This window comes from Simplicispira sedimenti (assembly GCF_022760965.1).
Lineage (GTDB): Bacteria > Pseudomonadota > Gammaproteobacteria > Burkholderiales > Burkholderiaceae_C > Simplicispira > Simplicispira sedimenti.
On record NZ_JAKVIJ010000005.1, the window covers coordinates 55,961 to 242,360 of the forward strand.

The 186,400-nt window shown below is 65.7% G+C and carries 157 protein-coding genes, 1 tRNA gene and 1 pseudogene (1 of these 159 only partly in view); 82 read left to right on the forward strand and 77 right to left on the reverse strand.

What is annotated here, in order from left to right; all coding sequences use genetic code 11:
• Together MJ602_RS07155 and MJ602_RS07160 are read left to right on the forward strand one after the other, a co-directional pair.
• Positions 1–24, forward strand: the end of a protein-coding gene (locus MJ602_RS07155) for a GlsB/YeaQ/YmgE family stress response membrane protein (protein ID WP_162016338.1). Its footprint begins 228 nt before the window's first position; 24 of the gene's 252 nt are visible here — the last part of the coding sequence; its start codon lies beyond the left edge, outside the window; it ends in the stop codon at positions 22–24.
• Positions 25–157: 133 nt separating this feature from the next.
• Positions 158–592: a hypothetical protein gene (locus MJ602_RS07160; RefSeq protein WP_243020279.1), complete on the forward strand. Its 435-nt coding sequence runs from the start codon at positions 158–160 to the stop codon at positions 590–592.
• Positions 593–797: 205 nt separating this feature from the next.
• Here the strand turns inward: MJ602_RS07160 and MJ602_RS07165 are convergent, their stop codons facing one another.
• The 3 genes from MJ602_RS07165 to MJ602_RS07175 form a co-directional block, all read right to left on the reverse strand.
• Positions 798–2,168 carry a tryptophanase gene (locus MJ602_RS07165; protein WP_243020151.1) on the reverse strand — a complete coding sequence of 457 codons (1,371 nt, stop codon included), beginning with the start codon at positions 2,166–2,168 and terminating at the stop codon, positions 798–800.
• A gap of 219 nt (positions 2,169–2,387) precedes the next feature.
• Positions 2,388–4,010, reverse strand: a complete 1,623-nt coding sequence (locus MJ602_RS07170) for a GMC family oxidoreductase (protein WP_243020152.1) — start codon at positions 4,008–4,010, stop codon at positions 2,388–2,390.
• A gap of 12 nt (positions 4,011–4,022) precedes the next feature.
• Positions 4,023–4,529 carry a hypothetical protein gene (locus tag MJ602_RS07175; RefSeq protein ID WP_162016341.1) on the reverse strand — a complete coding sequence of 169 codons (507 nt, stop codon included), beginning with the start codon at positions 4,527–4,529 and terminating at the stop codon, positions 4,023–4,025.
• A gap of 232 nt (positions 4,530–4,761) precedes the next feature.
• Here MJ602_RS07175 and MJ602_RS07180 point away from each other — a divergent pair, with 232 nt between their 5' ends.
• Both MJ602_RS07180 and MJ602_RS07185 read left to right on the forward strand, forming a co-directional pair.
• On the forward strand, positions 4,762–5,211 hold the full coding sequence (locus tag MJ602_RS07180) for an EVE domain-containing protein (protein ID WP_423246692.1): 450 nt from the start codon (positions 4,762–4,764) through the stop codon (positions 5,209–5,211).
• Entirely contained in the window at positions 5,204–5,710 is a 507-nt protein-coding gene (locus tag MJ602_RS07185; RefSeq protein WP_243020154.1) for a flavodoxin family protein, read from the forward strand. The genes MJ602_RS07180 and MJ602_RS07185 overlap by 8 nt, the downstream gene beginning before the upstream one ends.
• A gap of 29 nt (positions 5,711–5,739) precedes the next feature.
• Here MJ602_RS07185 and MJ602_RS07190 read toward each other — a convergent pair whose 3' ends face one another.
• The gene (locus MJ602_RS07190) at positions 5,740–5,880 is read right to left on the reverse strand and encodes an AraC family transcriptional regulator (RefSeq protein ID WP_243020155.1); all 141 of its coding nucleotides are present in this window, start codon (positions 5,878–5,880) and stop codon (positions 5,740–5,742) included.
• Between the two features lie 19 nt (positions 5,881–5,899).
• Between MJ602_RS07190 and MJ602_RS07195 the strand changes: the two genes are divergently transcribed.
• The gene (locus MJ602_RS07195; RefSeq protein WP_243020156.1) at positions 5,900–7,855 is read left to right on the forward strand and encodes a penicillin acylase family protein; all 1,956 of its coding nucleotides are present in this window, start codon (positions 5,900–5,902) and stop codon (positions 7,853–7,855) included.
• Between the two features lie 24 nt (positions 7,856–7,879).
• Here MJ602_RS07195 and MJ602_RS07200 read toward each other — a convergent pair whose 3' ends face one another.
• Positions 7,880–8,815: a LysR family transcriptional regulator gene (locus MJ602_RS07200; protein ID WP_243020157.1), complete on the reverse strand. Its 936-nt coding sequence runs from the start codon at positions 8,813–8,815 to the stop codon at positions 7,880–7,882.
• Positions 8,816–8,932: 117 nt separating this feature from the next.
• On the opposite strand from MJ602_RS07200, the gene MJ602_RS07205 reads away from it, so the two are divergent.
• From MJ602_RS07205 to MJ602_RS07215, 3 genes are all read left to right on the forward strand, one after another.
• A complete protein-coding gene (locus tag MJ602_RS07205) occupies positions 8,933–9,841 on the forward strand; it encodes a DMT family transporter (RefSeq protein ID WP_243020158.1) in 909 nt (302 codons plus the stop codon).
• Between the two features lie 293 nt (positions 9,842–10,134).
• The gene (locus MJ602_RS07210; RefSeq protein ID WP_243020159.1) at positions 10,135–10,392 is read left to right on the forward strand and encodes a type II toxin-antitoxin system Phd/YefM family antitoxin; all 258 of its coding nucleotides are present in this window, start codon (positions 10,135–10,137) and stop codon (positions 10,390–10,392) included.
• A complete protein-coding gene (locus tag MJ602_RS07215; protein ID WP_243020160.1) occupies positions 10,392–10,805 on the forward strand; it encodes a type II toxin-antitoxin system VapC family toxin in 414 nt (137 codons plus the stop codon). The genes MJ602_RS07210 and MJ602_RS07215 overlap by 1 nt, the downstream gene beginning before the upstream one ends.
• Positions 10,806–10,893: 88 nt before the next feature.
• Here MJ602_RS07215 and MJ602_RS07220 read toward each other — a convergent pair whose 3' ends face one another.
• Entirely contained in the window at positions 10,894–11,784 is an 891-nt protein-coding gene (locus MJ602_RS07220; protein WP_243020161.1) for a LysR family transcriptional regulator, read from the reverse strand.
• Positions 11,785–11,924: 140 nt separating this feature from the next.
• On the opposite strand from MJ602_RS07220, the gene MJ602_RS07225 reads away from it, so the two are divergent.
• From MJ602_RS07225 to mmsB, 4 genes are all read left to right on the forward strand, one after another.
• Positions 11,925–13,436, forward strand: a complete 1,512-nt coding sequence (locus tag MJ602_RS07225) for a CoA-acylating methylmalonate-semialdehyde dehydrogenase (RefSeq protein ID WP_243020162.1) — start codon at positions 11,925–11,927, stop codon at positions 13,434–13,436.
• 219 nt (positions 13,437–13,655) lie between these two features.
• Positions 13,656–14,822, forward strand: a complete 1,167-nt coding sequence (locus tag MJ602_RS07230) for an acyl-CoA dehydrogenase family protein (protein ID WP_243020163.1) — start codon at positions 13,656–13,658, stop codon at positions 14,820–14,822.
• A 71-nt stretch (positions 14,823–14,893) separates the two neighbouring features.
• The gene (locus tag MJ602_RS07235; RefSeq protein ID WP_243020164.1) at positions 14,894–15,286 is read left to right on the forward strand and encodes a TfoX/Sxy family protein; all 393 of its coding nucleotides are present in this window, start codon (positions 14,894–14,896) and stop codon (positions 15,284–15,286) included.
• 114 nt (positions 15,287–15,400) lie between these two features.
• A complete protein-coding gene (gene mmsB / locus MJ602_RS07240) occupies positions 15,401–16,288 on the forward strand; it encodes a 3-hydroxyisobutyrate dehydrogenase (RefSeq protein ID WP_243020165.1) in 888 nt (295 codons plus the stop codon).
• Between the two features lie 176 nt (positions 16,289–16,464).
• On the opposite strand, the gene MJ602_RS07245 is transcribed toward mmsB, so the two are convergent.
• From MJ602_RS07245 to MJ602_RS07255, 3 genes are all read right to left on the reverse strand, one after another.
• Positions 16,465–16,541: transfer RNA gene (locus MJ602_RS07245), tRNA-Pro, on the reverse strand.
• A gap of 73 nt (positions 16,542–16,614) precedes the next feature.
• Positions 16,615–16,863: a translation initiation factor IF-1 gene (infA, locus tag MJ602_RS07250; protein ID WP_162016351.1), complete on the reverse strand. Its 249-nt coding sequence runs from the start codon at positions 16,861–16,863 to the stop codon at positions 16,615–16,617.
• A gap of 227 nt (positions 16,864–17,090) precedes the next feature.
• The gene (locus MJ602_RS07255) at positions 17,091–18,263 is read right to left on the reverse strand and encodes an HPP family protein (RefSeq protein WP_243020166.1); all 1,173 of its coding nucleotides are present in this window, start codon (positions 18,261–18,263) and stop codon (positions 17,091–17,093) included.
• 184 nt (positions 18,264–18,447) lie between these two features.
• Here MJ602_RS07255 and asd point away from each other — a divergent pair, with 184 nt between their 5' ends.
• A complete protein-coding gene (gene asd, locus MJ602_RS07260; protein WP_243020167.1) occupies positions 18,448–19,299 on the forward strand; it encodes an archaetidylserine decarboxylase in 852 nt (283 codons plus the stop codon).
• Positions 19,300–19,305: 6 nt separating this feature from the next.
• Here the strand turns inward: asd and MJ602_RS07265 are convergent, their stop codons facing one another.
• Positions 19,306–19,485 (reverse strand): hypothetical protein, encoded by a 180-nt coding sequence (locus tag MJ602_RS07265; protein WP_232828908.1) that lies wholly within the window; start codon positions 19,483–19,485, stop codon positions 19,306–19,308.
• A gap of 170 nt (positions 19,486–19,655) precedes the next feature.
• Between MJ602_RS07265 and MJ602_RS07270 the strand changes: the two genes are divergently transcribed.
• From MJ602_RS07270 to MJ602_RS07285, 4 genes are all read left to right on the forward strand, one after another.
• Positions 19,656–21,647 (forward strand): peptidase U32 family protein, encoded by a 1,992-nt coding sequence (locus MJ602_RS07270; protein WP_243020168.1) that lies wholly within the window; start codon positions 19,656–19,658, stop codon positions 21,645–21,647.
• Between the two features lie 170 nt (positions 21,648–21,817).
• Positions 21,818–24,502, forward strand: a complete 2,685-nt coding sequence (locus MJ602_RS07275; RefSeq protein ID WP_243020169.1) for a cation-translocating P-type ATPase — start codon at positions 21,818–21,820, stop codon at positions 24,500–24,502.
• A gap of 79 nt (positions 24,503–24,581) precedes the next feature.
• Positions 24,582–25,865, forward strand: a complete 1,284-nt coding sequence (locus MJ602_RS07280) for an O-acetylhomoserine aminocarboxypropyltransferase/cysteine synthase family protein (protein ID WP_243020170.1) — start codon at positions 24,582–24,584, stop codon at positions 25,863–25,865.
• A gap of 220 nt (positions 25,866–26,085) precedes the next feature.
• Entirely contained in the window at positions 26,086–27,132 is a 1,047-nt protein-coding gene (locus MJ602_RS07285) for a metal-dependent hydrolase (protein ID WP_243020171.1), read from the forward strand.
• A 137-nt stretch (positions 27,133–27,269) separates the two neighbouring features.
• Here MJ602_RS07285 and MJ602_RS07290 read toward each other — a convergent pair whose 3' ends face one another.
• A complete protein-coding gene (locus MJ602_RS07290; protein ID WP_162016358.1) occupies positions 27,270–27,860 on the reverse strand; it encodes an OmpW/AlkL family protein in 591 nt (196 codons plus the stop codon).
• Between the two features lie 263 nt (positions 27,861–28,123).
• Here MJ602_RS07290 and MJ602_RS07295 point away from each other — a divergent pair, with 263 nt between their 5' ends.
• Together MJ602_RS07295 and MJ602_RS07300 are read left to right on the forward strand one after the other, a co-directional pair.
• On the forward strand, positions 28,124–28,759 hold the full coding sequence (locus MJ602_RS07295) for a TetR/AcrR family transcriptional regulator (RefSeq protein WP_243020172.1): 636 nt from the start codon (positions 28,124–28,126) through the stop codon (positions 28,757–28,759).
• A 6-nt stretch (positions 28,760–28,765) separates the two neighbouring features.
• A complete protein-coding gene (locus tag MJ602_RS07300; protein WP_243020173.1) occupies positions 28,766–29,875 on the forward strand; it encodes an alkene reductase in 1,110 nt (369 codons plus the stop codon).
• 27 nt (positions 29,876–29,902) lie between these two features.
• Here MJ602_RS07300 and MJ602_RS07305 read toward each other — a convergent pair whose 3' ends face one another.
• A complete protein-coding gene (locus tag MJ602_RS07305; protein ID WP_243020174.1) occupies positions 29,903–30,880 on the reverse strand; it encodes a DUF808 domain-containing protein in 978 nt (325 codons plus the stop codon).
• A 115-nt stretch (positions 30,881–30,995) separates the two neighbouring features.
• Positions 30,996–35,024, reverse strand: a complete 4,029-nt coding sequence (gene purL, locus MJ602_RS07310) for a phosphoribosylformylglycinamidine synthase (protein ID WP_243020280.1) — start codon at positions 35,022–35,024, stop codon at positions 30,996–30,998.
• A gap of 154 nt (positions 35,025–35,178) precedes the next feature.
• On the opposite strand from purL, the gene map reads away from it, so the two are divergent.
• Positions 35,179–35,994 (forward strand): type I methionyl aminopeptidase, encoded by an 816-nt coding sequence (gene map / locus MJ602_RS07315; RefSeq protein ID WP_162016362.1) that lies wholly within the window; start codon positions 35,179–35,181, stop codon positions 35,992–35,994.
• Positions 35,995–36,174: 180 nt separating this feature from the next.
• Positions 36,175–38,760 (forward strand): [protein-PII] uridylyltransferase, encoded by a 2,586-nt coding sequence (locus MJ602_RS07320; RefSeq protein ID WP_243020175.1) that lies wholly within the window; start codon positions 36,175–36,177, stop codon positions 38,758–38,760.
• 147 nt (positions 38,761–38,907) lie between these two features.
• Here the strand turns inward: MJ602_RS07320 and MJ602_RS07325 are convergent, their stop codons facing one another.
• From MJ602_RS07325 to MJ602_RS07360, 8 genes are all read right to left on the reverse strand, one after another.
• Positions 38,908–40,017 (reverse strand): hypothetical protein, encoded by a 1,110-nt coding sequence (locus MJ602_RS07325; RefSeq protein WP_243020176.1) that lies wholly within the window; start codon positions 40,015–40,017, stop codon positions 38,908–38,910.
• A gap of 132 nt (positions 40,018–40,149) precedes the next feature.
• Positions 40,150–41,637: a ribonuclease G gene (gene rng / locus MJ602_RS07330; RefSeq protein ID WP_243020177.1), complete on the reverse strand. Its 1,488-nt coding sequence runs from the start codon at positions 41,635–41,637 to the stop codon at positions 40,150–40,152.
• Positions 41,638–41,647: 10 nt separating this feature from the next.
• Positions 41,648–42,262, reverse strand: a complete 615-nt coding sequence (locus MJ602_RS07335; protein ID WP_243020178.1) for a Maf family protein — start codon at positions 42,260–42,262, stop codon at positions 41,648–41,650.
• 92 nt (positions 42,263–42,354) lie between these two features.
• Complete coding sequence (rlmH, locus tag MJ602_RS07340; protein WP_162016366.1) at positions 42,355–42,822, reverse strand: 23S rRNA (pseudouridine(1915)-N(3))-methyltransferase RlmH; 468 nt, start codon at positions 42,820–42,822, stop codon at positions 42,355–42,357.
• A 12-nt stretch (positions 42,823–42,834) separates the two neighbouring features.
• Positions 42,835–43,656, reverse strand: a complete 822-nt coding sequence (gene rsfS / locus MJ602_RS07345; RefSeq protein WP_243020179.1) for a ribosome silencing factor — start codon at positions 43,654–43,656, stop codon at positions 42,835–42,837.
• Between the two features lie 353 nt (positions 43,657–44,009).
• The gene (hemF, locus tag MJ602_RS07350) at positions 44,010–44,951 is read right to left on the reverse strand and encodes an oxygen-dependent coproporphyrinogen oxidase (protein ID WP_243020180.1); all 942 of its coding nucleotides are present in this window, start codon (positions 44,949–44,951) and stop codon (positions 44,010–44,012) included.
• Positions 44,948–46,231 carry a phosphoribosylamine--glycine ligase gene (gene purD, locus MJ602_RS07355; RefSeq protein ID WP_243020181.1) on the reverse strand — a complete coding sequence of 428 codons (1,284 nt, stop codon included), beginning with the start codon at positions 46,229–46,231 and terminating at the stop codon, positions 44,948–44,950. The genes hemF and purD overlap by 4 nt, the downstream gene beginning before the upstream one ends.
• Positions 46,232–46,243: 12 nt before the next feature.
• Positions 46,244–46,963, reverse strand: a complete 720-nt coding sequence (locus MJ602_RS07360) for a YebC/PmpR family DNA-binding transcriptional regulator (RefSeq protein ID WP_243020182.1) — start codon at positions 46,961–46,963, stop codon at positions 46,244–46,246.
• Positions 46,964–47,042: 79 nt separating this feature from the next.
• On the opposite strand from MJ602_RS07360, the gene MJ602_RS07365 reads away from it, so the two are divergent.
• The 5 genes from MJ602_RS07365 (at position 47,043) to MJ602_RS07385 (ending at position 52,950) form a co-directional block, all read left to right on the forward strand.
• Positions 47,043–48,560, forward strand: coding sequence for a helicase HerA-like C-terminal domain-containing protein (locus tag MJ602_RS07365; RefSeq protein WP_243020183.1), 1,518 nt, complete (start codon positions 47,043–47,045; stop codon positions 48,558–48,560).
• Positions 48,561–48,568: 8 nt separating this feature from the next.
• Positions 48,569–49,408, forward strand: coding sequence for a hypothetical protein (locus tag MJ602_RS07370; RefSeq protein ID WP_243020184.1), 840 nt, complete (start codon positions 48,569–48,571; stop codon positions 49,406–49,408).
• Between the two features lie 175 nt (positions 49,409–49,583).
• Entirely contained in the window at positions 49,584–50,564 is a 981-nt protein-coding gene (locus MJ602_RS07375) for a threo-3-hydroxy-L-aspartate ammonia-lyase (protein WP_243020185.1), read from the forward strand.
• 42 nt (positions 50,565–50,606) lie between these two features.
• Positions 50,607–51,236, forward strand: a complete 630-nt coding sequence (gene upp / locus MJ602_RS07380) for a uracil phosphoribosyltransferase (RefSeq protein WP_243020186.1) — start codon at positions 50,607–50,609, stop codon at positions 51,234–51,236.
• 73 nt (positions 51,237–51,309) lie between these two features.
• Positions 51,310–52,950 carry a nitrite reductase gene (locus MJ602_RS07385; protein ID WP_243020187.1) on the forward strand — a complete coding sequence of 547 codons (1,641 nt, stop codon included), beginning with the start codon at positions 51,310–51,312 and terminating at the stop codon, positions 52,948–52,950.
• A gap of 93 nt (positions 52,951–53,043) precedes the next feature.
• Here the strand turns inward: MJ602_RS07385 and MJ602_RS07390 are convergent, their stop codons facing one another.
• From MJ602_RS07390 to MJ602_RS07410, 5 genes are all read right to left on the reverse strand, one after another.
• Positions 53,044–54,762, reverse strand: coding sequence for a nitrite reductase (locus MJ602_RS07390; protein ID WP_162016376.1), 1,719 nt, complete (start codon positions 54,760–54,762; stop codon positions 53,044–53,046).
• A gap of 207 nt (positions 54,763–54,969) precedes the next feature.
• Positions 54,970–55,320, reverse strand: a complete 351-nt coding sequence (locus MJ602_RS07395; protein ID WP_243020188.1) for a cupredoxin domain-containing protein — start codon at positions 55,318–55,320, stop codon at positions 54,970–54,972.
• A gap of 25 nt (positions 55,321–55,345) precedes the next feature.
• On the reverse strand, positions 55,346–56,152 hold the full coding sequence (locus MJ602_RS07400) for an ethylbenzene dehydrogenase-related protein (RefSeq protein WP_243020189.1): 807 nt from the start codon (positions 56,150–56,152) through the stop codon (positions 55,346–55,348).
• Positions 56,153–56,238: 86 nt separating this feature from the next.
• Positions 56,239–56,832, reverse strand: coding sequence for a NapC/NirT family cytochrome c (locus tag MJ602_RS07405; protein ID WP_162016378.1), 594 nt, complete (start codon positions 56,830–56,832; stop codon positions 56,239–56,241).
• A gap of 92 nt (positions 56,833–56,924) precedes the next feature.
• Positions 56,925–58,610, reverse strand: a complete 1,686-nt coding sequence (locus MJ602_RS07410) for a cytochrome D1 domain-containing protein (protein ID WP_243020190.1) — start codon at positions 58,608–58,610, stop codon at positions 56,925–56,927.
• Positions 58,611–58,877: 267 nt separating this feature from the next.
• Between MJ602_RS07410 and ccmA the strand changes: the two genes are divergently transcribed.
• From ccmA to MJ602_RS07465, 11 genes and pseudogenes are all read left to right on the forward strand, one after another.
• Positions 58,878–59,510, forward strand: a complete 633-nt coding sequence (gene ccmA, locus MJ602_RS07415) for a cytochrome c biogenesis heme-transporting ATPase CcmA (protein ID WP_243020191.1) — start codon at positions 58,878–58,880, stop codon at positions 59,508–59,510.
• The gene (ccmB, locus tag MJ602_RS07420) at positions 59,507–60,205 is read left to right on the forward strand and encodes a heme exporter protein CcmB (protein ID WP_162016380.1); all 699 of its coding nucleotides are present in this window, start codon (positions 59,507–59,509) and stop codon (positions 60,203–60,205) included. The genes ccmA and ccmB overlap by 4 nt, the downstream gene beginning before the upstream one ends.
• Entirely contained in the window at positions 60,202–60,942 is a 741-nt protein-coding gene (ccmC, locus tag MJ602_RS07425) for a heme ABC transporter permease CcmC (RefSeq protein ID WP_243020192.1), read from the forward strand. The genes ccmB and ccmC overlap by 4 nt, the downstream gene beginning before the upstream one ends.
• A 19-nt stretch (positions 60,943–60,961) precedes the next feature.
• Positions 60,962–61,105 (forward strand): heme exporter protein CcmD, encoded by a 144-nt coding sequence (ccmD, locus tag MJ602_RS07430; RefSeq protein WP_242455348.1) that lies wholly within the window; start codon positions 60,962–60,964, stop codon positions 61,103–61,105.
• Complete coding sequence (gene ccmE / locus MJ602_RS07435; protein ID WP_111868578.1) at positions 61,102–61,539, forward strand: cytochrome c maturation protein CcmE; 438 nt, start codon at positions 61,102–61,104, stop codon at positions 61,537–61,539. The genes ccmD and ccmE overlap by 4 nt, the downstream gene beginning before the upstream one ends.
• A 1-nt stretch (position 61,540) precedes the next feature.
• Positions 61,541–63,508, forward strand: a complete 1,968-nt coding sequence (locus tag MJ602_RS07440) for a heme lyase CcmF/NrfE family subunit (RefSeq protein WP_243020193.1) — start codon at positions 61,541–61,543, stop codon at positions 63,506–63,508.
• Entirely contained in the window at positions 63,505–64,029 is a 525-nt protein-coding gene (locus tag MJ602_RS07445) for a DsbE family thiol:disulfide interchange protein (protein WP_111868575.1), read from the forward strand. Before MJ602_RS07440 ends, MJ602_RS07445 begins: the two co-directional genes overlap by 4 nt.
• Entirely contained in the window at positions 64,026–64,493 is a 468-nt protein-coding gene (locus MJ602_RS07450; RefSeq protein ID WP_162016384.1) for a cytochrome c-type biogenesis protein, read from the forward strand. Before MJ602_RS07445 ends, MJ602_RS07450 begins: the two co-directional genes overlap by 4 nt.
• Positions 64,490–65,338, forward strand: coding sequence for a c-type cytochrome biogenesis protein CcmI (gene ccmI / locus MJ602_RS07455; RefSeq protein WP_243020194.1), 849 nt, complete (start codon positions 64,490–64,492; stop codon positions 65,336–65,338). Before MJ602_RS07450 ends, ccmI begins: the two co-directional genes overlap by 4 nt.
• 180 nt (positions 65,339–65,518) lie before the next feature.
• The gene (locus MJ602_RS07460; RefSeq protein ID WP_243020195.1) at positions 65,519–67,732 is read left to right on the forward strand and encodes a TonB-dependent hemoglobin/transferrin/lactoferrin family receptor; all 2,214 of its coding nucleotides are present in this window, start codon (positions 65,519–65,521) and stop codon (positions 67,730–67,732) included.
• A gap of 168 nt (positions 67,733–67,900) precedes the next feature.
• Positions 67,901–68,188: pseudogene (locus MJ602_RS07465) on the forward strand (amidohydrolase family protein); the annotation flags it as partial.
• On the opposite strand, the gene MJ602_RS07470 reads toward MJ602_RS07465, so the two are convergent.
• The 5 genes from MJ602_RS07470 to ompA form a co-directional block, all read right to left on the reverse strand.
• On the reverse strand, positions 68,134–69,288 hold the full coding sequence (locus MJ602_RS07470) for a GGDEF domain-containing protein (protein ID WP_243020196.1): 1,155 nt from the start codon (positions 69,286–69,288) through the stop codon (positions 68,134–68,136). The pseudogene MJ602_RS07465 and the gene MJ602_RS07470 overlap by 55 nt on opposite strands.
• A 158-nt stretch (positions 69,289–69,446) precedes the next feature.
• Positions 69,447–70,160 (reverse strand): YebC/PmpR family DNA-binding transcriptional regulator, encoded by a 714-nt coding sequence (locus tag MJ602_RS07475; protein ID WP_162016388.1) that lies wholly within the window; start codon positions 70,158–70,160, stop codon positions 69,447–69,449.
• Between the two features lie 275 nt (positions 70,161–70,435).
• Entirely contained in the window at positions 70,436–71,761 is a 1,326-nt protein-coding gene (locus MJ602_RS07480; RefSeq protein WP_243020197.1) for a protein kinase domain-containing protein, read from the reverse strand.
• A 9-nt stretch (positions 71,762–71,770) separates the two neighbouring features.
• Positions 71,771–73,213 (reverse strand): exodeoxyribonuclease I, encoded by a 1,443-nt coding sequence (gene sbcB, locus MJ602_RS07485; RefSeq protein WP_243020198.1) that lies wholly within the window; start codon positions 73,211–73,213, stop codon positions 71,771–71,773.
• A 121-nt stretch (positions 73,214–73,334) separates the two neighbouring features.
• A complete protein-coding gene (ompA, locus tag MJ602_RS07490) occupies positions 73,335–73,970 on the reverse strand; it encodes an outer membrane protein OmpA (protein WP_279235922.1) in 636 nt (211 codons plus the stop codon).
• Positions 73,971–74,201: 231 nt separating this feature from the next.
• Here ompA and gyrA point away from each other — a divergent pair, with 231 nt between their 5' ends.
• The 10 genes from gyrA (at position 74,202) to MJ602_RS07540 (ending at position 86,444) form a co-directional block, all read left to right on the forward strand.
• Entirely contained in the window at positions 74,202–76,838 is a 2,637-nt protein-coding gene (gene gyrA, locus MJ602_RS07495) for a DNA gyrase subunit A (RefSeq protein WP_243020199.1), read from the forward strand.
• Positions 76,839–76,925: 87 nt separating this feature from the next.
• A complete protein-coding gene (gene serC / locus MJ602_RS07500; protein WP_243020200.1) occupies positions 76,926–78,035 on the forward strand; it encodes a 3-phosphoserine/phosphohydroxythreonine transaminase in 1,110 nt (369 codons plus the stop codon).
• Positions 78,036–78,049: 14 nt separating this feature from the next.
• Positions 78,050–79,147 (forward strand): prephenate dehydratase, encoded by a 1,098-nt coding sequence (gene pheA / locus MJ602_RS07505; protein WP_243020201.1) that lies wholly within the window; start codon positions 78,050–78,052, stop codon positions 79,145–79,147.
• Between the two features lie 44 nt (positions 79,148–79,191).
• A complete protein-coding gene (locus MJ602_RS07510) occupies positions 79,192–80,070 on the forward strand; it encodes a prephenate dehydrogenase (protein ID WP_243020202.1) in 879 nt (292 codons plus the stop codon).
• Positions 80,071–80,192: 122 nt separating this feature from the next.
• The gene (locus tag MJ602_RS07515; RefSeq protein WP_243020203.1) at positions 80,193–82,223 is read left to right on the forward strand and encodes a bifunctional 3-phosphoshikimate 1-carboxyvinyltransferase/cytidylate kinase; all 2,031 of its coding nucleotides are present in this window, start codon (positions 80,193–80,195) and stop codon (positions 82,221–82,223) included.
• A 174-nt stretch (positions 82,224–82,397) separates the two neighbouring features.
• A complete protein-coding gene (gene rpsA / locus MJ602_RS07520; RefSeq protein WP_243020204.1) occupies positions 82,398–84,083 on the forward strand; it encodes a 30S ribosomal protein S1 in 1,686 nt (561 codons plus the stop codon).
• A 110-nt stretch (positions 84,084–84,193) separates the two neighbouring features.
• Positions 84,194–84,523: an integration host factor subunit beta gene (locus tag MJ602_RS07525; RefSeq protein ID WP_243020205.1), complete on the forward strand. Its 330-nt coding sequence runs from the start codon at positions 84,194–84,196 to the stop codon at positions 84,521–84,523.
• 70 nt (positions 84,524–84,593) lie between these two features.
• A complete protein-coding gene (locus MJ602_RS07530; protein ID WP_243020206.1) occupies positions 84,594–84,905 on the forward strand; it encodes a LapA family protein in 312 nt (103 codons plus the stop codon).
• The gene (gene lapB / locus MJ602_RS07535) at positions 84,895–86,055 is read left to right on the forward strand and encodes a lipopolysaccharide assembly protein LapB (protein WP_243020207.1); all 1,161 of its coding nucleotides are present in this window, start codon (positions 84,895–84,897) and stop codon (positions 86,053–86,055) included. Before MJ602_RS07530 ends, lapB begins: the two co-directional genes overlap by 11 nt.
• Before the next feature lie 20 nt (positions 86,056–86,075).
• On the forward strand, positions 86,076–86,444 hold the full coding sequence (locus MJ602_RS07540; protein ID WP_243020208.1) for a ComEA family DNA-binding protein: 369 nt from the start codon (positions 86,076–86,078) through the stop codon (positions 86,442–86,444).
• A 98-nt stretch (positions 86,445–86,542) separates the two neighbouring features.
• Here MJ602_RS07540 and MJ602_RS07545 read toward each other — a convergent pair whose 3' ends face one another.
• On the reverse strand, positions 86,543–90,244 hold the full coding sequence (locus MJ602_RS07545; protein WP_423246693.1) for a hydantoinase B/oxoprolinase family protein: 3,702 nt from the start codon (positions 90,242–90,244) through the stop codon (positions 86,543–86,545).
• A 111-nt stretch (positions 90,245–90,355) separates the two neighbouring features.
• On the opposite strand from MJ602_RS07545, the gene crcB reads away from it, so the two are divergent.
• The gene (crcB, locus tag MJ602_RS07550) at positions 90,356–90,745 is read left to right on the forward strand and encodes a fluoride efflux transporter CrcB (protein ID WP_243020210.1); all 390 of its coding nucleotides are present in this window, start codon (positions 90,356–90,358) and stop codon (positions 90,743–90,745) included.
• 22 nt (positions 90,746–90,767) lie between these two features.
• Here the strand turns inward: crcB and MJ602_RS07555 are convergent, their stop codons facing one another.
• Positions 90,768–91,925 (reverse strand): cytochrome P450, encoded by a 1,158-nt coding sequence (locus tag MJ602_RS07555; protein ID WP_243020211.1) that lies wholly within the window; start codon positions 91,923–91,925, stop codon positions 90,768–90,770.
• 273 nt (positions 91,926–92,198) lie between these two features.
• Between MJ602_RS07555 and MJ602_RS07560 the strand changes: the two genes are divergently transcribed.
• A complete protein-coding gene (locus tag MJ602_RS07560; RefSeq protein ID WP_162016405.1) occupies positions 92,199–93,062 on the forward strand; it encodes an LOG family protein in 864 nt (287 codons plus the stop codon).
• Between the two features lies 1 nt (position 93,063).
• On the opposite strand, the gene MJ602_RS07565 is transcribed toward MJ602_RS07560, so the two are convergent.
• From MJ602_RS07565 to MJ602_RS07590, 6 genes are all read right to left on the reverse strand, one after another.
• Positions 93,064–94,053, reverse strand: coding sequence for a FecR family protein (locus MJ602_RS07565; protein WP_162016406.1), 990 nt, complete (start codon positions 94,051–94,053; stop codon positions 93,064–93,066).
• A 33-nt stretch (positions 94,054–94,086) separates the two neighbouring features.
• The gene (locus tag MJ602_RS07570) at positions 94,087–95,433 is read right to left on the reverse strand and encodes a surface lipoprotein assembly modifier (RefSeq protein ID WP_243020212.1); all 1,347 of its coding nucleotides are present in this window, start codon (positions 95,431–95,433) and stop codon (positions 94,087–94,089) included.
• Between the two features lie 102 nt (positions 95,434–95,535).
• Positions 95,536–97,074, reverse strand: a complete 1,539-nt coding sequence (locus tag MJ602_RS07575; protein ID WP_243020213.1) for a DNA recombination protein RmuC — start codon at positions 97,072–97,074, stop codon at positions 95,536–95,538.
• A gap of 226 nt (positions 97,075–97,300) precedes the next feature.
• Entirely contained in the window at positions 97,301–98,299 is a 999-nt protein-coding gene (locus tag MJ602_RS07580) for a 2-hydroxyacid dehydrogenase (RefSeq protein ID WP_243020214.1), read from the reverse strand.
• A gap of 14 nt (positions 98,300–98,313) precedes the next feature.
• A complete protein-coding gene (locus MJ602_RS07585; protein ID WP_243020215.1) occupies positions 98,314–99,723 on the reverse strand; it encodes a sodium:proton antiporter in 1,410 nt (469 codons plus the stop codon).
• Positions 99,724–99,887: 164 nt separating this feature from the next.
• Positions 99,888–100,331, reverse strand: coding sequence for an acyl-CoA thioesterase (locus MJ602_RS07590; RefSeq protein WP_243020216.1), 444 nt, complete (start codon positions 100,329–100,331; stop codon positions 99,888–99,890).
• A gap of 251 nt (positions 100,332–100,582) precedes the next feature.
• On the opposite strand from MJ602_RS07590, the gene MJ602_RS07595 reads away from it, so the two are divergent.
• The 3 genes from MJ602_RS07595 to MJ602_RS07605 all read left to right on the forward strand — a co-directional run bounded on the left by MJ602_RS07595 (position 100,583) and on the right by MJ602_RS07605 (position 103,330).
• The gene (locus MJ602_RS07595) at positions 100,583–101,131 is read left to right on the forward strand and encodes a phasin family protein (protein ID WP_243020217.1); all 549 of its coding nucleotides are present in this window, start codon (positions 100,583–100,585) and stop codon (positions 101,129–101,131) included.
• Between the two features lie 282 nt (positions 101,132–101,413).
• Entirely contained in the window at positions 101,414–102,469 is a 1,056-nt protein-coding gene (locus MJ602_RS07600) for an extracellular solute-binding protein (protein ID WP_423246694.1), read from the forward strand.
• Positions 102,470–102,571: 102 nt separating this feature from the next.
• The gene (locus MJ602_RS07605) at positions 102,572–103,330 is read left to right on the forward strand and encodes a 3-hydroxyacyl-CoA dehydrogenase (RefSeq protein WP_243020218.1); all 759 of its coding nucleotides are present in this window, start codon (positions 102,572–102,574) and stop codon (positions 103,328–103,330) included.
• 142 nt (positions 103,331–103,472) lie between these two features.
• Here the strand turns inward: MJ602_RS07605 and MJ602_RS07610 are convergent, their stop codons facing one another.
• The gene (locus MJ602_RS07610; protein WP_243020219.1) at positions 103,473–104,390 is read right to left on the reverse strand and encodes an MBL fold metallo-hydrolase; all 918 of its coding nucleotides are present in this window, start codon (positions 104,388–104,390) and stop codon (positions 103,473–103,475) included.
• A 94-nt stretch (positions 104,391–104,484) separates the two neighbouring features.
• Here MJ602_RS07610 and MJ602_RS07615 point away from each other — a divergent pair, with 94 nt between their 5' ends.
• Positions 104,485–104,940: a heavy metal-responsive transcriptional regulator gene (locus MJ602_RS07615; protein ID WP_243020220.1), complete on the forward strand. Its 456-nt coding sequence runs from the start codon at positions 104,485–104,487 to the stop codon at positions 104,938–104,940.
• 123 nt (positions 104,941–105,063) lie between these two features.
• Here MJ602_RS07615 and MJ602_RS07620 read toward each other — a convergent pair whose 3' ends face one another.
• The 4 genes from MJ602_RS07620 to aceE are packed head-to-tail and all read right to left on the reverse strand — an operon-like array spanning position 105,064 to position 111,273.
• Positions 105,064–105,312, reverse strand: a complete 249-nt coding sequence (locus MJ602_RS07620; protein ID WP_162016417.1) for a DUF3079 domain-containing protein — start codon at positions 105,310–105,312, stop codon at positions 105,064–105,066.
• Positions 105,313–105,348: 36 nt separating this feature from the next.
• The gene (gene lpdA, locus MJ602_RS07625; protein ID WP_243020221.1) at positions 105,349–107,175 is read right to left on the reverse strand and encodes a dihydrolipoyl dehydrogenase; all 1,827 of its coding nucleotides are present in this window, start codon (positions 107,173–107,175) and stop codon (positions 105,349–105,351) included.
• Between the two features lie 13 nt (positions 107,176–107,188).
• The gene (gene aceF, locus MJ602_RS07630) at positions 107,189–108,544 is read right to left on the reverse strand and encodes a dihydrolipoyllysine-residue acetyltransferase (RefSeq protein ID WP_243020222.1); all 1,356 of its coding nucleotides are present in this window, start codon (positions 108,542–108,544) and stop codon (positions 107,189–107,191) included.
• Positions 108,545–108,561: 17 nt separating this feature from the next.
• A complete protein-coding gene (gene aceE / locus MJ602_RS07635) occupies positions 108,562–111,273 on the reverse strand; it encodes a pyruvate dehydrogenase (acetyl-transferring), homodimeric type (RefSeq protein ID WP_243020223.1) in 2,712 nt (903 codons plus the stop codon).
• 167 nt (positions 111,274–111,440) lie between these two features.
• On the opposite strand from aceE, the gene MJ602_RS07640 reads away from it, so the two are divergent.
• The 5 genes from MJ602_RS07640 to MJ602_RS07660 all read left to right on the forward strand — a co-directional run bounded on the left by MJ602_RS07640 (position 111,441) and on the right by MJ602_RS07660 (position 118,424).
• Positions 111,441–113,993, forward strand: coding sequence for a PAS domain S-box protein (locus tag MJ602_RS07640; RefSeq protein ID WP_243020224.1), 2,553 nt, complete (start codon positions 111,441–111,443; stop codon positions 113,991–113,993).
• Positions 113,990–114,616: a response regulator transcription factor gene (locus MJ602_RS07645; RefSeq protein WP_243020225.1), complete on the forward strand. Its 627-nt coding sequence runs from the start codon at positions 113,990–113,992 to the stop codon at positions 114,614–114,616. The genes MJ602_RS07640 and MJ602_RS07645 overlap by 4 nt, the downstream gene beginning before the upstream one ends.
• A gap of 73 nt (positions 114,617–114,689) precedes the next feature.
• Positions 114,690–115,541, forward strand: a complete 852-nt coding sequence (gene folD / locus MJ602_RS07650; protein WP_243020226.1) for a bifunctional methylenetetrahydrofolate dehydrogenase/methenyltetrahydrofolate cyclohydrolase FolD — start codon at positions 114,690–114,692, stop codon at positions 115,539–115,541.
• 69 nt (positions 115,542–115,610) lie between these two features.
• Positions 115,611–117,641: a M3 family metallopeptidase gene (locus tag MJ602_RS07655; protein ID WP_243020227.1), complete on the forward strand. Its 2,031-nt coding sequence runs from the start codon at positions 115,611–115,613 to the stop codon at positions 117,639–117,641.
• Between the two features lie 117 nt (positions 117,642–117,758).
• Positions 117,759–118,424, forward strand: coding sequence for a glutaredoxin family protein (locus MJ602_RS07660; protein ID WP_243020228.1), 666 nt, complete (start codon positions 117,759–117,761; stop codon positions 118,422–118,424).
• 9 nt (positions 118,425–118,433) lie between these two features.
• Here the strand turns inward: MJ602_RS07660 and rpiA are convergent, their stop codons facing one another.
• Entirely contained in the window at positions 118,434–119,123 is a 690-nt protein-coding gene (gene rpiA, locus MJ602_RS07665; protein WP_243020229.1) for a ribose-5-phosphate isomerase RpiA, read from the reverse strand.
• 36 nt (positions 119,124–119,159) lie between these two features.
• Here rpiA and MJ602_RS07670 point away from each other — a divergent pair, with 36 nt between their 5' ends.
• Positions 119,160–120,227 carry a quinone-dependent dihydroorotate dehydrogenase gene (locus MJ602_RS07670; protein WP_243020230.1) on the forward strand — a complete coding sequence of 356 codons (1,068 nt, stop codon included), beginning with the start codon at positions 119,160–119,162 and terminating at the stop codon, positions 120,225–120,227.
• Position 120,228: 1 nt separating this feature from the next.
• On the opposite strand, the gene MJ602_RS07675 is transcribed toward MJ602_RS07670, so the two are convergent.
• The 10 genes from MJ602_RS07675 to MJ602_RS07720 all read right to left on the reverse strand — a co-directional run bounded on the left by MJ602_RS07675 (position 120,229) and on the right by MJ602_RS07720 (position 130,306).
• Complete coding sequence (locus MJ602_RS07675) at positions 120,229–120,546, reverse strand: hypothetical protein (RefSeq protein ID WP_243020231.1); 318 nt, start codon at positions 120,544–120,546, stop codon at positions 120,229–120,231.
• Positions 120,543–120,938, reverse strand: coding sequence for a phage holin family protein (locus tag MJ602_RS07680; protein ID WP_243020232.1), 396 nt, complete (start codon positions 120,936–120,938; stop codon positions 120,543–120,545). Before MJ602_RS07680 ends, MJ602_RS07675 begins: the two co-directional genes overlap by 4 nt.
• A 4-nt stretch (positions 120,939–120,942) precedes the next feature.
• Positions 120,943–121,254, reverse strand: coding sequence for a DUF883 domain-containing protein (locus MJ602_RS07685; protein WP_162016430.1), 312 nt, complete (start codon positions 121,252–121,254; stop codon positions 120,943–120,945).
• Positions 121,255–121,379: 125 nt separating this feature from the next.
• Complete coding sequence (locus tag MJ602_RS07690; RefSeq protein ID WP_243020233.1) at positions 121,380–122,480, reverse strand: NAD(P)/FAD-dependent oxidoreductase; 1,101 nt, start codon at positions 122,478–122,480, stop codon at positions 121,380–121,382.
• A gap of 6 nt (positions 122,481–122,486) precedes the next feature.
• Positions 122,487–123,521, reverse strand: a complete 1,035-nt coding sequence (locus tag MJ602_RS07695; RefSeq protein ID WP_243020234.1) for a histone deacetylase family protein — start codon at positions 123,519–123,521, stop codon at positions 122,487–122,489.
• 30 nt (positions 123,522–123,551) lie between these two features.
• Positions 123,552–124,586 carry a CaiB/BaiF CoA transferase family protein gene (locus tag MJ602_RS07700; protein WP_243020235.1) on the reverse strand — a complete coding sequence of 345 codons (1,035 nt, stop codon included), beginning with the start codon at positions 124,584–124,586 and terminating at the stop codon, positions 123,552–123,554.
• Positions 124,586–125,752, reverse strand: a complete 1,167-nt coding sequence (locus MJ602_RS07705) for an acyl-CoA dehydrogenase family protein (RefSeq protein WP_279235926.1) — start codon at positions 125,750–125,752, stop codon at positions 124,586–124,588. Before MJ602_RS07705 ends, MJ602_RS07700 begins: the two co-directional genes overlap by 1 nt.
• Complete coding sequence (locus tag MJ602_RS07710) at positions 125,745–127,892, reverse strand: 3-hydroxyacyl-CoA dehydrogenase NAD-binding domain-containing protein (RefSeq protein ID WP_243020236.1); 2,148 nt, start codon at positions 127,890–127,892, stop codon at positions 125,745–125,747. Before MJ602_RS07710 ends, MJ602_RS07705 begins: the two co-directional genes overlap by 8 nt.
• A gap of 13 nt (positions 127,893–127,905) precedes the next feature.
• Positions 127,906–129,111, reverse strand: coding sequence for an acetyl-CoA C-acetyltransferase (locus tag MJ602_RS07715; RefSeq protein ID WP_243020237.1), 1,206 nt, complete (start codon positions 129,109–129,111; stop codon positions 127,906–127,908).
• Positions 129,112–129,151: 40 nt separating this feature from the next.
• Positions 129,152–130,306, reverse strand: a complete 1,155-nt coding sequence (locus MJ602_RS07720) for an acyl-CoA dehydrogenase family protein (protein ID WP_243020238.1) — start codon at positions 130,304–130,306, stop codon at positions 129,152–129,154.
• A gap of 259 nt (positions 130,307–130,565) precedes the next feature.
• Between MJ602_RS07720 and MJ602_RS07725 the strand changes: the two genes are divergently transcribed.
• Together MJ602_RS07725 and msbA are read left to right on the forward strand one after the other, a co-directional pair.
• Positions 130,566–131,210 carry a TetR/AcrR family transcriptional regulator gene (locus tag MJ602_RS07725; RefSeq protein ID WP_243020239.1) on the forward strand — a complete coding sequence of 215 codons (645 nt, stop codon included), beginning with the start codon at positions 130,566–130,568 and terminating at the stop codon, positions 131,208–131,210.
• Positions 131,211–131,293: 83 nt separating this feature from the next.
• Positions 131,294–133,093, forward strand: coding sequence for a lipid A export permease/ATP-binding protein MsbA (msbA, locus tag MJ602_RS07730; protein WP_243020240.1), 1,800 nt, complete (start codon positions 131,294–131,296; stop codon positions 133,091–133,093).
• Positions 133,094–133,115: 22 nt separating this feature from the next.
• On the opposite strand, the gene MJ602_RS07735 is transcribed toward msbA, so the two are convergent.
• The 6 genes from MJ602_RS07735 to mltG are packed head-to-tail and all read right to left on the reverse strand — an operon-like array spanning position 133,116 to position 137,708.
• A complete protein-coding gene (locus MJ602_RS07735; protein ID WP_243020241.1) occupies positions 133,116–133,793 on the reverse strand; it encodes an ankyrin repeat domain-containing protein in 678 nt (225 codons plus the stop codon).
• Positions 133,790–134,599: a TatD family hydrolase gene (locus MJ602_RS07740; protein WP_243020242.1), complete on the reverse strand. Its 810-nt coding sequence runs from the start codon at positions 134,597–134,599 to the stop codon at positions 133,790–133,792. Before MJ602_RS07740 ends, MJ602_RS07735 begins: the two co-directional genes overlap by 4 nt.
• A 58-nt stretch (positions 134,600–134,657) precedes the next feature.
• On the reverse strand, positions 134,658–135,017 hold the full coding sequence (locus MJ602_RS07745) for a PilZ domain-containing protein (RefSeq protein ID WP_162016442.1): 360 nt from the start codon (positions 135,015–135,017) through the stop codon (positions 134,658–134,660).
• Entirely contained in the window at positions 135,014–136,054 is a 1,041-nt protein-coding gene (locus MJ602_RS07750) for a DNA polymerase III subunit delta' (protein ID WP_243020243.1), read from the reverse strand. The genes MJ602_RS07745 and MJ602_RS07750 overlap by 4 nt, the downstream gene beginning before the upstream one ends.
• Positions 136,051–136,728, reverse strand: coding sequence for a dTMP kinase (tmk, locus tag MJ602_RS07755; protein WP_243020244.1), 678 nt, complete (start codon positions 136,726–136,728; stop codon positions 136,051–136,053). The genes MJ602_RS07750 and tmk overlap by 4 nt, the downstream gene beginning before the upstream one ends.
• Positions 136,725–137,708, reverse strand: a complete 984-nt coding sequence (gene mltG, locus MJ602_RS07760; RefSeq protein ID WP_197905001.1) for an endolytic transglycosylase MltG — start codon at positions 137,706–137,708, stop codon at positions 136,725–136,727. The genes tmk and mltG overlap by 4 nt, the downstream gene beginning before the upstream one ends.
• A gap of 46 nt (positions 137,709–137,754) precedes the next feature.
• Here mltG and ygfZ point away from each other — a divergent pair, with 46 nt between their 5' ends.
• Positions 137,755–138,672 carry a CAF17-like 4Fe-4S cluster assembly/insertion protein YgfZ gene (ygfZ, locus tag MJ602_RS07765; protein WP_243020245.1) on the forward strand — a complete coding sequence of 306 codons (918 nt, stop codon included), beginning with the start codon at positions 137,755–137,757 and terminating at the stop codon, positions 138,670–138,672.
• Positions 138,672–139,673 carry a tRNA dihydrouridine(20/20a) synthase DusA gene (dusA, locus tag MJ602_RS07770; RefSeq protein WP_243020246.1) on the forward strand — a complete coding sequence of 334 codons (1,002 nt, stop codon included), beginning with the start codon at positions 138,672–138,674 and terminating at the stop codon, positions 139,671–139,673. Before ygfZ ends, dusA begins: the two co-directional genes overlap by 1 nt.
• A gap of 31 nt (positions 139,674–139,704) precedes the next feature.
• Here the strand turns inward: dusA and MJ602_RS16730 are convergent, their stop codons facing one another.
• Together MJ602_RS16730 and MJ602_RS07790 are read right to left on the reverse strand one after the other, a co-directional pair.
• Positions 139,705–142,131, reverse strand: a complete 2,427-nt coding sequence (locus MJ602_RS16730) for a bifunctional diguanylate cyclase/phosphodiesterase (protein ID WP_341474745.1) — start codon at positions 142,129–142,131, stop codon at positions 139,705–139,707.
• Positions 142,092–142,367: a hypothetical protein gene (locus MJ602_RS07790; RefSeq protein ID WP_243020247.1), complete on the reverse strand. Its 276-nt coding sequence runs from the start codon at positions 142,365–142,367 to the stop codon at positions 142,092–142,094. The genes MJ602_RS16730 and MJ602_RS07790 overlap by 40 nt, the downstream gene beginning before the upstream one ends.
• Positions 142,368–142,648: 281 nt before the next feature.
• Here MJ602_RS07790 and MJ602_RS07795 point away from each other — a divergent pair, with 281 nt between their 5' ends.
• The gene (locus MJ602_RS07795) at positions 142,649–144,250 is read left to right on the forward strand and encodes a polyhydroxyalkanoate depolymerase (protein ID WP_243020248.1); all 1,602 of its coding nucleotides are present in this window, start codon (positions 142,649–142,651) and stop codon (positions 144,248–144,250) included.
• A gap of 5 nt (positions 144,251–144,255) precedes the next feature.
• Positions 144,256–144,930: an RnfABCDGE type electron transport complex subunit B gene (locus tag MJ602_RS07800; protein ID WP_423246695.1), complete on the forward strand. Its 675-nt coding sequence runs from the start codon at positions 144,256–144,258 to the stop codon at positions 144,928–144,930.
• Positions 144,931–144,936: 6 nt separating this feature from the next.
• Here MJ602_RS07800 and MJ602_RS07805 read toward each other — a convergent pair whose 3' ends face one another.
• Entirely contained in the window at positions 144,937–146,457 is a 1,521-nt protein-coding gene (locus MJ602_RS07805) for a methyl-accepting chemotaxis protein (protein WP_243020249.1), read from the reverse strand.
• 199 nt (positions 146,458–146,656) lie between these two features.
• Between MJ602_RS07805 and dapC the strand changes: the two genes are divergently transcribed.
• Genes dapC through MJ602_RS07840 form a run of 7 tightly spaced genes read left to right on the forward strand, consistent with a single transcriptional unit; the run spans position 146,657 to position 154,305 of the window.
• Positions 146,657–147,871, forward strand: a complete 1,215-nt coding sequence (gene dapC, locus MJ602_RS07810) for a succinyldiaminopimelate transaminase (protein ID WP_243020250.1) — start codon at positions 146,657–146,659, stop codon at positions 147,869–147,871.
• On the forward strand, positions 147,868–148,692 hold the full coding sequence (gene dapD / locus MJ602_RS07815) for a 2,3,4,5-tetrahydropyridine-2,6-dicarboxylate N-succinyltransferase (protein WP_162016451.1): 825 nt from the start codon (positions 147,868–147,870) through the stop codon (positions 148,690–148,692). The genes dapC and dapD overlap by 4 nt, the downstream gene beginning before the upstream one ends.
• A gap of 47 nt (positions 148,693–148,739) precedes the next feature.
• Positions 148,740–149,909, forward strand: coding sequence for a PilT/PilU family type 4a pilus ATPase (locus MJ602_RS07820; RefSeq protein WP_243020251.1), 1,170 nt, complete (start codon positions 148,740–148,742; stop codon positions 149,907–149,909).
• An 8-nt stretch (positions 149,910–149,917) separates the two neighbouring features.
• Positions 149,918–151,105, forward strand: a complete 1,188-nt coding sequence (dapE, locus tag MJ602_RS07825; protein WP_243020252.1) for a succinyl-diaminopimelate desuccinylase — start codon at positions 149,918–149,920, stop codon at positions 151,103–151,105.
• A complete protein-coding gene (gene prmB / locus MJ602_RS07830; protein WP_243020253.1) occupies positions 151,102–152,040 on the forward strand; it encodes a 50S ribosomal protein L3 N(5)-glutamine methyltransferase in 939 nt (312 codons plus the stop codon). The genes dapE and prmB overlap by 4 nt, the downstream gene beginning before the upstream one ends.
• Complete coding sequence (locus tag MJ602_RS07835; protein ID WP_243020254.1) at positions 152,041–154,068, forward strand: ABC-F family ATP-binding cassette domain-containing protein; 2,028 nt, start codon at positions 152,041–152,043, stop codon at positions 154,066–154,068.
• Between the two features lie 9 nt (positions 154,069–154,077).
• Positions 154,078–154,305 carry a hypothetical protein gene (locus MJ602_RS07840; protein WP_243020255.1) on the forward strand — a complete coding sequence of 76 codons (228 nt, stop codon included), beginning with the start codon at positions 154,078–154,080 and terminating at the stop codon, positions 154,303–154,305.
• An 85-nt stretch (positions 154,306–154,390) separates the two neighbouring features.
• Here the strand turns inward: MJ602_RS07840 and phbB are convergent, their stop codons facing one another.
• The 4 genes from phbB to MJ602_RS07860 form a co-directional block, all read right to left on the reverse strand.
• The gene (phbB, locus tag MJ602_RS07845; protein WP_162016456.1) at positions 154,391–155,128 is read right to left on the reverse strand and encodes an acetoacetyl-CoA reductase; all 738 of its coding nucleotides are present in this window, start codon (positions 155,126–155,128) and stop codon (positions 154,391–154,393) included.
• Between the two features lie 165 nt (positions 155,129–155,293).
• Positions 155,294–156,073 (reverse strand): EAL domain-containing protein, encoded by a 780-nt coding sequence (locus tag MJ602_RS07850; RefSeq protein WP_243020256.1) that lies wholly within the window; start codon positions 156,071–156,073, stop codon positions 155,294–155,296.
• 103 nt (positions 156,074–156,176) lie between these two features.
• Complete coding sequence (locus MJ602_RS07855) at positions 156,177–157,355, reverse strand: acetyl-CoA C-acetyltransferase (RefSeq protein WP_243020257.1); 1,179 nt, start codon at positions 157,353–157,355, stop codon at positions 156,177–156,179.
• A gap of 91 nt (positions 157,356–157,446) precedes the next feature.
• Positions 157,447–159,156, reverse strand: a complete 1,710-nt coding sequence (locus tag MJ602_RS07860; RefSeq protein ID WP_243020258.1) for a PHA/PHB synthase family protein — start codon at positions 159,154–159,156, stop codon at positions 157,447–157,449.
• Between the two features lie 127 nt (positions 159,157–159,283).
• Here MJ602_RS07860 and MJ602_RS07865 point away from each other — a divergent pair, with 127 nt between their 5' ends.
• On the forward strand, positions 159,284–159,595 hold the full coding sequence (locus MJ602_RS07865) for a hypothetical protein (protein WP_243020259.1): 312 nt from the start codon (positions 159,284–159,286) through the stop codon (positions 159,593–159,595).
• Here MJ602_RS07865 and pgeF read toward each other — a convergent pair.
• Positions 159,515–160,369, reverse strand: coding sequence for a peptidoglycan editing factor PgeF (gene pgeF / locus MJ602_RS07870; RefSeq protein ID WP_243020260.1), 855 nt, complete (start codon positions 160,367–160,369; stop codon positions 159,515–159,517). The genes MJ602_RS07865 and pgeF overlap by 81 nt on opposite strands.
• Positions 160,370–160,439: 70 nt before the next feature.
• On the opposite strand from pgeF, the gene MJ602_RS07875 reads away from it, so the two are divergent.
• Together MJ602_RS07875 and MJ602_RS07880 are read left to right on the forward strand one after the other, a co-directional pair.
• Positions 160,440–161,135 (forward strand): fumarylacetoacetate hydrolase family protein, encoded by a 696-nt coding sequence (locus MJ602_RS07875; protein WP_243020261.1) that lies wholly within the window; start codon positions 160,440–160,442, stop codon positions 161,133–161,135.
• On the forward strand, positions 161,132–161,704 hold the full coding sequence (locus MJ602_RS07880; RefSeq protein WP_162016463.1) for an NUDIX hydrolase: 573 nt from the start codon (positions 161,132–161,134) through the stop codon (positions 161,702–161,704). The genes MJ602_RS07875 and MJ602_RS07880 overlap by 4 nt, the downstream gene beginning before the upstream one ends.
• Before the next feature lie 18 nt (positions 161,705–161,722).
• Here MJ602_RS07880 and MJ602_RS07885 read toward each other — a convergent pair whose 3' ends face one another.
• The 6 genes from MJ602_RS07885 to smc all read right to left on the reverse strand — a co-directional run bounded on the left by MJ602_RS07885 (position 161,723) and on the right by smc (position 173,605).
• On the reverse strand, positions 161,723–164,179 hold the full coding sequence (locus MJ602_RS07885) for a penicillin-binding protein 1A (protein WP_243020262.1): 2,457 nt from the start codon (positions 164,177–164,179) through the stop codon (positions 161,723–161,725).
• 349 nt (positions 164,180–164,528) lie between these two features.
• A complete protein-coding gene (locus tag MJ602_RS07890; protein WP_243020263.1) occupies positions 164,529–165,224 on the reverse strand; it encodes a hypothetical protein in 696 nt (231 codons plus the stop codon).
• Positions 165,225–165,721: 497 nt separating this feature from the next.
• The gene (gene rssA / locus MJ602_RS07895) at positions 165,722–166,651 is read right to left on the reverse strand and encodes a patatin-like phospholipase RssA (protein WP_243020264.1); all 930 of its coding nucleotides are present in this window, start codon (positions 166,649–166,651) and stop codon (positions 165,722–165,724) included.
• Positions 166,648–168,750, reverse strand: a complete 2,103-nt coding sequence (gene ligA / locus MJ602_RS07900) for an NAD-dependent DNA ligase LigA (RefSeq protein WP_243020265.1) — start codon at positions 168,748–168,750, stop codon at positions 166,648–166,650. Before ligA ends, rssA begins: the two co-directional genes overlap by 4 nt.
• 15 nt (positions 168,751–168,765) lie before the next feature.
• Positions 168,766–169,887, reverse strand: a complete 1,122-nt coding sequence (locus MJ602_RS07905; RefSeq protein ID WP_243020266.1) for a cell division protein ZipA C-terminal FtsZ-binding domain-containing protein — start codon at positions 169,885–169,887, stop codon at positions 168,766–168,768.
• 190 nt (positions 169,888–170,077) lie between these two features.
• Positions 170,078–173,605 (reverse strand): chromosome segregation protein SMC, encoded by a 3,528-nt coding sequence (gene smc / locus MJ602_RS07910; protein WP_243020267.1) that lies wholly within the window; start codon positions 173,603–173,605, stop codon positions 170,078–170,080.
• A gap of 248 nt (positions 173,606–173,853) precedes the next feature.
• Here smc and MJ602_RS07915 point away from each other — a divergent pair, with 248 nt between their 5' ends.
• Together MJ602_RS07915 and MJ602_RS07920 are read left to right on the forward strand one after the other, a co-directional pair.
• Positions 173,854–175,620 (forward strand): DUF1800 domain-containing protein, encoded by a 1,767-nt coding sequence (locus MJ602_RS07915; RefSeq protein WP_243020268.1) that lies wholly within the window; start codon positions 173,854–173,856, stop codon positions 175,618–175,620.
• A gap of 8 nt (positions 175,621–175,628) precedes the next feature.
• Positions 175,629–177,026 (forward strand): DUF1501 domain-containing protein, encoded by a 1,398-nt coding sequence (locus tag MJ602_RS07920; protein ID WP_243020269.1) that lies wholly within the window; start codon positions 175,629–175,631, stop codon positions 177,024–177,026.
• A 101-nt stretch (positions 177,027–177,127) separates the two neighbouring features.
• Here MJ602_RS07920 and MJ602_RS07925 read toward each other — a convergent pair whose 3' ends face one another.
• Complete coding sequence (locus MJ602_RS07925) at positions 177,128–178,591, reverse strand: short-chain fatty acyl-CoA regulator family protein (protein ID WP_243020270.1); 1,464 nt, start codon at positions 178,589–178,591, stop codon at positions 177,128–177,130.
• Positions 178,592–178,754: 163 nt separating this feature from the next.
• Here MJ602_RS07925 and prpC point away from each other — a divergent pair, with 163 nt between their 5' ends.
• From prpC to MJ602_RS07945, 4 genes are all read left to right on the forward strand, one after another.
• Positions 178,755–179,909 carry a bifunctional 2-methylcitrate synthase/citrate synthase gene (gene prpC, locus MJ602_RS07930; protein ID WP_243020271.1) on the forward strand — a complete coding sequence of 385 codons (1,155 nt, stop codon included), beginning with the start codon at positions 178,755–178,757 and terminating at the stop codon, positions 179,907–179,909.
• A gap of 21 nt (positions 179,910–179,930) precedes the next feature.
• The gene (acnD, locus tag MJ602_RS07935; RefSeq protein WP_243020272.1) at positions 179,931–182,579 is read left to right on the forward strand and encodes a Fe/S-dependent 2-methylisocitrate dehydratase AcnD; all 2,649 of its coding nucleotides are present in this window, start codon (positions 179,931–179,933) and stop codon (positions 182,577–182,579) included.
• A 10-nt stretch (positions 182,580–182,589) separates the two neighbouring features.
• Positions 182,590–183,765 (forward strand): 2-methylaconitate cis-trans isomerase PrpF, encoded by a 1,176-nt coding sequence (gene prpF, locus MJ602_RS07940; protein ID WP_243020273.1) that lies wholly within the window; start codon positions 182,590–182,592, stop codon positions 183,763–183,765.
• 74 nt (positions 183,766–183,839) lie between these two features.
• A complete protein-coding gene (locus MJ602_RS07945; protein WP_243020274.1) occupies positions 183,840–184,703 on the forward strand; it encodes an isocitrate lyase/PEP mutase family protein in 864 nt (287 codons plus the stop codon).
• Positions 184,704–184,908: 205 nt separating this feature from the next.
• On the opposite strand, the gene MJ602_RS07950 is transcribed toward MJ602_RS07945, so the two are convergent.
• Positions 184,909–185,211 (reverse strand): putative quinol monooxygenase, encoded by a 303-nt coding sequence (locus MJ602_RS07950; protein WP_007182542.1) that lies wholly within the window; start codon positions 185,209–185,211, stop codon positions 184,909–184,911.
• Positions 185,212–185,277: 66 nt separating this feature from the next.
• Between MJ602_RS07950 and MJ602_RS07955 the strand changes: the two genes are divergently transcribed.
• The gene (locus MJ602_RS07955) at positions 185,278–186,291 is read left to right on the forward strand and encodes a GlxA family transcriptional regulator (RefSeq protein WP_243020275.1); all 1,014 of its coding nucleotides are present in this window, start codon (positions 185,278–185,280) and stop codon (positions 186,289–186,291) included.
• Positions 186,292–186,400: the final 109 nt, after the last annotated feature.

Genomic DNA, 186,400 nt, shown 5'->3' on the forward strand with positions numbered 1-186,400 from the left:
GGCCTGGTCAAGGGCAAGGGCTGAACCACAGCCTCCACCACCCATGGCCCTGAAGCCCCGCACCCGCAAACCGTCGCGGCAAGACGGCCCGCCGGACGACCCGGTGGCGGCCTCTGCCGACCCCGCCCTGCTGGCCGCCGCCCAGCGCGCCCGCAAGATGCTGCACCGGCGCGCGCTGACCGCCGCCGCCGCCAGCGTGGTGCCCGTGCCGGGCCTGGACTGGGCCGTGGATGCCGCCCTGCTCTCGCGCCTGCTGCCGCGCATCAATGCCGAGTTCGGGCTCACGCCCGAGCAGATCGACCGGCTGGACCCCAGCCAGCGCGAACAGGTGCACAAGGCCGTGGCGCTGGTGGGCTCGGCACTCATCGGCAAGCTCATCACGCGCGACATGGTGCTGCGCCTGACCAGCGCGGTGGGCATGCGCCTGACCACCAAACAGGCCGCCAAGTACGTGCCGCTGGCGGGCCAGGCACTCTCGGCCACACTGGGCTACGCCACGCTGCGCTACCTGGGCGAGCAGCACATCCGCGACTGCATGCAGGTGGCACAGGCGGCGCATCTGCAACTGCCAGCGCCAGATGCTACAAAATAAATAGCACCCAGCGCTTGCTGAATAAGCGCCAGATCCTGATTTCTAATACATTGCCATGTGCCGTACGCGGCGCATAAAACCGGCGCGGCCCAGGCCAGCAGCCGCCGTGCAAGGGCCGCCCCGCCGCACGGGCGGCGTCCCCCTTCCCGGCGACAGCCGAGAGAAGGGGGAAGCGGCGCAGCCGCTCAGGAGGTTGTTCGCTTCTTCAAGCCCACTCACACTCGCAGGTGAAGTGGCGCAGGAACTTGGGCTGCTTGGTGATCTTCACGCCGCGGATGCTGGCGGCCTTTTCCTTGACCTCGGCGATCACCTCGGCGGCATAGTCGAAGTGGCTTTGCGTATACATGCGGCGCGGGAACGCCAAGCGCACCAGCTCCATGCTGTGGTAGGTCTCCACGCCACTGTCGAGCCGCTTGCCGAACATGACCGAGCCAATCTCCACGCCGCGGATGCCGCCCTCTAGGTACAGCGCGTTGCACAGCGCCCAGGCGGGGTAGTGTTCCACCGGCATGTTGGGCAGCACGGTCTTGGCGTCGATATAGACCGCGTGGCCGCCCGTGGGCTTGACGAAGCCCACGCCCGCCGCCTCCAGGCGCTCGCCCAGGTACTCGGCAGTGCGCAGGCGGTAGCGCAGGTAGTCCTCCTCCATGCCCTCCTCCAGGCCCACGGCCAGGGCTTCGAGGTCGCGCCCGGCCATGCCGCCGTAGGTGGGGAAGCCTTCCATCATGATCAGGCCGTTGCGCACGGCGTCCAGCCATTCCTCGCTGCGCAACACGATGAAGCCGCCGATGTTGACCATGCCGTCCTTCTTGGCGCTCATGGTGGCGCCGTCGGCGTAGGAGAACATTTCCTTGACGATGTCGCGGATGGGGGTGTTCTCGTAGCCCGGCTCGCGCATCTTGATGAACATGGCGTTTTCCGAGAAGCGGCATACGTCCATGATGAAGGGCTTGCCGTATTTTTTGAGCAGCGCGGCGTAGGCACGGATGTTGGCCATGGACACGGGCTGGCCGCCGCCGGTGTTGTTGGTCACGGTGATCATGCCGAAGGGAATGCGGTGGCCCTGCTCCTTGAGCACCGCCTCGACACGCGCGAGGTCGATGTTGCCCTTGAACGGGTAGTCCAGCGCGGGCTGCAGGCCCTCGGGGATCACCAGGTCCACGGCCTCCACGCCCATGTATTCGAGGTTGCCGCGCGTGGTGTCGAAGTGGCAGTTGTTGGGCACCAGGTCGCCCGCCTTGCAGGTGGCGCCGAAAAGCACTTTCTCGGCCGCGCGGCCCTGGTGCGTGGGCACGAAGTACTGCATGCCGGTGATGTCCTGGATCACTTTTTCCAGGCGGTAGAAGCTGCGCGCGCCGGCGTAGCTCTCGTCGCCTTCCATGATGGCACCCCATTGCCTGGACGACATGGCGCCGGTGCCGGAATCGGTCAGCCAGTCGATCAGCACATCCTCGGCGCGCAGCTTGAAGACGTTGAGCTTGGCCTCTTCGAGCAGGCGCTCGCGCTCGGCACGGGTGGTCATGCGGATGGGTTCCACACTTTTGATGCGGAAGGGTTCGATCAGGGTTTTGGGCATGTGTGCTCCTGGTTTGTCTTGGTCAGGGGCGCAAAGTTATCACCGCGAAAAAACCCATGGTGTCGGTTATTTCCAACGCCCACCAAAAAATTTCGGGCCCTGCCTCCACCGAGGTCAGCGCCCGAAAAATCAAGATCAAAACCTGCCGAAATGCCTGCAGATATTGCGCAAGCAGCTATCAATAATATAGCAACCAGGCCGCGCCGCGACGGCCCTGGCTCATGCCAGTGGCTGCGCCTGCGACTGGCCCGTCAAGCGCTGCACCAGCCCTTGCGCAAGCCGGTTGACGATGCCGTAGATGGACAGTTGCGGGTTGGCCCCCACGCTGGTGGGGAACAGCGAGCCGTCGTGCACCGAGAGGTTTTCCACCTGCCAGTGCACGCCATCGGGCCGCACCACGCCCCGCTTTTCGTCAGCGGCCAGGCCGCAGCCGCCCATCACATGGGCGCTGACCACCTTCGTCAGCAGCGGCTTCATGGGCAGTTGCTCTATGGCGGCCTTGGCCTGCGCCCAAGTGGAGTAGAGCGTGGCCATTTCGTGCACCGGCAGCACCTGCTGGGCGCCGGCGGCAAACTGGATTTCGGCCATGGCCAGCATGGCGCGGCGGGCGCCGTCCATCACGTAGTCGGTCAGCGGGTAGTCGAGCACGGCCGAGCGGTCGCCGCGCAGCTTGACGCGCCCGCCCTGTGCCTGCTCGTGGAAGCCGTCGCGCAGCAGCGCCAGCAGCACATGGGTGTGCGGGAACTGGCGCAGCAGATCGGCCTGGGGCTGTCCCATGCCGGGCAGGGTGGTGGCCAGGATCAGGGGGTGCAGCGGCGGCGCCTCCAGCTTGAAGCCCATGGGGCCGTCGATGGCCTGGGTTTCCAGAAAATGGTCGGTGCACAGCGACTGCGGGGCACCGGTCCAGCCCTCCACGCGCTGCTGCATCAGTGCGGCGGTCATCACCACCGGGTGCAGGAAGGTGCGCTGGCCCAGGCGGCCATGCGGGTCGGGCGCCTGGGAGCGCAGCAGCACGGCGGGCGAGTTGATGGCCCCGCCCGACAGCACGTAGTGCTTGGCCGTGATGCGCGTGCGCGCTGCATCGCCCGCCACGGTGCTGTTGAGCTGCACGCCCACGCAGTGCAGGGCCTGCACCTTGCCCGAGGCCACCTCCAGGCGCTCGGCCCGCGTTTGCACCAGCAGCGTGGCGCCCTGCTCCAGCGCCACGGGCAGCGTGGTGACCAGCATGGACTGCTTGGCGTTGGTGGGGCAACCCATGCCGCAGGAGCCCAGGTTCCAGCAGCCCTGCACGTTGCGCCGGATCGATTCGACCGGAATGCCCAGCTTGACCGCCCCGGCGCGCAGCAACTCGTTGTTCTCGTTGGGCGGCATCTGCCACGAAGACACGTTGAGCCTGCGCTCGGCCTGCTCGAAGTACGGCTCCAGCGCCTGCTCGTTGTAGTCCTTGAGCCCAAAGTGCTGCGCCCAGAAGCCCAGGGTGGAAGGCGGCGTGCGGAAGGAGCTGGTCCAGTTCACCGTGGTGGAGCCGCCCACGCAGCGCCCCTGCAGGATGGATATGGCCTTGTCCTCGGTCTTGCGGCTGGCGCTTTCCTGGTAGAGCTGCGGGTAGGCTTCGGACTCGCGCTGGCGGAAGTCGCTGCTGCTGCGCAGCGGGCCTTCTTCGACGATGACCACGGACAGCCCGGCACGCGCAAGCAGTTCCGCCGTGATGCCCGCGCCCGCGCCGGAGCCGATGATGGCCACGTCACAGCTCAGCGTTTCGGGCACCGCGCCGTGCGGACCGCCGCGCACTTTCCAGCCGCGCTGCAGCCCCTCGCGGATGGGGTCAGGTAGTTTGCTCATGGGATGAAAGGCTCAGATGTCCTGGGGACCGGGGTAGCCGACCACGGCCCAGGTGGTTTCTTCGGAGAAATACGCGCCGCCCACGATCTCGTGCAGCGCTTGGTAGGCCTGCTGGCGCAGGGTCAAGCGCGAATAGCGCATGTCGTTGAGGGCCGCCATCACCTGCTCGGGCGTGGCCTCAAGCCAGCCCGTGGAGAGCCCGGCCAGCGCCACCCGCCCGGCACTGCTGCCCAGCAGGCCCACCAGTTGCGACAGCTCGTCCACCACATGCGGCGGCAGGTTCTGCGCCAGGATATCCACCCGGTCGGCCATGCCCTCCAGGGCTTGCCGCTGCTCCGCTGGATCTGGCGGCAGCGTGCCCTGCAAAATGGCACGGCCCACACCGATGAACAGCGCGCGCCCGGCGTCCGTCAGGCGCCGCTGCACCAGGCCAGGCTGCACCAGCATGGCGGCACCACCCGCGAGCGCCAGCACCGTGCCCGAGACCAGGCCCAGCTTCAAAAGGGTTCGTCTTTGCATCGTTCGACTATCGCACGCACCAAAGCCAAGGCTCTAGACGCAGCCGCCTAGAGGGGATTGGGGTTTTCATCGATGACGCAGCCACGGCCTGGGGAAGCCCATGACCCTCTGAAAAGCCCCTCGCACCATCGCTTGCGCCGCGCCATGCACAATGGGACACCCGCAGTTCTGTTGCCCTGCGGCATGTCACCCACACCCCATGCTTGCTTCAGACCGACCACGCCATTGGCTCATGAAATCCGAGCCTGCCGAGTGCTCCATCGACGACGCGCTGGCCGCCCCGCAGGCCACCGTGCCCTGGATCGGCGTGCGCAACTACCAGGCCCGCAACTTCATGCGCGATGCCATGCGCGTGGGCGACGGCGTGCTGTTCTACCACTCCAGTTGCGCCTTGCCCGGCATTGCGGGCATGGCCCGTGTCGCGTCGCTCCCGCGGCCCGACCCCACGCAGTTCGACCCGTCATCTCCCTACTTCGACCCCCGGTCCAGCGCCGAGAAGCCACGCTGGGTGCTGGTGGACGTGCAGGCCCTGCGCAAGACACGCACCATCGGCCTGGCCGAGCTGCGCAGCATCCCACCACTGGCGGGCATGGGCGTGCTGCAAAAAGGCAGCCGCCTCTCGATCACCCCGGTCAGCCCACAGGAGTGGGAGACCATCGTGGCACTGGCAGACCATGGCTGAAGACTTGTCCAAGTCGCTGCTTGTGGTGTACCACTCGATGACCGGCGGCACCCGCCAGATGGCCCAAGCCCTGTGCGACGGCGCGGCGCAAGAGAGCGGCGTGGCCGTGCGCCTGCTGCATGCCTCGCAGGCCCATGCGGCGGATGTGCTGGCCGCCGATGGCCTGGTGTTTGCCACACCGGAAAACCTGGCCGCCATGAGCGGCCAGCTCAAGGACTTTTTCGACCGCTGCTACTACGACGTTCTCGACCAGGTGAACGGTCGCCCCTATGCCACCCTGGTGTGCGCGGGCAGCGACGGCCAGGGCGCCGTGCGCCAGATCGAGCGCATTGCCACCGGCTGGCGCCTGCGCGCGGTGGCACCCGCACTGGTGGTGTGCACGCACGCACAAACGCGCGAAGCCATTGCGGCCCCCAAGCACATCGCGCCAGACGACCTGGCGCGCTGCCAGGCTCTGGGCGAAGCGCTGGCGGGCGGGCTGGCGCTGGGCGTGTTTTGATCGGCGTGCTCTGATCGGCCAGGCGGGCTCTACCCCGGCATGCCCGTCCACTGCCTGCGGCTGGTGCGCAAGCGAAAGCGCTGGCGGTAGGCACCCGGCGTGACGCCCGCCACGCGCGCAAAAATGCGCCGAAAACGCCCCACATCACCGTAGCCACACTGCTGCGCCACAGCCTCCACCGTGAGGTAAGTGACCAGCGCCGAAACCCAGGCCCTGGCGCGCGGCTATGTGGCGGGCTACAACCGCTACCTGGCAGACCATGGCGCCCAACTGCCCGAGGCCCGCCGGGGCAAGCCCTGGGTGCAGCCCATGACGCTGGCCGAATACCGCCGCATGGCCGAGATCACGGCCGTACAGGCCGGCGCTGCCGCACTGGCCGACGGCCTGCTGGGCGCGCAGCCGCCCCAGCCCGCAGCCAAGGCCGCGCAGGCCAGCACCCAGCCGGTGGACCTGGCCGACGCCGCCCAGGCCATGCGCGAGCTGGGCCTGCTCGACTCGCCCCTGGGCTCCAATGCCTGGGCCTTTGGCAAGGAGGTGACCGCCAACGGCAACGGCATGCTGCTGGGCAACCCGCACTTTCCGTGGAGCGGGCCCAACCGCTTCTACCAACTGCACCTCACCATTCCGGGCCAGATCGATGTGATGGGCGCGGGCATTGGCCCCTACCCCATGGTGTCCATCGGCTTCAACAAGGACGTGGCCTGGTCGCACACCGTCTCCACCGGCAAGCGCTTCACGCTGTACGAGCTGCAACTGGCCGAGGGTGACCCCACCACCTACCTGGTGGACGGCAAGCCCGAGAAGATGACATCGCGCACCATCGCCGGGCGCACGCTGTGGTCCACCCGCTGGGGGCCGCTGGTGGTCATCCCACGCGCGGGCCTGACCTGGAACGCCCAAACCGCCTATGCCCTGCGCGACGCCAACGTCGGCAACACCCGCATGATGGACGCCGCCCTGGCCTTTGCGCGCGCCCGCTCGGTGGACGACATGCGCCAGGCGCACGCAGGCCTGGGCCTGCCCTGGGTCAACACCCTGGCCGCAGACCGCGACGGCCGCGTGCTGTACGCCGACGTGAGCGCGGTGCCCGACGTGGACGCCGCGCAGCTCGAACGCTGCACGCCCAGCAAGCCCGCCACCGCGCTGCGCATGGCCGCCGGGCTGGTGGTGCTCAATGGCGCGCGGGCCGACTGCGCCTGGCAACAAGACCGCCGCTCGCCCGTGCCGGGGCTGATCCCCATCGAGCGGATGCCCATCGCCCTGCGCACCGACTGGGTGCACAACAGCAACGACAGCTTTTTCTACACCCACCCGGCGCAAAAGTTCGAAGGCATCTCGCCCCTGGTGGGCGACGCCCGCCTGACGCGCCCCCGCACCCGCGCAGGCCTGGCCGAAATCCCCGAAATGCTGGGCCGGGGCAAGGTCACGCTGCAGGGCATGCAGGAGCAACTGTTCCAGAACCGCAACTTCATGGCCTCGGTCATCGTGCCCGACCTGCGCGCCGCCTGTGCCCAGGCACCCAGCAGCGAAGCGCGCGAAGGCTGCGCCGCCCTGCAGGGCTGGAACCTGCGCAACGAGGTGGATGCGCGCGGCGCCCATGTGTTCCGCGAGTTCTGGCGCAATGCGCGCAACATTCCGGGCGTGTACCGCGTGCCCTTCGACCCCCAACAGCCCGTCGCCACCCCCGCAGGGCTGAAGATGGACGATGCCGCCGTGGCAGCCAAGGTCTGGGGTGCGCTGGAGACCGCGGTCAAGGCCATCAAGGCCGCAGGCTTTGCGCTCGATGCCCCGCTGGGCAGCGTGCAGCGCCCAGCCATCACCGAGGCGCCCATTGCGCTGCACGGGGGCGACGAATTCGAAGGTGTGCTCAACAACCTGGGCCGCCAGGAACCCGCGCCCATCAACGCCCAGGGCCTGCGCATCGACTACGGCAGCAGCCATGTGCAGACCGTCACTTTTGACGCGCGCGGCCCGGTGGCACAGGCCATCCTGACCTACGGACAGTCCACCAACCCGGCATCGCCCCATGCCACGGACCAGATGGAGCTGTTCTCGCGCAAGCAGTGGCACACCCTGCCCTTCCACCGCGCAGACGTGCTCCAGGCCCGCGTGGGTGAACCGCTGCGGCTGACTGTACGGCCCTGAAGCCCGTCCCCAGCGTGCGCGGTGTCAGGCTGGCACCGCGCCGCCACTGCTGGCACGCAGGTGCTGCACCAGCGCGCTGGCAAAGCCCGACAGCTCTACCCCCTGGCGCACGCAGACCTGCAGGTCGCGCTGCGCCCAGGGCTCGTCCAGCGCCACGACCACCGGCGGCTCGCTCAGGCCCGCACGCGGCACGGCACTGCGTGGCACCAGGCCGATGCCCACGCCCGCACCCACCATGCGGCACACCGCCTCAAAGCTGCGCACCTGGATGCGCACATCCAGGTGCCGCCCCAGCGCCGCCGCCGCGTTCATGGTGAAGGTGTGTATGGCCGAGCCCGAGTGCAGCATGACAAAGGCCTGGTCCAGCACCTCGGCAAAGGCCACTCTGGCGCGCTGCGCCAGGGCGTGGCCCTGCGGCACGATGAGCACCAGCCGGTCCTGCCGGTAAGGCCACAGCACCACGCCCGCGCCCTGGGCGCCTGCGTCGGCCAACACGCCCACGTCAATCTCGCCATGCGCCACGGCCATGGCAATCTCGGTGCTGGTGCGCTCCTCCAGGCTCACGCTCACCTGGGGGTGGCACTTGAGAAAGCCCGCCAGATCGTCGGGCAGATAGCTGTGCGTGGCATGCGTATTGGCCCACAGGCTCACCTGGCCCCGAATGCCGCTGGCATAGGGCGACAGCTCGGCATGCATTTGTTCGATGCAGGCAAACACCTGGCGCGCATGGCGCAGCAGCGCCTCGCCCGCACGCGTGGGCTCCAGCCCGCGCGGCTGGCGGTCGAACAAGGGGGTTTGCAGCGCATCTTCCAGCCGCCGCAAGCGGTGGCTGGCCGACGATGGCGCCAAAAAGGCCCGCGCCGCACCGCGCGTGAGGTTGCGCTCCTCGGCCATGGCCACGAACAGGCGCAGATCGGTCAGGTCGTAGTCCACAGCACACCATTCGTTAAATACGAACACAGGCTTGTATTATCACCGATGGTGCGCCGCCACAAAACGCGCCATTATTGCGGCCATGCTTTGTTGGCCTTGGCGCGTGGCGCCAAAGCGTTCGTCCCTACCGCACACGCCCCACCCATGCCCTGGAAACACTGGTCCTCCGAACGCATCGGCTTTGCCCTGGCCCTATTGGCTGCGGCGGGCTTTTCGTTCAAGGCCATTTTTGTGAAACTGGCCTACGCCGTCCCGCAGGCCCAGCCGGTCGATTCGGTCACCCTGCTGGCGCTGCGCATGCTGCTGGCACTGCCCGCCTTTGTGTGGGTGGGCTGGCGCTCCAGCCAGGGGCTGGCACCGCTGACGCGCCGGGACTGGGCGCTGCTGGTGGCACTGGGGCTGCTGGGCTACTACGGGGCCAGCATTCTGGACTTCATGGGGCTGCAGTACATCAGCGCCAGCCTGGAGCGGCTGATTCTGTTCACCTACCCCACCATCACGCTGCTCATCGGTGTGCTGTTCATGGGCAAAACCGCCTCGCGGCGCGAGATAGGCGCGCTGCTGCTGTCCTACGCAGGCATTGGCCTGGCCTTTACGCACGACCTGCAACTCGCCAGCGACATGGGCCCGGTGCTGCTGGGCGGTGCCTTTGTGCTGGGCTCGGCCGTGTCGTATGCGTTTTACCAGGCGGGCAGCGAGCCCGTGATCCGCCGCCTGGGCGCGGCGCGCTTTACCGCGCTGGCCATGCTGGTGTCCACCGTGGCCACGCTGGCGCACTTTGCCGCCACCCAGCCGCTGCAGGCCCTGGTGCAGCCCGCAGCGGTGTACGGCCACGCACTGGGCATGGCCCTGCTGTCCACCGTGCTGCCGGTGTTCATGACATCGGCCGCCATCCGCCGCATTGGCGCGGCGCCCACGGTGCTGATTGGCACGCTGGGCCCCATGCTGACCATCGTGTTCAGCTACTGGCTGCTGGGCGAGCCGCTCTCACTGCCCCAAATGGCGGGCGCCGGGCTGGTGCTGGCGGGGGTGCTGCTGGTGGGGCGGCGCTAGGGCCTGTTCACACTATTTTCACCCCGTTCCCTTCGGGTTGCGACCAAAAAGGGCCATTCGCGGTGTTGCCAAGCCTCGCTGGGGCAGGACCCCAGCTTCGTTTGGCGCCTTGTGCCTGGCACTTTTTGGTCGCAACGCATCTGGCAAAAATAGTGTGAACAGGCCCTAACTGTGGCGGGACGGCGGGGTCGGCAGCCTTGGTTGTTCAATAGGAGCCGGGCTACCAGCGGGTGTTTGACTTGTGAAGGCAAGTGGTGCAGACTAGTCAAATGACTAGTTTTATGGAGGTTGCGATGCATACGTGGCCAGTTCAGGATGCCAAAGCGCGATTCAGTGAGTTCCTTGATGCCTGCCTGCTTGAGGGGCCGCAAATGGTGACCAGACGAGGCGCAGAAGCTGCCGTGCTCATTCCTGTGGACGAATGGCGCAGGCTCCAATCGGCGGCACGCCCCTCGCTCAAACAGCTCTTGTTGTCCGATGACGCGCGTGCAGACCTCGAGTTGCCTGTACGTGGTCACGCCACGCGCCGCAAGGTGGCGCCAATGCTGTGATGCGTAAGTACCTGCTGGACACCAACGTTGTGTCGGAACTTCGCAGGCAACGACCACACGGTGGCGTGGTCGCTTGGCTGCAATCGCTGGATGACACCCAACTGCATCTGTCTGCGGTGACGCTGGGCGAGATTCAAGCGGGCATTGAGCTGACACGGGAACAAGACCCTGCCAAGGCGCAAGAAATCGAAAACTGGCTTGAATTGGTCGCCAACACATACAACGTGCTGCCGATGGATGCTGGGACCTTCAGGGCGTGGGCACGACTGATGCACAGGAAGTCCGATACGCTTTATGAAGACGCCATGATTGCAGCCACTGCGCAGGTGCACGGATTGACCGTTGCGACCCGAAACGTCAATGATTTCAATGCGTTGGGGTTGGACGTTTTCAATCCATTTGCCCCGACGTAGGCATGCAGTGCCTGACGGTTAGGGCCTGTTCACACTATTTTTACCAGGCAAAAATAGTGTGAACAGGCCCTAACAATCCAAGAGCACCTCAAGCCGGGTTCAACACCCCCTGCCGCTGCCCCACCGCCTCGCGCAGGTAGGCCCAGGTGGCCTGCATGCGGGCCATGTGCTTGTTTTCGGCGGGCATGCTCATCCAGAAGGTGCGTGTAAAGCGCGCCTGGCCGGGCAGCACGGGTTGCAGGGCGGTGTCTTGTGCGGCCACGAAGGCGGGCAGTACGGCCAGCCCGGCACCAGCGCGCACGGCTTCAAACTGGGCCAGCACGCTGGTGCTGCGCAGCGCGAAGTGCCCTGGGCGGTGCAGTTCGTCCAGGATTTGCAGTTCCTTGCTGAACAGCAGGTCGTCCACATAGCTTACAAAGCTGTGGCCGCGCAGGTCTTCGGGCGTGGTGATGGGGGCGTGCTGGGCCAGGTAGCTGCGGGCGGCGTAGAGCTGCAGCACGTAGTCGGTGAGCTTGACGACGATGACGGCGCCGCGCGCGGGGCGCTCCAGCGAGATGACGATGTCGGCCTCGCGGCGCGACAGGTGCACCAGGCGCGGCAGGGCCAGCAGGTCCACCACCAGGCCGGGGTGCGACTGGGCAAACCGCGCCAGCGGCGCGGCCAGCACCAGGTTGCCAAAGCCTTCGGTGGTGCCGATGCGCACCACGCCATGCAGGCCGGTGCCCACGCCGGGGGCGGCGCTTTGCACGGCGAGGAAGGCGGCCTCCATGGCCTCGACCCTGGGCAGCAGGGCGCGCCCGGCTTCGGTCAGGCGGTGGCCACCGGCTTCGCGGGCAAAGAGTGCGGCGTCCACCTGCTTTTCCAGACCCTGGATGCGGCGCGCCACGGTGGTGTGGTCCACCCCCAGGCGGCGGGCGGCTCCCACCAGTGTGCCGGCGCGGGCCAGTTCCAGAAAAAAGCGCAGGTTGTCCCAGTCCATGGTGCAGTTTCTGATGAGGTGCGCATTGTGCGTTTATGCAAATCTTGTGCGCGGGTTTGTCTATTGTGCTCACAATTTCGCACAGCTACCATGGCGCAGATTGCCGGGCATGGTGCCCTGGCGCCTCAGGAGACACACCCATGGATGCTGCCGTCAAAGTTGCCACCGTCAAACTGCTGATCAACGGTCAGTTTGTTGAATCCCAAACCACCGAATGGCGCGACGTGGTCAACCCCGCCACGCAGCAGGTGCTGGCGCGCGTTCCCTTCGCCACGCAGGACGAAATCAACGCCGCCGTGGCCTCGGCCAAGGAAGCCTTCAAGACCTGGAAGAAGACCCCCATCGGCGCGCGCGCCCGCATCTTCCTGAAACTCCAGCAGCTCATCCGCGAGAACATGGCCGAGCTGGCCGCGCTGCTGACGGCCGAACAGGGCAAGACCCTGCCCGACGCCGAGGGCGACGTCTTCCGCGGCCTCGAAGTGGTGGAACACGCCAGCGCCATCGGCAACCTGCAACTGGGCGAGCTGGCCAACAACGTGGCCAGCGGCGTGGACACCTACACCCTGCTGCAACCCCTGGGCGTGTGCGCCGGCATCACGCCGTTCAACTTCCCCGCAATGATTCCGCTGTGGATGTTCCCCATGGCCATCGCCACGGGCAACACCTTTGTGCTCAAGCCGTCCGAGCAGGACCCCATGGTCACCATGCGCCTGTGCGAACTGGCGCTGGAAGCCGGCATTCCGCCCGGCGTGCTGAACGTGATCCACGGCGGCGAGATGGCCGTGAACGCCATTTGTGACCACCCGGATATCAAGGCCATCAGCTTTGTGGGCTCCACCAAGGTGGGCACGCATGTGTACAACCGCGCCAGCCTCAACGGCAAGCGTGTGCAGTGCATGATGGGCGCCAAGAACCACGCCATCGTGCTGCCCGACGCCAACAAGGAGCAGACGCTCAACGCCATCGCCGGCGCCTCGTTCGGCGCGGCCGGCCAGCGCTGCATGGCCCTGCCCGTGGTGGTGCTGGTGGGCGAAGCGCAAAAGTGGCTGCCCGACCTGGTGGCCAAGGCCAAGACGCTCAAGGTATCCGGCGGCACCGAGAAAGGCACGGACGTGGGCCCCGTCATCTCGTGCGCCGCACTGTCGCGCATCGAGGGCCTGATCGAGCGCGGCATTGCCGACGGCGCCACGCTGGAACTCGACGGCCGCAAGCCCAACGTGCCCGGCTACGAGAAGGGCAACTTCGTCGGCCCGACCATCTTTAGCGGCGTCAAGCCCGGCATGGCCATCTATGACCAGGAAATCTTCGGCCCCGTGCTGAGCGTCGTGGCCGCCAAGGACCTGGACGAAGCCATCGAGTTCATCAATGCCAACCCCAACGGCAACGGCACGGCCGTGTTCACGCAAAGTGGCGCCGCCGCGCGCAAGTTCCAGGAAGAGATCGATGTGGGCCAGGTCGGCATCAACGTGCCGGTACCCGTGCCCGTGCCGCTGTTCTCGTTCTCCGGTTCGCGCGCCTCCAAGCTGGGCGACCTGGGCCCCTACGGCAAGCAGGTCATCCTGTTCTACACCCAGACCAAGACCGTGACCGCGCGCTGGTTCGACGACAGCACCGCTGGCCAGGGTGTGAACACCACCATCAGCTTGAAGTAAGGCCAGGGGGCTGTTTCTCCCTTGCCATGCCCCCTCTCCTCTTGCGGGAGAGGGCTGGGGAGAGGGGTGAAACCGGCGCTGCGCCCCACCCACCCCTCTCCCCCCCGCCCCTCTCCCGCAAGGGGCGAGGGGAGTCAGCCCAAAATCAGGCTCCAGCGCTTGCCAATCAAGCGCCATCAGCTATAAAAACAAAAGCACACCCGACCCGGAGACCAGCCCATGGACTTTGAACTGACCGAAGACCAGCGCGCCTTTGCCGACACCGCGCGCCAATTCGCCCTGGCCGAGCTGGCCCCGCACGCCGCGCACTGGGACGCCGAGGGCATCTTCCCGCGCGAGGCCATCGCCAAGGCCGGCGAACTGGGCTTTTGCGGCCTGTATGCGCCCGAGGCCGCTGGCGGCCTGGCCCTGCCGCGCCTCGATGCCACGCTGGTGTTCGAGGAAATGGCGGCCGTGGACCCCTCCACCACCGCCTTCATCACCATCCACAACATGGCCACCTGGATGCTCGGCACCTGGGCCCAGCCCGAGGTGCGCGACCACTGGGGCCCGCTGCTGACCAGCGGACAAAGACTAGCCTCCTACTGCCTGACCGAACCCGGCGCGGGCTCGGACGCCGCCTCGCTCAAGACGCGCGCCGAGCTGGTGGGCAATGAATACATCATCAACGGCTCCAAGGCCTTCATCTCCGGCGCGGGCAGCACCGACGTGCTGGTGCTCATGGCCCGCACGGGCGATGCAAACTCCGGCGCCTCCGGCATCAGCGCCTTCGCCGTGCCGGCCGATTCCCCCGGCATCAGCTACGGCAAGAAGGAAGAAAAAATGGGCTGGAACAGCCAGCCCACGCGCCAGATCAGCTTTGACAACGTGCGCATCCCCGCCAACCACCTGCTGGGCCGCGAGGGTGAAGGCTTCAAGATCGCCATGAAGGGCCTGGACGGCGGGCGCATCAACATTGCCACCTGTTCGGTGGGCGCGGCCCAGGGCGCGCTCAAGCAGGCGCAGCAGTACATGCACGACCGCAAGCAGTTCGGCAAACCCATCGCCAGCTTCCAGGCGCTGCAGTTCAAGCTGGCCGACATGGCCACCGAACTCGTCGCCGCGCGCCAGATGGTGCGCCTGGCCGCCAGCAAGCTGGACGCCGGCGCTCGCGATGCCTCCACCTACTGCGCCATGGCCAAGCGCTTCGCCACCGATGCAGGCTTCAACGTCTGCAACGAAGCACTGCAACTGCACGGCGGCTACGGCTACATCCGCGAATACCCGCTGGAGCGCCTGATGCGCGACGCGCGCGTGCACCAGATCCTGGAAGGCACGAACGAAATCATGCGCGTCATCATCGCCCGGCGCATGCTGGACGGCGACGCACCGGACGCCATCCGCTAGGTTTTTGATAGCTGCCAGCGCTTTACCAACGGGCGCTGGCGGCCTATTTAACCTCAAACTCATTACCAGCCATGCCCGCCCGCCCCCTGGCCGACGAAACCCTGCACCTCATCGCTGCGGTGCGGGACGCGCTGGCCGAGCGCCTGGGCATGGACGCCACGGTGGACGAACGCAAACTGTTTGGCTGCCACGCCTTCATGGTGGACGGCAAGCTGTGCCTGGCCGTCAAGGGCGAAGACCTGCTGGTGCGCCTGCCGCCCCAAGAACACGCCGCCACGGCCGAAACGCCCGGCGTGCGCGAGCTGGACCCGCGCGGCGGCATGCCCGGCTACTTCTGGGTGGAGCCCACGGGCTACGCCACGCGGCCGCAGTGGCTGCACTGGGTGGAAACCGCCCTCGCCTACAACCCCCAGGCCAAGGCCTCGCCCCGGCGCACCAAGGCCCGCAAACAGACAGCGGCATGAGAGTTCAAGTTTTTTTACTCCCTGGCGCTTATGCAGCAAGCGCAAGTAGCTACTAAAACAATAGCTACCCCCTCCCCTTTTCCAACCCTTTCCAACCGACCAGGAGACAACACCATGCAAATCGCATTCATCGGCCTCGGCAACATGGGCGGCCCCATGGCCATCAACCTGCACAAGGCCGGACACAGCGTCAAGGCATTCGACCTGAGCCAGGACGCCCTCGCCAAGGTGAAAGCCGAAGGCCTGCAAGTGGCGGCCAGCGCCCAGGATGCCGTGCAAGGCGCCGAAGCCATCGTCACCATGCTGCCCGCCAGCCAGCACGTGGAAGGCCTGTTCCTGGGCAACGGCAACCTGCTGGCCAGCATCGCCAAAGGCACGCTGGTGATCGACAGCTCGACCATCGCCGCCGCCACCAGCCAGAAGGTGGCCAAGGCGGCCGAGGCGGCAGGCATCGACTTCATCGACGCGCCCGTCTCCGGCGGCACCGGCGGCGCCATCGCCGGCACGCTGACCTTCATGGTCGGCGGCAGCGAAGCCCAACTGGAACGCGCCCGCCCCCTGCTGGAAAAAATGGGCGCCAACATCTTCCACGCAGGCAGCGTGGGCGCCGGCCAGACGGCCAAGATCTGCAACAACATGCTGCTGGGCATCCTGATGGTGGGCACCAGCGAAGCCATCGCCCTGGGCGTGGCCAACGGCCTGGACCCCAAGGTGCTCAGCGAGATCATGCGCCGCAGCTCCGGCGGCAACTGGGCGCTGGAAAAGTACAACCCCTTCCCCGGCGTGCACGAGAACGCCCCCGCCTCCAAGGGCTACGCCGGCGGCTTCGGCACCGACCTCATGCTCAAGGACCTGGGCCTGGCCCAGGAAAACGCCATGGCCACCAAGGCCAGCACCCCGCTGGGCGGCCTGGCCCGCGCCATCTACGCCGCGCACAGCATCGCGGGGCATGGCGGCGAGGATTTTTCGAGCGTGATCAAGATGCTGCAGAAGAAGGGCTGATCTGCGTAGCTGAGGCCTTTACCTGCTGAAACGGGCGCTGTGGCTGGCCGCTGCAGCGCCCGTTGCTTTTCACACCCTCTGGCCACACGGTGCTGGAAGATCCACAGACAGGCACCCACACCGGTTAAAAAGACAAAAGGCCTGCAGCGGAAAACCACTGCAGGCCTTGTCATGATTGGTCGGAGCGGCGGGATTCGAACTCGCGACCCTCTGCTCCCAAAGCAGATGCGCTACCAGGCTGCGCTACGCTCCGACAAGCTGGCATTCTAACCCGACTTGCACCCTGTTTCGGGCTTGGACGGGCAAAACGCCGTTTAAATCACTAGTCAGCGAGCAGCGCCCGGGCCGGGACGGCCCGCCAGGTGACGGAAGGTGATGCGGCCCTTGCTCAGGTCGTAAGGAGACAGCTCCAGGGACACCTTGTCGCCCGCCAGAATGCGGATGTGGTGCTTGCGCATCTTGCCGCCGGTGTAGGCGATGAGTTGGTGCCCGTTGTCCAGCGTGACGCGAAAGCGCGAGTCTGGCAGCACTTCGGTCACGCTGCCCTGCATTTCAATCAGTTCTTCTTTTGCCATGTTCAATCTCTAAAAAACAATTCAATCCGTGTACGGCGCCTGCGAAATCGGGTGAGCCACAGGCGCAAACGCCTGTCCGGTGGAGCAGGCGCAGTGTGCTTTGCGTGCTGTGGGGTTCGCTGCACCCGGGGCGCAGTTCAGAAAGAATGCCGGGAGAGACGGCTCCAATGGACAGGCAAGGCGCTGTGCATGAGCCCGCTGATTGTACCGCGATGTGGCCACGTTGACTATGGTGCAGCGGCGCCCGCTTCACCCGTGGGAAGCGCCAGGGCCAGGGCACGCACCAGGTCCGACTGCGTGATGACACCCACCAGCCGCGCCTGCGCATCCACCACGGGCATGTGGTGGTGCCCGCCGCGCGAGAACAGGGGCACCAGGTCCATGACATGCTGCCGGGCATCGACCACCTGCACTTGCTGGCTCATGATGTCCTTCACCCGCGATGGCCGACCCGAGCGCCCTCGGATCAGGGTGCGCAGACGCTGCCCCAGGCCCTCGTGGGTATCGAGGCTGGCCAGCCGCACAAAATCCGCCACCGTGACGATGCCCAGCACGGCTCCCTGCGCATCCACCACGGGCAGCGCCTTGATCTGCTCGCGCCGCATCATGGCCCAGGCCTCCTTCAGCGCCACGCCGGGTTCCACGGCCATGGGTGGCCGCGACATGATGTCGGCGCAGCGCAGTTCGCCCAGCGTGCGCTGGAAGGCGGCCCGCCCGGCCATGTGCAGCAATCCGGCCAGATCGGCGCGGCTGATGTCCAGCACCTGGTTGTAGTGCGCCAGCGCTGCATCGAGGTCTGCCGTGCTGAACTGCCCGGCACCCACGGCCCGGTCATCGCGCTGCGGGCGCTGGGGATGCGGGTAGCTGCGCCCGGTGGCGTTGTTGTAGGCAATGCCCACCAGCACCAGCACGAGCACATTGAACAGCACCGGAAACAGCAGCAGGTGCGCGTCTTCGCCAGGGTTGAGCACCACGAACAGCGCCATCGCCGCGCCCGGCGGATGTAGGCAGCGCAGCGGCACCATCACCAGCACGGCGGCCGCAACGGCCAGCGCCGCAGCCACAGTGGGTTCGGGCACCAGGGCGGCACAGGCCAAGCCGACCCATACCGACAGCGTATTGCCCCCCAGCACCGGCCAGGGCTGCGCCAAGGGGCTGGAAGGCATGGCGAACACCAGCACGGCGCTGGCGCCCAGCGAGGCCACCATCCAGTGCCCGCCAGGGTGCGCGTGGCTCCACCAGCGCGCCAGCAGGGCCGCCAACAAAACGCCCAGGGCCGCACCCAGAGCAATACGCGCCCGTTCGCGACCCGTGATGCCCACGGGTGCAGGCCAGAAATTACGCAACCAGGCGCCACGCACCGCGTGCGCCGGTTCGGATTCAGGAGAGGGGAATGGCATTCGACAACATCCGGACCTGCCGGGCAAAACACATGCACCCAGGCAGCGCATGGCGCGGGGGAATGCAGGGGCCGCATTGTGCCTGCGCGCGCCATGGCCCGCGGCTGCACGCCGATTGACCCTGGCACACAAAGGGCAAGGCGCCGATAGAATGGCGCGCTTCCCCCACTCCAGCCTTCCCACCGTGTCCGACCGCCTTGCCGTCCTGCCGCAGTACCTGATGCCCAAACGCGCCCTCACCGTCGCTGCGGGCCGCATCGCCTCGGCACGCGCCGGCGCTTTGACCACGGCGCTCATCCGCCGCTTCGTGGCCCGCTATGGCGTGGACATGGCCGAGGCCGCCAACCCGGACCCGGCCAGCTACGCCAGCTTCAACGAGTTCTTCACCCGGCCGCTCAGGCCTGGTGCCCGCCCGCTGGCCGCCGCCGATCTGGTCTGCCCGGTCGATGGTGCCATCAGCCAGTTTGGCCCGGTGCAGGGCGATCAGGTCTTCCAGGCCAAGGGGCACCACTACAGCACCACGGCACTGGTCGGCGGCGACGCGCAACTGGCCGCGGAATTCGAGGGCGGCCATTTCGCCACGCTCTACCTGAGCCCGCGCGACTACCACCGCATCCACATGCCTTGCGAGGGCCGGCTGCGCCGCATGGTGCATGTGCCCGGCGACCTGTTCTCGGTGAACCCGACCACCGCGCGCGGCGTCCCCGGCCTGTTTGCGCGCAACGAGCGCGTGGTCTGCGTGTTCGACGGCGCCCACGGGCCGTTCGTGCTGGTGCTGGTGGGGGCCACCATCGTGGGCAGCATGGCCACGGTGTGGCACGGCCTCGTGAATCCGCCGCGCCCCGGCACCGTGCGCCAGTGGGACTATGCGGACCAATCCATCGTGCTGAAACAGGGCGATGAGATGGGCCGCTTCCTGCTCGGATCGACCGTCGTCATGCTGTTCCCGCACGGGCCCTTGCAGTTCAACCCCGCCTGGGGCCCCGCCCGCCCGATCCGCATGGGCGAGGCCATGGCCCACCTGGGCACCCGCTGACGCGGGCTACCGTGTCACGCGCCTCAGCGTGAACACAGCGGGCTCCACCGTCAACACATCGGCGTTGACAGGGGCTTCATAGCCCACCAGATGCACCAACAGCACGCTGCGGCGAATGATGATGTGGCTGACGGTTTCCCGGTTGGCCCCGAAACGCACCACGGTGCCGGGCTTGAAGATAGGCATGCGAAAACAAGCTGCGCTGTGCATGGTCTGCAGTCTGCGTACGATGTCTGAAGGGTGAACTCAATGCCGCCTGCCAGGGTGGCAGGCGCTATCGTAATCATAGCAACATGTTCCCTCACCTGCCGGGAGCAGCCCTACGCGTTTTGGTGCTTCCCCGGATAATCACACCCATGTCACTGTTGCCCCACCAGATTGAACTGCTGTCCCCCGCGCGCGATGCCGACATCGGCATCGAGGCCGTCAACCATGGCGCCGATGCCGTCTATATCGGCGGCCCGGCCTTCGGCGCGCGCGCCGGGGCGGGCAACGACATCCGCGAGCTGGAACGCCTGATCACGCACGCCCACCGCTTCCACAGCCGCGTTTTCATCACGCTCAACACCATCCTGCGCGACGACGAGCTGGAAGGCGCGCGCCAGATGGCCTGGCAGGTGTACAACGCCGGTGCCGACGCGCTCATCATCCAGGACATGGGCCTGCTGGAGCTCGACCTGCCCCCCATCCAGCTGCACGCCAGCACCCAGACCGACATCCGCACGCCCGAGAAAGCGCGCTTCCTGCAGGACTGCGGTCTGTCGCAGATCGTGCTGGCGCGCGAGCTGACGGTGCCGCAGATCGCCGCCGTGCGCGCCGCCACCGACCCCCAGCGCTGCGCCATCGAGTTCTTCATCCACGGCGCGCTGTGCGTGGCCTACAGCGGCCAGTGCTACATCAGCCACGCCCAGACCGGCCGCAGCGCCAACCGGGGCGACTGCAGCCAGGCCTGCCGCCTGCCCTACCAGGTGACGGACGCCCAGGGCCGCATCGTTGCGCACGACAAGCACGTGCTCTCGATGAAGGACAACAACCAGAGCGACAACCTGCGCGCCCTCATCGACGCCGGCGTGCGCAGCTTCAAGATCGAGGGCCGCTACAAGGACATGGGCTACGTGAAGAACATCACCGCCCACTACCGCAGGCTGCTCGACGAGATCCTCGACGAGCGCGAGGCCTCGGGCGACCCGCTGGCGCGCGCATCGAGCGGCCGCACCAGGTTCACCTTCACGCCCGACCCGCTGCAGAACTTCAACCGCGAGTTCACCGACTATTTCGTCAACGGCCGCAAGGAAGACATCGGCGCCTTCGACACACCCAAGAACCCCGGCCAGGCCATCGGCTGGGTGACCAAGCTCGGGCCGAACTTCGTCGAGCTGGAAGTGAGCGACACGGCCACCGTGCTCCACAACGGCGACGGCCTGTGCTACTACGACCTGCAGAAAGAGCTGGTGGGCCTGCAGATCAACCGCGCCGAACCCGTGTCGCCGCGCGGCGGCCGGCAGTGGCGCGTGTTCCCCAAGGACCCGATGGAGGGTTTCAAGGACCTGCGCAAAGGCACCGAGGTCAACCGCAACCGAGACATGGACTGGGTGCGCACGCTGGAGAAGAAATCGAGCGACCGGCGCATCGCCCTGTGGGCGCAGTTCGCCGAGACCCCAGACGGCTTTGCCCTCACGCTGACCGACGAGGACGGCTTTACCGGCACCGCCCAGGCCGCCCTGCCCCATGAGGCGGCGCAGGACGCGGCCAAGGCAGAGGCCAGCCTGCGTGAGCAGCTCGGGCGCTTTGGCGCCAGCCTCTTTGCCGTGCACGACATCGCGCTGCAAGTCTCGCGGCCCTGGTTCGTTCCCGCCTCCAGCCTCAACGCGCTGCGCCGCGACGCCCTCGCCGCGCTGGAGGCCGCGCGCGCTGCCGGATTCGAGCGCCTGCCGCGCGCCACGCCCGTCGAGCCGCCCGTGCCCTACCCCGAGGACACGCTCTCCTACCTGGCCAACGTGTTCAACCACAAGGCGCGTGACTTCTACGCGCGCCATGGCGTGAAGGTGATCGCCGCCGCCTACGAGAGCCACGAGGAGGAAGGCGAGGTCAGCCTGATGATCACCAAGCACTGCGTACGCTACTCCATGAGCCTGTGCCCCAAGCAGGCCAAGGGCGTGACGGGTGTGCAGGGCACCATCCGTGCCGAGCCGCTGCAGCTCATCAACGGCAAGGAAAAGCTCACCCTGCGCTTCGACTGCAAGCCCTGCGAGATGCACGTGGTGGGCAAGATCAAGCGCCAGGTGCTGAACCAGGCGCAGGAGCAACCGCTGACCTTCTACCGGGCACGCCCCACGGCGGCACGCTGAAGGCGCGGCGAAAATCTTTCAAAGAAAAAGGCCTAAGGCGCCCGTCAATAAAGCGCAAGTAGCTATTATTTTTATAGCATTTGATCGCTGTCGTTCTGGCCTGTAACACCAGCGCCGGGCCGTACACTGGGGCGGTACCTTCCGCAAACCCTGTTGGCAGACTGCTCCGCATGGCGACCGAAACCATCCCCACCACCACCACCCACGACGCCCACCTGCGCGACGCGCAGGAGCTGGCGCAAGCCCACGGCGTCGATCCCGATACCGGCCTGCACGCCGATGAGGCCACGCGCCGCGCCGCGCAGCATGGCGCCAACGAGCTGCAGGACCACGCCCGCCGGGGGCCGCTGGCGCTGCTGATCGAGCAGTTCAAGGACTTCATGGTGCTGGTGCTGCTCGGCGCGGCGGTGGTGTCGGGTCTGGTCGGGGAAGCGACCGACACCGTGGTCATTCTGGTGATCGTGGTGCTCAACGCGCTCATCGGCTTTGTGCAGGCCTGGCGCGCCGACCAGGCCATGGCGGCACTGCGCCAACTGGCAGCGGCGCACGCCACCGTGCTGCGCGGCGGCGAGGTGCAGGTGGTGCCCGCCAGCGCGCTGGTGCCGGGCGACATCGTGCTGCTGGAGGCCGGCAACCAGATCCCGGCCGACCTGCGCCTGATCGAGATCGCGCAGCTCCAGGTGGACGAATCGGCCCTCACGGGCGAATCCGTCACCGTGGCCAAACAGACCGGCACCCTGGCCGCACAGGACGCGAGCGCCCTGGGCGACCGGGTGAACATGGCCTTCAAGGGCACCACCGCCACCCATGGCCGCGCGCGCGGCCTGGTGGTGGCCATCGGAATGCACACCGAACTGGGCAAGGTAGCCCGGCTGCTGGGCGGTGAAGAACGCAGCACGCCATTGCAACTGCGCCTGGCGGCGTTCGGCAAGCGGCTGGCGCTGGCCGTGCTGGGCATCTGCGCCATCGTTTTCGTGGTGGGCGTGCTGCGCGGCGAGGCGCCGCTGCTCATGGCGCTCACGGCCATCAGCCTGGCCGTAGCGGCCATTCCCGAGGCGCTGCCCGCCGTGGTCACGGTGCTGCTGGCGCTGGGCGCGCGCCGCATGGTGGCCGTCAACGCGCTGGTGCGGCGCCTGCCGTCGGTGGAAACGCTGGGCTCGGTCACCACCATCTGCTCGGACAAGACCGGCACGCTCACGCAGAACCGCATGCACGCCGAGCTGTTGCTGGCCCAGGGTCAGCGCTGGACACCGGGCGACGCCCTGCCCGGCCCGGTGCACCGCGAAGCCCTGCGCGCGGCCGCGCTGTGCAACGACGCCACCGGCCACACCGAGAGCGATGGCGACGGCGCAGCCACCGTCTGGCTCGGCGACCCCACCGAAACCGCCTTGGTGCTGGCCGCGCACGCCGGCGGGCTGGACAAGGCCGCGCTCGACGCCGCCAGTCCGCGCGTGCAGGAGCAGCCCTTCGATTCAGACCGCAAGCGCATGACCACCTTCCACCGCGTGGCGGGTGGCTTTGTGGCCTATACCAAGGGCGCGCCCGAGTCTGTGCTGCCGCGCTGCGCCGCACAGTGGACGCCCGAGGGCCGCGCTGCACTCGACACCACCGCGCTGCTGGCCCAGGCCCACCAGCTCGCCGCCCAGGGCCTGCGCGTGCTGGCCCTGGCGCGGCGCGGCCATGCCCGCCTGCCCGACACCAATGCCCTCGAAGCGGTGGAGAGCGAGCTCGAACTGCTGGGCCTGATCGCCCTCATCGACCCGCCCCGGCCCGAGGCCGTGGCCGCCGTGCGCGACTGCATCAGCGCGGGCATCACGCCCGTGATGATCACCGGCGACCACCCCGCCACAGCGCGCGCCATCGCGCACCGGCTGGGCATCGTGGACTGTGCCGACGCCCCCGTGCTCACGGGCACCGACCTGGCCACACTGGACGACGCCGCGCTGCGCGAGCGCGTGGAGCAGGTGCGGGTGTATGCGCGCGTCGATCCGGCGCAGAAGATCCGCATCGTGCAGGCCCTGCAGGCACGCGGCCACTTTGTCGCCATGACTGGTGACGGCGTGAACGATGCCCCCGCGCTCAAGCGCGCCGACATCGGCGTGGCCATGGGCAAGGGCGGCACCGACGTGGCACGCGAGGCCAGCAGCCTGGTGCTGCTGGACGACAACTTCGCCACCATCGTGGCGGCTGTCAAGGAAGGCCGGCGCATCTACGACAACATCCGCAAGTTCGTGCGCTACACCATGACCAGCAACTCGGGCGAGATCTGGACCATCTTCCTCGCGCCGTTGTTGCTGCTGCCCATTCCGCTGCTGCCCATCCACATCCTGTGGGTCAACCTCGTCACCGATGGCCTGCCCGGCCTGGCGCTGGCGGCCGAACCGGCCGAGCGCGGCATCATGCAGCGCCCGCCGCGCGCGCCCACCGAAAGCATGTTTGCGGGCGGCATGTGGCAGCACATCCTGGGGATTGGCCTGCTCATCGGCGGGCTGTGCCTGGCCGTGCAAGCGTGGGCGCTGTCCACGGGCAACGCGCACTGGCAGACCATGGTGTTCACCGTGCTCACCCTGGCCCAAATGGCACATGTGGTGGGCATTCGCTCCGAGGTTGATCCCGTCTGGCGCCTGGGGCGCAACCGCCCGCTGTGGGGTGCGGTGCTGCTGACCTTTGCACTGCAAATGGCCACCATCTACGTGCCCGCCCTCAACCCCATCTTCAAGACCGAGCCGCTGGACCTGCCCGACCTGGCCGTGTGCCTGGGCGCAGCGCTGATCGTGTACGTGGCGGTGGAACTGGAGAAAGCCTGGCGCCGCAGCAAGGCCGCCGCGCTGGCGATGGACGATCCTGTGCGCTGAAGGTGCACAATGCGCCGTGCGGGCCCCGCAGTGGCGCGGGGCCTTGGCGCACTTTCCATCGACAGAGGGACATCCATCCATGCAATTCGAAACCCTGGCCGTCCACGGCGGCTACACGCCCGAGCCCACCACGCATTCCGTCGCCGTGCCGCTCTACCAGACAGTGGCCTACTCGTTCGACAGCGCCCAGCACGGCGCCGACCTGTTCGACCTGAAGGTGCCGGGCAACATCTACACCCGCATCATGAACCCCACCACCGACGTGCTGGAAAAGCGCGTCGCGGCACTGGAGGGCGGCATCGGCGCGCTGGCCATGGCCTCGGGCATGGCAGCCATCACGGCGGCCATCCAGACCATCGCCGAAACCGGTGACAACATCATCTCGGCCAGCACGCTCTACGGCGGCACCTACAACCTGTTCGCCCACACCTTCCCGCAGCAGGGCATCGAGGTGCGCTTCGCCGACCCGGCCGACCCGGCCAGCTTTGCCAAGCTGATCGACGCGCGCACCAAGGCCGTGTACTGCGAATCCATCGGCAACCCGCTGGGCAACGTGACCGACATTGCCGCGCTGGCCCAGGTGGCGCACGACCACGGCGTGCCGCTGATCGTGGACAACACCGTGCCCAGCCCCTACCTGTGCCGCCCCATCGAGCACGGCGCCGACATCGTGGTACACGCGCTCACCAAGTACATGAACGGCCACGGCAACAGCATCGGCGGCATCATCGTGGACAGCGGCAAGTTCCCCTGGGCCCAGCACAAGGAGCGCTTCAAGCGCCTGAACGAGCCCGACGTGAGCTACCACGGCGTGGTCTATACCGAGGCCCTGGGCCCGGCCGCCTACATCGCCCGCGCGCGCGTGGTGCCGCTGCGCAACATGGGTGCGGCGCTCTCGCCGTTCAACGCCTGGCTCACGCTGCAGGGCATCGAGACCCTGCCGCTGCGCATGGACCGCATCTGCGACAACTCCCTGGCCTTGGCCCAGTTCCTGCAGGCCCACCCCAAGGTGGAGTGGGTGCGCTACGCCGGCTTGCCCGACCATGCCGACCACGCCGTGGTGCAGCGCCAGATGGGTGGCCGCGCTTCGGGCATCCTGTCCTTCGGCCTCAAGAGCAGCGATGCCGACCCGCGCGCCGCCGGCGCGCGCTTCCTCGACGCATTGCAGCTGTTCACCCGTTTGGTGAACATCGGCGATGCCAAGTCCCTGGCCACGCACCCGGCGTCCACCACGCACCGCCAGCTCAACCCCGAAGAACTGGCCAAGGCCGGTGTGAGCGAAAACATGGTACGCCTGTCGGTGGGCATCGAGCACCTGCAAGACCTGCAGGCCGACCTGGCCCAGGCGCTGGACAAGGTCTGAGCCTTGCCCTGCCACCCGGGCCTGCACAGGCCCGGGTGATTTTGGGTGTTTTTGGCCCCCAGCGCCCATGCATCAAGCGCAAGCAGCTATTTTTTTGATAGCTTATTCGACGGTACGCCCCAGCGCTCGGGCGTATTCATAAGCCCCTGGCAGGTCAAGGTTGGGGCAGCGCTGCAAGAATGCGGCGCATCAACCGCGCCCTTCCTCCTGCCGATACCCCATGGACTCCATCAGCCAGGCTGCCCTGGGCAGCGCCGTCGTTCTTGCCACCCTGGGGCGGCGCACGGCCGCCTGGAAGGCCGCACTGTGGGGCGCGGCGGCGGGCACGCTGCCGGACCTGGACGCCTTCATCGACCATGGCGAACCACTGCTCAACATGGTGCGCCACCGGGCCGAGAGCCATTCCCTCTTTTTCCTGGCGCTGGCCAGCGCGCCGCTGGGCTGGTTGGTGGCCCGCCTGCAGGGCGAGCGGCAACTGTGGCACCGCTGGTGGCTGGCGCTGGCCCTGGCGCTGCTGACACACCCCCTGCTGGATGTGCTGACCGTCTATGGCACGCAGTTGCTGCAGCCGTTCACGGACCACCCCTACGGCGTGGGCAGCATGTTCATCATCGACCCGCTCTACACCCTGCCCCTGCTGGTGGGCGTGGTGGCGGCGCTGCGCCACCCGCAGGGCCTGCGCTGGAACCAGGCCGGGCTGGTACTGAGCACGGCCTACCTGGGCTGGAGCCTGCTGGCGCAGCAGCATGTGCGCGGCGTATTGGAAGAGGCTCTGCGTGCCCAGGGCCTGCCCGCCAACCAGGTGCTTGTCACGCCCGCCCCGTTTTCCACCGTGCTGTGGCGCGCCGTGGCCATGGGCCCGGAGCACTACCATGAGGCCTACTATTCGCTGCTCGACGGCGGCGCCCCAGTGCAGTGGACGCAGCATCCCCGTGGCAGCGCCCTGCGCGCCGCCCATACCGCCCACCCGCACGTGCAGCGGCTGGAACGCTTCAGCCACGGCTTCATGCGTGTGCAGGCCAGCCCTGAGGGGCGGCTGCAGATCACCGATCTGCGCATGGGGTTGGAGCCCTGCTATAGCTTCCACTTTGACGTGGGGCCGGCCATCCCCGCCGAGGGCGCGGCAGCAGTGGAAGGCGACCTGCCAACCCAGCAATGGCAGCGCCCCGACCTGCGCACCGGCCTGGCCTGGTGGTGGCAGCGCCTGTCCGATCCGTCTGCGGGCCCTCTGTCGCGCGTGCCGGGGGTGTCGTCCTGCGGGCGCTGAAGCACGGGGCCGGGCAAGGTCCAACCACCAGGGCTGCCGCTCTTGCCATGCCCCCCACTTGCGCAAAAAAAAGACCGGCGCACGCGGCGCCGGCCGTCAAATTACCTTAGAGAGTATGAGAGACGCTACGGACTGGCTCAGAAGCGCCAGCCCAGACCTACGCCCACGAGCACAGGATCGACCTTGAAGCTACCCAGCTTGGCACCGTTGGCGGTGACATCGGTCTTGATGAAAACCTTCTTGATGTCGAAGTTCAGGTACAGGTTCTTCTGCAGCGGAATGTCCACACCGACCTGCAGCGCGGCACCGAAGCTGTTGCGGTCGATATCCACGCCGGCAGGCGCCTTCACGCTGGAAAAGCGCGTGTAGTTCAGGCCCGCGCCCACATAGGGCTTGATGCCGGAGGTGTTGAAGTGGTACTGCAGCAGCAGCGTGGGCGGCAGGTGCTTGAGTGAGCCAATCGCCGCGCCGCCTGCACGCAGTGTGTGCTTTTGCGGCACGGTAAGGATCAGTTCGGCCGCCACGTTGGGCGTAAAGAAATAGGAGACATCCACTTCCGGGATGGTCTTGTTGTTGACCGTCAGGCCCAGGGGGGTGCTGTCCTTGTTGGCGCTGTCCAGATGCACGGCACGGGCACGGACCATCCAGGGGCCTTCCGACTGCTGCGCCAGCGCAGCACCAGAAGTCAGAGCACAGAGAACGGCCACAGCCAGCAGGTTCTTTTTCATGGTGATTTCAATCAGGTTTCACGGGGACGACCCCCGTGAACGCATTAGGCCTACTTTGAAAGTGGTCTTTTTTGCTCTGCATCAACCGTCCGTATTAACCCTAATTTCAGTGGTTGATTCATATCAACCACTTTTCTATTATGGTTATTGAGCGCCGTTTGCCCGCCGCCGATGGGCCCATTTCCGCCGCCCGTGTCATCTCGGTTACAGCCCCCACGACCAGGTCTCTTGAATTTTAAGACGACCGGTCATATTATTCATCCATGGCCCGCACTGCTGACAAAACCGACATCCCCCTGCGCCTCACCCAGGCAGGCCGCGACCTGTTCTCGCGCCAGGGCTACAACGCTACGGGCATACAGCAGATCACCGACCACGCGGGCGTGCCCAAGGGTTCGTTCTACAACCACTTCGAAAGCAAGGAAGTGTTTGCCGTGGCCATCATTGAGCAGTACGCCGAGCACCTGCAGCGCTCCTGGGAGGCCATGATGGCCGCCGCGCCCGCCCAGCCCATGGCCGCCATCCGCTACGTGTTCGCCGAAATGATGGCCTACCACGAACGCAAGGAGCTGCAGGCCGGCTGCCTGGTGGGCAACTTCGCCGCCGAGATGGCCCTGGCCAGCGACGCCTGCCGCCAGGGCCTGCTGCAGGCGCAACTGGCCTGGCGCGAGCGCCTGGCCGGCATGATCGAACGCGCCCAGGCGGCAGGCGAGGTCCGTGCCGACCTGCCCGCCCCCGTGCTCTCGGCCCTGGCCTGGGACACCTGGGAAGGCGCCCTGCTGCGCATGAAGCTCGAAAAATCCACCACGCCGCTGCGCGACAGCATGGCCCTGGTGCTCGACCACCTGTTCCAGCCCGCCGCACCCGCGACGGGCATTCCCCCCACCACCAAGGAGTAAGCCCCCATGGGTATCCCCGCAGAAACCTTCGCCACCGACGCTCTGTTCCAGCCCCTCAAGCTGGGCCGCATCGAAGTCGCCAACCGCATGGCCATGGCGCCACTCACGCGCAGCCGCGCCAACGACGCACTGGAACCCACCGACATGGTGGTCGAGTACTACCGCCAGCGTGCCAGCGTGGGCCTGATCATTGCCGAGGCCACGCAGATCTCTGCCACCGCCCAGGGCTACACCCACACCCCCGGCATCCACACGCCCGCGCAGATCGCCGCCTGGAAGCAGGTGACCGACGCCGTGCACGCCAAGGGCGGCAAGATCTTCGTGCAGCTCTGGCACACCGGCCGCATGTCGCACAACGCCTTCCAGCCCAACCAGCAGGCGCCCGTGGCCCCCTCGGCCATCGCCGCCAAGGCCAAGACCTACATCGTCGGCCAGGGTTATGTGGACTGCGCCGTGCCGCGCGCGCTGGAAACCGCCGAAATCGCCGGTGTGGTGAACGACTTCCGCCAGGCCGCCGCCAATGCCATCCAGGCAGGTTTTGACGGCGTGGAAATCCACGGCGCCCACGGCTACCTGATCGACGCCTTCCTGCGCGACGGCTCCAACCACCGCACCGACCAGTACGGCGGCAGCATCGAGAACCGCGCCCGCTTCCTGCTCGAAGTGATGGCCGCCGTCACGCAGGAGATCGGCGCCGACCGCGTAGGCATCCGCCTCTCGCCCGTTTCGCCCGTCAACGACTCGTCGGAAAGCAACCCGCAGCCGCTGTTCGAGCACGTGGTGCGCGAGTTGGAAAAGCTCCACCCGGTGTACATCCACGTCGTCGAAGGCCACACCGGCGGCCCGCGCGACAACGCCCCGTTCGACTACGAGGCCCTGCGCCGCCTGTATTCGGGCATCTGGATGGTCAACAACGGCTACACCAAGGAAATGGCCGTCGAGGCGCTCACCAGCGGCCGCGCCGACATGGTGTCGTTTGGCCGCGCCATGATCACTACGCCCGACCTGCCGCGGCGCTTGCGCGACAACCTGCCGCTGAACGAGCCCTTTGCCGACGCCCCCGTGTACGGCGGCACCGGCCCGCACGGCTACACCGACTACCCTGCCCTGCCCTGACCCGGTGGCCGACTGCGCGGCGCTGTCTCAGCGCTTGCGCAGTTTCTGAAGCAGGGTGACGGCGCCCAGCACCAGGGAGCCCGCCACGATGCCGGCCACGCCATTGAGCCCGTTGGTGGTCAGCGCCTGCCACAGGCCGCCCAGCGCGCCCTGCGCCACGGCGGCGCCCGCGCCCTCGATGGCGTGGTGCAGCGGCGCGATGCCGTGCACCAGGATGCCGCCGCCCACCAGGAACATGGCGGCCGTGCCCGCCACCGAGAGGAATTTCATCAGCCAGGGCGCCGCCGCCAGCAGCCCTCGGCCCAGGGCCTGCGCGGCGCTGCCGGTCTTCTGGCTGAGCCACAGGCCCAGGTCGTCGAGCTTGACGATGCCGCCCACCAGGCCATAGACGCCCACCGTCATGAGGGCGGCAATGCCCACCAGCACCGCCACCTGCTGCAGGAAGGGCGCGGACGCGACCGTGCCCAGCGCGATGACGATGATTTCCGCCGAGAGGATGAAGTCGGTACGCACCGCGCCCTGGATCTTGTCCTTCTCGAACGCCACCAGGTCCACCGCCGGGTTGGCGTTGGCCTGCACATGGCTCTCGTGCTCGGCCGCCTCCTCGGCTTCGCTGTGCAGGAACTTGTGCGCCAGTTTCTCCACACCCTCGAAGCACAGGAAGGCGCCGCCGAGCATCAGCAAGGGCGTGATGAGCACGGGCACGAACGCACTGATGGCCAGCGCCGCCGGCACCAGAATGGCCTTGTTCACCATCGACCCCTTGGCCACGGCCCAGACCACGGGCAGTTCGCGGTCGGCCCGCACGCCCGTGACTTGCTGCGCGTTGAGCGCCAGGTCGTCGCCCAGCACCCCCGCCGTCTTCTGCGTGGCCACCTTGGTCATGGCCGCCACATCGTCGGCCACGGCGGCGCTCTTCTTGGCGGCCACCTTGGTCATCACGGCCACGTCGTCGAGGATGGTGGCGATGTCGTCAAGCAAGGCTAGCAAACTGGCTCCGGCCATGGGCGGTACTCCGGGAAGGGTGAAAAGCGCAGATTATGAACAAAAATAGCTTCCAACGCTTGTGCATCAAGCGCTGGAAGCTATGGTTTTTGCAGTGGAATAAACCTAGAAAAGCTCAACCCACCCACTTGCGCGCATTGCGCCACAGCCGCATCCAGGGGCTGAAGGCGCTGGGGCCGCCTGCGGCAGCGTGGTCCATCCAGCTCATCTGGATATTGCGGAACACGCGCTCGGGGTGCGGCATCATGGCCGTGAAGCGGCCGTCCGCGGTGGTCACTGCCGTCAGGCCGCCGGGGCTGCCGTTGGGGTTGAACGGGTACTGCTCGGTGGGCGCGCCCGCGTGGTCCACGAAGCGCATGGCAGCGATGGCCTTGTCGGCGTTTCCACGGCATTTGAAGTTGGCAAAGCCCTCACCGTGCGCCACGGCGATGGGCAGGCGGCTGCCCGCCATGCCTTGCAGGAACAGGCTGGGCGATTCCAGCACTTCCACCAGCGACAGGCGGGCCTCGAAGCGCTCGCTCTGGTTGGTGGTGAAGCGCGGCCAGTCCTGCGCGCCGGGGATGATGTCGGCCAGTTCGGCGAACATCTGGCAGCCGTTGCACACGCCCAGGCCAAAGGTGTCCTGGCGCGCGAAGAAGCCCTGGAACTGCTCGGCCAGCACCTTGTTGAAGGTGATGGAACGCGCCCAGCCGATGCCCGCGCCCAGCGTGTCGCCGTAGCTGAAGCCGCCGCAGGCCACGACGCCCTTGAAATCCTCCAGACGTGCGCGCCCGCTCTGCAGATCGGTCATGTGCACGTCGTGCGCCTCGAAGCCCGCTTCGGTGAAGGCATAGGCCATCTCCACATGCGAGTTCACGCCCTGCTCGCGCAGCACGGCCACCTTGGGCCTGGAGAGGTTCAGGAATGGCGCGGCCACGTCCTGGGCCGGGTCGAACGTCAGGTGCACATGCAGGCCCGGGTCGGCGGGGGCGCCCGCAGCGGCGTGCTCGGCGTCGGCGCAGGCAGGGTTGTCGCGGCGCTGGCAGATCTGCCAGCTCACGCTGTCCCAGACCTGGTGCAGGTCTTCGAGCTTGGCACTGAAGATGGCCTTGGCATCGCGCCAGACCTGCAGCTCGCCCTTGCCCGCGGCGATGGGGCTGGCTGCGGGCCGCGTCTTGCCGACGAAATGGCTGCAGGCCGAGAGGCCGTGCGTGCGCAGCGTCTGCATGACGTCGTTGCGCTCGCTCGTGCGCACCTGCAGCACCACGCCCAGCTCTTCGTTGAACAGCGCCTTGAGCGTGAGTTCTTCGCGCCGCGCGCTGACCTGACCGGCCCAGTTCTTGGCGTCGCCCGCGTCCATGCGGCTGTCGTTGATGCCGTCGCCCTCGGTGACGAGCATGTCCACATTCAGCGCCACGCCCACGTGGCCGGCAAAGGCCATCTCGGCCACGGCGGCGAGCAGGCCGCCGTCACTGCGGTCGTGGTAGGCCAGGATCTGGCCCTTGGCGCGCAGCGCGTTCACGGCGTTCACCAGATTCACCAGATCCTTGGCATCATCGAGGTCGGGCACGGTGTCGCCCGCCTGGTTCAGCACCTGGCCCAGGATGCTGCCGCCCATGCGGCACTGGCCCTTGCCCAGGTCGATGAGCACCAGCGTGGTGTCTTCCTCGGTGGCGTCGAGCTGCGGCGTGAGCGTACCGCGAACATCCTGCAACGTGGCGAAGCTGCTCACGATCAGGCTGACGGGCGAGACCACCTTCTTCTGCGCGTCGCCATCCTTCCACTGCGTGCGCATGGAGAGCGAATCCTTGCCCACGGGGATGCTCACGCCCAGTTGCGGGCACAGCTCCAGGCCCACGGCCTTGACGGTGGCATACAGGTCGGCGTCTTCGCCCGGTTCGCCGCAGGCGGCCATCCAGTTGGCGCTGAGCTTGACGCGCGGCAGCTCGATGGGCGCCGCCAGCAGGTTGGTAATGCTTTCCGCCACCGCCATGCGGCCCGAGGCGGGGGCGTTGAGGGCGGCCAGCGGCGTGCGCTCGCCCATGGCCATGGCCTCGCCGGCAAAGCCCTTGTAATCGGCCAGCGTCACGGCGCAGTCGGCCACAGGCAGCTGCCAGGGGCCGACCATCTGGTCACGGTGCGTGAGACCGCCCACGGTGCGGTCGCCGATGGTGATGAGGAAGCGCTTGGACGCCACGGTGGGGTGGCTCAACACGTCGATCACGGCCTTCTGCAGCGGCACGCCGGTCAAGTCGATGGGCGTGAACTGGCGCTGCACGGTTTGCACATCGCGGTGCATCTTGGGCGGCTTGCCCAGCAGCACGGACATGGGCATGTCCACGGGGAGCTTCTGGTCGGCCGCCTGCGCGGCGGTGTCTTCCAGCACGAGCTGGCGCTCTTCGGTAGCGGTGCCGATCACGGCGAACGGACAACGCTCGCGCTCGCAGAACGCGCGGAACTGGGCGAGCGATTCGGGCGCGATGGCCAGCACGTAGCGCTCCTGGCTTTCGTTGGACCAGATTTCCTTGGGCGCCAGGCCCGATTCTTCGAGCTGCACGGCGCGCAGGTCAAAGCGCGCACCGCGCCCGGCGTCGTTCGTCAGCTCGGGGAAGGCGTTGGACAGGCCGCCCGCGCCCACGTCGTGGATGGCCAGGATGGGGTTGTCCGTGCCCAGCGCCCAGCAGTGGTTGATGACCTCCTGCGCGCGGCGCTCGATCTCGGGGTTGCCGCGCTGCACGGAGTCGAAATCCAGCTCCGCCGCGTTCTGGCCCGTGGCCATGGAGCTGGCCGCGCCGCCGCCCATGCCGATGCGCATGCCAGGGCCGCCCAGCTGCACCAGCAGCGTGCCGGCGGGGAATTCGATCTTCTGCGTGAGCCGGGCGTCGATGCTGCCCAGCCCGCCCGCGATCATGATGGGCTTGTGGTAACCGCGCGCCACGCCCGCCACGGTCTGCTCGTACTCGCGGAAGTAGCCCGCCAGGTTGGGCCGGCCGAACTCGTTGTTGAACGCGGCGCCGCCCAGCGGCCCCTCGGTCATGATCTGCAGCGGGCTGGCGATGTGCTCGGGCTTGCCGCCGGGCTGGTCACTCAGGCCGCCCCATAGCTTGGAAACCGTGAAGCCCGTCAGGCCCGCCTTGGGCTCGGAACCGCGCCCGGTGGCGCCCTCGTCGCGGATCTCGCCGCCCGCGCCGGTGGAGGCGCCGGGGAAGGGCGAAATCGCCGTGGGGTGGTTGTGCGTTTCCACCTTCATCAGCACATGCTGCGGAACGCTCTCTTTTTGATAGCTACTGGCGCTTACCCCTTGTGCGCCAGAGGCCATTTTTGCCACAAAGCGCTCGACCTGGTGGCCTTCCATCACCGAGGCGTTGTCGGAGTACGCCACCACGGTGTGCTGCGGGCTAGTCTGGTGCGTGTGGCGGATCATGCCGAACAGGCTTTTCTCCTGCGCCACGCCGTCGATGGTGAACTGGGCGTTGAAGATCTTGTGGCGGCAGTGCTCGCTGTTGGCCTGCGCGAACATCATCAGCTCCACGTCGGTGGGGTTGCGCTTGAGCCCCTGGAAGGCGTTGACGAGGTAGTCGATCTCATCGTCGGCCAGCGCCAGGCCCCATTGGGTGTTGGCGGCCTCCAGCGCGGCGCGGCCGCCGGCCAGCACGTCCACATGCTCCATGGGCTGGGGCGGCAATTCGGAGAACAGGGCCTGCGCGTCGGCCAGGTCGAACAGCACCGACTCGGTCATGCGGTCGTGCAAGAGCGCGGCCACCTGGGCCAGTTGCTCTTGCGACAGCGTGGGGCGGCTCAGCAGGCCGTGCTGCATCTGCACGCGGTATTCCACGGCACGTTCCACACGGCGCACCTGCAGGCCGCAGTTGCGCGCAATGTCGGTGGCCTTGGAGGCCCAGGGCGACACCGTGCCCAGGCGCGGCGTGACGACGATGGCGGCGCCATCCAGCGGGCCCTGGTACGGGTCGCCGTAGGTCAGCAGCGCGGCCAGGCGCTGGTGCTGCTCGGGCGTGGGGGGGGCATCCGTGGCCACCAGGTGCACGAAGCGCGCCGCAATGGCGGCAATCTTCGGGTGGATGGCTTCGAGTGCGGGCTGGAGTTGCTGGGCGCGAAAGGGGCTGAGGGCGTTGCCGCCCGCAATCGTGGTCAGGTGCAAGGTCACTTTGACGGCCTGGGTGGGTGGTGTGGGAGAGGAGGCGCCTGCAGGCAGGCGGTTTTGCGGCGTTGCCACGGGAACCCGCGATTTTACCGGGCGGTGCGAAGGGCTTGGGGCCGACACCAGCGTATCGCACGGGCCGATGGGATAATCCTGCCGCATGAGCATCACCATCAAAGACGCCGAGGGCATCGCTGGCATGCGCAAGGCCTGCCGCCTCGCCTCGGAAGTTCTGGACTACATCGCCCCGCACATCAAGCCGGGCATCACCACCGCTGAGATCGACCGCCTGGGCGCCGAGTGCATGGCCCGCCAGGGCACGCGCTCGGCCACCATTGGCTACCAGCCGCCGGGCTACCCGGCCTACCCGGCCTCGCTGTGCACCTCGGTCAACCATGTGGTGTGCCATGGCATTCCCAACGACAAGCCGCTCAAGAAAGGCGACATCGTCAACGTGGACGTCACCGTCATCACCGACGAGGGCTGGTACGGTGACAACAGCCGCATGTACCTGATCGGCGAATGTTCCATCGCCGCCAAGCGCCTGTGCGCCATCACCTTCGAGGCCATGTGGCACGGTATCGTGCAGGTCAGGCCCGGCGCACGCCTTGGCGACATTGGCCATGCGATCCAGAAGTTCGCTGAAGGGCACGGTTTTTCCATCGTGCGCGAATTCTGCGGCCATGGCATCGGCAAGAACTTCCACGAAGAACCGCAGGTGCTGCACTACGGCCGCCCCGGCACGCTCGAAGAGCTCAAGCCCGGCATGGTGTTCACCATCGAGCCCATGATCAACGCCGGGCGCCGTGACATCAAGGAACTGGGCAATGACGGCTGGACCATCGTCACCAAGGACCACAGCCTGTCGGCCCAGTGGGAGCACACGGTGCTGGTCACGCCCACGGGCTACGAGGTGATGACGCTTTCCGAGGGCTCGCCTGCACTCCCCTCCTTCGTTACAGCCACAGCGACCTGAAATGCCCCCCCCTGAGCCGCTTCGCGTCTTCCCCCCAGGGGGACGCCCCCAGTGCGGCGGGGCGGCCCTTGCACGGGGGCTGCTGGCCCGGGCCGCGCCGGTATCAAGCTTAGGGGGCGGCATGCAACGCGGTGGAGTCCCCGAAACGAAATATGTGCATGGATATTGCTTGGTGAGGCCATGACCGAACTCCAAGCCCTGCGCGACACCTACCGCCAACACAAAGCCACCCTGCTGGCCAGCCTGCAGGCCCAGGGCGCATCGACCCGTGGCATCCATGTGCTGCTGCGCAAGTTCTCGCGACTGGCCGACGGGTTGCTCACCACCCTGTGGCAGCGCGCCGGTCTGCCGCCCGGCCTGACCCTGGCCGCCGTGGGCGGCTTTGGGCGCGAGCAGTTGTTTCCGCACTCCGACATCGATGTGCTGGTGCTGCTGCCCACCGACCTGCCCGCACCGGACACGGTGCGCGAGCAGGTGGAGGCCTTCATCCGCAGTTGCTGGGATGCCGGGCTGGAGATCGGCTCCAGCGTGCGCAGCGTGGAAGAATGCCTGAGCGAGGCCGCCAATGATGTGACGGTGCAGACCTCACTGCTCGAAGCACGGCGCATTTGCGGCGACGCCGCCCTGTTTGCACGCTTTGAGCACCAATTTGGTGCACAGCTCGACCCGCACGCCTTTCTGGTGGCCAAGACGCTGGAGATGCGCCAGCGCCACACCAAGCACGAAAACACCCCTTACGCGCTGGAGCCCAACTGCAAGGAGTCGCCCGGCGGCCTGCGCGACCTGCACCTGATCCTGTGGGTGGCCCGTGCCGCAGGCCTGGGCAAGCGCTGGGACGAGCTGGCCCACAGCGGCCTGGCCACACCGTACGAGGTGCGCCAGATCCAGCGCAACGAGGCACTGCTGTTTCTCATTCGCGCACGCCTGCACGCCATGGCCGGGCGACGCGAAGACCGGCTGGTGTTCGACCTGCAGACCGCCGTGGCCGAATCCTTTGGCTACCGCTCGCAAACCCCCGAGGGCGCGCGCTTTCCGCTGCGCGCCAGCGAGACGCTGATGCGGCGCTACTACTGGGCGGCCAAGGCGGTCACGCAACTGAGCCAGATCCTGTTGCTCAACATCGAAGAACGCCTGAACCCGCCCACGCAGTCGCCCCAGCCCATCAACGCGCGCTTTCTGGACAAGAACGGCCTGATCGAGGTGGCCAGCGACGACCTGTACCAGCGCAACCCGCACGCCATCCTTGAGACCTTTCTGCTCTACCAAAGCTCCACCGGGCTGCAGAACCTCTCGGCGCGCACGCTGCGCGCGCTCTACAACGCGCGCGGCGTGATGGACGCTGCCTTCCGGCGCGACCCGGTGAACCGCGCCGCCTTCCTGCGCATCCTGCAGCAGCCCTCGGGCATCACGCACGCCATGCGGCTGATGAACCAGACCTCGGTGCTCGGGCGCTACCTCTGGCCGTTCCGGCGCATCGTCGGGCAGATGCAGCACGACCTGTTCCACGCCTACACCGTGGACCAGCACATCCTCATGGTGCTGCGCAATGTGCGGCGCTTCTTCATTGCCGAACATGCGCACGAGTACCCGTTCTGCTCGCAGCTCGCGGGCGGCTGGGACAAGCCCTGGGTGCTGTTCGTGGCCGCGCTGTTCCACGACATCGGCAAGGGGCGCGGCGGCGACCATTCGCAGATCGGCGCCATGGAGGCGCGGCGCTTCTGCCGCCAGCACGGCGTGACGCGCGAAGACGCCAAGCTCATCGAATTCCTGGTGCGCGAGCACCTCACCATGAGCAACGTGGCGCAGAAGCAGGACCTGTCGGACCCCGACGTGATCACCGCCTTCGCCCAGCGCGTGGGCAACGAGCGCTACCTCACGGCGCTGTACCTGCTCACCGTGGCCGACATCCGGGGCACCAGCCCCAAGGTGTGGAATGCCTGGAAGGGCAAGCTGCTCGAAGACCTGTACCGCGCCACGCTGCGCGTGCTGGGCGGCCGGGCACCCGACGCACAGGCCATGATCGAAGCGCGCAAGCGCGAGGCCCTGGTGCTGCTGGCCCTGAGCGCCCTGCCCTTCGAGGCGCACAAGAAGTTGTGGGACACACTGGACGTGAGCTATTTCATGCGCCACGAGGCCGCCGACATCGCCTGGCACACGCGCCACCTGTCACGCCACGTGGGCACGCAGCAGCCTGTGGTGCGGGCGCGCCAGTCGCTGGCTGGCGAAGGCTTGCAGGTGCTGGTGTACGCACCCGACCAGAGCGATCTGTTCGCACGCATCTGCGGCTACTTTGACCGCGCGGGCTTCTCCATCCTGGATGCGCGCGTGCACACGGCCCACAACGGCTATGCGCTGGACACCTTCCAGGTCGTCAGCGCCACACTGCAGGGCCACTACCGCGAACTCACGCACATGGTGGAGAACGACCTCAGCCACGCCATCGTGCAGGGCGGACCCCTGCCCGAGCCTGGGCGCAAGCGGGTGTCACGCCGCGTCAAGAGCTTCCCCATCACCCCCCGCGTGACGCTGCGCCCCGACGAAAAGGCGCAACGCTGGCTGCTGGGCATCTCGGCCAGCGACCGCGCGGGCCTGCTCTACCTCGTGGCACGGGTGCTGGCACGGCACAACCTGAGCGTACAACTGGCCAAGGTCAGTACCCTGGGCGAGCGTGTGGAAGACACCTTCCTCATCCAGGGCGCCGAGCTGCAGAACAACCAGCGCCAGATCGAGATCGAGACCGAAGTGCTGGAGGCGCTGGCTGCTTGATGCGCAGGGACGGCGCTAGGGCCTGTTCACACTATTTTTACCAGATGCGTTGCGATCAAAAAGGGCCAGGCGCAAGATGCCAAACCCACGCCTAGATTGGCGCGGTTTGCACCGTGTTCGCACTGGTAATAATAGTGTGAACAGTCCCTAAGGCTGTACCAGCCCGTCCATGCGCACCACCTCGAAATTGCGGCCGGCCACCTGGCGCAGCTCGGACACCAGGCGGTCGTTGTTCCAGCGCTCATCCGGTGCACCACTGAGATACCAGTTCGAGCCGTTGTCCGCGACCATCATTCCGTAGGTCTTGAGGGCCGTGAGGATGGCGCGGGTTTCGCTCGAATAGCCCGCCGGAATGGCATAGCTGGCCTTCAGGCGCACGCGCATGCCCATGGGCGGCAGATCGGGGCTGGTGTTGCTCGACGCCCAGTGCGTGGCAGGCGGTACATAGGCGCGGCGCGTGCGGCTGACCGTGAAACGCAGCGCGTGGCGTATGCCACCCGGGCCCAGCGAGGCCTCGTCGTAACGCACCAGCCCCGGAAAGATGGGTAGGCCCGCCGCATCGGCGCTGGTCCAGCGCGGCTGCGCCGTCGGGCGCACGTTGTTGCTGTCGAGGTGGAACACGGCGCCACCCGATGCGCGCCAACTGCCGTCGGGCTGGGGGTAGCTGTTGCCGGTTTCGTACAAGCGGTTGTTGTCGCGGTCGATGACGATCACATGCCTGTCGCCGCTGCTGGCCGGGCCGCCCTCGATGGGCGCGTTGGGCGGAAACGGATAGGGGCCCGGGTCACTCTCCGAGGCGTAGTCGGTGAACTGCACTGCCACGCGCGCCTGCGTGCCCGCCACCACCACATAGGGAATGCCAATGGGTTGCCCCTGGTACAGCCCCGCACCAAAGTCAGGATGCAGACCCCGGTCCAGGCCGATGCTGGCAATCAGCGCGTCGGAATTCGGATCGATGGACTGGGCGCTGATGTCCGCATTCCATGCGTTGCTGGCAGGAAATGGCACGGCGCCGTTGAGCGATGCCCCCACCCCCAGCGCTGCGGCCCGCAGATCGCCATAGGTCACGCCCGCAGGCGCCACAGGCCCTGGCGGATTGGTCGGCACCGTCGGCCCCGGAGCCGCAGGCGACTGCGGCGCCGCATCCTCGCTCCCCCCTCCACAACCAGCGAGCACCGCCCCAAGGCAGAGCCATGCAAGGTATTGGGGCAGGCAGCGCCAGCGCTGAACGGTGGGGGATGCGAAAATCTGCGTCACGGTGCACTCCTGAACGAACGGGCAGTGTGCCGCAAACCAGCCCCGCTGCGTAGGTGCTGCGCGCGTGCAAATTGTGCAAAAGCGTTTCAGCACCGGAGCGCAGAACCGGTCGCCTCGCCTGGAGCAGCAGCGCTACAACAGCACGATGTCGTACTGCTCTTGCCCCATGGACGCCTCGGCCTGGAGCGAAATGGGCTTGCGGATGAAATCCGACAACCCGGCCAGGTGCGTGCTTTCCTCGTCCAGCAGCAGCTCGATCACCTGGGGCGCGGCCACCACGCGGAACTCGCGCGGGTTGAACTGGCGGGCTTCGCGCAGGATCTCGCGCAGGATATCGTAGGCCACGCTGCGCACCGTGCGCACCGCACCCCGGCCCTGGCAGCAGGGGCAGGGTTCACAGAGCATGTGGGCCAGCGATTCGCGCGTGCGCTTGCGCGTCATCTCCAGCAGGCCCAGTTGCGAGAAGCCCCCGGCCATGGTCTTGACGCGGTCACGTGCCAGGTGCTTGCGCAGTTCGGCCAGCACGGCGCTCTGGTGGTCTTCACGCGCCATGTCGATGAAGTCCACGATGATGATGCCGCCCAGGTTGCGCAGGCGCAATTGGCGGGCTATGGAGCCCGCCGCCTCCAGGTTGGTCTTGAAGATGGTGTCGTCGAAGTTGCGCGCGCCCACGTAGCCGCCGGTGTTCACGTCGATGGTGGTGAGCGCCTCGGTCTGGTCAATGATGAGGTAGCCGCCGGACTTCAGATCGACACGCCGGCCCAGCGCGCGGGTGATTTCCTCGTCGATGGCAAAGAGGTCGAAAATCGGCCGCTCGCCTTTGTAGTGCTGCAGCTTGGCCGCCGCCTGGGGCATGAATTCCTGGCCAAAGGCACGCAGGCGATGGAACTGCTCCATCGAGTCGATGCGTATGCTCTGCGTGTGCTCTCCGACCAGATCGCGCAGCACGCGCTGCAGCAGGTCCAGGTCCTGGTGCAGCAGCGAGCCTGCACTCTGGCGCAGCGCCGCCTCCTTGGTGCGCGCCCAGGTCTTGCGCAGGTAGGCAATGTCTTCGGCCAGTTCGGCGTCGGTGGCGTCTTCACCGTTGGTGCGCAGGATGAATCCACCCACACCGCCGGTGGATTTGTCACCCACCAGCGCCTGCAGCCGCTCGCGCAGGGCCTCCCGGTCGGCCAGGGGGATTTTTTGCGAGACGCCCACATGGTCGTCCTGCGGCAGGAACACCAGCAGCCGCCCGGCGATGCTGATCTGCGTGGACAGGCGTGCACCCTTGCTGCCGATGGGGTCCTTGATGACCTGCACCATGAGCGGCTGGCCCTCGAACACCTGCTTTTCGATCGGCACGGGCGGATCGTTGCGGCGCGCAAACAGGGGCGGCTCACCCCCCTCCTGGCGTTGCCAGACATCGGCCACATGCAGGAAGGCGGCGCGCTCCAGGCCGATGTCGATGAAGGCCGACTGCATGCCCGGCAGCACGCGCGAGACCTTGCCCAGATAGACGTTGCCCACCAGGCCGCGCTCCAGCGTGCGCTCGATGTGCAGTTCCTGCACGGCGCCGTGCTCCACCACAGCCACGCGGGTTTCCTGGGGCGACCAGTTGATGAGGATGTCTTGTTGCATGGTGGTGGGTTCAGAAACGCAGGCCCGCCTGGCGCAGGAGTTGCGCCGTTTCATACAGCGGCAGGCCCATGATGCCTGAATAACTGCCGCTGATGTGGGCAATGAATGCGGCTGCCGGGCCCTGGATGCCGTAGGCGCCCGCCTTGCCCAGGGGTTCGCCCGTGGCCACGTAGGCGTCGATCTGTACGGAGTCCAGTTCAGCAAAGCGGACATGCGATACCGACAGTGCCGCAAAGCGCTGCGCCCCCGCCTGCACCGCCAGCGCCGTGAGCACGCGGTGCTCCTGGCCCGAAAGCTGGGCCAGCATGTGCCGGGCGTCGTCAGCGTCCAGCGGCTTGCCGAAGATGCGATCGTTCAAGGCCACGGTGGTGTCCGAGCACAGGATGGGCGCCGTCGGCAGCCCCCGGCGCGCCAGGCGTTGCACGGCGGCGTCCAGCTTGAGGGCGGTGACCCGCTCCACATAGGCGGCGGGCGGTTCACCGGGCAGCACGAGCTCCAGGGCCTCGGTGTCCTCTGCCACATCGCCAGGCGCGTTGGGCACCAGCAGGCGGTGGTGCACACCGATCTGTTCCAACAACTGGCTGCGCCGGGGACTTTGCGAGGCGAGGTAGATGAAATCAGGCATGGGCCGATTCTAGATGAAATATGCCTCCAGCGCCCGTCCGACAAGCGCCGATAGCTATGATTTTTATAGCACACAAGGCCTGTGCGCCGGTGCTATTCGCGGTGGTACGGGTGTCCTGCGTTGACGGACCAGGCGCGGTAGAGCTGCTCGATCAGCAGCACGCGCACCATGGCGTGCGGCAGGGTCAGGTCGGACAGGCGGATGCGCTCGTGCGCGACCTGGCGGAACTCGGGCTCCAGGCCATCCGGGCCGCCGATGACCAGGGCCACGTCGTCGCCCTCCAGCTGCCAGCTTTGCAGCCGCGCCGCCAGGGCCTTGGTGGTGAGGGCCGTGCCACGCTCGTCCAGCACCACTGTGCGTGCACCGCGGGGAATGGCGGCTTCGATGCGCTCGCGCTCGGCCGCCATCAGCGCGGGCACCGACTTGGAGCCTCGCGTTTCGGTCTTGACGGCCTTGAGCTCCACCTTGAGCTCGGGCGGAAAGCGCTTGGCGTAGTCGTCATAGGCGGTTTGCGCCCAGTCGGGCACGCGCTGGCCCACGGCAACGATCAGCAGCCGCATGCGGGCGCTCGATCAGCGCTTGTCTGCGCTCTTGCGGGCGGGTACCTTGCGGGCCGGGGCCTTGGCAGCGGTACCCGTCTTGCCCGTGGACTTTGCAGCGGACTTGGCAGGTGCGGCGGCCTTGCGTGGCTTGACCACCAGCTTCTGCACAGGGGTGCTGTCGGCCTGCGGCTTGGCGCTGCGCGGGGCCGCTGCCTTTTTGGCGGGAGCCTTCTTGGCTGGGGCTTTGCTCGCGGGCTTGGATGCCGTGGCCTTGGCTGCCGACTTGGCGGCGACAGGCGCTGCCGATTTGGCGCTGCGCTTGGCCGGTGCCTTGGGCTCTGCCGCCAACTGGGCGGCGGCCTTCTTGGCTGCGGCTGCCGGGCTCAAGGCCTTGGCTGCGGTCTTGGTGGCAGCGGTGGTCTTGGCAGCAGCCTTCTTGGCCGGGGCTTTTTTCACCGCGACAGGCTTGGGCGCGCCGAGCTTGAGACGCACCGGCATTTCGCCCCACAGTTCTTCGAGCCGGTAGTACTGGCGGATGGTGGGCTGCATGATGTGGGCCACGGCGGCGCCACAGTCCACGATGATCCACTCACCGTTGTCCTCGCCTTCGACGCGCGGCTTGGGAAAACCGGCATCCTTGACCTTGTCGCGCACGCTGGCGGCCAGGGCCTTGGTCTGGCGGTTGGAGGTGCCCGACGCCACAATGACCCGCTCGAACAGAGGCGACAGATGCTCGGTGTTGAAGACCTGGATGTCTTGCGCCTTGACGTCTTCGAGCCCGTCCACAATGGCCCGTTGGAGTTTGACGATGTTCTTTTTGGCAGCGGATTCCGAGGTGGTGGTAGTGGTCATCAGGCGATGGTGGGTGAAGTGATGGGGGTCAATATAGCGCGCATTGGCGGGGGTCACCAGCGCAATGGCCCGCAGGTGTTGCGCATGCGCGCCGCTGGATTTTTGAGGTGTTTTTGGCCTCTGGGGCAATAGACACGAGCGCTATAAGCTACTGATTTTATAGTGATCGCCATAGAACCTGTTCACGGTCTTTTCATGGGGTACGCAAGGCAGCAAACCGCCACGATCCAGGCGCCTGCCGCAGCCCATGCTGGCAGCCTGGGCAAGGCGGGCAACAACGAGCGTGGCGGTTTGCTGCCTTGCCCGAAGGGTTGCCCCGCAACGTACCTCATGAAAAGACCGTGAACAGGTTCTCACAACCAGTCGCGCCGCACCAGAAAGCGCTGGGTCAGCTCGGCTTCGGGCGAGCCTTCGGCCGCCTCGTGGCGGTAGGCCCAGGCTGCCAGCGGCGGCATGGACAGCAGGATGGATTCGGTGCGCCCGCCCGACTGCAGGCCAAAGTGCGTGCCCCGGTCCCAGACCAGGTTGAACTCGACATAGCGGCCGCGCCGGTAGAGCTGGAAGTCGCGCTCGCGCTCGCCGTAGGGCGTGCCTTCGCGGCGTTCCACGATGGGCAGGTAGGCGCTCAGGAAGGCGTCGCCCACGGCTTGCGTCATGGCCAGGCTCTGCTCGAAGCCCAGTTCGGCGAAGTCGTCGAAGAACACACCGCCCACGCCGCGCTGCTCGTCGCGGTGCTTGAGGTAGAAGTACTCGTCGCACCACCGCTTGAAGCGCGGGTACTTGTCGTCGCCGAACGGCGCCAGCGCGTCGTGGCAGGTGCGGTGAAAGTGCACCGCATCCTCCTCGAAGCCGTAGTACGGCGTGAGGTCCATGCCGCCACCGAACCAACAGGTGGGTTCCTGGCCCGGGTGGCCAGCGGCGATCATGCGCACGTTCATGTGCACCGTGGGCACGTAGGGGTTGCGCGGGTGGAACACCAGCGAGACGCCCATGGCCTCGAACGGCGCGCCCGCCAGTTCGGGGCGGTGCTGCGTGGCCGAAGGCGGCAGCTTGGGGCCGCGCACGTGCGAAAAGCCGCAGCCCGCACGCTCGAACACGCGGCCACCCTCGATGATGCGGGTAATGCCGTCGCCCTGCAGCAGCTCGCCGGGCGCTTTCTGCCAGGGGTCGGTCACGGCGCGCGCGCCGCCCTCACCTTCCACTGCCTCCAGTGCCGCGATGATGCGCGCCTGCAGGCCCGTCAGGTAGCCGCGCACGCGGGCCACGTTGCTGTCGCTGTGAAACGGCTCGCTCATGGCGTCTTGATGGCGCGGTGACCGATGTCGCGGCGGTACTGCGCGCCGTCGAAGTGGATGCCGCGCGCCACGTCGTAGGCGCGCTGCTGGGCCAGCTTCACGCTGTCGGCCAGCGCGGTCACGCACAGCACACGGCCGCCACTGGTGTGGGGCACGCCGTCTTTCAGCTCGGTGCCGGCATGGAAGACCATGGCATCGTCCGCATCCTGCGGCAGGCCGGTGATGGCATCGCCCTTGCGCGGCGCCTCGGGGTAGCCGTGCGCGGCCATCACCACGCCCAGGGCGGTGCGGCGGTCCCATTCCAGCTCGACCTGGTCGAGCTTGCCATCAATGGCCGCACCCAGCACGTCCACCAGGTCGCTCTTGAGGCGCAGCATGATGGGCTGGGTTTCAGGGTCGCCCATGCGGCAATTGAACTCCAGCGTCTTGGGATGGCCCTGGGCGTCGATCATCAGGCCGGCGTACAGGAAGCCGGTGTAGGGGATGCCGTCCTTTTCCATGCCACGGATGGTGGGCAGGATGATCTCGCGCATGGCGCGGGCGTGCACGTCGGCCGTGACCACGGGCGCGGGCGAGTACGCGCCCATGCCGCCGGTGTTGGGGCCCTGGTCGCCGTCCTTGAGGCGCTTGTGGTCCTGGCTGGTGGCCAGGGCGCAGACGTTCTTGCCATCGCACAGCACGATGAAGCTGGCCTCCTCGCCTTCGAGGAACTGCTCGATGACCACGCGCGCGCCGCCTTCGTTGTGCGTCACGCCGTACTTGTTGTCCACCAGCATGAAGTCCACGGCGTCGTGCGCCTCCTGCAGGGTCATGGCCACCACCACGCCCTTGCCGGCCGCCAGGCCGTCGGCCTTGATGACGATGGGCGCGCCCAGGCGGTCCACGAAGGCGTGGGCCGCAGCCGGGTCGGTGAAGGTGTCGTAGTCGGCCGTGGGGATGCCGTGGCGGCGCATGAAGGCCTTGGAGAAGGCCTTGGAGCTTTCCAGTTGCGCGGCGGCCTTGGTGGGGCCGAAGATGCGCAGGCCATGGGCGCGGAACTCATCGACCACGCCCGCGGCCAGAGGCGCCTCGGGGCCCACAACCGTGAGCGCAATCTTTTCCTTCTGCGCCCACTCGCGCAGCGCGCGCACGTCGGTGATGGCGATGTTTTCGAGGTGGCTGGAGAGCGCCGTGCCGCCGTTGCCCGGCGCCACGAAGACGCGCGTGACCTTGGGCGACTGGCTGAGCTTCCAGGCGATGGCGTGTTCGCGGCCACCGCCGCCAATGACGAGTACTTTCATGGGAGGCTTTATTTACAGTGCGGCATTGTGGAAGACGTCCTGCACGTCGTCCAGGTCTTCCAGGATATCCAGGAGCTTTTGCATGCGGGCGGCGTCGTCGCCCGTCAGTTCGATGGTGACATCGGGGCGCATGGTCACGTCGGCCGCATCGGGCGTGAGACCGGCAGCCACCAGGGCGTTCTTCACGGCCTCGAACTCGGCGGGTGCGGTCAGCACCTCGATGGCGCCATCGTCATCGGTGACCACGTCGTCAGCGCCGGCTTCGAGCGCCACTTCCATGACCTTGTCTTCATTGGTGCCGGGGGCGAAGATGATCTGGCCCACGTTCTTGAACTGGAAGGCCACCGAGCCTTCTGTGCCCATGTTGCCGCCATGCTTGCTGAAGGCGTGGCGCACCTCGGCCACGGTGCGCACGCGGTTGTCGGTCATGGTGTCCACGATGATGGCGGCGCCACCGATGCCGTAGCCCTCGTAGCGGATTTCCTCGTAGCTCACGCCCTCGGCGTTGCCGGTGGCCTTGTCGATGTTGTATTTGACGCGGTCGGCCGGCATGTTGGCGGCCTTGGCCTTTTCGATCGCCAGGCGCAGGCGGGGGTTGGCCGAGGGGTCGCCGCCGCCGGTGCGCGCGGCGACGGTGATTTCACGGATGATGCGGGTCCAGATCTTGCCGCGCTTCTCGTCCTGGCGGCCCTTGCGGTGCTGAATATTCGCCCATTTGCTGTGTCCGGCCATGGGAAATCCTTTGTATTGATTTAATCTACCGGCCAAGATTTTACTTTTGCCTGCGCTCATACCCCCGAGGAAACCCGAAATGGCCGAACCCCTGCTGATTGCCAAGCACGCCTCCATCGAATGCCACCTGCTGCCTGGCCTGGCCAACCGCCACGGCCTGATCACGGGCGCCACCGGCACGGGCAAGACGGTGACGCTGCAAACCTTGGCCGAAAACTTCTCGCGCATTGGCGTGCCGGTGTTCATGGCCGATGTGAAGGGCGACCTCACGGGCACGAGCCAGACCGGCCACATTCCCGAAAAAATGGCGGCCGTGCTCAAAGACCGCGGGCTGGAGCAGCCCACCTCACAGGCCTGCCCCGTCACCTTGTGGGACGTGTTCGGCGAACAGGGCCACCCGGTGCGCGCCACCGTGTCGGACATGGGCCCGCTGCTGCTGGGCCGCATGCTCAACCTCAACGAAACGCAGTTGGGTGTGCTCAACCTGGTGTTCAAGATCGCCGACGACAACGGCCTGCTGCTGCTGGACCTGAAGGACCTGCGCGCCATGCTCCAGTACGTGGGCGACAACGCCAAGGAGTTCACCACCGAATACGGCAACATCAGCGCCGCCAGCGTGGGCGCCATCCAGCGCGGTCTGCTGCAGATCGAGCAACAGGGCGGCGACAGGTTCTTCGGCGAGCCCATGCTCGACATCCAGGACTTCATGCAGACCGACACCAACGGCCATGGCGTGGTGAACATCCTGGCGGCCGACAGGCTCATGAACTCGCCGCGCCTGTACGCCACCTTTCTTCTGTGGATGCTGTCCGAGCTGTTCGAGACCTTGCCCGAAATCGGCGACCCCGAGAAGCCCAAGCTGGTGTTCTTCTTCGACGAAGCCCACCTGCTGTTCAACGAGGCGCCCAAGGTACTCATCGAGCGCATCGAGCTGGTGGTGCGCCTGGTGCGCTCAAAGGGCGTGGGGGTGTATTTCGTCACGCAGAACCCGCTGGACATCCCCGACAGCGTGCTGGCCCAGCTGGGCAACCGCGTGCAGCACGCGCTGCGCGCCTTCACGCCACGCGACCAGAAGGCCGTGAAGGCCACGGCCACCACCATGCGGCAAAAGCCCGGCCTGGACATCGAGACCGCCATCACCGAACTGGCCGTGGGCGAGGCACTGGTGAGTTTTCTCGACGCCAAGGGCCGCCCCAGCATCACCGAGCGCGTGTACGTGCTGCCACCGGGCAGCCAGATCGGTCCCATCACGCCCCAGCAGCGCCAGGCCTTGATGGCCAGCTCGCTCGTCGCGGGCGTGTACGAGAAGGTGGTGGACCGCGAATCGGCCTACGAAAAACTCAAAGGCCGCGCTGAGCAGATGGCCGCACAGGCACCCGCCAACGGCAAGGGGGCCGCCACGGCTCCCCAGGAAGAAGGCGGCCTGCTGGGTGGGCTCAACGACGTGCTGTTCGGCTCCACGGGCCCGCGCGGCGGTCGGCGCGACGGGCTGGCCCAAACCATGGCCAAGTCGGCCGTGCGCACCATGGGCACCACCCTGGGCCGCGAGATTCTGCGCGGCGTGATGGGGAGCATCTTCGGTGGGCGCAAGCGCTGAAAGCCCACATGACCGGCTTTGAATGGCTGCTGTTGCGCTGCGCGCGCTGGCTCTGGCCTGCGTTTGCGGGGGCCTGGGTCCTGGGCCTGCTGTGGGGTCTGGCGGGGAGCGCCCAGCCTGGAGGCGACTGGCTGCTTCCCTTTGCACTCAGTGCCTTGGCCACCCACGCGCTGACCCGCTGGGCCGACGCCGTGCGTGAGCGCTTCATCCGCGAAAGTGCCCTGCCCCATTCGCTCAAGCGCAAACTGCGCGAGGCATTCCCCCACCTCACCGCCAAGGACGTGGAACTGGCCGAACGCGCATTGCGCCAGTTCTTCATCGCCACCCTGCGCAGCAAGGGCCAGTACACCGCGGTGCCCACCCGAGCCGTGGATGTGATGTGGGCCGATTTCGCCCGCAATGCTCCGGCCTATGCGACCTGGTGCCGCTCGGCACTGGGTTATGTGCCCGAGCATTCCCCGGCGCAGGTTCTTGGCAAGAAAGCGCACTACAACGACGGCCTGCGCCGCACCTGGTACTGGGCTTGTTGCGACGAATCCATCGACCCGCGCAACCCCAGCCGCCTGCCACTGCTGTTTGCCATCGACACCAAGCTCGACATGCCCGATGGGCTGCGCTATGCAGCGCGCCCTCTCGCTGGCCCCTTGGCGTCCGCCGCACAGGCGTTTCACTATGGCACCAGTTTCTCTGAAGGCGGATTCAGCGGCCGTGCCGAAGATTTTGCGGGCGTGGAGCCGCAGAGAAAGTTTTCCAGCCTTTGGAAAGGCCGCCAAGAGGCCGACGGTGTTGCCTGGGGTGACAGCGACCACGGCGATGGCAGCAGCGCGGACGGCAGTGGCGCAGGCTGAGGCTCCGCCCCGGGCTCCATTGTCAGTCCAGGCCGCCAGCATTCACCTGCTATTTTATTGATAGCTATTACCGTATATTGAACGGGCACTGCAAGCCATTTCTTTGCAAAGTTTTGGCAGGCAGTCTAAGATGGCCCGCATCGGCACCACCACCTTGCTTCAGGGATCAGACGCCATGGACGCTTTGTTTCCTTTCGCTCCTCCCAGCCCTGCATCCGTGCTGCAGGCGGCCAATCGCCTCAAGGGGCTGGTTCACCGCACACCCATCCTGCGGTCCACGGCCGCAGATGAGAAGTACAGCGCACAGTTTTTCTTCAAATGCGAAAACCTGCAGCGCACGGGCTCTTTCAAGTTCAGAGGTGCATTCAACACCTTGGCGCAGTTCACCGATGCGCAGCGCGAGCGTGGCGTCATCACCTTCTCGGCAGGCAACCATGCCCAGGCCCTGGCCTTGGCCGCGCGGCTGCTGGACATGCCCGCATTGGTGCTCATGCCCGAGACGGCGCCCACTTCCAAAATGGCTGCAACGCGCGAATACGGCGCCCAGGTGCTCACCTACGATCCCATGACCGAAGACCGCCAGGCCATCTGTCAGCGCCTGGCGCTGGAGCGCGGAATGACGCTGGTACCTCCCAGCGAACACCCCGAGGTCATTGCAGGCCAGGGAACTGCGGCGCTGGAGCTGCTGGAAGATGTCCCCCGCCTTGACATCTTGCTCGTACCTGTCGGAGGGGGTGGCCTGATTGCAGGCAGCCTGCTGGCGGTGCAGGCGGCAAACTCCAACTGCCGCGTTGTGGGCGTGGAACCCGAGCATGCCAATGACGCCCAGCAATCCCTGCGCACCGGCCAGATTGTGCAAATCCCCTTGCCGCGCAGCACGATCGCCGATGGCGCACAGGCACAGGCCTTGGGACCACTGGCCTTCGGCCTGATCCGCAAGCATGTGGAAGACATCGTGACCACCAGCGACGCGAGCATGGTGCAGGCCATGCGCTTTTTTGCGGAGCGCATGAAGCAGGTGGTCGAGCCAACGGGCGCCCTGGCCTTTGCCGCTGCCAACGCAGCCGGATTGGATCTGCACGGAGCACGGGTGGGCGTTTTGATCAGCGGTGGCAACGTCGATTTGCCGCGCTATGCACGCTTTCTGGCAGACTGACGGTTTATCGCATTCTGTAACACCTGCTTCCCCATGCCTTCCATGAGCAACGTCCACGTCATCGACCACCCGCTGGTGCAGCACAAGCTGACCCTCATGCGCAAGAAAGACGCCAGCACCAACAGCTTCCGCCGCCTGCTGGGCGAGCTCTCCACCCTGATGGCCTACGAAGTGACACGCGACATGCCGCTGCAGGACATCGAAATCGAAACCCCGCTTGAGCGCATGACCGGCAAGGTCATTGATGGCAAGAAGCTGGTGCTGGTCTCCATCCTGCGCGCGGGCAACGGCTTCCTCGACGGCATGCTCAACGTGGTGCCCGGTGCCCGCGTGGGCCACATCGGCCTGTACCGCGACCCGGCCACGCTGCAGCCCGTGGAGTACTACTTCAAGATGCCCTCCGAGATGGACGAGCGCGACATCATCGTGGTGGACCCCATGCTCGCCACCGGCAACTCGGCCGCCGCCTGCGTGGACCGCCTGAAAAAGCTCCACCCCCGTTCGATCAAGTTTGTCTGTCTGCTGGCCGCGCCCGAAGGCATCGCCACGCTGCAAAAAGCCCACCCCGACGTGCCGATCTACACCGCGGCCATCGACCGCGAACTGAACGACCACGGCTACATCCTGCCCGGCCTGGGCGATGCGGGCGACCGCATCTTCGGCACCAAATAGGCACCAGGGCCCCAGAGCTGTCCGCATGGTGTGCACCATGCGCCTGTGGGGCACTGACATCCACGGTCCACCCATGAACACCCTGCTCCGCTCCCTTTCTGCCGTCCGCTCGACCGCCCCCCTGCCCGGAGTACGCGGCTGGCTGGGCGTCACCGTCCTGCTGCTGGCCACCAGCGTGCCCGCGCATGCCGAATCCCCCGCCGCGCTTTTCCAGCAGCACTGCGCCGCCTGCCATGGCGCCGGTCGGCTCGGCCAGTCGGCCCCTGCGCTGCTGCCCGAGAGTCTCACGCGCCTGCGCAAGGCCGAAGCCCTGAAGGTGATCCGCGAAGGCCGCGCCGCCACACAGATGCCCGGCTTCGCCGGTCAGCTCACCGAGGCACAGATTGCCGCGTTGGCAGAGCACATTTACACCCCCGTGGTACCCGCACCGACCATGACCGAGGCCGACATCAAGGCCTCGCGCATCGTCCAGCATGCGCCGGGCAACCTGCCCGACAAGCCCGCGCCCGTGTTCCAGGGCGTGGACATGATGAACCTTTTCATCGTGGTGGAAACGGGCGACAACCATGTCACCGTGCTCGACGGTGACAAGCTCGAACCCATCCACCGCTTCGCTTCGCGCTTCGCGCTGCATGGTGGGCCGAAATTCACGCCCGATGGACGCTATGTGTTCTTCGCGTCGCGCGACGGCTGGATCACCAAGTTCGACATCTGGAACCTGCAGGTGGTGGCCGAGGTGCGCGCGGGCATCAACACGCGCAACCTGGCGGTCTCGGGCGATGGCAAGTACGTGGCCGTGGCCAACTACCTGCCGCACACGCTGGTGCTGCTCGACGCCGATCTGAACCTGCTCAAGGTGCACAAGGTGTTGAACAAGGACCGCACGCAAACCTCGCGCGTCTCGGCTGTGTACGACGCCGCACCGCGCCAGAGCTTCATCGCGGCGCTCAAGGACGTGCCCGAGGTCTGGGAGATCAGCTACAACCCCAAGGCCGACGACGTGCCCATCGGCGTGATCCACGACTTCCTCTACAAGGAAGGCGCCTTCATCCCCGGCTTCCTGAACCCGCGCCGCACCTACCTGTCCGAGCCCATCGACGACTTCTTCTTCACCCAGAGCTACGACGAGCTCATGGGCGCGAGCCGCGAGGCCGGCAAGGGCCAGGTGATCCACCTCGACGTGCGAAAAAAGATCGCCAACCTGCAGCTGCCCGGCATGCCGCACCTGGGCTCGGGCATCACCTGGAAATACCGCCCCCAGCCCGGCACGCCCGAGCGCACCGTGATGGCCACCCCCAGCCTGCACGAGAGCCAGGTGACGGTGATCGAGTTGGACAACTGGAAAACCATCAAGACCATTCCCACGCTGGGCCCCGGCTTCTTCATGCGCAGCCACGAGAACACGCCCTACGCCTGGACGGACTCGATGATGTCGCCCAAGGCCAAGGACACGCTGCAGGTGATCGACAAGCGCACCCTGGAACGCGTGGCCGACATCCGCACCGACCCGGGCAAGACCCTGGCGCACGTGGAGTTCACGCGCGACGGCAAGTACGTGCTGGCCAGCCTGTGGGAGCGCAAGGCCGACGGCGGCGCCATCATCGTCTTCGATGCCGCCACCTTCAAGGAAATCAAGCGCATCCCCATGGACAAGCCGGTGGGCAAGTACAACCTGCACAACAAGATCACGCGCTCCGAAGGGACCAGCCACTGACGAAAGGCACCCACCCACAAAAAAACCGCACCCAAAAGGGTGCGGTTTTGCATTGCATGGGGCCCCACCTTGGCAGGTGGGACGCTCGGTACATCAATACACGTCGTGCTGCGTGTTATAGACGTTGAAGTGGCCCGTGGGGGTGATCAGGCGCGGATCCTTGATGACCTTCTTGAGCTTGAGGGTCTTGTCGTCCACCACCACAATGGCGCTCTCTTTGTTCTTGGCAGACCAGACAGAGAACCATACTTCGTCGCCCGCCTTGTTGTACTCGGGCTGCACCACGCGCTTGGCACCGTCGTCCTTCAGGCCAGCCCATTCGGCGATGGGCAACGTCTTGTAGCCCTTGTCCAGGTTGTTGATGTCGTACACCACAATGGACTGGGACACGGCGGGATCCGGATTCAGCGGGGCATCAGACCACAGGTTCTTGGACTTGGGATGGCTCTTGACGAACAGCGCACCACCGCCAGGGCCCTTGAGCTTGGCCACTTCCTTCCAGGCGTACTGCTTGTGCTTTTTGGGGTCGGTGCCGATCAGGGAAATGGTTTCGTCACCCAGGTGGCCTGTAGCCCAGACAGGGCCAAACTTGGGGTGGTCGAAGTTGGCACCACGCCCAGGGTGCGGAATCTTGCCCACTTCGACCAAGCCTGCCAGTTTGCCATCCTTGGTGTCAATGGCAGCAATCTTGTTGCTCTGGTTGGCAGCCACCATGAAGTAGCGCTTGGACGAATCCAGGCCACCATCGTGCAGGAACGGGGCAGAGCCGATTTCGGCGATCCGGAGCACGTCGATGTTGGAGTAGTCCACCAACAGGGTCTTGCCCGTCTCCTTCACGTTCACGACAAACTCGGGCTTGTAGTGGGATCCCAGAATCGAGGCCACACGGGGCTCAGGATGGTATTCCTGCGTGCCCACCACCATGCCGCGGGTGGACACGATCCGAAGCGGCTCCAACGTGTCGCCCTTCATGATGGTGAACTGGGGCGGCCAGTAGGTACCGGCGATGGCCAGTTTGTCCTTGTAACCCTTGGCCTTGGAGGTTTCCACGGAGCGGGCCTCCAGACCAACACGGATTTCGGCCACGTTATCGGGCTTCTCCATCCACAGGTCGATCATGTTGATCTTGGCGTCACGACCAATCACGAACAGGTAGCGGCCCGATGCCGACATGCGCGAGATGTGCACCGCGTAGCCGGTCTTGATGACGTTGATGATTTCCTTGGTGTCGCCATCGATCAGCGCAATCTCACCCGCATCGCGCAGCGTGGTCGAGAAGATGTTCTCGATGTTGTAGTTGTTCATCTTCTTCGTGGGACGCTTTTCGGGCGGCACGATGACTTTCCACGATTTCTTGGCGTCGGCCAGGCCCCACTCGGGTGGCTGGGGCGGCTCGTGCTGGATGTAACGCGCCATCAGATCCACCTGCTCCTCGGACAACTCACCCGAGGTTTGCCAGTTGGGCATGCCTGCGGGCGAACCGTAGGCAATGAATACCTTCAGGTAGTCGGTGCCCTTGGCGACCGTCAGATCAGGGGTCAAAGGTTTACCAGTGGCGCCTTTGCGCAGCACTCCGTGGCAACCTGCGCAGCGCTCAAAGTAAATTTTGCGCGCAGCCTCAAACTCCACCAGCGACATGGGCGGCGCCTTGGGGTTGGTGCTTTGCACCATCGGGGTGGCGGTCAGCGGGGACGTACCAGCCTGGTAGTTCCGCTCAACCTCAGAAACACCCTTTTGCTCTTGTGCAGACGCACCAAGCGCAAAAGTCGCGAGCACAACAGCCGCGACGCTCGTGGGTCGGAAATATTTCATGCGATAGCTCCAAATACTCAGTTGTTGGGTTGACCACTGGCGCAGCCAACATCTCACCGGCTGATGTTCCCCCGCCGCAAGACACTCGGGAATATAGAAAGGCCAGCACAAAGCAGGCTGATCTGCATCAACCGAGTAAACAACTCAGATAATTTTGTCGCTCTCAGCCTTCAATCCAAAAAGAGGCTAAGAACTATCGCTGAAGAACTAAGGTGCTACCACCTCCACCACACCCTTCATTTCGGGGTGTGGGCCGCAGGAATAAACATAGCGGCCAGGCGCGTCAAACTTTCGCTGCCAAGATTCACCTGGGAAAAACCTCTCTGATTCCCCCCCTTGCTCCGGAGCAAAGAGCACGGAGTGGCTGGTACGTTTTTCCTGGTTGATCCATTTGACGGTGTCCCCGGCACGGATCTGAACCTCAGCCGGCTCAAAGCGGTATTTCTGGATCACCACTTCCACCGTCTGCTGTGCAGAAACCAGTGGGATCGCAGCGAAAGAGAAGACGAGTGCCGCAGCGAACGCCACCCGCCTCCCATGGGGCATGACCGAGAACATGCGGCCCTCTGCCATACCGCATCAGTTACTGCTTGAGCGCCTTCACGTCACCATCGGCACCCACGCCCAGCGTGTAGCCGAGAGAAACATGGTGGAAGCGGCCGGTAGAGTGATCGCCGTGGATGGCGATGCCGAACGGAACCGCCTTGCCTTCGCCAGGGTTCTTGCTGGTGAACGTGACGGTGTAGGTATCACCCGACTTGGAGCCTTCGGCCTGTGCACCCAGGGTACCGCCATCCATCTTGCGCTCTGTGGTCACCGAGCCGTTCGCTACCTTGGCGCCCTTGGCGCTCTTCCACTGCATCAGCTGGTACGAACCTGCTTTGACGTACTTGGTCTTCTTGTCATCCGCACCAGGCATGGTGCGGGCATCGTTGTGGCAAGACGCCCAGCAGCCGGCCTGGTTTGCCAGTTGTACCTGAGCGTCCGGGAACATCACGGTCGCCTTGACCTCGTTTTCCTTGTCGCTCTGGTCGGCGCCGCCAGCGGGAGCCTTGAAGGTCAGACGGATGTAGAGGTTGCTGGCATCATAGGCAGCCTGCACCGCAACGGGGTAGTTCATGGTCTTGGGGGCGCCCTTGGGCTCCATGTCCTTACCCGCCAGACGCTTGAAGTCGAAGTTCAGCGCACCCTTCTCTTCGTGGCAACCCACGCAGGTTTCACCCTTTTTGAGACCGGCGGTACCGCTGTGGTCGGACTTCTTACCCACCCACTCCATGGGCGAGACACCTGGGTGGAAAACATGGATGTCGCGCTTGGGCACTTTGGACCAATCAGGTGCTGCGAAAGCGGCCTGCGAACCCACAGCCAGCAGCGAGCCCAAAAGCATCATGGAAAGCGTAGTCTTTTTCATCGATAACTCCTAGTAGGTAACTCAGAGGCAGCCGACTCCCTTGCGGAAGCGGCTGCCATATAAGCTTACAGATCTTCGTCCGAATCTTCCTTCATGCCTTTGGGCTTGGTGTGCGCAATGCCCTTGTGGCAATCGATACAGGTCTGCTTCTCTTCCTGTGCGATCTTGTGCATCTTAGCGCCGCGCGCTTTCTGCCTCTCGGTGTCCATGCCCTCGAAACTATGGCAGTTGCGGCATTCGCGCGAGTCGGCGGCCTTCATCCGCGCCCATTCCCGCTCAGCCAGAACCAAGCGCTTGGCTTCGAATTTTTCCTTGGTGTCGATCGTACCGGTCAGCTTGCCCCACACTTCTCGGCTGGCCTGGATCTTGCGGATCATCTTGTGTGTCCAGTCCTTGGGCACATGGCAATCCGAGCAGGCAGCACGCACACCCGTGCGATTGCTGTAGTGGATCGTCTTCTTGTATTCCTGATAGACGTTATCGTGCATCTCATGGCACGAAATACAGAAGTCCATCGTGTTGGTCGCTTCCATCCCGGTGTTGAAACCACCCCAGAACAGAATGCCAGAGATAAAACCCGTCATCAGCAGACCAAGAAGCGAATATTTCGCACTCGGCTTTTTCAGCGTGGCCCACAGGGTTGCAAGTTTTCCAGCCATTCAATCTCTCCCCACTTTATGCATCACATCGGAGACGCGTGGATCGAGGGGCTTGCGCCCCTCGATCCGTGCCTCAGATCAAGGCTGTTTTATCAGTAGATGTCGTGTTGCGTGTTGTACACGTTGAACTTGCCGGTGGGGGTGATCATCTTCGGATCGGTAATCACCTTCTTCACCTTCAGAGTTGCATCGTCATACACCACGATGGCGGACTGGTCGGTCTTGCCGCCCCACAGGGAGATCCAGACTTCCTTGCCGTCAGCCGAGTACTCGGGGTGCACAGCACGCTTCACGGCCTTGGTTTCCGGCAGACCGGAATCCTTGGCAACGTTCAGCACAGCCTTGGGCTTGGACAGGTCGGCCATGTCCCACACTGCCACGGACTCAGCCAGATCCTTGTCGGGGTTCTGCGGAGCGTCAGCCCAGAAGTGCTTGGACTTCGGATGGGTCTTCACGAACAGGTTACCCGGCACGTGCTTCATTTCCTGAACAACCTTCCAGTTGTACTGCTTGAACTGCTTGTGCTTCGGATCTTCCGAGGGCGTGGAAATCAGCGTCACAACATCAGCACCCAGGTGGCCGGTAGCCCAGACGGGACCGAACTTGGGGTGAACGAAGTTGGCGCCACGACCGGGGTGGGGGATCTTGGCCGTATCGACCAGGGCCGCCAGCTTGCCGGTCTTGGTATCCACCGCAGCGATCTTGTTCGAAGCGTTGGCCGCAACCAGGAAGTAGCGCTTGGAAGCGTCCCAACCGCCGTCGTGCAGGAACTTGGCAGAACCGATGGTGGTGGTCTTCAGGTTTTCGATGTCGGAGTAATCGACCAGCAGGATCTGGCCGGTTTCCTTGATGTTCACCACCCATTCAGGCTTGATGAACGATGCCACGATGGAAGCCACACGGGGCTCGGGGTGGTATTCGCCATCCACGGTCATACCACGGGTGCTCACCACCTTGAGGGGCTTGAGCGTATCGCCGTCCATGATGACGTACTGAGGCGGCCAGTAAGAACCAGCAATCGCGTACTTGTCTTCAAAGCCCTTGAACTTGGAGGTATCCACCGAGCGCGCGTCGAAGCCGATCTTGAGCTCGGCAACCACATCAGGCTTTTCCATCCACAGGTCGATCAGGGACAGACGGCCGTCGCGGCCGATCACGTACACATAGCGGCCGGAAGCAGACAGGCGCGAAATGTGCACGGCATAGCCGGTCTTGACGATGCTGCGGATTTCCTTGGTGTCGCCATCGATCAGGGCCACTTCGCCCGTGTCGCGCAACGTCACAGAGAACACGTTCTTCAGGTTGATCTTGTTCATCTGCTTGGTCGGACGCTTGTCGACCGGCACGATGACCTTCCAGGAATCCATCGTTTCCTTGAAGCTGTACTCTGGCGGCACATCCGGCGTGTTCTGGATGTAGCGAGCCATCAGGTTGATTTCTTCCTTGGTCAGGATGTCATCAAAGTTCACCATGCCGCCATCGGTACCGTAACCGATGATCTTTTCCAGACGCGATTGACCCAGGGCCAGCGTACCACCTTCAGTGGTCTTGCCGTCCTTGTCGGTCTTGCTCCAATGCGGCTCAAGGTTCTTGCCGGTGGCACCCTTGCGCAAGACACCGTGGCAACCAGCGCAACGCTCGAAGTAAATCTTCTTGGCGGTTTCCTTTTCAGCGGCCGTCATGGTGGGCGCCTGAGGTTTGTCTTGAGCCATTGCAGGAACTGCAAGGCCCGTCAGCATCACCACTGCAGCAATGCTCGAAAGGCGGGGAAATGTCATCGTTCTTACTCCAAAGGTACCTTGCAGCCAATCCGCCCGCAGGCGGCGGTCGAAACCCGGTGACGGCTACAACAAGTCGATCCGGGCAAGACCATTATGCGGGCGTTGTCTCTACCGTCAACTTGATCTATGTTAAACAGCCATTCCAAATGCCTCAAAGAGTTAAAAAATGTACGCACAATCCAACCATTGCTGATGAAGGCATGCACCCGCAAACCGCACGCCCCACTCGCGTAAGATTTGCGCCCGCGACTCGAAAGCCCCGAATTGAAACCACTATCTACACTGCGCTTTGACTCGCTGGGGTGCAGCAAGGGCGGCCGCAAGCTGTTCCAGAACATCCACTGCACCCTTGAGGCTGGGCGCTGGCTGCATGTGGTGGGGGTCAATGGTATTGGGAAAACCAGTCTTTTGCGCATGCTGTGCGGCCTGGCGCCCATTGAATCCGGCGCCATCTTGTGGAACGACGTGCCCATCCAGAAGCAACGGGCCGACTTTCAGCGTGATCTGTGTTACCTGGGGCACCTCAATGGCCTGCAAGAGTCCATGACCGTGCGCGAGAACCTGGCGTTCACCGCCGCATTGGGTGGTTTTACGACCGATGAGGGCTCCATTCGCAACATTCTTGCCAGGTTTGGAGTTCCCGGCCGGGGAGAACACCTCGTTCGTCATCTGTCTCAAGGTCAAAAAAGGCGCGTGGCCTTGTGCCGACTGGCGCTGAGTCAGGCGCCACTGTGGGTATTGGATGAGCCCTTCGTGGCCATGGATGACACCGGAATACAGATGCTGACGGAGCTGATTGCAGAACACCTTGCCAATGGTGGCCTCACGGTTCTGACCAGTCATCAGGCCGTCGAGATCGGCGCCATCCCAGTCCAAATCTTGGAGTTGCGCGCATGAAATTGACGCATGTCAAGCCCATCGGACTGGGAAGCGTCATGCTTGCGGTCCTGCGCCGCGAGATTTCGCTGGCAATGCGCCAGAAGGGTGAAGTGCTGACGCCATTGGTGTTTTTTGCCGTGGTCGCCAGCCTCTTCCCTCTGGGCGTCGGGCCGGAGTCGGCGCTTTTGTTGCGCATGGCTCCCGGTGTTTTGTGGGTGAGTGCCTTGCTTGCTGCCATGCTTTCTCTTCAGCGCCTTTTTGCCAGCGACTACGCCGACGGCTCCCTGGAGCAAATGGTGTTGTCGCCAGCTCCGCTGCAGTTGCTGGTGGCCGCGAAGGCCCTGTCCCACTTCTTGCTGTCGGGCGTCCCTCTGGTGCTGATGGCGCCGGTTCTCGGCCTGCAGTTCGGGCTGGATGCGTCATCCCTGGGAATTCTGATGCTGACACTGCTCCTGGGCACACCGACCTTGAGCCTGATAGGAAGCATTGGCGCCGCATTGACACTCGGTGTTCGGGGTGCCGGGGTTCTGCTGTCGCTCCTGATCCTGCCGCTGTACATTCCCGTCCTGATTTTTGGCGCGGGGGCTGTGGAAGCCTACACCTCGGATCTGGGTGTCCATGGGCACCTGTCCCTGCTGGCTGCGCTGTTGGTTCTTTCCCTGTTTTTTGCCCCCTTCGCCACAACGGCTGCACTGAAGATATCCCTGGAATGAAAACAAACAGCATTCACTGGTTCAAGTACGCTGCGCCCCAGAACTTCTACTTTCTGGCTGGCAAGATGTGGCCATGGTTCGCAGCACTGGCCGCCCTGCTGATGGTGGTGGGTTTGTGGATCTCCTTCTTTGTGGCGCCCGTGGATGCCCAGCAAGGGCAAGGCTACCGCATCATCTTTGTGCACGTGCCGTCATCGCAGATGTCGATGTTCATCTACCTCGTGATGGCCGCTTGGGCCGGTGTCGGTCTGGCGTTCAATACGCGCCTCTCGGGCATGATGGCCGCCGCCCTTGCCCCCACAGGGGCCTTGTTTGCGTTTCTTTCGCTGCTGACGGGGTCGCTCTGGGGCAAACCCATGTGGGGCACTTGGTGGGTATGGGACGCACGACTCACCTCGACGCTGATCCTGCTCTTCCTTTACCTGGGATTTCTGGCATTGCAATCGAGCATTGACGATCCCCGCCGAGCAGACAAAGCCTGCGCCGTGCTCGCCCTGGTAGGGGTTGTCAACGTCCCCATCATCTATTTTTCGGTGAACTGGTGGAATACCTTGCACCAGGGAGCATCGGTCTCGCTGACCCGGGCGCCCTCGATGGCGGCACCCATGCTGTGGGGCATGCTGATCATGGTGTTGGCGTTCTGGATGTACGCCATCGCGGCTGCGCTGGCTCGGGTGCGCAACATCATTCTTGAGCGGGAACGCCATACAGACTGGGTGAAAAATGCAGTGGAATAGTCTTTCCGAATTTCTTGCCATGGGCGGCTACGCACTCTATGTGTGGGGCAGCTTTGGTGCGACCGCCCTGGTCATGCTGTGCGAATCCTTGCTGATTCGCAGCCAGCGCAAACAGATCTTGCGAAACCTTCGCAACGGTGTTGACTCCCATCACGAATCATGAAACCACGTCACAAACGCGCTGCCGTCATTGCGGGCGGTCTGGCCGCCCTGTCGCTGGCGGCCTATCTGGTGCTGAACGCCTTTGAAAGCAACCTGGTGTTTTTCTTCAGTCCCAGCCAGGTGGCTGCGGGCGAGGCGCCCAAGAACCGCACCTTTCGGGTGGGCGGCATGGTCAAGGAAGGCTCCGTCGAGCGCAAGGACCTCACGGTGAAGTTCATCGTCACCGATACAGCCAAGGAGATGACGGTGACCTACACCGGCATCCTTCCCGATCTGTTCCGCGAAGGCAAAGGGGTGGTGGCCCAGGGCAAGCTCGGCGACAACGGACTGTTCACAGCCACGGAAGTGCTTGCCAAACACGACGAAAACTACATGCCCCCAGAGGCACAGCATGCCGTCGATCAGGCCCAGAAGACCATTGAAACGCTGAAATAACATGATTCCCGAACTAGGCCACTTCGCGCTGATCCTGTCGCTTTTTGTTGCGCTCGCGCTGGGGGTTTTGACCGTGATCGGTGGTCAGACCGGCCGCAGCGATTGGATCGCTCTGGCCCGCCCCGGCGCGCACGCGCTATGGCTGCTCACCGCCATCGCCTATGGCTGCCTGACCTATGCGTTCTACTCCAACGACTTCTCCGTCGTTTATGTGGTCCAGCACTCCAACTCCAGCCTGCCCGCCCTGTACCGCATCGCTGGGGTGTGGGGGGGGCATGAAGGCTCCTTGCTGCTGTGGCACTTCATGCTCACCTCGTGGATGTTGGCAGTGGCATTTTTCTCCCGGCAATTGCCCGACGCCATGGTGGCCAAGGTATTGGGGATTCTCGGCCTGGTCGGGGTGGGCTTTCTGCTCTTCATGCTGCTGACGTCCAACCCATTCCTGCGGCTGACCGATGTCCCTGCGGACGGGCGTGATCTGAACCCCTTGCTGCAAGACCCCGGTCTGGTGTTTCACCCGCCCATGCTCTACATGGGTTACGTGGGCCTGGCCGTGCCGTTCGCCTTTGCCATTGCCGCACTGCTGGGCGGGCGCCTGGACGCCGCATGGGCGCGTTGGTCGCGCCCCTGGGCCACGGTGGCCTGGATGTTTCTCACCCTGGGCATTGCATTGGGCTCCTGGTGGGCCTATTACGAGTTGGGATGGGGCGGCTGGTGGTTCTGGGATCCGGTGGAGAACGCATCCTTCCTTCCCTGGCTGGTGAGCGTGGCGCTGATCCACTCATTGGCGGTGACGGAAAAGCGCGGTCTGTTCCGCAACTGGACCATCGTGCTGGCCATCACAGCGTTCTCACTCAGTTTGCTGGGCACCTTCCTGGTGCGCTCCGGGGTGCTGACTTCGGTCCACGCTTTCGCCACAGACCCTCGGCGTGGCGTTTTCATTCTGGTGTTCCTGATCGCTGTCGTCGGCAGCTCCCTGACCCTTTTTGCCATGCGTGCCAGCAAGGTGCGCGCTGGTGGTTCGTTCAAGCTGGTCTCACGCGAAACCTTCCTGTTGCTCAACAACGTTCTGATGACCACCGCGGCCGCCACCGTGCTGCTGGGAACCTTGTATCCGCTGATCGTCGATGCGCTGAACCTGGGCAAGCTGTCGGTCGGCCCGCCCTACTTCAACGCCGTCTTTGTGCCAATCATGGTGCCTGTCCTGCTGTTCATGGTGGTGGGCACCTTTGCCCGCTGGAAAAGTGACGGCATCGCCGAGCTGTGCAAAAAGCTGGGCGCCACCGCCCTGATTTCCGTGGCATTGGGATGCACTTTGCCGATTCTGGCTGGCCATTGGTCGGCTGCAGTGGCCTTGGGCATGAGCCTGGCGCTGTGGATCGTGCTGTCTTCGGCACAGCACATCTACCGCCAGCTCCGAGACACGGCGCGCTGGCGCTCCACTCCCTGGTCGTTCTGGGGCATGCACATCGCCCACATCGGTGTGGCGGTCAGCACCCTCGGCGTTGTCATGGTCACCAACTACGAAACCGAAAAAGACGTACGCATGACTGTGGGAGACACTGTCTCCGTGGGTGGCTATACCCTGCGGCTGACCGGCATACGCCAGGCCCAAGGCCCCAACTACCGTGCAGACGTGGGTGATGTCGAGCTGATCCAAGATGGAAAGGTCTTGCGCCATCTGCACCCCGAAAAGCGCGCCTACTTCTCCAGCACCATGCCCATGACCGAAGCCGCCATCGACACCGGGCTGGCCCGTGATGTGTATGTTTCTCTCGGAGAGCAGTTGGAAGGTGGAGCGAACCCGGCGTGGGCTGTGCGCGTGTACTACAAGCCCTTCGTGAGCTGGATCTGGGGTGGTGCGTTGCTCATGGCCCTGGGTGGCACCCTGGCGGCACTGGACCGCCGCTATCGCAAGAAAAAGGCCGCGACAGCATCGGATGCGCTGGTTTCGGGTGCAACAGCATGAAAAAAGCACTGATTCCCCTGGGCGTATTTCTGGTTCTGGTGGTGTTTCTGGCCATCGGCCTGACCCGCGACCCCCGCGTGGTTCCCTCGCCCCTGATTGACAAGGCTGCGCCCGTTTTCGTCGCTCCCTTGCTCCACACGCCCGAAAAACAGTTCTCGGCCCAGGACATGCGCGGCAAGGTGTGGTTGCTGAACGTCTGGGCGTCCTGGTGCACTGCCTGCCTGCAGGAACACCCGGTGCTGATGGAATATGCCAAGAGCAAAAACATTCCGCTGATCGGCCTGAACTACAAGGACCAATCTGCCAACGGGCTGAAATGGCTGGCCCGCCATGGTGACCCCTATGACCTGTCGGTGGTGGATCCTGAAGGGCGCATTGGTATTGACTTTGGCGTCTATGGCGTGCCCGAGACCTTTTTGATCGACAAGGAAGGCAAGATTCGCTTCAAGCAGATCGGCCCCGTGACCGAGGAAGCCCTGCTCAAGACCATCCTGCCGCTGGCACAGGAACTGCAAAAATGAAATTCTGGCTTGCCCTGTTGCTGGCGTTGCAGTTCGCTCTGCCTGCCCACGCCAATGAAGCCCCTCCGCTGGCGCAAGACCCGGTGGTGGAAAAACGCATGGTCGCCATCTCGGCGGAGCTGCGATGCCTGGTCTGCCAGAACGAATCGCTGGCGGGCTCGCGGGCCGATCTGGCCATGGACCTCAAGCGCGAGATCCGCTCCCAGATCCAGGCCGGCAAAAGTGACGCCGAGATCATGGACTTCATGGTCAGCCGCTATGGCGATTTCGTACGCTACCGCCCGCCCGTCAATCCGGTGACCTGGCTGCTCTGGTTTGGCCCCTTTGTATTGCTGGCGGGTGCCGTGTATGGGCTCGTGCGCATCGTGCGCACCCACCAGCGTGACGCCAAGCCTCAACCGCTTGACGAAGCCCAACGCGCCAAGGCGCAGTCAATCCTGCAAGCTCCGGACCGCCTTCCATGACCCTTTTCATTGCCCTCGCAGCGGCCTTGACCGTGCTGATCATCGTTTGGATGGTCTGGCCCCTGCTGCGTCCAACGCCGCTCAACAACGTCTCCAGCCTGCGACTGAACGCCGCCATCTACCGCGAACAGCTCGATGCCCTGGAGCGCGACCTTGCCAATGGCACCATGACACCGGCCGACTATGAGGCCACCCGCGACGAGCTGCAGCTGCGCCTGCTGGACGACACCGCAGAACCCGATGCCCCTGCCGCACCGACCGCCACACCCTTCTGGAGCGCACGACGCACTTCGGCATTGCTGGCCTTGGTATTGCCCCTGGGCGCCGCAGGCATGTACCACTTTCTGGGCAACCCTGCGGCGCTGAGTCCTGCACTCGCGCAGGCCGCAGCGCAAGAACAGGTGATCCAGATGGTGGAGTCCCTGGCCGCCAAACTCCAGGCCAATCCAGACAACCCCAAGGGCTGGGCCATGCTGGCGCGGTCCTACAAGGTCATGGGCCGACTGGACGAGGCCGCGCAGGCCTACGCCAAGGCCAGTGAAGCCATTCAGAACCACCCCGACTTCCTGGTGGACTATGCCGAACTGCTGGCCCTGCGGGCAGGCAATCGCATGGAGGGCCAGCCGCAGGAACTGGTTCGACAGGCCCTGAGTGTGGACCCCGAACACCCCAGCGCACTCATGATGTCCGGCGTTGCCGCCTATCAACAGGGCGACTTCGATCGCGCCGCAGCAGACTGGGAAAAACTGCTGGGACTCTTGGAACCGGGCTCCGAAGACGCCAAGGTCACCCAAGAATACCTGGACGACGCACGCCTCCAAGCCTCCAAGGCCAAGAAGCCATAGCCGACCCTGGTCTGGGGATGTGCGCAGGCGGCTCAGCCTGCGCTCCCCCCTTGCTGCGAAGCCGTCAGACACCTACCACCCACGCAAAAAACAACCAACATGCAGATCCACCGTTCGACAGAACCTTCCCGACCCCAGGCACGTACCTTGGCCGTCCTGGTATCCCTGGCTTGTCTGCACATGGTGCCGGCACATGCCCAAAGCACGGCCCCACGCAACGCCCATGCGGCACTGCCCGAAGTGGTGGTCAGCGGCTCGCGGCAGGAGCAGGCGGCAGACGAGCTGCCGCTATCCTACGATGTGATCAACGCCAACACCCTGAGCAACCAGCAAAGCCGCAACCTGCGCGAAGCGCTGGAGAACCTGCCCAACACGTCGGTCAAGCGCTCGCCGGCCCGGTTTTCCGTCGGCGGTGCCACCGCCAGCGCCGGGCGCGATGGCAACGTAGGCATCAACATCCGCGGCCTGGGTGGCAACCGGGTGCTGCTGATGACCGATGGCGTGCGCATGCCGCGCAGCTACGCCTTCCGCACCACCACCTTTGACCGTGAATACCTCTCGCTCGAACTGCTCAAGCGCATCGAGGTGGTACGTGGCCCGGCGTCCGCCCTGTACGGTTCCGACGGCATGGCGGGGCTGGTCAACTTCATCACGCACGAACCGGCCGACTTCCTGGCCGTCGGCAAAGGCGAAACACCCAAAACGCTCGGTGGCCGCATTGCGGCGGGCTGGAGCGGTGACGACAACGGCCACACCCTGGCCGGTACCGTGGCAGGCCAAGCCAGCGACACCCTGCAGTGGATGCTGACGGCCACCACCCGCGGCGCCCACGCCATGGACAACATGGGCACCAACCACGAGCCCAATCTCAACCGCACCCGCCCCAACCCGCAGGACGACCGCGACAACGCCGTGCTCGGCAAGATCGTGCTGCGCCCCCATGCCACGCAGCGCCACGTGTTCACGCTGGAGCATGTGCAGAAGAAATCGGATGTGGACCTGCTCTCCAGTCGCAACCCCCTGCCCTTGCGCGGCACCCCGGCGCAGATTGCCGGTGCCATCGTCGATGAATACTCCTCGCGCTCCATGGAGCGCAACCGCCTGACCTGGGATGCCCGGTTTGGCCTGGGTACCGACTGGGCAGACCACGTGCGCACCGTCGTGGCGTACCAGGATGCGCAATCGCGCCAGGTCGGCACCAGCGTACGCAACACCCTGCCCCTGCGCGTGCGCGACAACTCCTATGGCGAGAGCACCTGGCAGGCCGGCGTGCAGGCCGACAAAATTTTGCGCAGCGGTGGCTGGGCGCACAAGATCACCTACGGGCTGGACCATGTGCGCAGCGACATCTCCAACCTCTACACCGGCCTGGCCCCCCTCCCACCGGAAGTGTTTCCGCTCAAGCGCTTCCCCGACACACGCGAAACCACCAGCGCGCTCTATGTGCAGGACGAATCGGTGCACGGCAACTGGAGCTTGACCCCTGGCCTGCGCTTCGACCATTTTTCGCTTGACGTGACCAGCCAGGCGGGCTTTTACCCACCCGCCAAGCAGCCAGGGCAGTCGCTCTCGGGCTCGGCGCTGTCGCCCAAGATCGGCGTGCTGTACCGCGCCACGGAACAGTGGAGCGTGTTCGGCCAGTACGCAGCGGGCTTTCGCGCCCCCGATGCAGGGCAGGTCAACGGTTACTACGAAAACGCGGCCGAACAGGTCATCATCATCCCCAACCCCGACCTCCGGCCCGAAAAGAGCCGCGGCGTGGAACTGGGCGTGCGCGGACGCCTGGACCGCCTGAGCCTGGACGCCGCCGTGTTTGGCAGCCACTATTCCAACCTGATCATGGACACGGTGCTGATCCGCGGCACGGGCACAGCGGCGGATCCGCGCATCTTCCAGACCATCAACACCGAGCGCGCACGCATCACTGGCTTTGAGCTCAAGGGCCAGTACGACTGGGGCCGCGTGGCGGGCGGACGCCTGGTCACGCCGTTCAGCTACGGCAAGGCACGCGGTGTGAACCGCGCCACCGGCAAACCCATCAACTCGGTGGACCCCGCCCAGCTGGCGCTGGGCGTGCAGTACGACACGGCGGCCTGGGGCCTGCGCCTGGACATGCGCCACCATGCGGCCAAGACGGCCAAGGACATCGACAGCGCCTCGTCCGTCAAGCCGCCCAACACGCAGTTCACCGTTCCCTCGGCCACCACGCTGGATGTATCCGCGCAGTGGCGCCTGCGCAAGGACCTGCGCCTGAACTTCGCCGTGCACAACCTGACCAACCGCAAGTACTGGCTCTGGCCCGACGTCTATGGCCTGGCGGCCTCGTCCACCACCAATGACGCCTACACCCAGCCAGGGCGCAGCGTCCATGTGTCGCTGGTCAAGGATTTCTGAGGCCACCTAAAATTTGATGGAAAATAGGCTTTGAGCCCATAAATACAGCGCAAGCAGCTATCAAAACAATAGCAATTTTGCGCTGTATCCTCGGGTTGCTGCAACTCCACGCTGCCCGACGGCCGCACCCAGATGTCCGTTGCCATTCAGGACGGCCGCATCGCCGAAAAGCGCCGGGGCATGACGCGCTTGCCCGAACTACTGGCCGCAGGTCTGACCGTGGCTTTCAGCCAGGACTGCGTGAAGGACCCCTGGTATGGACTGGGCAGTAGCGACAGCAGGAACTGGCACGAACCGGCACACATGGCCCTGCATGTGGGCCAGATGACCAGCCAGGTCGCCATGCGCCAATGCTTCAAAGCCGTCACCACCCAACCAGCGCAGCCGCTGGGACTCGAAGGCTACGGGCTGGCGGCGGCGGCCCGTGAGCCGCCCGGAACGGGCTCTGGCTGCCACACCTCGACCCGGTTGCGCCCGCGCTGCTTGGCCTGGTACATGGCCGCATCCGCACGGTGCAACACCCCTTCGGGGCTTTCGCCGGCAGCGCACAGGGTCACTCCGACACTCACTGTGAGCGCGATCGGCCCATGCTCGGTCATCGCGGGGTGCTGCCCCACCAGAGAACACAGGCGCTCGGCCACGGCCCTGGCACCCTCGCGGGTGGCAAGGGGCAAGGCGATTGCGAACTCCTCGCCACCAAGCCTGCCCATGAGATCCTCCCTGCGCAGGCAACTGGCGGCCAGGCCCACGAAGTGGCGCAGCACCTCATCCCCGCACTGGTGGCCCCAGGTGTCGTTGATCTTCTTGAAATGGTCCAGATCGATCACCAGCACGGGCAGTTCGGCCCTGCGGCGCCGCGCCTGGCTGATGGCCTTGTCCAGCAACGTCAGAAAGGCGCGCCGGTTGAAGACGCTGGTCAGCGGGTCCATCTCCGCCAGGCGCCGCAAGGCGCTGTGGGTGAACTCGTTGGCCAGCATCAGAATGCCAAACGCGATCAGCACCAGCGCCATGATCGCCTCCAGGATGACGAACTGCGACAGGGCCGGGACCATGTCGGCATCCTGCACGAGCGACATCTGCAGCTTGAACAGCAGGGTCCGCAACAGCACAAAAGCGCCATGTGCGCCCATGACGATCGCCGTCAGGTAGCGGGCTGGGTAGGCCTGCATGCCCCCATGCGCAAGGGTGGCGGCCGACAACCCGTAGAACACGCCAGGCCCAAGGCTCGCGGCCAGAAAGCGCATGCCCGGATGGGGCTGCACCAACGTGAAATACAGCGCCATGCCAACCAGTACCGCGATGAACACCGCCGCCCGTCCATGGCGGGGCGGCGGCCGACCCATGTAGGCATGGCAACCCATCAGGCAGAGGTAGCCCGTCAATGACACCGCGCATTGGGTCAGCACGACGGACAGGGCGGGCGGCAGTCGCGTCCATTGCAGGAAGCTGATGCTGAACAGCAGGCCGAACAGGTACGACAGCGTCCACAGCCGCAGGCCAGGGATCTGCCGGTTGAAGTACCACACTGCAAACAGCACTGCGGTGACCATGGCCATGAGGATGGCCGTGAGAGTCAGGAGGGTTGGACTGTGCACTGTGCAGAAACTCTACCGTGGCGTGGTGACCCATGCAGCGGGTTCAGAATATCCCATGCATCCAGCACCTCCACGAGGCGCGGGGGACCGGCTGACGCAGGTTGGATCCCCAGGCTCCCTCAGCCCGCCAGTGCGACGTACACGTTCTGCACGTCGTCGTTGGCATCGATGGCGGCGAGAAAGGACTCCACTTCCTCCAGTTGCTCTGCGCTCAGGCTCGCGGGATTGACGGGGTTCTTGGGCTTGTAGCCCAGCTTTGCCGTCAGTACGGTGAAACCCTGCGCGGGCAGCGCGCGGCTGACCAAATCGAGGTCGGTCGGGTCGGTGATGAACAGGGTGGCGCCCTCCTCGTCCGCTGGCTCGAAATCCTGCGCACCGGCCTCGATGGCAGCCACCTCGGGGTCTGCGCCTGCGGTGGCGGGCTCGGCCTCGATCAGGCCCACATGGTCAAAGTCCCAGGCCACCGAGCCCGAAGTACCCAGCTGGCCTTTGCGGAACAGCACGCGCATTTCAGGCGCTGTACGGTTCACGTTGTCCGTCAGGCACTCGACCATCACGGCCACACGGTGCGGCGCGAAGCCTTCGTAGATCACATGCTCGTAGTGCACCGCTTCGGTGCCCGTGCCCGAGCCCTTCTTGATGGCACGCTCCAGCGTGTCCTTGGGCATGGAGGCCTTGCGGGCCTGCTCCACCACGAGGCGCAGCCGCGAATTCGTGGACGGGTCCGCACCGCCGCGCGCGGCGACCAGGATTTCCTTGACCAGCTTGCCAAACAGCTTGCCCTTGGCGTCGGCCACCTGTGCCTTGCCTTTTGCCTTCCACTGCGCGCCCATCTTGCGTTTTCCTTGGTGTTGTGGCGCGCCAGTGTGGCGGGCCGTATCGGAGGATGGGCCACGCACATGCACGAGACCCAAGGGGTGTGGTTATACACCCGCCTGAGGCCCCGCAGAGCAGGCAATTGCGCGCAAAACCACGCTGATCGCACGGGTGCTGATCCAGGGCAGTCTGGGCATCAGAATGGGTGCCGCCGGCCATTATTGGCAGAACCAAGGAAAAGTGGCTTGAGCGCTCACCCATAAAGCGCCAACAGCTATTAATTTAATAGCAATCAAGCCCCATTGGTGCCCCGTGGGGCCGCCATGATTTCCCATTCCGCCAGTTGCTCGTTGGTGGCAATGAGCCTGCCCACCAGCAGCCGGATGAAAGCCTTGTCAAAGCGCGACTGCAATTCCTCGGACGCTTCGCGCAGTGCGGGGTTGCGGATCTTGAGCACCAGCACCTCGGTTTCGGCCACTGCCGTGGCGGTGCGGATGCGGTGCTCCGGGCGCAGGTAGGTCATCTCGCCCAGCGTCACGCCGGGGTCCAGGGTGCTCAGGTGCCAGCCCTGGCGGCTGACGCTCACCTGCCCTTCGATGAGCACACAGAACGAATCACCCGGCGTGTTCTCGCGCATCAACACCGTGCCGCGGTCCAGGCGGCGCCACTTGCCCAGGCGCATCAGTTCCCACAGCACGACGTCGTGGAAGTCGTCAAAGAAGGACAGCGCGCGCAAGCGGGCGAAGCGTTCGGACTCGGTGTCCTGCGAGCGTTGGCGCGGCAGGCTTTTGCTCAGCGCCATGAGTGACTGGCACCAGTCTTCCCACTGGAGGTAGCGCTGTTGCGGGTGCTTGGCCAGCGCGCGCAGCAGCCACTGGTCCAGCTCTGTGGGCAATGCGGGCCGCAGCAGGCTGGGCGGCACAGGCACATCGTTGCCGATGCGGAACATGGTGGCGTAGTCGGTGTCGCCATCGAAGGGGCGGCGGCCCGTCAGCAGCTCATACACCACCACCGCGAGCGAAAACATGTCGCTGTGGTGCGTGAGTGGCTCTTCACGCACCTGCTCGGGCGACATGTACGAGGGTGATCCGACCAAGCCGGCGATCTGCGTGGCCTCGCTGCGCACCGACAGGGCTGCGCCAAAATCCGCCAGCTTGACCTCCCCCTCCTCGGACAACAGGATGTTGGCGGGCTTGATGTCACGGTGCACCAGACCCTGGCGCTGGGCATGCTCCAGCGCCTGGCCACATTTGAAGGCGATGTCCAGCACCTGGGCCACGGGCAGCAGGCTGTCGGCCTTGGCAAAGTCCGACAAGGGGCGGCCCTGCACATATTCCAGCACCAGGTAGGGCGGAACGGCCTCTTCGTCGGCATCCAACAAGCGCACGATGTGCGGGTGACGCAGGCGTCCGGCCAGCATGGCCTCGTTGCGCAGCAGGCGGCGGTAGCGCTGGGCCTGCGCCGGATCGGCCAGCAGGTGGGCATGCATCTGCTTGATGGCCACCTGCTTGCCCCGAAAGCCGTCCAGCCCCAGGTACACCACGCCGCTGGCACCGCGACCGATTTCGCGTTCGATGCGGTATTTTCCAATGCTGGCGGGTGGTGGGGCTTCAGGCATGGTGCCGGCTCAATGTTCGGGGACGATGGCCTCGGCCCAATCGTACAGGGCACCCAGAATCTCCTCGGCGCGCTCGTCGGCGGTCTCGGAGAGTTGGTCGATCTCGGCAAAAAACTGGTCCACGGTCCGCATGCCGCCCTGCCCTTCCAGCAGCCGGGCTGCGCGGTGCGCTTCCCAGCGTTGCGCCTCCTCGGGCGTCAAGGTATCGGGAAACGAGCGCGCGCGGTAACGCCAGAGCAACTCGTCCAGCCGTGGATCGTCGAAACCCGTGCGTGCACGGGAAAGCTGCTCGCCCGACAGGGTGCGCAGCTCGTTGAGGCGACGGCGGTCGTTGTTGCCCACGAAGCCGCCGTACAAGTCCTGCTCCACATCGGGCGCGGGTTCGGGCGGGCGGGCAAACACCGCGGGCCAGATGGCACTCATGTCCGGCAGCGCGCGCGCCACCTCGGCGTGCGCTGCCGCCAGGGCCAGGTCGATGCCCCAGCGCTGCGCCAGCGCAGGCGTGAGCGTGTTTACATTGCCCACCACCATGGGTGATTTGTTCAGGTGCACGGTCTTGATGGGCAGGCGCGTGACGCCTTCGGGCAGGTCGGCCGTGCGCGTGAACATGCGCAAACGCAGTTGCTCCACATCCAGCAGGGCCAGTTCACGTGGGTCATGCGCAAGGTCCCAGGCGATGATCTCGTTCTTGTTCGTGGGATGGCTGGCCAGCGGCCACATCACGGCCAAACAGCCGCGTTCAGCGGGGAACATGCCCGACACGTGCAGAAAGGGCCGCGCCGTCTGCGCCGTGGCGGGCAGGCGCAGCTCGGCAGCCACGCGGTCCTTCTTGTGCAGGCCGAAGGCGAAATCGAACAGCCGGGGGTTGTGCTGGCGCAGCAACCGCGCCAGCGCGATGGTGGCTCGCACATCCGACAGCGCATCGTGCGCGGCCTCGTGTTGCAGGCCGTTGGCCTTCGTCAGGTGCTCCAGCTTGAAGCTTTGCGAGCCATCTTCTTTGGTCGGCCAGACAATGCCGTCGGGCCGCAGCGCATAGGCCAGGCGCACCACGTCGAGCAAGTCCCAGCGGCCACATTGGTTCTGCCACTCGCGCGCATAGGGGTCGATGAGGTTGCGCCAGAACATGAAGCGCGTGATTTCATCGTCGAACCGGATGGTGTTGTAGCCCACGCCAATGGTGCCGGGCTGCGCCATTTCGTCGGCGATTTTCTGCGCAAACTCACGCTCGGGCAGGCCCCGCTCCCAGGCCTGCTGGGGGGTGATGCCGGTGATCAGACAGGACGTGGGATCGGGCAGATAGTCGTTGGCCGGCTGGCAATACCACATGAGGGGTTCGCCGATTTCGTTGAGCTGCGCATCGGTGCGAACAGCCGCAAACTGCGCCGGTCGATCACGCCGGGTGTCTGCCCCGAAGGTCTCGTAGTCGTGCCAGAGAAAGGTGTGCGAATCCATGGAGCTCCAGAAGACAAGGCAACTGCGTGCACTGTAAACCCGGCGAAGCAGCGCACGGGCCCGGTCGAAAAACAAAAAGCCCCGCAAGCGGGGCTTTTTGAGGTGCGCGTTGCGCAGAAGATCAGTTGGCGCGGGTGCCGACCACTTCGATCTCAACGCGACGGTTCTTGGCGCGACCTTCCTTGGTCTTGTTGTCGGCCACGGGCTGCTTCTCGCCCTTGCCTTCGGTGTACACGCGGCTCTTGTCGATGCCCTTGGACACCAAGTAAGCCTTCACGGCTTCGGCGCGGCGGATCGACAGCTTCTGGTTGTAGGCGTCAGAGCCGACGGAGTCGGTGTGACCCACAGCAATGATCACTTCCAGGTTGATGGCCTTGACCTTGGAGGCCAGGTCGTCCAGCTTGGCCTTGCCTTCGGGCTTCAGAACAGCCTTGTCGAAGTCGAAGAAGGCGTCGGCAGCGTAGGTCACCTTGGAAGAGGTGGGAGCAGCGGGTGCAGGCGCGGGTGCAGCGGGAGCAGCCGCGGGAGCAGCAGGCGCAGCAGCCGGAGCGGGAGCAGGAGCAGCCAGAGCGCCGTCGCAGCCAGGGGCAGCGGTGGCAGGCGTCCAGTTGGCATCGCGCCAGCACAGTTCGTTGGTGCCGTTCTTCCAGACCAGCTCGTTGGAGCCGTTCTTCCAGTTGTCGATGGTTTGGGCGCCAGCGGCAGTTGCGAGCGCTGCGGAGGCGATGAGCATCGCCACTTTGTTCAGTTTCTTCATGGTTCTCCTCTTGGGGAAAAAGGCGCAGCAGCAGCGCTGCGTGATCGGACGCAATTGGCATCAATCACCAAAAACGTTCGATCGATTGTGCCATAGCCATGCTTTCCTTGCGGTGCAAGCCTCCCGGAAGACGTTACACCTCTTCGGAATAAGCTCAGGGTGTTGCTCATCAGCAACAAGCGCTTGCGCCTAAAATGGTTGCCCCTAGCCTTAGCCTCGACTGCCGCACCCATGACCCAGTTCGCCAAAGAGACCCTGCCCATCAGCCTGGAAGAGGAGATGCGCCGCAGTTACCTGGATTACGCCATGAGCGTGATCGTGGGCCGGGCGCTGCCCGATGCGCGCGATGGCCTCAAGCCCGTGCACCGGCGGGTGTTGTTTGCCATGCACGAGCTGGGCAACGACTGGAACCGGGCGTACAAGAAATCGGCCCGTATCGTCGGTGACGTGATCGGTAAGTACCACCCGCACGGCGACAGCGCGGTGTACGACACCATTGTGCGCATGGCACAGGATTTCTCGCTGCGCCACATGCTGGTGGACGGTCAAGGCAACTTCGGTTCGGTCGATGGCGACAGCGCCGCGGCCATGCGTTACACCGAAATCCGCCTGTCGAAAATTGCCCATGAAATGCTGGCCGACATCGACAAGGAAACCGTCGATTTCGGCCCCAACTACGACGGCAGCGAGAAGGAGCCCCTGGTGCTGCCCACGCGCCTGCCCAACCTGCTGGTCAATGGCAGCGCAGGCATTGCCGTGGGCATGGCCACCAACATTCCTCCGCACAACCTGAACGAGGTGGTGGACGCCTGCTTGCACCTGCTGCGCAACCCACAGGCCAGCATTGACGAGTTGATGGAAATCATCCCGGCGCCGGATTTCCCCACGGCTGGCATCATTTATGGTATCCAGGGCGTCAAGGAAGGCTACCGCACCGGCCGCGGCAAGGTGGTGATGCGCGCCAAGTGCCACTTCGAGGACATCGACCGGGGCCAGCGCCAGGCGATCATCGTGGACGAGCTGCCCTACCAGGTCAACAAGAAGACGCTGCAGGAGCGCATGGCCGAGCTGGTGCACGAAAAAAAGATCGAGGGCATCAGCCACATCCAGGATGAGTCCGACAAATCGGGCATGCGCCTGGTGATCGAGCTCAAGCGCGGCGAAGTGCCCGAGGTGGTGCTCAACAACCTGTACAAGCAGACGCAGTTGCAGGACACCTTCGGCATCAACATGGTGGCCCTGATCGACGGCCAGCCGCGCCTGTGCAACCTCAAGGACCTGGTCGAAGTCTTCCTGCAGCACCGCCGCGAAGTGGTCACCCGCCGCACCGTGTTCGAGCTGCGCAAGGCGCGCGATCGCGGCCATGTGCTTGAAGGCCTGGCCGTGGCCCTGGCCAACATTGACGACTTCATCGCCATCATCCGTAACGCGCCCACACCACCTGTGGCCAAGGCCGAGCTGATGGCCCGCCCGTGGGACAGCAAGCTGGTGCGCGAGATGCTGACGCGCACGCGTGCAGACGGCGGCGTGGTGAACGCCGACGACTACCGCCCCGAGGGCCTGGAGCGCACATTCGGCCTGCTGCAGGACGGCCTGTACCGCCTGTCGGAAACCCAGGCGCAAGAAATTCTGCAAATGCGTCTGCAGCGCCTCACCGGGCTGGAGCAGGACAAGATCGTCGCCGAGTACAAGGACATCATGGCGCACATCGAGGACTTGCTGGATATCCTGGCCAAGCCCGAGCGCGTCTCCACCATCATTGGCGACGAGCTGACCAGCCTGCAGCAGGAATTCGGCCAGACCAAGCTGGGCGCGCGCCGCAGCCAGATCGAGCACAGCGCACAAGACCTGTCCACCGAAGACCTGATTGCGCCCACCGACATGGTGGTCACGCTGAGCCACTCGGGCTACATCAAGAGCCAGCCGCTGAGCGAATACCGCGCGCAAAAGCGCGGCGGGCGCGGCAAGCAGGCCACGGCCACCAAGGAAGACGACTGGATCGACCAGCTCTTCATCGCCAACACGCACGACTACATCCTGTGCTTCTCCAACCGTGGGCGGCTGTACTGGCTCAAGGTCTGGGAAGTGCCTTCGGGCTCGCGCGGCTCGCGCGGGCGGCCCATCGTCAACATGTTCCCGCTGCAGGACGGCGAAAAGATCAACGTGGTGCTGCCGCTGACCGGGGACATGCGCAGCTTCCCGGCCGACCGCTACGTGTTCATGGCGACCAGCATGGGCACGGTCAAGAAGACGGCGCTGGACGAATTCAGCAACCCGCGCAAGGGCGGCATCATTGCCGTGAACCTGGACGATGGCGACTACCTCATCGGTGCCGCACTCACCGACGGCCAGCATGACGTGATGCTGTTTTCCGACGGCGGCAAGGCCGTGCGCTTTGACGAAAACGATGTGCGCCCCCTGGGCCGCCAGGCTCGCGGCGTGCGCGGCATGATGCTCGAAGAAGGCCAGAGCGTGATCGCCATGCTGGTGGCTGAGGACGAGACACAAAGCGTGCTCACCGCCACCATCAACGGCTACGGCAAGCGCACCAGCATCACCGAATACACGCGCCACGGCCGGGGCACCAAGGGCATGATCGCCATCCAGCAAAGCGAGCGCAACGGCAAGGTCGTGGCCGCCACGCTGGTGCATGCCGACGACGAGATCATGCTCATCACCGACAAGGGCGTGCTGGTGCGCACCCGTGTAAGCGAGATCCGCGAGCTGGGCCGTGCCACGCAGGGCGTGACGCTGATCGCGCTGGACGAGGGTGCACAACTCAGCGGCCTGCAGCGCATTGTCGAAAACGACGCCAACAACACCGACGCTCCGACGCCCGACGAGGACGCCTCAGCCGCCGAATCCTGATGCCAGGCGCCGCAAGGCGCTTTGCTATTATTTTTATAGCTGCTTGCGCTCTATTGATGGGCGCTGACACCGTTTTTTATTCAAACCATGCAACGCCCCTACAACTTCTCTGCCGGCCCGGCTGCCATTCCTGCCGAAGTTCTGGAACAAGCCGCCGCCGAAATGCTGGACTGGCACGGCAGCGGTATGGGCGTGATGGAGATGAGCCACCGAGGCAAGGAATTCATCTCCATCTGCGAACAGGCCGAGGCCGACCTGCGCGAGCTGCTGGCCATCCCGCCGCAGTTCCAGGTGTTGTTCATGCAAGGCGGTGGCCTGGCCGAAAACGCCATCGTGCCGCTGAACCTCTCGCGTGCCGGGACGGTCGATTTTGTGGTGACCGGTGGCTGGAGCCAGAAGTCGGCCAAGGAAGCGCGCAAGTACGCCGCAGAGGTGAACGTGGTGGCCACCAGCGAGGACAGCCAGTTCACCACCCTGCCCGCCCCGACGCAGTGGCAACTGAGCAAGGGTGCCAGCTACCTGCACCTGTGCAGCAACGAAACCATCCACGGCATCGAATTCCATGAACTGCCCGACCTGAAGGCCCTGGGCTCGGATGCGCCGCTGGTCATCGATTTCTCCTCCCACGTCGCCTCGCGCAGCGTGGACTGGTCGCGCGTGGGCCTGGCCTTTGGCGGCGCGCAAAAAAACCTGGGCCCTGCGGGCCTGACGCTGGTCGTGGTGCGCGAGGATTTGCTGGGCCACGCCCTGCCCATCTGCCCCAGCGCGTTCAACTACCAGACGGTGGCCGAGAACCGCTCCATGTACAACACGCCGCCCACCTGGGGCATCTACATCGCGGGCCTGACCTTCCAGTGGCTCAAGCGCCAGCGCGAAGGCAGTCTCAGCGGCATTGCCGCCATCGAGCAGCGCAACATCGCCAAGGCGCAGATGCTGTACGACACCATCGACCAATCCGCGTTTTACGTGAACAAGGTGGCTGCCCACTGCCGTTCGCGCATGAACGTACCCTTCTTCCTGCGTGACGAATCGCGCAACGATGCCTTCCTGGCCGGCGCCAAAGAGCGCGGCCTGCTGCAACTCAAGGGCCACAAGTCCGTGGGCGGCATGCGCGCCAGCATCTACAACGCCATGCCCATCGCAGGCGTGCAGGCGCTGGTGGACTACATGCGAGAATTCGAGCAGCGCCACGCCTGAGCCGCGCCCCACCCATGAACACCCCACAAGCCACCCCTGAACTGGCCAGCCTGCGCGTCCAGATCGACAACATCGACCAGCAACTGCTCACCCTGCTGAACCAGCGCGCCCTGGTGGCCGAGCGTGTCGGCGAGGTCAAGAAACGCGAAGGCACCCCCTTCTTCCGCCCCGACCGCGTGGCGCAGGTGATCGAAAAAATCACACGCGCCAACCCTGGGCCGCTCAAGAGCGCGCATGTCGCCGCCATCTGGCGCGAAATCATGTCGGCCTGCCTGGCGCTCGAATCACCCCAGCGCGTGGCCGTGCTGGGGCCTGCGGGCACCTTCTGCGAGCAGGCGGCGATCGAGTATTTCGGCGGGGCTGCCGACATCGTCTATTGCGCCAACTTCGACGAAGTGTTCCACGCCACGGCCTCGGGCAGCGTGCAGTTCGGTGTGGTGGGGGTCGAAAATTCGGTCGAGGGCGTAGTCACGCGCTCGCTCGATCTGTTCCTGCACTCACCCACGCATGTGGTGGGCGAAGTGAGCCTGCTGGTGCGCCACAACCTGCTGCGCCAGACCGATTCGCTCGACGGCATCGAGGCCGTGCTGGCCCACCCGCAGGCCCTGGCGCAGTGCCAGGCCTGGCTGACCAAGCACCTGCCGCACGCCGAGCGCCGACCCGTCTCCAGCAACGCCGAGGGTGCGCGGCTGGCCGCCACCAACCCAACCTGGGCGGCCCTGGCCAGCGAACGCGCGGCCACGCAGTTCGGCCTGCACATCGTTGCGCACGCCATCCAGGACGAGGCCTACAACCGAACGCGCTTTGCCATCATCTGCCTGCCCCACACGCTGGCCATGCCTGCGCCCACGGGCAAGGACTGCACGAGCCTGATCGTTTCGGTCCCCAACGAACCCGGCGCGGTGCACGACCTGCTGGTGCCGCTGAAGAAGCACGGCGTCTCGATGACGCGCTTCGAGTCGCGCCCTGCACGCACGGGCCAGTGGGAATACTATTTCTACATCGACATCGACGGACACCCCTCGCAGCCCCATGTGGCCGCTGCGCTGGAGGAGCTGCGCTCGCTGTGCGCGTACTACAAGATGCTGGGCGCCTATCCGGTCACGCCCTGAACGCGCGAAAGCCGCCATGCACCGCAACGCAACAAGGACATTGCATGTTTGAACAACTCGGGCTCATCGGATGCGGACTGATGGGTGGATCGTTTGCCCTGGCGCTCAAGCAGGCCGGGTTGGTGCAGCGCGTGGTGGGCTACAGCAAGTCCCCGTCCACGACCGACCGCGCACGCCAACTGGGCGTGATCGACGTGGAAGCCCCCTCGGCCCTGCTGGCCGTCGCCGGCGCCGATATCGTGCTGCTGGCGGTGCCAGTGTCGGCCACCGAGGCCACGCTCAAGGCCATCCGGCACCTCGTCACGCCCCAAATGCTCATCATGGACGTGGGCTCCACCAAGGCCGACGTGGTGCAGGCCGCCGAAAGCGCGCTGCGCGAAAAGGTGGGCTCCTTCGTGCCTGCACACCCCATCACGGGGCGTGAAGTCTCGGGCGTGGAACACGCCGAGGCCGACCTCTACAGCGGCCGCCAGGTCATCCTCACGCCCACCGAGCGTACCTACACCGCACAATTGCAGCGCGCACAAGAGGTTTGGACGCAACTGGGCAGCCGCGTCACCCGCATGTCGCCCGAGTCGCACGACGCCGCCTTTGCCGCCGTGAGCCACCTGCCGCACCTGCTGGCCTTCACGCTGATCAACAGCATCGCCGGGCAGGAGGATGCCGACACCTACCTGTCGCTCGCCGGCCCGGGCTTTCGCGACTTCACGCGCATTGCCGCGAGCGACCCCAAGGTGTGGCGCGACATCCTGCTGTCCAACCGCGAAGAACTGCTGCGGCAGTCCGACCTGTACAAGCAGACGCTCGAACGCATCGAGCACGCCATGCGCCAGGGTGACTCACAGTCCATTGAGGACATGCTCACCTTCGCCAGCGAAACCCGCAAGCACTGGCGCATGGGCGCCCAGCGCAGCAAGAAGTAACCCGGGGATTTCCTGCGGCGCGGCCCCAGACGGGCGGCGTCTTGAGCGAATCCCGCGCGGCGCATGCCCATGGGCCGATGCGCCGCGTGCACCGGCCCCTGGGCCATGGACGAACGACACCGATGTACCGCACCGCCTTCCTCGATCTGCCGCCCCTGCACGCTGTGGCGGGCGAAGTCCAGCTCCCTGGCTCCAAGAGCATTTCCAACCGTGTGCTGCTGTTGGCCGCACTGAGCGCGGGCCGCACCACGGTGCACGACCTGCTGGCCTCGGACGACACCCGCGTGATGCTGGACGCGCTGCGCCAACTGGGCTGCACCGTCGAAGAGGATGGCGCACAGGTACACATCACCGGCCTGGGCGGCCGGGCGCCACACTCGCCTGCCCAACTGTTCCTGGGCAACGCGGGCACGGCCATGCGCCCTCTGACGGCGGCACTGGCGCTGCTGGGTGGCGCGTTTGAACTCAGCGGCATTGCGCGCATGCACGAGCGCCCCATTGGCGACCTGGTCGATGCGCTGCGCCAACTCGGTTGCCAGATCGACTACCTGGGCAACGAGGGTTATCCGCCGCTGCGCATCGCCCATGCAGGCGGTGTACCGCCCCTGAAGCTCGACGCGCCCATCCGCGTGCGCGGCGACGTGTCCAGCCAGTTCCTCACTGCGCTGCTGATGGCGCTGCCGCTGGCCAGTGCGCAGCAGGACGTGGTGATCGAGGTGGTGGGCGAGCTCATCTCCAAGCCCTACATCCACATCACGCTGCGCCTGCTGGAGCGTTTTGGCATTGCCGTGGTGCACGACCAATGGCAGCGCTTCACCATTCCGGCCGGCAGCCGCTACCAATCTCCCGGCGACATCCATGTGGAGGCAGACGCTTCCTCTGCTAGCTATTTCATAGCTGCTGGCGCAATAGCAGCGGGCGCTAACGGCCAAAATGGCGTCAAAATTCTGGGTGTGGGGCTGGATTCCATCCAGGGCGACATCCGCTTTGTCGAGGCCGCGCAGGCCATGGGTGCGCAGGTCACCAGCGGCCCCAACTGGCTGGAAGTGTCGCGCGGCGCCTGGCCGCTGCGCGCCATCGAGCTGGACTGCAACCACATCCCCGACGCCGCCATGACCCTGGCCGTCATGGCCCTGTACGCCCAGGGCACCACGGTGCTGCGCAACATTGCCAGCTGGCGCGTCAAGGAAACCGACCGCATCGCCGCCATGGCCACCGAGCTGCGCAAGCTGGGCGCCAGCGTGGAAGAAGGGCCAGACTTCATTCGTGTGACGCCGCCCGCCAGCCCGACGCACTGGAAAGCCGCGTCCATCCACACCTATGACGACCACCGCGTCGCCATGTGCTTCTCGCTCGCCAGTTTCAACCCGGCAGGCCTGCCCGTGCGCATCGAAGACCCGCAGTGCGTGGCCAAGACCTTTCCGGACTACTTCGAGGCCCTGTTCTCGGTGGCGCAGGTGGCGCCAGAACACATCCCGGTGCTGTGCATCGACGGCCCCACCGCCTCGGGCAAGGGCACGGTGGCGGCGGAGGTGGCGCAGCGCCTGGGCTACGGTTTTCTCGATTCGGGTGCCATGTACCGCATCACGGCCCTGGCCGCCAAGCGCGCTGGGCTGGCGATCGACGCCGCCCACGAAGCCGCCATTGCCGCCCTGGCACGCCAGCTCCCAGTGCACTTTGAAGGCAGCCAGGTCTGGCTGGGCGGCGACGACGTGACCGAAGCCATCCGCACCGAAGAAGCGGGCATGAACGCCTCGCGCGTTTCGGCCCTGCCAGCGGTGCGCGAGGCCCTGGTTCATCTCCAGCACAGCTTTCGCCGCCTGCCCGGCCTGGTGGCCGACGGGCGCGACATGGGCACCGTCATCTTCCCCGGCGCGCCGCTCAAGGTGTTCCTCACCGCCAGCGTGGAATGTCGGGCGCAGCGGCGCCACAAGCAGTTGATTTCAAAGGGAATCGACACTACAATCGACAGTCTTCGTGCGGACCTGCAGGCGCGCGACGCCAGGGACATGTCCCGCAGCGTTGCCCCTTTGAAGCCCGCACAGGATGCTCTGGTGCTGGACAGCTCCCACCTCACGGTCGAACAGGCCGTGGATCAGGTGCTCGTCTGGTGGCAAGAGCGCCAGCCCTTCGTGCCCCGCACGCAGGGCTGAAAAGCAGCAGGGCCGCAAGGCCCTGCAAAAGGCCCACCCGGCCCCCATCGCGCAGCAGCGCACGGTCAGGTGGTTCACAACTTAACCCGCGGAAACACCCGCAAAACCACCGCAAGCAGCTATAAAAACGGTAGCAATGGTGCTGCCGGAATCCTGTTTGTGGCAAGGAAACACATGTCCGAATCTTTTGCCGCCCTTTTTGAAGAATCCCTCCAGCGTACCGAAATGCGCCCGGGCGAAGTCATCACCGCCGAAGTCGTGCGCGTGGAACACAACTTCGTCGTGGTCAACGCAGGCCTCAAGTCCGAAGCCTACGTGCCCATCGAGGAATTCAAGAACGATCAGGGCGAAGTGGAAGTCCAAGTCGGTGACTTCGTTTCGGTGGCCATCGGCTCCATCGAAAACGGTTACGGCGACACCATCCTGTCGCGTGACACCGCCAAGCGTCTGGCTTCCTGGATGAGCCTGGAAAAGGCCCTGGAATCCGGCGAGTTCGTCACCGGCACCACGTCCGGCAAGGTCAAGGGCGGCCTGACTGTCCTGGTCAACGGCATCCGCGCCTTCCTGCCCGGCTCGCTGATCGATACGCGTCCGATCAAGGATCTGACGCCGTACGAAAACAAGACCATGGAATTCAAGGTCATCAAGCTCGACCGCAAGCGCAACAACGTGGTGCTGAGCCGCCGCGCCGTGGTGGAAGCCTCCATGGGCGAAGAGCGCGCCAAGCTGATGGAAACCCTGAAGGAAGGCTCCATCGTTCAAGGTGTGGTCAAGAACATCACCGAATACGGTGCGTTCGTGGACCTGGGCGGCATCGACGGCCTGCTGCACATCACCGACATGGCATGGCGCCGCGTGCGTCACCCCTCCGAAGTGGTGACCGCTGGCCAGGAAATCACGGCCAAGATCCTCAAGTTCGACACCGAGAAGAACCGCGTGTCCCTGGGCCTCAAGCAGATGGGCGACGATCCCTGGATGGGCGTGGCTCGCCGCTACCCCCAGAGCACCCGCCTGTTCGGCAAGATCACGAACATTGCCGACTACGGCGCGTTCGTCGAACTCGAGCCCGGCATCGAAGGCCTGGTGCACGTCTCCGAAATGGACTGGACCAACAAGAACATCGCTCCCGCCAAGCTGGTTTCGCTGGGCGACGAAGTCGAAGTCATGGTCCTGGAAATCGACGAAGACAAGCGCCGCATCAGCCTGGGCATGAAGCAGTGCCGTGCCAACCCCTGGCAAGAGTTCGCGCAAAACACCAAGCGCGGCGACCGCGTCAAGGGCCCGATCAAGTCGATCACCGACTTCGGCGTGTTCGTGGGTCTGGCTGCCGGTATCGACGGCCTGGTGCACCTGTCCGACCTGTCCTGGAACGAGCCCGGCGAAGCCGCCGTGCGCAACTACAAGAAGGGCCAGGAAGTCGAAGCCATCGTGCTGGCTGTCGATGTGGACCGCGAGCGCATCTCCCTGGGCATCAAGCAGCTCGACGGCGACCCGTTCACCACCTTCGTGACCGTGAACGACAAGGGCCAGACGGTGACCGGCAAGGTCAAGACCGTGGACGCCCGTGGCGCTGAGATCGATCTGGGTGAAGACATCATCGGCTACCTGCGCGCCAGCGAAATCTCCCGCGACCGCGTGGAAGACGCCCGCAACGTGCTCAAGGAAGGCGACGAAGTCACGGCCGTGGTGGTCAACGTCGATCGCAAGACGCGCAACATCCAGCTGTCGATCAAGGCCAAGGACATGGCCGACCAGAACGAAGCCATGCAATCGCTGAGCCAGCAATCAGCCCGCGAAAGCGCTGGCACGACCAGCCTGGGCGCCCTGCTGCGCGCCAAGCTGGACAACTCGGACAAATAAGGCCCAAGGCGGCGCTGACGTTCAGCGTCGCCCCACGCCCCTTGTTCCATCAAGGGCCGGGCGGGTGCACAATGTGCCCTCCCGGCCTTTTTCACGCCTTTTTTCATCCCATGACCCGATCCGACCTCGTTGAAGCGCTTGCCGCACGGTTCAGCCACCTCACGCAGCGCGATGCGGAATACGCCGTCAAGACCCTGCTCGACGCCATTGGCCAGGCCCTGGTGCAAGGCCACCGCATCGAAGTCCGGGGCTTTGGCAGCTTTTCGGTCAGCCACCGCCCACCGCGCATCGGACGAAATCCGCGCAGCGGTGAATCCGTGGCCATTCCGGCCAAGCGTGTGCCCCACTTCAAGCCCGGCAAGGCCCTGCGCGAAGCCGTGGACCAGCGCACCGCCGAACTCGAAAGCCATCAGCACGAGCCGTCAGGCGCGCCCCGCTGAGGTTTTTGCGCCGCCAGCGGCCAAGCGCAGGGCGGCGGCCCGTAGAATTCCTCCACCACGGGGGAGATCCATGAAATACCTGCTGTGGCTGCTCAAGGCAGCCATTTTTTTCACCCTGTTTGCCTTTGCCCTCAACAACCAACAGGACGCCACCGTGCACTTCTTCTTTGGCACGCAGTGGCGCGCGCCCCTGGTGCTGGTGGTGCTCACCGCCTTTGCCGCCGGGCTGGTGACCGGTGTGCTGGGCATGGTGCCGCGCTGGTGGAAGCACCGCGCCGCAGCCCGCCAGGCGCAGGATCAACTGAGCCTGCGCGATCGCCAAGCGCCCCTGCCACCCCAAGCCGCCCCCACCAACGACAGCGCACCGCCCCATGGAATCTGATTACGTCTGGCTCCTGCTGGGCCTGCCCGTGGCCTTTGTGCTGGGCTGGGCCGCGTCGCGCATCGACCTGCGCCAGTTGCGCGCCGAAAACCGCAGCGTGCCCAAGGCCTACTTCAAGGGCCTGAACTTCCTGCTCAACGAGCAGCAGGATCAGGCCATCGACGCCTTCATCGAAGCCGTGCAGAACGACCCCGACACCTCGGAGCTGCACTTCGCCCTGGGCAACCTCTTCCGCCGCCGCGGCGAATACGACCGCGCCGTGCGCGTGCACGAGCACCTGCTGCAACGCGGCGACCTCAGCCCCAAGGATCGCGACCGCGCCCAGCACGCGCTGGCGCTGGACTTCCTCAAGGCGGGCCTGCTCGATCGCGCCGAAGCTGCGTTGGCACGCCTGGATGGCACGGATTTCGAGAACCCGGCCCGGCTCGCACTACTGGCCATCTACGAGCGCTCGCGCGACTGGCCGCAAGCCGCCGCCATTGCCCGCAAAATGCACGGCGTGCAGGGCGACTTCAGCGCCCGCCAGGCCCACTACCTGTGCGAGCAGGCCACCGAGCGCCTGGCCCAGCAGGATTGCTCCGGTGCGCTGGATCTGCTGGCCCAGGCCCAGGCCATTGCCCCACAGGCCGCCCGCCCGCGCGTGGAACAGGCCCGCCTGCACATGCAGCAAGGCCGGTGCGACGCCGCCTGCGCCACCCTGCGCACGCTGGCCAGCGAAGCCCCCATGGCCCTGCCCCTGGCGGCCGCGCTGTGGGCACAGGCCGCCCGTGGCTGCGGCAAGGTGGACCAGGCCCGCGCGCTGCTGGAGCAGCACTACGCCCAGGCCCCCTCGCTGGACGTGCTGGACGCCATCGTCAGCCTCAGCCAGGGCACAGACGCCGCACCCAACACCCAGGCCGGGCGCGACTGGTACCTGCGCCACCTGCAGACGGAACCTTCGCTCGTGGCCGCCGCCAAATGGCTGGCGGGCGAGCGACTGGAACACGAAGAACACCACCGCGCCGTGCAACGCGCGCTGGATCACGCCACCCTGCCCCTCACGCGCTACCGCTGCGCCGCCTGCGGCTTTGAGGCACGCCAGCACTTCTGGCAATGCCCCGGTTGCCAGTCCTGGGACAGCTACCCGGCCCGGCGTATCGAAGAACTCTGAACCATTCTCAGGACACCGCCATGCTGAAAAAACTCCTCGTTCTGCTGTCCCTGTGCTGCGCCGCACTGGCCTACGCGGCTGTGGATGTGAACCAGGCCAGCGAGGCCGAACTCGACGGCATCAAGGGCATTGGCCCGGCCATGTCGGCCCGCATCCTGCAAGAACGCGAGAAGGCCCCGTTCAAGGATTGGGCCGATCTGATCGAGCGTGTGCAGGGCGTGGGCGAAGGCAGCGCGGCCAGGCTTTCGGTCGAGGGCCTGCGCGTCAACGGCCGCAGCTTCAAGAAGGCCAAGGCCCCCAAGACCCCGCGCAAGCAGCGTGAGGCCCAGCAGCCCTCCGCAGCACCAAGCGCCCAGCCGCCCGCAGTACCGGCCAGCGCAGCCCAGTAGGCCCGCATCCATTGCTATATTTTTAATAGCTGCTAGCGCTTACTGGACGGGCGCTGCAGGCCATTTTCATTTGAATTTTTCTTGCTCGGCAGAACCGCTCAGATGCTGCCGAACCCACCCCCTCCGGGGGTCTGGATCTCGAACACATCGCCTGCGCCCATCTCCACCTGGGCGATGTGGCCCAGCTTCTCTACCCTGCCATCGGCACGCAGCACGCGGTTGATGCCCGGCTGGCCGCTGCGCCCCCCGGCCATGCCAAAGCCGCCCTCGCGGCGGCCGTTGGACAGGATGCTGGCCGTCATCGGCTCCAAAAAGCGGATGCGGCGCACGCCGCCATCGCCCCCGCGCCAGCGCCCTGCCCCGCCCGATGCCTGGCGCAGCGCGTAGCTCTCCAGCCGCACCGGAAAGCGCCACTCCAGCACCTCGGGGTCGGTCAGGCGCGAATTGGTCATGTGCGTCTGCACCACGCTGGTTCCGGCAAAGCCACCCACCAGCGCGCCCTGGGCGTCGAACACGCCCCCGGCGCCACTGCCGCCGGCAATGGTCTCGTAGTACTGGTAGCGCTCGTTGCCGAAGGTGAAGTTGTTCATGGTGGGCTGGCTGCCCGCCATCACGCCCAGGGCACCGAACAGCGCGTTGGTGACGGCGGTGGAGGTCTCCACATTGCCCGCCACCACGGCCGCCGGGTGGCGCGGGTTGAGCAGCGAGCCTTCGGGGATGTGCACACGCAGCGGCTGGAGGCAGCCTGCGTTGAGCGGGATGTCGTCGTCCACCAGGCAGCGGAACACGTACAGCACCGCCGCCATGCACACGGCACGCGGGGCGTTGAAGTTGTGGTCGTCCTGTTGCGCACTGGTGCCCGCAAAGTCGATGTCGGCGCTGCGGTCTTCGGGGTGCAGGCGCACGGCCACGCAGATGCGCGCGCCGTTGTCCATGGCCAGCTCAAAGTGGCCGTCGTGCACATGCGCCGCCAGGCGCGCAATGGCGCGGCGCACGGCCTCCTCGGCGTTGTCCTGCACATGGCGCATGTAGGCCTGCACGGTGGCCAGACCGAACTCCTGCACCATGCGGCGCAGTTCCTGGGCGCCTTTCTCGTTGGCAGCGATCTGGGCGCGCAGGTCGGCCAGGTTCTGTTGCGGGTTGCGGCTGGGGTGGGGGCCGGATTTCAGCAGGGCCAGCATCTCTGCATCGCGCAGCACACCGCCTTCGACCAGGCGGAAATTGTCGATGCGCACGCCCTCCTCTTCGATGTGCCTGGAGAACGGCGGCATGGAGCCCGGCGTGGTGCCTCCCACGTCGGCATGGTGGCCGCGGCTGCCCACATAGAAGTGCGGGGTGCGCGCGGTGCCTGCGCCTGCGCTGTCCTCGTCCAGATAGACCGGCGTGATCACCGTGATGTCGGGCAGGTGCGTGCCGCCCTGGTAGGGGTCGTTGAGCACGTACACATCGCCCGGCCGCATGCAGCCCGCGTTGCGCGCCATCACGGCCCGAATGCTCTCGCCCATGCTGCCCAGATGCACCGGCATGTGCGGCGCATTGGCGATGAGCTGGCCCTGTGCGTCGAACAGGGCGCAACTGAAGTCCAGCCGCTCCTTGATGTTGACCGAGTGCGCCGTGTTCTGCAGTTGCAGACCCATTTGCTCGGCAATGTTCATGAACAGGTGGTTGAACACGGCCAGCAGCACTGGGTCGGCATGGGTGCCTGCGGCCTGCCGGGCGGGGCGCGGGGTGCGGCGCTCCAGCAGCAGGTCGTTGAGCGCCGTGACGCGCGCCTGCCAGCCGGGCTCGACCACCGTGGTCGCTGTCTGCTCGGCCACGATGGCCGGGCCCTCCAGCCAATCGCCGGGGCGCAATTCCTCGCGCTGGTACAGGGCGGTGTCATGCCAGGCGGGCTGGCCGTCGGTGCCGGTGCTGAACATGCGCACCGTGGCGCGCTGTGGCGCCTGGCGCGGCGGGTGCAGCACCGCCGGGGGCTGCGCGGGGCGATCACCCGCCTGCACGGCCTCGACCGACACCGCCTCCACCACCAGGGCCCGGTGCTGCATCAAAAAGGCGAAACGCTGGCGGTAGGCTGCCTCGAAGGCTGCGCTGAGTGCCGCCACGGCGGCATGTCCGTCGTGCAGCAGGCCGGAGGGCGCATCGACGACCAGCGCGGTGTCCGAGCCTTCGTAGCGCACATGCACGCGGCGCAACACCTGCACCGCACCCTGCCCGCCATGTTGCTGCGCCAGTTCGTCCTGCGCGGCATCGGCCAGTATCTGCAAGGCCGCCTGCACGGCAGGCCAGGCCTGGGCGGACAGCGGCAACTCCACGGTCTGCTCGCGCAACAGGCTTTGGTCCGCCAGGCCCATGCCGTAGGCCGACAGGACGCCCGCCATGGGGTGCACCAGTACCTGCGACATGCCCAGTGCATCGGCCACCAGGCAGGCGTGCTGGCCGCCCGCGCCACCAAAACACTGCAAGGTGTAGCGCGTGACGTCGTAGCCCCGGGCAATGCTGATCTTCTGGATGGCGCCTGCCATCTGCTGCACGGCAATCTGGATGCAGCCGTGGGCCGTGTGTTCGGGCGATAGGCCGGTCTGCGCTGCCAGCGCCCCCATAAGCTGGCGCACGGCCTGGGCATCCAGCGCCTCGTCGGCCCCAGGGCCAAACACCTGCGGAAAGTACGCGGGCTGGAGCTTGCCCACCAGCAGGTTGGCATCGGTCACCGTGAGCGGGCCGCCGCGCCGGTAGCAGGCCGGGCCGGGCTGGGCGCCCGCGCTGTGCGGCCCCACGCGCAGGCGTGCACCGTCGAAGGTGAGCAACGAGCCGCCGCCAGCGGCCACGGTGTGGATGGCCAGCATGGGGGCGCGCATGCGCACCCCGGCCACCTGGGTCTCGAACGCGCGCTCGAACTGGCCTGCGTAGTGGCTCACGTCGGTACTGGTACCACCCATGTCAAAACCGATCACGCGGTCATGTCCGGCCTGCTCCGCCGTGCGCGCCATGCCCACGATACCGCCCGCTGGACCGGAGAGCACGGCGTCCTTGCCCTGGAAGCAGTGGGCATCGGTCAGGCCGCCCGAAGACTGCATGAACAGCAGGCGCACGCCCGGCATGTCGGCAGCGATCTGCTCCACATAGCGGCGCAGGATGGGCGAGAGATAGGCATCGACCACGGTGGTGTCGCCCCGGCTGACGAACTTCATCAGCGGGCTGGTGGCATGCGAGGTGCTCACCTGCGTGAAGCCCGCGGCACGCGCCAGGCGTGCCGCCGCCTGCTCGTGCTGGGCAAAGCGGTAGCCGTGCATGAAGACGATGGCCACGCTGCGCAGGCCCGCGTCGTAGGCGGCCCACAGACGTTCTTTCAGGTGCTCTTCATCGAGCGGCTCCACCACCTCACCGCGCGCGCCCAGGCGCTCCTGCGCCTCGATCACCCGTGCGTACAGCAGTTCGGGCAGCACGATGTGGCGGTCGAACAGCCGGGGGCGGTTCTGGTAGGCGATGCGCAGCGCGTCGCGAAAGCCCCGCGTGGTGACCAGCAGCGTGGGCTCGCCCTTGCGCTCCAGCAAGGCGTTGGTGGCCACGGTGGTGCCCATCTTCACGCACTCCACCAGCGCGGGGGTGATGGGCGCATCGGGCGCCAGGCCCAGCAGGTGGCGCATGCCCGCCACGGCCGCGTCGCGGTAGTGACCGGGGTTTTCGGACAGCAGCTTGTGCGTGACCAGGCTGCCATCGGGCCGCCGCCCCACGATGTCGGTGAAGGTGCCGCCCCGGTCGATCCAGAACTGCCAGCGTGCTGCGAGGGACTGAGTTTCCATGGGCATAGGTCGCTATGTTTTTTGTAGCTTATCGCGCTTACAGAATGGGCGCTGCAGGCCATTTTCATTCAGAACCGCCAAGCACCTCGCGTCGCCATGGACAATAGCGCCATGCTGAACGTTCTGTCCATCTGCATTGGCGCCAGCCTGGGGGCCTTGGCGCGCTGGCGTCTGGGGCTGTGGCTGTCCACGCCGGGCAGCCTGCTGCCCTGGGGCACGCTGGCGGCCAATCTGGTGGGCGGCTACCTCATTGGCGTGTGCGTGGCGGTATTCCAGGCCCTGCCACACCTGGACCCGGCCTGGCGTCTGGCACTGGTCACGGGCTTTCTGGGAGCGCTGACCACCTTCTCCAGCTTTTCGGCCGAGGTGGTAGCCATGCTGCAGCAGCAGCGCTACCTGCTGGCCTGCACCACGGTGGGCCTGCACCTGGCGGGTTCGCTGCTGATGACGGTGCTGGGACTGCACAGTGCTGCGTGGGCGCTGTCGGCGGCCGGCCGTTGATCCGCAAAGTACCCTGCTGCGCTCAAGCCCAGCGCAGTTGCAAAGGCAGGCGGGCAAAGCCAATGGCCGGGTAATGCGCAGGCTCTGGCGCCTGCGCGGTCGGTGCCAGCGAGGCCACCGCCGCCAGCAAGGCGCGCAGCGCCACACCCAATTCCATGCGCGAGAGCGCCGCACCAGGGCACACGTGGATGCCCGCGCCGTACAGCAGGTTGTCCTGCGGGTTGCGGCCCCAGCGGAATTCACCGGGCGCCTCGAACACGCGCGGGTCGCGGTTGGCCGATGTCCAGTGCAACGTGATGCGCCCCCCGGCCGGAATCTGGCGCCCCGCCACTTCCACCGGGCAGGTGGCCACACGCCGGTTGGTCACCAGCGGGCCATGCAGGCGGAGGATTTCGTCGATGGCTTCTGGCTGCCGGGCGGGCTCGGCGCGCAGGGTGGCCTGCAGGTCGGCATGCTCGGCCAGCCACTGGGCCAGGATGCCCACCGCGGCAGCAATGGTGCCGATCTCGCCCACCGTCCAGTTGCGCAGGATGCTGGCAATGGCATCGGCCCCCAGGGGCTGGCCCAGCACCGTGGCGTGCATGAGCGAGGCCGTCACATCCTGCTGCGGATCGGCGCCGCTGGCACGGCGCTCGTCCAGCATGCGCGCCACAATGCCCTCAAACTGCGCCGCCAGCGCATCGAGCGCGGGCCGGTCCTGCGCCAGCGTGGCCGCGTGGCTGCGGGCCGACCATTCGGTCAACTCGGCCTCCAGATCCATGGGCCAGCCCATGAACGCGCACTGGATGCGCACAGCAAACGGCAGCGCAAAGGCAGCCACCCAATCCACCTCCCGCCGCCCTTGCAGCGCCTGCAACAGTTCTGCCGTGATGCGCTCGCACACGGGGCGAAAAGCCTCCACCCGTTCCTGCGTGAAGTAGGGCTCGATCAACGCACGGTACGCCGTGTGCTCGGGCGGATCCATGCCGTTGGGCACCGCCACATGGCGCGACACCACGTTGCTGAAACGCTCATGGTCTTGCAGGATGCGCAGCACATCCGCATGGCCCAGCACGGACCAGTGCAGCATCTCGCTGTAGGCCGCACCGTGCTGGTCACGCAGGTGGTCGTAGGCAGCGATCTGGTCTTGCTGAACGGCGTCGCTGCGGGGGTTCCAATCAGGGGTGGGGGCTATGGTCATGGTGTGGGTGGGGTCTGCCGGAGGGTGCACACATTCGGTGACAAAGTATGACCCAATTCCCACTGCAGACGACACCGGTCCCTGCACTGGGATGAGGGACATGGCAGCGCACTCCCCCCTCCATTCATCGCTATGTTTTTAATAGCTAATAGCGCATGGTGGAAGGGCGCTGCAAGGCATTTTGTGCCTAGAATGCCATCACCATCAACCACCAGACCGCTGGGCTGTAGAACCTACCCGTTGGCAGCCCCATAGGAAACACGGAGTCCCACCATGGAAGCGAACACCCAACTCAATGAACGCCGTCTGGCCGATGCCTGGGAAGAACTGCACGCCCACGCCAACAACGGCAACCCCTTGCTGGCCGATTCCAACCGCATGGCCTTTGCCGATCCGGAGTTTCTGTTCCGGCGCGAAACACGCGGCATCCGCTTTCAGTTGGAGATGCTCAAGCCCGACATCGGCCAGAGTGCCCAGGGCATAGAGAACACCATCGTCGTCTATGGCAGCGCACGCTTTCAGTCCCCAGAGGACGCCGCAAGCGCCCTGACGGCCGCCCAGGCCAGCGGCGATGCCGAGCGCGTGCGCCTGGCCGAACGTGCCGCGCGCAACGCCCGCTACTACGAGCAGGCTCGCCAGTTCGCCCGCCTGGTGGCGCGCTACAGCAACGCACAGGAACCCGCCAACCGCATCCACATCTGCACCGGCGGCGGCCCCGGCATCATGGAAGCCGCCAACCGAGGCGCGCACGACGAAGGCGCACCCAACATCGGCCTGAACATCACCCTGCCACACGAGCAAAGCGGCAACCGCTTCATCACGCCCACGCTGAGCTACAAGTTCCACTACTTCGCGCTGCGCAAGATGCACTTCATGATGCGTGCCAAGGCACTGGTGGCGTTTCCGGGTGGTTTTGGCACCCTGGACGAATTGTTCGAGGTGCTCACCCTCGTGCAAACCCGCAAAACCAAGCCAGTCCCGGTCATCCTGTTCGGCACCGAGTTCTGGAAGCGGCTGATCGACTTCGACTTCCTGGTAGAGCAAGGCACCATCTCCTCCGCAGACTTGGGCCTGTTCCAGTACACCGACGATCCGCAGGAGGCCTGGGATCGGATTCGGGGGTTCTATCAGCTCTGAGTCAACGGATGGGCGTGGTCGGGATGATGATGATAGGGCCGATAGGAATGATAGGAATGATGGGACGGATCGGCCGTATCGGTACAACCGGTGTTGTGGGTGTTGTGGGTGTCGTCGGATCCACGGGGCCCGTGGGAGTACCGGGCTGACGCCCTCCTCCTGGATTGGTAGGCACCACTGGAACACCCGGGGTTGTAGGGTCCGTCGGTTGCCTGCCTCCACCAGGATCGGTGGGGATCAATGGATCGCGCGGCACGACAGGATTGGGCTGTTGTGGAGTGGTGGGCAATGGGCGGTTCTCCAGCAACACCGCGCCATAGGTGCCATCCGGCAATATTTGCTCCCCCACTTGCAGAGACGCTCTCGGCAACGGCAACGGCAGCAGCGCCCGCGTATGGATGTACACAGGCAACTGATGCGCAGACAAAACGCGTACTGCTTCACGCGGTTTGACCTCGACACAGCCAGCCTCGGTGCACACATCGATGGTGTTGTGCTCGCCAGAGATCTCCACTTCACCCTCGGCATTCAGGTACACCTTGAAGGCCGTACCACGAATCCCCACCACTGCAGTGGGAGTTGTTACCTGGTAATTTTGTGGGTTGCGCTGGCCAATCTTTCCTGTCACGGCACGCAGCGCACCCTGCAAAAAGCGAACAGCCAAACGATCTTCACCGCCTCCCGCCTGAGCGCTGTCGCTGTACGCACCAATGGATATTTGCGACTGAGGATACAGCGCCATGATCCCGCCATCGGTGTAGCGAATCTGCGCCTGCCCGGCCGGCCCACTGCGCAGCACATCCCCAACCTGAACCTCTGCACCCTTGACCACGTCCTGTGCACGGCCACCGCGATCGAGCTGTACCTGCCCTGCCACAAACTGCACCTGCCCAGCCGCTGCAGCCAGGGCGCGGTGACCTGCCAAACCCAGCACAGCCACCAGCACCAAAACGATGGGGGCTCTGGGCATCAATCGCTTTTCCGCGGTCATGTCGTGTCTCCGGGTAGGGTCCAGCGCAAGCGGTCAGAATTCTCGGCGCACGGTGATGGAAACTTGTCTGCGTTGGTAGGCGAAGATGGGCACGGTGGAGTCCACATCCGTCCACTCCACCAAAGGTGTGACGCGCCACCCGGTTGCGGGAATCCACGACAACCCCAGAGCGAGCCTCCATTGCACGTCCCTGCGCTGGAGTGTAAAAAACGGATCCACCGACCCAAAACGCCGCCGCTCGGCATCCACATTGGCAAACGCGGCCCAACGCGGGTGCAGCATCCACTGCCCACCCAAACGAGCCCCCATCAAACGGTGCCCAAGGTCATCCACACCGTCTCGGCGCGGTGATTCCTCGCCTGCATACACCCCCAGGTACAGGGTGCTGCCGCTGCGCAGCACCATCGCATGGCTCACGCCAGCCACGGTGCGGCGCACATCCCGCAGGCGCTGACCGGGGTAACGCATCTCCAACGACTGGACGAATGCGCCCCACTGGCGCAGACCATCCAGCCGGTGGATCCATTCCCCCTGGATCCCCGCCGTGCCGCGCACCTGCCGATCATCGCGTGCCTCGTGCACACCGCGCGCACTCACAATCCATTCGTGCCGGTTGGAGCGCCAGGCCACGCCCAGGTGGCCGTCGGCATCGCTGGGTTCGAAGGCCTTCGCCGCGCTGCCGTAGTGGCGTGCAGCGAGGTATCCCCCCCCCACCACAGACCATTGGGGTGTGAGGTGATAGCGTCCACGCAAGGTCAAGCCCAGCGCTACATAGCTTGCCGAGCGCTCCCAGGCGGCAGGATCAACGATCCAGGCGGGTACACCGAGAATCTGCGGTGCGCCCACGCTGCGATCCAACCCCGCGTTGACATTGGAATCATGCCCAAACCCCAGATCGAGGCTGCCATGCCACGAAGAACGTCCGCCATGGCCCGGTCGGTCGTACGAATACAGGTGCTGGTCGATGCTGCGCGCCGCATCCACCGCCATGCTGCGCTGGCGAACGGCTTCGGGCAAGGCTTGCAAGCCATGCCTGTCTCCCAGGATCTGCAACAAGCGCGCATGCGCATCCTGAGCCAGCAGGTTGTCGGGCTGAAGCAACAACACACGCTCCCAGGCAAGCAAGGCACGGGTGTAAAGCCCCGCAGCTTCGGCTGCGGATGCCAAGGCCTGGTCAAATGCGGTGTCTCCCGCACGCACCGCCTCCTGCGCATCCAGCAAAGAAAGAGCCTCCTGCGCTGCACCTTGTTGCTGCAGTGCATGGGCTTGGTCCAGCAACCCATCGGCCAGAGCTCCCCCGGCGGCCGCCAGTGCCACACTGCCCAGCGCTGCGGCACGCAACGCGCACCACAGATTTTTCTTCCACTTGGTTTGCCTCATGCGGACCCCTTTCGCAAGGACTTTGCCAATCTACTCCGATTGGGTCATTTCGCAAGCCCCCCATACCCTGCTGTTCAGCTGTTTTACGCACTGTGTGTCAACTCACGCAGGCGGCAGGGTTTCTGTGGATTCCTCCTTGGCCCTGTCCACCAGCGCCGCTGGCAAGGCCTTGGTCGGCTTGACGCCCAGTTCACGCAGCATCTCGGCCTGGCGGATCACGTTGCCGCGGTTCTGGCTCAGTTTCTTGTGGGCGTTGGTGTAGGCGTCCTGGGCCTGGGTGAGGTTCTTGCCCACGCGCTCCAGGTCTTCGACAAAGCCTACCAGGCGGTCGTAGAGCTCGGCGCCACGCTGGGCGATTTCCTGCGCATTGCGGCTCTGCGCCTCCTGGCGCCAGAGGTGGGCCACGGTGCGCACCACGAACAGCAGTGTGGATGGGCTCACCAGCAGCACGTTCTTGTTCCAGGCGTCGCTGTAGAGCTGGCTGTCGGACGTGACGGCGAGCATGAACGCGGGCTCGATGGGCACGAACATGAGCACGAAATCGAGCGATTGCAAGCCGTGCAGTTGCTGGTAGTTGCGCTCGGCCAGGCCTTTGATGTGCTGGCGCACCGATTCGAGGTGGCGGCGCTGCGCCGCTGCGCGTTGCAGGTCATCGTCGGCACTGGCGTATTCCTCGTAGGCCAGCAGCGAAACCTTGGCGTCCACCACCAGGTGCCGGTTCTCGGGCAGGTGGATCACCACGTCGGGCTGGGCGCGCGTGCCGTCGTCGCGCTGGTGGTTTTCCTGCACGTCGTATTCCACGCCCCGGCGCAGACCGGCGAGCTCCAGCACGCGCTCCAGGATCAGCTCGCCCCAGTTGCCTTGCGCCTTGGTGGAGCCTTTGAGCGCCTGCGTGAGGTTCTTGGCATCCTCGCTCAGCACCTGGTTGAGCCCCATGAGCTGGTGCACCTGCTGGCTCAGGGCCGAGCGCTGCTTGCCCTCGGCGTCGTAGAACTGCTCGACCTTGCCCTGGAACTCCTGCAGGCGCATGCGCAGCGGGTCGAGCAGCAGGCCCAGGCTCTGCTGGTTCTGCTCGGCAAAGCGCTTGCCTTTTTCTTCGAGGATGTCGTTGGCCAGGCTTTTGAACTGGTGCGTGAGCGCCTCGCGCGCCTCGTTCAGGAGCTGGAGCTTTTCCTGGGCGGCGCGGCGTTCGGCGTCGAGTTGCATGGCCTGGGCGGCGAGCTGGCTTTGCAGGTCGGCCACCTGCTGGCGCGCGGCCTGCGTGAGCGCTGCCTGCTCATGGCACTGGGCTTCGAGCCCCGGCACGCGGGCGGCCCGCTCGGCGAGCTGGGCGCGCTCATCGCGCGCGGCATCCAGCGCCTCGCGCCAGCTGTCGGCCTGGGTACGCAGTTGCTGCAGCTCGGCCAGCAACCCGGCGCGTTCGGCCTCCAGCCCGCGCACGCGCTCCTGCGCGGTGGCGATCTGGGTGTTGGCCGTGGCCTGGGCTTCCATCAAGGCCTGGGCTCGTGCTTGCGCGACGGCCTGCTCCTGCTGCGCCTGGGCCTCGCGCCGGGCGCGGGCCGCACCCCAGAACCCACCCAGGCCCAGGGCGGCCAGAACCAACAAGGCAGCGGCCAGTATGGCCAGGGTTTCAATGGTCACGGATTTGCTTCCAATTTGATAGCTGATGGCGCTTGCTATATGAGCGCCGGAGCCCATTTTCGCCTAAGAACTTGTCCGTAAATTATTTGGTGCCACGCAGCGCTCTTTTCGGGATGGAATGCAAGGCGCGGTGCGCAGCCAATAGCCCCGCTATGGGCCAGCGCCGCAACGCCGCAGACCGCCCGAAAAGAGCACTGCGTGGCACCAAATAATTTACGGACAAGTTCTAAGTAGATGGCGCGATGGTGCGCACTGCGGGAGTATTCACGGGAGTCAGCGGCCCGCGCCCGTCGAAGAAGGCGATCAGGTTGTCCGCCGCCAGATTGGCCATGGCCAGGCGCGTGCCGACCGTGGCGCTGGCGATGTGCGGCGTGAGCACCACGTTGGGCACCTCCAGCAGGCCCGGATGCACCTGGGGCTCGCCCTCGAACACATCCAGACCGGCTGCCGCGATACGCCGCTCGCGCAGCGCCTGGGCCAGCGCGGCGTCGTCCACGATACCGCCGCGCGCGATGTTGACCAGGGTGGCCGTGGGCTTCATCTGCGCCAGCTCCGCCGCGCCGATGGTGTGGTGCGAATCGGCCGTGTAGGGTAGCACCAGCACCACATGGTCGGCCGTGCGCAAAAGTTCTTCCTTCGAGACGTAGCGCGCCTTGCACTCGGCCTCCAGCGCAGGGGCCAGGCGCGAGCGGTTGTGGTAGACCACGTCCATGCCAAAGCCGTGGGCCCCACGCCGCGCAATGCCTTGCCCGATGCGCCCCATGCCGATGATGCCCAGGCGGGTGCCGTGCACCTCGGCACCCGCGAACATGTCGTAGCTCCATCGGTTCCAGCGGCCCGCGCGCAGGTAATGCTCGCTTTCCGTCACGCGCCGGGCCGTGGCCATGAGCAGCGCAAAGCCGAAGTCGGCCGTGGTTTCGGTCAGCACATCCGGCGTGTTGGTGCCCTGCACGCCGGCCGCCGTCATGGCGTCCAGATCGAAGTTGTTGTAGCCCACGGCCATGTTGGCCACGATGCGCAGCCGCGGGCAGGCGACCAGAAGGCTGCGGTCGATGCGCTCGCTGCCGGTGGTGAGGGCTCCGTCCTTGTCCGCCAGGCGTGCCGCCAATTCAGCCGGTGACCGGAGGACATCTTCCTGGTTGGACTCCACCTGGAAATGGAGCGAGAGGTGCTCGACCACTTCAGGAAAAACGGCACGGGCAATCAGGATGCGGGGCTTGGACATGGGCTGCCTTGTCTTCAGCGGAACCAGATGAAGGTGATGAGCACAAAGAGCGGCACCAGAATGGCCCCGGACCACAGCATGTAGCCAAAGAAGCTGGGCATGGGGACGCCACGGTCTTCTGCAATGGCCTTGACCATCAGATTGGGCGCATTGCCGATGTAGGTGTTGGCACCCATGAACACCGCGCCCGCAGAAATGGCCGCCAGCGTAGGGGCCAGCGTGGTCATCAGCACCGCAGGGTCGCCCCCGGCCGTGTTGAAGAACACCAGATAGGTCGGCGCGTTGTCCAGAAACGAGGACAGCGCCCCCGTGGCCCAGAAGTACATGGCTGGGTCGGGCGAGCCATCGGGCCGTGTCACGGCGCTCACGATGGCACCGAACGGCCCGTTGACGCCCGCCTTGAGCATGGCAATGACCGGAATGATGGTCAGGAAAATGCCTGCGAACAGCTTGGCCACTTCCTGCATCGGGCCCCAGCCAAACTGGTTGCTTTCATGCACCGCCTTGGGCGTGAGCCAGAGCGACAGGAACGTCACCGCCACCAGACCGAGGTCGCGCACGATGCCGGGCAGGCCCACTTCCGTGCCCGCTATGTTGAACACCACCGAAGATTTCCAGAAACCGCTCATCAGCACCAGCGCAACGACCACGCCCAGCAAGCCGAAGTTGTGCTTGCCCTCGAAGCCGATGCCCTGTGTATCGGGCGTGGGGTCACGCGGCAGCATTTCCTCGCGCTTGTGGTAGTACCACCAATCCATCGCATAAAAGATACCCAGCAACGCGCCCAACAGGAACAGGGTTTCCGGAAAGATATGCGAAAGCGTCCAGAAGAAGTCCACGCCCTTCAGGAACCCCAGGAACAGCGGAGGATCCCCCAGCGGCGTGAGGGAACCGCCCGCGTTGGACACGATGAAGATGAAGAACACCACCACATGCGCCTTGTGCTTGCGGTTGTCGTTGGCACGGATCAGGGGACGAATCAGCAGCATCGACGCCCCCGTCGTCCCCATGAAGCTGGCTAGCACTGCGCCAATGGCCAGCAGACCCGTGTTGAGCCCTGGGCTGCCATGCAGGTTGCCCTTGATGTAGATGCCGCCCGCCACAGTAAAAAGTGCCGTCAGCAGGATCACGAAGGGGATGTACTCCGCCAGGAGTGCATGCACCAAGCTTGCCCCCGCCAACCCGGGACCAAAGGCCACGGCAAAGGGAACCAGGAACAACAACGCCCATCCCGCAGCCACCTTGCCAAAATGGTGGTGCCAGAAGATGGGCGCCACCAGCGGCATGACGGCGATGGACAGCAGAATCCCGGCGAACGGAATGCCCCACCACAGAGGCAACGCACTGCCGTCAATATCCGCCGCCAGGGACAGTTCGGGAAGAATGCACAAAGCGGCCAGCAACAGCCCGCGAAAACGCAGCATGGGTTTGTCTCCCTCATTATTGAAATCTACAACGCGCCCAGCTCTGCAAGGACGCTCTGCCGATCGAGACAGCAACTATGCCATCCCGCAAAGGCCTTTGGCAGTGTAGGAGAGACTTCGTACGTTGAACTGACGGGAACTTGAACCCAGCAGCCGGCTCGTGCTCAGACCACCAGAGGCTCCAACACTTGGCGCAGCGCTTGAGGAACTGGGACTGGCCGCCTGGTGTTCCGGTCCACATACACATGGACAAAATGACCCGCTGCAGCAGCGTTTTGCTCTGTGGCAGCGAACAAGCCCACCTCATACCGCACACTGGAAGTACCCATGTGCGCCACCCGAATGCCTGCATGCACATCCTGAGGAAAGGCCAGCGGAGCAAAATAATTGCACTGGGTCTCGATCACCAGGCCAATGGTTGACCCGGCGTGGATGTCGAGAGCCCCGTGCTCGATCAGGTAGGCATTCACCGCCGTATCGAACCAGCTGTAATACACCACGTTGTTCACATGGCCATAGACGTCGTTGTCCATCCAACGGGTCGTGATGGTTCGGAAGACCGGAAATGCGCTGCGAGGTAAAGGCTTGGGACGTTGCGGTGCGTTCATGGGGCCGCATTCTGCGCGTGCAACGCGTGTAGCGCCAAGCCAGAACAGTCACCTCTGTGAAAGCGCTCAAACGGCAACAATTTGTAAGGCTTACCCACTATTTTGCTGCATCGCAACATTTTCACTTGATTTTCACAGATGCAGACCTACAATAAAGACCATGCTGCACTGCAACATGACTAGAGCGCATGGACAGAGCAGACAAATCCTGAAACCCGAGGCTTACCACCTCACAGCAATGGAGATATCTCATGTCCCTGACGAACGAACAAATTCTGGCCGCCCACAAAGCCAACATGGAAACCCTTTTTGGTCTGACGACCAAGGCCTTTGAAGGCGTGGAAAAGCTGGTGGAACTCAACCTCACCGCCTCCCGCGCAGCCCTGAACGAAGCCGCCAGCCACACCCAGGCCGTGCTGAGCGTCAAGGACGTTCAGGAACTGATGGCCCTGCAGGCCGGCCTGCTGCAGCCTCTGGCTGAAAAGACCGCCTCCTACAGCCGCCACCTGTACGACATCGCCTCGGGCACCGGCACCGAGTTCAGCAAGGTTGCCGAAGCCAAGGCCAGCGAAGCCCAGAAGAACTTCGCCAGCATGGTGGACGCCGCTGCCAAGAACGCCCCCGCTGGCTCCGAAACCGCCGTCGCCGTGATGAAGAGCGCAGTGTCCGCCGCCAACAATGCTTTTGAGTCGGTGCAGAAAGCCGTCAAGCAGGCTACCGACGCCGCAGAAGCCAACTTCAACGCCATGGCCACCACGGCAGCCGACGCCGCCAAGACCGCCACGCCCCGCAAGCGCTAAGTCTGTGGTTTTGGAGCACACACTCTAGCCAAACTTCAGGGAATACCCTGATAATAGCGACATCGGTTCTGCAAACACAGGACTCTCCAGTTGTCTCCTTGGATCCTCTCGAAACCCCCCGTTTCTTGGATCCTTTTAAAGCCCGGTTTCGACCGGGCTTTTTTTTCGCCCCGCTCAGCCCTAAAACCAGCCTGACTTCCACTCACCAACGCAATCAATTGCGAATTGTTCGTGTTTGCTTTATGATCAGCATATCCTGACATCCGCAGAAAGCCCCGATCCATGACCCGAAAATTCGCCCCCGCCTTGCTGGTTGGCGGTGTGCTTGCCATGACCCTGGGCGCCGCCTCGGCGCAAGAACAAGTCGTGAACCTCTACTCGGCGCGCCACTACTCGACCGACGAGGCCCTCTACAACGATTTCACCAAAGCCACGGGCATCCGCATCAACCGTGTGGACGCCGACGACGCAGGCATCCTCGCGCGCCTCAAGGCCGAAGGCTCGGCCTCGCCCGCCGATGTGATCCTGCTCGTGGATGCCGCGCGCCTGCACAAAGGGGAAGTGGACGGCCTGTTCAAACCCATCCAGTCCAAGGTGCTGAACGACGCCATTCCGGCCCACCTGCGCAGCCAGCCGGCAACAGACGGAGGCATTTCCTGGTATGGCCTCTCCACCCGAGCCCGCGTGATTGTTTACAACAAGACCAAGGTGCAGAAAGACGATGTGGACACCTACGAAGAGCTGGGTGACCCCAAGAACAAGGGCAAGCTGTGCATCCGCTCGGGCTCGCACCCGTACAACCTGAGCCTGTTTGGTGCCGTGACCGAGCACCTGGGCGACGCCAAGGCCGAAGAATGGCTCAAGGGCGTGGTGTCCAATCTGGCACGCGCCCCCAAGGGGGGTGACACCGACCAGATCAAGGCGGTGGCGGCTGGCGAATGCGATATCGCCGTGACCAACAGCTACTACCTGGCCCGTTTGCTGCGATCCACCAAGCCGGAAGACACTGCCGTGATCAGCAAGGTGGGTGTGGTGTTTCCCAACCAGCAATCCTGGGGCACGCACATGAACATCGCCGGCGGTGCCGTGGCACGCCATGCGAAGAACCAGGAGAACGCGGTCAAATTCCTGGAATACCTGGCCAGTGCCTCTGCCCAGAACTACTTTGCCAACGGCAACAACGAGTGGCCAGCCGCCAAGGGTGTGGCGGTGGACAACCCGGCGCTCAAGTCCATGACCGGCGGCGCACCGTTCAAGAGCGAGACCATCCCGATCAGCGCCGTGGGCGCCAACACGGTGAAGGTGCAGCAAATGCTGGACCGCGTCGGCTTCAAGTGAGTCCCAGTTTCCCCGTGAAAACCCGGCCTGGCCGGGTTTCATTTCTGGGGCATGCATAGGCGATAATTGACGTTTACGTTACGTCACTCATTGGAGCAGCACATGGACATCAAAGGCAAGGTATTCATCGTCACGGGCGGGGCTTCCGGTCTGGGTGAAGGCACGGCACGCATGCTGGCAGCACAGGGCGGCAAGGTGGTCATCGCCGACATGCAGGCCGACAAGGGCGAGGCCGTGGCCAAGGAAATTGGTGGCGCCTTCGTGCGCTGCGATGTCAGCAGCGAAGCCGACGGCCAGGCCGTGGTGGCCCAGGCGGTCTCGATGGGCAAGCTCATGGGCCTGGTCAACTGCGCAGGCATTGCCCCGGCCGAGAAGACCGTGGGCAAAAACGGCGCCCACGCACTGGCATTGTTCAGCAAGACCATCACCGTCAACCTCATCGGCAGCTTCAACATGATCCGCCTGGCCGCCGAGGCCATGTGCAAGAACGAGCCGGAGGCCACCGGTGAGCGCGGAGTGCTGATTTCCACCGCCAGCGTCGCTGCCTACGACGGCCAGATCGGCCAGGCCGCCTACAGCGCCTCCAAGGGTGGCGTGGTGGGCATGACCCTGCCCATCGCCCGCGACCTGGCACGCAACGGCATCCGCAACATGACCATTGCACCGGGCATCTTTGGCACGCCCATGCTCTTTGGCATGCCCAAGGAAGTGCAGGACGCCCTGGCCGCTGGGGTGCCCTTCCCCAGCCGCCTGGGTACGCCGCAGGACTACGCCAAGCTGGTTCAGCACATCTTTGAAAACGACATGCTCAACGGCGAAGTGATCCGTCTGGACGGCGCCATCCGCCTGGCGCCGCGCTGAGCACACCCCTGCCCAAGGGCCGCGCAAGCCACTCGGGGCTGGCGCGGCCAGCGCTCTCCATCAACAAACCCTTGAGCACGCGGGCGCCTCGGGCGCGAGCGATGTCCGCGTCTCCGGCGTCTGTTTGAATCATCAAGTCCGCTCAGCGGACCCAGTCCGGGAAATAGCCCAAGCCGTCCTGCACCACACTGTCGTGTGCCGGAATCACCACCAGGCCCGGCTCCGCCTGCATCAGCGCGCGCACCTTGGCCAGGCTGGCCTGCGTCTGCTGCGCATCGCCGTCCACCAGCTTGCCTGCCACCCAGAATTTGGGCGCGCCCAGCCGCAATGCAGCCACAGTCCAGGCCACATCACCGATGAAGAAATACTGCCTCCCGGAATCCACGGTGACGAAAAGCCCCAATGAGCCCGGCGTATGCCCCGGCATGGGGACCAGCACCACCGTGCCGTCCTGATAAACGTCCAGACTTTCCGCGTAGCCCTTGTACGGCGTCTGCTGAAACACCAAGGGCTCCCACTGGATGGAGGCCGCTCCAATTTGAGACGCCCAGGTGCCCCCAGGCCCCGTGCTGGGTTTGCGAACCAATTCCAGTTCAGCGGCAGCAACCCCCACCCGCGCCTGCGGGAAGTCCAGCACCCCGCCAGCATGGTCCCAGTGGCTGTGGCTCAGAATCACGCGCTGCGGAAGCGCCATGCCCGCCTTGTCCAATTGCGCACGCGCACTGACCACCGGCTTGTCGTACTTGAAGAACAAGCGCCACCACATCGGCATACCCTGCTGGTACTGATCGTCGATCTGGTTGCCCATGCCGGTGTCGAACAGCAGGTAGTCATCATGGTGCTTGATCAGGAAGGCCGAGAAATTCGAGTCCACCTGTTGGGTGACGCTGCCGCCCGGCACCAGCAACGCCTGGGCCACGGCCACCTGGGATGTTTTGATGATCGCAAAGCCCACCTTTGGAAGACTGTCGGACTGCGGCGGCGCCGTCTGGGCGTGCAACAAAGCCACCGGAAGGGTCGCTAGAAAGAAAGCAAAGAAGCAGGTGCGAAGAAGCAGCATGGTGGGTCCTGTAGAGCAAGGGAGCCGAGCGTAAAGCTTGGTCTATGCTCCAATGTCAAGCACCCATTGCACGGCCTTGTCTGCCCCCACCACCATGAACATCAGTCAGCTCGCCAAAGCGGTCGGGGTCTCCACCGATACCGTGCGTTACTACGAGAAGCAAGGCCTCATCAGCGCACCTCAGCGCCAGGCCAATGGCTATCGCCGCTACACCGACACCCATGTCGATCTGGTGCGCTTTGTGCGGGGCGCACAGGCGCTGGGGTTCTCCCTGGCAGAGATACGGGCCATCTTGCCGCAAGTGGTGCAAGGCACGTTGGGCCGCAGCGAGATCGAGCAGCAGCTCAAGGCCAAGATGGCGCAGATCGATGCGCACATGGCGCAGCTCAAGACCTTGAAGAAGGAGTTGGCGGCCACCTTCAGCGCGCTGCGCTGCGCGCCCCACCAGCCAGTGGCCGCAGCCCATGCAACGGCACCGGACAGTGGCAGCGGCGCGGGTGTCGCAGTGGCGCGGCGTGCATTTGCCAAGCGCCAGCCACAGTCCACTTGATGTGCAGGCCTGGCATGCCGACACAGCGAGCCACGCGCATAAAAATGCCGCGCAGTCCTTGCGGAACCATCGCGGCGCACTATTGAATTGATAGCAATTCAGCGCTACCCGGATGTCACTTGCTCACCTATCCGGGGCTTTTGGGTACAAAGCCTCCACCTGATGCGGCACGGTCGGCAGCGCAGCGCCAGCCTGCGGCTCCGACGCTGCCGTACCCCACTCCTCCCAGTCATCCCCAAACAACTCCGCCGGGTGCTGCGTACGGTCTGAGCCGTTGCCGCAGCGCATGTCGTTGGCGGGGCAATACAGATCGCAGCCCCAGCAGATGCGCTCGGGGTGTGCCGGGGCCTTGGGGAACTTCTTGGCGGCCATGGCTGCGTCTGTATTGCCGTGGATGTGGGCAAGGGGCTATTTGCGCGCTGGCGGCACGTCGGTGCAGCTGCCGTGTGCCACTTCCGCCGCCATGCCGATGCTCTCACCCAGCGTGGGGTGGGGATGGATGGTCTTGCCGATGTCCACGGCGTCGGCGCCCATTTCGATGGCCAGGGCGATCTCACCGATCATGTCGCCCGCGTGGGTACCGACCATGCCACCGCCCAGAATCTTGCCGTGGCCATGGGCCTCGGGCGAATCATCGAACAGCAGCTTGGTGAAGCCTTCGTCACGCCCGTTGGCAATGGCGCGGCCCGAGGCTGCCCAGGGGAACAGGCCTTTCTTGACCTTGATGCCTTGGGCCTTGGCCTGATCCTCGGTCAGGCCCACCCAGGCGACTTCGGGATCGGTGTAGGCCACGCTGGGGATCACGCGGGCGTTGAAGGCGGCGCTGGCCAGTTCCTTGTTGCCCTGCAATTCGCCGGCGATCACTTCTGCCGCCACATGCGCCTCGTGCACCGCCTTGTGCGCCAGCATGGGCTGGCCCACGATGTCGCCAATGGCGAAGATGTGCGGCACGTTGGTGCGCATCTGGATGTCCACGTTGATGAAGCCGCGGTCCGTCACCGCCACACCGGCCTTGTCGGCAGCGATCTTCTTGCCGTTGGGCGTGCGGCCCACGGCCTGCAGCACGAGGTCGTAGGTACCTTCGCTCTTGGTACCGTCCAGGCCCTCGAACTGCACCTGGATGCCTTCGGACGTGGCCTGGGCGCCCACGGTCTTGGTCTTGAGCCGGATGTTGTCGAAGCGGTGCTTGTTCATCTTCTCCCAGACCTTGACGAGGTCGCGGTCCGCACCCTGCATCAGGCCGTCCATCATCTCGACCACGTCCAGGCGTGCGCCCAGCGTGCTGTACACCGTGCCCATTTCCAGGCCGATGATGCCGCCGCCGACAATGAGCATCTTTTGCGGCACGCCCTGCAGGGCCAGTGCGCCGGTGGAGTCCACCACGCGCGGGTCGTCGGGCATGAAGGGCAGGCGCACGGCCTGGCTGCCGGCGGCGATGATGGCCTTCTTGAACGCCACCACCTTTTTGCTGCCGGTCTTGTCCTGGCCGGTGCCGGTGGTTTCTTCCACCTCGAGGTGGTTGGCGCCGACGAAGGCACCGTAGCCACGCACGATGGTGACCTTGCGCATCTTGGCCATCTGGGCCAGGCCGCCGGTGAGCTTGGCGATGACCTTTTCCTTGTGGCCACGCAAGGTGTCCACATTGACCTGAGGCGCGCCAAAATCGACACCCGCTGCCGAGAGGTGCGCCACTTCATCCATCACCGCCGCCACATGCAGCAGAGCCTTGCTGGGAATGCAGCCCACGTTCAGGCACACGCCACCGAGCTGGGCATAGCGCTCCACCAGCACCACCTTCAGACCCAGGTCGGCGGCGCGGAACGCGGCGCTGTAGCCGCCGGGGCCGCCGCCCAGCACCAGCACGTCGCAGTCCAGATCGGTCGAGCCGGTGTAGCTGGATGCTTCGATATTGATAGCTGCTTGCGCAGATTCTACGGGCGCTGCAGCCTCATTTGGCTTGGATACTGGCGCCGCAGGCGCAGACGCGGCTCCCTCACCGGCCACTTCCAGCGACAGCAGCACGCTGCCCTCGGCAACCTTGTCGCCGAGCTGGACCTTGAGCTCCTTGACCACGCCCGCGTGGCTGGAGGGAATTTCCATGGAGGCCTTGTCGGACTCCACGGTGACCAGGCTTTGCTCGGCGCGGATGGTGTCACCCACCTTCACGAGCACCTCGATCACGCCCACTTCGTCGAAGTCGCCGATGTCGGGGACCTTGATATCAATCACTGCCATGTCCAGGCTCCTTTCACAGCAGGATGCGGCGGTAGTCCGCCAGCAGTTGGCCCAGGTAGGCATTGAAGCGCGCAGCGGAGGCGCCATCGATCACGCGGTGGTCGTACGACAGCGACAGCGGCAGCGTCAGGCGCGGCACGAACTGCTTGCCATCCCACACGGGCTTCATCTGGCCTTTGGACAGTCCCAGGATGGCCACTTCCGGCGCGTTGATGATGGGCGTGAAATGCGTGCCGCCAATGCCGCCCAGCGAGCTGATGGAGAAGCAGCCGCCCTGCATGTCGGCCGCGCCCAGCTTGCCGTCGCGGGCCTTCTTGGCCAGCTCGGCCATCTCGGCGCTGATCTGCAGGATGCCCTTCTGGTCGGCGTCGCGCAGCACAGGCACCACCAGGCCGTTGGGCGTGTCGGCGGCAAAGCCGATGTGGAAGTACTGCTTGTACACCAGGGTGTCGCCATCGAGGCTGGTGTTGAACTCCGGGAACTTCTTGAGCGCCGCAACCACCGCCTTGATGACGAAGGCCAGCATGGTGACCTTGACGCCGCTCTTTTCGTTCTCCTTGTTGGTGGAGACGCGGAAGGCTTCCAGCTCGGTGATGTCGGCCTCGTCGTTGTTGGTGACGTGCGGAATCATCACCCAGTTGCGTGCCAGGTTGGCGCCGCTGATCTTCTTGATGCGCGAGAGGTCCTTGCGCTCCACCGGGCCAAACTTGGTGAAGTCCACCTTGGGCCAGGGCAGCAGGTCCAGGCCCACACCCGTGCCACCACCGGCCGGGGCCTTGGCGGCCTGGGCCTTGGTCTGCACACTGCCTGCCATCACCCGCTGGGTGAAGGCCTGCACGTCCTCGTGCGAAATGCGGCCCTTGGGGCCGGTACCCTGGACTTCGGCCAGCGGCACGCCCAGCTCGCGCGCAAACTTGCGCACCGAGGGGCTGGCGTGCGGCAGGCCGCCGGTCGGAGTACCAGGCTGGTGCGCAGGCGCAGCCACCGCCGGTGCGGCCGCAGCGGGTGCCGGGGGCATTGCGGCGGCAGGGGCAGCCACCACAACCGCGGGCGCTTCTGTTTTGATAGCTGCTGGCGCTTGTTCTGCGGGCGCTGCAGCCGTTTTTTGCTCAGATGCCTGGGCGGCTGCGCCTGCGGCGTCGAGCACCAGCACCACCGAGCCCTGCTTGACCTTGTCGCCCACCTGCACGCGCAGTTCCTTCACCACGCCGGCGTGGCTCGATGGGATCTCCATCGACGCCTTGTCCGACTCGACCGTGATGAGCGATTGCTCGGCCTTGACCGTGTCGCCCGCCTTGACGAGCAACTCGATCACGCCCACTTCGTCGAAATCCCCGATGTCCGGGACCAGGATGTCCATCAGTGCCATGTTTGTCTCCGGTTCTGTTACGCGTACAGCGGGTTGGTCTTGTCGGCCTTGATGCCGTACTTGGCAATGGCCTCGGCCACCTTGGCGGCGGGCACCGTGCCCTGCTCGCTCAGGGCCTTGAGCGCGGCCACGACGATGTAGTGGCGGTTGATCTCGAAGTGCTCACGCAGCTTGCTGCGGAAGTCGCTGCGGCCAAAGCCGTCGGTGCCCAGCACCTTGTAGCCGCGCCCTGCGGGGATGAACGGGCGGATCTGCTCGGCGTAGCTCTTCATGTAGTCGGTGGAGGCCACCACCGGGCCCGCATGGCCGCCGAGCTGGCGTGCCACGAAAGACTGGCGTGGCGCTTCCAGCGGGTGCAGCAGGTTCCAGCGCTCGCAGTCCTGGCCTTCACGGGCCAGTTCGTTGAAGCTGGGGCAGCTCCAGACATCGGCCTGCACGCCCCAATCGGCGGCCAGCAGGGTCTGGGCTTCCAGCGATTCGCGCAGGATGGAGCCCGAGCCCAGCAGTTGCACGCGCTTGTCTCCTTCGGCACCGGGCTTGCACAGGTACATGCCCTGAATGATTTGCGCTTCGGTGCCCGCCGTCAGGCCCGGCATGGCGTAGTTTTCGTTCAGCAGGGTGATGTAGTAGAAGACGTTTTCCTGCTTTTCCACCATGCGCTTGAGACCGTGGTGCAGGATCACCGCCACCTCGTGCGCGAAGGTGGGGTCGTAGCTCACGCAGTTGGGAATGGTACCGGCCAGGATGTGGCTGTGGCCGTCCTCGTGCTGCAGACCCTCGCCGTTGAGCGTGGTGCGGCCCGAGGTGCCGCCCAGCAGGAAGCCACGCGCCTGCATGTCGCCGGCGGCCCAGGCCAGGTCGCCGATGCGCTGGAAGCCGAACATCGAGTAGTACACGTAGAACGGCACCATGATGCGGTTGCTGGTGCTGTAGCTGGTGGCCGCAGCAATCCAGCTGGCCATGCCGCCGGCCTCGTTGATGCCCTCTTGCAGGATCTGCCCAGCCTTGTCCTCGCGGTAGTACATGACCTGGTCTTTGTCCACCGGCGTGTAGAGCTGGCCCTTGGGGTTGTAGATGCCGATCTGGCGGAACAGGCCTTCCATGCCGAAGGTACGGGCTTCGTCCACCAGGATGGGCACCACGCGCGGGCCCAGGGCCTGGTCGCGCAGCAGCTGCGTCACAAAGCGCACATAGGCCTGCGTGGTGCTGATCTCGCGCCCTTCGGCCGTGGGCTCCAGGATGGCCTTGAAAGTTTCCAGTGCGGGCACGGTGAACTGCTCGTCGGCCTTGGCGCGGCGCTTGGGCAGGTAGCCGCCCAGTGCCTTGCGGCGCTCGTGCAGGTAGCGCATCTCGGGCGTGTCTTCGGCCGGCTTGTAGTAGGGCAGCTTTGGCAGCTCGCTGTCGGGAATGGGGATGCTGAAGCGGTCGCGGATGTACTTGATGTCTTCGTCGCTGAGCTTCTTGGTCTGGTGCACGGTGTTCTTGCCCTCACCGGCCTTGCCCATGCCATAGCCCTTGACGGTCTTGACCAGCAGCACGGTGGGCTGGCCGGTCTTGTTGTTGTGCGCGGCGTGGAAGGCGGCGTAAACCTTCTCCGGCTGGTGGCCACCACGGCGCAGTTCGAAGATCTCTTCGTCCGTCATGTGCTCCACGAGCTTGAGGGTCTCGGGGTAGCGGCCAAAGAAGTTCTTGCGCACGAAGGCACCGTCGTTGGCCTTCATGGCCTGGTAGTCGCCGTCCAGCGTTTCCATCATGAGCTGCTTGAGCTTGCCACTCTTGTCGCGTGCCAGCAGCTCGTCCCAGCCCTTGCCCCAGATCAGCTTGATGACGTTCCAGCCCGAGCCACGGAATTCGCCTTCCAGCTCCTGGATGATCTTGCCGTTGCCGCGCACCGGTCCGTCCAGGCGCTGCAGGTTGCAGTTCACCACAAAGACCAGGTTGTCCAGCCCCTCGCGCGCGGCCAGGCCGATGGCGCCCAGCGACTCGGGTTCGTCCATCTCGCCGTCACCCATGAAGGCCCAGACCTTGCGGTTCTCGGTGTTGGCAATGCCACGGGCGTGCAGGTACTTAAGGAAGCGTGCCTGGTAAATGGCCATCAGCGGCCCCAGACCCATGGACACGGTGGGGAACTGCCAGAAATCAGGCATCAGCTTGGGGTGCGGGTAGCTCGATAGCCCCTTGCCGTCCACTTCCTGGCGGAAGCTGTCGAGCTGCTCCTCGGTCAGGCGCCCTTCCAGGAAGGCGCGGGCGTAGATGCCGGGTGCGCTGTGGCCCTGGATGTAGAGGCAGTCGCCGCCATGGTTCTCGCTCTCGGCATGCCAGAAGTGGTTGAAGCCCGCGCCCAGCATGCTGGCCAGAGAGGCAAAGGAGCCAATGTGGCCGCCCAGGTCGCCGCCGTCCGCAGGGTTCAGGCGGTTGGCGCGCACCACCATGGCCATGGCGTTCCAGCGCATGTAGGCACGCAGGCGCTTTTCGATGGCGATGTTGCCGGGGCAGCGCGCCTCTTGCTCGGGCTCGATGGTGTTCACATAGCCCGTGTTGGCCGAAAACGGCAGGTCGATGCTGTTCTGGCGCGCATGTTCCAGCAACTGCTCCAGCAGGTAGTGGGCGCGTTCGGGACCCTCTTTCTCGATGACGGCGGCCAAGGCCTCCATCCATTCGCGGGTTTCCTGTTGGTCGGCGTCGTTGGCGGCGGGGGCCCCTGTGGCAGTGTCTTGCTGGGCGGACATGCGCGTCTCCTTGGGTTGTGGTGGTGGCAATTTAGTGGGTTCACTCCATTTTTGCACAGTTTTTCAATTTTTCAAATAGCGCCAATCGTTTTTGTATTGTGAAATTCAGAGAAATTCATGCCTCGGCTTCCAAGGAGGCAAACACCCCCTCCCCTACACTTGAGGACATGGCACAAACCACGCCGCAGCCCCTTTCTTCCAATGCCCCCGCGACCCTCGTTCAACGCTGGCGCGCCTGGTGGCGCAGCCTGTCGCCGGTTCGGCAAGACCGCTTTGCCGCCCTGGCCCCCCTGGCGGCCGTTCTTTTGTTCATGGCGGCCATCGTGGCGGCGTTCTGGTACCTGCGCGTGGAAGAAGGCGAGCGCGAGCAGGAGGCGCTGCGCCGCGATCTGGAATACGCCCAGCAGCGTGTGCGCCTGCGCCTGCTGGAGCGCCAGGAACAACTCATGCGCATCGCGCGCGACCTGGCCAACCAGGACATGGAGCGCACGCAGTTCGACCAGCGCGCGGAAACCTTGGTCAGCCAGTACCCCGAGCTCCAGTCCGTCACCTGGATCGACGATCGTGGCCAGGTCCGCGCCACCCATTCCGCACCCACCATTGCAGGCAGCCAGGTACGTGTGGCGGGCGAGGCATTGCAGGCCGGCAGCCTGACCGCCGACACCTACGCCCTCACGCGGGACCTGCAACAGCCGGTGTACGTGCAGCCCGAATCCAGCGCCAACGCCCCGGCCCCCTTGCTGCAGTTGCATGTGCCCATGAACGTGCAGGGCAAGTTTGCGGGCGTGGTGCTGGGCGAATACTCCATCGACAGCCTGCTGCGCTACGCGACCCCCACCGAAGTGCTGGCGCGCTACGCCGTCACGCTGATCGACCAGAACCGCCAGGTGCTCGCGGGCACGCCCTTGCAGCCGCGCGGCCGCGCCGCGCAGTGGATGCCCTGGAGCGCCAAGGCCAACGAGTACGAAGTGCCCGTGTCCCCCGTGGGCAATGGCCTGGTGCTGCGCGCGCAGGCCTACCGCACCTCCCTGGGCGTGGTGGGCAGCGGCCTGTTCTGGCTGGTGGGCACGCTCAGCGCCATGACGGCCTGGATGCTGATTGCCACCTGGCGCCACACACGCCGGCGCATGCAGGCCCAAAACGCGCTGGTGATGGAAACCAACTTCCGCCGTGCCATGGAAAACTCCGTGCTCACCGGCATGCGCGCCCTGGACCTGCAAGGCCGCATCACCTACGTCAACGCTGCGTTCTGCCAGATGACGGGCTGGAGCGAAGCCGAGCTGGTGGGCCAGCTGCCACCGTTCCCGTACTGGCCCGAATCGGAGTACGACAACCTGCACGCCCGCCTGAAGGAAGAACTCAGCGGCAAGACCGTTCCCGGCGGCTTCCAGGTGCGGGTGCGGCGCAAGAACGGCACCTTGTTCGACGCCCGGCTGTACGTGTCGCCCCTGATCGACGCCCACGGCCAACAGACGGGCTGGATGACATCGATGACCGACATCACCGAGCCCAACCGCATCCGTGAGCAGCTCAGTGCCTCGCACGAGCGCTTCACCATCGTGCTCGAATCGCTGGATGCCTCGGTCTCGGTGGCACCGCTGGGCAGCGAGGAGTTGCTGTTCGCCAACAAGCTGTACCGCCAGTGGTTCGGCTCGCACACCGGGGGCCATCTGCAACTGGTTGCCCAGGCCGGCGTGCTGCCCACGGCCCCATCGAGCGCGGAAGACGAGGACGGCCTCATGGGCCTGCCCACCACATCGCTGACGAGCGCCACCTCCGAGAACGCCGAGATCTATCTGCCCGAGCTGGGCAAATGGCTGGAGGTGCGCTCGCGCTACCTGAGCTGGGTGGACGGGCGCCTGGCGCAGATGGTGATCGCCACGGACATCACGCCGCGCCGCCTGGCCGAGGAGCAGGCCGCGCGCCAGACCGAGCGCGCGCAGTCGGTCAGCCGCCTGATCACCATGGGCGAGATGGCCTCCAGCGTGGCGCACGAGCTGAACCAGCCGCTCACGGCCATCAGCAACTACTGCAGCGGCATCATCTCGCGCATCCGCTCGGGCAACATCACCGAGGAAGCCCTGCTCACCGCGATGGAGAAAACCGCGCACCAGGCCCAGCGCGCGGGGCAGATCATCCAGCGTATCCGCGACTTCGTGAAAAAAAGCGCACCCAACCGCCAGCTGGCCGATGTGCCCACCATGGTGAGCGAAGCCGCGGAGCTGGCCGAAATCGAGCTGCGCCGCCACAACGTGCGCCTGACGCACTACGTGGCCGCGCGCCTGCCGCAGGTGATGGCGGACTCCATCCTGATCGAGCAGGTGCTCATCAACCTGATGAAGAACGGCGCCGAATCCATCGCCCAGGCCCAGCGCCCGCTGTCCAACCGCAGTGTGGAGCTGCGCGTGGTGCCGCGCCAGGTGGAAGGCCAGGACGGCGTGGAGTTTTCCGTACAGGACACCGGCAAGGGCCTGCCCCAAGAGGTGCAGGACCGGCTGTTCGAGGCCTTCTTCTCGACCAAGACCGAAGGCATGGGCATGGGTTTGAACCTGTGCCGCAGCATCGTCGAGTCCCACCAGGGCCGGATGCAGGCAGAGAACCTCTACAATGGGCCGGAGGTCACGGGCTGCCGGTTTTCCTTCTGGCTGCCCCTCGCTGCGCCTGCCAACGACACGGCAGACACCGTGGCAAACGCACACCCCCCAAGGACAAACGCATGAGCTTGATTCCCAAAAAAGGAACTGTGTATGTCGTCGATGACGACGAGGCCGTTCGCGATTCGCTGCAATGGCTGCTGGAAGGCAAAGATTACCGGGTGCGCTGTTTTGATTCGGCCGAGTCCTTTCTCTCGCGCTACGACCCGCGCGAAGTCGCCTGCCTGATCGTGGACATCCGCATGGCAGGCATGACGGGCCTGGATCTGCAGGATCGGCTGATCGAACGCAAATCCCCCCTGCCCATCGTCTTCATCACCGGCCACGGCGACGTGCCCATGGCGGTCGATACGATGAAGAAAGGCGCGCTGGACTTTATTCAAAAGCCCTTCAACGAAGACGCGCTGGTCAACCTGGTGGAGCGCATGCTCGACGTGGCGCGCCAGTCCTTCGCGGGCTACCAACAGGCCGCCAGCCGCGAAGCGCTGCTGGCCAAGCTGACCAGCCGCGAAGCGCAGGTGCTGGAGCGCATCGTCGCCGGGCGCCTGAACAAGCAGATCGCCGACGACCTGGGCATCAGCATCAAGACCGTGGAAGCGCACCGCGCCAACATCATGGAAAAGCTGGGCGCCAACACCGTGGCCGACCTGCTCAAGATCGCCCTGGGCCAAGCCGCAGCCAAGGCCTGATTTGCTATTGTTTTAATAGCTACTTGCGCTTGATTCATAAGCGCCAGCAGCCATTTTTATTGATAATTTCACCATGACCGCCCAACTGATCGACGGCAACGCCCTCTCCCGCCAACTGCGCTCCGACGTGGCCGAGCGCGCCCTCGCCCTCAAGGCCAAAGGCGTGACCCCCGGCCTGGCCGTGGTGCTGGTGGGGGACAACCCGGCCAGCCAGGTCTATGTGCGCAACAAGGTCAAGGCCTGCCATGACGCCGGGCTGCATTCGGTGCTGGAGCAGTACCCCGCCGACCTGAGCGAAGCCGAGCTGCTGGCGCGCGTGGAGGCCCTGAACAACGACCCGGCCATCCACGGCATCCTGGTGCAGTTGCCGCTGCCCGCGCACATCGACGCGCAAAAGGTCATCGAGGCCATCTCGCCCGCCAAGGACGTGGACGGCTTCCACATCGCCAGCGCCGGCGCGCTGATGACCGGCATGCCCGGCTTCTGGCCCTGCACGCCCTACGGCTGCATGAAGATGCTCGAATCCATTGGCTACGAGCTCAAGGGCAAGCACGCCGTGGTCATCGGCCGCAGCAACATCGTAGGCAAGCCCATGGCGCTGATGCTGCTGGCCCAGGACGCCACGGTCACTGTCTGCCATTCGCGCACCAAGGACCTCAAGGCGCAAACGCTGCAGGCCGACGTGATCGTCGCCGCCGTGGGCAAGCGCAACGTGCTGACGGCCGACATGGTCAAGCCCGGCGCCGTGGTGCTGGACGTGGGCATGAACCGCAACGACGAAGGCAAGCTCTGCGGCGACGTGGACTTCGACGGCGTGAAAGCGGTGGCCAGCCACATCACCCCCGTACCCGGCGGCGTCGGCCCCATGACCATCACCATGCTGCTGGTCAATACCCTGGAAGCCGCCGAACGCGCGGCGGCCTGATCGCCACGATTCACAAATTCCATGGCCCTGCGCCTTGAAGCGGACGCAGTCGGCCGTACCATCAGGGCCATGAGCAATCCTCTTCTCGACTTTTCTGGCCTGCCCCTGTTCGACCGCATCCGGCCCGAGCATGTGGCACCTGCCATCGACACCCTGCTGGCCAAGGCCAATGCCGCGCTGGAAACGGTGACGGCCAGCGACTTCCCCGCGCGCTGGGACGCCATTGCCAAGGTATTGGACGTGGCCACCGAGGAGCTGGGCCGCGCCTGGGGCGCCGTCAGCCACCTCAACAGCGTGATGGACACGCCCGAGCTGCGCGCCGCCTACAACGAGGCCCTGCCGCGCATCACCGAGTTCTGGACCCGCCTGGGTGCCGACGAGCGCCTGTATGCCAAGTACAAGGCCATCGATCCGAACAGCGTGAACGCCGAACAGGCCCAGGCGCTCAAAAACGCCATCCGCAACTTCGTGCTCTCGGGCGCCGAGCTGACCGGCGCCGCCAAGCAGCGCTACGCCCAGATCCAGGAGCGCATGGCCGAGCTGCAGCAAAAGTTCAGCGAAAACACGCTGGACGCGACCGACGCCTATGCCTACTACGCCACCGAACCCGAGCTGGATGGCATCCCCGACGACGTGCGCCATGCCGCCCATGCAGCCGCCCAGGCCGAAGGCAAGGACGGCTTCAAGCTCACGCTCAAGATGCCCTGCTATCTGCCGGTGATGCAGTTCGCCCAAAGCAGCGCACTGCGCGAGCGCCTGTACCGCGCCTACACCACGCGCGCCTCCGACCAGGCCGAGGGCGATGCCACGCGCTTTGACAATGGCGCACTGATCCAGGAAATCCTGGCACTGCGCCAGGAAGAAGCGCAGCTGCTGGGCTACGTGAACTTTGGCGAAGTGTCCGTGGTGCCCAAGATGGCCGATTCGCCCACCCAGGTGGTCGGCTTTTTGCGCGACCTGGCCCGCCGCGCCCGCCCCCATGCCGAGAAGGACGTGGCCGACCTGCGCGCCTTTGCTGCAGAGCACCTGGGCCTCTCCAACCCGCAGGCCTGGGACTGGCCCTACATCTCCGAAAAGCTCAAGGAAGCGCGCTACGCCTTCAGCGAACAGGAGGTCAAGCAGTACTTCACGGCGCCGCGCGTGCTCGCCGGGCTGTTCCACATCATCGAGACCCTGTTCGACGTGACGATCCGCCGCGACCAGGCGCCCGTGTGGCACCCGGCCGTGGCGTTCTACCGCATCGAACGCGGCGGCCAGCTGGTGGGCCAGTTTTACCTGGACCAGCCCGCCCGCCCCGGCAAACGCGGCGGTGCCTGGATGGACGACGTGCGCACACGCTGGCTGCGCCCCGACAACGGCCAATTGCAAACCCCGGTGGCCCACCTGGTGTGCAATTTTGCCGACGGCGTGGATGGCAAGCCTGCGCTGCTCACGCACGACGACGTCATCACCCTGTTCCACGAGTTTGGCCACGGCCTGCACCACCTGCTCACGCAGGTCAGCGAGCGCGATGTCTCGGGCATCGGCGGCGTGGAGTGGGACGCGGTCGAGCTGCCCAGCCAGTTCATGGAGAACTTCTGCTGGGAATGGAGCGCACTGCAGCGCATGACGGCGCATGTGGACACGGGCGCACCGCTGCCCCGTGCGCTGTTCGACAAGATGCTGGCGGCCAAGAACTTCCAAAGCGGCATGCAGACGCTGCGCCAGATCGAATTTGCGCTGTTCGACATGCTGCTGCACACCGAGCACGACCCGGCACAGGACTTCCTGCCCCTGCTCGACCTGGTGCGCTCGGAGGTTGCCGTGCTGCAGCCGCCCGCCTTCAGCCGCACGGCGCACACCTTCAGCCACATCTTTGCCGGGGGGTACGCTGCCGGGTACTACAGCTACAAATGGGCCGAGGTGCTCTCTGCCGACGCCTATGCCGCGTTCGAGGAAACCGCCCAACCCGACGGCAGCCACCACCCCGACACGGGCCGCCGCTACCGCGAAGCCATCCTCGAAGCTGGAGGCAGCCGCCCGGCCATGGAATCCTTCAAGGCCTTCCGTGGTCGCGAACCGAGCTTGGATGCGCTGCTGCGCCACCAGGGCATGGCATGATAAAAAGTGAGCTGGCTGCGCTTGTCATCATTGGTTTTCAGGCACTTTTATGCCTTGAACACCCGTGAATCAAGCGCAAGCAGCTATCCATATTGAAGCAAACCCACCGGAGGCCCCATGTCCGTTGCCCGCCTTGCCGCCCTCGCCGCCTGCGCCACCGGCGCATTGCTAGCCACCGCCACACAGGCCCAGCAGGTACACCGCATCGTGGGCCCTGACGGCAAGGTCACCTTTTCGGACCGTGCGCCCGAAGACAAGAAGGCCCAGAGCACCGTGCTCTCCACCGCGTCCGGCGGCGGCGCCAGCAACCCAGCCCTGCCCACGGAACTGCGCCAGATAGCCAGCCGCTTTCCGGTGACGCTGTACACCGGTGAGAGCTGCAGCCCCTGCCAGCAAGCCCGCCAACTGCTGGTGCAGCGCGGCGTGCCCTTCACGGAGCGCAGCGTCAACACCAACGACGACCTGGACGCTCTGCGCCGCCTCAGCGGGGAATCCGCCCTGCCCTTTGGCACCATCGGGCGCCAGCAGCTCAAGGGCTTCTCCGACGCCGAATGGACGCAGTACCTCGACGCCGCCGGCTACCCCGCACAGTCGCGTCTGCCCCGCGGTTACACGCAGCCCGCCGCCACGCCCCTGGCACCCACCAAGGCCCCGGCAGCATCGGCGCCCGATGCGCCGCAGGAAGCTGCGTCGGCACCCACCGGTCGCCTGCGGCGCCAGGCACCGCCACCTCCGCCCCCAGGTGGGCCGACGCCCTCCAATCCGGCGGGCATCCGCTTCTGACGACGCCGTTCAAAAGTTCAGGGTCTTGACGCCCTGGGCCGTGCCCAAAAGGCAGACCTGCGCCTTCTGGTGCGCAAAAATACCGACCGTCACCACACCGGGCCACTGGTTGATCTGCGACTCCAGCGCCAGCGGGTCGGTGATCTGCAAACCCGTCACATCCAGAATGTGCTGACCGTTGTCCGTCACCAGGGGCTGGCCGTCCTTCAGGCGCAGCGTGGCCTGGCCGCCCAGCGCCGCAAAGCGCCGCGCCACATGGGCCGTGGCCATGGGGATCACCTCCACGGGCAGCGGAAAGCGGCCCAGCGTATCCACCAGCTTGGACTCGTCGGCAATGCAGACAAACTGGCGTGCCAGCGCGGCCACGATCTTCTCGCGCGTGAGCGCCGCACCACCGCCCTTGACCATATGGCCCTGGCCGTCGATCTCGTCGGCGCCGTCGATGTACACGCCCAGTTGCTCCACCTCGTTGGCATCCAGCACAGCAATGCCGATGGCGCGCAGGCGCTCGGTGCTGGCCACCGAACTGGACACCGCGCCGCGCACCTGGTCCTTGACCGTGGCGAGCGCATCGATGAACTTGTTGACCGTAGAGCCCGTGCCCACACCCACGATGTCGCCGGGCACGATGTAGCGCAGCGCAGCCTGGCCCACCAGGGCCTTGAGTTCGTCTTGGGTGAGGGGGGTAGATGTCGTCATGGGAGAAAATGAGGGGCTGAACCTTGAATTATCCCCATGTCGCTGATCCCCTACGCCCTTACTCGCCCATTCCTGTTCGGCCTGGACCCCGAAGCCGCCCACGACCTGACCATGGACATGCTCGCGCGTGGCCAGGGCACGCCGCTGCAATGGGCCTGGTGCAATGAAACGGTACACGACCCCATCGAGCTGGCAGGCCTGCGCTTTCCCAACCGCGTGGGCCTGGCCGCCGGGCTGGACAAGAACGCGCGCTGCATCGACGCGCTGGGTGCCATGGGCTTTGGCTTTGTCGAGGTCGGCACCGTCACGCCCAAAGGGCAACCCGGCAACCCCAAGCCGCGCATGTTCCGCCTGCCCGAGGCACGCGCACTCATCAACCGCCTGGGCTTCAACAACGACGGGCTGGACGCCTTTCTGCACAACGTGCAGCAGGCCCAGTTCCGCCGCCAGCAAAAGCACCCCATGCTGCTGGGCCTGAACATCGGCAAGAACGCCGCCACACCCATCGAGGACGCCACGCGCGATTACCTCACCTGCCTGGACGGCGTGTACCCGCATGCCGACTACGTCACCGTCAACATCAGCTCCCCCAACACCAAGAACCTGCGCGCGCTGCAAAGCGACGCAGCGCTCGACGGCCTGCTGGAAGCGATTGCCGAGCGCCGCGAGCAACTGGCACAGCAGCACGCCCGCGCCGACGGCACGCAGCGGCGCGTGCCCCTGTTCGTGAAAATCGCTCCCGACCTGGACGAAGACCAGGTCGCCGTGATCGCCGCCACCCTGATGCGCCACGGCATGGACGGCGTGGTGGCCACCAACACCACCATCGGCCGCAGCGCCGTGCAGGGCATGCGCCACGCCGAGGAAACCGGCGGCCTGAGCGGCGCCCCGGTGCTGGAGCCGAGCAACAAGGTGATCCGCCTGCTGCGCGCCACGCTGGGCAACGGCTTCCCCATCATCGGCGTGGGCGGCATCCTGAGCGCAGAAGACGCACTGAGCAAAATCCGCGCGGGCGCGGACGTGGTGCAGATCTACACCGGTCTGATCTACGAAGGCCCAGCGCTTGTGCAGCGTGTGGCGCGGGCGCTCAAGGCGGCGCGCTGAATCAGCGCCCGCTGCGCAACTGCATCAACAGCGGCAGAACCACACCCGCCCAGCGCACCAGGCGGCGCGGGCCGGCCACGGCGGCGCCGGCGGCCACCAAGGCCAGGGCCAGGGGGTGGTCCTTGGCAAAGGCCAGCGCGCGCTGGGCCAGGGGTTCGGCGGCATTCATCGCGGCTTGCTGGCGGGCCAGTTCGCGTTCTTGCTGCCGCTCATGGCGGCGCGCGCGCAGGCGCTGGCGCTGGGCAGCCATGCGTTCGCGCAGTTGGCCCTTGCGCTCGGCAATGCTTTGGGGCGTGAGTGGGAGGCTGGGCTCGGTCACAACTGCTCCTTGATCTCGCGCCAGTCGCGCACCAATTCCTCACGCGTCAGCGCAAAGGCATTGCTGGCGGCGTTGGCCACACGCACCAGGGCCGCCAGCGCCACCCCCCAGGCCAGCAGCCAGCCCACGGCCAGCAGCCAGGCCACCAGGGTGCGGTGCGGGCTGTCCCAGAACTGCACCAGTAGCGCCACGGACAACAGCGTCAGCGCCACCACCATGAGTCCACCCACGGCCAGCGTGAGCAGCAGCAACTGGCGCAGGCGGGCCTTTTGCTCATGCCATTCCAGCCGGGCCAGTTCGGCGCGGTCCTCGATGGCGACGGCACCTTCCAGCGCGGCGGCACGCCAGCGCAGGACGAAGGCCTCCAGACCCAGCAGCGAGATCCAGTTCATGCGTTCAGCGGCGTGCCAGGAGGAAACCCACCAGCGCGCCCACCGCCAGCGCGGCACCGGCCACGCGCCAGGGTTCGTCGTGCGCATAGCGGTCGGCGGCACGGGCGGCGTCCTTGGCCTGGTTGGCGGCTTCCTGGGCGGCGCGGATGGCGGCATCGCGCACGTTGTGCATGCCCTCGTCCAGGCGGTCACGCAGTGCCTTGATCTCGGGCACGCTGTCCAGGTTCTTGTTGGCCATGAGCGTGCGCATTTCGGAAACAAGCTTTTCCAGTTCGGTCTGGGTGCTGTGCAGGGAATCGGTGGTCTGAGTCGTCATACATGCCTTTCGGTGGAACGTTGGAAACTATGCATGCCACACAACACAGGGCTGTGCGCCAGAGTGGCTCATCTTAACGATCCCCACAGCACCCAGCGTAAAAAACTGTGGCCCACGCAAGGACATCAGGCCACAATTTGCGCCACGTGCTCACCCAGGGTCAGTGCGCTGGTGAGCCCCGGCGACTCGATGCCAAACAGGTTGACCAGGCCCGGCACGCCATGCGCGGCAGGCCCCTGGACCACGAAGTCGGTGATGGCGGCCCCTTGCGCATCGAACACCTTGGGCCGTATGCCCGCGTAACCAGGCTCCAGCGCCCCGTCGCGCAGACCGGGCCAGTACTTGCGCACCTCGGCGTAGAAGACCTGGCCGCGTGCCGGGTCCACGGCCAGGTCGTCGGGGGTCTCCACCCACTGCACGTCGGGCCCAAAGCGTGCCTGGCCGCCCAGATCCAGCGTCAGGTGCACGCCCAGACCAGCGGCCTCGGGCACGGGGTAGATCAGACGCGAGAACGGCGCACGGCCTGCCAGCGTGAAATAGTTGCCCTTGGCGTAGCGCGGCTGCGGCACATGCACAGCGTCCAGCCCCTGGGTGCGCAGCGCCAGTGCGGGCGCCGCCAGCCCGGCGGCGTTGACCACCGTGGTGGCCTGCAGGTGTGCACCATCATTCGCTATTATATTGATAGCACCTTGCGCACATTCCATATACGCTACCGTCGAATTGACGGCCAAGATTCCGCCGGCTTGCTCTACATCGGCCAGCAGGCTCAGCATCAGCGCATGGCTGTCCACAATGCCGGTATCGGGCGAGTGCAATGCAGCCACGCATTCGAGGGCGGGCTCCAGGGCACGCGCTGCGTCGCGCTCCAGCCATTGCAGTGCCACGCCATTGCCCAGGGCATGCGCCTGTACGGCGCGCAGGGATTCGCGCTGCGCATCGGCGGTGGCCACCACCAGCTTGCCGCAGCGCTGGTGGGGAATGGCGCGCTCGGCGCAATAGGCGTACAGCAGCTCGCGCCCCTGCACGCACAGCCGCGCCTTGAGCGAACCCTGCGGGTAGTACAGCCCGGCGTGGATGACCTCGCTGTTGCGCGCGCTGGTGCCTGTGCCAAAGGTGGGGGCGGCCTCCAGCACCAGCACCTCGCGACCGCGCAAGGCCAGTGCACGGGCCACGGCCAGGCCCACCACGCCGGCGCCCACCACCACGCAATCGACTTGCTCTGCCATGGTGGGTCAGCCCTCAAAGCCTTCCAGCACGTTCACCGCGTTGGTGCCCAGCTCGGCCGCGGCATAGCCGCCCTCCAGCACGAACACGGTGGGCAGGCCCAGCCGCGCCAGGCGCTGCCCCAGGCGCAGAAAATCCGCCGAGGCCAGGGCAAAGCGCGAGATCGGGTCGCCCTCGAAGGTATCGAGCCCGAGCGAGACCACCAGCGCTTCTGCGCCATAGGCGGAAATGCGCGCACAGGCCTGCTCCAGCGCGCCGAACCATGCCTGCACGCTGCTGCCTGCCGCCAGCGGCAGGTTGAGGTTGCAGCCCGCCCCGGCACCCACACCCGTTTCATCGGCATGGCCCAGGTAGAACGGGTATTCGGTGCGCGAGTCGCCGTGGATGCTGACGAACAGCACGTCGGCGCGGTCGTAGAAGATGCTTTGGGTGCCGTTGCCGTGGTGGTAGTCCACGTCCAGCACGGCCACGCGCGCCGCGCCCTGGTCGCACAGCCACTGCGCGGCCACGGCGGCGTTGTTGAGCAGGCAGTAGCCGCCCATGAAGTCCGGCCCCGCATGGTGGCCCGGCGGGCGCGTGCAGCAGAAGGCCGCGCGTGCACCGGCCGCCACGCGCGCCGCCGCGCTGGCAGCGGCATCGGCACCGGCCTTGGCGGCCTGCCAACTGCCTGCGGCCAGCGGCGTGCCGTTGTCCATGGAATACAGGCCCAGCTTGGCGACGAAGTTGTCCGGCTCGATGTCGCTGCGCAGCGTGCGCACGGGCCAGACCGAGGGAAAGGGTTGCACCTGGGCATTGGCCGGGTCCAGCGCCAACCATTGCGCCCACGCCGTTTGCAGAAACTGCAGGTAGCGCGGCGCATGGATGCGCGCGAGTACGGCGCTGCAGTCCTGGTCGGGCGCCAGCAGCGCGTGGCCGCGCTCGGTCAGGCGAGCCTCCACGTAGTCGGCGCGCGCGGGCTTCTCGAAGCAGGGCACGCGCTCGCCCCGGAAGAACTCATGCGCCGGGGCGTGCAGGTGGTGCAGCGGGTTGTGGAAGGTGATCATGCGCCGAGTGTAAAAGCCGGCGCCAACCACTTACGCGATTTCAGCCCAAGGCTGGGGCCGAGCGCCGTCTGCAAACAGCGGGTGCGCCTGCGCCTCCTCCAGCGTGAGCACCGGGGTCACGCAGGCATCCGCCTGCGCGAAGCGCTCGCTCCACACGGCCAGCGGCTGCGAGGCCACAAGCTGCGCCACCTCGGCGCGCAGGGCTGCGCAGTCGGGCGAGCCCGGCAACTGGCCGCGCTGCCAGTGGCGCTGCACCCAGTCGGGGCGCTCAAAGACTTCGCACGCCACCTTCCAGAACTTGAACTCCAGCGCCCCCACGGCCAGGTGGCGGCCATCCTGCGTGGCGTAGATGTTGTAGCAAGGCAGCACGCCGTTGAGCAGGTCCTCGCCCGCGCCGGGGCGGCGCCCCAGCAGCGGTGCCAGCATGGCGCCCGTGGCCTGGGGCATGACCAGTTGGGCGTGCAGGCCATGGACCATGCTCACGTCCAGGTGCCGACCCTGCCCCGTCTTCTGTGCCTCGAACACCGCGGCCAGCACGGCGATGCAGGCCATGGCGCTGCCGCCCGCCAGATCACCCCACTGCACGTTGGACAGGGCCAGTTCGCCCGTGGGCGCGCGCATCTGGTCCAGCACGCCCGACAGCGCCATGAAGTTGAGGTCGTGCCCCGCCTTCTGCGCCCAGGGGCCGTGCTGGCCGTAGCCGGTGATGGACACCATCACCAGGCGCGGGTTCAGCGCGTGCAACGTGGCCGCATCCAGCCCCAGGCCCTGCAGCACACCGGGGCGGAAGCTGTCGAGCAGCACATCGGCCTCCTGCACCCAGGCGCGCAGGCGGTCCAGGTCGGCGCTGCTGCGGAAGTCGATGGTGCGGCATTCCTTGCCGTGGTTGAGCGCCTCGAACAGCGCTGCCAGCGGTCGCGCCGGGTCGCCCTCGGGCGGCTCCACCTTGACGATGGTGGCGCCCAGGTCGGCCAGCAGGCGCGTGGCGAAGGGACCGGGCAGGTTGCGCGTGAGGTCGAGCACGCGCAAGCCGGACAGCAACGGTGGCAATGCGGTATCGCCCATCAGAGTCCCAATTGCTTGGAAATGATCTCGTTCATGATCTCGTGCGTGCCGCCGCCAATGGAGAGGATGCGGTTGTCGCGGTACAGGCGCTCGACCAGCGACTCGCGCATGTAGCCCATGCCGCCAAAGATCTGCACCGCCTCATCCGTGACCATGGTGGACACCGAGGTGGCGAAGTTCTTGGCCATGGAGACCTCGGCAATCGCCGACTCGCCCGCCTGCATGCGCGCGGCGCAGCGGTAGGTGTATTCGCGCGCCACGTTCACCTGCGTGGCCATCTCGGCCAGCTTGTGGCGGATGACCTGGTGCTTGGACAGCGGCTTGCCGAAGGTGGTGCGCTCCTTCACGTAGGCCAGGCATTGCTCCAGCGCGAGCTGCGCCGTCATGGTCGCCATGATGGCCAGGCTCAGGCGCTCGGCCTGGAAGTTGGCCATGATGGTGAAGAAGCCCGAGTTCTCCGGCCCCAGCAGGTTTTCCGCCGGCACGCGACAGTCCTGGAAGAACAGCTCGGCCGTATCGGACGCCCACCAGCCCATCTTCTTGAGCGTGCGCCCCACGGTGAAGCCCGGCGTGCCCTTCTCGATCAGCAGCAGCGACACGCCTCCAAAACCCGCCTCGCCCGTGCGCACGGCCACGGTGTAGTAGTCGGCGCGCGCGCCCGAGGTGATGAAGGTCTTGGAGCCGTTGACCACATAGTGGTCGCCATCGCGCACCGCGCGGGTCTTGAGGTTGGCCACGTCCGAGCCGCCACTGGGCTCGGTGATGGCCAGGGCGATGATCTTCTCGCCCGCGAGCACCTGCGGTACCACGCGTGCCTTGAGCGCATCCGAACCCGTGCGCCAGACCGGCGGCAGGCCGATGTCCAGCGAGCCCAGGCTGGCGACGAAGCCACCCGAGCCGCTGCGCATCAGTTCCTCGCTGGCGGCCACCTTCAGGAACACGTCCTGCTCGCCCGAGCCGCCGAACTCGGTGGGGTGGCCTATGCCCAGCAGGCCCAGGCTGCCGGCGTGCTGGTACACCTCGCGCGGGAAACCGCCCGCCTCTTCCCATGCGTCGATGTGCGGCTTGACGGCCTCGTTGACGAAGCGGCGCATGGTGTCGCGCACCATGCCATGCGTTTCGTTGAAGTAATCCACATACACGCTGGCGAGGGCGGGATCACGCATCCTGGAACCTCCGGTTTTCCTGCGCCATCTGGACCAGAATGGCCGCGGGCTCGAAGCGTGCGCCATGCTGCCGCGCCAGTTCACGCGAGCGCGCTACGAAGCGCTGGACGCCCATGGCGTTGATGAACTGCAGCGCGCCACCCTGGTGCGGCGCGAAGCCCCAGCCGAAGATGGAGCCGATGTTGGCGTCGGCCACCGAGCGCACCACGTTTTCCTCGAAGCAGCGCGCGGCCTCGTTGGCCTGGATGAACATCAGCCGGTCCACCAGCTCCTGCTGCGTGGGCTGGTCGGCGCGCGGTGGGTAGAGCGTGGTCAGCTCCGGCCACAGGCTCTTTTCCTTGCCCTGGTAGTCGTAAAAGCCCTTGCCGGCCTTCTTGCCGACGCGGCCCATCTCGGCGCACAGCTTGCGCAGCACGGCCTCTCCGGGGTGCGTGGGGTAGGTCTTGCCTTCGGCCTCCAGGTCGCGGCGTGTCTGGTCGCTCACGTGCAGCGACAGGCTCAGCGACACCTCGTCCTGCAGGGCCAGCGGCGGCATGGGCATGCCGGCCTTGACACCCGCCACCTCGATCGAGCGCGGGTGCACGCCCTCGGCCAGCATGGCGATGCCCTCCATCACGTAGGTGGCGAACACGCGAGAGGTGTAGAAGCCCCGGCTGTCGTTGACCACGATGGGCGTCTTGCCGATCTGCAGCACGTAGTCGAAACCGCGTGCCAGCGTGGCGTCCGACGTCTTCTCGCCCACGATGATCTCGACCAGCGGCATCTTGTCCACGGGCGAGAAGAAATGCAGGCCGATGAAGTGCGCTGGGCGGCGGCTCACCTGGGCCAGGCCCGTGATGGGCAGCGTGGAGGTGTTGGAGGCAAACACCGCGTCCTCGCCGATCACGGCCTCGGCCAGTTGGGTGCAGTTGGCCTTGATGGCACGGTCCTCGAACACGGCCTCGACCACCAGGTCGCAGCCCTGCAGGTCTTCGTAGCGCGTGGTCGGCTGGATGCGCGCCAGCAGCGCATCGCGTTTCTCCTGCGTGGTTTTGCCGCGTGACAAGGCCTTGTCCAGCAGGCCTTGCGAGTAGGCCTTGCCCTTGTCGGCGTTCTCATGCGTGGTGTCGAGCAGCACCACGTCGATACCAGCCTTGGCCGACACATAGGCAATGCCCGCACCCATCATGCCGGCGCCCAGGATGCCGACCTTTTTCACCTTGCCCTGCGGCTGGCTGGCGGGGCGCGACTGGCCCTTCTTGATGGCATTGAGCTGGTACCACAGGGTGCCGATCATGTTCTTGCTGACCTGTGAGACGATGCAGGCCGCGAAGTAGCGCGACTCGACCTGCAGCGCGTTGTCGATGTCGAGCAGGCAGCCTTCGAACAGGCAGCTCATGATGTGCGTGATGGCCGGGTAGTTGCCATGGGCCTTGGCGTTGGCCATGGAGGGCGCGATGGCCAGCATCTGCACCACGGACGGACTCTTGCTGTCGCCGCCGGGGATGCGGAAGCCTTTGGCGTCCCAGGGCTGCACGGGCTTGGGGTTGGCCAGGCACCAGTCACGCGCCTTTTGCAGCAGCTCCTCACGCGTAGCGGCCAGTTCGTTGACGATGCCCAGGCCCTTGGCCTTGGCGGGGCTCAGCTCCGTACCCTGGGTGATGAGTTCAAAGCTCTTCTGGATGCCGATGAGGCGCGGCAGGCGCTGCGTTCCGCCGGCGCCGGGCAGCAGGCCCAGCTTGACCTCGGGCAGGCCGATCTTGGCCTTGGGGTCGTCGATGGCAAAGCGGGCGTGGCAGGCCAGCGCCAGTTCCAGGCCGCCGCCCAGCGTGGTGCCGTTGAGGGCAGCCACCACGGGCTTGCCGCATTTTTCCATGCGGCGCAACAGGGCCTTGAGCTCCTCGCCCAACTGGAAGGCCTGCTCCACCGTGGTGATCTGGCTCAGCTGGTCGATGTCGGCGCCCGCGATGAAGCTGGACTTGCCCGAGGTGAGCACCAGACCTTTGAGGCCCTCTTCCTGCTCCAGGCGCTCCAGCAGCGTGGCAAAGCGGCCCAGCAGCTCGGGCGTGAGCACGTTCATGGCGCGGCCGGGCTGGTCGAAAGTGACCAGACCGACGCCGCTGGCGTCCACTTCGAAAGTGACGGAATCTTGCTGTGTCATGGGTTCGCCTCGTTCAAACGCGTTCGATGATGGTGGCGATGCCCATGCCGGCACCGACGCACAGGGTGGCCAGCGCCGTGGATTGGCCGGTACGCTCCAGCTCGTCCAGCGCCGTGCCCAGGATGATGGCGCCCGTGGCGCCCAGCGGGTGGCCCATGGCGATGGCCCCGCCGTTGACGTTCACGCGGTCCAGCTGCACACCCAGGTCGCGCGCCGTCTTCATGGGCACGGTGGCAAAGGCTTCGTTCACTTCCCACAGATCGATGTCCGACACCGCCATGCCCGCCTTGGCCAGGGCCTTGCGCACGGCGGGCGTGGGGCCAGTCAGCATGATGGTGGGTTCGGAGCCGATGACGGCGCACATGCGCACCTTGGCGCGGGGCTTGAGGCCCGCCTTCTCGCCCGCCGCCTTGCTGCCCAGCAGCATCAGCGCCGCGCCATCGACGATGCCCGAGGAGTTGCCCGCGTGGTGGTGGTGTTGGATCTTTTCGATGGTGGTGTACTTGTCCAGCGCGGTGGAATCAAAGCCCATGCTGCCCATCATCTCGAACGAGGGGTTGAGCTTGGCCAGCGACTCGACCGAGGTGCCGGGACGCACGGTCTCGTCACGGTCCAGCATCACCATGCCATTGATGTCCGTGACCGGAACAATGGAGCGCGCAAAGCGCCCTTCGGCCTGGGCCTGCGCGGCGCGGCGGTGCGACTCGGCGGCAAAGGCATCAAGATCTGCGCGGCCAAAGCCTTCCAGCGTGGCGATCAGATCCGCGCTGATGCCCTGCGGAATGAAGGCCGTGCCGCTGTTGACGCGCGGGTCCATGACCCAGGCGCCGCCGTCGCTGCCCATGGCCCAGCGGCTCATGGACTCCACGCCGCCCGCGACCACCATGTCTTCCATGCCGGACATGATCTTGGCCGTGGCCAGGTTGATCGACTCCAGGCCCGAGGCACAGAAGCGCGACTGCGTCACGCCCGCCACGGTTTGCGCCCAGCCGGCATCCAGCACGGCGGTGCGGGCAATGTCGGCGCCCTGCTCGCCCACGGGCGTGACGCAGCCCAGCACCAGGTCATCGACCAGCGCCGTGTCGAGCCGGTTGCGCGCCTGCAGCGCCTGCAGCAGCGTGCGCAGCAGCCACACGGGTGTGGCCTGGTGCAGGCGGCCGTCCTTCTTGCCCTTGCCGCGCGGGGTGCGCACGGCGTCGTAGATATAGGCTTCGGTCATGGAAGCTCCTTGGTGAATGAATGGATGAAAAGGATTGGCGTCACAGGAAGCGCGAGGCCAGCTCCTTCATGATTTCGTTGGTTCCGCCGTAGATGCGCTGCACGCGGGCGTCGGCATACAGGCGGGCGATGACGTATTCCTTCATGTAGCCGTAGCCGCCGAAGAGCTGCAGGCATTCGTCGATCAGCTTGCACTGGTTGTCGGAGATCCAGTACTTGATGAGCGCCGCACGCTCCACGCCCAGTTCGCCCTTGAGGTGCGCCACCATGGCCGCATCGACCAGCGCGCGCGAGGCCATCAGCAGCGCCTGGCATTCGGCCAGCTTGAAGCGCGTGTTCTGGAACGCAAAGATGGGCTTGCCAAAGGCCTGGCGCTCCTTGGTGTAGGCCAGGGTTTCCTGCATGGCCAGCTCCATGGCGGCAATACCGGCCAGGGCCACGATCAGGCGCTCCTGCGGCAACTCCTGCATCAGTTGGATGAAACCCATGCCCTCCTGCCCGCCCAGCAGGTTGGTGGCGGGCACCACCACGTCGTCGAAGAACAGCTCCGAGGTGTCCTGCGCATCCATGCCCAGCTTGTCGAGGTTGCGCCCCCGGCGGAAGCCCCGCACCTCATCGGTCTCGACGACCATCAGCGACATGCCCTGCGCGCCCTGGTCCTTGTTGGTCTTGCAGACCACGATGACGAGGTTGGCCAGTTGGCCGTTGGTGATGAAGGTCTTGCTGCCGTTGATGCGGTAGCTCTCACCTTCCTTGATGGCCGTGGTGCGCACGCCCTGCAGATCGGAGCCCGTGCCGGGCTCGGTCATGGCGATGGCGCCAATCAGCTCGCCCGTGGCCAGGCGCGGCAGCCAGCGCTTTTTCTGCTCTTCGGTGCCATGGTGCAGGATGTAAGGCGCCACGATGCCCGAGTGCAGCGAACCGCCAAAGCCCGAAATGCCCGCCGTACCCTGCGCCAGGATCAGCGCGGCCTCGTGGCCGAAGTCGCCACCTGCGCCACCGTATTCCTCGGGCATGGAAGCACACAAGAAGCCATTGGCCCCGGCCTCTTCCCAGGCACTGCGGTCCATCATGCCGGCCTGGCGCCAGGCTTCATCCTTGGGAGCCCATTGCTCCTTGAAAAAACGGCTGGCCGTGTCGAACAGCATCTGGTGTTCGTCGGTCATCCAGGCGGCGGCGAAGTTGTGAATGGCCACAGAAAAGCTCCTTGCAAATAATCGGTTCCAAAACGCTTGCCTGCAGGCAGATCAGGGATCTACGGTAATCAGCATTACCCATCTGATTACCAAGGGAAAACCATGATCTTTGGCCTGATTCGGCAGGTGTGCGATCCGTTTTTGTGAGTCAATGAACGGGTAACGCAACAGTTCGCATGGTGACCAATACGGAACCATTGCGCAAGGTGACGCAACTGCGTTTCACTGCCAACATCACCATTTGGTAATATTAATTACCATGTCGGAAAGCCATCCTCCCGAAGCCAGCCCAGGCACCGCAGAGTTCTCCCCCAAGGCACCCCTGACTGCCATGCGCAGCGACACGCTCGCCCGCGTGGAAAAAGCGGTGCTGGACCTGTTTTCCAGCCGCGACTTCCACGAAGTGAGCCTGCACGACGTGGCCCGCAGCGCCAACGTATCGCTGCAGACCATCTACAAATACTTCGGGAGCAAGGAAGCGCTGGTGTACAGCATGCTCGACATCATGCTGGGACGCCTGGCCGAGCGCATGATCGACCACCTGCAGGGCATCGACGACGCGCGCGAGCGCCTGCGCAAAACCTGCTGGGTCACGCTGGACTACATGGACAAACACCCGGCCGTCATGTTGCTGATGTTCACCGCCGTGCCCGTGTCGCGGCACAAGAACATCGGCATTTACGAGAGCCCGGAACTGATGAGCGCCTTTCTGGGTGTATTCAAGGACGGCCAGGCACGCGGCGTGCTGAACGACCGGGTGTCCAGCAAGGTGTTGCTGGACGTGTTCATGGGCATCGTCGGCCGCGTGGTGCTGATGCACATCGTGCGTGGCGAAAAACGCCCATTGACCGCACAGTTCGATGAGCTGTTTCACATCCTGTGGCGGGCGATGTCAGCCGACTGAATCCTCCTTGGCCACTCCTGCCGGCCCCCACAGTGAACGCCGGGGCGTTTGCCAACACCCGCTAAAAGTAGAATCTCGCCCTCATGCCCGCTCCAGACGCCAGCCCTCAGTATTCCCCCAGTACCAGTTCTGCGGCCCCTGACGAGCCATTGCGCGCGCGGCTGGGGCGCCTGTCGGTGTATTTCGGTCTGCACCACCGATGGGCCTGGACGGCTGCCGTGCTTGCCACATTGGCCGTGGGCATTACCGAACCCCTCATTCCCGCGCTCCTCAAACCTTTGCTGGACCAAGGCTTTACCCAGGGCACGCTGCAGCTCTGGATGGTTCCAGCGGCCATCATGGGCATTTTTCTGGTGCGCGGGCTGTCCCAGTTTGTCGGGCAATACGCCCTGGCCCGCATTGCCAACGAAGGCATGCTGGCACTGCGTCGGCAGCTTTTTGACCGTTTGCTGGCGGCCGAACTGGGACTGTTCACGCGCCAGTCCGCCAGCAGCCTGTCCAACACCGTGGTCTATGAAGTGCAGACCGGTGCGTCCCTCATCGTCCAGGCGCTGCTGAGCATTTCGCGCGATGGCTTCACCCTGGTCGCGTTGCTGGTGTATCTGCTGTACCTGAACTGGCAGCTCACGCTCATCGTCGCGGTGGTCGTGCCCGGCGTGGCGTGGATCATGAAGACCCTCTCGCGGCGCCTGTACCACCTGACCAAGAGCGGCCAACAGGCCACCGACGAACTGGCCTATGTGGTCGAGGAAAACGTGCTCGCCCACCGCATGGTGCGCCTGCATGGGGCGCAGCCCGCACAGGCCAAGCGATTCGATGCGCTCAGCCGCAGGCTGCGTGGTTTGGCGATCAAATCCACCATCGCCTCCTCGGCCATGACGCCGCTGACCCAACTGCTGGCCGCTGCAGCCCTGTCCACCGTGATTTGCGTGGCCTTGTGGCAAAGCCGCGGTGTTGGCGCTGCCGCCCAGGACGTGACCGTGGGCGGCTTTGTGGCCTTCATCACGGCCATGCTGATGCTCATTGCCCCTATCCGCCGCCTGGCAGACGTTGCCAGCCCCCTGACACGCGGCGTGGCAGCGCTGGAGCGCGGCCTGAACCTGCTGGGCCACGCCCCTGCCGAGACTGGCGGCAGCCACGCCCCCGGCCACGCGCGCGGTGCCATCACGCTGCGCGGGGTGCGCGTGGCCTTTGCAGCCGACCAGGCGCCCGCGCTGAGTGGTGTCGATCTGCAGGTGCAGCCCGGTGAGGTGGTGGCCCTGGTCGGCCCCTCTGGCGCAGGCAAGACCACGCTGGTGAACCTGCTGCCACGTTTTGTGCAGCACAGCGCAGGCGAGGTGCTACTGGACGACCACCGCGTGCAGGACTGGGACCTGACGGCGCTGCGCGCGCAGTTCGCCCTGGTGAGCCAGGACGTGGTGATGTTCAACGACAGCATTGCCGCCAACGTGGCGCTGGGTCAGGATGTGGATCTGCAACGCGTGCACGAATGCCTGGCAGCCGCCAACCTCTCGGCCTATGTGGAAGGTCTGCCCCAAGGGGTGAACACCTTGGTCGGTCACAACGCCACACAGCTCTCGGGCGGCCAGCGCCAGCGCCTGGCCATCGCGCGTGCACTGTACAAGAATGCCCCGATTCTGATCCTGGACGAAGCCACTTCGGCTCTGGACACCGAATCCGAACGCCTGGTACAGGACGCCCTGCAACGGCTCATGCAGGGCCGCACCACGCTGGTGATTGCGCACCGGCTGTCCACCATCGAACATGCCGACCGCGTGGTGGTGATGGAGCGCGGCCGGATTGTGGAACAAGGCACGCACGCAGAGCTGCTGGCCCAGGGCGGCCTGTATGCCCGCCTGCAGGCGCGCCCGCAGGACGAATGAGCCGCAGCCGCTGAAAAGCGATCTACCAGCGCCCCCGGTTGGGCTGACGCTGGCGGATGGCTGCGGCGATGAGGTCGGCCATGTCCTTGCGGTTGGCGCGCAGGGCAAAGTCGGCCGCGCTGAGCCCCAACTTGTTCTTGAGCGCCGGGTCGGCCCCCTCCTTGAGCAGCAGCTCTGCCGATTCACGCGTGCCGTAGTGCACCGCCATCATCAGCGGCGTGGTTCCGTTGGGGGATTCCGCATCGATGTAGGCATGGTGCTCCAGCAACAGGGCGATGACCTCGGGTTGCTGCGGTGTGGTGCCCGTGGCCGCGTAGTGCAGCGGCGTCCAGCCGGCTTTGTTCACGTCGGCCTCGCGTTCGATCAGACTGCGCACGGCCTGCACCAGGCCGCGCAGGGCAGCGATCATCAAGGGGCTCTCGTCCTGCGTGTTGCGGGCATCCACCTGCAGGCCACGGGCCTGCAACAGGGCATCGAACACCTTGAACGAACCGTTCTGCAGGGCGAGCGTCAGACCGACCTGCCCCTTGGGATCGCGCGTGTTGGGATCGAAGCCACGTTGCAGCAGCGCATTGATGGTGCCAGGGTCATCGCGCACCACGGCAACAAAGAAGTCTTCGTAGGAACCGGCCCGCACCGGCAGGCAGGCCGCACAGGCCAGGGCCAGCAGGCTGCGGCGCGCCAAGGTCAACGCGCTCATGGCTGCACCACGCCCTTGAACAGGCACTCGAAGTTGCGGCCCGTGGCCTCGGCCACGGTCTCCACGGCCATGCCGCGCACGGCGGCAATCTGGCGTGCCACTTCGGGCACGTAGGCGGGGCTGTTGGTCTTGCCTCGGTAGGGCACGGGCGCCAGGTAGGGGCTGTCGGTTTCGATGAGCATGCGATCCATGGGAACAAAGGCGGCCACATCGCGCAGGTCTTGCGCGTTGCGGAAGGTGATGATGCCCGAGAACGAAATGTAGTAGCCCAGGTCGAGTGCTGCGCGCGCCACGGAGGCGGTTTCGGTGAAGCAATGGAACACGCCGCCCGCGCTGGCAGCGCTACCATCCTCGCCCTCTTCGCGCAGGATGCGCAGCGTGTCGTCCGAGGCACTGCGCGTATGGATCACCAGGGGCTTGCCACAGGCGCGCGCGGCACGGATGTGGGTGCGAAAACGCTCGCGCTGCCACTCCAGGTCGGCCACGCTGCGCCCTCCCTTGCGGTCTTCCATGCCGTAGTAGTCCAGCCCGGTTTCGCCGATGGCGACCACGCGCGGCAGGGCCGCGCGGTCCAGCAGGTCTTGCACCGTGGGTTCGGTCACCCCCTCGTTGTCGGGGTGCACGCCCACCGAGCACCAGAAGTTGTCATACCCCGTGGCCAGCGCATGCACCTCGGCAAATTCTTCCATCGTGGTGCAGATGCACAGGGCCCGATCGACCTGCGCCGCCTGCATGGCGGCGCGGATGGCAGGCAACTGCTCGGCCAGTTGCGGAAAGGTGAGGTGGCAATGCGAATCGGTGAACATGACTGGCTCACAAAGCCGACCCGCGCGGACACGGATCGGCAGACAATCAATGCAACGCTCAAATGGTCTGCGTCGGGCGGTCCGAACCCAGCGCTGCGCCGAGGATCTGCTCGATCTTCACCTTGAGCTGGCGCGATTTTTCGTCCTTGGGAAACTGGATGCCCACGCCCTGCGTGCGGTTGCCCCCGGCACGCGCGGGCGTGACCCAGGCCACACGGCCCGCCACCGGGTAGCGCTGTGGGTCGTCCGGCAGCGTCAGCAGCACATACACGTCATCGCCCAAGCGGTATTCGCGCGTGGTGGGCACAAAGATGCCGCCCTCTTCAAAGAACGGAATGTAGGCTGCATGCAAGGCGCCCTTTTCCTTGATGGCCAGCTGCATGACGCTGGGACGGGGCGCTGTGGAGGGGGTGCTCATGGTCTAGCGGACGGTGACGTTGAGGGCGAGTGTAGGGTGTTTCGTGCCTGGGCGACAAGCGCCTCCAGCATCAGGCCTGTGTTGTAGGGATGCTCGGCTGTGCGCGCAGCCTGCAACAGCGCGCGCGACCACCGGGTCAGCGCTGCCAGCGGCGGCGCGGGCGGCAGGTCGGCGGCGGCAAAGTAGCGCGGCGCAGCACCCACTTGCACAGCCATGAGGTCATGGCAAAGCTTTTGCAGCGCGGTGATGGCCTGCGCCGGGCTGGCCTGCGCCAGCACGGTGGGCACACCGCGCAGCAAGCCCTTGGGAAAGTCGGCCCAGGCCTGCGGCTCCAGGCTGCTGTGGGCCAGTTGCAGTGCATCGTAGGGGCGCCCGCCTGCAGCGCGCAACCAGGCCTGCGCGGCAGGGCCGGACACGCCCTGCGCGGCCAGCCAGGCTTGCATCTGCGCATCATCGGGCCAGGCCATGGCATGGCCCAGGCAGCGGCTGCGAATGGTGGGAAGCAACTGGTGCGCCGCCTCGCTGGCCAGCACAAAACGCACGTCACCGGGCGGCTCCTCCAACGTCTTGAGCAAGGCGTTGGCGGTCACGTGGTTCATCTGTTCGGCCGGGTACACCAGCACAGCCTTGCCCCGGCCGCGTGCACTGGTGCGCTGGGCAAACTCCACGGCGTCGCGCATGGCCTCCACGCGGATCTCGGCGCTGGGCTTGCGCTTCTTGTCGTCGATCTCGGCCTGCGCCTTTTCGGGCAAGGGCCAGCCTTGGGCCAGCATCTCGGTTTCGGGCATGAGCACGCACAGGTCGGCGTGGGTGTGCACGTCGATGGCGTGGCAGCTGGCGCACTGGCCGCAGGCGCTGCCATCCGTTGCCGGGGATTCGCACAGCCACGCGCGCACCAGCTCCAGAGCCAAGGGCAACTGCCCCAGGCCCGAGGGCCCGTGCAGCAGCCAGGCATGGCCACGCTGGGCCAGCAAGTGCGCGCGCTGGGCGGCAATCCAGGGCGGTGGTGCAGCGGTGCTGCCCGAACCCTGGCTCACGCCCCGCCCTCCTGCCCCGGCATGGCGGCCTGTGCCAGCCAACCACGCTGCGCCAGCACCTGCAGCAATTGGGCCCACACCGCATCGCGGGGCTGTGCCGCATCCAGGCGGGCAAAGCGCTGCGGTGCCGTCTGGGCGCGCCGGGCATAGCCCTGGGCCACACGCGTGAAAAAGGCCTCGTCCTGCGACTCGAACCGGTCGGGCGTGCGGGCCGTGACCAAGCGCTGCGCCGCCGTGGCCGGGGGCAGATCAAACCAGAAGGTCAGGTCAGGTTCACGCATCAAATCGGGCTGCAGGGCAAGCCCCGTCTGCGCCATGCGCTCCAATATCGATAGCAAATCCCAATCGAAGCCTCGCCCACCGCCCTGGTAGGCAAAGGTGGCATCGGTGTAGCGGTCGCACAGCACCACCTCGCCCCGGGCCAGCGCAGGCTCGATGACCTGGCGCAGGTGGTCGCGCCGGCCGGCAAACACCAGCAGCGCCTCGGTGAGCGCATCCATGGGTTCGCCCAGCAGCAGCGTGCGCAGCTTTTCGGCCAGCGGGGTGCCGCCCGGTTCACGTGTGACGGTGACGCTGCGCCCGGCGCTGCGCAAGGCGGCCGCCAGTGCCTCGATGTGCGAGGACTTGCCCGCGCCATCTATGCCCTCGAAGGTGATGAACAAACCTGGGGTCATTTCTTTTGCAGTTGGTAGCGCTGGACGGCGCGGTTGTGTTCTTCGAGCGTGGCGCTGAAATGGCTGCTGCCATCGCCACGCGCCACGAAGTACAAGGCCCGCGTCGCCTGGGGCTGCACCGCTGCCATGAGCGAGGCCTTGCCCGGCATGGCGATGGGCGTGGGTGGCAGGCCCGTACGGGTGTAGGTGTTCCAGGGCGTGTCGGTCTGCAGGTCACGCTTGCGCAGGTTGCCGTCGAACTTCTCGCCCAGGCCGTAGATCACGGTCGGGTCGGTCTGCAGCAGCATGCCGGTGCGCAGGCGGTTGGCAAACACCCCGGCGATCTGCGGCCGGTCGGCCGCCTGGCCGGTTTCCTTTTCGACAATGCTGGCCAGGACCAGTGCCTCATCGGCGCTCTTGAGCGGCGTGTCGGCACTGCGCTGCGCCCAGGCGGCTTCCAGGTGGCGATCCATGGCGTGCAATGCGCGGCGCAGCACGGCCAGATCGCTGGAACCCTTGGCATAGGCGTAGGTATCGGGGAAGAAGCGCCCCTCGGCGGGCACGCCGGGGCGGCCGAGCTGCTGCATGATCTCAGCGTCCGACAGACTGGCGGTGTCGTGGCGCAGCTCCTCGCGGGCCAGCGCGGCGCGCATCTGGCGGAAGGTCCAGCCCTCCACCAAGGTCAGACTGCGCAGCGACTCCTCGCCGCGCACCAGCTTGTCGAGCAGTGCGATGGGCGTGGTGCCGGGCGGAATCTCGTAGTTGCCCGCGCGGATCTCGCGCACCTTGCCCGACAGGCGGAACCAGGCAAACAGCAGACGCGCATCGACACGCACCCCTGCGCGCTCGATGTCACGCGCAATGGTGCGCGGCGGCGTGCCGGGCTCGATGGCCAGCTCCAGCGGCTCGCTGCCCATGGGCAGCGGCGCATGCAGCCAAGCCCATGCCGCAGCCCCCAGCGCGGTGGCCACTATCAATGCCAGAACGAGAAGTCGGCGCACAACCCTGATGCCAGTAGAGTGAAGAACCGGGCATCATAATGGAGGGATGACTGCGATGCTCCAGGGCGTAGCCCCACTCGACCACCTGGGCGTCATTCGCGCCGAAGGCGAAGACGCCGCCAAATTCCTTCACGGCCAGCTCACCCACGACTTTGCCCTCCTCGACCTGGCGCACGCGCGCCTGTGCGCCTTTCTGTCGGCCAAGGGCCGCATGCAGGCAAGCTTCATCGGCTTCAAGCGCAGCCCCACCGAGGTGTGGCTGGTCTGCCAGCGCGACCTGCTGGCCGCCACCCTCAAGCGCCTGAGCATGTTCGTGCTGCGCGCCAAGGTGCGCCTGAGCGACGCCAGTGCCGAGCTGCGCATTGCTGGGCTGGCCGGAGATGCTATCAATTCAATAGCTGGTAGCGCACAACCTATGTGGCTCAAGGCCGATTTTGGCTCTGCAAGCGTGGTGCACCTGCCTCCGGCAGCGGGCCAGCCGCGCGCACTGTGGGTGGCCCCGGCCGCCGAGCCCCTGCCCGCTGGCACCCTTCTCGACCCCGCACTGTGGGCCTGGGGCGAGGTGCACAGCGGCGTGGCCACGCTGAGCGCACCGCTGGTGGATGCCTTTGTGCCGCAGATGCTCAACTACGAGTCGGTCGATGGCGTGAGTTTCAAGAAAGGCTGCTATCCCGGCCAGGAGGTCGTGGCGCGCAGCCAGTTCCGCGGTGCCATCAAACGCCGTGCCTACATCGCCCATGCCGATGCGCCGCTGAACGTGGGCGCCGAGGTGTTCAGCCCCCAGGACGCCGAGCAGGCCTGCGGTACTGTGGTGCAGACAGCGGCTGCGCCAGGCGGCGGGTGGGACGCCATCGTTTCGCTCCAGATCGTCGCAGCCGAAGCGGGTGACCTGCATGCAGGCGCCCCCGATGGCCCCGCTCTGACCCTGGGCACCCTGCCCTATCCCTTGCGCGACGACCTCTGATGCAACCGCCTGCCTCCGCGCCGGGCGCCAGCCCCTGGCGCATGTCCGTGGCGCCCATGATGGACTGGACGGACCGCCACTGCCGCTACCTTCATCGCCTGCTCACGCGCCACACCTTGCTGTACACCGAGATGGTCAATGTGGGTGGCATCCTGTTTGGTGGTACCGAGCGGCACCTGCGCTACAACGCCGAAGAACACCCCGTGGCGCTGCAGCTGGGCGGCAACGAGCCCAGCAAGCTGGCCCAGGCCGCACGCCTGGGCGAACAGTGGGGTTACGACGAGATCAACCTCAACTGCGGCTGCCCCAGTGATCGGGTGCAGCGCGGTGCCTTTGGCGCCAGCCTGATGAAGTCGCCCACGTTGGTGGCCGACTGCGTGAAGGCCATGGTGGACGTGGTGGAGGTACCCGTGACAGTCAAGCACCGCATCGGGCTCGACAAGGATGAGAGCTACGCTTTCGTGCGCGACTTCATCGGCACCGTGCAGGACGCCGGTTGCAAGGTGTTCATCGTGCATGCGCGCAATGCCTGGCTGCAGGGCCTCTCTCCCAAGGAAAACCGCGACATCCCGCCGCTGCGCTACGAAGTGGCGCACCGGCTCAAGCAAGACTTCCCGCACCTGACGATTGCCATCAACGGCGGCATCTGCACCGATGAGGTCGTGCAGGCGCAGTTGCAGCATGTCGATGGTGTGATGGTGGGCCGAGAGGCCTACCACAACCCCTGGTGGCTGGCGCGCTGGGACAGTCTGTACTTTGGCGCACCCGAACGCCAGCTGAACGTGGAAGCCGTGGAAGACGCCATGGTGGACTACATGGAGCGCGAAGCCGCGCAGTACGGCACGCCCTGGTACGCCATCGCACGCCACATGCTGGGCCTGCGCCACGGATTGAGCGGCGCCCGGCGCTGGCGCCAGGTGTGGAGCGACCACCGCCTCAAGGACCTGCCTGCGCGCGAAGTGGCAGCGCAGGCCCGCGCTGCCGGCACCGCTCGCGCCTGAGCTCTTGGTCCGCACACGTGCGGCAGGGCGATCAAGAATCCAGGTGGCGCTGCAGCCAGCCCTCCAGCGGCTCGGGGCGACCAAACAGGTAGCCCTGCAGGCAATCGCATCGGCTGGCGGTCAGAAAGTCGGCCTGTGCACGCGTCTCCACCCCTTCCGCCACCACGCGCAGGCCGAGGTGGCTGGCCATGGAGAGTATCGACTGCACGATGGCTGTGTCGTTGGGATCGTCCGGGGTGTCCTGCACAAAGCTGCGGTCGATCTTGAGCTCGAACAGGGGCAATCGCTTGAGGTAGGCCAGGCTGGAGTAGCCGGTACCGAAGTCGTCGATGGAAAAGCGCACGCCCATGCGCACCAGTTCGGTCATGCGGGAAATGGTGTGCTCCAGGTCCTCGATCAACAGACTTTCCGTCACTTCCAGGATCAGATGGTCGGCCGGAGCGCCGGTGAGTTCGAGCACGGCGCGCACGCGCTCCACGAAGTCGTCCTGGCGGAACTGGCGCTGACTCACATTCACCGACAGCGATACCAGGCGCTGCGCCGACTGCAGTCGCGCCAGCGCCTCGCAGGCCTGCTGCAGCATCCAGTCCCCCATGCGCAGGATCAGGCCTGAGGATTCGGCCATCGGAATGAAGCGCGACGGTGGCACGCTGCCACGTACCGGGTGGCTCCAGCGCATCAGCAATTCACCCCCGACCACCCTGCCATCGGGCGCGACCTGCGGCTGCAGATAGGCCGTCAATTCGCCGGCGCCCATGGCCTTCTTCAAGTCCTGCTCCAGCGCCAGGCGCTCCTGCACATTGGCCTGCATGGCTTCTTCGTAGAAGCAGATCCGGTTGCGCCCAAGGTCTTTGGCGCGGTACATGGCGGTGTCCGCCTCACGCAGCAGGTCTTCCACGCCTTCGGCGTGCTTGGGAAACAGGGTGATGCCGATGCTGGCGGTGCTGCTGTAGTGGTGCGCCTCGATGTTGTAGGGGGGCTCCAGTGCGGTTCGGACCTGCTCTCCAACCAGCAAGGCTGCGCGTCCTGCGCTCTCCATGTCGGGCGCCACATCGTTGAGCAGCAGCACAAACTCATCTCCGCCCAGGCGCGCCAAGGTATCGCCTGGGCGCAGCAGCCCCTCCAGCCGCAGTGCCACCTGCAACAGCAGCGCATCACCCAGCCGGTGGCCCCGCGCATCGTTGATCTGCTTGAAGTTGTCCAGGTCGATGAACAGCAGCGCGCCCACTTCGTGGGAATTGCGCGCCCAGGCCAGGGCGTTGTCCAGCCGATCGAGCAGCATGCGCCGGTTGGCCAGACCCGTCAACGGATCGAAATATGCCAATTGGTGGGTACGTGCCTCGGACTGCTTGCGCTCGGTGATGTCGCGCGAGAGTGCCACTAGGCGTTGGGCATGGGGCGCCCCCTCATCCCCCTTGCGCGCCAGGGACAGTTCAAACCAGCGCGTCTGCCCTCCCAGGTTCAGCGCAAACTGGTGCCCGGTGGAATGGCCAGTACGCTGTGCCGCCTCCAAGGCGGCTCGGCAACCGGCGGCTGCTTCCGGCCCGACCACGTCCTGCAGCAGGCGGCCTTCGAAGAGTTCTGCCGGGGCCGCCAGCAGGTCGGCGCCGCCAGGACGATAGCTCTGGATGCGCCCGTCCGGGTCCAGTTCAAACAACAGGTCGGGGATGGCGTTGAGTGTGCTCTGCAACTCGTCACGGGTACTGCGCAGGTTCTCCGTCATGCGCGTGGCCAGCGCCAGCGCACGTTCGCGGGCCGTGGACAACACCCAGGCCATACCGCCCACCAGCAGGCTCAGCGCTCCACCCAACAAGGCAACCAAGCCCGGGCCCGTGTCGCGCCAGCGCTGGTCAAATCCGGGCAAGGCGCGCATGACCAGAGTCCATTGCCGCCCCCCCGGCTCAAGCCAACGAACCTCTTCAAGCGCACCACTGGGCACATCCACGGGCGGTGTCAGCCGCAGGGCCGCATCGACCGCAGGACCGTCATAGATGGCCAGGTCAATGTCCTTGTCCAATTGTTGGCGCATTCCCTGCAACAGATCCTGCATCCGAAAAGGCGCTGCAACCCAGCCCACCAGGCGATCGCGCCGCTGCGGCACCGTCTCCGGCAAGGTGCCGCCCTGGTACAGCGGCAGGTACAGCACCATGCCCAGGGGTTGCGATGTGCCTTCAAACTGGCGCAGGGGCACCGCGGCCGTCAGCGCGAGTTCACCCGTATCGCGCGCACGCTCCAGCGCCTGGACTTCGGCGGCCATCGTGCCCACATCAACACCCAAGACCAACTGGTTGAGGCGATCCGCCGGCTCGATGTGGGTGATCAGGGAATACTCTGCGCGCTCACCCTCGGGCCAGATGCGGTACTGCAGGTTGCCCTGGGCGCGCACCTGTCGCACATGGTCCAGGGCTTGCTCGGCCTTCAGCCGCTTGACATACGCAATGCCTTGCAGCCCCGGCACGGTGTCTTGCAGATTAGCGCCGCCACATAGGCCTGAAACTCGCGCAGATCAATCTGTTCCGAGCCGTCGTGGTAGCCCTTGACGCCGCGCAACACCATCTTGTAGGTGTCCATGCGGCTCTTGAAACTGAAGGCTATCCGATCCACCGCCATGGCAAAGGCCTGCTGCTTGCGGTGCTGGTGCGCCAATCGTTCGGTGTGCCAGTACAGCGCCGTCAAGCACAGGAAAAACAGCATCAAACCCAATGACACCCAGGCAGGCCGACGCCAACCGCTGACGGTGGGTGTGGTTTGGAGCGGCAAATGCGCGGTTTCGTGCATGAAGGCGAAGTCCCCTGCGTCAGGGCTGGTAGGGGTCCAAGGCGGCAAGGCCTATTAGTCGTGACCAGAACATTATGCTGAACTGTCACGATACCTTATGGCACTGTCGCCTGAGTGACCAGAAGTTGGTGATTTCACTGCATGCACCCGTAAGCAAATGCTGCTATATTGCACTGCAACATTTTCGGAATCGCCCCATGCTCTACAAGATCTACGAAACCCAGCGCTCCTTCATGGAGCCCTTTGCCGATTTCGCGCTGGCGGCTTCCAAGTTCTACAGCAACCCGCTGTCACCACTGCAGAAAACGCCCCTGGCCCAGCGCATCGCTGCGGCTTACGACCTGATTTACCGCCTCGGCAAAGACTACGAAAAGCCCACGTTTGACATCAAGACCGTTCCGGTCGATGGGGTGGAGGTCGCCATCCACGAGCGCGTGGAGGTCAACAAGCCCTTCTGCGAACTGCGCCGTTTCAAGCGCTTCTCCGACGACCCCAAAACCTTGGAAAAGCTCAAGGGCCAGCCCGTGGTGCTGATCGTGGCGCCGCTGTCCGGCCACTACGCCACCTTGCTGCGCGAGACGGTGCGCTCCATGCTCAGCGACCACAAGGTGTACATCACCGATTGGCTCAATGCGCGCACAGTGCCGCTGACCGAGGGGGATTTCCATCTGGACGACTACGTGAACTACGTCCAGGAGTTCATTCGCCACCTGCAAAAGACCTACGGCAACTGCCACGTGGTCAGCGTGTGCCAGCCCACGGTGCCCGTGCTGGCGGCGGTTTCGCTCATGGCCAGCCGGGGGGAAATGACACCCCTGTCGCTCACCATGATGGGCGGGCCCATCGACGCTCGCAAGTCGCCCACCGCAGTCAACAACCTGGCCAGCGAACGCAGCTTCGAATGGTTTGAGAACAACGTCATCTACCGCGTGCCCGAAAACTTCCCCGGTGCGGGCCGCCGCGTGTACCCCGGCTTCCTGCAGCACGCTGGCTTTGTGGCCATGAACCCCGACCGTCACGCCGTCAACCACTATGACTACTTCAAAAACCTGATCAAAGGTGACGGCAGCAGCACAGAGGCCCACCGCAAGTTCTACGACGAGTACAACGCCGTGCTCGACATGGACGCACATTACTACCTGGAAACCATCCGGACCGTGTTCCAGGAATTCCGCCTGGTGTACGGCACCTGGGATGTGCGCTCGCCTGAAGGCAAGCTCGAACGCGTGCGCCCACAAGACATCACCCAGGGTGCACTCCTCACCATCGAGGGCGAGCTGGACGATATCTCCGGCGCCGGCCAGACCCGCGCCGCGCACGACCTGTGCACGGGACTGCCTTCCAAGGAGCAGCGCCATATCGAAGTCAAGGGCGCAGGCCACTACGGCATCTTCAGCGGCCGGCGCTGGCGCGAGTCCGTCTATCCCCAGGTTCGGGATTTCATCCGTGAACACCAGGCTCGCCATTCCAGCGCCCCTGTGGCAGCGATCGCCCCCGCCGCTCCCGCCAGCCCCGCCAAGGCCCAACCACCAAAACCGGCGAAACCTCCAGTCAAAGCCAAGCCTGCCGCACCTGCGACCACCCGGTCGGCACGCAGTGGCACGTCCAAAGCGAGCAAGCCCGCCCCCGTTGCAATCCAAGCCAAAGCACCAGAGAACGCACCGGCGGCCAAAGAGGTGCTTGCCGCACCCGCCACACGCTGGGCTGGCGCGGAGGCACCTGCAGCCTTGGCGCAAGCCGCGACCGTAGCGGAGAAGGCGCCTGCCAAGAAGGCCCCCCGCAGCACCAAGGCTGCCTGACCGCCTTGCTTGACGCTACGTCATCTACCGCGCTCTCCCAGCGCTTGCTGGATGCGCTTCCGCAGACGCAGTGCCAGCGCTGCGGCTACGAAGACTGCGCCGCATATGCCCAGGCCATGGCGGTGGGAGAAGCGGACATCAACCGCTGCCCGCCTGGCGGAGCCCAGGGTGTGGTGAGGCTTGCCGCGCTGACCGGACGGCCCGTGCGGGCTCTGGATGCCGAATGCGGCACCGAAGAACCGCGCAGCGTGGTGGTCATCGACGAAGACTGGTGCATCGGCTGCACACTGTGCATCAAGGCCTGCCCGGTCGACGCCATCGTGGGAGCCAACAAACTGATGCACACCGTGCTGGCCGAGGACTGCACGGGCTGCGGCCTGTGCATTCCCGCCTGCCCGGTGGACTGCATCATTCCCGTCAACGCCAGTGGCAGCGCCACGGGTTGGGACGCCTGGTCAGCGGAGCAGGCGCAACACGCTCGACAGCGCTATGCGCAGCACCAGCAGCGGCTTGCACCCCAAGCCCGGGCCGAAACCAGCGCCATCTCCACAACGCCCCAAAAACCGGTTCAACACACCGCAACGACGGATACCAGTGTCGATCCCCAGGCCGCTCGCCAGGCTGCCATTGCTCAGGCCCTGGCACGCGCCCGAGCCATGCGCAAGCCCACACCGCGATAGAGCGGCTTACCTGCTAGCCAACGTCTTGTAAACGCCGCAACCGACGTACAAATCATCCAGCTGGCACACAAAGGACATCTTGGTCTGCACCTTGCCGGTGCTTGGATTTTGGATGTCGTATTCCACCCAGCCAGGCTCTCGCTCGGCCTGGGCGACGATGTCGTTCACCAAACGATCTCCGGCAATGCCTGGGATGTCCTGCACCCGCGTGCCCACCTTGGCTGTATTGCCGCCAAAGGCCAGGTAGGTGCCTGCGCGGTCCAGGGCAAAAACGTACATGTCGCGGTCGTGGTAAGGCTGCGCCGGGTCGGTGATGGTGCGCAAGAATTGCTCGCGCCCTGTCCGCCGGTGCAGGTGCGCTGCCTGCGTGACCAACGCCACCGCTTCGTCTGCCGTACCCTGCTGCAACCGGAAGGAAGCCACGGCCTGGGCCAGCGTGCTGGCACGGCCCTGCAGGTTTTCTGTCTGGGCAACGGCGTATTCCACCATTTGCGCGTTCTGCTGGGTGATCTGGTCCAGCTGGCCTACCGCCGTGCTGATCTCCTGCAAGCCTGTGCTCTGTTCGGCCGCAGAGGTCGCAATCTCCGACATGGTGTGCGCCAGCGTACGAATGGCATCGGTCATCTGGCTGATGCCCTGCCCCGCTGAGCCGATCAGTCCGGCGCTGGTTTCCACCTGTTGGACCGTGGTACCAATGAGGGCGCGGATTTCACGCGCCGCTTCGGCCGAGCGCCCGGCGAGCGTACGCACTTCAGAGGCCACCACGGCAAAGCCTCGGCCCTGTTCGCCCGCACGTGCGGCCTCCACAGCGGCATTGAGCGCCAGGATGTTGGTCTGAAAGGCGATGCCATCGATCACGCCGATGATCTCGTTCATGCGCCGCGCACCCTGCTGAATGCCCTGTACCGACTGCACCGCCCGCTGCATGGCCTGTGCACCCTCGGCGGCGTCGCGGCTGACCCGGCTGGCACGCTCGTCGGCAGATCGTACGCTTTGCTGGTTGTTCTGAACCGTGCTGGACAATTCCTCCACACTGGCAGCCGTTTGCTCCAGATTGGCGGCCTGCTGCTCAGTGCGCTCTGCCAGAGCCCTGCTGTCGCGCCCCAGACTCTGACCTGCCTGGCTCACCAAAGCAGCGTTGCTGCGGATGTCGGCGACCATGGAGGACAAGGTCTGCACCATACGGTCAAGCATGCGCATCAGCTCGGCCACCTCGTCCTGACCTTGGGTGTTGACGCGCACCGACAGGTCACCTTGGGCCGACCGTTCCATGGCATGGGCCAACTGCCGCAACCCCACGCTCAGGTTGGCATGCAAGGCCAGCAACAGATACAGCACCACCACTGCACCCACGCCCAATACAGCCCAAAACCAGGCAGTATCGGCACCCGTGCTGGCCAATAGCGCAAGCGTCAGCAGCAGGCCCACCACCACCGCACCGAGCAGGGTGAGCTTTCCTGCAAAGTGCATGCGCTGCATGAGCCAGAGCCCTGGCTGCAACAGCACTGGGGATTGCCGGGGGTCCATGGTCGTCCTTTCCGTTACGAAAAAAAGCGTTGCCGCGGCGGCCCGTGCACATGCGTCGCGTGGGCGGTGGCTCACCCGCGTCGGGACAACGTGCATCTATTTTGATAGCGCTCGCGTTCACTTTACTTACAACAACCTACAAAAGCCATCCTGCACCGCAACAACGGGCAAAGAAAGCCTTCGCCGATAATCACGCCCCATGAATCCCCTGCTTTCCCGATTGCAGCCCTACCCCTTCGAACGGCTGCGGCAGTTGTTTGCCGACATCACCCCCTCCCCCGCACACCGCCCCATCAGCCTGGGCATCGGCGAACCCCGCCATGCCACGCCAGCGTTCATCCAGCAGGCGCTGATTGAAGGCCTGGGTGGCCTTTCGGCCTATCCAGCCACCGCTGGCGAACCGCGCCTGCGCCAGGCCTTTGCCGATTGGATGCAGCGCCGCTACGGCCTGCAGGTGGATGCCGCCACGCAGGTCTTGCCCGTCAACGGCTCGCGTGAGGCCTTGTTTGCCTTTGTGCAAACGGTGATCGACCCCAGCGCGGGCGAGCCCCTGGTGGTGCTGCCCAATCCCTTCTATCAAATCTACGAAGGCGCCACGCTGCTGGCGGGTGCCACGCCGTACTACGCCCCGAGCGACCCGGCACGCAACTTTGCGGTGGACTGGGACAGCGTGCCCGAGGCGGTGTGGCAGCGCACACAATTGCTGTTTGTCTGCTCCCCAGGCAATCCCACGGGTGCGGTGATGCCGCTGGCCGAGTGGGAAAAACTGTTCGCCCTGGCAGACCGGCACGGCTTTGTGATTGGCTCCGACGAGTGCTACAGCGAAATCTATTTCCGCGACGTGCCCCCCCTGGGTGGCCTGGAGGCTGCGGCGCGCCTGGGCCGCAAGGACTTCCGCAACCTGCTGGCCTTCACCAGCCTGTCCAAGCGCAGCAACGTGCCGGGGCTGCGCAGCGGCTTCGTCGCGGGCGATGCTCAGCTCGTCAAGGCGTTCCTGCTCTACCGCACCTACCATGGCAGTGCCATGGGGCCGGCCGTGCAGGCCGCCAGCGTGGCTGCCTGGAACGACGAACAGCACGTGGTGGAAAACCGTGCTCTCTACCGTGCCAAATTCGCCCAGGTCACCCCCCTGCTCACACCGGTGATGGACGTGCAACTGCCCGATGCCGGGTTTTACCTGTGGGCCGGTGTGCCGCCCGCGCTGGGCATGAGCGACACCGACTTCGCACGCGCCCTGCTGGCTCAATACAATGTCACGGTGCTGCCCGGCAGCTACCTCGCGCGTGATGCGCAGGGCGGCAACCCCGGTGCAGGCCGCGTACGCATGGCGCTGGTGGCCGAAACCGCCGAGTGCGTGGAAGCCGCGCAGCGCATCGTCCAATTCATCCAATCGCAACCCATTCAGCATCCATGACCCAGAATCTCCAGAGCACCATCGAATCCGCATGGGACAACCGCGCCAGTCTCTCTGCCAGCACCGCCCCCGCCGAGGTGCGCGATGCCGTGGAACATGTGATTGCCGAGCTCGACAGCGGCCGCCTGCGCGTGGCCACGCGCGAGGCCGTGGGCCAATGGACCGTGCACCAGTGGATCAAGAAGGCGGTGCTGCTGTCCTTCCGCCTGCGCGACAACGAAATCATGTGCGCGGGTGACCTGCATTTCTACGACAAGGTGCCCCCCAAGTACACCAACCTGAGCGCCGAGGAAATGGCCGCCACGGGCGTGCGCGTGGTGCCGCCCGCCATGGTGCGTCGCGGCAGCTACGTGGCCAAGGGCGCGATCCTGATGCCCTCGTTCGTCAACATCGGCGGCTACGTCGATGAAGGCACCATGGTGGACACCTGGGCCGCCGTCGGCTCCTGCGCGCAGGTGGGCAAGAACGTGCACCTGTCGGGCGGCGTGGGCCTGGGCGGCGTGCTCGAACCCCTGCAGGCCAACCCGACCATCATCGAGGACAACTGCTTCATTGGCGCACGCTCGGAAATTGTCGAAGGCGTGATCGTCGAGGAAAACAGCGTCATCAGCATGGGCGTGTTCATCGGCCAGAGCACCCCGATCTACGACCGCGCCAGCGGCGAAATCACCTACGGCCGCGTCCCTGCGGGCTCGGTGGTGGTTGCCGGCAGCCTGCCCAAGGACGGCGGACGCTACAGCCTGAGCGCTGCCATCATCGTCAAGCGCGTGGATGCCCAGACCCGCGCCAAGACCAGCCTCAACGACCTGCTGCGCGACTGATACACGCCCGATCACGCCGGAACCACGCACCACGAAGGGACAACCGCATGAGCACGATGGAACGCATCCTGCGCCTGATGGCCGAAAAAAACGCCTCGGACGTGTACCTGTCGGCCAATGCGCCGGCGCTGATCAAGATCAACGGCGAGTGCGTGCAGATCAACAACCAGATCCTGCCGCCCGAGGCCCCCAAGAACCTGCTCGCCGAAGTGGTTCCCCCGCACCGTATCGAGGAGCTGGAGGAAACCGGCGAGCTCAACATGGGTGTGCCGCTCACCGGCGTCGGTCGCTTTCGCGTCAGCGCCATGCGCCAGCGTGGCAGCTACGCGGTGGTCATTCGTTTCATCAGCCAGCACATTCCGGAGTTGAGTGAACTGAGCCTGCCAGCCGTGCTCGGCGATCTGATCATGGAAAAGCGCGGCCTGATCCTGGTGGTGGGGTCCACTGGCTCAGGCAAGAGCACCTCGCTGGCCTCGATGATCGACAAGCGCAACGGGCTGCTCACCGGCCACATCCTGACCATCGAAGACCCGGTCGAATACCAGTTCCGCAACCGCAAGTCCATCGTCAACCAGCGCGAGATCGGCAGCGACACCCAGTCGCTGCAGATCGCCCTGAAGAACGCGCTGCGCCAGGCACCGGACGTGATTCTGATCGGCGAAATCCGCGACCGCGAGACCATGTCTGCCGCCATCGCCTACGCGCAGTCGGGCCACCTCTGCTTGGCCACGCTGCATGCCAACAACAGCTACCAGGCGCTCAACCGCGTGCTGAGCTTCTATCCCGTCGAAGTGCGTCCCACGCTGCTGGGCGATCTGGCTGCAGCGCTCAAGGCCATCATCTCGCAGCGCCTGGTGCGCACCACCGAAGGCCTGCGCTTGCCCGCCGTGGAGGTCATGCTCAACACCAAGCTGGTGGCCGATCTGATCGAAAAAGGCGACTTCTCCGGTGTGCGCGAGGCCATGGAAAAATCCATGGCCGAAGGCTCGCAAACCTTCGAGGAAGACCTGGCGCGCCTCATCCTGGAAAACCGCATCGACCGCAAGGAGGGCCTGGCCTTTGCCGATTCGCCCACCAACCTGATGTGGCGCCTGCAAAACGACTTCTCGCTCGCCGCCAAGGCCGCCCAGGCCAGCAAGGACGCGCGAGATGCCCAACAACAGGACGACGCACCGTCGTTCACCGAAATCGTGCTCGACATCAAGCCCGAGTCCTGAAGCTTTTCATGTCCCCCACCCTGCAACTGGCGCAAGCGCTCATTGCCCGCCCTTCCGTCACCCCCAGCGACGCCGACTGCCTGGATCTCATCGCCCAGCGCCTGCAGGCCTTGGGTTTCATCAACGAGCGCATGGACAGCGGCCCTGAATCCTTCCGCGTCAGCAATTTATGGTCAAAAAGGCCATCAGGGCACACCAATGCTGCGCAAGGCGCTATCAAAACAGTAGTTTTTGCCGGCCATACCGATGTGGTCCCCACCGGCCCGCTGGCCCAATGGGGCAGTGACCCCTTTGTCCCCACGCTGCGCGACGGCAAGCTGTACGGCCGGGGCGCCAGTGACATGAAGACCTCCATCGCCGCCTTTGTGGTCGCGGTCGAGGAGTTTCTGGCCCACACCCCCGCGCCCCTGCTGGACATCGCCTTTTTGCTGACCAGCGACGAGGAAGGCCCTTCGGTCGATGGCACCAAGGTGGTGGTCGAGCGCCTGGCCGCACGCGGCGAGCGGCTGGACTACTGCATCGTGGGCGAGCCCACCTCGGTCAAGCGCACCGGCGACATGATCAAGAACGGGCGCCGCGGCACCCTCAGCGGCAAGCTCACCGTGCGTGGCATTCAAGGCCACATTGCCTACCCGCACCTGGCGCGCAACCCCATCCACCAGGCGGTGCCCGCACTGACCGAACTGGCCGCCATGCGCTGGGACGAAGGCAACGCCTTCTTCCCGCCCACCAGTTGGCAGATGAGCAACATCCACGGCGGCACGGGTGCCAGCAACATCATTCCGGGGGAAGTCACGATCGACTTCAACTTCCGCTTCTGCACCGAATCCACAGCCGAGAGCCTCAAGCAACGCGTGCACGCCGTACTCGACCGACACGAACTCGAATACGAGCTGCAATGGACGCTGGGCGGCCAGCCCTTTCTCACGCCCCCGGGCGAACTGGTGCAGGCCGTGCAGGAGGCCATCGCCCAGGAGACCGGCCTGGGCACCGAACTCTCCACCACCGGCGGCACCAGTGACGGGCGCTTCATCGCCACGCTGTGCCCGCAGGTGATCGAACTGGGGCCGCCCAACGCCAGCATCCACAAGATCGACGAGCACATTGCGCTGGCAGACATCGAGCCACTCAAGAACATCTACCGCCGCACCCTCGAACTCCTGGAGGCACAGGCCCGCGCCGGTGCTGCCGCATGAGCACACCCTCGCACCCTGCTTCCTCCTTGCCGCCACTGACCGGCCCCACCGTGGGCGCCCTGGTTCACGCCGGCGAACAACTGCTGCTGGCATCGGGCGTCGGCTTTGGCCACGGCACCACCAACGCCCGCGACGAGGCCGCCTGGCTCGTGCTCTGGCGCTTGGGGCTGCCACTGGACAGCCCCCTGGACGACGGGCCGGAATCCATAGCCAATCAGCCTGTAGCGCCCGCCCAGCAAGCGCTGACAGCTACACTTTTTGAAGAACGCATCCGCACACGCAAGCCCGCCGCCTACCTCACGCGCGAAGCCTGGCTGCAAGGCGTGTCCTTTTATGTGGACGAACGCGCCATCGTGCCGCGCAGCTTCATTGCCGAGCTGATCGTGGACGGCGGTTTTGACGATTTTCTGGGCGAGCACACCCAGCAGGTGCTGGACCTGTGTACCGGCAACGGCAGCCTGGCCGTGCTGGCCGCCATGGCCTGGCCCGAGATCCACATCGACGCTGCCGACATCAGCGAGGACGCGCTGGCCGTGGCCCGCATCAACGTCGATCGCCACGGCCTGCAAGACCGCATCCGCCTGATGCACAGCGACGGCCTGGCCGCCTGCCCTGGCCCCTACGACCTGATCCTGTGCAACCCCCCCTACGTCAACGCGCAAAGCATGGCGCAGCTCCCGCCCGAATACCGCGCCGAGCCCACCCTGGCCCTGGCCGGCGGCAGCGACGGCATGGACTTCATCCGCCGCCTGCTGCGCGAGGCCCCGGCAGTGATGAGCGAAGACGCCGTGCTGGTGCTCGAAATCGGCAACGAGCGTGCGCACTTCGAGGCTGCGTTTCCCCAACTCCCCGTCTTCTGGCTGGACACCAGTGCCGGATGCGACCAGGTGCTGCTGATTGAGCGCGCCGCCCTTTCCCGCTTTTTCCCTTCCTGAATGATCATTCTCAAAAACATCACCTTGCGCCGCAGTGCCAAGGTGCTGCTGGACAGCGTCAGCGTCACCATCAACCCCGGCGAACATGTGGGCCTGATCGGGCGCAACGGCGCGGGCAAATCCAGCCTGTTTGCCTTGCTCAATGGCTCGCTGCATGAAGACGGTGGCGACTTCCAGGTGCCCGCACACTGGCGCATGGCGCAGGTGGCGCAGAACATGCCCGAGACCGACGAGTCGGCCACCGATTTCGTCGTCGCCGGTGACACCCGCCTGGGCGAACTGCAGGCGCAATTGGCCCGTGCCGAGGCCGACGACGACGGCATGGCCATCGCCCATGCCTACACCGACCTGCATGATGCCGGGTCCCACGACGCCGTGCCCCGTGCCCAGGCGCTGATCCTGGGCCTGGGGTTCAAGGTGTCTGAACTGGACAAGCCGGTCAACAGCTTCTCCGGCGGCTGGCGCATGCGCCTGCAACTGGCGCGCGCGCTGATGTGCCCGAGCGATCTGCTGCTGCTGGACGAGCCCACCAACCACCTGGACCTCGACGCCCTGGTCTGGCTGGAAGCCTGGCTGCAGCGTTATGCCGGCACGATGATCGTCATCAGCCACGACCGCGAATTCCTCGATGCGGTGACCAACGTCACCCTGCACATCGACAACGCCCAGCTCACGCGCTACGGCGGCAACTACAGCAAGTTCGAGGACCTGCGCGCCGAGCAGCTCGAACTGCAGCAGGCCAGCTATGCCAAGCAGCAGGAAAAGATCGCCCACCTGAAGAAGTTCATCGACCGCTTCAAGGCCAAGGCCAGCAAGGCCAAGCAGGCGCAGAGCCGCGTCAAGGCGCTGGACCGCATGGAGAAGATCGCGCCCGTGCTGGCCGAGGCCGAGTTCACGTTTGAATTCAAGGAGCCGACCAATCTGCCCAACCCCATGCTGGCCATCACCGACGCCTCTTTTGGCTACCGGACCGAGGACGGCAGGGAAACCACCATCCTGCGCCAGGTGAACCGCTCGGTGCAGGCCGGCCAGCGCATCGGCATCCTGGGCGCCAACGGCCAGGGCAAGTCCACGCTGGTCAAGACCATCGCCCGCGAGATGAAGCCGCTGGCCGGCACCATCACCGAGGGCAAGGGCCTGTCGATCGGCTACTTCGCCCAGCAGGAACTGGACGTGCTGCGCCCCTGCGACAACCCGCTGGAGCACATGGTGCGCCTGGCCAAGGAGCTGGGGCCCAACGCGCGCGAATCGGGGCGCGAGCAGGACCTGCGCAACTTCCTGGGCACGTTCAACTTTACCGGCGACATGGTCAAGCAGGCCGTGGGCACCATGAGCGGCGGCGAGAAGGCGCGCCTGGTGCTGGCCATGATCGTCTGGCAGCGCCCCAACCTGCTGCTGCTGGACGAGCCGACCAACCACCTGGATTTGGCCACGCGCGAAGCGCTGTCGATGGCGCTCAACGAGTTCGAGGGCACCGTCATGCTCGTGAGCCACGACCGGGCGCTGCTGCGCGCGGTCTGCGACGAGTTCTGGATGGTGGGCCGGGGCGCGGTCGGGCCGTTTGACGGCGACCTGGACGACTACCAGCGCTACCTGCTCGACGAAGCCAGGCGCCTGCGCGAGGAGGCTCGCGCCGCAGGTCTGGCGGAAGGCGAAGCCACTGCAAACGCTACACAAACCATAGCGCCCAGCGCACCATCTGCAAGCGCTGAGGGCCAAAAAAGCTCGGAAGTTTCGGCACCTCCGCCCATGCGCGATGCACGAGAGCAACGCCGCCAGGACGCCCAGGCCCGCCAGGCGTTGGCGCAAAAGCTGCGCCCCCTCAAGCAAGAGCTCGAGCGCATTGACCGCCGCCTGGCCGAACTGGCCCAGGAACGCCAAACCCTGGAGCAGCGCCTGACCGAACCCCTGGCCCCGGCCGACATCGCCGACTGCGGCCGCCGCCTCAAGGCCGCCAGCGACGAAACCGCCACGCTGGAAGAGCGCTGGTTGGAGCTTTCCACCGAGCTGGACGGAGCCAGTGCCTGAGTTTTTTGGATGTTTTTGGCGTTTAACGCATTAAACACAAGCGCTGACAGCTATTATTTTGATAGCAAAAATGTGGTGCAAACCTCTGAAATTTTTTTGCACCGCACTGTCAACCACGGCGCAAAGCCCCGCGTTGTAGAACCATCAACGGAGCTTATTGCCATGAACACCTTCTCCATCCTGACCGCCTGGCCCGAAGACGAACGCGATCGCAAGCGCGCACCCGCACGCTTCTGAGTTCAGCGCCCCAGGGCCTGGAGCTGGCGACAGCTCCCACAAAAAACCCCGCTTTCGCGGGGTTTTTTTGTGGTGCGGGCCGTAATCAACCCATATGCAGACCACCGTTGACCGAGAAGTCCGCTCCCGTGGCATAGCCGCCCTCTTCCGAGGCCAGCCAGGCGATGATGGACGCGATCTCGCTGGGCTCGCCCAGGCGCTTGACGGGCACGGTGGCGACAATCTTCTCCAGTACGTCTGGGCGGATAGCCTTGACCATGTCGGTGCCGATGTAGCCCGGGCTCACGGTGTTCACCGTCACGCCCTTGGTGGCCAGCTCCTGCGCCAGGGCCATGCTGAAACCGTGCATGCCGGCCTTGGCGGCCGAATAGTTGGTCTGCCCAGCCTGGCCTTTCTCACCGTTGACCGAGCTGATGTTGATAATGCGGCCCCAGCCCTTTTCCACCATGTCGGCCACCACCTGCTTGGTGACGTTGAACATGCTGTTCAGGTTGGTTTCGATCACCTGGTCCCAGTCCTCGCGGGTCATCTTGAGGAACATGCGGTCGCGCGTGATACCGGCGTTGTTCACCAGCACATCAATGCTGCCGTGCTCGGCCTTGGTCTTGGAAAAGGCCTCGACGGTGGAATCCCAGTCGCCCACGTTCCCCACCGATGCGTAAAAGGTGTAGCCCAGGGCCTTTTGTTCATCCAGCCACTTCTGGAAGTCGCGCGTAGGGCCGCAACCTGCGATGACCTTGAAGCCTTCCTTGTGTAAACGCTGGCAGATGGCGGTGCCAATGCCCCCCATGCCGCCCGTGACATACGCTACTTTCGTGCTCATCTGACTTTCTCCTTGTTGCTTCGCGGTACTCGATTCGACTCTACCCAACATTTGCGCCCATGCGGATGAGGAAAACACCAACACCGCATTTTTTGGTAAAGATTTGTCATGGGTATGACTCTGCAAAGACCGTGCACCGACAAGGCGCACATCGCGTCCCCAGATCTACAACCCGCCCGCGAGAGGAAGCGACTCCCAGCCCGGCCGGGCAAACAGATAGCCCTGCTGATAACGGATTCCCAAAGATTGCAGGTATTGCGATTCAGCCTCGGTCTCGATGCCCTCGGCAATGATGACGATCCCCAATCGCTTGCAGACCAGTTCAATGCCACCCGCAATGGCCTGGCGCACCGGGTCCTGGTCGATGTTTCGGATCAGTTCCATGTCGATCTTGAGCACATGGGGCTGGAACCTCGTGAGCATGTTCAGTCCTGCATAACCCGCCCCAAAGTCATCAATCGCCGTGATCAACCCCTGGCGGCGATACTCGTTGAAGATGGCTTTGAGATGCTCACCATGGTTCAGGGGCTCGTTCTCCGTCACCTCGAACATGATGCGACCGTGCGGAAACGAAAACTCCCGCGCCGCTTCCAGGGTGGCCCGGATACAGGTTTCGGCCCGATACACCGCATTGGGCAAAAAGTTGATGCTCAGACGGCAATCGGGCAGCGCTGCCAGGCCCAGACGGGACGCGAGTTCAATGGCTTTGACACGACAGGCCTGGTCGAAACGATAGCGGTTGCCGTCATCGACCCACGACAACACGCTGGCAGCCGATTCGCCATTGACTCCGCGCACCAGCGCCTCGTAGGCAAACGGACGGCCCGTTTCCATATCCATGATCGGCTGGAAAGCCATGGTGAACGCGAAGGGCAGCAGCGACTTGTCCTTGCACGCCGCACAACCCACCGGATCAAAGGGCTGGGCAAAAATGGTGGTGGTCATGTGCGATCGATCGTAACGCAGTGTCACGCACAGCGATACCATCACGCCCCACAAAAAAGCCGCGTCACAACGCGGCTTTTCTCGTGAGCAACAAAGAGACGGCTCAGCGTTCCAGCGCCAGAGAAACCCCCATGCCGCCGCCAATGCAAAGCGCAGCCAAACCTTTTTTGGCGCCGCTGCGCTGCATTTCGTGCAGCAGCGTCACCAGAATGCGGCAGCCGGAGGCACCAATGGGGTGGCCGATGGCAATGGCGCCACCGTTCACGTTGACCTTGGCCGGGTCGATGCCCAGCTCCTTGTTCACCGCGCAAGCCTGGGCAGCGAAGGCCTCGTTCAGTTCGAACAGATCCACATCCGCGGCGTTCCAGCCTGCGCGCTGCAGCGCCTTGCGCGACGCGGGCACCGGGCCCATGCCCATGGTGGCGGGGTCCAGGCCGCTGGTGGCATAGGCGGCAATGCGCGCCAGCGGGGTCAGGCCCAGGGCTGCGGCTTTCTTGGCGCTCATCACCACCACGGCAGCGGCGCCGTCGTTGATGCCCGAGGCATTGCCTGCCGTCACCGTGCCCGCCTTGTCGAACGCGGGGCGCAGCCCGGCCAGCACGTCGGCGTTGGTCTTGCGGTTGAGGTACTCGTCCACATTGAAGAGGATGGGATCGCCCTTCTTCTGCGGCAGGCTCACACCCACGATTTCATCGGCGAACTTGCCGGCATCCTGCGCGGCAGCAGCCTTTTGCTGGCTGGCCAGGGCGAGTGCGTCCTGCATCTCGCGCGTGATGCCGTACTGCTTGGCCACGTTCTCGGCGGTGATGCCCATGTGGTACTGGTTGTACACGTCCCACAGGCCGTCCACGATCATGCTGTCCTGCATCTTCCAGTCGCCCATGCGTTGGCCATCGCGTGAACCCATCAATACGTGGGGCGAGAGGCTCATGTTCTCCTGCCCGCCAGCCACCACGATCTCGCTGTCGCCCGTGGCCACCGCCTGGGCGGCCAGCATCACGGCCTTGAGGCCGGAGCCGCACACGGCGTTGATGGTGAGCGCCGGGGTTTCCTTGGCCACACCGGCCTTCATCAGCGCCTGGCGCGCAGGGTTCTGGCCCACGCCCGCAGCCAGCACCTGGCCCAGGATGACTTCACCCACCTGGTCCAAACCCACGCGCGCGCGCGCCAGGGCTTCCTTGACGACGATGGCACCCAGTTCGGTGGCCGGCGTCTTGGCCAATGCGCCGCCAAACTTGCCCACAGCGGTGCGGGCGGCCGAAACGATGACGATGTCTTCCATGGTGATTCCTTCTTGCTGCTACTTCAAAATGGGCCTACTGCGCACAGCGAACCCGATAGGGGTGACACACCGATTCTGACGGCGTCGCGTGTCAGGATTTTTGCTTCACGTAACGACCGGGCGCAGGTTCAATGGCCTTGAACTGCGCGCCCTTGCCGTAGGTCTTGGGCGCGGCCACCTGCTTGCCCGCATGGCTGCGCAGCCAGTCGGACCAGTCGGTCCACCAACTGCCAGGGTGCTCGGTGGCGCCGTCGAGCCAGGCGTCCAGCGTGGAGGGCAGTTTGCCGTCGGCGCGGATCCAGTGGCTGCGCTTGCCCTTGGCCGGGGGGTTGATGACGCCCGCAATGTGGCCCGAGGCCCCCATCACAAAGCGCTTCTTGCCCGGCAGCACCTGGGTGGAGGCGTACGCGGCCTTGATGGGCACGATGTGGTCCTCGCGCGAGCCGTAGATGTATGCCGGCAGGCGCACCTGGCCCAGGTCGATCTTCTCGCCGCACACCGTCAGCGCCCCCGGCTTGACGAGCTTGTTTTCCAGGTACATGTTGCGCAGGTACCAGGCATAGAACGGCCCAGGCAGGTTGGTGCTGTCGCTGTTCCAGTAGAGCAGGTCGAACGGGGGCGGCGTCTCGCCCTTGAGGTAGTTGCCCACCACGTAGTTCCAGACCAGGTCGTTGGGCCGCAGGAAGCTGAAAGTGGACGCCAGCTCCTGCCCGCGCAGCAGACCGCCTTCGCCCATCTGCATTTCGCGGAACTGCACGAAGGCCTCGTCGATGAACACATCAAGGATGCCGGTATCGGTGAAGTCCAGCAGCGTGGTGAGGAAGGTCGCGCTGGCCACCACGTCCTGCCCGCGCGCGGCCAGCACCGCCAGCGCGTTGCCCAGGATCGTGCCGCCCACGCAAAAGCCCAGGGCGTTGATCTGCGGCGCACCGCTGATCTTGCGCACCACCTCGATGGCCTCGATGGCGCCGTGCTCCACGTAGTCGTCCCAGGTCTTTTTCGCCAGCGATTCGTCGGGGTTGCGCCAGCTCACCACAAAGGTGCGGTGGCCCTGCTCCACGGCGTAGCGGATGAGCGAGTTGTCAGGCTGCAGGTCCAGGATGTAGAACTTGTTGATGCACGGCGGCACCATCAGGAAAGGCTTTTCAAACACCTTGGCCGTGAGCGGCTTGTATTCGATGAGCTGGAACAGCTCGTTCTCAAATACCACCGCGCCCTCGGTGGTGGCCACATTGCGGCCCACCTCGAAAAGGCGCTCGTCGGTCATGGACACATGGCCCTGGCGCAGGTCGTGCAGCAGGTTGGCCATGCCTTGGGCAATGCTCTCGCCCTGGGTGTCCAGCGCTTTCTTCTGCGCCTCGGCATTGAAGACCAGGAAGTTGCTCGGCGCCATGGCGGCGATCCACTGCTCCACGGCAAAGCGGATGCGGGCACGGGTCTTGGCGTCGGTCTCCACCGCATCGGCCAGGCCCATGAGCGTGCGTGCGCTCAGCAGGTAGGCCGCCGCCGTGTAGGCCGCCATGGGGTTGGCGGCCCAGCCGTCACCAGCAAAACGCTTGTCACTCCCAGGAGCCTGCGGTGCGCCCTGCAGGGCCTGCTGCCAGAGCTTGCCGGCTTCTTGAACATATTCCTGCTGCAAGGCCTGCAGCTTGTCGTTGGAAAAGCGGATCTCGGGCAACTTGGCTCCCGGTGCAGCGCCTGCCCCGGTGGGTTGCAGGGTTTGCAAGGCCTGCGCCCAACCCTCACCCCACATCTTTTGCCATTGCTGAGCGCCTTGCGCCCAGAGCGATTCCTGGTCCATGCTGTCTCCTGGTGCGGTTCCACGGCCCCGCCGTTGCAGGGCCATTGTGCGGATGGTGCAACCCTCACAGGTTGTGCTGGTATGGTAACGCGCCATCGCTTACACCATCTGACAGCTGCTGCAGCCCATGTACCTCGTTCTCATCGCCTGGCTTTACGTGACCCTGATGATGGCCCTGGCAGAGGCCACCAGCCCCACCGGCTCTGTGTTGGGCGCAGTGGTCACGTTTGTTTTGTACGGGCTGCTGCCCATGGGCATCGTGGGCTACATCCTTGGCACCCCGGCGCGCAAGCGTGCACTGCGTGCCAAGGCCCTGGCCGAACAGGCTTCTGAACAGGCTCCCGCCGATGCTCCTGCCTCAGCCGAGCCAGATGCAGGCAGCCATGCGCCCGCTGCCGCCCAGAGCAGCGCTGTCGCGCCGGTGCGAAAAGAACCGTGAGCCTTGTGCCACCGTGCACCAGGCGGCGCTGGAATCGTTGCCGTAAATGTGCTTAATGCCCAGCGCCTGCAGCCGCTGGCGCGCCAGGCCCGCCAGGTCGGCCAGGTACTTGCCCGCACCGTGGGGCTGAAAATACGGCGCCGCCGCTGGGTTGTGTGCGCAGAACGCAGCCCGCACTTCGGCCCCCACCTCAAACGCCTGCGGCCCAATGCACGGCCCCAGCCAGGCCAGGGTCTGGCTTGCGCACGCACCAGCGCCCTCGTTTGCTATGTTTTTGATAGCTGCTTGCGCTTGATAGACGTGCCTTAGAGCCGAAAATCGTTCAAAAACCACCTCCAGCACCCCCACACCGCCCTGCCCCGCCAGCCCGCGCCAGCCCGCATGTGCAGCCGCCACCACGGTACCCGCACCGTCGGTCAGCAGCACGGGCAGGCAGTCGGCCACCATGATCGTGCAGGCCAGCCCAGGCTGCGCGCTCACGCAGGCATCGGCCACCACGCCATCGGCGGTGCCGGGCTTCAGCACCACCACCTGCGTGCCATGCACCTGCTGCAGAAACACGGCCTGCGCCTGCGGCGTGACGCTTTGCAGCGCCGCCTGCAACACACCCCGGTTGGCGGCCACGGCGTGCGGGTCGTCGCCCACATGGTCGCCCAGGTTCATACGGTCGTACGGCGGCTGGCTGTGGCCCCCGGTGCGGGTGGTGCACAGCGCGTGCACATGGGCGGGAGCGGGCCACTGCGGCCGCAACCAGTCGGGGGGAATGTGCGTCATGCGTGCCAGTGTATCGGGGGCATGGCACACTCAAGGGCACTCCCTGGACCCGCCTGAAATGCCACCCGCCATGAGCTTTGTCTTTGCCCCGCCCACCGTACCCAGCGTCCCCGTGCACGGCAGCGCCCAGCGCTTTGCGGTGCACCGCATCTACTGCGTAGGCCGCAACTACGAAGATCACGCCAAGGAGATGGGCTTCACCGGCCGCGAGCCACCGTTCTTCTTCCTCAAGCCCGCCGATGCCGTGCTGCCTGTGGACGCCGGCCAGACCGGCCTGCTGCCCTACCCCAGCCTGACCGCCAACCTGCACCACGAGGTGGAACTGGTGGTGGCCATTGGCCAGGGCGGGCGCGACATCCCCGCCGCGCAGGCGCTGCAGCATGTGTACGGCTACGCCGTGGGCCTGGACATGACCCGGCGCGATCTGCAGAACGACATGAAGAAACAGGGCCGCCCCTGGTGCATTGGCAAGGGCTTTGAGCACAGCGCCCCCATTGGCCCCATCACGCCCGCCACACAGGCAGATGGTGTTGCCAAGGCCGCCATCTGGCTACAGGTCAATGGCCAGGACCGCCAGCGCAGCAGCACCGACAAGCTCATCTGGAACATTGCCGAAACCATTGAGCACCTCTCCCACGCCTGGGAGCTGCAACCCGGCGACCTGATCTACACCGGCACCCCCGAAGGCGTAGGCGCCGTAGTCAGCGGCGACCTGATCGAGGCGGGCATCGACGGACTGGATGGCCTGCGCCTGCGCGTGCAATGACCAGCGCCAGCGCCCCCACCGGCTTTCACAGCCAGATCAAGCACTGCCGCGCCTGCGGCACCGCCGTGGTGTACCGCGTGCCCGACGACGGCGACACCCGCACCCGCGCCATCTGCCCGCAGTGCCACACCGTGCACTACGAAAACCCGCTCAACGTGGTGGGCACCGTGCCCGCGCTGCCCGATGGCCGCGTGCTGCTGTGCAAGCGCAACATCGAGCCGCGCTGGGGCAAATGGACCCTGCCCGCGGGCTTTATGGAGCTGAACGAAACCACCGCCCAGGGCGCCGAGCGCGAGACCGACGAAGAGGCCGGAGCCCACATCGCCATGGGCCCGCTGTTTGCCGTGCTGAACGTGCGCCGCGTGGGCCAGGTCCACCTGTTCTACCGCGCCACCTTGCTGAGCGAGGCCTTCAACCCCGGCTTCGAAACCCAGGAGGCCCGCCTGTTCACCGAAGCGGAAATTCCCTGGGACGAACTGGCCTTCCGCACCGTGAAGGAAACCCTGCTGCGCTTCTTTGCAGACCGCAAGGCGGGGGCGTTTGGCATGCATTGCGTCGATATCGAATAGCGGCGCGGCGCCCCCTCCTCAAGGGCGCGTTTCCACAAAGAACGGCGGGTTGCCCTGCACCGGCCCAGGCACCACCACGCCGGGCTGCACCGGCATGTCGAGCACGATGCCCGGCTGCGGCGCAGGCGCTGCGTCGGGGGCTTCGGGCACGTTGCCGTAGGAGCCCGGCACAAAAGGCGGCGCCTGGGGCGTGGCGTTCTCCAGCGGCACCAAGGGCGCTTCGGTGATTTCGGGCTGCTCCGCTGCGGCGGGCGGCGGCGGGGCTGGCGCGGTATCGGGGTTGTCCGGCCCGCCAGTGCGGCGGCCGAACAGGTCGTACACCCAGTTGCGCACACCGGCCACGGCGGTGCCCACCCAGCTGGACTCTTCCTCGTCGATGAAGCGTTCGCGGGCGTCGATCACCTTCTGCCGCAGCGCCTGCTGGAACACCTCGCCCACCATGGGCAGCGCGCTGCGCGCGCCCTGGCCCCAGTAATCGCTGCGCAGGGTGATGCGCCCGTCGTTGAAGCCCACCCACGCACCGGCCACCAGTTGCGGGTGCATCAGGATGAACCAGCCGTCGGTGTTGTCCTGCGTGGTGCCGGTCTTGCCCGCCACATCGGCGCTGATGCCGTAGCGGCTGCGGATGGCCACGCCCGTGCCCTTGTCCACCACGCCGCGCAGGGCGTCGCGCAACTGCTGCGCGGCCGTCAGGCCCAGCACGCGCTCGGGCGCGGCGGGGGCGAATTCTTCCAGCACCTTGCCGTTTTTGTCTTCGATGCGCGTGATGACCCGGGGCGCGTGGTAGCTGCCGCCGCTGGCGATGGCGCCGTAGGCCGCCACCATTTCCTTGAGCGTGACCGGGCTGGTGCCCAGCGCTAGCGAGGGCACCACGTCCAGCTTGGATTCGCGCACGCCCATGGCGCGCGCCAGTTGCGCCACGCGCATGGGGCCCACCTGCTGCATGAGCTGCGCGGTGATGGTGTTCTTGGAAAACGCCAGGCCATCGCTCAGCGTCATGGGCTGGTCGCTGGGCGGCTTGTTGCCGTCCGTGGGGCGCCACACCTGCTTGTTGCCCAGCGGGATTTCCACCGCGGTGTCCATCAGCGTGTCGGTGGGCAGCAGGCCCTGGTCGAACGCGGCGCCGTACACAAAGGGCTTGAAGGTGGAACCCGGCTGGCGGCGTGCAGCCTGCACGTGGTCGAACGGGTCCTGCGCGAAGTCGCGGCTGCCCACCCAGGCGCGCACCTCGCCCGTGCGCGGGTCCATGGCCATGAAACCGGCCTGTACGCGCGTCTTTTCTTGCCGCAGCGTGCGCATGAAGGCGGGGTCGGCCAATAGGTCCTTCAGCGCATCTTCCGGCGCCGCGCCCTTGGCCACGGCGGATTCGTAGCGCGCCGATTCGCGCACCAGTTGCCGCACCAGCGGGTTCTTGGGGTTCCAGGCGTTGCGCGCGGCCCAGGCCCCGTCGGCCACGCCCTGCAGCGCCCGCCCCTGGCGCGCCACGGCCTGGTTGGCCAGTTGCTGCAGGCGGGAATCGATGGTGGTGCGGATCACCAGACCGTCGGCATACAGGCTGTAGCCGTTGCGGTCGGCCCAGTCGATGAGCTGCTTGCGCAACTGCTGCGCCAGGTGCGGCGCGGGGCCGGCCGTTTCCACCTGCCGCTCGAAGCGGATGCGCAGCGGGCGCTTGGTGAGCGTGGCGAACTCGGAGTCCGACAGCTTGCCGCGCTTCTTCATCTGCGCCAGCACGGTGTTGCGCCTTGCTTGAGCCCGCTCGGGTTTCAGCACCGGGTTGTAATAGGCCGTGCCCTTGAGCATGCCGATCAGCGTGGCGCTCTCCAGCACGTTGAGCTCGTCGGCCGACTTGTCGAAATAGGTGCGCGCCGCCATCTCGATGCCGTAGGCGTTGTAGAGGAAGGGCACCGTGTTCAGATAGGTCTCCAGGATCTCGTCCTTGGAGTACAGCGCCTCGATCTTCAGCGCCGTGATGGCCTCCTTGATCTTGCGCGTGAGCGTGGGCGCGCGGCCGATGTCCTCGGGGTAAAGGTTGCGCGCCAGCTGCTGCGTGATGGTGGAGCCGCCCTGCTTGTCGCCCCCCAGCGTGCGCACCAGCGCCGACGCCGTGCGCCGCCAGTCCAGGCCCCAGTGGCCATAGAAGCGGTGGTCCTCGGTGGCGATCAGCGCGTCCACCACCGGCGGGGCAATCTCGCTGAGCGGCACCCAGGCACGGTTCACCCAGCGGTACTCGGCCAGCAGCTTGCCATCCGCTGCCACCAACTGCGCCGGCTGCTCCGTCTTGGCCTTGCGGATATCGCGGATGCCCGGCGTGAAGGGGATGAGCACCAGCACATGCAGCAGCAGCGCCAGCCCGGCCGCCATCAGCGCCCAGAGCAGGCTGTGCAGCGACAGCAGCTTTTCGGGCCGCTGCAGCATGCGCGCCCACACCGGCCGCAGCGCGGCCCAGCGCGTGCGCAGGAAATCGGGGAAAGACATGGGGTTTGGAGTCAAAAGTGGCTCAAACGCTTGATGGGTAAGCGCGAGCAGCTATCATATTGGGAGTTTGCAGGCGGGATGGATGGCTTGCAGGCCCCTTCGCATGGAGGGCGGGAGGTGCGCAGTTATACCGCCAATCGGCGGATAGCGCGGTTTGGAGTTGTAGCAGCCAAGACGGGTTCAGGGTGCTTGCTAGCGATGTGACGTGGTGCGACTTTCGACCCATTGCTGCCAGCAAAAAGTTGAGAAAACAGACTTCCACCCAGCTGGTTCAGGGGCGCCTGGTCGACCTACCGGCGGGGTGTCTCTTCAGAGCGACGGGATATTCGTGGTGTCAACCACAGATTTTCTACTTTATCAAGTCAAGCGCTCTAAATACAAACTGCGCTTCATCAAATCGATTGTTCTTGTCCAAGGGACCGCAAAACTTGAGATCTTCATGTGATACCGCATATGCCATTTTTGCTAAAGGTTCCTCGACCCCCTTTTGCCGCACTACAAGCTCGCGTCCCGACAACGCCAGTTCCTTTGGCATGCCTTGAGTAAGGTCTGTTATTACAACAAAATAATTGCTTCGCAGTTCTGAAACTAACTCGTCTTTTGCGCCAATGTCCTTACCTCGGATGTATGGTTGTGCTGGATTGGTGCCGTCATTAATACGCTCAATCAGTGGAATTGAGTCAAGACCTCTCGATGAAAACATGCCATAGCCCATCGATCCAGTAATCTTTCCTTCGTGCACTTTTTCGTAATACGCACCACCCGATGCGTTGAAATATATACCCAAGATGGGAGACGTCCGCTTGGCATAAAACTGCTCCCCAGCAATTTTGCATAACTCCGAGAAGCGTCGTTCTCTTTCTTTGAGTAATGCCCAATGCGAATTAGCCGAAAAGAAATAGATATAGAAAAAACCCAACAGAAGAATTGAAATCGCCAAATAAACCAGATTAACGATAGTTTTTTTTGCTTCGATTTTTTCAAGTGCTGAACTAAAAAAAAACCAGAAAAGACGAAAGCCAAAGCACGTATCCCCACCCGACACCTGTTATCCGTTCCGTTCCTCCCCCTCCATCGATCAAAATTCTTTTATGGACGATAAACTCGAGGGCAACTAAGAATCCAATGAGCGCAAAAACCGCAGCCTGACCTGGTTTCCTGTTTTGGCGTAAAATGGCAATTAGGAAAAGTGGATTCGCGAGCCACGCAAAATGACCGGCAAACAGCCCTAACCACCCTGTCAAGAGGAGCGAAAGACCAAGATTTTCACGCTGTGTATCCCCAACATAAAACCCAGGTAGAAGAAGGCAAGCTACGAAAACAAGGATGCTTAAGCCATCTGCGTTGAGCTTGAGTTGGTTTAATATCGATTTCATTTTTCGCGACGTCTTCCTGTCTTTAAGTAGCGACTGGATTTAGAGTCATATTGAATGTCTGCTCTGGAACCTGTCGCAGAACGTCCACCACTGGCCGATTGCAGCCCTCAGCGCATACTACTCGTGCGGTAAATCTCGCCTCCAGATCGACACACGGCCCAACCGACTACACCGCCCCCAACCCCAACTGCTGCAAAAACGGCAGCGTTTTCTCCGCCGCACGTTGCCCCTCGGCAATGGCCTCCTCAGCGCGGTAGAAGTCCATCAGCCCCAGGTGCGCCAGTTGCGGGGCGATCACCACCTCGGGCGGGTCGCCGGCCATGCGGCTGCGGGTGATGCGCACCTGCATGATGTTGACGCTGGCCAGCACCACTTCCAGCAGCGATGGCGTGGGCACGCGGGCCGGGTCGGGGGTGGGCAGCATGGAAGCAAAGCCGTCCTGCAGGCGGCTGAGCCAGCCGGCCGCTTCCTCATCGTCCTCCGGTGCCTCAGCGGGCGGCTTGACCGTGCCGTTGGCGCCGGGTTTGCGCAGGTGGCGCCCCAGGATGTCGGCGTTCAGGTCCACGGCGATCACGATGTCGGCCCCCATGGCGCGCGCCAGCGACACGGGCACGGGGTTGACCAGCCCGCCGTCGACCAGCAGGCGGCCTTCACGCTGGGCCGGGGTGAACAGGCCGGGCAAGGCCATGGAGGCGCGCACGGCGTCGGCGGTGGAGCCGGTGCGCAGCCACACTTCGCTGCCCGAATGCAGGCCGGTGGCCACGGCGGCGAAGGGAATGTCCAGCGCCTCGATGGGGCGGTCGGAGAAGCGAGAGCGGAAGAACTCGATCACCCGCTCGCCCTTGAGCATGCCGCCCGCCAGCTTGAAGTCCATGAACGAGAACATGGTGCGCCCGGTCAGGCCGCGTGCCCATTGCTCGAAGCGGTCCAGCTCGCCCAGCGCGTAGGCCGCGCCCACCACGGCGCCAATGGAGGCGCCGCACACCAGGTCGGGCTGGATGCCCGCCTGCTGCAGCGCGCGGATCACGCCGATGTGTGCCCAGCCGCGCGCCGAGCCGCTGCCCAGAGCAAGGCCGATGACAGGTTTGCGGTTCATGGCTGCGGCCCCGTGGGTGCCGGCGCGGCCAGCAGGGCCAGCATGCCGGCTTCGTCGAGTACGGGCACGCCCAGCTCCTGGGCCTTGGTGAGCTTGCTGCCGGCCTCCTCGCCGGCCACGACGTAGTGCGTTTTCTTGCTGACCGAGCCGGCCACCTTGGCGCCGGCGGCCTCCAGCAGGTCCTTGGCGGCATCGCGGCTGAGCGTGGGCAAGGTGCCGGTGAGCACCACCGTCTTGCCCGCCAGCGGCAGCGTGGCGCGCTCGGCCGGGGCGCCCTCTTCCCAGGTCACGCCGCAGGCGCGCAGTTGCTCGACCACCTCGCGGTTGTGCGGCTGGGCGAAGAAGGTGTGGATGGCCTCGGCCACCACGGGGCCCACGTCGTTCACCTGCAAAAGCTGATCGACCGTGGCGTCCATGATGGCGTCCAGGTTGCCGAAGTGGCGCGCCAGGTCCTTGGCCGTGGCCTCGCCCACGTGGCGGATGCCCAGGCCGAACAAAAAGCGCGGCAGCGTGGTGCGCTTGGACTTTTCCAGCGCGGCCAGCACGTTCTGGGCCGATTTTTCGGCCATGCGGTCGAGCGCGATGAGCGCGGTGAGGCCCATGCGGTACAGGTCGGGCAGCGTGCGGATCACGCCCTGGTCCACAAGCTGGTCCACCAGCTTGTCGCCCAGGCCCTCGATGTCCATGGCGCGGCGCGCGGCGAAGTGCAGGATGGCTTCCTTGCGCTGCGCGGGGCAGAACAGGCCGCCGGTGCAGCGGTGGTTGGCCTCGCCCTTTTCGCGCACCACGGCGCTGCCGCACACGGGGCAGGCCTTGGGCATGTGGAAGTTGGCCACGTAGCCCTCGCGCGGGCCGGGCACCACGCCGACCACTTCGGGGATCACATCGCCCGCGCGGCGCACGATCACCTGGTCACCTACGCGCACGCCCTTCTTGCGGATCTCGAACAGGTTGTGCAGCGTGGCGTTGGTGACGGTGACGCCCCCCACGAACACCGGCGCCAGCCGCGCCACGGGCGTGATCTTGCCGGTGCGGCCCACCTGCACGTCGATGGCCTCGATGCGCGTGGCCATTTCCTGCGCCGGGTATTTGTGCGCCACGGCCCAGCGCGGCTCGCGCGTCTTGAAGCCCAGCTGGCGTTGCAGCGCCAGGCTGTTGACCTTGTAGACCACGCCGTCGATGTCGTAGGGCAGCGCGTCGCGGCTGGCTCCGACTTGCTGGTGGAATGCTACCAATTCAGTAGCGCCAAGGGCAGTTCGCACCTGCTCCGCGACCGGAAAACCCCATTGTTTGAGGGCCTGCAGCAGTTCAAAGTGCGTGGCAAACGCCGGGCCGCCCTCGGCCTCAGGCGTGACGGCGCCCAGGCCGTAGGCAAAAAAGCGCAGCGGCCGCTGGGCGGCAATGCCCGAGTCGAGCTGGCGCACGGCGCCGGCGGCGGCGTTGCGCGGGTTCACGAAGGTCTTGCCGCCCTGCACGCGCTGGCGCTCGTTGAGCGCGTCGAAATCGGCGCGGGGCATGTAGACCTCGCCGCGCACTTCCAGCAGCGGGGGCACGCCGGCCGGTAGCAGCAGCGGAATCTGCCGGATGGTGCGGATGTTGTGCGTGACGTCCTCGCCCACCTCGCCGTCGCCGCGCGTGGCGGCCTGCACCAGCTTGCCGTGCTCGTAGCGCAGGCTCATGGCCAGGCCGTCGAACTTGGGCTCGGCCACGTATTCGACGGGCGGGTCACTCTCGGCCAGGCCCAGCTCGCGGCGCACGCGCGCGTCGAAGGCCTGGGCGCCGCTGGCCTCGGTGTCGGTCTCGGTGTGGATGCTGAGCATGGGCACCGCGTGGCGCACGGGGGCCAGGCCGTCCATCACCGCGCCGATCACGCGCTGCGTGGGCGAGTCGGGGGTGACGAGGTCGGGGTGCTCGGCCTCCAGCGCCTGCAGGCGCTGGAAGGCGCGGTCGTACTCGGCGTCGGGCACGCTGGGGCTGTCTTGCACGTAGTACTCGTGCGCCCAGGTGTTGAGCTGCTGGCGCAGCGCTACTATTTCGATAGCTGCTTGCGCCCGTCCATCGGGCGCTGGAGGCGGAAAAAGCTCCAAGTTTTCAGTCATGGGCGGCAGGCCCCATCAACTGAAGAGGCGGCGCGCTTGGGGCGAGCCAGCGGAGAGGTCGCGGCCGTCGAGCTGGTCATAGAGCTGCTCCAGGTCGGCGGCGATGGGGTCCATGGCCATGGCGGGCAGCGGGTTGCCGTTCTGGTCACACAGCACGCCGTCCATGCTCTCGCACAGGGCAGCGGCCACCTGGCGCAGGCGGGCAAAGGGCTGTTCGGCGCGGGCCACATGGGCCACGTCCAGGCTGAGCGACAGCTCGCGGATGGCCGATTGCTCGGGGTCGTCCGACAGGGCGGCCTGGGTGTCGTAGCCCAGGCCCAGCACCGGGGGCTGGCCGGCAGTGCCTGCGGGCAGCACCAGGCGGCCAGGCAGCGCACCGGGCACAAAGCCCAGACGCGCGGCGTTTTGCTGCACGTAGCCGGGGCTCCAGGCGGCCTGGCGGGCGCGTAGCTGGAAGGCGAGCTGCGCGTCGTGGTCGCTGGCGAACTGGTCCAGTTCGCGGGCGCGGGCCACTTCCTGCAGCATGTCGGGGAACTCGGGCGCGGCGTTGATGGCGTCGGCAAAGGCCTGGGCCTTCATGACGAATTCAGAAAACTCGATTTCGTTGAGCGCACCCATGCGGTTGGCCAGTTGCACCCCGGCCTGGAAGGCGCGGTAGCGCTGGCCGGGCACGGGGGTTTCCCACTGGCCGCTGGCGTCGTTGAAGGCTTCGATGGCAAAGGGCTTGCTGCCCGCGCGCCGGGTGGGCGGCAGCGCGACCAGCGCGGCTTCGCCGGAGACGGGCTGCTCGGGCACGATGGGGGCGATGGCGTCGATCAGCGGGTCGAGCTGAAACCAGCGCTCGGGGCTGGCGTGTGCGGGCGGCACGGGCAGGTGCAGGGCGTCGTCCACATCCACGCCGTGGATGCTGGGCTCGGGGCCGTGGTCCAGGCCGTGCACGTGCGATACGGTGGGCACGCTGGCTTCAGATTCGTCCAGCGCGGGCTCCAGGCGCTGCGCGGGTTCGGCGGACGCGTCGCGCTCGGGCGGCTGGGCCTTGCGCGGGGCGTTGCGGTGGGTGGTCCAGGCGTTGTAGGCCACGATCAGGGCCAGCAACACGGCGCCAATGACGGCCAGGCTGATTTGCAGGTTGCTCATGGTGCGAAAAATGTATGGGTATCAGTTTCTCATGGAGTGCCACTTCACCCACGGCGCGTGAAACTGGCGCAGCCCAGGCCAGGGCCGCCGCGCAAGGGCCGCCCCGCCGCGCTGGCGGCGTTCCCCTGCCCGCATCGCGCAGCGAGGCGAGAGCGGAGGGAAGGCGCGCAGCGCCACAGGGGGTTGTGCTTCATGCATCCGCCATGGAGAGGGCGGACTCCATGTCCACCGCCACGATGCGCGAGACGCCCTGCTCCTGCATGGTCACGCCGATGAGTTGCTCGGCCATTTCCATGGCGATCTTGTTGTGGCTGATGAACAGGAACTGGGTGCCCTGCTTGCTCATGCTGGTGACCAGCTTGGCGTAGCGCTCGGTGTTGGCGTCGTCCAGCGGCGCGTCCACCTCGTCCAGCAAGCAGAACGGCGCGGGGTTGAGCTGGAAGATGGCGAACACCAGCGCGATGGCGGTGAGCGCTTTTTCGCCACCCGAGAGCAGGTGGATGGTCTGGTTCTTCTTGCCCGGCGGCTGGGCCATGACCTGCACGCCGGAATCGAGGATTTCGTCGCCGGTGATGATGAGCCGCGCCTGTCCGCCCCCGAACAGCTCGGGGAACATGCGCCCGAAGTGCTGGTTGACGGCGTCGAAGGTGCCCGAGAGCAGGTCGCGCGTTTCGGCGTCGATCTTGCGGATGGCGTCTTCCAGCGTCTGCATGGCCTGCTGCAGGTCGGCGGTTTGCGCGTCCAGGAAGACCTTGCGCTCGCGCGCGGCGGCCAGTTCTTCCAGCGCGGCCAGGTTGACGGCGCCCAGCGCGGCAATGTCGCGCTGCAGGCGGTCGATCTCGCCCTGCAGGCCCGCCAGGCGCACGCCGCCTTCGGCCACCGATTGCGCCAGCGCCTCCAGGTCGGCCTGCGCATCTTGCAGCAGGGTGCTGTACTGCTCCAGCCCCAGGCGGGCGGCTTGTTCCTTGAGCTGCAGTTCGGTAATGCGCGTGCGCTGGGGCTCCATGGCGCGCTCCAGTTGCAGGCGGCGTTCGTCGCTGGCGCGCAGGCGGGCGGTCAGGTCGTCGTACTGGCTGCGCTGGGCAGCAAGCTCTTGCTCGCGTTGCAGCTTGAGTTCCAGCACCTGCTGCAGCCCGCCCTGGGCGGCGGCGTCGGACAGGCGCTCCAGCTCGCCCTGGGCGCGCTGGCGTTCGTCCTGCAGGGCCTGGGTTTGCTGGGCGGCGGTGTCCAGGGTGCGCGAAAGCTCGGCACGGCGGGCCTCCAGGCTGCGCTGCGAGAAGGTGGCCTCCTGCGCCTGGCGCTCCAGGCTGCGCTGCTGCTCGCGGCACTCCTGCAGGCGGCGTTCGGCCTCGATCACGCGGTCGCCCAGTTGGGCGTGGCGCTCCTGGCTGTCGGCCAGTTGCATGTCGAGTTCTTCAAAGCGGGCTTCGGCGGCCACGCGGCGCTCTTGCAGGTCGTCCAGCTGGGCCTGCACTTCGGCCAGGTCGGCACCAATCTGCTCGCTGCGCGCGCGCGCCTGCTCGGCCAGTTGCGACTGGCGCAGGTGCTCCACCTGCAGCTCGTGGGCGCGCGACTGGGCCTCGGCGGCCTCGCGGCCCAGCGTGGCCAGGCGCTGGGTGGCGTCGGCGTAGGCGGCTTCGGCGCGTACCAGCGCGGTGCGGGCCTCTTCGCCGATGAGGGCCTGGGCGCGCAGTTCCTTGTCGAGGTGCTCGATCTCCTGGGCGCGCGCCAGCAGGCCCGATTGCTCGGAGTCCTGCGCATAAAAACCCACGCTGTGCGCGGTTACGCAGTGCCCCTGCGGCACGTAAATGGCGCTGCCGGGCGCAAGCTGGGCGCGGCGGTCCAGCGCCTCGTCCAGCGTGGGGGCGGTGTGGCAACCCACAAGCCAGTCTTCGAGCACGGCGCGCAACCCTGCGTCGTGCACACGCAGCAGGTCCGACAGGCGCGGCAGGCCGTTTGCTGCGTTCGGCGTGGGTGCCTGCGGCGGCGTGAAGAAGGCCAGCTTGGCGGCGGGCGCATCGCCCCCGCCGGCGCCCAGAAAGCCGCGCACCATGTCCAGGCGGCCCACTTCGAGCGCGCCCAGGCGCTCGCGCAGCGCGGCTTCCAGCGCGTTTTCCCAGCCGGGTTCGATGTGGATGCGGCTCCACAGGCCCTGCAGGCCGTCCAGGCCGTGCTTGGCCAGCCAGGGGCGCAGTTTGCCGTCGGTTTTGACCTTTTCCTGCAGCGCCTTGAGGGCCTCCATGCGCGCCGAGAGGTCGGCCTGGCGGGCGGTCTCCTGGTTCACGGCCTGCTGGCGGGCGCGGCGGTCTTCGTCCAGGCGGGGCACGGCTTCCTGCAGTTCTTCCAGCCGGGCGGCGGCCAGTTCCTGGGCCTCGGTGGCGGCCTCGCACTGGCTGCGCAGGTTGGCCAGGCGGGCTTCGTCGGGCGCGGCCAGGGCGTTGCGGTCGGCGCGCAGGCGCTCGAAGCGGGCGTCCGCCTGGCGGCTTTGTTCGTCGATGCTGCGCTGCTCTGCCGCCAGCACCTGGATTTGCTGCTGCACCTGCACCACGCTGGCACGCTGGGCGTCGGCCTGGCCCTGGGCCTGGCGCAGGGCTTCTTCCAGGTCGGGCAGGCGCATGGCCTGTTCTTCGACCTGGGCGGCCAGCAGCTCGGCCTTTTCCTCGGCATCGACCCCGGCCCCGGCAAGGTGCTCCAGCTCGGCGTCGGCTTCTTCGCGGCGCGCCTGCCACTGGGTGATTTGCTCGGCCAGTTGCACCAGGCGCTGCTCCACGCGCTGGCGCCCTTCGAGCACGTAGCGGATTTCGGCCTCCAGGCGGCCGACTTCGGCACTGGCCTCATAGAGCTTGCCCTGGGCCTGGTTGACCTGATCGCCCGCAGCGTAGTGCGCCTGGCGGATGGTTTCGAGCTCGGCCTCAACATGCCGCAGGTCGGCCATGCGCGATTCCAGCTCGTTGACGGCGGCCAGCCCTTCGCTGCGCACGCGGGCCTGCTCAGCCTCGGCCTCGGTGCGCTTGAGGTACCACTGCTGCTGCTGGCGCAGCGTGGCCTGGGACTGCAGTTGCTTGTAGCGCTCGGCGATCTCGGCCTGCTTTTCGAGCTTTTCGAGGTTGCTGCCCAGTTCGCGCAGGATGTCTTCCACGCGGGTGAGGTTCTCGCGCGTGTCGTGCAGGCGGTTTTCAGTCTCGCGGCGGCGCTCTTTGTATTTGGAGACGCCCGCGGCCTCTTCCAGGAACAGGCGCAGCTCCTCGGGGCGCGACTCGATGATGCGGCTGATGGTGCCCTGGCCGATGATGGCGTAGGCGCGCGGCCCCAGGCCCGTGCCCAGGAACACGTCCTGCACGTCGCGCCGGCGCACCGGCTGGTTGTTGATGTAGTAGCTGCTGTTGCCGTCGCGCGTGAGCACGCGCTTGACGGCGATTTCAGTGAACTGGTTCCACTGGCCACCAGCGCGGTGGTCGGCATTGTCAAAGACCAGCTCCACGCTGGAGCGGCTGGCGGGCTTGCGCGAGGTGGTGCCGTTGAAAATCACGTCCTGCATGGACTCGCCGCGCAGTTCGCTCGCCTTGGACTCGCCCAGCACCCAGCGCACCGCGTCCATGATGTTGGACTTGCCGCAGCCGTTCGGCCCCACCACGCCCACCAGTTGCCCTGGCAGCATGAAGTTGGTCGGTTCGGCAAACGACTTGAAGCCGGAGAGTTTGATGGAGTTGAGACGCACGGATCACCCTGTCAGACGCCAGCACCCGCTGCCCCTGTGGAGGCAGGGCTGGCTCACACGCCGGGCCGGGGCAGTCAAAGCCCCGCCGACAAGGCGCAGATGTTACCCGAGCGCCGTGTCCCGGTTCGGGTGTGGCATGGGCCTGTAAATAATTGAAACAACCACAGGTTTGCGTTACCAATATCCCCGACGAGCGCATGGGCATGACAGACTTGCACACACCGTCAAGAACCCCTTGGAACGCACCCATGAACGCCCCACCCACGCCCCAGGAAACCCAGGCACTTACCACAGCCGAAGAAGCTGCCAACCTCCCCCTTCCCGGCCGCAGTGCCGCCCTTTCGGCACTGGGTGCAGCAGCACTCGCGGCCTGCGGCGGTGGCAGCGATGACAGCCCCTCCACACCCGGCACGCCGGGTAACCCTGGCTCACCGGGCGACCCCGGCGATGGGCCAGGCGACAACCCTGGCACCCCGGCCACCCCGCTGACGCACGAGGAAAGTGCCCGCTTCCTGGCGCAGGCGACGCTGGGCGCCAGCCGCGCAGACATTGAAACGCTGACCAGCAAGGGCCTGGCCACCTGGCTCAACGAGCAGTTCGCCATGCCGGTCAGCATGCGCCTGGTGGACTGGCTCTACGCCAAGGGGCTGGACGCGGAAGAATTCCGCTTCAGCCAGCGCGGCCTGGACAACGCACTGTGGCGCACACTGATCACCAGCCCCGACGCCCTTCGCCAGCGCGTGGCGCTGGCCCTGTCGGAGATCTGCGTGGCATCGGTGCTGGGCGTGGACAGCAGTTACCGCCAGTTTGCGCTGGCGTATTACTACGACATCCTCCAGACCCATGCCTTTGGCAACTACCGACAGTTGCTGGAAGACATCTCGCTGAGCCCGGCCATGGGCTACTACCTCACCTACCGGGGCAATTCCAAGGCCAACCCCAAGACCGGCAGCCAACCCGACGAGAACTACGCACGCGAACTGATGCAGTTGTTCACCATCGGCCTGGTGCAGTTGCGCGCCGACGGCACGCCCGTGGTCAACAACGGCCAGTTCGTGGAAACCTACCGCTCCGACGACGTGATGGGCCTGGCCCGGGTGTTCACGGGCTGGGACCTGGACACGGCAGGCCTGTCCAAACCCTACCCTGCGGCGCAGATGTGCCGGCCCATGGCACAGGTGGCCTCGCGCTACGAGACCGGCGCCAAGCAGTTCCTGGGCACCACCATCCCTGAGGGCACCGATGCCCTCGCGGCCCTGCGCCGCGCGCTGGACGCCCTGTTCGTCCACCCCAATGTGCCGCCGTTCATCAGCCGCCAGCTCATCCAGCGGCTGGTCACCAGCAACCCCAGCGGGGGTTATGTCGCCCGCGTGGCGGCCGTGTTCGCCAACAACGGGCAAGGCGCGCGAGGTGATCTGCGCGCCGTGGTGCGCGCCATCCTGCTGGACCCCGAGGCGCGCGATCGCGGCCAGTTGCAAAACCCCAACTGGGGCAAGCTGCGCGAGCCGGTGCAGCGCTTTGTGCACTGGGCGCGGGCCTTTGGCGCCACGTCCACCGGCGACGCCTGGGACGTGGGCGACCTGTCCGACCCCGGTTCGCGCCTGGGCCAAAGCCCGCTGCGTTCGCCCTCGGTGTTCAACTTCTTCCGCCCCGGCTACATACCGCCCAACACGGCACTGGCGGCACAGGGCCTGGTGGGGCCGGAGTTCCAGCTCACCAACGAGTCCACCGTGGCGGGCTATGTGAACTTCATGCAGAACGCCGTGGCGGGCCGCAGCGTGGGCGACCTGCGCGCCAACTACGCCGCACTGCTGGCCAAGGCGGGCGATCCCGCCGCGCTGGTGGCCGAGCTGCAACTGGTGCTGGCCGCTGGCCAGCTCTCGCCCGCCACCGTGGCCACACTCACGGCGGTGCTGGGCGGCATGCCCGGCAAGACCACCACCGAACTGCAAAACCGGATGTATGCCGCACTCACGCTGGTGCTGGCCTCGCCCGAGTACATCGTCCAGAAATGAGGCCCCGCATGTCTGCACTTCCCCCCATCAGCACCCACGACGCATCGCGCCGCGCCTTTCTGCGCCGCAGCAGTCTCTTGTCCATGGCAGCGGGGGCCGCTCCGTGGGCGCTGACGCTTTCGGCCATGGGCGACGCCGCCGCCCAGACGGCCGACGACTACAAGGCCCTGGTCTGTGTGTTCCTGCAAGGCGGCAACGACAACTGGAACACCCTGGTGCCCTACGACAGCACGCACCACGCGCTGTACCAGGGCCTGCGCAGCAACATCGCCTTCACGCGCGAAGCGCTGGCGGGCAGTGTGCTGACGCCTGCGGGCGGCAGCACCGACGGGCGTGCCTTTGCCCTGGCCCCCAACCTGGGCACAGGCCTGCTGCCACTGTTCCAGCAAGGGCGCATGGCCGTGCTGCACAACGTGGGCACCCTGGTGCAGCCCACCACGCGCGAGCAGTACATGGCACGCTCGGTGCCGCTTCCGCCCAAGCTGTTCTCGCACAACGACCAACAGTCGTACTGGCAGGCATCGGCCGCCGAGGGCGCCACCACCGGCTGGGGCGGGCGCATGGGCGACCTGTTCATGTCGGCCAACAGCACCTCAACCTTCACCTGCATCAACGTGACGGGCAACGCGGTGTACCTATCGGGCAACACCGCCATTCCCTACCAGGTCACCCCCAGCGGGGCGGTGCCGGTCAATGGCATCAAGAACCGCCTGTTCGGCTCGGCTGACGCATCCCAGGTGCTGCGCCAGTTCATGACGCAAGGCTCCTCGCACTGGCTGGCCAACGAGCATGCGCGCGTGGCGCAGCGCTCCATCGAGGCGGGCGAGCGCATCACTGCAGCGCTGGCAGGCAACCCGGCGCCCGTCACCTTTCCCACCAGCAACCGGCTGGCCGACCAACTTGCCCTGGTGGCGCGTCTCATCAGCGCCCGTGGCAGCCTGGGTACCAAGCGCCAGGTGTTTTTTGTGTCGCTGGGCGGGTTCGACACACACGACAGCCAACTGGGCGCCCACGCCACCTTGATGACCAACCTGGGCAATGCGCTGGCCGCGTTCTACCGCGCCACCGAGGCGCTGGGCGTGGCCTCGCAGGTCACCACCTTCACGGCCACCGACTTCGGCCGCACGCTGGTGAGCAACAACGACGGCACGGACCATGGCTGGGGCTCGTCGCAGTTCGTGATCGGTGGCGCCGTGAAAGGTGGCAGCTTTGTCGGCGCCGCCCCGCTGCCCGCCAACAACGGCCCGGACGACGTGGGCCGGGGCCGCCTGCTGCCCTCGGTGTCGGTCGAACAATACGCCGCCACGCTGGGCCGCTGGTTCGGCATCTCCGCCACCGACCTGCCCCTGGTGCTGCCGCGCCTGGGCAATTTTGGTTCTGCCGACCTTGGATTCATGCAGATTTAGGCGCCAAACGCTCGTGGAATAAGCGCCACAAGCTATTGATTCGATAGCAAAACTCCCTCTCCCCTCGCGGGAGAGGGGGTCAATACAGGCACCGCAAGCGATCAATTCGATAGCATCCGCTGCAACACCGGGTACGGCGCCAGCGTGCTGCGCCGCTCGTCCACCTCCAGCGCGCGGCCCACGGGCGGGAAGGCGCGCTGCGGGCAGCTGGTGCGCTCGCACACCTTGCAGCCCATGCCGATGGGCACGGCGGCGGCCGGATCGGCCAAGTTCAGGCCCTTGGAATACACCCAGCGCGGCGCGTGCTCGATGTCGCAGCCCAGCGCCACCGCGTGCAGCTTGCCCGGCGCGCCCCAGGCGCCGCCGCCGTGCTGCACGGTGCGCGCCACCCACAGGTAGGTGCGCCCGTCGGGCATGCGCGCCAGTTGCGTGACGATGCGGCCGGGTTGCGCGAAGGCCTCGTACACGTTCCAGAGCGGGCAGGTGCCGCCGATGCGCGAGAAGTGGAAATGCGTGGCCGACTGGCGCTTGGAGATGTTCCCTGCGCGGTCCACGCGGATGAAGATGAACGGAATGCCGCGCGCCTGCGGCCGCTGCAGCATCGACAGCCGGTGGCACACCGCCTCGAAGCCCACGCCGAAGCGCTGGCCCAGGCGCTCGATGTCGTAGCCCTCCTCCTCGGCCGCGCGCAGAAAGGCCGAATACGGCATGAGCAGCGCCCCGGCAAAGTAGTTGGCCAGGCCGATGCGCGCGAGCTGCCGCGCCTCGCGGCTGGACAGGCGCGCGTCCTGCGCCAGGCGGCGCAGCACGGGTTCCATCTCCAGGAAGGCCAGTTGCGTGGCCATGTGGAAGTTGCGCTGCCCGCCCTCCAGCCGGTCCGACAGGTAGAGCACGCTGGAGGCGGCATCGAACAGGCGCAGCGTGCCGCCTTCCAGCACCGGCATCTCCGGCCCCGGCGTGACCACGCGCACGCCGTGCTGCTGCTCCAGCCGCTGCAGCAGCAGGCTTTCGGCGCGGCGCGGCTCCATGCCCCACTGCGCGGCGCAGTGCTCGGCGGCGGCGTCCAGCTCGGCCATGTGGTTGTGGTGGGCGAAAAAGTAGTCGCGCACCTCCTCGTAGGCCATGGGCGGCGGCGCTTCGCCACCCTGGCCCGAGCGCTCGTCGCCCCAGGGCGCGGCCAGCGCGTCGAGGCGTTCGAGCGCCTGCCGGTAGCGCCCATGCAGGCCAATGAGGGTGCGCGCCACGGCGGGCATGCTGGCGGCCAGCTCGCGGATCTCCGCCAGCGACACCTGCTCCTGCCCCGCGCCGCCCGGCGGCTGGTCGGCCAGCACCTCGTTCAGGCCGGCGATCAGGCGCGCCTCCTCGTCGTCGGAAAAGCGCTGCACGTCCACGCCCAGCGCGGCGCTGATCTTCAGCAGCACCGGCACCGTCAGCGGGCGCTGGTTCTGCTCGATCTGGTTCAGGTAGCTGGCCGACAGGCCCAGCGTGCGCGCCAGCGCCACCTGCGTGAGGCCACGTTCCTCGCGCAGGCGGCGCAGCTGCACGCCCATGAAGGTCTTGCGCATGGGGTTGCCTCCGGGTTATTCGCAAACTTCGCAATTTACTGGTTTTTTCTTCGCAAACCTTCGCCAATTCAGTGCTTACGCTGGAGAGGCGGCTTGCGTACATTGCGAATCATGCACCGGACCACGCGGCTGCACAAACACTTTTTGCAAGGAAAACAACGCCATGAGCGAAACAGCCCCCCCCGCCGTCAAGGCCAAGAAATCCGTCGCCCTCTCGGGCGTGACCGCCGGCAACACGGCCCTGTGCACTGTCGGTCGCAGCGGCAACGACCTGCACTACCGGGGCTACGACATCCTCGACATCGCCGAGGTCTGCGAATTCGAGGAAATCGCCCACCTGCTGGTGCACGGCAAGCTGCCCACGCGCGCCGAGCTCAAGGCCTACAAGGCCAAGCTCAAGGCCCTGCGCGGCTTGCCCGCCAGCGTGAAGGACGCGCTGGAGAAGCTCCCGGCCAGCAGCCACCCCATGGACGTGATGCGCACCGGCGTCTCGGCCCTGGGCTGCGTGCTGCCCGAGAAGGACGACCACAACACGCCCGGCGCGCGCGACATCGCCGACCGCCTGCTGGCCAGCCTGGGCTCCATGCTGCTCTACTGGTACCACTGGAGCACGCAGGGCAAGCGCATCGGCGTCGAGACGGACGACGACTCCATCGGTGCGCATTTCCTGCACCTGCTGCACGGCCAGAAACCCAGCGCCGCCTGGGAGCGCGCCATGCACACCTCGCTGAACCTGTACGCCGAGCACGAGTTCAACGCCAGCACCTTCACCGCCCGCGTGATCGCCGGCACCGGCAGCGATATGTATTCGAGCATTGCCGGCGCCATCGGCGCGCTGCGCGGCCCCAAGCACGGCGGCGCCAACGAGGTGGCCTTCGAGGTGCAAAAGCGCTACGACACGCCCGACGACGCCGAGACCGACATCCGCCGCCGCGTGGAGGCCAAGGAGGTGGTGATCGGCTTCGGCCACCCGGTGTACACGGTGAGCGACCCGCGCAACGTGGTCATCAAGCGCGTGGCGCTCCAGTTGTCCGAGGAAGCAGGCAGCACCAAGATGTACGACATCGCCGAGCGGCTGGAATCCGTCATGTGGGAAACCAAGAAAATGTTCCCCAACCTCGACTGGTTCAGCGCCGTGAGCTACCACATGATGCAGGTGCCCACGGCCATGTTCACGCCGCTGTTCGTCATTGCGCGCACCAGCGGCTGGGCCGCGCACACCATCGAGCAGCGCATCGACAACAAGATCATCCGCCCCAGCGCCCACTACACCGGCCCCGACGACCTGGCCTTCGTGCCTATCGAGAACCGCACCTAACCCCTCGCAGCGCTCCACGCCATGAACACCCTCTACCGCAAGAACCTGCCCGGCACGCTGCTGGACTATGTGGATGCCCGCGCCGCCGTCGAGCACCTGCGCCCCGGCGCCTGGGCCGAGATGCCCTACACCGCGCGCGTGCACGCCGAGAACATCGTGCGCAAGGCCGACCCGGCCCAGCAGGACGGCTACCTGCTGCAACTGATCGAGCGCCGCCGCGAGCGCGACTTTCCGTGGTACCCGGCGCGCGTGGTGTGCCACGACATCCTCGGTCAGACGGCCCTGGTGGACCTGGCCGGCCTGCGCGACGCCATCGCCGCCGAGGGCGGCGACCCGGCCCAGGTGAACCCCGTGGTGCCGGTGCAGCTCATCGTGGACCACTCGCTGGCCGTGGAGTGCGGCGGCTTCGAGCCCGAGGCTTTCCAGAAGAACCGCGCGATTGAAGACCGCCGCAACGAAGACCGCTTCCACTTCATCGAGTGGACGAAAAAAGCCTTCGCCAACGTGGATGTGATCCCGGCGGGGAACGGCATCATGCACCAGATCAACCTGGAGAAAATGTCGCCCGTGGTGCACGCCGAGGGCGGCCTGGCCTACCCCGACACCTGCGTGGGCACCGACAGCCACACGCCGCACGTCGACGCGCTGGGCGTCATCGCCATCGGCGTGGGCGGTCTGGAGGCCGAGAACGTGATGCTCGGCCGCGCATCAATGATGCGCCTGCCCGAGATCGTGGGCGTGCACCTCACCGGCCAGCGCCAGGACGGCATCACCGCCACCGATGTGGTGCTGGCGCTCACCGAATTCCTGCGCAAGGCCAAGGTGGTCGGCGCCTACCTGGAGTTCCATGGCGAGGGCGCGCGCAGCCTCACCATTGGCGACCGCGCCACCATTGCCAACATGGCGCCCGAATACGGCGCCACCGCCGCGCTGTTCGCCATCGACGAGCAGACGCTGGACTACCTGCGCCTTACCGGCCGCGCCGCCAGCCAGGTGGAACTGGTCGAAACCTACGCCAAGGAGGCCGGCCTGTGGGCGGACAGCCTGCAAGACGCCGTGTACGAGCGCACGCTGGAGTTCAACCTCTCCAGCGTGGTGCGCAACCTGGCCGGCCCCTCCAACCCGCACGCCCGCGTGGCCACCGCCGACCTGGCGGCCAAGGGCATCGCCGGCCCCTGGACCATGCCCGCCGCCGAAGAAGGCACCCTGCCCGACGGGGCCGTGGTCATCGCCGCCATCACCAGCTGCACCAACACCAGCAACCCGCGCAACGTGATCGCCGCCGGCCTGCTGGCGCGCAACGCCCGCCGCCTGGGTTTGAACCGCCAACCCTGGGTCAAAACATCCCTCGCCCCCGGTTCCAAGGCCGTGGAGCTGTACCTGCAGGAAGCCGGATTGCTGGGCGACCTGGAGGCCCTGGGCTTTGGTATTGTGGGTTTTGCCTGCACCACCTGCAACGGCATGAGCGGCGCATTGGACCCCGCCATCCAGCAGGAGATCATCGACCGCAAGCTCTACGCCACCGCCGTGCTCTCGGGCAACCGCAACTTCGACGGGCGCATCCACCCCTACGCCAGCCAGGCCTTCCTGGCCTCGCCGCCGCTGGTGGTGGCCTACGCGCTGGCCGGCACCGTCCGCTTCGACATCGAGCGCGACGTGCTCGCCGTGGTGGACGGCCGCGCGATCCGCCTGCAAGACCTGTGGCCCAGTGATGCCGAAATCGACGCCGTGGTGCAAACCGCCGTCAAGCCCGCGCAGTACCGCGCCGTGTACGAGCCCATGTTCGCCCTGCGGCGCGACGACGGCCAGCGCGTGAGCCCGCAGTACGCCTGGCGCGCGCAGTCCACCTACATCCGCCGCCCGCCCTACTGGGACACCGAGGGCGTGGGCGCGCTCGCCGCCCACCCGCGCACGCTCAAGGGCCTGCGCCCGCTGGCCATCCTGCCCGACAACATCACCACCGACCACCTCTCGCCCTCCAACGCCATCCTGCCGAACAGCGCGGCGGGCGAATACCTGGCGCGCATGGGCGTGCCGGAGGAAGACTTCAACTCCTACGCCACGCACCGGGGCGACCACCTCACCGCCCTGCGCGCCACCTTCGCCAACCCACAGCTGGTGAACGAGATGGCCGTGGTGGACGGCCAGGTGCGCAAGGGCTCGCTGGCCCGCGTGGAGCCCGAGGGCCAGGTGGTGCGCATGTGGGAGGCCATCGAAACCTACCTGGGCCGCCGCCAGCCGCTCATCATCATCGCGGGCGCCGACTACGGCCAGGGTTCCAGCCGCGACTGGGCCGCCAAGGGCGTGCGCCTGGCGGGCGTGGAGGTGGTGGTGGCCGAGGGCTTCGAGCGCATCCACCGCACCAACCTCATCGGCATGGGCGTGCTGCCGCTCGAATTCCAGCCCGGCACCACCCGCCACACCCTGCAGCTCGACGGCACCGAAACCTTCGACGTGGCGGGCGCACTGCAGCCGCGCGCCGTGCTGTCGCTCATCGTGCGCCGCAAGAACGGCGAAGTGCTGCAGGTGCCCATGCAATGCCGGCTCGACACCGCCGAGGAAGCCTCGGTGTACGAAGCGGGCGGTGTGCTGCAGCGCTTTGCGCAGGATTTTTTGGCCAAATCAGCCTCCAGCGCCCCACCAGCAAGCGCTGTCAGCTATGAAAACTGAAGTGAAAGCCATGGCACCGCAAACCAAGATTCCCGCCCTCTACATGCGCGGCGGCACCAGCAAGGGCGTGTTCTTCCACCTGCAAGACCTGCCCGAGGCCGCCCGCCAGCCCGGCCCCGCACGCGACGCGCTGCTGCTGCGCGTGCTGGGCAGCCCCGACCCGTATGGCAAGCAGATCGACGGCCTGGGCAACGCGTCGTCCAGCACCAGCAAGGCTGTCATCCTGAGCCGCAGCACACGGCCCGGGCACGATGTGGACTACCTGTTCGGCCAGGTCTCCATCGACCGCCCCTTCGTGGACTGGAGCGGCAACTGCGGCAACCTCTCGGCCGCCGTGGGGCCCTGCGCCATCCACTGGGGGCTGGTGGACCCCGAGCGCATTCCCCGGCAGGGCAGCGTGGCGGTGCGCATCTGGCAAGCCAACATCGGCAAGACCATCGTGGCCCATGTGCCCATCGTGGGCGGGCATGTGCAGGAAACGGGCACATTCGAGCTGGACGGCGTGGCCTTCCCCACCGCCGAGGTGCCGCTGGAGTTCATCGCCCCGGCGGACGAGGGTGAAGGTTCCATGTTCCCCACCGGCAACGTGGTGGACCAGTTGGAAGTGCCCGGCGTGGGCCGCTTTGCCGCCACCCTCATCAACGCCGGCATCCCCACCATCTTCCTCAACGCGCAAGACCTGGGCTACACCGGCACCGAGCTGCAGGGCGCCATCAACGGCGACGCGCAGGCCCTGGCGCGCTTCGAGGCCCTCCGCGCGCACGGCGCGGTGAAGATGGGCCTGATCCGCAGCGTGGAGGAAGCCGCCCAGCGCCAGCACACGCCAAAAATCGCCTTCGTGGCCCCGCCCATCCGCTACACCGCGTCCAGCGGCAAGCACATCGAGGCCGGCGACATCGACCTGCTCGTGCGCGCCCTCTCCATGGGCCAGCTGCACCACGCCATGATGGGCACGGCGGCCGTCGCCATCGGCACCGCCGCCGCCATTCCCGGCACGCTGGTCAACCGGGCGGCCGGCGGCGGCACGCGCAACGCCGTGGTGTTCGGCCACCCCTCGGGCACCCTGCGCGTGGGCGCCGAGGCCGCGCAGGTGGGCGGCCAATGGCAAGTGACCAAGGCCCTCATGAGCCGCAGCGCCCGCATCCTCATGGAAGGCTGGGTGCGCGTTCCGGCGGACAGTTTTTAAGCCAAATAGGCCTCCAGAGCTTATGCAGAAAGCGCCAACAGCTACCAATTCAATAGCATTTTGATCGGCACCCCATGAACACCAAGCAACAACTCAAGGCCCTGGCCCATGCCCGCCGGGGCGTCATCGTGCCCGGCGCGTTCAACGCCCTCTCCGCCCGCGTGGTGGCCGACCTGGGCTTCGAGGCCCTCTACGTCACCGGCGCTGGCGTCACCAACATGTGGTTCGGCCTGCCGGACCAGGCCTTCATGGGCCTCACCGACATCGCGGACCACACCGCCCGCATCCGCGACGCCGTGGACCTGCCCCTGATCGTGGACGCCGACACGGGCTTTGGCAACGCGCTCAACACCTACCACGCCGTGCGCACCCTGGAGCGCGCAGGCGCCGACTGCATCCAGCTCGAAGACCAGGTTTCACCCAAGCGCTGCGGCCACTTCGCCGGCAAGGACGTGGTGGAGGCCAGCGAAATGATCGGCAAGATCAAGGCCGCGTGCGACGCCCGGCGCGACAAGGACCTGCTCATCATGGCCCGCACCGACGCCGCCGCCGTGCACGGCTTCAACGCCGCCGTGGAGCGCGCCCAAGCCTACGCCGAGGCCGGCGCCGACCTGCTGTTCGTTGAGGCCGTCACGGAGCTGGAGCATGTGCGCGCCCTGCCCCAGCGCCTGAGCACGCCCCAGCTCATGAACATGGTCATCGGCGGCAAAACCCCCATCACCAGCGCCCAGGAGCTGAGCCAGCTCGGCTACGGCCTGGTGCTGTACGCCAACGCGGCGCTGCAGGGGGCGCTGGCGGGCATGCAGCGGACGCTGACGCAATTGCGCGAGACGCAGCGGATTGATGAAGACCCGGGGCTGGTGACGCCGTTTGCGGAAAGGCAAAGGCTGGTGGGCAAGGGGGTTTGGGATGGGTTGGAGGAGAAGTATTTGGGGTGAGGCCCCTGTGGTAGGGCTCCCGCCCGCATGGGCCAAATCCTGTGAATTCACTGTGCGCCGCGTCATACGCGCCAGCATTGGCAACCGCGCCAAGGAAGACTTGGTAGTGGAATTTATCAACCAGACAGCAAGGAGGTTGGGATCGCACGTAGGGCTGTGTGACCCCCATCCTGCAGCGTGACCTGATTGGGTCAAGGCCGAGTTGTCATGCAGGCAGTTTGGCTGCAAGCAGTTCGACCTTCTCGATATTGGGCGGAGAACTGAGCAAGGTCGCTGCGTTGGCCATCAAGGCCGCGGCGATCTGGCCGTTCAGATGTGCCTGGCGACCTGCCTCATCGGCAAAGGCATCGAACACACCAAACGTCGAAGGGCCAAACTTCAATGCGAACCAGGCCGTGGTGCCGGACTCGGCGTTGGCGAGCGGCAGTGCGCTGGCCAGGAAGTCGGCAAGCGCAGCCTCCTGGCCGGGTTTGGCTTCGAGGCGAACAAACAGGGCGAGCTTAGTCATGGTGTATTCCTTTGGGTAAATGGAAAAGTGGGTGAAGGGATCGACGAGACTGCAGTCTAAGTTTTCATGACAGACATCTCTATAGGCAATAATGACAACATTGATATCATTGTTGCCATGAAACTGCACCTCCTTGTTTGTGATGGCGTGTTTGATCTGGGGCTTGCGGCGCTCACTGACACAGTGGGCTTAGCCAATGCGATGGCGGGCTCGCTGCCACAGGCTCCCGCGCACATAGAGCTCACGCTGGTGGGCGTGCGGCGTCGCATCCGAACTGCGCAAGGCTTGACGGTCCCCGTGGTCACTGCGCATGGTGTGCCCGAACCAGACGTCGTGCTCGTGCCAGCGTTTGGCGACAAGATGCCTGACACGCTCTCGGCTCGACTCACAAGCCCCGATGTGCCCGACGCGGTCGCGGCGCTACAGCAGTGGTCCACCGCTGGCGCGCACCTTGGTGCCGCTTGCTCCGGTAGTTTCTTGCTTGCAGAGAGTGGCCTGCTTGATGGGCATCGTGCGACGACGTCATGGTGGCTGGGGCCGATGTTTCGGCAGCGCTATCCGAACGTCACGCTGGACGAGTCACGCATGATCGTGAACTCGACACGCTTCACCACCGCGGGTGCCGCTTTGGCCCACGTCGACTTGGCCTTGCGCATCATCCGAGGGCGCAGTCCGGCGCTGGCGGCCCTGGTGGCACGCTATCTGCTGGTCGAGACACGCAGTTCGCAAGCCGAGTTCGTGATTCCCGACCACCTTGCGCATGCCGACCCGATGGTGGAGCGCTTCGAGTGCTGGGCCAGACGTCGGCTCGCGCAGGGGTTCTCGCTCGCCGAGGCGGCCAGCGCCGCGGGCACAAGCGAGCGCACCTTGGCGCGGCGGCTGCAAAGCGTTTTGGGAAAGACACCGCTGTCGTATTTCCAGGACCTGCGCGTGGAGCATGCCGTCCATCTCTTGCGCACCGGGAACGCCAGCGTCGACCAGGTCGCCGCACAGGTCGGGTACTCGGATGGGGTGACCCTGCGGGCCCTGTTGCGCCGCAAGCTGGGCCGGGGTGTCAGGGAGTTGCGACGCGGTGGATGATCAAAGGCGTTGGGTGCAAAAGCACCAGCCGTGCCAAAGCAGTCTGAACCGCCCCGGGTATCGAGGAGGCCGGTTGGTTTAAGTTGACACCTTTGTCGAGGTGTCGCTG

Bases quoted from the DNA above. Each gene is read 5' to 3' on its own strand.
- MJ602_RS07160 (WP_243020279.1), top strand. From the start codon at position 158: ATGCTGCACCGGCGCGCGCTGACCGCCGCCGCCGCCAGCGTGGTGCCC.
- MJ602_RS07165 (WP_243020151.1), bottom strand. From the start codon at position 2,168: ATGCCCAAAACCCTGATCGAACCCTTCCGCATCAAAAGTGTGGAACCC.
- MJ602_RS07170 (WP_243020152.1), bottom strand. From the start codon at position 4,010: ATGAGCAAACTACCTGACCCCATCCGCGAGGGGCTGCAGCGCGGCTGG.
- MJ602_RS07175 (WP_162016341.1), bottom strand. From the start codon at position 4,529: ATGCAAAGACGAACCCTTTTGAAGCTGGGCCTGGTCTCGGGCACGGTG.
- MJ602_RS07180 (WP_423246692.1), top strand. From the start codon at position 4,762: ATGAAATCCGAGCCTGCCGAGTGCTCCATCGACGACGCGCTGGCCGCC.
- MJ602_RS07185 (WP_243020154.1), top strand. From the start codon at position 5,204: ATGGCTGAAGACTTGTCCAAGTCGCTGCTTGTGGTGTACCACTCGATG.
- MJ602_RS07205 (WP_243020158.1), top strand. From the start codon at position 8,933: ATGCCCTGGAAACACTGGTCCTCCGAACGCATCGGCTTTGCCCTGGCC.
- MJ602_RS07210 (WP_243020159.1), top strand. From the start codon at position 10,135: ATGCATACGTGGCCAGTTCAGGATGCCAAAGCGCGATTCAGTGAGTTC.
- MJ602_RS07215 (WP_243020160.1), top strand. From the start codon at position 10,392: ATGCGTAAGTACCTGCTGGACACCAACGTTGTGTCGGAACTTCGCAGG.
- MJ602_RS07220 (WP_243020161.1), bottom strand. From the start codon at position 11,784: ATGGACTGGGACAACCTGCGCTTTTTTCTGGAACTGGCCCGCGCCGGC.
- MJ602_RS07225 (WP_243020162.1), top strand. From the start codon at position 11,925: ATGGATGCTGCCGTCAAAGTTGCCACCGTCAAACTGCTGATCAACGGT.
- MJ602_RS07230 (WP_243020163.1), top strand. From the start codon at position 13,656: ATGGACTTTGAACTGACCGAAGACCAGCGCGCCTTTGCCGACACCGCG.
- MJ602_RS07235 (WP_243020164.1), top strand. From the start codon at position 14,894: ATGCCCGCCCGCCCCCTGGCCGACGAAACCCTGCACCTCATCGCTGCG.
- mmsB (WP_243020165.1), top strand. From the start codon at position 15,401: ATGCAAATCGCATTCATCGGCCTCGGCAACATGGGCGGCCCCATGGCC.
- infA (WP_162016351.1), bottom strand. From the start codon at position 16,863: ATGGCAAAAGAAGAACTGATTGAAATGCAGGGCAGCGTGACCGAAGTG.
- MJ602_RS07255 (WP_243020166.1), bottom strand. From the start codon at position 18,263: ATGCCATTCCCCTCTCCTGAATCCGAACCGGCGCACGCGGTGCGTGGC.
- MJ602_RS07265 (WP_232828908.1), bottom strand. From the start codon at position 19,485: ATGCCTATCTTCAAGCCCGGCACCGTGGTGCGTTTCGGGGCCAACCGG.
- MJ602_RS07270 (WP_243020168.1), top strand. From the start codon at position 19,656: ATGTCACTGTTGCCCCACCAGATTGAACTGCTGTCCCCCGCGCGCGAT.
- MJ602_RS07275 (WP_243020169.1), top strand. From the start codon at position 21,818: ATGGCGACCGAAACCATCCCCACCACCACCACCCACGACGCCCACCTG.
- MJ602_RS07280 (WP_243020170.1), top strand. From the start codon at position 24,582: ATGCAATTCGAAACCCTGGCCGTCCACGGCGGCTACACGCCCGAGCCC.
- MJ602_RS07285 (WP_243020171.1), top strand. From the start codon at position 26,086: ATGGACTCCATCAGCCAGGCTGCCCTGGGCAGCGCCGTCGTTCTTGCC.
- MJ602_RS07290 (WP_162016358.1), bottom strand. From the start codon at position 27,860: ATGAAAAAGAACCTGCTGGCTGTGGCCGTTCTCTGTGCTCTGACTTCT.
- MJ602_RS07295 (WP_243020172.1), top strand. From the start codon at position 28,124: ATGGCCCGCACTGCTGACAAAACCGACATCCCCCTGCGCCTCACCCAG.
- MJ602_RS07300 (WP_243020173.1), top strand. From the start codon at position 28,766: ATGGGTATCCCCGCAGAAACCTTCGCCACCGACGCTCTGTTCCAGCCC.
- MJ602_RS07305 (WP_243020174.1), bottom strand. From the start codon at position 30,880: ATGGCCGGAGCCAGTTTGCTAGCCTTGCTTGACGACATCGCCACCATC.
- map (WP_162016362.1), top strand. From the start codon at position 35,179: ATGAGCATCACCATCAAAGACGCCGAGGGCATCGCTGGCATGCGCAAG.
- MJ602_RS07320 (WP_243020175.1), top strand. From the start codon at position 36,175: ATGACCGAACTCCAAGCCCTGCGCGACACCTACCGCCAACACAAAGCC.
- rng (WP_243020177.1), bottom strand. From the start codon at position 41,637: ATGCAACAAGACATCCTCATCAACTGGTCGCCCCAGGAAACCCGCGTG.
- MJ602_RS07335 (WP_243020178.1), bottom strand. From the start codon at position 42,262: ATGCCTGATTTCATCTACCTCGCCTCGCAAAGTCCCCGGCGCAGCCAG.
- rlmH (WP_162016366.1), bottom strand. From the start codon at position 42,822: ATGCGGCTGCTGATCGTTGCCGTGGGCCAGCGCGTGCCCGACTGGGCG.
- rsfS (WP_243020179.1), bottom strand. From the start codon at position 43,656: ATGACCACTACCACCACCTCGGAATCCGCTGCCAAAAAGAACATCGTC.
- hemF (WP_243020180.1), bottom strand. From the start codon at position 44,951: ATGAGCGAGCCGTTTCACAGCGACAGCAACGTGGCCCGCGTGCGCGGC.
- purD (WP_243020181.1), bottom strand. From the start codon at position 46,231: ATGAAAGTACTCGTCATTGGCGGCGGTGGCCGCGAACACGCCATCGCC.
- MJ602_RS07360 (WP_243020182.1), bottom strand. From the start codon at position 46,963: ATGGCCGGACACAGCAAATGGGCGAATATTCAGCACCGCAAGGGCCGC.
- MJ602_RS07365 (WP_243020183.1), top strand. From the start codon at position 47,043: ATGGCCGAACCCCTGCTGATTGCCAAGCACGCCTCCATCGAATGCCAC.
- MJ602_RS07370 (WP_243020184.1), top strand. From the start codon at position 48,569: ATGACCGGCTTTGAATGGCTGCTGTTGCGCTGCGCGCGCTGGCTCTGG.
- MJ602_RS07375 (WP_243020185.1), top strand. From the start codon at position 49,584: ATGGACGCTTTGTTTCCTTTCGCTCCTCCCAGCCCTGCATCCGTGCTG.
- upp (WP_243020186.1), top strand. From the start codon at position 50,607: ATGAGCAACGTCCACGTCATCGACCACCCGCTGGTGCAGCACAAGCTG.
- MJ602_RS07385 (WP_243020187.1), top strand. From the start codon at position 51,310: ATGAACACCCTGCTCCGCTCCCTTTCTGCCGTCCGCTCGACCGCCCCC.
- MJ602_RS07390 (WP_162016376.1), bottom strand. From the start codon at position 54,762: ATGAAATATTTCCGACCCACGAGCGTCGCGGCTGTTGTGCTCGCGACT.
- MJ602_RS07395 (WP_243020188.1), bottom strand. From the start codon at position 55,320: ATGTTCTCGGTCATGCCCCATGGGAGGCGGGTGGCGTTCGCTGCGGCA.
- MJ602_RS07400 (WP_243020189.1), bottom strand. From the start codon at position 56,152: ATGATGCTTTTGGGCTCGCTGCTGGCTGTGGGTTCGCAGGCCGCTTTC.
- MJ602_RS07405 (WP_162016378.1), bottom strand. From the start codon at position 56,832: ATGGCTGGAAAACTTGCAACCCTGTGGGCCACGCTGAAAAAGCCGAGT.
- MJ602_RS07410 (WP_243020190.1), bottom strand. From the start codon at position 58,610: ATGACATTTCCCCGCCTTTCGAGCATTGCTGCAGTGGTGATGCTGACG.
- ccmB (WP_162016380.1), top strand. From the start codon at position 59,507: ATGAAATTGACGCATGTCAAGCCCATCGGACTGGGAAGCGTCATGCTT.
- ccmC (WP_243020192.1), top strand. From the start codon at position 60,202: ATGAAAACAAACAGCATTCACTGGTTCAAGTACGCTGCGCCCCAGAAC.
- ccmD (WP_242455348.1), top strand. From the start codon at position 60,962: ATGGGCGGCTACGCACTCTATGTGTGGGGCAGCTTTGGTGCGACCGCC.
- ccmE (WP_111868578.1), top strand. From the start codon at position 61,102: ATGAAACCACGTCACAAACGCGCTGCCGTCATTGCGGGCGGTCTGGCC.
- MJ602_RS07440 (WP_243020193.1), top strand. From the start codon at position 61,541: ATGATTCCCGAACTAGGCCACTTCGCGCTGATCCTGTCGCTTTTTGTT.
- MJ602_RS07445 (WP_111868575.1), top strand. From the start codon at position 63,505: ATGAAAAAAGCACTGATTCCCCTGGGCGTATTTCTGGTTCTGGTGGTG.
- MJ602_RS07450 (WP_162016384.1), top strand. From the start codon at position 64,026: ATGAAATTCTGGCTTGCCCTGTTGCTGGCGTTGCAGTTCGCTCTGCCT.
- ccmI (WP_243020194.1), top strand. From the start codon at position 64,490: ATGACCCTTTTCATTGCCCTCGCAGCGGCCTTGACCGTGCTGATCATC.
- MJ602_RS07460 (WP_243020195.1), top strand. From the start codon at position 65,519: ATGGTGCCGGCACATGCCCAAAGCACGGCCCCACGCAACGCCCATGCG.
- MJ602_RS07470 (WP_243020196.1), bottom strand. From the start codon at position 69,288: ATGGCCATGGTCACCGCAGTGCTGTTTGCAGTGTGGTACTTCAACCGG.
- MJ602_RS07475 (WP_162016388.1), bottom strand. From the start codon at position 70,160: ATGGGCGCGCAGTGGAAGGCAAAAGGCAAGGCACAGGTGGCCGACGCC.
- MJ602_RS07480 (WP_243020197.1), bottom strand. From the start codon at position 71,761: ATGCCTGAAGCCCCACCACCCGCCAGCATTGGAAAATACCGCATCGAA.
- sbcB (WP_243020198.1), bottom strand. From the start codon at position 73,213: ATGGATTCGCACACCTTTCTCTGGCACGACTACGAGACCTTCGGGGCA.
- ompA (WP_279235922.1), bottom strand. From the start codon at position 73,970: ATGAAGAAACTGAACAAAGTGGCGATGCTCATCGCCTCCGCAGCGCTC.
- gyrA (WP_243020199.1), top strand. From the start codon at position 74,202: ATGACCCAGTTCGCCAAAGAGACCCTGCCCATCAGCCTGGAAGAGGAG.
- serC (WP_243020200.1), top strand. From the start codon at position 76,926: ATGCAACGCCCCTACAACTTCTCTGCCGGCCCGGCTGCCATTCCTGCC.
- pheA (WP_243020201.1), top strand. From the start codon at position 78,050: ATGAACACCCCACAAGCCACCCCTGAACTGGCCAGCCTGCGCGTCCAG.
- MJ602_RS07510 (WP_243020202.1), top strand. From the start codon at position 79,192: ATGTTTGAACAACTCGGGCTCATCGGATGCGGACTGATGGGTGGATCG.
- MJ602_RS07515 (WP_243020203.1), top strand. From the start codon at position 80,193: ATGTACCGCACCGCCTTCCTCGATCTGCCGCCCCTGCACGCTGTGGCG.
- rpsA (WP_243020204.1), top strand. From the start codon at position 82,398: ATGTCCGAATCTTTTGCCGCCCTTTTTGAAGAATCCCTCCAGCGTACC.
- MJ602_RS07525 (WP_243020205.1), top strand. From the start codon at position 84,194: ATGACCCGATCCGACCTCGTTGAAGCGCTTGCCGCACGGTTCAGCCAC.
- MJ602_RS07530 (WP_243020206.1), top strand. From the start codon at position 84,594: ATGAAATACCTGCTGTGGCTGCTCAAGGCAGCCATTTTTTTCACCCTG.
- lapB (WP_243020207.1), top strand. From the start codon at position 84,895: ATGGAATCTGATTACGTCTGGCTCCTGCTGGGCCTGCCCGTGGCCTTT.
- MJ602_RS07540 (WP_243020208.1), top strand. From the start codon at position 86,076: ATGCTGAAAAAACTCCTCGTTCTGCTGTCCCTGTGCTGCGCCGCACTG.
- MJ602_RS07545 (WP_423246693.1), bottom strand. From the start codon at position 90,244: ATGGAAACTCAGTCCCTCGCAGCACGCTGGCAGTTCTGGATCGACCGG.
- crcB (WP_243020210.1), top strand. From the start codon at position 90,356: ATGCTGAACGTTCTGTCCATCTGCATTGGCGCCAGCCTGGGGGCCTTG.
- MJ602_RS07555 (WP_243020211.1), bottom strand. From the start codon at position 91,925: ATGACCATAGCCCCCACCCCTGATTGGAACCCCCGCAGCGACGCCGTT.
- MJ602_RS07560 (WP_162016405.1), top strand. From the start codon at position 92,199: ATGGAAGCGAACACCCAACTCAATGAACGCCGTCTGGCCGATGCCTGG.
- MJ602_RS07565 (WP_162016406.1), bottom strand. From the start codon at position 94,053: ATGACCGCGGAAAAGCGATTGATGCCCAGAGCCCCCATCGTTTTGGTG.
- MJ602_RS07570 (WP_243020212.1), bottom strand. From the start codon at position 95,433: ATGAGGCAAACCAAGTGGAAGAAAAATCTGTGGTGCGCGTTGCGTGCC.
- MJ602_RS07580 (WP_243020214.1), bottom strand. From the start codon at position 98,299: ATGTCCAAGCCCCGCATCCTGATTGCCCGTGCCGTTTTTCCTGAAGTG.
- MJ602_RS07585 (WP_243020215.1), bottom strand. From the start codon at position 99,723: ATGCTGCGTTTTCGCGGGCTGTTGCTGGCCGCTTTGTGCATTCTTCCC.
- MJ602_RS07590 (WP_243020216.1), bottom strand. From the start codon at position 100,331: ATGAACGCACCGCAACGTCCCAAGCCTTTACCTCGCAGCGCATTTCCG.
- MJ602_RS07595 (WP_243020217.1), top strand. From the start codon at position 100,583: ATGTCCCTGACGAACGAACAAATTCTGGCCGCCCACAAAGCCAACATG.
- MJ602_RS07600 (WP_423246694.1), top strand. From the start codon at position 101,414: ATGACCCGAAAATTCGCCCCCGCCTTGCTGGTTGGCGGTGTGCTTGCC.
- MJ602_RS07605 (WP_243020218.1), top strand. From the start codon at position 102,572: ATGGACATCAAAGGCAAGGTATTCATCGTCACGGGCGGGGCTTCCGGT.
- MJ602_RS07610 (WP_243020219.1), bottom strand. From the start codon at position 104,390: ATGCTGCTTCTTCGCACCTGCTTCTTTGCTTTCTTTCTAGCGACCCTT.
- MJ602_RS07615 (WP_243020220.1), top strand. From the start codon at position 104,485: ATGAACATCAGTCAGCTCGCCAAAGCGGTCGGGGTCTCCACCGATACC.
- MJ602_RS07620 (WP_162016417.1), bottom strand. From the start codon at position 105,312: ATGGCCGCCAAGAAGTTCCCCAAGGCCCCGGCACACCCCGAGCGCATC.
- lpdA (WP_243020221.1), bottom strand. From the start codon at position 107,175: ATGGCAGTGATTGATATCAAGGTCCCCGACATCGGCGACTTCGACGAA.
- aceF (WP_243020222.1), bottom strand. From the start codon at position 108,544: ATGGCACTGATGGACATCCTGGTCCCGGACATCGGGGATTTCGACGAA.
- aceE (WP_243020223.1), bottom strand. From the start codon at position 111,273: ATGTCCGCCCAGCAAGACACTGCCACAGGGGCCCCCGCCGCCAACGAC.
- MJ602_RS07640 (WP_243020224.1), top strand. From the start codon at position 111,441: ATGGCACAAACCACGCCGCAGCCCCTTTCTTCCAATGCCCCCGCGACC.
- MJ602_RS07645 (WP_243020225.1), top strand. From the start codon at position 113,990: ATGAGCTTGATTCCCAAAAAAGGAACTGTGTATGTCGTCGATGACGAC.
- folD (WP_243020226.1), top strand. From the start codon at position 114,690: ATGACCGCCCAACTGATCGACGGCAACGCCCTCTCCCGCCAACTGCGC.
- MJ602_RS07655 (WP_243020227.1), top strand. From the start codon at position 115,611: ATGAGCAATCCTCTTCTCGACTTTTCTGGCCTGCCCCTGTTCGACCGC.
- MJ602_RS07660 (WP_243020228.1), top strand. From the start codon at position 117,759: ATGTCCGTTGCCCGCCTTGCCGCCCTCGCCGCCTGCGCCACCGGCGCA.
- rpiA (WP_243020229.1), bottom strand. From the start codon at position 119,123: ATGACGACATCTACCCCCCTCACCCAAGACGAACTCAAGGCCCTGGTG.
- MJ602_RS07670 (WP_243020230.1), top strand. From the start codon at position 119,160: ATGTCGCTGATCCCCTACGCCCTTACTCGCCCATTCCTGTTCGGCCTG.
- MJ602_RS07680 (WP_243020232.1), bottom strand. From the start codon at position 120,938: ATGAACTGGATCTCGCTGCTGGGTCTGGAGGCCTTCGTCCTGCGCTGG.
- MJ602_RS07685 (WP_162016430.1), bottom strand. From the start codon at position 121,254: ATGACGACTCAGACCACCGATTCCCTGCACAGCACCCAGACCGAACTG.
- MJ602_RS07690 (WP_243020233.1), bottom strand. From the start codon at position 122,480: ATGGCAGAGCAAGTCGATTGCGTGGTGGTGGGCGCCGGCGTGGTGGGC.
- MJ602_RS07695 (WP_243020234.1), bottom strand. From the start codon at position 123,521: ATGATCACCTTCCACAACCCGCTGCACCACCTGCACGCCCCGGCGCAT.
- MJ602_RS07700 (WP_243020235.1), bottom strand. From the start codon at position 124,586: ATGGGCGATACCGCATTGCCACCGTTGCTGTCCGGCTTGCGCGTGCTC.
- MJ602_RS07705 (WP_279235926.1), bottom strand. From the start codon at position 125,752: ATGCGTGATCCCGCCCTCGCCAGCGTGTATGTGGATTACTTCAACGAA.
- MJ602_RS07710 (WP_243020236.1), bottom strand. From the start codon at position 127,892: ATGACACAGCAAGATTCCGTCACTTTCGAAGTGGACGCCAGCGGCGTC.
- MJ602_RS07715 (WP_243020237.1), bottom strand. From the start codon at position 129,111: ATGACCGAAGCCTATATCTACGACGCCGTGCGCACCCCGCGCGGCAAG.
- MJ602_RS07725 (WP_243020239.1), top strand. From the start codon at position 130,566: ATGTCGGAAAGCCATCCTCCCGAAGCCAGCCCAGGCACCGCAGAGTTC.
- msbA (WP_243020240.1), top strand. From the start codon at position 131,294: ATGCCCGCTCCAGACGCCAGCCCTCAGTATTCCCCCAGTACCAGTTCT.
- MJ602_RS07735 (WP_243020241.1), bottom strand. From the start codon at position 133,793: ATGAGCGCGTTGACCTTGGCGCGCCGCAGCCTGCTGGCCCTGGCCTGT.
- MJ602_RS07740 (WP_243020242.1), bottom strand. From the start codon at position 134,599: ATGTTCACCGATTCGCATTGCCACCTCACCTTTCCGCAACTGGCCGAG.
- MJ602_RS07745 (WP_162016442.1), bottom strand. From the start codon at position 135,017: ATGAGCACCCCCTCCACAGCGCCCCGTCCCAGCGTCATGCAGCTGGCC.
- tmk (WP_243020244.1), bottom strand. From the start codon at position 136,728: ATGACCCCAGGTTTGTTCATCACCTTCGAGGGCATAGATGGCGCGGGC.
- ygfZ (WP_243020245.1), top strand. From the start codon at position 137,755: ATGACTGCGATGCTCCAGGGCGTAGCCCCACTCGACCACCTGGGCGTC.
- dusA (WP_243020246.1), top strand. From the start codon at position 138,672: ATGCAACCGCCTGCCTCCGCGCCGGGCGCCAGCCCCTGGCGCATGTCC.
- MJ602_RS07790 (WP_243020247.1), bottom strand. From the start codon at position 142,367: ATGCTGTTTTTCCTGTGCTTGACGGCGCTGTACTGGCACACCGAACGA.
- MJ602_RS07795 (WP_243020248.1), top strand. From the start codon at position 142,649: ATGCTCTACAAGATCTACGAAACCCAGCGCTCCTTCATGGAGCCCTTT.
- MJ602_RS07805 (WP_243020249.1), bottom strand. From the start codon at position 146,457: ATGGACCCCCGGCAATCCCCAGTGCTGTTGCAGCCAGGGCTCTGGCTC.
- dapC (WP_243020250.1), top strand. From the start codon at position 146,657: ATGAATCCCCTGCTTTCCCGATTGCAGCCCTACCCCTTCGAACGGCTG.
- dapD (WP_162016451.1), top strand. From the start codon at position 147,868: ATGACCCAGAATCTCCAGAGCACCATCGAATCCGCATGGGACAACCGC.
- MJ602_RS07820 (WP_243020251.1), top strand. From the start codon at position 148,740: ATGAGCACGATGGAACGCATCCTGCGCCTGATGGCCGAAAAAAACGCC.
- dapE (WP_243020252.1), top strand. From the start codon at position 149,918: ATGTCCCCCACCCTGCAACTGGCGCAAGCGCTCATTGCCCGCCCTTCC.
- prmB (WP_243020253.1), top strand. From the start codon at position 151,102: ATGAGCACACCCTCGCACCCTGCTTCCTCCTTGCCGCCACTGACCGGC.
- MJ602_RS07835 (WP_243020254.1), top strand. From the start codon at position 152,041: ATGATCATTCTCAAAAACATCACCTTGCGCCGCAGTGCCAAGGTGCTG.
- MJ602_RS07840 (WP_243020255.1), top strand. From the start codon at position 154,078: ATGTTTTTGGCGTTTAACGCATTAAACACAAGCGCTGACAGCTATTAT.
- phbB (WP_162016456.1), bottom strand. From the start codon at position 155,128: ATGAGCACGAAAGTAGCGTATGTCACGGGCGGCATGGGGGGCATTGGC.
- MJ602_RS07850 (WP_243020256.1), bottom strand. From the start codon at position 156,073: ATGACCACCACCATTTTTGCCCAGCCCTTTGATCCGGTGGGTTGTGCG.
- MJ602_RS07855 (WP_243020257.1), bottom strand. From the start codon at position 157,355: ATGGAAGACATCGTCATCGTTTCGGCCGCCCGCACCGCTGTGGGCAAG.
- MJ602_RS07860 (WP_243020258.1), bottom strand. From the start codon at position 159,156: ATGGACCAGGAATCGCTCTGGGCGCAAGGCGCTCAGCAATGGCAAAAG.
- MJ602_RS07865 (WP_243020259.1), top strand. From the start codon at position 159,284: ATGTACCTCGTTCTCATCGCCTGGCTTTACGTGACCCTGATGATGGCC.
- pgeF (WP_243020260.1), bottom strand. From the start codon at position 160,369: ATGACGCACATTCCCCCCGACTGGTTGCGGCCGCAGTGGCCCGCTCCC.
- MJ602_RS07875 (WP_243020261.1), top strand. From the start codon at position 160,440: ATGAGCTTTGTCTTTGCCCCGCCCACCGTACCCAGCGTCCCCGTGCAC.
- MJ602_RS07880 (WP_162016463.1), top strand. From the start codon at position 161,132: ATGACCAGCGCCAGCGCCCCCACCGGCTTTCACAGCCAGATCAAGCAC.
- MJ602_RS07885 (WP_243020262.1), bottom strand. From the start codon at position 164,179: ATGTCTTTCCCCGATTTCCTGCGCACGCGCTGGGCCGCGCTGCGGCCG.
- rssA (WP_243020264.1), bottom strand. From the start codon at position 166,651: ATGAACCGCAAACCTGTCATCGGCCTTGCTCTGGGCAGCGGCTCGGCG.
- ligA (WP_243020265.1), bottom strand. From the start codon at position 168,750: ATGACTGAAAACTTGGAGCTTTTTCCGCCTCCAGCGCCCGATGGACGG.
- MJ602_RS07905 (WP_243020266.1), bottom strand. From the start codon at position 169,887: ATGAGCAACCTGCAAATCAGCCTGGCCGTCATTGGCGCCGTGTTGCTG.
- MJ602_RS07915 (WP_243020268.1), top strand. From the start codon at position 173,854: ATGAACGCCCCACCCACGCCCCAGGAAACCCAGGCACTTACCACAGCC.
- MJ602_RS07920 (WP_243020269.1), top strand. From the start codon at position 175,629: ATGTCTGCACTTCCCCCCATCAGCACCCACGACGCATCGCGCCGCGCC.
- MJ602_RS07925 (WP_243020270.1), bottom strand. From the start codon at position 178,591: ATGCGCAAGACCTTCATGGGCGTGCAGCTGCGCCGCCTGCGCGAGGAA.
- prpC (WP_243020271.1), top strand. From the start codon at position 178,755: ATGAGCGAAACAGCCCCCCCCGCCGTCAAGGCCAAGAAATCCGTCGCC.
- acnD (WP_243020272.1), top strand. From the start codon at position 179,931: ATGAACACCCTCTACCGCAAGAACCTGCCCGGCACGCTGCTGGACTAT.
- prpF (WP_243020273.1), top strand. From the start codon at position 182,590: ATGGCACCGCAAACCAAGATTCCCGCCCTCTACATGCGCGGCGGCACC.
- MJ602_RS07945 (WP_243020274.1), top strand. From the start codon at position 183,840: ATGAACACCAAGCAACAACTCAAGGCCCTGGCCCATGCCCGCCGGGGC.
- MJ602_RS07950 (WP_007182542.1), bottom strand. From the start codon at position 185,211: ATGACTAAGCTCGCCCTGTTTGTTCGCCTCGAAGCCAAACCCGGCCAG.
- MJ602_RS07955 (WP_243020275.1), top strand. From the start codon at position 185,278: ATGACAGACATCTCTATAGGCAATAATGACAACATTGATATCATTGTT.